This window comes from Bradyrhizobium sp. HKCCYLR20261, from assembly GCF_051168435.1.
In the GTDB taxonomy this organism is placed as follows: Bacteria; Pseudomonadota; Alphaproteobacteria; order Rhizobiales; family Xanthobacteraceae; genus Bradyrhizobium.
In genome coordinates, this window is the sequence record NZ_JBNPUZ010000002.1 from 284,494 (window position 1) to 509,517 (window position 225,024).

209 protein-coding genes, 2 tRNA genes and 3 pseudogenes (1 of these 214 only partly in view) are annotated in these 225,024 nt (G+C 65.1%); 98 read left to right on the forward strand and 116 right to left on the reverse strand.

Annotation, left to right across the window (positions count from 1 at the left end):
* From ACQR1L_RS04950 to ACQR1L_RS04960, 3 genes are all read right to left on the reverse strand, one after another.
* Positions 1-98 carry the start of a helix-turn-helix domain-containing protein gene (locus ACQR1L_RS04950; RefSeq protein ID WP_434856813.1) on the reverse strand. Its footprint begins 544 nt before the window's first position, so the window shows 98 of its 642 coding nt (coding positions 1-98); the start codon lies at positions 96-98; its stop codon lies beyond the left edge, outside the window.
* Positions 95-283, reverse strand: coding sequence for a hypothetical protein (locus ACQR1L_RS04955; protein WP_434856814.1), 189 nt, complete (start codon positions 281-283; stop codon positions 95-97). The genes ACQR1L_RS04950 and ACQR1L_RS04955 overlap by 4 nt, the downstream gene beginning before the upstream one ends.
* Before the next feature lie 205 nt (positions 284-488).
* Positions 489-1,691, reverse strand: coding sequence for an acyl-CoA dehydrogenase family protein (locus ACQR1L_RS04960; RefSeq protein WP_434856815.1), 1,203 nt, complete (start codon positions 1,689-1,691; stop codon positions 489-491).
* A gap of 423 nt (positions 1,692-2,114) precedes the next feature.
* On the opposite strand from ACQR1L_RS04960, the gene ACQR1L_RS04965 reads away from it, so the two are divergent.
* Positions 2,115-3,719: an ABC transporter substrate-binding protein gene (locus tag ACQR1L_RS04965; protein WP_434856816.1), complete on the forward strand. Its 1,605-nt coding sequence runs from the start codon at positions 2,115-2,117 to the stop codon at positions 3,717-3,719.
* Between the two features lie 26 nt (positions 3,720-3,745).
* On the opposite strand, the gene ACQR1L_RS04970 is transcribed toward ACQR1L_RS04965, so the two are convergent.
* Genes ACQR1L_RS04970 through ACQR1L_RS04980 form a run of 3 tightly spaced genes read right to left on the reverse strand, consistent with a single transcriptional unit; the run spans position 3,746 to position 6,741 of the window.
* Entirely contained in the window at positions 3,746-4,525 is a 780-nt protein-coding gene (locus tag ACQR1L_RS04970) for an ABC transporter ATP-binding protein (RefSeq protein WP_434856817.1), read from the reverse strand.
* The gene (locus tag ACQR1L_RS04975; protein ID WP_434857241.1) at positions 4,522-5,313 is read right to left on the reverse strand and encodes an ABC transporter permease; all 792 of its coding nucleotides are present in this window, start codon (positions 5,311-5,313) and stop codon (positions 4,522-4,524) included. Before ACQR1L_RS04975 ends, ACQR1L_RS04970 begins: the two co-directional genes overlap by 4 nt.
* Before the next feature lie 15 nt (positions 5,314-5,328).
* On the reverse strand, positions 5,329-6,741 hold the full coding sequence (locus ACQR1L_RS04980; protein WP_434856818.1) for an ABC transporter substrate-binding protein: 1,413 nt from the start codon (positions 6,739-6,741) through the stop codon (positions 5,329-5,331).
* Between the two features lie 329 nt (positions 6,742-7,070).
* On the opposite strand from ACQR1L_RS04980, the gene ACQR1L_RS04985 reads away from it, so the two are divergent.
* A complete protein-coding gene (locus ACQR1L_RS04985) occupies positions 7,071-7,895 on the forward strand; it encodes a Crp/Fnr family transcriptional regulator (RefSeq protein WP_434856819.1) in 825 nt (274 codons plus the stop codon).
* A 10-nt stretch (positions 7,896-7,905) separates the two neighbouring features.
* Here the strand turns inward: ACQR1L_RS04985 and ACQR1L_RS04990 are convergent, their stop codons facing one another.
* Genes ACQR1L_RS04990 through ACQR1L_RS05010 form a run of 5 tightly spaced genes read right to left on the reverse strand, consistent with a single transcriptional unit; the run spans position 7,906 to position 12,018 of the window.
* Positions 7,906-8,856 carry a HEAT repeat domain-containing protein gene (locus tag ACQR1L_RS04990; RefSeq protein WP_434856820.1) on the reverse strand — a complete coding sequence of 317 codons (951 nt, stop codon included), beginning with the start codon at positions 8,854-8,856 and terminating at the stop codon, positions 7,906-7,908.
* A 6-nt stretch (positions 8,857-8,862) separates the two neighbouring features.
* Entirely contained in the window at positions 8,863-9,096 is a 234-nt protein-coding gene (locus tag ACQR1L_RS04995; RefSeq protein WP_434856821.1) for a 4Fe-4S dicluster domain-containing protein, read from the reverse strand.
* Between the two features lie 13 nt (positions 9,097-9,109).
* Positions 9,110-10,846 (reverse strand): fumarate reductase/succinate dehydrogenase flavoprotein subunit, encoded by a 1,737-nt coding sequence (locus tag ACQR1L_RS05000; protein WP_434856822.1) that lies wholly within the window; start codon positions 10,844-10,846, stop codon positions 9,110-9,112.
* Entirely contained in the window at positions 10,822-11,370 is a 549-nt protein-coding gene (locus ACQR1L_RS05005) for a gamma-butyrobetaine hydroxylase-like domain-containing protein (RefSeq protein ID WP_434856823.1), read from the reverse strand. The genes ACQR1L_RS05000 and ACQR1L_RS05005 overlap by 25 nt, the downstream gene beginning before the upstream one ends.
* 42 nt (positions 11,371-11,412) lie before the next feature.
* Complete coding sequence (locus ACQR1L_RS05010) at positions 11,413-12,018, reverse strand: TetR/AcrR family transcriptional regulator (RefSeq protein ID WP_434857242.1); 606 nt, start codon at positions 12,016-12,018, stop codon at positions 11,413-11,415.
* A 78-nt stretch (positions 12,019-12,096) separates the two neighbouring features.
* Here ACQR1L_RS05010 and ACQR1L_RS05015 point away from each other — a divergent pair, with 78 nt between their 5' ends.
* The 8 genes from ACQR1L_RS05015 to ACQR1L_RS05050 all read left to right on the forward strand — a co-directional run bounded on the left by ACQR1L_RS05015 (position 12,097) and on the right by ACQR1L_RS05050 (position 19,747).
* Positions 12,097-13,047, forward strand: a complete 951-nt coding sequence (locus tag ACQR1L_RS05015) for an alpha/beta fold hydrolase (protein WP_434856824.1) — start codon at positions 12,097-12,099, stop codon at positions 13,045-13,047.
* 21 nt (positions 13,048-13,068) lie between these two features.
* On the forward strand, positions 13,069-13,971 hold the full coding sequence (locus ACQR1L_RS05020) for a DMT family transporter (RefSeq protein WP_434856825.1): 903 nt from the start codon (positions 13,069-13,071) through the stop codon (positions 13,969-13,971).
* Positions 13,968-14,873 (forward strand): alpha/beta fold hydrolase, encoded by a 906-nt coding sequence (locus ACQR1L_RS05025; RefSeq protein ID WP_434856826.1) that lies wholly within the window; start codon positions 13,968-13,970, stop codon positions 14,871-14,873. The genes ACQR1L_RS05020 and ACQR1L_RS05025 overlap by 4 nt, the downstream gene beginning before the upstream one ends.
* Before the next feature lie 306 nt (positions 14,874-15,179).
* Positions 15,180-16,415, forward strand: a complete 1,236-nt coding sequence (gene soxC, locus ACQR1L_RS05030) for a sulfite dehydrogenase (protein ID WP_434856827.1) — start codon at positions 15,180-15,182, stop codon at positions 16,413-16,415.
* A 64-nt stretch (positions 16,416-16,479) separates the two neighbouring features.
* Positions 16,480-16,959, forward strand: a complete 480-nt coding sequence (locus ACQR1L_RS05035) for a c-type cytochrome (protein ID WP_434857243.1) — start codon at positions 16,480-16,482, stop codon at positions 16,957-16,959.
* A gap of 158 nt (positions 16,960-17,117) precedes the next feature.
* Positions 17,118-18,116: an ABC transporter substrate-binding protein gene (locus ACQR1L_RS05040; RefSeq protein WP_434856828.1), complete on the forward strand. Its 999-nt coding sequence runs from the start codon at positions 17,118-17,120 to the stop codon at positions 18,114-18,116.
* 3 nt (positions 18,117-18,119) lie between these two features.
* A complete protein-coding gene (locus ACQR1L_RS05045; RefSeq protein WP_434856829.1) occupies positions 18,120-18,902 on the forward strand; it encodes an ABC transporter ATP-binding protein in 783 nt (260 codons plus the stop codon).
* Positions 18,899-19,747, forward strand: coding sequence for an ABC transporter permease (locus ACQR1L_RS05050; RefSeq protein ID WP_434856830.1), 849 nt, complete (start codon positions 18,899-18,901; stop codon positions 19,745-19,747). Before ACQR1L_RS05045 ends, ACQR1L_RS05050 begins: the two co-directional genes overlap by 4 nt.
* 83 nt (positions 19,748-19,830) lie before the next feature.
* Here ACQR1L_RS05050 and ACQR1L_RS05055 read toward each other — a convergent pair whose 3' ends face one another.
* Genes ACQR1L_RS05055 through ACQR1L_RS05075 form a run of 5 tightly spaced genes read right to left on the reverse strand, consistent with a single transcriptional unit; the run spans position 19,831 to position 25,721 of the window.
* Positions 19,831-20,676: an amidohydrolase family protein gene (locus ACQR1L_RS05055; RefSeq protein WP_434856831.1), complete on the reverse strand. Its 846-nt coding sequence runs from the start codon at positions 20,674-20,676 to the stop codon at positions 19,831-19,833.
* Positions 20,677-20,700: 24 nt separating this feature from the next.
* Positions 20,701-21,843, reverse strand: coding sequence for an FMNH2-dependent alkanesulfonate monooxygenase (gene ssuD, locus ACQR1L_RS05060; protein ID WP_434856832.1), 1,143 nt, complete (start codon positions 21,841-21,843; stop codon positions 20,701-20,703).
* A gap of 16 nt (positions 21,844-21,859) precedes the next feature.
* Entirely contained in the window at positions 21,860-23,239 is a 1,380-nt protein-coding gene (locus ACQR1L_RS05065; protein ID WP_434856833.1) for an LLM class flavin-dependent oxidoreductase, read from the reverse strand.
* Positions 23,239-24,480: an SfnB family sulfur acquisition oxidoreductase gene (locus ACQR1L_RS05070; protein WP_434856834.1), complete on the reverse strand. Its 1,242-nt coding sequence runs from the start codon at positions 24,478-24,480 to the stop codon at positions 23,239-23,241. Before ACQR1L_RS05070 ends, ACQR1L_RS05065 begins: the two co-directional genes overlap by 1 nt.
* Before the next feature lie 11 nt (positions 24,481-24,491).
* Positions 24,492-25,721: an SfnB family sulfur acquisition oxidoreductase gene (locus ACQR1L_RS05075; protein ID WP_434856835.1), complete on the reverse strand. Its 1,230-nt coding sequence runs from the start codon at positions 25,719-25,721 to the stop codon at positions 24,492-24,494.
* Positions 25,722-26,496: 775 nt separating this feature from the next.
* On the opposite strand from ACQR1L_RS05075, the gene ACQR1L_RS05080 reads away from it, so the two are divergent.
* Genes ACQR1L_RS05080 through ACQR1L_RS05095 form a run of 4 tightly spaced genes read left to right on the forward strand, consistent with a single transcriptional unit; the run spans position 26,497 to position 31,817 of the window.
* A complete protein-coding gene (locus ACQR1L_RS05080; RefSeq protein ID WP_434856836.1) occupies positions 26,497-28,251 on the forward strand; it encodes an ABC transporter ATP-binding protein in 1,755 nt (584 codons plus the stop codon).
* Positions 28,252-28,284: 33 nt separating this feature from the next.
* A complete protein-coding gene (locus ACQR1L_RS05085) occupies positions 28,285-29,955 on the forward strand; it encodes an ABC transporter substrate-binding protein (protein WP_434856837.1) in 1,671 nt (556 codons plus the stop codon).
* 54 nt (positions 29,956-30,009) lie between these two features.
* Positions 30,010-30,996 (forward strand): ABC transporter permease, encoded by a 987-nt coding sequence (locus ACQR1L_RS05090; protein WP_434856838.1) that lies wholly within the window; start codon positions 30,010-30,012, stop codon positions 30,994-30,996.
* Positions 30,993-31,817, forward strand: a complete 825-nt coding sequence (locus ACQR1L_RS05095; protein WP_434856839.1) for an ABC transporter permease — start codon at positions 30,993-30,995, stop codon at positions 31,815-31,817. Before ACQR1L_RS05090 ends, ACQR1L_RS05095 begins: the two co-directional genes overlap by 4 nt.
* A 19-nt stretch (positions 31,818-31,836) precedes the next feature.
* On the opposite strand, the gene ACQR1L_RS05100 is transcribed toward ACQR1L_RS05095, so the two are convergent.
* The 11 genes from ACQR1L_RS05100 to ACQR1L_RS05150 form a co-directional block, all read right to left on the reverse strand.
* Positions 31,837-32,595: an ABC transporter permease gene (locus tag ACQR1L_RS05100; protein WP_434856840.1), complete on the reverse strand. Its 759-nt coding sequence runs from the start codon at positions 32,593-32,595 to the stop codon at positions 31,837-31,839.
* A 2-nt stretch (positions 32,596-32,597) separates the two neighbouring features.
* The gene (locus tag ACQR1L_RS05105) at positions 32,598-33,998 is read right to left on the reverse strand and encodes an amidohydrolase family protein (protein WP_434856841.1); all 1,401 of its coding nucleotides are present in this window, start codon (positions 33,996-33,998) and stop codon (positions 32,598-32,600) included.
* 51 nt (positions 33,999-34,049) lie between these two features.
* On the reverse strand, positions 34,050-35,039 hold the full coding sequence (locus ACQR1L_RS05110) for an ABC transporter substrate-binding protein (protein WP_434856842.1): 990 nt from the start codon (positions 35,037-35,039) through the stop codon (positions 34,050-34,052).
* Positions 35,040-35,064: 25 nt separating this feature from the next.
* Entirely contained in the window at positions 35,065-35,928 is an 864-nt protein-coding gene (locus ACQR1L_RS05115; protein WP_434856843.1) for an ABC transporter ATP-binding protein, read from the reverse strand.
* Positions 35,925-37,340 (reverse strand): allophanate hydrolase, encoded by a 1,416-nt coding sequence (gene atzF / locus ACQR1L_RS05120; RefSeq protein WP_434856844.1) that lies wholly within the window; start codon positions 37,338-37,340, stop codon positions 35,925-35,927. The genes ACQR1L_RS05115 and atzF overlap by 4 nt, the downstream gene beginning before the upstream one ends.
* Complete coding sequence (locus ACQR1L_RS05125) at positions 37,337-38,791, reverse strand: amidase (RefSeq protein WP_434856845.1); 1,455 nt, start codon at positions 38,789-38,791, stop codon at positions 37,337-37,339. Before ACQR1L_RS05125 ends, atzF begins: the two co-directional genes overlap by 4 nt.
* 257 nt (positions 38,792-39,048) lie before the next feature.
* The gene (locus ACQR1L_RS05130; protein ID WP_434856846.1) at positions 39,049-39,771 is read right to left on the reverse strand and encodes an ABC transporter ATP-binding protein; all 723 of its coding nucleotides are present in this window, start codon (positions 39,769-39,771) and stop codon (positions 39,049-39,051) included.
* Positions 39,765-40,520 (reverse strand): ABC transporter ATP-binding protein, encoded by a 756-nt coding sequence (locus ACQR1L_RS05135; protein ID WP_434856847.1) that lies wholly within the window; start codon positions 40,518-40,520, stop codon positions 39,765-39,767. Before ACQR1L_RS05135 ends, ACQR1L_RS05130 begins: the two co-directional genes overlap by 7 nt.
* Complete coding sequence (locus ACQR1L_RS05140) at positions 40,502-41,494, reverse strand: branched-chain amino acid ABC transporter permease (protein ID WP_434856848.1); 993 nt, start codon at positions 41,492-41,494, stop codon at positions 40,502-40,504. Before ACQR1L_RS05140 ends, ACQR1L_RS05135 begins: the two co-directional genes overlap by 19 nt.
* 4 nt (positions 41,495-41,498) lie before the next feature.
* Positions 41,499-42,377, reverse strand: coding sequence for a branched-chain amino acid ABC transporter permease (locus ACQR1L_RS05145; RefSeq protein WP_434856849.1), 879 nt, complete (start codon positions 42,375-42,377; stop codon positions 41,499-41,501).
* Positions 42,378-42,389: 12 nt separating this feature from the next.
* Positions 42,390-43,610 (reverse strand): ABC transporter substrate-binding protein, encoded by a 1,221-nt coding sequence (locus ACQR1L_RS05150; protein WP_434856850.1) that lies wholly within the window; start codon positions 43,608-43,610, stop codon positions 42,390-42,392.
* 264 nt (positions 43,611-43,874) lie between these two features.
* Between ACQR1L_RS05150 and ACQR1L_RS05155 the strand changes: the two genes are divergently transcribed.
* The gene (locus ACQR1L_RS05155; RefSeq protein ID WP_434856851.1) at positions 43,875-45,146 is read left to right on the forward strand and encodes a hypothetical protein; all 1,272 of its coding nucleotides are present in this window, start codon (positions 43,875-43,877) and stop codon (positions 45,144-45,146) included.
* Positions 45,147-45,459: 313 nt separating this feature from the next.
* On the opposite strand, the gene ACQR1L_RS05160 is transcribed toward ACQR1L_RS05155, so the two are convergent.
* The gene (locus ACQR1L_RS05160; protein WP_434856852.1) at positions 45,460-45,729 is read right to left on the reverse strand and encodes a helix-turn-helix transcriptional regulator; all 270 of its coding nucleotides are present in this window, start codon (positions 45,727-45,729) and stop codon (positions 45,460-45,462) included.
* A gap of 153 nt (positions 45,730-45,882) precedes the next feature.
* Between ACQR1L_RS05160 and ACQR1L_RS05165 the strand changes: the two genes are divergently transcribed.
* From ACQR1L_RS05165 to ACQR1L_RS05185, 5 genes and pseudogenes are all read left to right on the forward strand, one after another.
* On the forward strand, positions 45,883-46,203 hold the full coding sequence (locus tag ACQR1L_RS05165; protein ID WP_434856853.1) for a hypothetical protein: 321 nt from the start codon (positions 45,883-45,885) through the stop codon (positions 46,201-46,203).
* Positions 46,200-46,775, forward strand: coding sequence for a hypothetical protein (locus tag ACQR1L_RS05170; protein WP_434856854.1), 576 nt, complete (start codon positions 46,200-46,202; stop codon positions 46,773-46,775). Before ACQR1L_RS05165 ends, ACQR1L_RS05170 begins: the two co-directional genes overlap by 4 nt.
* Positions 46,776-47,009: 234 nt before the next feature.
* On the forward strand, positions 47,010-47,447 hold the full coding sequence (locus ACQR1L_RS05175) for a hypothetical protein (RefSeq protein ID WP_434856855.1): 438 nt from the start codon (positions 47,010-47,012) through the stop codon (positions 47,445-47,447).
* Between the two features lie 85 nt (positions 47,448-47,532).
* Positions 47,533-49,086, forward strand: coding sequence for an AAA family ATPase (locus ACQR1L_RS05180; protein WP_434856856.1), 1,554 nt, complete (start codon positions 47,533-47,535; stop codon positions 49,084-49,086).
* Between the two features lie 230 nt (positions 49,087-49,316).
* Positions 49,317-50,009, forward strand: a pseudogene (locus tag ACQR1L_RS05185) (3'-5' exonuclease); the annotation flags it as partial.
* Positions 50,010-50,282: 273 nt separating this feature from the next.
* Here ACQR1L_RS05185 and ACQR1L_RS05190 read toward each other — a convergent pair.
* The 8 genes from ACQR1L_RS05190 to ACQR1L_RS05225 form a co-directional block, all read right to left on the reverse strand.
* Complete coding sequence (locus ACQR1L_RS05190) at positions 50,283-50,861, reverse strand: hypothetical protein (RefSeq protein ID WP_434856857.1); 579 nt, start codon at positions 50,859-50,861, stop codon at positions 50,283-50,285.
* Positions 50,807-52,276 (reverse strand): DUF6538 domain-containing protein, encoded by a 1,470-nt coding sequence (locus ACQR1L_RS05195; protein ID WP_434856858.1) that lies wholly within the window; start codon positions 52,274-52,276, stop codon positions 50,807-50,809. Before ACQR1L_RS05195 ends, ACQR1L_RS05190 begins: the two co-directional genes overlap by 55 nt.
* 344 nt (positions 52,277-52,620) lie before the next feature.
* A complete protein-coding gene (locus tag ACQR1L_RS05200) occupies positions 52,621-53,511 on the reverse strand; it encodes a LysR family transcriptional regulator (RefSeq protein WP_434856859.1) in 891 nt (296 codons plus the stop codon).
* Between the two features lie 48 nt (positions 53,512-53,559).
* Entirely contained in the window at positions 53,560-54,651 is a 1,092-nt protein-coding gene (locus ACQR1L_RS05205) for an ABC transporter ATP-binding protein (protein WP_434856860.1), read from the reverse strand.
* A gap of 16 nt (positions 54,652-54,667) precedes the next feature.
* Positions 54,668-56,410, reverse strand: a complete 1,743-nt coding sequence (locus tag ACQR1L_RS05210; protein ID WP_434856861.1) for an ABC transporter permease — start codon at positions 56,408-56,410, stop codon at positions 54,668-54,670.
* Positions 56,400-57,356 (reverse strand): ABC transporter substrate-binding protein, encoded by a 957-nt coding sequence (locus tag ACQR1L_RS05215; RefSeq protein WP_434856862.1) that lies wholly within the window; start codon positions 57,354-57,356, stop codon positions 56,400-56,402. Before ACQR1L_RS05215 ends, ACQR1L_RS05210 begins: the two co-directional genes overlap by 11 nt.
* Positions 57,357-57,469: 113 nt before the next feature.
* Positions 57,470-59,104: a hydantoinase B/oxoprolinase family protein gene (locus ACQR1L_RS05220; RefSeq protein ID WP_434856863.1), complete on the reverse strand. Its 1,635-nt coding sequence runs from the start codon at positions 59,102-59,104 to the stop codon at positions 57,470-57,472.
* Positions 59,105-59,107: 3 nt separating this feature from the next.
* Positions 59,108-61,183 carry a hydantoinase/oxoprolinase family protein gene (locus ACQR1L_RS05225; RefSeq protein ID WP_434856864.1) on the reverse strand — a complete coding sequence of 692 codons (2,076 nt, stop codon included), beginning with the start codon at positions 61,181-61,183 and terminating at the stop codon, positions 59,108-59,110.
* Between the two features lie 173 nt (positions 61,184-61,356).
* On the opposite strand from ACQR1L_RS05225, the gene ACQR1L_RS05230 reads away from it, so the two are divergent.
* A complete protein-coding gene (locus ACQR1L_RS05230) occupies positions 61,357-62,505 on the forward strand; it encodes an aminotransferase class V-fold PLP-dependent enzyme (protein ID WP_434856865.1) in 1,149 nt (382 codons plus the stop codon).
* A gap of 285 nt (positions 62,506-62,790) precedes the next feature.
* On the opposite strand, the gene ACQR1L_RS05235 is transcribed toward ACQR1L_RS05230, so the two are convergent.
* Complete coding sequence (locus tag ACQR1L_RS05235) at positions 62,791-63,009, reverse strand: DUF2274 domain-containing protein (RefSeq protein ID WP_434856866.1); 219 nt, start codon at positions 63,007-63,009, stop codon at positions 62,791-62,793.
* A gap of 753 nt (positions 63,010-63,762) precedes the next feature.
* Positions 63,763-67,512, reverse strand: coding sequence for an autotransporter domain-containing protein (locus ACQR1L_RS05240; protein WP_434856867.1), 3,750 nt, complete (start codon positions 67,510-67,512; stop codon positions 63,763-63,765).
* Positions 67,513-67,733: 221 nt separating this feature from the next.
* Between ACQR1L_RS05240 and ACQR1L_RS05245 the strand changes: the two genes are divergently transcribed.
* Both ACQR1L_RS05245 and ACQR1L_RS05250 read left to right on the forward strand, forming a co-directional pair.
* Positions 67,734-69,473 carry a winged helix-turn-helix domain-containing protein gene (locus tag ACQR1L_RS05245; RefSeq protein WP_434856868.1) on the forward strand — a complete coding sequence of 580 codons (1,740 nt, stop codon included), beginning with the start codon at positions 67,734-67,736 and terminating at the stop codon, positions 69,471-69,473.
* A gap of 128 nt (positions 69,474-69,601) precedes the next feature.
* Positions 69,602-70,180, forward strand: a complete 579-nt coding sequence (locus ACQR1L_RS05250) for a hypothetical protein (protein WP_434856869.1) — start codon at positions 69,602-69,604, stop codon at positions 70,178-70,180.
* Positions 70,181-70,371: 191 nt separating this feature from the next.
* On the opposite strand, the gene ACQR1L_RS05255 is transcribed toward ACQR1L_RS05250, so the two are convergent.
* From ACQR1L_RS05255 to ACQR1L_RS05265, 3 genes and pseudogenes are all read right to left on the reverse strand, one after another.
* On the reverse strand, positions 70,372-70,611 hold the full coding sequence (locus tag ACQR1L_RS05255; RefSeq protein ID WP_172114978.1) for a DUF2274 domain-containing protein: 240 nt from the start codon (positions 70,609-70,611) through the stop codon (positions 70,372-70,374).
* Between the two features lie 954 nt (positions 70,612-71,565).
* Positions 71,566-71,808 (reverse strand): annotated as a pseudogene (locus tag ACQR1L_RS05260) (IS91 family transposase); the annotation flags it as partial.
* 204 nt (positions 71,809-72,012) lie between these two features.
* On the reverse strand, positions 72,013-72,909 hold the full coding sequence (locus tag ACQR1L_RS05265) for a helix-turn-helix domain-containing protein (protein ID WP_434856870.1): 897 nt from the start codon (positions 72,907-72,909) through the stop codon (positions 72,013-72,015).
* 182 nt (positions 72,910-73,091) lie between these two features.
* Here ACQR1L_RS05265 and ACQR1L_RS05270 point away from each other — a divergent pair, with 182 nt between their 5' ends.
* The 3 genes from ACQR1L_RS05270 to ACQR1L_RS05280 all read left to right on the forward strand — a co-directional run bounded on the left by ACQR1L_RS05270 (position 73,092) and on the right by ACQR1L_RS05280 (position 74,909).
* A complete protein-coding gene (locus ACQR1L_RS05270; RefSeq protein ID WP_434856871.1) occupies positions 73,092-73,559 on the forward strand; it encodes a carboxymuconolactone decarboxylase family protein in 468 nt (155 codons plus the stop codon).
* Positions 73,528-74,409, forward strand: a complete 882-nt coding sequence (locus ACQR1L_RS05275) for an alpha/beta hydrolase (RefSeq protein ID WP_434856872.1) — start codon at positions 73,528-73,530, stop codon at positions 74,407-74,409. The genes ACQR1L_RS05270 and ACQR1L_RS05275 overlap by 32 nt, the downstream gene beginning before the upstream one ends.
* A gap of 254 nt (positions 74,410-74,663) precedes the next feature.
* On the forward strand, positions 74,664-74,909 hold the full coding sequence (locus tag ACQR1L_RS05280; protein WP_434856873.1) for a hexameric tyrosine-coordinated heme protein: 246 nt from the start codon (positions 74,664-74,666) through the stop codon (positions 74,907-74,909).
* Between the two features lie 11 nt (positions 74,910-74,920).
* On the opposite strand, the gene ACQR1L_RS05285 is transcribed toward ACQR1L_RS05280, so the two are convergent.
* The gene (locus tag ACQR1L_RS05285; RefSeq protein WP_434856874.1) at positions 74,921-76,021 is read right to left on the reverse strand and encodes an aldo/keto reductase; all 1,101 of its coding nucleotides are present in this window, start codon (positions 76,019-76,021) and stop codon (positions 74,921-74,923) included.
* A 109-nt stretch (positions 76,022-76,130) separates the two neighbouring features.
* Here ACQR1L_RS05285 and ACQR1L_RS05290 point away from each other — a divergent pair, with 109 nt between their 5' ends.
* The gene (locus tag ACQR1L_RS05290; protein ID WP_434856875.1) at positions 76,131-77,024 is read left to right on the forward strand and encodes a LysR family transcriptional regulator; all 894 of its coding nucleotides are present in this window, start codon (positions 76,131-76,133) and stop codon (positions 77,022-77,024) included.
* Positions 77,025-77,104: 80 nt separating this feature from the next.
* On the opposite strand, the gene ACQR1L_RS05295 is transcribed toward ACQR1L_RS05290, so the two are convergent.
* Positions 77,105-77,968 carry a transglutaminase family protein gene (locus tag ACQR1L_RS05295; protein WP_434856876.1) on the reverse strand — a complete coding sequence of 288 codons (864 nt, stop codon included), beginning with the start codon at positions 77,966-77,968 and terminating at the stop codon, positions 77,105-77,107.
* Positions 77,969-78,335: 367 nt separating this feature from the next.
* Between ACQR1L_RS05295 and ACQR1L_RS05300 the strand changes: the two genes are divergently transcribed.
* Positions 78,336-79,238: an alpha/beta fold hydrolase gene (locus ACQR1L_RS05300; RefSeq protein ID WP_434856877.1), complete on the forward strand. Its 903-nt coding sequence runs from the start codon at positions 78,336-78,338 to the stop codon at positions 79,236-79,238.
* A gap of 165 nt (positions 79,239-79,403) precedes the next feature.
* On the opposite strand, the gene ACQR1L_RS05305 is transcribed toward ACQR1L_RS05300, so the two are convergent.
* A complete protein-coding gene (locus ACQR1L_RS05305) occupies positions 79,404-79,700 on the reverse strand; it encodes a hypothetical protein (protein WP_434856878.1) in 297 nt (98 codons plus the stop codon).
* Positions 79,700-79,957, reverse strand: coding sequence for a hypothetical protein (locus ACQR1L_RS05310; RefSeq protein WP_434856879.1), 258 nt, complete (start codon positions 79,955-79,957; stop codon positions 79,700-79,702). Before ACQR1L_RS05310 ends, ACQR1L_RS05305 begins: the two co-directional genes overlap by 1 nt.
* Positions 79,958-80,654: 697 nt before the next feature.
* Here ACQR1L_RS05310 and ACQR1L_RS05315 point away from each other — a divergent pair.
* The 3 genes and pseudogenes from ACQR1L_RS05315 (at position 80,655) to ACQR1L_RS05325 (ending at position 84,110) form a co-directional block, all read left to right on the forward strand.
* Positions 80,655-81,635 (forward strand): sensor histidine kinase, encoded by a 981-nt coding sequence (locus ACQR1L_RS05315; protein ID WP_434856880.1) that lies wholly within the window; start codon positions 80,655-80,657, stop codon positions 81,633-81,635.
* A 547-nt stretch (positions 81,636-82,182) separates the two neighbouring features.
* Positions 82,183-82,448, forward strand: a pseudogene (locus ACQR1L_RS05320) (transglutaminase family protein); the annotation flags it as partial.
* A gap of 1,305 nt (positions 82,449-83,753) precedes the next feature.
* Positions 83,754-84,110 (forward strand): hypothetical protein, encoded by a 357-nt coding sequence (locus ACQR1L_RS05325; protein WP_434856881.1) that lies wholly within the window; start codon positions 83,754-83,756, stop codon positions 84,108-84,110.
* A gap of 487 nt (positions 84,111-84,597) precedes the next feature.
* Here the strand turns inward: ACQR1L_RS05325 and ACQR1L_RS05330 are convergent.
* Positions 84,598-84,672: transfer RNA gene (locus ACQR1L_RS05330), tRNA-Gln, on the reverse strand.
* 292 nt (positions 84,673-84,964) lie between these two features.
* Here ACQR1L_RS05330 and ACQR1L_RS05335 point away from each other — a divergent pair.
* Together ACQR1L_RS05335 and ACQR1L_RS05340 are read left to right on the forward strand one after the other, a co-directional pair.
* Positions 84,965-86,743: an acyl-CoA dehydrogenase gene (locus ACQR1L_RS05335; RefSeq protein WP_434856882.1), complete on the forward strand. Its 1,779-nt coding sequence runs from the start codon at positions 84,965-84,967 to the stop codon at positions 86,741-86,743.
* Positions 86,744-87,684: 941 nt separating this feature from the next.
* A complete protein-coding gene (locus ACQR1L_RS05340) occupies positions 87,685-87,978 on the forward strand; it encodes an HdeA/HdeB family chaperone (RefSeq protein WP_434856883.1) in 294 nt (97 codons plus the stop codon).
* Between the two features lie 125 nt (positions 87,979-88,103).
* On the opposite strand, the gene ACQR1L_RS05345 is transcribed toward ACQR1L_RS05340, so the two are convergent.
* The gene (locus ACQR1L_RS05345; protein ID WP_434856884.1) at positions 88,104-88,796 is read right to left on the reverse strand and encodes a phytanoyl-CoA dioxygenase family protein; all 693 of its coding nucleotides are present in this window, start codon (positions 88,794-88,796) and stop codon (positions 88,104-88,106) included.
* Positions 88,797-88,874: 78 nt separating this feature from the next.
* A complete protein-coding gene (locus tag ACQR1L_RS05350; RefSeq protein WP_434856885.1) occupies positions 88,875-89,174 on the reverse strand; it encodes a hypothetical protein in 300 nt (99 codons plus the stop codon).
* Between the two features lie 342 nt (positions 89,175-89,516).
* Between ACQR1L_RS05350 and ACQR1L_RS05355 the strand changes: the two genes are divergently transcribed.
* Positions 89,517-89,774: a hypothetical protein gene (locus ACQR1L_RS05355; RefSeq protein ID WP_434856886.1), complete on the forward strand. Its 258-nt coding sequence runs from the start codon at positions 89,517-89,519 to the stop codon at positions 89,772-89,774.
* A 342-nt stretch (positions 89,775-90,116) separates the two neighbouring features.
* Here the strand turns inward: ACQR1L_RS05355 and ACQR1L_RS05360 are convergent, their stop codons facing one another.
* Positions 90,117-91,385 (reverse strand): DUF892 family protein, encoded by a 1,269-nt coding sequence (locus ACQR1L_RS05360; RefSeq protein ID WP_434856887.1) that lies wholly within the window; start codon positions 91,383-91,385, stop codon positions 90,117-90,119.
* 398 nt (positions 91,386-91,783) lie between these two features.
* On the opposite strand from ACQR1L_RS05360, the gene ACQR1L_RS05365 reads away from it, so the two are divergent.
* From ACQR1L_RS05365 to solA, 4 genes are all read left to right on the forward strand, one after another.
* The gene (locus ACQR1L_RS05365) at positions 91,784-92,191 is read left to right on the forward strand and encodes a hypothetical protein (protein ID WP_434856888.1); all 408 of its coding nucleotides are present in this window, start codon (positions 91,784-91,786) and stop codon (positions 92,189-92,191) included.
* Positions 92,191-92,562 (forward strand): hypothetical protein, encoded by a 372-nt coding sequence (locus tag ACQR1L_RS05370; RefSeq protein ID WP_434856889.1) that lies wholly within the window; start codon positions 92,191-92,193, stop codon positions 92,560-92,562. Before ACQR1L_RS05365 ends, ACQR1L_RS05370 begins: the two co-directional genes overlap by 1 nt.
* A 299-nt stretch (positions 92,563-92,861) precedes the next feature.
* Complete coding sequence (locus ACQR1L_RS05375) at positions 92,862-93,626, forward strand: crotonase/enoyl-CoA hydratase family protein (protein ID WP_434856890.1); 765 nt, start codon at positions 92,862-92,864, stop codon at positions 93,624-93,626.
* Positions 93,627-93,647: 21 nt separating this feature from the next.
* A complete protein-coding gene (gene solA, locus ACQR1L_RS05380; RefSeq protein WP_434856891.1) occupies positions 93,648-94,829 on the forward strand; it encodes an N-methyl-L-tryptophan oxidase in 1,182 nt (393 codons plus the stop codon).
* A 3-nt stretch (positions 94,830-94,832) separates the two neighbouring features.
* Here solA and bla read toward each other — a convergent pair whose 3' ends face one another.
* Positions 94,833-95,720: a subclass B3 metallo-beta-lactamase gene (bla, locus tag ACQR1L_RS05385; protein ID WP_434856892.1), complete on the reverse strand. Its 888-nt coding sequence runs from the start codon at positions 95,718-95,720 to the stop codon at positions 94,833-94,835.
* 147 nt (positions 95,721-95,867) lie between these two features.
* Between bla and ACQR1L_RS05390 the strand changes: the two genes are divergently transcribed.
* From ACQR1L_RS05390 to dxs, 4 genes are all read left to right on the forward strand, one after another.
* On the forward strand, positions 95,868-97,544 hold the full coding sequence (locus ACQR1L_RS05390; RefSeq protein WP_434856893.1) for a bifunctional metallophosphatase/5'-nucleotidase: 1,677 nt from the start codon (positions 95,868-95,870) through the stop codon (positions 97,542-97,544).
* A gap of 112 nt (positions 97,545-97,656) precedes the next feature.
* On the forward strand, positions 97,657-98,586 hold the full coding sequence (locus tag ACQR1L_RS05395) for a histone deacetylase family protein (protein WP_434856894.1): 930 nt from the start codon (positions 97,657-97,659) through the stop codon (positions 98,584-98,586).
* 99 nt (positions 98,587-98,685) lie between these two features.
* On the forward strand, positions 98,686-98,937 hold the full coding sequence (locus tag ACQR1L_RS05400; protein WP_434856895.1) for an exodeoxyribonuclease VII small subunit: 252 nt from the start codon (positions 98,686-98,688) through the stop codon (positions 98,935-98,937).
* Between the two features lie 979 nt (positions 98,938-99,916).
* Positions 99,917-101,842 (forward strand): 1-deoxy-D-xylulose-5-phosphate synthase, encoded by a 1,926-nt coding sequence (gene dxs / locus ACQR1L_RS05405; RefSeq protein ID WP_434856896.1) that lies wholly within the window; start codon positions 99,917-99,919, stop codon positions 101,840-101,842.
* 101 nt (positions 101,843-101,943) lie between these two features.
* Here dxs and ACQR1L_RS05410 read toward each other — a convergent pair whose 3' ends face one another.
* Complete coding sequence (locus ACQR1L_RS05410; RefSeq protein WP_434856897.1) at positions 101,944-102,696, reverse strand: hypothetical protein; 753 nt, start codon at positions 102,694-102,696, stop codon at positions 101,944-101,946.
* 62 nt (positions 102,697-102,758) lie between these two features.
* Between ACQR1L_RS05410 and ACQR1L_RS05415 the strand changes: the two genes are divergently transcribed.
* The 3 genes from ACQR1L_RS05415 to ACQR1L_RS05425 all read left to right on the forward strand — a co-directional run bounded on the left by ACQR1L_RS05415 (position 102,759) and on the right by ACQR1L_RS05425 (position 105,657).
* Positions 102,759-103,316: a nucleoside 2-deoxyribosyltransferase gene (locus tag ACQR1L_RS05415; protein ID WP_434856898.1), complete on the forward strand. Its 558-nt coding sequence runs from the start codon at positions 102,759-102,761 to the stop codon at positions 103,314-103,316.
* 375 nt (positions 103,317-103,691) lie between these two features.
* Positions 103,692-104,429, forward strand: a complete 738-nt coding sequence (locus ACQR1L_RS05420; protein WP_434856899.1) for a TlyA family RNA methyltransferase — start codon at positions 103,692-103,694, stop codon at positions 104,427-104,429.
* Positions 104,422-105,657, forward strand: a complete 1,236-nt coding sequence (locus ACQR1L_RS05425) for a class I SAM-dependent RNA methyltransferase (protein WP_434856900.1) — start codon at positions 104,422-104,424, stop codon at positions 105,655-105,657. The genes ACQR1L_RS05420 and ACQR1L_RS05425 overlap by 8 nt, the downstream gene beginning before the upstream one ends.
* Positions 105,658-106,036: 379 nt before the next feature.
* Here the strand turns inward: ACQR1L_RS05425 and ACQR1L_RS05430 are convergent, their stop codons facing one another.
* Positions 106,037-106,528 (reverse strand): septal ring lytic transglycosylase RlpA family protein, encoded by a 492-nt coding sequence (locus ACQR1L_RS05430; RefSeq protein WP_434857244.1) that lies wholly within the window; start codon positions 106,526-106,528, stop codon positions 106,037-106,039.
* Positions 106,529-106,637: 109 nt separating this feature from the next.
* On the opposite strand from ACQR1L_RS05430, the gene ACQR1L_RS05435 reads away from it, so the two are divergent.
* Complete coding sequence (locus tag ACQR1L_RS05435) at positions 106,638-107,642, forward strand: nucleotidyltransferase domain-containing protein (protein WP_434856901.1); 1,005 nt, start codon at positions 106,638-106,640, stop codon at positions 107,640-107,642.
* Positions 107,643-107,664: 22 nt separating this feature from the next.
* On the opposite strand, the gene ACQR1L_RS05440 is transcribed toward ACQR1L_RS05435, so the two are convergent.
* On the reverse strand, positions 107,665-108,516 hold the full coding sequence (locus ACQR1L_RS05440; protein WP_434856902.1) for a DUF1194 domain-containing protein: 852 nt from the start codon (positions 108,514-108,516) through the stop codon (positions 107,665-107,667).
* 226 nt (positions 108,517-108,742) lie between these two features.
* Between ACQR1L_RS05440 and clpS the strand changes: the two genes are divergently transcribed.
* Complete coding sequence (gene clpS, locus ACQR1L_RS05445) at positions 108,743-109,048, forward strand: ATP-dependent Clp protease adapter ClpS (protein ID WP_434856903.1); 306 nt, start codon at positions 108,743-108,745, stop codon at positions 109,046-109,048.
* Here clpS and ACQR1L_RS05450 read toward each other — a convergent pair.
* From ACQR1L_RS05450 to fabI, 4 genes are all read right to left on the reverse strand, one after another.
* On the reverse strand, positions 109,012-110,235 hold the full coding sequence (locus ACQR1L_RS05450; RefSeq protein WP_434856904.1) for an adenylate/guanylate cyclase domain-containing protein: 1,224 nt from the start codon (positions 110,233-110,235) through the stop codon (positions 109,012-109,014). The two genes, clpS and ACQR1L_RS05450, sit on opposite strands and share 37 nt — an antisense overlap.
* 70 nt (positions 110,236-110,305) lie before the next feature.
* Complete coding sequence (aroC, locus tag ACQR1L_RS05455) at positions 110,306-111,391, reverse strand: chorismate synthase (RefSeq protein WP_434856905.1); 1,086 nt, start codon at positions 111,389-111,391, stop codon at positions 110,306-110,308.
* Between the two features lie 208 nt (positions 111,392-111,599).
* A complete protein-coding gene (locus ACQR1L_RS05460) occupies positions 111,600-112,199 on the reverse strand; it encodes a histidine phosphatase family protein (RefSeq protein ID WP_434856906.1) in 600 nt (199 codons plus the stop codon).
* Between the two features lie 13 nt (positions 112,200-112,212).
* Complete coding sequence (gene fabI, locus ACQR1L_RS05465; protein WP_434856907.1) at positions 112,213-113,046, reverse strand: enoyl-ACP reductase FabI; 834 nt, start codon at positions 113,044-113,046, stop codon at positions 112,213-112,215.
* 219 nt (positions 113,047-113,265) lie between these two features.
* Between fabI and ACQR1L_RS05470 the strand changes: the two genes are divergently transcribed.
* Both ACQR1L_RS05470 and ACQR1L_RS05475 read left to right on the forward strand, forming a co-directional pair.
* Complete coding sequence (locus ACQR1L_RS05470; RefSeq protein WP_434856908.1) at positions 113,266-113,754, forward strand: sigma-70 family RNA polymerase sigma factor; 489 nt, start codon at positions 113,266-113,268, stop codon at positions 113,752-113,754.
* A gap of 100 nt (positions 113,755-113,854) precedes the next feature.
* Positions 113,855-114,628, forward strand: a complete 774-nt coding sequence (locus ACQR1L_RS05475; RefSeq protein ID WP_434856909.1) for an anti-sigma factor family protein — start codon at positions 113,855-113,857, stop codon at positions 114,626-114,628.
* Positions 114,629-115,093: 465 nt separating this feature from the next.
* Here ACQR1L_RS05475 and ACQR1L_RS05480 read toward each other — a convergent pair whose 3' ends face one another.
* The gene (locus ACQR1L_RS05480; protein ID WP_434856910.1) at positions 115,094-116,059 is read right to left on the reverse strand and encodes a DnaJ C-terminal domain-containing protein; all 966 of its coding nucleotides are present in this window, start codon (positions 116,057-116,059) and stop codon (positions 115,094-115,096) included.
* Positions 116,060-116,171: 112 nt separating this feature from the next.
* On the reverse strand, positions 116,172-116,576 hold the full coding sequence (locus ACQR1L_RS05485) for an RT0821/Lpp0805 family surface protein (RefSeq protein ID WP_434856911.1): 405 nt from the start codon (positions 116,574-116,576) through the stop codon (positions 116,172-116,174).
* Positions 116,577-116,701: 125 nt separating this feature from the next.
* Between ACQR1L_RS05485 and pdxH the strand changes: the two genes are divergently transcribed.
* Together pdxH and ACQR1L_RS05495 are read left to right on the forward strand one after the other, a co-directional pair.
* Positions 116,702-117,352, forward strand: a complete 651-nt coding sequence (pdxH, locus tag ACQR1L_RS05490; RefSeq protein WP_434856912.1) for a pyridoxamine 5'-phosphate oxidase — start codon at positions 116,702-116,704, stop codon at positions 117,350-117,352.
* A gap of 132 nt (positions 117,353-117,484) precedes the next feature.
* Positions 117,485-118,237 carry an SDR family NAD(P)-dependent oxidoreductase gene (locus ACQR1L_RS05495; protein WP_434856913.1) on the forward strand — a complete coding sequence of 251 codons (753 nt, stop codon included), beginning with the start codon at positions 117,485-117,487 and terminating at the stop codon, positions 118,235-118,237.
* A gap of 246 nt (positions 118,238-118,483) precedes the next feature.
* Here ACQR1L_RS05495 and ACQR1L_RS05500 read toward each other — a convergent pair whose 3' ends face one another.
* Both ACQR1L_RS05500 and ACQR1L_RS05505 read right to left on the reverse strand, forming a co-directional pair.
* Complete coding sequence (locus tag ACQR1L_RS05500) at positions 118,484-118,720, reverse strand: hypothetical protein (RefSeq protein ID WP_434856914.1); 237 nt, start codon at positions 118,718-118,720, stop codon at positions 118,484-118,486.
* Between the two features lie 403 nt (positions 118,721-119,123).
* Positions 119,124-120,101, reverse strand: coding sequence for a magnesium transporter CorA family protein (locus tag ACQR1L_RS05505; RefSeq protein ID WP_434856915.1), 978 nt, complete (start codon positions 120,099-120,101; stop codon positions 119,124-119,126).
* A gap of 344 nt (positions 120,102-120,445) precedes the next feature.
* Here ACQR1L_RS05505 and ACQR1L_RS05510 point away from each other — a divergent pair, with 344 nt between their 5' ends.
* Positions 120,446-121,126, forward strand: a complete 681-nt coding sequence (locus ACQR1L_RS05510) for a L,D-transpeptidase (RefSeq protein ID WP_434856916.1) — start codon at positions 120,446-120,448, stop codon at positions 121,124-121,126.
* 151 nt (positions 121,127-121,277) lie between these two features.
* Here the strand turns inward: ACQR1L_RS05510 and ACQR1L_RS05515 are convergent, their stop codons facing one another.
* Entirely contained in the window at positions 121,278-122,402 is a 1,125-nt protein-coding gene (locus ACQR1L_RS05515) for an extensin family protein (RefSeq protein WP_434856917.1), read from the reverse strand.
* Positions 122,403-122,528: 126 nt separating this feature from the next.
* On the opposite strand from ACQR1L_RS05515, the gene ACQR1L_RS05520 reads away from it, so the two are divergent.
* Together ACQR1L_RS05520 and ACQR1L_RS05525 are read left to right on the forward strand one after the other, a co-directional pair.
* Entirely contained in the window at positions 122,529-124,157 is a 1,629-nt protein-coding gene (locus tag ACQR1L_RS05520) for a fatty-acid--CoA ligase (protein ID WP_434856918.1), read from the forward strand.
* 232 nt (positions 124,158-124,389) lie between these two features.
* Positions 124,390-125,250, forward strand: a complete 861-nt coding sequence (locus ACQR1L_RS05525; RefSeq protein WP_434856919.1) for a DUF1499 domain-containing protein — start codon at positions 124,390-124,392, stop codon at positions 125,248-125,250.
* A gap of 88 nt (positions 125,251-125,338) precedes the next feature.
* Here ACQR1L_RS05525 and ACQR1L_RS05530 read toward each other — a convergent pair whose 3' ends face one another.
* The 3 genes from ACQR1L_RS05530 to ribB form a co-directional block, all read right to left on the reverse strand.
* A complete protein-coding gene (locus ACQR1L_RS05530) occupies positions 125,339-126,256 on the reverse strand; it encodes an MBL fold metallo-hydrolase (RefSeq protein WP_434856920.1) in 918 nt (305 codons plus the stop codon).
* A gap of 131 nt (positions 126,257-126,387) precedes the next feature.
* On the reverse strand, positions 126,388-127,602 hold the full coding sequence (locus ACQR1L_RS05535; protein WP_434856921.1) for an acyl-CoA dehydrogenase: 1,215 nt from the start codon (positions 127,600-127,602) through the stop codon (positions 126,388-126,390).
* Positions 127,603-127,666: 64 nt separating this feature from the next.
* Positions 127,667-128,743 (reverse strand): 3,4-dihydroxy-2-butanone-4-phosphate synthase, encoded by a 1,077-nt coding sequence (ribB, locus tag ACQR1L_RS05540; RefSeq protein WP_434856922.1) that lies wholly within the window; start codon positions 128,741-128,743, stop codon positions 127,667-127,669.
* A 179-nt stretch (positions 128,744-128,922) separates the two neighbouring features.
* Between ribB and ACQR1L_RS05545 the strand changes: the two genes are divergently transcribed.
* Positions 128,923-130,149, forward strand: coding sequence for a PLP-dependent aminotransferase family protein (locus ACQR1L_RS05545; RefSeq protein ID WP_434856923.1), 1,227 nt, complete (start codon positions 128,923-128,925; stop codon positions 130,147-130,149).
* Positions 130,150-130,158: 9 nt separating this feature from the next.
* Here ACQR1L_RS05545 and ACQR1L_RS05550 read toward each other — a convergent pair whose 3' ends face one another.
* Positions 130,159-131,439, reverse strand: a complete 1,281-nt coding sequence (locus ACQR1L_RS05550) for an amidohydrolase family protein (protein ID WP_434856924.1) — start codon at positions 131,437-131,439, stop codon at positions 130,159-130,161.
* A 167-nt stretch (positions 131,440-131,606) separates the two neighbouring features.
* On the opposite strand from ACQR1L_RS05550, the gene ACQR1L_RS05555 reads away from it, so the two are divergent.
* Positions 131,607-132,053 (forward strand): hypothetical protein, encoded by a 447-nt coding sequence (locus ACQR1L_RS05555; protein ID WP_434856925.1) that lies wholly within the window; start codon positions 131,607-131,609, stop codon positions 132,051-132,053.
* A 146-nt stretch (positions 132,054-132,199) separates the two neighbouring features.
* The gene (locus tag ACQR1L_RS05560) at positions 132,200-132,418 is read left to right on the forward strand and encodes a hypothetical protein (protein WP_434856926.1); all 219 of its coding nucleotides are present in this window, start codon (positions 132,200-132,202) and stop codon (positions 132,416-132,418) included.
* Positions 132,419-132,492: 74 nt separating this feature from the next.
* Here the strand turns inward: ACQR1L_RS05560 and ACQR1L_RS05565 are convergent, their stop codons facing one another.
* The 11 genes from ACQR1L_RS05565 to ACQR1L_RS05615 form a co-directional block, all read right to left on the reverse strand.
* Positions 132,493-133,314, reverse strand: coding sequence for an aldo/keto reductase (locus tag ACQR1L_RS05565; RefSeq protein ID WP_434856927.1), 822 nt, complete (start codon positions 133,312-133,314; stop codon positions 132,493-132,495).
* A 191-nt stretch (positions 133,315-133,505) separates the two neighbouring features.
* Positions 133,506-133,925, reverse strand: coding sequence for a hypothetical protein (locus ACQR1L_RS05570; protein WP_434856928.1), 420 nt, complete (start codon positions 133,923-133,925; stop codon positions 133,506-133,508).
* Positions 133,926-134,235: 310 nt separating this feature from the next.
* Positions 134,236-135,117, reverse strand: a complete 882-nt coding sequence (locus ACQR1L_RS05575; RefSeq protein ID WP_434856929.1) for an aldose 1-epimerase family protein — start codon at positions 135,115-135,117, stop codon at positions 134,236-134,238.
* A 74-nt stretch (positions 135,118-135,191) separates the two neighbouring features.
* The gene (locus ACQR1L_RS05580) at positions 135,192-136,238 is read right to left on the reverse strand and encodes an ABC transporter permease (protein WP_434856930.1); all 1,047 of its coding nucleotides are present in this window, start codon (positions 136,236-136,238) and stop codon (positions 135,192-135,194) included.
* Positions 136,235-137,752 (reverse strand): sugar ABC transporter ATP-binding protein, encoded by a 1,518-nt coding sequence (locus ACQR1L_RS05585; RefSeq protein WP_434856931.1) that lies wholly within the window; start codon positions 137,750-137,752, stop codon positions 136,235-136,237. Before ACQR1L_RS05585 ends, ACQR1L_RS05580 begins: the two co-directional genes overlap by 4 nt.
* 68 nt (positions 137,753-137,820) lie before the next feature.
* Entirely contained in the window at positions 137,821-138,882 is a 1,062-nt protein-coding gene (gene torT / locus ACQR1L_RS05590; protein WP_434856932.1) for a TMAO reductase system periplasmic protein TorT, read from the reverse strand.
* A gap of 64 nt (positions 138,883-138,946) precedes the next feature.
* Complete coding sequence (locus ACQR1L_RS05595) at positions 138,947-139,918, reverse strand: biotin-dependent carboxyltransferase family protein (RefSeq protein ID WP_434856933.1); 972 nt, start codon at positions 139,916-139,918, stop codon at positions 138,947-138,949.
* Positions 139,915-140,784: a 5-oxoprolinase subunit B family protein gene (locus ACQR1L_RS05600; protein WP_434856934.1), complete on the reverse strand. Its 870-nt coding sequence runs from the start codon at positions 140,782-140,784 to the stop codon at positions 139,915-139,917. The genes ACQR1L_RS05595 and ACQR1L_RS05600 overlap by 4 nt, the downstream gene beginning before the upstream one ends.
* Entirely contained in the window at positions 140,784-142,166 is a 1,383-nt protein-coding gene (locus ACQR1L_RS05605; protein ID WP_434856935.1) for an acetyl-CoA carboxylase biotin carboxylase subunit, read from the reverse strand. The genes ACQR1L_RS05600 and ACQR1L_RS05605 overlap by 1 nt, the downstream gene beginning before the upstream one ends.
* Entirely contained in the window at positions 142,163-142,402 is a 240-nt protein-coding gene (locus ACQR1L_RS05610) for an acetyl-CoA carboxylase (protein ID WP_434856936.1), read from the reverse strand. The genes ACQR1L_RS05605 and ACQR1L_RS05610 overlap by 4 nt, the downstream gene beginning before the upstream one ends.
* A 3-nt stretch (positions 142,403-142,405) precedes the next feature.
* On the reverse strand, positions 142,406-143,203 hold the full coding sequence (locus tag ACQR1L_RS05615; RefSeq protein ID WP_434856937.1) for a 5-oxoprolinase subunit PxpA: 798 nt from the start codon (positions 143,201-143,203) through the stop codon (positions 142,406-142,408).
* Positions 143,204-143,483: 280 nt separating this feature from the next.
* On the opposite strand from ACQR1L_RS05615, the gene ACQR1L_RS05620 reads away from it, so the two are divergent.
* Both ACQR1L_RS05620 and ACQR1L_RS05625 read left to right on the forward strand, forming a co-directional pair.
* A complete protein-coding gene (locus ACQR1L_RS05620) occupies positions 143,484-144,389 on the forward strand; it encodes a LysR family transcriptional regulator (RefSeq protein WP_172180054.1) in 906 nt (301 codons plus the stop codon).
* 172 nt (positions 144,390-144,561) lie between these two features.
* Positions 144,562-145,758: an amidohydrolase family protein gene (locus ACQR1L_RS05625; RefSeq protein ID WP_434856938.1), complete on the forward strand. Its 1,197-nt coding sequence runs from the start codon at positions 144,562-144,564 to the stop codon at positions 145,756-145,758.
* A 479-nt stretch (positions 145,759-146,237) separates the two neighbouring features.
* Here ACQR1L_RS05625 and ACQR1L_RS05630 read toward each other — a convergent pair whose 3' ends face one another.
* From ACQR1L_RS05630 to ACQR1L_RS05665, 8 genes are all read right to left on the reverse strand, one after another.
* Positions 146,238-146,753, reverse strand: coding sequence for a MarR family winged helix-turn-helix transcriptional regulator (locus tag ACQR1L_RS05630; protein ID WP_434856939.1), 516 nt, complete (start codon positions 146,751-146,753; stop codon positions 146,238-146,240).
* 13 nt (positions 146,754-146,766) lie between these two features.
* Positions 146,767-147,471 (reverse strand): ABC transporter ATP-binding protein, encoded by a 705-nt coding sequence (locus ACQR1L_RS05635; protein ID WP_434856940.1) that lies wholly within the window; start codon positions 147,469-147,471, stop codon positions 146,767-146,769.
* On the reverse strand, positions 147,468-148,259 hold the full coding sequence (locus tag ACQR1L_RS05640) for an ABC transporter ATP-binding protein (RefSeq protein WP_434856941.1): 792 nt from the start codon (positions 148,257-148,259) through the stop codon (positions 147,468-147,470). The genes ACQR1L_RS05635 and ACQR1L_RS05640 overlap by 4 nt, the downstream gene beginning before the upstream one ends.
* Positions 148,256-150,142 (reverse strand): ABC transporter permease, encoded by a 1,887-nt coding sequence (locus ACQR1L_RS05645; RefSeq protein ID WP_434856942.1) that lies wholly within the window; start codon positions 150,140-150,142, stop codon positions 148,256-148,258. Before ACQR1L_RS05645 ends, ACQR1L_RS05640 begins: the two co-directional genes overlap by 4 nt.
* Before the next feature lie 183 nt (positions 150,143-150,325).
* Positions 150,326-151,528: an ABC transporter substrate-binding protein gene (locus ACQR1L_RS05650; RefSeq protein WP_434856943.1), complete on the reverse strand. Its 1,203-nt coding sequence runs from the start codon at positions 151,526-151,528 to the stop codon at positions 150,326-150,328.
* Positions 151,529-151,555: 27 nt separating this feature from the next.
* Positions 151,556-152,140 (reverse strand): amino acid synthesis family protein, encoded by a 585-nt coding sequence (locus tag ACQR1L_RS05655; RefSeq protein ID WP_434856944.1) that lies wholly within the window; start codon positions 152,138-152,140, stop codon positions 151,556-151,558.
* A 42-nt stretch (positions 152,141-152,182) separates the two neighbouring features.
* Complete coding sequence (locus tag ACQR1L_RS05660) at positions 152,183-153,067, reverse strand: UPF0280 family protein (protein WP_434856945.1); 885 nt, start codon at positions 153,065-153,067, stop codon at positions 152,183-152,185.
* Positions 153,064-154,515: a 6-hydroxynicotinate reductase gene (locus tag ACQR1L_RS05665; RefSeq protein WP_434856946.1), complete on the reverse strand. Its 1,452-nt coding sequence runs from the start codon at positions 154,513-154,515 to the stop codon at positions 153,064-153,066. Before ACQR1L_RS05665 ends, ACQR1L_RS05660 begins: the two co-directional genes overlap by 4 nt.
* A gap of 282 nt (positions 154,516-154,797) precedes the next feature.
* Here ACQR1L_RS05665 and ACQR1L_RS05670 point away from each other — a divergent pair, with 282 nt between their 5' ends.
* The 10 genes from ACQR1L_RS05670 to ACQR1L_RS05715 all read left to right on the forward strand — a co-directional run bounded on the left by ACQR1L_RS05670 (position 154,798) and on the right by ACQR1L_RS05715 (position 167,041).
* Positions 154,798-155,280 (forward strand): (2Fe-2S)-binding protein, encoded by a 483-nt coding sequence (locus tag ACQR1L_RS05670; protein WP_434856947.1) that lies wholly within the window; start codon positions 154,798-154,800, stop codon positions 155,278-155,280.
* Complete coding sequence (locus ACQR1L_RS05675) at positions 155,280-158,819, forward strand: molybdopterin cofactor-binding domain-containing protein (RefSeq protein ID WP_434856948.1); 3,540 nt, start codon at positions 155,280-155,282, stop codon at positions 158,817-158,819. Before ACQR1L_RS05670 ends, ACQR1L_RS05675 begins: the two co-directional genes overlap by 1 nt.
* 150 nt (positions 158,820-158,969) lie before the next feature.
* A complete protein-coding gene (locus ACQR1L_RS05680; RefSeq protein ID WP_434856949.1) occupies positions 158,970-159,752 on the forward strand; it encodes an IclR family transcriptional regulator in 783 nt (260 codons plus the stop codon).
* Complete coding sequence (locus ACQR1L_RS05685) at positions 159,752-160,627, forward strand: ABC transporter permease (RefSeq protein WP_434856950.1); 876 nt, start codon at positions 159,752-159,754, stop codon at positions 160,625-160,627. The genes ACQR1L_RS05680 and ACQR1L_RS05685 overlap by 1 nt, the downstream gene beginning before the upstream one ends.
* A gap of 8 nt (positions 160,628-160,635) precedes the next feature.
* Positions 160,636-161,514 carry an ABC transporter permease gene (locus ACQR1L_RS05690; RefSeq protein WP_434856951.1) on the forward strand — a complete coding sequence of 293 codons (879 nt, stop codon included), beginning with the start codon at positions 160,636-160,638 and terminating at the stop codon, positions 161,512-161,514.
* 14 nt (positions 161,515-161,528) lie between these two features.
* Entirely contained in the window at positions 161,529-162,593 is a 1,065-nt protein-coding gene (locus ACQR1L_RS05695; protein WP_434856952.1) for an extracellular solute-binding protein, read from the forward strand.
* The gene (locus ACQR1L_RS05700; protein ID WP_434856953.1) at positions 162,590-163,672 is read left to right on the forward strand and encodes an ABC transporter ATP-binding protein; all 1,083 of its coding nucleotides are present in this window, start codon (positions 162,590-162,592) and stop codon (positions 163,670-163,672) included. The genes ACQR1L_RS05695 and ACQR1L_RS05700 overlap by 4 nt, the downstream gene beginning before the upstream one ends.
* Before the next feature lie 13 nt (positions 163,673-163,685).
* Positions 163,686-164,387 carry an AroM family protein gene (locus ACQR1L_RS05705; RefSeq protein WP_434856954.1) on the forward strand — a complete coding sequence of 234 codons (702 nt, stop codon included), beginning with the start codon at positions 163,686-163,688 and terminating at the stop codon, positions 164,385-164,387.
* Entirely contained in the window at positions 164,384-165,484 is a 1,101-nt protein-coding gene (locus tag ACQR1L_RS05710; RefSeq protein ID WP_434856955.1) for a DUF917 domain-containing protein, read from the forward strand. The genes ACQR1L_RS05705 and ACQR1L_RS05710 overlap by 4 nt, the downstream gene beginning before the upstream one ends.
* Positions 165,485-165,487: 3 nt before the next feature.
* On the forward strand, positions 165,488-167,041 hold the full coding sequence (locus ACQR1L_RS05715; RefSeq protein WP_434856956.1) for a hydantoinase/oxoprolinase N-terminal domain-containing protein: 1,554 nt from the start codon (positions 165,488-165,490) through the stop codon (positions 167,039-167,041).
* 1 nt (position 167,042) lies between these two features.
* On the opposite strand, the gene pncA is transcribed toward ACQR1L_RS05715, so the two are convergent.
* Positions 167,043-167,666: a bifunctional nicotinamidase/pyrazinamidase gene (gene pncA / locus ACQR1L_RS05720; protein WP_434856957.1), complete on the reverse strand. Its 624-nt coding sequence runs from the start codon at positions 167,664-167,666 to the stop codon at positions 167,043-167,045.
* Between the two features lie 36 nt (positions 167,667-167,702).
* Here pncA and ACQR1L_RS05725 point away from each other — a divergent pair, with 36 nt between their 5' ends.
* Positions 167,703-168,140, forward strand: a complete 438-nt coding sequence (locus ACQR1L_RS05725) for a hypothetical protein (protein ID WP_434856958.1) — start codon at positions 167,703-167,705, stop codon at positions 168,138-168,140.
* Between the two features lie 179 nt (positions 168,141-168,319).
* Complete coding sequence (locus ACQR1L_RS05730; protein WP_434856959.1) at positions 168,320-168,568, forward strand: hypothetical protein; 249 nt, start codon at positions 168,320-168,322, stop codon at positions 168,566-168,568.
* Between the two features lie 2 nt (positions 168,569-168,570).
* Here the strand turns inward: ACQR1L_RS05730 and ACQR1L_RS05735 are convergent, their stop codons facing one another.
* From ACQR1L_RS05735 to ACQR1L_RS05745, 3 genes are all read right to left on the reverse strand, one after another.
* On the reverse strand, positions 168,571-168,768 hold the full coding sequence (locus tag ACQR1L_RS05735; protein WP_434856960.1) for a DUF3606 domain-containing protein: 198 nt from the start codon (positions 168,766-168,768) through the stop codon (positions 168,571-168,573).
* 89 nt (positions 168,769-168,857) lie between these two features.
* Positions 168,858-170,393: an L-piperidine-6-carboxylate dehydrogenase gene (gene amaB / locus ACQR1L_RS05740; protein WP_434856961.1), complete on the reverse strand. Its 1,536-nt coding sequence runs from the start codon at positions 170,391-170,393 to the stop codon at positions 168,858-168,860.
* 1,963 nt (positions 170,394-172,356) lie between these two features.
* Entirely contained in the window at positions 172,357-173,181 is an 825-nt protein-coding gene (locus ACQR1L_RS05745) for a phytanoyl-CoA dioxygenase family protein (protein ID WP_434856962.1), read from the reverse strand.
* On the opposite strand from ACQR1L_RS05745, the gene ACQR1L_RS05750 reads away from it, so the two are divergent.
* Positions 173,180-173,416, forward strand: a complete 237-nt coding sequence (locus ACQR1L_RS05750) for a hypothetical protein (RefSeq protein ID WP_434856963.1) — start codon at positions 173,180-173,182, stop codon at positions 173,414-173,416. The two genes, ACQR1L_RS05745 and ACQR1L_RS05750, sit on opposite strands and share 2 nt — an antisense overlap.
* Positions 173,417-173,546: 130 nt before the next feature.
* On the opposite strand, the gene ACQR1L_RS05755 is transcribed toward ACQR1L_RS05750, so the two are convergent.
* Positions 173,547-174,317 (reverse strand): hypothetical protein, encoded by a 771-nt coding sequence (locus ACQR1L_RS05755; RefSeq protein WP_434856964.1) that lies wholly within the window; start codon positions 174,315-174,317, stop codon positions 173,547-173,549.
* 116 nt (positions 174,318-174,433) lie between these two features.
* On the opposite strand from ACQR1L_RS05755, the gene ACQR1L_RS05760 reads away from it, so the two are divergent.
* Positions 174,434-175,204 (forward strand): serine O-acetyltransferase, encoded by a 771-nt coding sequence (locus tag ACQR1L_RS05760; RefSeq protein ID WP_434856965.1) that lies wholly within the window; start codon positions 174,434-174,436, stop codon positions 175,202-175,204.
* Here ACQR1L_RS05760 and ACQR1L_RS05765 read toward each other — a convergent pair.
* Entirely contained in the window at positions 175,201-175,914 is a 714-nt protein-coding gene (locus tag ACQR1L_RS05765; protein WP_434856966.1) for a DUF899 domain-containing protein, read from the reverse strand. The two genes, ACQR1L_RS05760 and ACQR1L_RS05765, sit on opposite strands and share 4 nt — an antisense overlap.
* A 159-nt stretch (positions 175,915-176,073) precedes the next feature.
* On the opposite strand from ACQR1L_RS05765, the gene arr reads away from it, so the two are divergent.
* Positions 176,074-176,484 carry an NAD(+)--rifampin ADP-ribosyltransferase gene (gene arr, locus ACQR1L_RS05770; RefSeq protein ID WP_434856967.1) on the forward strand — a complete coding sequence of 137 codons (411 nt, stop codon included), beginning with the start codon at positions 176,074-176,076 and terminating at the stop codon, positions 176,482-176,484.
* A gap of 18 nt (positions 176,485-176,502) precedes the next feature.
* On the opposite strand, the gene ACQR1L_RS05775 is transcribed toward arr, so the two are convergent.
* Positions 176,503-178,521: a PAS domain-containing protein gene (locus ACQR1L_RS05775; RefSeq protein ID WP_434856968.1), complete on the reverse strand. Its 2,019-nt coding sequence runs from the start codon at positions 178,519-178,521 to the stop codon at positions 176,503-176,505.
* A gap of 444 nt (positions 178,522-178,965) precedes the next feature.
* Positions 178,966-179,118 carry a hypothetical protein gene (locus ACQR1L_RS05780; RefSeq protein ID WP_434856969.1) on the reverse strand — a complete coding sequence of 51 codons (153 nt, stop codon included), beginning with the start codon at positions 179,116-179,118 and terminating at the stop codon, positions 178,966-178,968.
* Between the two features lie 327 nt (positions 179,119-179,445).
* Here ACQR1L_RS05780 and ACQR1L_RS05785 point away from each other — a divergent pair, with 327 nt between their 5' ends.
* Positions 179,446-180,174, forward strand: a complete 729-nt coding sequence (locus tag ACQR1L_RS05785; protein ID WP_434856970.1) for a Crp/Fnr family transcriptional regulator — start codon at positions 179,446-179,448, stop codon at positions 180,172-180,174.
* 43 nt (positions 180,175-180,217) lie between these two features.
* The gene (locus ACQR1L_RS05790) at positions 180,218-180,400 is read left to right on the forward strand and encodes a hypothetical protein (RefSeq protein WP_434856971.1); all 183 of its coding nucleotides are present in this window, start codon (positions 180,218-180,220) and stop codon (positions 180,398-180,400) included.
* A gap of 74 nt (positions 180,401-180,474) precedes the next feature.
* On the opposite strand, the gene ACQR1L_RS05795 is transcribed toward ACQR1L_RS05790, so the two are convergent.
* The 3 genes from ACQR1L_RS05795 to ACQR1L_RS05805 all read right to left on the reverse strand — a co-directional run bounded on the left by ACQR1L_RS05795 (position 180,475) and on the right by ACQR1L_RS05805 (position 184,292).
* The gene (locus tag ACQR1L_RS05795; protein WP_434856972.1) at positions 180,475-180,945 is read right to left on the reverse strand and encodes a DoxX family protein; all 471 of its coding nucleotides are present in this window, start codon (positions 180,943-180,945) and stop codon (positions 180,475-180,477) included.
* 133 nt (positions 180,946-181,078) lie between these two features.
* Positions 181,079-182,776, reverse strand: coding sequence for a response regulator (locus ACQR1L_RS05800; protein WP_434856973.1), 1,698 nt, complete (start codon positions 182,774-182,776; stop codon positions 181,079-181,081).
* Positions 182,766-184,292, reverse strand: a complete 1,527-nt coding sequence (locus tag ACQR1L_RS05805; protein ID WP_434856974.1) for an ATPase domain-containing protein — start codon at positions 184,290-184,292, stop codon at positions 182,766-182,768. Before ACQR1L_RS05805 ends, ACQR1L_RS05800 begins: the two co-directional genes overlap by 11 nt.
* 451 nt (positions 184,293-184,743) lie before the next feature.
* Here ACQR1L_RS05805 and ACQR1L_RS05810 point away from each other — a divergent pair, with 451 nt between their 5' ends.
* The 3 genes from ACQR1L_RS05810 to ACQR1L_RS05820 are packed head-to-tail and all read left to right on the forward strand — an operon-like array spanning position 184,744 to position 188,362.
* Positions 184,744-185,511: a FadR/GntR family transcriptional regulator gene (locus ACQR1L_RS05810; protein ID WP_434856975.1), complete on the forward strand. Its 768-nt coding sequence runs from the start codon at positions 184,744-184,746 to the stop codon at positions 185,509-185,511.
* Positions 185,512-185,531: 20 nt separating this feature from the next.
* Positions 185,532-186,935, forward strand: a complete 1,404-nt coding sequence (locus ACQR1L_RS05815; RefSeq protein ID WP_434856976.1) for an amidase — start codon at positions 185,532-185,534, stop codon at positions 186,933-186,935.
* A gap of 11 nt (positions 186,936-186,946) precedes the next feature.
* Complete coding sequence (locus ACQR1L_RS05820; RefSeq protein ID WP_434856977.1) at positions 186,947-188,362, forward strand: amidase; 1,416 nt, start codon at positions 186,947-186,949, stop codon at positions 188,360-188,362.
* Positions 188,363-188,697: 335 nt separating this feature from the next.
* Here the strand turns inward: ACQR1L_RS05820 and ACQR1L_RS05825 are convergent, their stop codons facing one another.
* Positions 188,698-189,720 carry a YihY/virulence factor BrkB family protein gene (locus ACQR1L_RS05825; protein ID WP_434856978.1) on the reverse strand — a complete coding sequence of 341 codons (1,023 nt, stop codon included), beginning with the start codon at positions 189,718-189,720 and terminating at the stop codon, positions 188,698-188,700.
* A 344-nt stretch (positions 189,721-190,064) separates the two neighbouring features.
* On the opposite strand from ACQR1L_RS05825, the gene ACQR1L_RS05830 reads away from it, so the two are divergent.
* The 3 genes from ACQR1L_RS05830 (at position 190,065) to ACQR1L_RS05840 (ending at position 191,554) form a co-directional block, all read left to right on the forward strand.
* Positions 190,065-190,310: a DUF3551 domain-containing protein gene (locus ACQR1L_RS05830; RefSeq protein ID WP_434856979.1), complete on the forward strand. Its 246-nt coding sequence runs from the start codon at positions 190,065-190,067 to the stop codon at positions 190,308-190,310.
* A gap of 215 nt (positions 190,311-190,525) precedes the next feature.
* Complete coding sequence (locus tag ACQR1L_RS05835; protein ID WP_434856980.1) at positions 190,526-190,654, forward strand: hypothetical protein; 129 nt, start codon at positions 190,526-190,528, stop codon at positions 190,652-190,654.
* Positions 190,655-190,663: 9 nt separating this feature from the next.
* Positions 190,664-191,554 carry a hypothetical protein gene (locus tag ACQR1L_RS05840; protein ID WP_434856981.1) on the forward strand — a complete coding sequence of 297 codons (891 nt, stop codon included), beginning with the start codon at positions 190,664-190,666 and terminating at the stop codon, positions 191,552-191,554.
* A gap of 92 nt (positions 191,555-191,646) precedes the next feature.
* Here ACQR1L_RS05840 and ACQR1L_RS05845 read toward each other — a convergent pair whose 3' ends face one another.
* The 4 genes from ACQR1L_RS05845 to ACQR1L_RS05860 form a co-directional block, all read right to left on the reverse strand.
* On the reverse strand, positions 191,647-192,126 hold the full coding sequence (locus ACQR1L_RS05845) for a GNAT family N-acetyltransferase (RefSeq protein ID WP_434856982.1): 480 nt from the start codon (positions 192,124-192,126) through the stop codon (positions 191,647-191,649).
* 74 nt (positions 192,127-192,200) lie between these two features.
* A complete protein-coding gene (locus ACQR1L_RS05850; protein ID WP_434857245.1) occupies positions 192,201-192,473 on the reverse strand; it encodes a hypothetical protein in 273 nt (90 codons plus the stop codon).
* A gap of 138 nt (positions 192,474-192,611) precedes the next feature.
* A complete protein-coding gene (locus ACQR1L_RS05855; protein ID WP_434856983.1) occupies positions 192,612-193,331 on the reverse strand; it encodes a hypothetical protein in 720 nt (239 codons plus the stop codon).
* Positions 193,332-193,360: 29 nt separating this feature from the next.
* Positions 193,361-194,203, reverse strand: a complete 843-nt coding sequence (locus ACQR1L_RS05860; protein WP_434856984.1) for an alpha/beta fold hydrolase — start codon at positions 194,201-194,203, stop codon at positions 193,361-193,363.
* 540 nt (positions 194,204-194,743) lie between these two features.
* Here ACQR1L_RS05860 and ACQR1L_RS05865 point away from each other — a divergent pair.
* Positions 194,744-196,798, forward strand: a complete 2,055-nt coding sequence (locus ACQR1L_RS05865; protein ID WP_434856985.1) for an ATP-binding protein — start codon at positions 194,744-194,746, stop codon at positions 196,796-196,798.
* Between the two features lie 44 nt (positions 196,799-196,842).
* On the opposite strand, the gene ACQR1L_RS05870 is transcribed toward ACQR1L_RS05865, so the two are convergent.
* Positions 196,843-197,508 (reverse strand): response regulator transcription factor, encoded by a 666-nt coding sequence (locus tag ACQR1L_RS05870; protein ID WP_434856986.1) that lies wholly within the window; start codon positions 197,506-197,508, stop codon positions 196,843-196,845.
* Positions 197,509-197,793: 285 nt separating this feature from the next.
* Between ACQR1L_RS05870 and ACQR1L_RS05875 the strand changes: the two genes are divergently transcribed.
* The gene (locus ACQR1L_RS05875) at positions 197,794-198,165 is read left to right on the forward strand and encodes a response regulator transcription factor (RefSeq protein WP_434856987.1); all 372 of its coding nucleotides are present in this window, start codon (positions 197,794-197,796) and stop codon (positions 198,163-198,165) included.
* 78 nt (positions 198,166-198,243) lie between these two features.
* Here the strand turns inward: ACQR1L_RS05875 and ACQR1L_RS05880 are convergent, their stop codons facing one another.
* Both ACQR1L_RS05880 and ACQR1L_RS05885 read right to left on the reverse strand, forming a co-directional pair.
* Positions 198,244-198,876 (reverse strand): glutathione S-transferase C-terminal domain-containing protein, encoded by a 633-nt coding sequence (locus ACQR1L_RS05880; RefSeq protein ID WP_434856988.1) that lies wholly within the window; start codon positions 198,874-198,876, stop codon positions 198,244-198,246.
* A gap of 166 nt (positions 198,877-199,042) precedes the next feature.
* Positions 199,043-199,381 (reverse strand): hypothetical protein, encoded by a 339-nt coding sequence (locus ACQR1L_RS05885; RefSeq protein WP_434856989.1) that lies wholly within the window; start codon positions 199,379-199,381, stop codon positions 199,043-199,045.
* 365 nt (positions 199,382-199,746) lie between these two features.
* Between ACQR1L_RS05885 and ACQR1L_RS05890 the strand changes: the two genes are divergently transcribed.
* Positions 199,747-202,203, forward strand: a complete 2,457-nt coding sequence (locus tag ACQR1L_RS05890; protein WP_434856990.1) for an FG-GAP-like repeat-containing protein — start codon at positions 199,747-199,749, stop codon at positions 202,201-202,203.
* Between the two features lie 28 nt (positions 202,204-202,231).
* On the opposite strand, the gene ACQR1L_RS05895 is transcribed toward ACQR1L_RS05890, so the two are convergent.
* Both ACQR1L_RS05895 and ACQR1L_RS05900 read right to left on the reverse strand, forming a co-directional pair.
* A complete protein-coding gene (locus ACQR1L_RS05895; RefSeq protein WP_434856991.1) occupies positions 202,232-203,407 on the reverse strand; it encodes a Gfo/Idh/MocA family protein in 1,176 nt (391 codons plus the stop codon).
* 13 nt (positions 203,408-203,420) lie between these two features.
* Positions 203,421-204,476, reverse strand: a complete 1,056-nt coding sequence (locus ACQR1L_RS05900; protein ID WP_434856992.1) for a sugar phosphate isomerase/epimerase family protein — start codon at positions 204,474-204,476, stop codon at positions 203,421-203,423.
* A gap of 159 nt (positions 204,477-204,635) precedes the next feature.
* On the opposite strand from ACQR1L_RS05900, the gene ACQR1L_RS05905 reads away from it, so the two are divergent.
* Positions 204,636-204,869, forward strand: coding sequence for a hypothetical protein (locus tag ACQR1L_RS05905; RefSeq protein WP_434856993.1), 234 nt, complete (start codon positions 204,636-204,638; stop codon positions 204,867-204,869).
* Between the two features lie 217 nt (positions 204,870-205,086).
* Here the strand turns inward: ACQR1L_RS05905 and ACQR1L_RS05910 are convergent, their stop codons facing one another.
* The 8 genes from ACQR1L_RS05910 to ACQR1L_RS05945 form a co-directional block, all read right to left on the reverse strand.
* Entirely contained in the window at positions 205,087-206,124 is a 1,038-nt protein-coding gene (locus ACQR1L_RS05910) for a heme-dependent oxidative N-demethylase family protein (RefSeq protein WP_434856994.1), read from the reverse strand.
* Positions 206,125-206,142: 18 nt separating this feature from the next.
* Positions 206,143-207,108, reverse strand: a complete 966-nt coding sequence (locus ACQR1L_RS05915) for a PDR/VanB family oxidoreductase (protein ID WP_434856995.1) — start codon at positions 207,106-207,108, stop codon at positions 206,143-206,145.
* Positions 207,105-207,707, reverse strand: a complete 603-nt coding sequence (locus tag ACQR1L_RS05920) for a dimethylamine monooxygenase subunit DmmA family protein (RefSeq protein ID WP_434856996.1) — start codon at positions 207,705-207,707, stop codon at positions 207,105-207,107. The genes ACQR1L_RS05915 and ACQR1L_RS05920 overlap by 4 nt, the downstream gene beginning before the upstream one ends.
* 8 nt (positions 207,708-207,715) lie before the next feature.
* The gene (locus tag ACQR1L_RS05925; RefSeq protein WP_434856997.1) at positions 207,716-208,852 is read right to left on the reverse strand and encodes an aminomethyltransferase family protein; all 1,137 of its coding nucleotides are present in this window, start codon (positions 208,850-208,852) and stop codon (positions 207,716-207,718) included.
* Positions 208,853-208,979: 127 nt separating this feature from the next.
* On the reverse strand, positions 208,980-210,995 hold the full coding sequence (locus tag ACQR1L_RS05930) for a hydantoinase B/oxoprolinase family protein (protein WP_434856998.1): 2,016 nt from the start codon (positions 210,993-210,995) through the stop codon (positions 208,980-208,982).
* A 32-nt stretch (positions 210,996-211,027) separates the two neighbouring features.
* A complete protein-coding gene (locus ACQR1L_RS05935) occupies positions 211,028-213,085 on the reverse strand; it encodes a hydantoinase/oxoprolinase family protein (RefSeq protein WP_434856999.1) in 2,058 nt (685 codons plus the stop codon).
* Between the two features lie 208 nt (positions 213,086-213,293).
* Complete coding sequence (locus tag ACQR1L_RS05940) at positions 213,294-213,884, reverse strand: ANTAR domain-containing response regulator (RefSeq protein WP_434857000.1); 591 nt, start codon at positions 213,882-213,884, stop codon at positions 213,294-213,296.
* Between the two features lie 4 nt (positions 213,885-213,888).
* Complete coding sequence (locus ACQR1L_RS05945) at positions 213,889-215,124, reverse strand: transporter substrate-binding domain-containing protein (RefSeq protein ID WP_434857246.1); 1,236 nt, start codon at positions 215,122-215,124, stop codon at positions 213,889-213,891.
* Between the two features lie 139 nt (positions 215,125-215,263).
* On the opposite strand from ACQR1L_RS05945, the gene ACQR1L_RS05950 reads away from it, so the two are divergent.
* Both ACQR1L_RS05950 and ACQR1L_RS05955 read left to right on the forward strand, forming a co-directional pair.
* Positions 215,264-215,491: a hypothetical protein gene (locus ACQR1L_RS05950; protein ID WP_434857001.1), complete on the forward strand. Its 228-nt coding sequence runs from the start codon at positions 215,264-215,266 to the stop codon at positions 215,489-215,491.
* A 4-nt stretch (positions 215,492-215,495) separates the two neighbouring features.
* Positions 215,496-215,930, forward strand: a complete 435-nt coding sequence (locus ACQR1L_RS05955; protein ID WP_434857002.1) for a hypothetical protein — start codon at positions 215,496-215,498, stop codon at positions 215,928-215,930.
* Between the two features lie 518 nt (positions 215,931-216,448).
* On the opposite strand, the gene ACQR1L_RS05960 is transcribed toward ACQR1L_RS05955, so the two are convergent.
* Positions 216,449-216,525: transfer RNA gene (locus tag ACQR1L_RS05960), tRNA-Pro, on the reverse strand.
* Positions 216,526-216,752: 227 nt separating this feature from the next.
* On the opposite strand from ACQR1L_RS05960, the gene ACQR1L_RS05965 reads away from it, so the two are divergent.
* From ACQR1L_RS05965 to ACQR1L_RS05980, 4 genes are read left to right on the forward strand one after another with little or no spacing between them, the layout of a single operon-like run.
* Complete coding sequence (locus ACQR1L_RS05965) at positions 216,753-217,754, forward strand: L-threonylcarbamoyladenylate synthase (RefSeq protein ID WP_434857003.1); 1,002 nt, start codon at positions 216,753-216,755, stop codon at positions 217,752-217,754.
* An 18-nt stretch (positions 217,755-217,772) separates the two neighbouring features.
* Positions 217,773-219,200, forward strand: a complete 1,428-nt coding sequence (locus tag ACQR1L_RS05970) for an FAD-binding oxidoreductase (RefSeq protein ID WP_434857004.1) — start codon at positions 217,773-217,775, stop codon at positions 219,198-219,200.
* Positions 219,201-219,215: 15 nt separating this feature from the next.
* Positions 219,216-219,668 (forward strand): GNAT family acetyltransferase, encoded by a 453-nt coding sequence (locus ACQR1L_RS05975; RefSeq protein WP_434857005.1) that lies wholly within the window; start codon positions 219,216-219,218, stop codon positions 219,666-219,668.
* A 9-nt stretch (positions 219,669-219,677) separates the two neighbouring features.
* Positions 219,678-220,259, forward strand: coding sequence for an NUDIX domain-containing protein (locus ACQR1L_RS05980; RefSeq protein WP_434857006.1), 582 nt, complete (start codon positions 219,678-219,680; stop codon positions 220,257-220,259).
* A gap of 137 nt (positions 220,260-220,396) precedes the next feature.
* On the opposite strand, the gene ACQR1L_RS05985 is transcribed toward ACQR1L_RS05980, so the two are convergent.
* Positions 220,397-221,164: an SOS response-associated peptidase gene (locus ACQR1L_RS05985; protein WP_434857007.1), complete on the reverse strand. Its 768-nt coding sequence runs from the start codon at positions 221,162-221,164 to the stop codon at positions 220,397-220,399.
* A gap of 63 nt (positions 221,165-221,227) precedes the next feature.
* Here ACQR1L_RS05985 and ACQR1L_RS05990 point away from each other — a divergent pair, with 63 nt between their 5' ends.
* The 6 genes from ACQR1L_RS05990 to ACQR1L_RS06015 all read left to right on the forward strand — a co-directional run bounded on the left by ACQR1L_RS05990 (position 221,228) and on the right by ACQR1L_RS06015 (position 224,908).
* A complete protein-coding gene (locus ACQR1L_RS05990; RefSeq protein WP_434857008.1) occupies positions 221,228-221,782 on the forward strand; it encodes a hypothetical protein in 555 nt (184 codons plus the stop codon).
* A 66-nt stretch (positions 221,783-221,848) separates the two neighbouring features.
* A complete protein-coding gene (locus ACQR1L_RS05995) occupies positions 221,849-222,265 on the forward strand; it encodes an NUDIX hydrolase (RefSeq protein WP_434857009.1) in 417 nt (138 codons plus the stop codon).
* A gap of 49 nt (positions 222,266-222,314) precedes the next feature.
* On the forward strand, positions 222,315-222,695 hold the full coding sequence (locus ACQR1L_RS06000) for a TIGR02301 family protein (protein WP_434857010.1): 381 nt from the start codon (positions 222,315-222,317) through the stop codon (positions 222,693-222,695).
* 154 nt (positions 222,696-222,849) lie between these two features.
* On the forward strand, positions 222,850-223,116 hold the full coding sequence (locus ACQR1L_RS06005) for a hypothetical protein (protein WP_434857011.1): 267 nt from the start codon (positions 222,850-222,852) through the stop codon (positions 223,114-223,116).
* Positions 223,117-223,868: 752 nt separating this feature from the next.
* Positions 223,869-224,030, forward strand: coding sequence for a hypothetical protein (locus tag ACQR1L_RS06010; RefSeq protein ID WP_434857012.1), 162 nt, complete (start codon positions 223,869-223,871; stop codon positions 224,028-224,030).
* Positions 224,031-224,386: 356 nt separating this feature from the next.
* Positions 224,387-224,908, forward strand: a complete 522-nt coding sequence (locus ACQR1L_RS06015; RefSeq protein ID WP_434857247.1) for a protein phosphatase CheZ — start codon at positions 224,387-224,389, stop codon at positions 224,906-224,908.
* The last annotated feature ends 116 nt before the right edge of the window (positions 224,909-225,024 follow it).

Genomic DNA, 225,024 nt, shown 5'->3' on the forward strand with positions numbered 1-225,024 from the left:
CCGAGCACGATCGGAAGGTCGGCCTGCGGATCCAGCGACGAACCCTCGGACGAGAGCGACGCACCGTTCTCCGGCGACCGCTCGACCTGCTCGCTCATCCCTGCTGCCACGCCGGCCCGGTCGACCCGACCGGCACCGGGACCCAGACGAAGGCCCAGACCCACCACGGCCACATCGGCAGCACCATTTGGCCGGCGCTGTCCGGCGCGGCGCTCGCCGCCGTGCCACGCTGCCGCCGCGCGCGATAGGCGTCCAGATCGATGATCTCAGCGGTGCTCGTCACGTCAGCGCTCATGCTCTCGGGGGATATCGTCATGAGATCGTAATCCAGGTTCCGGCGGCGGCAAGCCGCTGGAGACAAAAACAACAAAAGCACCGCCGCTCCGCCTGAGGTAGCAAGCTTTGCCGGGGTCATCCGTTTTCATGGCATCGATGTTTCGCCCCGCTGATGCCGTGCCACGCGCAGATGTGCCCAGGAATCGTGCAGGCTACTTCGCGGCATTGAGAACGCCGAGATAGCTGCGTCCGATCAGATCGTAGGCGACATCGCTGGTCGGCGGATGGAACGGCCCCGAACGGACGTCGCGATAGAGCCGCTCCAGCTCGTTGCGCTTGTACAGTGACGATGCGCCGGCGATCTTGGTGGCGAGATCGACCACGCGCCGCGCGCCATCCACCGCGTGCTGCTTGGCCGTGAAGATCTTCGCCGGCCACAGCTCGCCATGATCGACGCCGTTCGCCCAGTCGCGCGCGGTGCGATCAAGCAGGGCCCAGATGCTGTCGAGCTCGATCGCCGCCTGCGCGACATCGCGCTGCGTATAGGGATGATGCGCATAGGTCTTGCCGCCGAGCGATGCGGACACCCGCCGCTGCGCGCTGCCGATCGCGAGATCGAAGGCGCGCTTGGCAATGCCGTAATAGACAGCGGCAATTCCAGGAATCGCGGTCGAGAGAATGCCGCCGATGAAGGGATCATCCGGCGGCCCCGCCGGCAGCACCCGCGCGACGTAAGGAGCGTGGGCCACTGCGCCGTCGAGAATGGTGTCGTCGCTGCGCGTCGCGCGCACCCCGATCGTGTCCCAGGTCAGCTCCGTGCGGTGGCCACCATCCTGCCGGCGGATGAAGGCGTGCACGATCTTCGGCTGGGCCGGATCCGAATTGTCGAGGCCATGCAGGCCGAGCCAATCCCACACCGGCGACAGCGACGTGAAGATCTTGCGGCCCGTGAAGCGATAGCTGCCATCGCCGAGCGGCTCGGCTGTCACGGACGAGTTGGCGAGGCCGAGATCATTGCCGATCTCGCCATGCCCCGCCGCAAAGATCTTGCCGGCGCCCGCCTCGCGCGAGAGCCAGTCCAGCGTGTGGTCACCCTGCTCCCACAGATAGGCGGCCGCTCCCGTCCAATAGAGATGCATATTGATGGCCAGCGCCGTCGACGGCGCATGGTAGGCCAGCCGCGCCTGCTCCCTGACGATGTCCGCGACGGAATAGCCGAGCCCGCCGAACTCCTTCGGGATCGCAAGCCGCAGATAGCCGGCCGCGCGCAGGTCCGCGAGATCCTCGTGAAAGAAGCTGTTCTCGCGGTCGTATTCCGGCGCGCGCGCGGCGAACTGCTTGAGAATGTCGTCGGAGAGGATCGGCCTGCTGCTCGCATCGGATGCAGCCACGGGCGCTCGTACGATCTGGTTCATGTCGCCTCCACGGAAGCTCTCTAAGGACGCTCGGTCACGTCTCGAACGATTATCTATGATTGTGAGGCTTGAATCGTACGATCGTGCCGGCGCAAGTCAATGAAACGAAACCAGCGTTGTTCGGCGCAACGCGTGACACTCATTTGTCGGACACGCCGGCTTGCGAAAGATCTCGACGCTGAGATGTCGCGCGACGATACAGTTCGAACGTGACTTCTTGCCAAGTGCGCTTCCTCAAGACGACCCGCGCGTCCGCGTCGAGGAAGAGAGCTATCCGCCATTCGACCTGTCGCGACCAAGCATTCTCGGTTGGGGACAAACAACGAAAGATCCATCCGTTGCTTCGAGCGGACGGGCCGGTACTCTGACGATTCGCGTTCCGCGTTCGACCGCGCCAACTCACTCTCTCGAGCGAAGCCGCCCATGCCGTTCTCCGACCGTTTCATGCCGCGCGTCAGCCGCCGCGAGGTTCTGACCGCATCGGTCGCCCTCGCCGCATCCCAGCTTTTTGCAGGACGCGCCTTCGCGGAGACCAGGCGCGGCGGCATCCTGACCATCGCCACGCAAGGCGAGCCGCGGACGCTCGTCCCCCTGCTCGACACCAACACGCTGACGCGCAACATCAGCACCAAGGTCACCGAAGGCCTGCTGACATTCGATGCGCAGTTCAATCCGAAGCCGCTGCTCGCGACCGAATGGCAGGTCTCACCGGACGGACTGCAATATGCCTTCAAGCTGCGGCCGAACGTGAGATGGCACGACGGCGCCAGCTTCACCTCCGAGGACGTCAAGTTCTCGCTGCTGGCGCTGAAGAAGGCCGGTCCGCGCGGCCGCATCAGCTTCGCCAATATCGCCGAGATCGAGACGCCGGACCCGCTCACGGCCATCGTCAAGCTGGCGAAGCCGACGCCCTACTTCCTGAAGGCTCTGACCGCGGCGGAATCGCCGATCGTCCCCAAGCACGCCTATCCGTCGGATGACCTCGCCGCCAGCCCCAACAACAACACGCCGATCGGCACCGGTCCCTTCATCTTCGAGGAATGGAAGCGCGGTGCCTATGTCCGACTCAAGCGCAACCCATCCTATTGGCGCACCGAGCGGCCCTATCTCGACGGCATCGTCATCAAATTCATCGGTGATCCCGCGGCAGCATCGACGGCGTTGGAAACCGGCGAAGCCGATATCAGCACCAACGTGTCGTACTCCGATCTCGAGCGCCTGGGCGCGATCAAGACGCTGCAGATCTCCTCACAGCGCGACGGCTATCTCAACAACGCGTCCGTGCTGGAGTTCAATCTCGAGCACCCGGAGCTCGCCAAGAAACCGGTTCGCCACGCCATCGCGCATGCCATCGACCGCAACTTCATCCGCGAGTCGATCTATTACGGCCAAGCCGACCAGATCCGCTCGCCGATCCCCGAAATCTTCCCGGCCTATCACGATTCATCGCTGTTCGACTTTCCCACCGACGTCGCCAAGGCCAACCGCCTGCTCGACGAGGCCGGGGTCACCCGCGGGCGCGACGGCACGCGCTTTTCCGTGCGGCTGACCTTCATTCCCGGCCCTGCCTTCAAAACCACGGCGGACTATCTGCGTTCGGCGCTGGGCCAGGTCGGCATCCGCGTCACTGTGCTGGAAGGCGATCTCGCAACCTTCATCAAGCGCGTCTATTACGAGCATCAGTTCGATATCAACATCAACGGGCTCGGCCTGTTGTTCGACCCGACAGTCGGCGTGCAGCGGATCTATTGGTCGGACGGGATCACGAATCCCCTGCCCTATGTCAATGCCGCGCACTACAATAATCCGGCCGTCGACGATCTCTTCCGCCAGGCCAGCACCGAGGCCGACGAGGGCAAGCGCGCCCAGCAGTTCCGCGCGTTTCAGAAAATCGCGAGCGAGGACCTGCCCGCTCTGCCGCTGGTGGCGCTGCGGACAGTGATTGTCTCCAACACCCGGGTGACAGACATCTACAACAGCGTCGATCTGACCGCGGGCGACCTCTCCGACGCGTGGCTCGACCGCTGAGCCGGAGGGCGCGAGAGCCGTGATGCTCAGGCGTCGCCGTGCCGCAGCAGTCCCATGACGTGGCGCTTGAGCCGGACGAAGTCCGGCTCGGTGACGAGATCGGCATGCCGCGGCCGCGCAAAGGGCAGCCTGATATCGTCGATGACGCGGCCGGGACGCTGGCTCATGACGATGATGCGATCGGCCAGAAACAGCGCCTCGTCGATATCATGGGTCACGAACACGGTCGTGGTGGGGATGCGGGTCCAGATGTCCAGCAGCACCTGCTGCATCCGGGCGCGCGTCAACGCATCCAGCGCGCTGAACGGCTCGTCCATCAGGAGCACGCGCGGATGATTGATCAGCACGCGGGCGATCTCGACCCGCTGCTGCATCCCGCCCGACAATTGCGTGGGGTAGAAGTCCTCGAAGCCCGACAGCCCGACGAGCGCGAGCAGGTCGTCGGCGGCCTTCAGGCGCTCGCGCCGGGCGATCCGCCGCATCTTCGGGCCAAAGGCCACGTTGTGGCGGACCCTCTTCCACGGAAACAGCGTGTGCTGCTGGAACACCAGGCCGCGGTCCGGACTCGGCCCGGCCACCGGCTCCCCGTCGAGCGTGATCGTCCCTGCCGCGACGTCCAGGTGGCCCGCCAGCGCGCCGAGCACCGTGGACTTGCCGCAGCCTGAGGGACCGAGCAGGCACAGCAACTCGCCGGGCGCGACCTCGAAGGACAGATCAGCCACCGCCTGGAACGCCTTGTCGTCATCCCCCAGCGTGATCGAGACATCGCGGACCCTGACGTGGCCGCTCGCGGGCGCTCCGCTCACCGCGCCGCCTGTGGCCGGTGCCACGGCATCAGCACGCGCCCCAGCGTGGTCAGCAGCCAGCTCGAGCCCATCCCCATCACGCCGATCACCAGCATGCCGACGATGATGTCCGCGTAGTTCTGCAGGGTGTAGGCTTCCCATGTGTAGTATCCAATTCCGAACTGGCCGGAGATCATCTCCGCCGTCACGAGGCAGAACCAGGACGTGCCCATCCCGATCGCCAGCCCCGTGACGATCGCGGGCGCTGCGCCCGGCAGCACGATCTCCTGGAGGATGGCGAGCCTGTTGCCGCCGAGGCTGCGGGCCGAAGCGATCAGCCGGCGGTCGACATTGGCGACGCCATGCACGGTGTTGAGGATGATCGGGAACAGCGCGCCGATGAAGGTGATGAAGATCATCGACATCTCGGACGAGGTGAAGATCAGGATCGAGAGCGGAATCCAGGCGACCGCCGGGATCGGCCGCAGCAGCTCCAGCGGCGGCAGCAGCAGGTCGGAGGCTGCGCGCGAGCGCCCGATCGCGATGCCCAAGGCAATCCCGACCAGCGCGGCCGCGCCATAGCCGGCCAATACCCGCAGCAGGCTGCTGCCGAGATGCGCCGCGAGCTTCGGCGACCTCAACAGCACGAATGCGGCCTCGACGACCTCGGTCGGCGGCGGCACGTTGCGAAACGTAACTGCACCGAGGTTCAGACGCATCATTGAGGCCACCTGCCAGAGGACGACGCACGCCGCGATCGAGCCGGCGCGGATCGCCCAACGCACCGCAGGCCGCGGCTTGTTCGCCAACGCCACCGCGGCGCTCTACCGGCTGGCGACGAGCGACTCGCGCGCCGCCGCGAAATCCAGCACTGTGCCGCCCTTCGCCTTGGCCCACTGCTCCGCGCCGTCCTTAAGCAGGAACGCGCTCAATTCGCCCGAGGGCGCCCGCACGAACCACGCCTGGCTCGCGAACAGCTTGATGCCGGTCTCGCGATCCTGCGCATAGACGACGCGCGCGGTCTTGCCTTCTTTCTCCAGTGCCGCCAGCGCCTTTAGCGCGGCTTCCGGCGAGGCATAGTGACGGACCTGCGGCTCGTCCTTCAGCCAGATCTGGGCGACACGGCTGACGTCGGTGATGTCAGCTCCGGACGCAGCATCCTTGGCCTTGAGCGGCAGCTGCGCGTAGTTCGCCTTTTCCGCATCATAGTCGCGTCCGGCCTGGGTCAGCGCTGCGCGGATGAACTTGTCAGTGACGAACTTGTCGATGTCGAGATCGCTGTCGGCGCGCTTGAGATATTTGAGCGTCTTGATCGAGGTCGCGACGGCCTGCTGGAACTCCGGCTTCCAGGTGGCATCGCGGGTCTGCAAGCCGAGCGGCCCGTGGAACAGATAGACGACCTCGGCTTCGATCCCCGTCACCTTCGAAATCAGCTCGCTATAGCGCTCCGGCTCGGCGGCGATCAGCCGGTCAGCTTCGAGGCTGGTGCGCAGATAGGCCGTCACGACTTCCGGGTATTTGTCGGCATAGTCCGCATCGACCAGCGCGCCGTGAAAGGTGGGCGTGCTCGCCTGCGAGCCGTCGAAGATCTTGCGCGCAAAGCCGCGCCAGGGGAACAGCTCGGCAAACGGCACGAAGTCGGCGTGGGCATCGACCTTGTTCGCCTGCAGCGCGGGACCTGCGACCTCCGGCGCCTGGGTGATGATGCTGACGTCGCTGTCCGGATTCCAGCCCTTGGCCTCGATCGCGCGCAGCAGCATGCCATGGGCCGTGGAGGCAAAAGGCACCGAGATCGTCTTGCCCTTGAGATCGTCGAGCGAGCGCGCCGCCGAGCCTGCGGGCACGACGATGCCGTTGCCGCTGCCCTTGGTGCTGCCCGACAGCACCGAGATGAACAGGCTGCGGCGTCCCGCCTTCTGGAACGCCACGCCGTTCAGCGATCCCGGGAAATCGGCCATCGCGCCGAAATCGAGCTTGCCGGCCACCATCTCGTTGGTCAGGGGCGCGCCCGAGGTGAAGTTGCGCCACTGGATGTCATAGGTGGCGTCCTTGTACTTGCCGTCATGCGGCAGGTATTTGTCGAGGAGCTTCAACTCCCGGATTAGCAGGCCACCGGTTGCGCAATTAATGGTGGTGTCCTGCGTGCCGATCGCGACGCGGATCGTCTCGGCCTTCGCGCTGCCGAGGCTCACAGCCATCACGGCGGCACAGATTGCGGCATATCGGTGAATGGTCATGCGTCGGCCCTTGCCAAAATGGCGAGCGGCATCCCTCCCCGCCCGCTTCGAGACAAGCCGACTATTCAGTTTGGGTGAAACGCGCTGAAGCAATTAGTTGCCACGTGCGTCGCTGGCGCAGAGCTCGGAGAGTTCGCACTGATGGGCAGTCGCCAAATCGTTCTGACCAGACCGCCCACTGCACATGAATCATTCTTATCGGCCGGCCATTCATGCACGAACGTTCCAAGTGCATCATCAGATCCGCAAAGGCGTGGACATCGTCTGCCGGGCGTACATAGTCTGCAGCTGACAATCGTGCGCAACGAAACTTGAAGGGGCCCGAGACGGTGGACACCAACCGCGGACTGCGTCTGTCCGATCCGATTGCACGCGTGCCGGTCGCCGATGCGCGGAGCAAGCGTCCGCCGGTGGAACGGCGCCCATCCGCCAAATCGGGATCGAGCGACTCGGCCTTGTTTCTGAGCGAAGGCGTCACCGGCCTCAATGTCGGCGCTCATTTCCTCGACCGCCTGTCAAGCGACGAGAGGACACGCATCGTGGAGGCCGGTCGCACCATGATGGTGCCGCAGGGTAGCGCCGTCTTCAGCCAGGGCGACGCCCATGACGGCATCTTCATCATCAGGCGCGGCCAGGTGCGCGTCTACTACACGGCGCCGTCGGGACGCGAGGTCACGCTGGCCTATTGGACACCCGGGCACTTCATCGGCGGTCCGGAGATTTCCGGCGGCGGCGTCCACATGTGGTCGGGCATCGCCATGGAGCCGTGCGAGATCACGGCATTGCCGGGCGCGAGCCTCGAGAGGCTGCTCGCCGAGATGCCGAACTTCGCGCTCGCCTTGATCGACGGGCTGGTCGCCAAGGGCAAATGCTACTCGTCGATGGCGCAGATGCTGGGCACGCGCTCGGTGATCGAGCGGCTGGCGCAGCACCTGCTGAACCTCGCCGAGCTGCATGGCGTGCCGGATGGCGAGACCGTGCTGATCAACCGCAAGATCACGCATGACCAGATTGCCGCTATGGTCGGCTCGACCCGGCAATGGGTGACGATGATGCTGAAGCGGTTTCAGGCCAAGCGCATCATCGCGATCGAAGGGGCGGGCATTCGCATCAAGCGCGTCGATCTGCTCGAGACCATGCTCTCAAAGGACTGAGTCCAAAGGCTCAGAGGCGCCCCAGCGCCCAGGCCACCGTCTTGCGCACATCGGGATCGGGATCGAGCGCCCGCGCGGCCAGCGCCGTGCGCGCCGAGGGATCGGCGATCTCGCCGAGCGCGGCCGCAGCATCCTTGCGCAACGAGGGATTGTCGTCGCCGAGCACCGGAATGATCGCGGCGACGGCATCGCGCGCGCCGAGCCGGCCGAGACTCTGCAGCGCCTTCTGGCGGATCTGCCACAGCGGATCGGCCAGCGCCGCGACCAGCGCCGGCGCGCTCGCTTTCGCCCCAAGGCGACCGATCGTTTCCGCCGCGGCCACCCTCACCTCCCAGACGGAATCGTTCAGCGCAGCCGACACCGCAGCCGCAGCCTCGTCGCTACCGTCGGCAAAAGAGAGCGCCTTCACGGCGGCCAGTCGTACGTCCGCGTGCCCGTCGCTGACAGCGCCGATCAATGCGGGTAGCTTGTCGCGGCGCTTGAGATAGCCGATCACACCGACGGCCTGCACGCGCGCGGCCGGATCGGCGTCGCCGAGGGCCGCGATCGCCGGCGGCAAGGCGGCCTCGATCTGCAGCGCCTTCAAGCCACGGAAGATGGCGGTTCGCACGAAGGCGGAGTCGTGGCCGACGAGCGCCAGCAAGGCCTGCCCTGCCGCAGGATCGCGCAGTTCGGCCAGGCTCTCGGCCGCGGCAAGGGCGACAGCGGCGACCGGATCGGTCACGGCGCGTGCCAGCGCCTGCCCGACGTCGGGGCCATCGAATTCGCCGAGCGCCCGCGCTGCCTGCTCGCGGACCTCGGCCGCCGTGTCAGTGATGGCCGCGACCAGATGCGGTACCGCCTGCCAACTCGACGTTTCGGCGAGCGCGATCAGCGCAAGCCTTCGCACCGCGGGATCGGGGCTTGTCAAATCGCCGGCAAGATCATCGACATCGCCGAAGGCTTCGAAGGGGTCGGACATCGCCGCTCACCGCAACAGATAGGGAATGTTCACGGTCACGGCGCCGGTCGGGCAATCCGTCTCGCAGGGCATGCAGTACCAGCATTCGTCGTACTTCATACAGGCCTTGCCGGAGAGCTCGCTGATCCGGAGCACGTCGAGCGGGCAGACGTCGACGCACACAGTGCAGCCCTTGTCGGCGATACATTTGGCCTCGTCGACGACGACGGGCAGCGTGGTGGGCGTGTGGGCGATGGGCAAGCGAGCCTCCTCGTTAGGCACTTTCGCGGATGCGCTGGCGATCATAGGCCGAGCGCTCCTCGTCCTCGATCGGCACGATGTACGGCGCCACCGGCCGCTTCTCGAGCTGCATCCGCCCGTCCTGCTTGCGCAGGATGCTGTGGCAGAACCAGTCGGCATCGTTCTTCTCGGGATGGTCGACCCGATAGTGATAGAGCCCCCAGCGGCTCTCGGTCCGGAACAGCGAGGCGGCCGCCGCCATGTCGGCGCAGTCGAGGATCGAGGCGACCTCGAGCGAGCGCATCAATTCGTGCGCATCGCGAACCACCATCGCGCTGTCGAGATCCTCGCGCACCTCGGCGAGCCGCTCCTGCCCCAGCTTCATCTTGGCCGTGACCTTCGGCGGCTGCAGATAGTCGTTGACCAGCCGGCGCGCCTTGTACTCGATCTGGTTCGGAGGAATGCCGTCGTCCCGCCGGGTCGGCGCCAGCACGCGGGCCCGCTCGGCTTCGACCTGCGCGGGATCGTAGTCCGGCAAATCGAGCTCGGCGGCGAACTCGGCGGCATGCTCGCCGGCCACCGCGCCATTGGTGAACGCGCCCAGCATGTAGTTGTGCGGCACGCTCGCCATGTCGCCGGCGGCATAGAGGCCGGAGACGGTGGTCCGCGCGAACTCGTCGACGAACACGCCCGACGCGCTGTGGCCGGAGCAGAAGCCGATCTCGGAGATGTGCATCTCGACCATGCGCTGGCGATAGTCGGTGCCGCGATTGTCGTGGAAGCGGCCACGCGACGGCCGCTCGACATTGTGGAGGATCGCCTCGATCTGGCCGATCGTGTCGCTGTGCAGATGGTTCAGCTTCAGGAACACCGGTCCCTTGCCCGACTGCAGCTCGTTATAAAACTCCTGCATCATCTGCCCGGACCAGTAGTCGCATTCGATGAAGCGCCGGCCCTCGCTGTTGGTGGTGTAGGCGCCGAATGGTCCCGCGACATAGGCGCAGGCCGGGCCGTTATAGTCCTTGATCAGTGGATTGATCTGGTAGCATTCGAGGTTCGCGAGCCCAGCGCCCGCGTGATAGGCCATGGCATAGCCGTCGCCGGAATTGGTCGCGTTCTCATAGGTGCCCCAGAGATAGCCGGATTGCGGCAGGCCGAGCCGGCCGGCGGCGCCGGCGCAGAGGATGACGGCCTTCGCGCGCAGTACAAGGAACTCCGCGCTGCGCGTGTTCACGGCGATCACGCCGGCGATCTGGCCGTCCCGCCCCGTCAGCAGGCGCGTCGCCATGTAGCGGTTGGAAATCAGGATCTGCTCGCGGCGGAGCTGGCGGTAGAGCGCGCGCTTGACCGTATCGCCGTTCGGCATCGGCAGCACATAGGTGCCGAGGTGATGCACCTTCTTGACGTCGTAGTCGCCATTCTCCGTCTTCTGGAAGCGGATGCCGAAACTGTCGAGCTCCTGGATGATATCGAAGCAGCGCGAGGCATATTTGAACACGGGCGCCTGATCGCAGATGCCGTCATTGGCGATCGTGATCTCCTTGGTGTACTGCTCGGGCGTCGCGTAGCCGGGCACCACCGCGTTGTTGAGCCCGTCCATGCCCATCGCGATCGCGCCGGAGCGCTTGACGTTGGCCTTCTCGAGCAGCACGACGCGCGCCTGCGGGTTGCGCCGCTTGGCCTTGTAGGCGGCCATCGGCCCGGCGGTGCCGCCGCCGATCACCAGGATGTCGCAGGAGACTTCTGTCAGGCCGTCGGTGATGTCGTCCATGAATGCCTCTGGTCGGACCGATCGGCCGACGATTGTTCCGCGAGCTCGCGCAGATAAGTCCAGGGATAGATGCCGCGGTCGTGCCCGTCCGAGAAGAACAGCCGGACGGCGTAGTTGCCGATCGGCTGCAGCCCAGTCAGATGCAGATCGTCGGGGAGGACGAGCGCGACGCCGTCGATCTGCCGGCGCAGCTCGGACGCCGCGCGGCTCGCCTGCCGCAGCGTCGCCACATCCAGGCGCAGTTGTGCATCGGCCCAATCCACAGCCAGCATGCGGGCGTTGTCGACGATTTCGATCCGTTCGGGTTCCACGCTCGGTTGTCCCTGCTCCTTCGAGCTTGACGGCGTAACCGAGCGCCGCGCAGGGAGCCCGCAATAAATTGCTTTCGGGCAAGATGGCGGCGGCGACCAATTCAGGACAGCGCCGAGCGGCCGGGGACGCTGGAAACGGCGCATGTTAAGCGCGGCAAAGCCATGGTGGACGGTCGACAGCGCCCGTAAGATCGCAACAAGATCGTCAATCACTCCGCATCCAAGCGAACGCCGGTTCGCTTGGCGCAGCTTCGCTCACGTCTGGGGGAAGCGCGCTGCGACGCCCGCAACGACCTCATCGACGATGACACCGAGCTCCGACAGCGCAACGCCGTCACGGGCCTGAATTGAAATTCCTTGCATGACGGCAGCCAGATGTCGGGCCAATCGCTGGATCTGATCGTGCTCCGCAAAGCATGACAGGGCCTGCGCGATCCTCACGCGCAGCGCCTCGCGCCGGGCGGCGGCATCCTGGGCCAAGGCGGCGTGATCAGGATGACAGGCCACGAGGCCGCTCGAGATCATGCATCCGCGTTCCCGCGGGCGCTGCGTGACATTCCCTACCGCAGCTTCAAGCAACCGCCGCACCGCTGCGGGCAGCGACTCTGCCGATGCGATGGCTGTCTCATCGAGGCAGCCCATCGTCTCCTCATACCGAGCCATCGCCAGCTGGTAGAGGTCAGCCTTGCTGCCGAACGCAGCATAGAGACTTGGCGGCGCAACCCCGATTGCCTTGGTGAGATCGCCCACCGAGACGCCTTCATAGCCATGCTGCCAGAACAGCAGCATTGCCGTTTCGATCGCGCCGTCGCGGTCGAAGCTCCAAGGCCGTCCGCCGCGCGACTTCCCATTCTGTTGCATAGCGATCACTAAACTACAGCTTGACACTCGCCGTCAACTGGGTTGAATAGCGTTCGCTAAACAACATGGAGCGTTCTCATGGGCCAGACCCGCCGCCACTTCTTGTCCGCTGCCGCTGCTCTGGGGGCGATCGCCGTGCGACCGCACAACGCCCTGGCTCAAAAACAGGGATCGGCCAGCCAAGAGGTACTCCCCAGCATCAACCGTGAATTGTTCTCCGTCCGCTCGGGGGACGGTACGGTGCTTGCTGTCGAGGCGAAGGGCGACCCCGCCGCGCCCGAGATCCTGTTCATCCATGGTCTGCGCCAGAGCCGGCTGAGCTGGGACAAGCAGTTCCTCGATCCCGCGCTGGCCGGCTTCCGTATGGTTCGGTTCGATCTGCGCGGGCATGGCGACTCCGACAAGCCGAGTGCTCTCGACGCCTACTCCGACGCCGATCGATGGGCTGACGATGTCGCGGCCGTGATCGCTGTAGCCAAACTGCGCCGCCCCGTCCTCGTCGGCTGGTCGCTCGGCGGCTACGTGGCTGGTGCGTATCTCCGCAAGCACGGCGGCGCCGGGATCGCCGGCATCAACCTGGTCGATGCCGTCACCAAATTGTCGCCCGACCTGCTCACGCCGCTCGCGGGTGAGTTCTCCCGGAGCACGACCTCGCACGATCTGGCGGAGCGGGTCGCCGCAACGGCGGATTTCCTCGGCGCCTGCTTCCACCAGCCACCGACCGGCGTGGCGTTGCAGGAGATGCTTGTCGTCAACGGCATGACGCCGTCCGCGACATATGAAGGCTTCCTCAAGACCTCCACGACCGATCTGGAGCCGGCCTTCGCGAACTACAGCGGTCCCATCCTGTTGACGCACGGCGTCCACGACCGCCTCGTTCGCCAAGCCATGTCAGAGCGCATCCGCTCGCTCAAGCCGGACAGTCGATTGTCCTTGTTCGCGCAGAGCGGACACAGTCCGTTCTATGAGGAGCCGGCCCGTTTTGGGCGAGAACTTGCCGCCTTCGTCACCGCGGCGAACAGAGCGTGATGGAGCTCCGGAGCTAACGTCATGTCTCCACTGGAAACGGTCTGTGCCGTGCTCGTGCCTTTCCTGTGGGGAATGCAGTACGCCATCATCAAGGAAGGGCTGGCCGTCTTCCCGCCGCTGTTTTTTGTCGGTCTTCGCTTCGCGATGGTCGCTGCCATCCTGCTGCCGCTCGTCGGGCGGCCGACCCGGCGCGAGCTTGGCCTGTTCCTGCTGATCTCGATCTTCATCGGCGGGTTGAATTTTGGCCTTGTCTTCGCTGGGCTCACGAGAGCGCCAGCCAGCGTGACGGGCATCGCCAACCAGCTTTGGACGCCGTTGACACTGCTTCTCGCGTGGCCGTTGCTTGGTGAGCGGCCGTCACGTCTGGCTCTGCTGGGTGTCACCATGGCCTTGGGCGGGGTCGCCATCGCAATCGGCGATCCCGCCGGCGCTGTGCCGCTGGTGCCGACCCTCTACGTCGTCGGATCAGCGGCCGCCCTGGCCTTGGGGACGGTGCTCAGCAAGCGCTACGGGCCATTCGAGCCGATGAAGCAGATGGCATGGATATCGTTGTTCACGGTACCGCAGGTCCTGGCCGTATCCGCGCTTGTCGAGACGGGGCAAGCGTCCGCGCTTTCGGCGGCGAACACCGCCGCCTGGCTCGCACTTTGCTACACCATATCTCTGGGCGGTATCGTCGGCTTCGGGCTGTGGTTCTGGCTGGTGTCGCGATGTTCGATCGCGCGCGTTGCACCCTACACGTTGCTGCAGTCGCCTTTCGCGATCGCGGCCGGCGTGCTGTTCAAGCACGAAGCACTCACTCCCGCCGTCGTCGCCGGCGCGCTCATCTGCATCGCGGGCGTGGCCATCACGCAGCGGCAAGGCTCAGGACAACCCAGCGGCAATCCACGCGGATCACTCACGCCTGCAAGGAGACGACCATGAGCGTCTGTCCAACCGACGGTCTGTTCGAGGGATTTTCTCGACTGGACGACACCACGGCTGGCGTCCGCTTCGCGGGCGTCATGGGCGGCGACGGCCCACCGGTGCTGCTGCTGCACGGCTACCCCGAGACGCATGCAACATGGCATGCCGTGGCTCCGGCGCTGGCACGGCGCTTCTCGATCGTCGCCCCGGACCTTCCCGGCTATGGGCGAAGCCTGGTCCGCAATGATGGGTCCTGGGCCAAGCGCGACGTCGCGGCAGAGCTCGTTTCGCTGATGCAATCCCTTGGACATCGGCGCTTCGCTGTCGTCGGGCATGATCGCGGCGCACGTGTCGGATACCGCCTGGCGCTCGACTTCCCTGAGCAGGTCACGGCCTATTGCTCGATCGCGGTGGTTCCAACGCTTGACGTGTGGCCTGCCGTCGACCGCGAATTCGCGAAATGGGCGTTTCACTGGTTTCTGTTCGCGCAGCCCGGCGACCTGCCCGAGCGTCTTCTGGCGGCAGACCCTGATGCCTTTCTGCATGACACGCTGGACCACTTGTCGCGCGGCATCGCCTCGCTGCATCCGCTCGCAATCGCCGACTATCGCGAGGCGTTCGCCAAGCCCTCGGTTCGCAAGGCCATCATCAAGGATTATCGCGCAGCCTACGACATCGATGTCCAGCATGATGCTGCTGACAGGGGAGCAGGACGGAAGATGGCCTGCCCGGTGATGGTGCTCTGGCCCCGGCACCAACGCCTCGTCGCGGAGCAAGGTCAGGACGCGGCGCTGACCCCTTTGACCGTGTGGCGGCGGTGGGCCGATGATGTTCGGGAGGTCGATATTGACGGCGACCATCTGCTTCCTGAGCAAGCGCCCGACGCTGTTGTGGATGCGCTGATCCCGTTCCTGGCGTAACACGGTCCGGAACAGTCGCAATCGCACGGCGAGGTCCGCCGCTCGGCTGTCCATATCGGCAAACGCTCTGCGATCGATTCAGGACGAATTTGTTCGGCCGTGATGCTCGCCCGCATGCAAGCCGGCATGGGCGAAGAGAAACGTCCTTGCATCATCGTGCAGGGAGACGAAACGGTCATTGATGCTTTCGAGAGCAAGCGAGCGATTTGTTCTTATTTCGGCCGGCGGGTTGACCGTCACGAGACCGGATGGCAGCGATCCGGCGCTGCGCGGGCGGTTCCCACGCACATTGTGAGGAGATACTCGATGGCCCTCAGTCCGGACCGGAGATCGTTGTTGGGCGGCATCGCCGCCGCGGCCGGCGGATGGATCGGCACGACGGCGGCGAGCGCGGCCGACGGTCCGCTGCAGGTGCCGGTGTGGACGCGGCAGCAGGGATCTCCGGTCGCGAGCCCTGCCTATGGCGTGCCTTCGCGGTTCGAGGAGGGCATCAAGCGCCGGCCGCGCACGCCGCCGCCGATTCCGACGGCCGCCTCCAGTGGCACACCGCTGCAGCATCTCCACGGCATCATCACGCCGGCCGGCCTGCACTACGAGCGCCATCATGCGGGCGTGCCCGACATCGATCCGGATCAGCACCGCCTCGTCGTGCATGGTCTGGTCGACCGCCCGCTCGCCTTCACGATGGATGATCTGCTGCGCTTTCCCTCGGTGTCTCGCATCCATTTCATGGAATGCTCGGGCAACACCTCCACGTGGGGCGGCGGCAATCCGAAATGGACCGTGCAGGACACCCACGGCCTGATCAGTTGCAGCGAATGGACCGGCGTGCCGCTCGCCGCCGTGCTGCAGGAAGTGGGCGTCAGGCCGGAGGGGCGCTGGGTGCTGGCGGAAGGCGCCGATGCGGCGGCGATGACGCGCAGCGTGCCGATCGAGATCGCGCTCGACGACGCCATTCTCGCCTATGCGCAGAATGGCGAGCGGCTGCGGCCCGAGCAGGGCTATCCGCTGCGGCTGTTCCTGCCCGGCCTCGAAGGCAATCTCAGCGTCAAATGGCTGCGGCGGCTGAAGGTCGGCGACAAGCCGTTCCAGTCGCGCGAGGAGACGTCGAAATACACCGACCTGATGCCCGACGGCACGGCGCGGCAGTTCACCTTCACGATGGAGGCGAAGTCGGTGATCACGCAGCCGTCCTCCGGGCATCAATTGCGCGAGCGCGGCTTCTACGAGATCCGCGGGCTGGCGTGGTCGGGACGCGGCTCCATCAGCAAAGTCGACATCTCCACCGATGGTGGAACAACGTGGCGCGAGGCCGAGCTGCAGCAGCCCGTGCTGTCGAAATGCCTGACGCGCTTCCGCCTGCCCTGGCAATGGGATGGCGGACCCGCGCTGCTGCAGAGCCGCGCCACCGATTCCACCGGCTATCTGCAGCCCACCAAGGAGCAGCTGATCCGCGCCCGCGGGCTCAACTCCAACTATCACTTCAATGCGGTCTATGGCTGGCAGCTGAATGCCGAGGGAGCGGTGACCCATGTTGTTTAGGTTCACCTCGTTTAGGTCCATCGCAGCGTCAGTGGCGCTGATCGCCGTCTCCTCGGTCACGGTCATGGCCGCGGAGCGCACTCATCTCGGCCGTCCCGTGACGCCAGACGACATCGCCGCCTGGAACATCGACGTCTCCGGCGACGGCGCGGGCCTGCCCGCCGGACGCGGCGGCGTCACGCAGGGACGCGCGCTGTTCGCCGAGGTCTGCGCGGCCTGCCATGGCGACAAGGGCCAGGGCGGCGCCGCTGATGTCCTCGTCGGCGGCCGCGGCACGCTGGCCAGCGCCAAGCCGATCAAGACCATCGGCAGCTTCTGGCCCTACGCGCCGACCGTGTTCGACTACGTCAACCGCGCGATGCCGTTCAATGCCCCGCAGTCGCTGACGCCGGACCAGGTCTACGCCGTCACGGCGTATCTGCTGTTCCTCAATGGCATCGTTTCGGAGGACACAACGCTGGATGCGACGTCCCTGGCGAAGGTCGAGATGCCCAACCGGAATGGCTTCACCGCAGATCCGCGTCCTGACGTGCCAGCAAAATGACGCGGACCGATTGAAAAGCGGGCTGACGAGAATAACCTTTCTTCCCGAAGCTCAGCCTGAGAAGTTTCGGCTCTGATCGCGGCCGTTTACGCAATTGCCATCAATGCACCATTCCCGGCAAATCGAGGCGTCATTCGCTTCGAGCCAGGATATTGCACATGATGATGAGATTGCTCGCGGCCGCGGCCGTTCTGTTCGGCGCGGCCATAACCGTGCCGGTGCATGCCGAAGGCCGGCTCAGGATCGTCGAGCAGTTCGGAACGGTGTACCTGCCGCTGCACGTCCTGCGCGATCAGAAGCTGATCGAAAAGCACGCGGAGAAGGCGGGCATCGACGTCAAGGTCGAATGGGCCAAGCTGAGCGGCGGCGCCGCGATCAATGACGCGCTGATCTCCGGCGCGATCGACATCGGCGCGGCCGGCGCAGGCCCGGTCCTGGTGCTGTGGGACCGCACGCGCGGATCGGCCGACGTCAAGATCATCGCCGCGCTCGGCGAGCAGCCGAACTACCTCATCACCAACAATCCGAAGGTGAAGACGCTCAAGGACTTCACCAAGGCCGACAAGATCGCGGTGCCGGCGGTCGTCGTCTCCCAGCAGTCGCGCCTGCTGCAGATCGCCGCCGAGAAGGAGTTCGGCGAGGGCAAGTTCAACGCGCTCGACGACATCACCGTCAACCTGCCGCACCCCGATGCGACCGCCGCGCTGCTGTCGGGATCGGCCACCATCACGGCACATTTTTCGAATCCGCCCTATCAGGAGCAGGCCCTGCAGGATCCCAAGATCCACAAGGTGCTGAGCTCCTACGACATCATGGGCGGCCGCATCACGCCGACCCTGCTCTACGCGACCTCGAAGTTCCGCAACGAGAATCCGAAGACCTTCAAGGTCTTCGTCGATGCGCTGAACGAGGCGTCGCAGTGGATCGAGAGCCACAAGACGGAAGCGGCCGAGACCTATATCCGCGTCGAGCAGTCGAAGCTCGACCCGGCCTTCGTCAAGTCGGTCATCGACAGCCCCGACGTCAGCTTCACGACCGTGCCGAAGGGCACTTACAAATACGCCGCCTTCCTGGCCAAGATCGGTGCGATCAAGACCAAGCCAGCGAGCTGGAAGGACTACACCTTCGAGGAGCTGCACGACAAGCAGGGCGATTGAGCCATGTCCTCCCCTGCTCCCGTGATCGAGGCGCGCCGCCTGAGCATCGACTACGCCACCGAGCATGGCCCGGTGCGCGCCGTCGACAATGTCAGCTTCAAGGTCGAGCGCAGCGAACGGCTGGTGCTGCTCGGCCCGTCCGGCTGCGGCAAGTCGACCATCCTGAAGGCGATCGCGGGCTTCATCCGTCCGACCAGCGGCGACATCCTGGTCGAGGGTCGCGCGGTGACCAAGCCTGGACCTGACCGGCTCGTGGTGTTCCAGGAGTTCGACCAGCTCCTGCCCTGGAAGACGGTGCGCGACAACGTCGCCTTCCCGCTGAAGGTCGCGCGCGGCAAGTCCGGCGCCGAGGCGCGGGCGCTCGCCGAGGCGGCGCTCGCCAAGGTCGGCCTCGCCCGCGTCGTAAAGGACTATCCGCATACGTTGTCCGGCGGCATGAAGCAGCGCGCCGCGATCGCGCGCGCGCTCGCGGCCTCGCCCGAGGTGCTGCTGATGGACGAGCCGTTCGCCGCGCTCGATGCGCTCACGCGCGGCACCTTGCAGCACGATCTGCTCAAGCTCGCCGACGAGCTGAAGTTCACGCTGGTGTTCGTCACCCATTCGATCGACGAGGCGATCCTGATCGGCACCCGCCTGCACCTGCTCAGCGCCCATCCCGGACGCACCATCACCACCTTCGACACGTCCGGCATCGGTGCCGCCGAGCTCGGCTCGCCGGAATTCCGTGCACTGGCCGACGAGATCCGTGACACGCTGTTTGGACGTACTTCGGGAGCTGCGGCATGACCGATCACACCGCCGAAGCGCCCGTCGCCGCTCCTGCCACCCGCGCACCGCGACGTGCCGGTTGGGCCGCACTCCGGCGCTCGGTCGTCGCCCGCCGCGTCGTCGTTCTGGCGACACTGGCGCTGCTCTGGCAGCTGGCCGCGACGTTCACCGCGAGCCCGCTGCTGCTGCCGAGCTTCACCCAGACCATCGCCGCGCTGTGGGACGGCCTGCTGCACGAGAATCTCGCCGCCGCCACTGCCGCGTCACTCGGCGTCCTCATCAAGGGCTATCTGCTCGCACTCTTCCTCGGTCTCGTCTTCGTCTCGCTCGCCACCGCGAATGCGCTCTGTCGCGAGGCGCTGATCACGTTGACGGCGATGTTCAATCCCTTGCCTGCGATCGCGCTGCTGCCGCTGGCGATGCTGTGGTTCGGTCTCGGCGAGACCAGCCTGATCTTCGTGCTGGTGCATTCGGTGCTGTGGCCGTTCGCGCTCGCGACCTTCACCGGCTTCCAGTCGGTGCCCGAGACCCATCGCCTGGTCGGACGCAATTACGGCCTGACCGGCGCCCGCTATGTCGGCTACATCCTGATCCCCTCGGCCCTGCCCTCGATCCTGTCGGGCCTGAAAATCGGCTGGGCGTTTGCCTGGCGTACGCTGATCGCGGCCGAATTGGTGTTCGGCGTCAGCGCGAGCCAAGGCGGTCTCGGCTGGTTCATCTTCCGCAACCGCAACGAGCTGTTCACCGACAAGGTATTCGCCGGCCTGATCATGGTGATCCTGATCGGCCTCGTCGTCGAGTTCGGCCTGTTCCGCGCGATCGAGGCCGCGACTGTACGACGCTGGGGCATGCAGCGGGGCTGACGAGACGCCGTTGGCCCCCTTCTTGGGCCCGCGAAGCGGCCGGTGTAGCTCACTCAACCGGCAAGCGGCCAAGCCGGCCCGTTTCAAAGCTTCAGGAGACGCTCGGCGTTCTTGGAGAACACCCGCTCCAGCACGTCGTCGCGGAAACCCGCCGCGGCGTAGTCGTCGATCGACTGACGGATCGGCCGGAACGGGTAGGACGAGCCGAACAGGAATTGATCGGCGAGAAACGTGTTTGCGGCTTTCACGTAAGCCTCCTGTCCCGGCTGAAACAGATACATGTCCGGGATGAGATGAACGTTGGCGTGCCGGAAGGCGACGCCGATGATCTCCTGCACGCGTGGCCAGTAGCCGTGGAACACGCCGATCTTGAGACGCGGAAACGCGGCCGCGACCACGGCGACACCCGAGGGATCGTTGAAGCGCGGATCGGGCGTGGTCGGGCCGGACATCAGGAACAAGGGGATATCGAGCTCCTGCAGCCGCTCATAGATTGGCCAGTAGATACGGTCGTCGGGATGCCGCGGCGGCGTGCCGAAACCTGGCTCGATGTCGATGCCTTTCAGTCCGAGCTTGCCAGTGGCACGCTCGATCTCCTCGATCGCGGCGCGCTCGCCGAGCAGCACCGGATCGACTGCGCCGATTCCGATCAGCTCCGGATGGCCGGAGACGATCTCATGGATGCGGTCGTTCGGCAGATGCTGTGACGGCGTGTGACGGCCGACGACCACGGCCCGCGCCAGACCGGCATCAAGGATCTCGGCGAGGAAGCCGTCGGGCGTCAGCGAACGCGCGAAATGCGCATCGTCGCCCCTGGTGCCGACGCGGCGGTTCAACCATCGCGCCGTCTCATATTCGGGACTGCCGGGCGTGGCGCCGAAGAAATCGTGAAGATAGGCCGGGCGGCAACGCAGATCGATGATGCTCATCAGAAGGGCCTCGCAATATGCGTGTCAGCTCGCGGCGATGTCGGCGCTGGTCGTGGTTCGGATGTCGAAGGCGCCGCCGGTCTGCGTGGTGTTCAGCAGCGTCACCGGCGCCTTGCCGGCGATCCGCGGGAAGGCGAGCTCCGCGAAACGGATCGCCTCTTCGAGATGCGGATAGCCCGACAGCACGAAGGTATCGACGCCGAGCGCGGCATATTCGTCGAGACGCTGCACCACCTGCTCGGGCGAGCCGACCAGCGCGGTGCCCGCGCCGCCACGCACCAGGCCGACGCCGGCCCACAGATTCGGCCCGATCACGAGCCTGTCACGCCGGCCCTGATGCAGCGCCGCCATCCGCGCCTGGCCGACCGAATCCATCTGCGCATATTGCGCCTGGGCGCGCGCGATATCGTCGTCGGTGAGGCGGCTGATCAGGCGGTCGGCATCGGCCCATGCCTCTTCCTCCGTCTCTCGCACGATGACATGGAGCCGCACGCCGAACCGCACCGTCCGTCCGTGTCGCTTGGCGCGCTCACGCACGTCGGCGATCTTGGCCGCGACGGCGTCGACCGGCTCGCCCCAGGTCAGATAGGCATCGACATGCTTGGCGGCGAGCTCGTGCGCGGCCGGCGAAGAGCCGCCGAAATACAGCGGCGGCCACGGCTTCTGCAGCGCGTCGTGAAAATTCTTCGCGCCCTCGAGCCTGAAGTGGCGGCCTGCGAAATCCACCTTCTCGCCGGCCAGCAGACGTTTCCAGACGGTGAGATATTCGTCCGCGACGTCGTAGCGCTCGTCGTGCGAGAGGAACACGCCCTCGGCCGCCAGTTCGGTCGCGTCGCCGCCCGGCACGACGTTCAGCAGCAGCCGGCCGCCGAGCGCCTCGTCGAGCGCGGCCGCCTGCCGCGCGCCGGCGGTCGGGCCGGAGATCGAGGTGCGCAGCGCGACCAGCAGCTTGATCCGGCGCGTCACGCCAACCAGCGTCGCAGCCGTCACCCAGGGATCGGCGCAGCTCGCCCCGGTCGGGATCAGGATGCCGTCATAGCCCAGCCGGTCGACGGTCTCCGCGACCTGGCGCAGATAGGCATTGCTGGGCGCGCGGCTGAAATCGGATTTGCCGAGATAACGGGTGTCGCCCGACGTCGGCAGGAACCAGAAGACTTCATACGACATACCAAACTTCCTCGCGCTAGACCGCTTGCGCCTGATGGACGGCCGGACGATAGCTGCCGCCGGCGTGCCGATCGGGCAACCGGTCGCCTTCCCCGAACAGCTTGCGCCGCAGCGATCCCTCGGCATAGGCGGTCTTGTAAAGGCCGCGGTCCTGCAGCTCCGGGATGACGATGTCGATGAAATCCTCGTAGCTCTCTGGCACGACGATGCGGCTGAGGTTGAAGCCGTCGACCTCGCCGTCCTCGATCCAGGATTGCAGCTCGTCGGCAATGGCAGCCGCATCGCCGGTGATCGCGGCGTAGCGCCCGCCGAGCGCAAGCTCGTTCAGGAGATCGCGCTTGGTGAGCTTGCGCTGCGCAGCCGCCGCGGTCGCAGACTGGATCGCATTGCCCGGCGCATAGGGAATCGGATCGTCGAGACCGTAGCGTGAGAAATCGATGCCAGTGGAGGCGGAGAAATGCGCCAGCCCCGCCTCCGGGCTGGCATAACGCAGATACTCCTCGCGCTTGTCCTCGGCCTCGGCCCTGGTGCGGCCGGGCACCACGGCAATGCCGACGAAGACCTTGATGTCGTCGGGTCGCCGGCCGGCACGCACGGCCTCGGCGCGGATCGCGCGCACGGCATTGCGCGCCGTCGTCTTGTCGCGCGCGGAGATGAAGACGCATTCGGCGTGACGGCCGGCAAAGGCCCGGCCACGCGGCGAGGTGCCGGCCTGATAGAGCACCGGCGTGCGCTGGATCGAAGGCTCGGCGAGGTGATAGCCTTCGACATCGAAGAACTCGCCGTGATGCGAGATCGGGCGAATGCCGGCGGGATCGGTGAACACGCGCGCCGCGCGGTCGCGGCGGACGGCATGATCGTCCCAGCTCGCCTCCCAGAGCTTGTAGAGCACCTCGAGATACTCGTCCGCATAGTCGTAGCGGCGGTCGTGATCGGGCAGGTGCGCATCGCCCTTGCCGCGATGGGCGCTGTCGAGATAGCCGGTGACGATGTTCCAGCCAATGCGGCCGCGCGTCAGGTGATCGAGGGTCGAGAACCGCCGCGCCAGCGTATAGGGCGGCTCGTTGTGCACGTTCACCGTGATGCCGAAGCCGAGATGCTGCGTGACCGCCGCCATGGCGGAGACCAGCAGGATCGGATCGTTGACCGGCAGTTGCACCGCCTCCCGCGCCGTCACGTCGATGCCGGCGCCATAGATGTCGTAGACGCCGATGATGTCGGCGATGAAGAGGCCGTCGAACAGGCCGCGCTCGAGCAGCTTTGCCTGGTCGGTCCAGTAGGCCAGCGTTTTGTAGTCCGGCGAGCGGTCGCGCGGATGCGTCCACAGGCCGTGATTGATATGGCCGACGCAGTTCATGTTGAAGGCGTTGAGCAGGATCTGCTTCTTTGCGGCCATCAGAGAGCTCCGTGCCGGGGCGGAATCCGGCCATTGAGGTGGTATTGGCCGATCCAGTGATTTTTCCAGCGCACCGGATCGTGCAGCGTATGGGTGCGGACGTTGCGCCAGTAGCGGTCGAGATCATCGGCGCGGTTGGTGGCCGAGGTGCCGCCGAGCTCGAGCAGCTTGTTGGCGGCCAGAAGTCCGGCGCGATGGCTCGCGGCGCGCGCTTCGGCGACCGCCACGGAGGCGGCGGCCACGGTCGCCTCGTCAGGCGAGGCCTGCGCGATGTCGACATGGCGCCCGGCCCGGTCAAGCAGCGCATCGGCCGCGGCGAGACGAACGCGCACGTCGCCGACCGCATGCAGCGTCAGCGGATCGTCGGTCGCGCGCTCGACCTTGGCGTCGATCCAGGCGCGCGCCCGCGACCGCAGGAATGGCAACGTCGCCTCGAAGGCGCCCTGCCCGATGCCGAGATCGATGCCGGCATGAAGGATCTGCGCGAACGGACCGATCGCGGTGGGGCGGTCGAGCGAGGCCTGGAACGGCACGACCCATTCGGGCTCCACCTTCACCCGGTCGAGAACAACCGAGCCGGAGCCGGTGATGCGCTGCCCGAATCCGTCCCAATTGTCGATGACGCTCACGCCGTCGGCGTCGCGCGGAATGAACACGAGATAGGCGACGTCGCGGCCGTCCTCGTCGGCCTGCGCCATGGTCGGAATCCAATGCGCGAACAGCGCACCGGTGCAGTAGAACTTCTGTCCGTCGACGTACCAGCCGGCGGGATCGCGAACCAGCCGGGTCTGACGCTTGTAGTCGCGCCGGCCAATCTCGGCGAGCGCATTGCCGAAGCGGGCACCGGCCAGCACTTGGTCGTAGAAGAAGCGCTTCTGCGCCTCCGTGCCGCCGTTGCGCAGCACCTCCAGCGAATAGAAATGGTTCTGCGGAATCTGCCCGAGCGAGCCGTCGGCCGCCGCGATCAGCGCGATGACCCGCGCGACCGTTGCGGATTTGACGTCGGTGCCGCCATACGCCTTCGGTACGGTGATGGCCCACAGGCCGCTTGCGGTGAAGCGCTCGATCTCGTCCCACGGCAGGCGGCGGTCGAGATCGCGCGCGACCGCCTCGGCGGCGAACTCGCTCGCGAGCGCGCGGGCGACCTCCAGCGCTTCTTCGTCCGAACTGATCCGGCTCACCGGACGCTGCGCTGGCGCAGTGCGTGTCGTCGCATGATCGAAGGCAGGCTTGATCGACATCTGCACGCTCCTCAGTTCCACTGATGACGCGGCGGCAGGACGCCGTTCAGCGTGTAGTTGCCGAGCAAATGATACTTCCAGCGGACGGGATCATGCAGGGTATGCACCCGCGCATCGCGCCAGAACCGTCCGAGATTGTATTGCTCGCGCGTCGCCGACGAGCCCGCCAACTCCGGCAGCCGCTCGGAGGCTTCGAGCGCAATCTCGGTGGTGAGGATCTTTGCTTCCGCCACAGCGACCGACGCTTCCGCCGAGCTTTCCGCCGTGACCGGTCCGGCCGCGATGCGGTCCAGCGTCCGGGCCGCGCGCGCCAGCACCTCCTCCGCGGCGTGCAGGTCGAGTTGCAGCCGTCCGATCTCGCCGATGATGTACGGATCGTCCGTCGCAGCCTCGACGGTGAAGGGCCACGCGCGGGTCTTGGTCCGGACGAAATCGAGCGCGGCATCGATGGCGCCCGCCGCGATCCCGGCATCGATCGCCGCCTGGATGATCTGTGAATGCGGACCGCCGAGACCCGGCCGCGAGGCCAGCGGAACGAGGTCGATCAACAGCTCCTCTTCCACGGGCGCAGCTTCGAAGATGACCGTTCCGCTCGCCGTCGTGCGCTGGCCGAAGCCGTCCCAATCGTCGACGACCTGAACGCCCGGCGCATCGCGCCTGACCCAGACGAGCACGGGCCGGCCAGCTTCGTCGACGGCGCGGGTGGGAATCCAGTGCGCGAAGATCGAGCCTGTCGAATAGTAGCGCCGCCCCGACAGCAGCAGCCGCCCGTCCACGCGCGCGAGACTCGTCGTGACATGGGTGATGGCGCGGCCGTGACGCTCGGGGCCGGCATTGCCGATCCGGTGGCCGGCCAGGATGTCGGCATAGATCCACGCCTGCTGCGCGGGACTCGCGGCCTCGCGTACGAGCGCCAGGACGCCGAACTGATTTTGCGGAATCTGCGCCACCGAAGCATCGGCGGCCGCGAGAATGGCGAACACGCGCACCAAGGTCTCATGCGAGACATCGGCGCCGCCGAAGCTTCGGGGAACGGTGATGCCGCCGAGACCGCTGGCCGTGAACAGCTCGATCTCGTCCCACGGCAGCGTCCGATCGCGATCGCGCCGCGCGGCGCCCTCGGCCAGCCGCGGCACCAGTGACTGTGCGATGTCGATCGCTTCCGCGTCAGAGGTGACGAGATGCGGCCGTTTGGGCGTCGGCGGCAATTGCTGTCTCGCGCCGGCTTGATTGGCGACCATCAGATCCTCTGCCCTGTCCATATTTCGAGTTCGCGGCAAACCGTGCCTGCACGGCCGCACGCTTCGAGGGCGACGACATCGATCCGGCTCGGATCCCACGCGATGCCCAAAGATGCAGTCATGCCATGCGATCGCCTCACTCATCACGCCTGCGCATCGTGCAGACTATTGCTGCACCGATATGCTGCGCGCGTCGTCGACGTTGACGACTCCACCTCTCAAGGCACTACTCCCTGCAGATCGATTTTCAATTCCAAATTACCTCATATCTGGCGAACGCCTTTCTCCGTTTGGCGTATCCTGAAGCTCATCTCTTCGTCGGCCGCATGTGGGCATCGTGCCGGAGCGATTGCACAGCACGTGAGCAGAGGATGGCCCGATGTACAGCACCGCCCTCGGAACCAGACCCTCATGGTGAGGAGCACCGCGCCGACGAAGGTCGCGTGCCAAGCAAGACTCATCGTTCGCGGCGCGTCTCGAACCATGAGGCCTGAGCCGAGGCCTCGCCCTTCGAGACGCCCGCCTTGAGGCGGGCCCTCAGGGTGAGGGTGAACGGCTTCGCGTGGCGATGGAGACCGAAGTGCGGGAAGCTCCATGAACAGGCTTCTTGCTGTGTTGCTCATGGAACGGATCGTCTCGAGCGTGGCCGTTTGAAAGAACGTCCGACTACTTCTCGCGCGAACTACGAAAACGCCTTGCGGCGAAAAGCTGATAGACGTCGCCTTATGACATGCGTGTGGTTTGCAACATCAGCGAGGCGGACGGGCGTCCGATCATGACGACGACGGACATCCCGACACAGCACGCGGCGTGCGAAACCAGTGCCGGCACCGTCCTCAGGCTGAAGGGCCTGACGGTCGATTTTCCGGGTCGGCGTGCCGTCGATGGCCTCGATCTTGAGCTCGGAAAAAGCGAGATCGTCGCGCTCGTCGGCGAGTCCGGCTGCGGCAAGTCGACGACCGCGCTCTCCATCCTGCAGCTTCTTCCCCGGAATGCTGCCATCGGCGGACGGATCGAACTCGCCGGGCAGGACATCAGCCGTCTCAAGCCGAAGGCGCTTGCCGCGCTGCGCGGCCGCGACGTGGCCATGATCTTTCAGGAGCCGATGAGCTCGCTGAACCCGCTGCACCCGATCGGCGCTCAGGTCGCCGAAGCGATCCTGCTGCATGAGAAGGTGTCGCGAGCCGAGGCGCGCGACCGCGCCGTTGCGCTGCTCGAACAGGTCAAGCTTCCGAATGCGACGCGCCGGGTGAACGACTACCCGCATCAGCTCTCGGGCGGCCAGCGCCAGCGCGTGATGATCGCGATGGCAAGCGCCTGCAAGCCCAAGCTGCTGATCGCCGATGAGCCGACGACCGCGCTCGATGTCACGATCCAGGCCGAGATCCTCGGCCTGATCGACGGGCTGCGCCGCGAGCTCGGCATGGCCGTGCTGCTGATCACGCACGATCTCGGCGTCGTCGCGCAGTGGGCCCACCGGGTCGTTGTGATGCATGACGGGCGCAAGCGCGAGGAGCTGGCGGCGTCTCGGCTGTTCACGCAACCGCAGGACGGCTACACGCGCGGTCTCATCGGCGTCTCGCTGCATGGCGCCGGCGATGACCTGCACTACAGCCGCCGCCGTCTCGCCGAGATCACGCGCGGCCCCGACGGCGGCTTCGCGCTCACGCGGCCTCAGCCACGCCCGGCGTCGCACACGCCGCAGCATGCGAGGCCCCTGCTCACGCTCGAGAATGTCGGCATCAGCTATGGCGAGGGCTCGAACCGGACGAGCGTCGTCCATGACGTCAGCTTCACGATCGGCCGCGGCGAGACGGTCGGCCTGGTCGGGGAATCCGGCTGCGGAAAATCCAGCCTGTCGCGCGCCATTCTCGGGCTGACGCCTGTCAGCAGCGGCCAGGTCGCCGTCGACGGCACCGTCATCAGCGGCCTGTCGCGCAAGGAGCTGGTGCCGTGGCGGCGCCGCATCCAGATGATCTTCCAGGATCCGTTCGGCTCGCTCAATCCGCGGCATCGGATCGAGGACATCCTCGGCCACGCGCTGCGCATCCACGGCGTCTCCGACCGCCATGAGCGCGGCCGGCGCATAGCCAAGATCCTCGACGATGTCGGCCTGCCGCGCGACGCGGCGCGACGCTGGCCCCACGAGTTCTCCGGCGGACAGCGCCAGCGCATCGGCATCGCCCGCGCGCTGGTTCTGCGGCCGCAGCTCGTGATCTGCGACGAGCCCGTCTCGGCGCTCGATGGTTCGATCCAGGCGCAGATCCTGAACCTGCTGGTCGATCTGCGCGACGCGCACGGCCTGTCCTACATCTTCATCAGCCACGATCTCGCGGTCGTCCGCTACATCTCCGACCGCGTCCTGGTGATGGAGCACGGCAGGATCGTCGAGAGCGCCGATGTCGAGCGCATCTGGCACGCGCCCCAGCATCCCTACACCCGCAAGCTGCTCGCATCGATCCCGGGACGGACCCACGGCGCGCCATCGCCGCGCGCGGAAGATCGGTCGCGGGCCGCCGCGATCGGCTGATGATCCCATGAACCCGCACACAAAGGACGAACCATGACGACCAAGCATCCCCACGCGACATTCACGCGCGGCCTCGACCGTCGCGGCTTTCTGGCGCTGACCTCGGCGCTGCTGGGATCCACCGTGCTCGCCGGGTTGCCGGATGCGGCGCATGCGCTCGACAAGGCGTTGCCGAACACCGTCGACGGCGCCGTGAAGGGCGGCACGCTCGATGCCGTCATCCATCCGGAGCCGCCGACGCTGGCCTCCTTCATCAACACCTCGACGCCGGGCCGCGCCGTGTTCAGCAAGATCTTCGACGGTCTCCTGGACTACGGCCCCGACCTCGCGCCGCGGCCGCAACTCGCGGAGAGCTGGGAGTCGTCGCAGGACGGCCTGGTCTGGACGCTGCGCCTGCGCAAGAACGTGTTCTGGCACGACGGCACGCCCTTTACCTCCGCCGACGTGAAGTTCTCGGCCGATGTCATCTGGAAGAAATACGCCCCGACCGCGCGCCGCGTGCTGCGGCATCTGGCGTCGACGGAGGCGCCCGACGAGCACACCATCGTGCTGACGCTGACGCAATCGACGCCGGTGCTGATCAACGCGCTGGACGCGGTCGCGGCGCCGGTGCTGCCGAAGCACCTCTATGAAGGAACCGACATCCCGAACAATCCGCGCAACAATGCGCCGATCGGCACCGGACCGTTCGTCTTCAAGGAATGGGTGCGCGGCAGCCACATCGCGCTGGAGCGCTTCGACAAATACTGGCAACCGGGACGGCCCTTCCTCGACAAGCTCACCTGGAAGATCATCAGCGATGTCGCCGGCCGCGCCAACGCGCTGGAGACCGGCGTGGTGCAATATGGCGAGCGCAATCCCGTCACCTTCGCCGACGCGGACCGCTTCAAGACCAGCGACAAACTCGTGGTGTCGACCGAGGGCTATAACGGCTTCTCCGGAACGCTGTGGCTGATCCCGAACTGGCGCGACCCGATCCTCGGCAACCAGAAGGTCCGCGCCGCCATCCTGCACGCGATTGATCGTCAGCTGCTCACCAGGACCGTCTGGGGCGGCTACGCCGTGCCCGCGACGGGACCCGTGTCGTCGCTGCTCAAGACGTTCTACGAGCCTGCGACGCCGCAATATCCTTTCGACAAGAAGAAGGCCGAGGCTCTGTTGGACGAGGCCGGCTTCCCGAAGAAGGCGGATGGCTGGCGCTTCAAGCTGACCCACGACTTCATTCCGTTCGGCGACGACTATCGCCGCACCGGCGAGTTCGTCCGTCAGGCGCTGCGCGCGGTCGGCATCGACGTCGAGCTGCGCTCGCTCGATCTCGCCACCTGGACCAAGAACGTCTTCACCGACTACAATTTCCAGCTCGTCAGCTCCTGGGGCATCAACTGGCAGGATCCGCAGCTCGGCATCGAGCAGCATTTCTGGTCGAAGGCCGAGTCCAAGGGAACGCCGTGGTTCAATGCATCCGGCTATGCCAGCCCGGAGGTCGATGCGCTGTTCGAGGATGCGCAGGGCCAGACCGATGCCGCCAAGCGCGTCGCCGACTACAAGGAGGTGCAGAAGATCGTCCAGCGCGATCTGGCGCGGCTCGACCTGTTCGAGTTCCGCTGGTTCGGCGTCTGGGACAAGCGGCTGCGCAACGTGACCGACACGTTCGATCACAGCCAGAACAACTTCGCCCATGTCTGGTGGGACCACACCACCTGACCGACACTCACCATCTCCGAGGCACGACATGTCGCCAGATCACGAGGTGATCAGATGATCCCCAGGCTTCTTGCGCATCTCCTGCGGCTCGTCCTCATCGTGCTGGCCATCGCGGTGCTGAACTTCGCGCTGCTGAAATCGCTGCCCGGAGATCTCGCGGACGTGGTCGCCACCGAAAGCGGCGCGGCCTCGTCCGAGCAGGTCAACGAGCTGCGCGAACGCTTCGGCCTCGGCCGCAGCGTGCCCGCGCAGCTCGCCTCCTATGTCGCGGGTGTCCTCCGCGGCGACTTCGGCCAATCCTTCCGCTTCGGCGAGCCGGTGGCGCAGCTCGTGCTCGGACGGTTGCCCGCAACCGTCGCGCTCGTCGGCCTCGCCCTGCCGATCTCCGTGCTCCTGGGCATGCTGCTCGGCATGCTGTCGGCGCGGCGCCCCAACGGGCTCGTCGACGCCGCCTTGTCGCTGCTCTCGACGCTCGGCTATTCCGCGCCGATGTTCTGGACGGCGCTGATGCTGATCGTCGCGTTCGGCGTGAAGCTGCCATGGTTTCCCGTCGGTGGCATCCGCAACGTCACTGCCGGCTATACCGGCCTGCGGGATCTCCTGGACGTGCTCTGGCACCTCGTTCTTCCCGTGGCGACGCTCTCGATCTACTATGTCGCGATCTATGCCCGCCTCTATCGCGCCTCGCTGATCGAGCAGCTGTCCGAGGATTACATCCGCACCGCGCGGGCCAAGGGCGCACAAGAGGGGCGCGTGCTGTTCCTCCACGCGCTGCGCAACGCGACGCTGCCGGTGCTCACCATGCTGGGCCTGCAGTCGAGCGCCGTGCTCGGCGGCTCGATCGTCGTCGAGACGGTGTTCGCCTGGCCCGGGCTCGGGCAGCTCTCCTTCGAAGCCGTGCGCAGCCGCGACGTGCAACTGCTGCTCGGCGTCCTCCTGCTGTCGGGAATTCTCGTCGTGCTCGCCAATCTCGTCGTCGACCTCCTGCAGGCGCGCCTCGATCCAAGAATTCGCCATCGCCCGGCCGGAGCCTCGTCATGAGACGGCTGCTGCATCCGACCCTCATTCTCGGCACCATCACGCTGGTGAGCGTCGTCGTCATGGCGCTGCTCGCGCAACGGCTGTTCCCGGGCGATCCGATGGACATGGTGGCCGTGCCGTTCACGTGGCCCGGCGCGGACGAGACCGTCCCTCTCGGATCCGATCTCATGGGCCGCGACCTGCTCGCCGGGATCTTCCACGGCGCGCGGGTGTCGCTGCTGGTGGGCGCTTCGGCCGCCATCATCGCGCTGACGATCGGCGTGACCGTCGGCGCGCTCTCCGGCTTCTATGGCGGCGCCGCCGATGCCGCGCTCGGCCGGATCACCGAATTCTTTCAGACGATACCGGCATTCCTGCTGGCCGTCATTCTCGTCGCGATCATGCGCCCGTCGATCGGGACCATCATCCTGGCATTGGGAATCTCGTCATGGACCGGCGTCGCCCGTCTGGTGCGCGCCGAATTTCTGACCTTGAAGGAGCGCGAGTTCGTGCGCGCCTCCGAGGCCCTCGGCGCCAGCGACCTGCATCTGATCGTCAGCGAGATCCTGCCGAATGCCCTCACGCCGATCCTCGCCTCCACCGGCATCCTGGTCGCGCAGGCGATCCTGTCGGAGGCTGGCCTGTCGTTCCTCGGACTCGGCGATCCCAACCTGGTCAGCTGGGGCTCGATGATCGGCATCGGCCGCGATGCGTTGAGAACCGGCTGGTACATGAGCGCGATCCCCGGTGCTGCGATCATGCTGACGGTGGTCGCGCTGAACTTCCTGAGCGACGGCCTGCACGCGGCGCTGAGCCCACGCAGCAGTCTCAGGAACGCGTGACGCTTTCTCTGCGCCGGCGTCACGCCTGCTCCCAATGGATCAGCTGGCGGCCGATCCAGACGAACAGCGTATCGAGCGTCGCGCCGAGGACACCGAGCTCGATCAGCCCGACGAACATGCGGTCGACGAGAATATATTGCCGGGCCTCGTCGAGCCTATAGCCGATGCCCGAGGACGCTCCGGTGAGCTCCGCCGCCACCAGGCTGAGAAAAGCCAGTGCGGCGCCGAAACGAAGACCCGCGAAGATGTGGGGTGCGGAGGCCGGCACCACGACCTGGAGAAACTCGAGACTGCGCGAGGCGCCGAGCGAGCGCGCGGCGCGGATATAGGTGTCGGGCACGTGCTCCATGCCGTGATGGGTGTTGAGCCAGACGGCGAGAAACACCGTGTAGGCGATCACGAAATACTTCGATTCTTCACCGATGCCGAACCACACCACGGCGATCGGCACCAGCGCGATCGCCGGTATCGGTCGCAGCAGGTTGAACAGCGGGCTGAGGCCGATCGAGAACAGCCGCACCCGCGACGTCAGCAGACCGAGCGCGACACCGAGAGAGGCGCCGACGACGAAGCCCGCAGCGGCGCGCCGCAGCGACACCAGCAGGTCCTTGAACAGGATGCCCGACGCGAACATGTCGACTGCCGCGAGCCAGACCTTTGCCGGCGACGGAAACAGCACCGGATTGACGACCGCGATGCTGCTGGCGAGCTGCCAGACGGCGATGATCGCCACCAGCGGGAGGACGAGATTGCGAACCCGAATGGCGAGCCGGCGCATCGTCAGCTCACCTTCGGCCGGTAGCGATCGGACGCGCCATGGACGCGCGTGATGCCGGGGAGTGAGCCGACCCGCTGCCCGAGTGCGCGATAGCGGCGCAGGAACTCGCGACCGTCCCAGTCGACCGGCTGCCCCGCCGCCAGCACCGGCCGGCCATCGACGACGACCGCGGCGATCTGGTCGCGGTTGTAGTAGCGGACGAGCTCCCATTCGAAGTCCCAGGATGGCTGCGTCTCCGGGCGCTCCATGTCGAGCACCAGGAAGTCGGCACGGGCGCCGGCGCTGAGAACGCCGACGTCGGACCAGCCGGCGGCATCGGCCGATCCGCGAGTGATCGCATCGACCCAGGTCCAGCCGGCGCCTGCGGAGAAATCCGCGGTGCGCAGTCCATAGGTCAGGCGCTGGGCATGCTCGGCCGCATCGAGGGTGCGGAAGCCGTCGAAGCGGGTATTGTCCGAGCCGAGCCCGAAGCGGACGCCATGCGCGGCAAACGCCAGCGCCGGCGCCACCGCGTTGCCCTTCCACTCGCTCGCGACAGGATTGTAGGCAACCGCCGCGTCGGTCTTCTGCAGCAGCGCGACCTCGCGATCGGTGGCCAGTGTCGCGTGATGGATCAGGACATGCGGGCCGAGCACGCCATGCTCGGCCAGCAGCTCCAGCGGTCTCTTGCCGAACTGCAGGATGCTGTCGTGGACCTCCGGAAAGTGCTCGTTGGCGTGCAGCTGATAGATGATCCCCCGCTTCTTCGCATGCTCGCTGATCGCCGCCAGCGTCTCCGGCCGGTTGCCGAAGAAGCTGCCGCTCGACACCGAGGGCGTGATGCGGGGAAGGGCCGATGTCTGCGCGATGTGCTCGTCGATGCGGTCGAGAATCCTGGCGAGCGGGACGCGCTCGCCATTCGGGTCTGCATCGGTCGCGACCTCGTCGAGGCCGGTCGAGGATCGCAGCCGGATGCCGGTCTCCTCCGCGGCGCGATGCACGGCGGCATTGCGCGCGGCGTCGTTCAGCGCGTAGTTGACGACGCCGGTGAAGCCGCCGCGCAACTGCTCCAGGAACTGCCATTTCGCGGAGACATAGGCGGCCTCGTCGTCGATCCCCGCCTCCATCGGCACCCACAGCCGCCGCCAGATCTGCGCCGGCTCGCCGCCGATCAGGATCTTGCCGAAGGTCTGGCCGAGATGCGTATGCGCATCGGTGAAGCCGGGGATGATGGCATGGCCGTCCAGCGTCAGCGCCGCGGCCTGATCGGCCGCATCGAGCTCGGCGGCCGGCCCTGCGCTGACGACCGTCGACCCCTCCACCACCAGCGCGAGATCGCGCTGCGGCCCGTTCGCAGTCAGCAGCAGATCTGGCTTCAGCACGAAGCGATCACGCTTCAGCGCTGCGATCAGATTGTCGCTCATGGTTGGCTCCGCTTGCTCGATCGATGCATCAGGTCCGGCTCCGAGCGCGGCTCACTTCGACAGCGTGTTCAAGTCCGGCGCGAGCGCGCCGATCGGGCCATCGGCGAGATAGCCACGCAGGCCGGCGCGATCGATGCTCGCGCCCTTGATGATGCCCTTGGCCTCGACCCATTTGGCCTCGGCTTCGAGCAAATCGAGCAGGCCGGTCTGGAAGCCCAGGCGGAAGGTGTATTCGCCCCAGGCCTGATCGACGGTGGCCGCGCTGAGCGCGCCCTGCGACGCCGCGACGATCACAGCCTTGGCCGCGATCGGGTCGTTGCGGATCAGCTCGCTCGCCTTCAGGAGCGCCGCAAGGAACTTCCTGATGTCCCCCGGCTGCTGCTCGATCGCCTTGCGCGAGGCCGACACCACCATGTAGGCGTCGTAGTCCTTGCTGACGATCTCGCGATAGCGCTCGCCGATGACCTCCCTCGCCTTGCCGTAGTAGTCGGGGAACGGCACCGCTGCCTGGATGTCGCCGCGCTCCAGCGCGGGCACGATGTCTGCCGGGGCGAGATTGACGATCTCCGCCTTCAGCTTGTTCTTCTCGAGTGTCAGATTGGTCAGAAACTCGGCATTGGTGCCGACGCTGGTCCCGACCTTCTTTCCGGCGAGATCGGCGATGGAATTGAAGCCGAGATCGGTGCGGCCGATGATGCGGTTGCCGGTGAACTTGCCGAGCTCGGTGATGACCGCGAACTTCTGGTTCTGCAACGCGCCGATGACCGGCGGATATTCCGCCATGAAGGCGAGATCGACCTGGCCGCCGATCAGCGCTTCGAGACCACGGCGTCCGCTGGGGAAACGGACGATCTCGACGTCGAGCCCGGCCTCCTTGAAGTACCCCTTCTCGATCGCGATAGCGACCGGCGCGCTCTGCAGGCTGCCGCCCGGCAGGGTCTGGCCGAAGATCAGCTTGCCGGTATCAGCCGCCAACGCGCTGACGGTCCCGACGCCCAGAAGCAGCAGGCCGGCGCCGATCGATTTGAGTTGCCGCAACATGATGGATCCTTTTCCTCAGGTGATGTCAGGAGATGTCGCTCGCATGCTGCTGCCGCAGCAGGCCGATGATGTGCGCCCGCCGGTCGAGGAAGGCCTGATCGAGCCGGTCGACGGCGCGCGGCCGCGGCGTATCGACGTCGATGCGGTGGATGATGCGGCCGGGCGCGGTCGACATCACATAGACGACGTCGGCCAGGATCAGCGCCTCGTCGACGTCATGGGTGACGAACAGCACGGTGGAGCGCCGCCGCTCCCAGAGGCTGAGCAGCAGCGCCTGCATCGACAGCCGGGTCTGCGCATCCAGTGCCCCGAACGGCTCGTCCATCAGCAGCACCTTGGGGCTCAGCACCAGGGTGCGCGCGATCGCGACCCGCTGCTTCATGCCGCCGGATAATTGTCCGGGATATTTGCGTAAGTGCGCGCCGAGGCCGACCTCGGTCAGCGCCGCGGTCGCGCGCTCGCGCCGCTCCGCCCGCGACAATGCCAGCTGCTTGAGCGGAAACTCGACATTGCCGAGCGCCGAGAACCAGGGAAACAGCGCGAAATTCTGAAACACGATTCCGACCGACGCCGTCGGCTTCGTCACCGCGCGGCCATCTACGGCGACGGTGCCGCGGCTGGCGCGAACGAATCCAGCGGCAGCGTTGAGCAGGGTCGACTTGCCGCAACCGGACGGACCGATCAGCACCGCGAACTGCCCAGGCTCGATGCTGAGATCGATATCGGTCACGACGTCGGTGGATCGACGCGCCTTGTCGGCGAACGCGATGGCGACGTTCGTCATCTCGATCCGGCCGGATCCCGAGCCATCCGAGAAGGCAGCGTTCGACACCGCACGGCTGCGCTCGTTTCCCGGATCGATCGCTGCCGGATTGAGATTGACGTTCATGCCGCCCCCCGCCCCACGGCCGGGTCGACCGCTCGCGCGCCGAGCGGCAAGCCTCCGGACTCATGGACGCGTGCGGCCACGCGAGCGAGCTGATGGTCCGACAGCGCCGGCGCGATCAGCGAGATGCCGAACGGCAAACCGTCAGCGCGGAAGCCAGCCGGCACGGCAACGGCGGCGAGATCGGCGAGGTTGACGAAATTGGTGTAGGTCCCGAGCCGGAAATTGCGCTCGATCGGATCGGCAGCGATCGCCTCGATCCGCTCGATCGTGCCAGCGGTCGGAACGACCAGCACGTCGATGTCCTGCCACAGCCGCTCGATCTGCCGCCTGAGCACGAGGCAGCGCTGCTGCCCCGCGAACACGTCCGCGCCCGAGATCGACCGGCCGCCTTCGAGAATGGCGCGCGTGACCGGAAACAGCGCATCCGGCTCGCGCGCAACGATCTCGCGCAACGCGCCATAGCGCTCGGCGAGCCACGGCCCCTTGAACAGCAGCTGATTGAGCTCGGCGAAGGGCGTGTAGTCGATGTCCGTGGTGACGGACCCGAGCGTGCCGAGCCGGCGGACGGCGGCATCGAACAGCCGCTCGCTCTCGGCATCGCCGAAGAAGTCGAGCGCGGCGCGCGCGGGAATGCCGAACCTGACCGGAGACGGAACAGCATCGGGCTTGAGCGCATCACGTCGCGCGAACGGATCCTCCGGGTCGAAGCCGCGCACGATGTCGAACACGCGCCGGGCGTCGGGCACCGTCAGCGCGAAGACCGAGACCGTCTCGATCGAACGACACGCCGGCACGGTGCCGACGCCGCTGATCAGGCCGCGCGTCGGCTTCAGCCCGACGACATTGTTGAACGCAGCGGGAATCCGGCCCGAGCCGCCGGTGTCGGTGCCGAGCGCGAAGCTGACGAGCTCGCTTGCGACCGAGACCGCCGCGCCCGAGCTCGATCCGCCGGGGATGTAGTCCGCATCAAACGGGTTGCGCGCCACGCCATAGGGCGAGCGCGTGCCGACCAGCCCGGTCGCGAACTGATCCATGTTGGTCTTGCCGATCAGGATCGCGCCCGCCGCGAGCAGCCGCGCCACCGCCGGACTGTCGACTGAGGGATGGTAGACGAAGGCCGGACAGGCCGAGGTGGTCGGAAGGCCGGCCGTGTCGATGCAGTCCTTGACGCTGAACGGCACGCCCCACAGCGGCAGGCCGGCACGCTCGTCGGCCGACAGCGCCTCCAGCCGGCGCGCGCGGGTCAGCGCCGTGTCACGATCGACCACGCTGATCCACACGCCATCCGCGCCGCGACTGGCGATGGTGTGCAACACATGATCGACGACCGCCGACGGCGTCAACGTCCCCGCGGCATAGGCCGCCTGGAGCCTGGGCAGCTCCAGATCGATCTTCGCCTGCGCTGTGCTCATGACGGGTCACGCGGACGGGCAAACGGACGGGCCTGCTCGAACGCGCGCGCGGCCCGCAGCACGAGGGCATCGGCGAACTTCGCGCCGATGATCTGCAGGCCGACCGGCAGGCCCGCCGCGGTCAATCCCGCAGGCACCGACGCTGCCGGCTGCTGCGTCAGGTTGAACGGATAGGTGAAGGGCGAGCGGATCGGCCGTGCCACCAGATCGGCCTGCGAGGCTTCGATCGCCGAGGCCGGATAGGCCGTGGTCGGCGTGAGCAGCAGGTCCCAGTCTTGGTGGAAGCGGCTGAAGTGCCGTCCCAGCGCCTCACGCCGGTCGACCGCGTTCAGATAGGTTACGACGTCGATCCCGCGGCCCTTCTCGGCGACATCCTGCAGCCCCTGCTCGATCAGCGCGCGCCGCTCCGGCGCAAACGACTGCACCAGCTTGGCGGCGCCCGCGAACCAGAAGGTCTGGAAGATCTCGAACGGATCCTCAATCCCCGGATCGACCAGCTCGACCGTCGTACCGAGATCGGCGAACACCTTGGCGGCATCGGCGACGATCCGCTCGACCTCCGGATCAACTGTTGCGTAGCCGAGCGCCGGGCTGAACGCGATGTGCAGACCTTTCACGCCGCGCTCGAGGCCGGCGCGCCAGGAGACGTCCTGCGGCGGCAGCGCGTGGAAATCACGGCCATCGGGACGCCCGATCACGTCGAGCAGCAGGGCCGCGTCCGCGACCGAGCGCGTCAGCGGCGTGACGTGAAACAGCGTGCCGTTCTGCGATGGCGGATAGACCGGCACGCGGCCGAAGCTCGGCTTGAAGCCGAACACGCCACTATGCGCCGCCGGCAGCCGCGTCGAGCCGCCGCCATCGGTCGCGACATGCAGCGGACCGAAGCCGATCGCCGCCGCAGCTGCCGAGCCGCCACTGCTGCCGCCCGGCGTATGCGCGAGATTCCAGGGATTGCGGGTGATACCAGTCAATGGGCTGTCGCCCAGTCCCTTCCAGCCGAACTCGGACGTCGTCGTCTTGCCGAGCAGCACGGCGCCGTGCTCGCGCAGCCGGGCCGTCGCCGGCGAATCCTCGCTCCAGTCCTGCGCCGGATCGACGGCGTGGCTGCCGCGCAGCGTCGGCCAGCCCTTGGCGAGTAGCAGGTCCTTCAGCGCCGCCGGCACGCCGTCGACCAGCCCGAGCGGCTCGCCGCGCTGCCAGCGCGCCTCCGACGCACGGGCCGCGGCCAGCGCCGCCTCAGCATCGAGCTTGGCGAACGCGTTGATCTCAGGCTCCAGCCGCTCGATCCGCTGCAGCACCGCAGCCGTGGCCTCGACCGGCGACAGCGTTCTGGCGCGATAGTGCTCGACCAGCTCGACCGCCGACAGCCGGCTCGGATCGTCAGAGGCCGATGCCCACTGATGAGGTCTCGAAGCTCCCGCCGCAGACGGCGACGCGTTCTGAGCAGACATGCGGTCTCACCTTTCCGATCGAGGCTCCGATGCAACGAAGCCTGCAATGGCTAGGGGGCGCATAACGAGGATTGCAGCAATTAATTGCGGCCTTCAGCATGGCGCGCTCATTTGTAAGATCCTGCTACTTAGAGGCGCTACGCCAACAATATGATTCCGCGATCGGCGGCTTTCCGAATGGATTGCTCATCGCAAAGGCAGGATTCAGCGGATCACGAACTGCTGCGGCACCGCGCGTGTCATTGGCAACGGAGGATTCAGGTCCGCGCGGTCTCGCGGAGATCGATGCCGAGATGCTGCGCGATGACCTCGGACTGGCGGAGCTCCTGCGCGCCGCCTTGAAACACGACGGTCCCGCGGCTGAGCACGTAGAACACATCGCCGAGATCGAGCGCCAGCTGCAGGTTCTGCTCGACCAGCAGAACGGACATTCCGAGGCGGCGCATCTGCACGATGCCGTCGCGGATGGCGGCGACCATCGCGGGTGCCAGTCCCTCGGACGGCTCGTCGAGCAGCAGCAGGCGCGGCTGCGCCGCGAGCGCGCGGGCGATCGCCAGCATCTGCTGCTGGCCGCCGCTCAATGTCCCGGCGCGCTGCTGCCACTTGCCGCGCAGATCCGGGAACGGCGCGATCGCCGCCTCGATCCGGGCGCGCGCGTCCCGGCGGCCGGCGACCTCGGCGGCGACGCGGATGTTCTCGGCAACCGTCAGCGAGGCAAAGACGCGGCGATCCTCGGGCACCCATGCGATGCCGCGCGCGCAGATCTGGTGCGGCGGCAGCCCCGCGATTGACCTGCCCTCGAACGACAGCTCGCCCTGGCTCGGTGCCGCGAGTCCCATGATCGCACGCAGCGTCGTGCTCTTGCCGACGCCGTTGCGGCCGAGCAGGCAGACGATCTCACTTGGGCGCACGTCGAGATCGATGCCGTGAAGGATGTGGGCCGATCCCAGATGCACATGAAGCGCCTTGAGACTCAGCATGCGTGACCGCCGCTCCGTCCGAGATACGCCTCCTGCACGGCGGCATCGCGGCTGACCACCTCGGGCGTGCCGGTCGCGATCGCGCGGCCCTGGGCCATCACGGTGATCCGGTCCGACAGTCCGAGCACGAGGTCGATGTCGTGCTCGACCAGCAGCACGGCGGTCGTGCGCGCCAGCCGGCGCACCAGCCTGCCGATCAGGCCGGAATCGCCCGCCGACATGCCCGCGGTCGGCTCGTCGAGCATCAGGAGCTTCGGCGCAACCGCGAGCGAGATCGCGATTTCGAGCACCCGCCGTTCACCATGCGACAGCGCGCTGGCTGCGCTGTCCGCGCGCGCGCCGAGCCCGACCGTATCGAGGATCTCATCGCAGCTCCGCGCGACAATGGATGCGGCGGCGCCGCCCGGCCAGACGCGCCGGTTCAGGCGCAGGCGCGAGCGCACGCCGAGCGCGACGTTCTCGCGCACGCTCATCTCGTCGAACACCTTCGTCACCTGGAAGGTGCGGGCGAGCCCGGCCGCGACCAGCCGATGCGCGGGCCAGCCGGTGACGTCGTTTCCATCCAGTGCGATCCGGCCCGCGCTGGGCGCAAGAAAGCCCGAGATGCAGTTGAACGCCGTGGTCTTGCCGGCCCCGTTCGGACCGATCAGAGCGTGGATCTGGCCGGCGTCGACCGACAGCGCGAGTCCGTCCACGGCGCGCAGCGCGCCGAAACGGCGAACCAGGCCGGTTACCTCGAGGAGCGCCATGAGAGCTTGCCGAGCTGTGCAGGCAGACCGGCGAGGCCGGACGGGAAGATGACGACGACCACGACGAAGATGAGACCGAACGCGAGCTGCCAGACGGCGAGCGCCGAGGTCAGCGCATCGCGCAGGAAGACGAAGCACACCGCGCCGATCACGGGTCCGACGATGGTGCCGAGGCCGCCGAAGATCGTCATGATCAGGACGTTGCCGGATTCCGACCAATGCAGCGACATCGGCGTGGTGCCGGCCTTCAGGAACACCATCAGCGCGCCGGCGACGCCGGCCAGCATCCAGGAGATTACGAACGCGAGCCATTTGTGCAGCCGGACGTCGATGCCGATCGAGGCGGCTCTCACATCATTGGTGCGGATCGCCCTGAGCGTGGCACCGAACGGCGACTTCAGCACCAGCGCCAGCCCCGCCAATGTCGCGAGCATCACGGCCGCCACCAGAAAATAGAACGACACGCCGTTCCGGATGGTGAAGCCGACCAGCCGCGGCAGCGGAACGCCGAGCAGCCCGTCCATGCCTTCGGTCACCGCGCGCCACGCGATCGCGACCTGATAGAGCACCTGCGCGATGCACAGCGAGACGATCGAGAACGCCACGCCGGACAGCCGCGTCGCGACGGCCCCGGCCAAGGCGGCGACCACGAATACGACCGCCTCGGCAAACAGCAGCGCGGCGACGATGTCCGCCGTCACCTCGCGCGCGAAATAGCCGGCCGCGTAGCCGCCGAGCCCGAATCCCGCCGCATGCCCGAAGCTGAGAAGTCCGGCATGTCCGCTGAGCAGGTTGAGGCTCATGGCCCAGATCGCGAACACGTAGGCTTCGGTCAGCAGCGTGATGGTGAACGGCCTTGCGAGCCACGGGGCCGCAAAAATAGCGGCAAGCGCGAGCACGCCGAGGCCCGCGGCGAACAGCGGCCGCGTGCGCAGCGACGCCAGCGGATCCGGTGGGGACGAGGCCAGCGTCATGCGGTCACGCGATCCGGCCGGTGGCGAAGATGCCGGTCGGCCGCGCCACCAGCACGGAGGCGACGATGAGGAACAGCAGTGCCGTCGACCAGTCGGCGAGATAGGCGCCGCCGACCGCCTTCGTGACCGAGACGACCACGGCGCCGATCGTCGAGCCCTTGAGGCTGCCGAGGCCGCCCAGCACGACGACGAGAAACGAGTCGATCAGGATCGACAGTCCCATCTCCGGATAGACGGCGAAGATCGGCGCCCCCAGCGCGCCGGCAAAGCCCGCGAGCGCGGCGGCATAGCCGAACACCTGCCAGAGCAGGCCCGCGCGATCGACGCCGATCGCCTCGGCCATTTCGGCATCGTCGGCGATCGCGCGGATGCGCAGGCCGAGCGGCGTCCATTGCACGATGGCCAGCACCGCGGCCGCGACGAGCAGCGACAATCCCGCAGCGGCAAAGCGGTAGATCGGGAAATCGTTGGAGAGCACCTGGGCGATGCCATCGAAGCCGGACGGCGGCTTCACGATCGTCGTGCTGGTGCCCCACAGATATTCGATGCCGCCGACGAGCATCGCCGAGAGACCGAAGGTGGCCAGCAGCGTATCCACCTCCGGCCGCCTGCGCAGCCGCTGGATCAGCCCTGCTTCGACCGCGAGACCCGCGCCCATCAGCGCGAGCGGCACCACGGCCAGCGCAAGCCAGAAGCCGGCGCCGAGCCGCATCACCGAGATCAGCACGTAACCGCCCAGCGCATAGAATGCGCCATGGGCGAAATTGACGACACGGCCGAGGCCGAACACGAGGCTGAGACCGAGGCTCGTCAACAGCAGGAAGGAGCCGTAGACGAGCCCGTTGACGACGTTGACGAACAGGAAGTTGAGCTCGTGCGCCATCCGAGCGCACCGCTACTTGGCGGATGCGGTCGTGCCATCGAGCCGGCAGCCATACTCCGCGGCGGATTTCGGCAGCGACAGGCTTGCCGGCACCAATGTCGGGCGCTGCGCGTAGCTCGCGCCATATTTCGGCGTGGCCAGCTTTTCGTACGGCCCGAGGAACAGCGGCGCCAGCGCCTCGCGCCCTCCGGCCTGGAATTTCAGCGGTCCGACCGGCGTGTCGGATTCGACGCTCTCCAGCGCCTTGACGATGGCGTCGGGCGCGGTCGACTTCGCCTTCTCGATCGCGTCGAACAGGACGGTGGCGGCGCTCGCCGATTGCAGCGACTGCATGCCCGCGACACGGCCGTGCAGCTGATGATGCGCCTCGTTGAAACCGCGCGTGGCCGGCCATTGCTCCTCGATCCGCCAGGCCGCCCACGAGCCGGCCGAGATGACGCCGGTCGACGCCTCGCCGAGCTTGTCGACCAGCCAGTCCGGCAGCCCGATCGGCGACACCAGCACGGCATCCTTGGTGAGGCCGAACTCGTTCGCCTGCTGGATGAATTGCAGCAGGGGCACGCCGAGCGTGACCGGCGCGATCACGACGCTGGCGCCGGACGCCTTGGCCTGCGCGATGAACGGCGCCCAATCGGTGGTGTCGAGCGGCGCAAACGCCTCGCCGGCATATTGCACGGCCTTGACGCCCTTGGTGGCGCCGGCCACCAGCCGGGCCCACGGATAGTCGTGGCCGATCGTGAACCATTTGGCGTTCTGCAGCCGCGGCGTCTGCGTGATCAGCGCTTCCAGCGAGACCGTCGACATCAGGTCTTCCGGGTTGGTGCGGAACACGAAGCGGTTGCAGCGCTCGCGCGTGATCGCCGCCGATCCCGAATTCGAGGTGACGATCGGCACGCCGAGCCGGTCGGCCACCGACAACAGCGCCAGCGTCTCTACGGTGCTGGTGCCGAGGATGGCGGCGACATTGTCCTGCTGCACCAGCTTCGTCGCCTTGGTCACCGCCGTCTGGGCGTTGAACAGGCTCTCCTCGACCACGAGCTCGATCGGCCGGTCCAACAGCTTGCCGCGCTGCCGCACGACCGTTTCGATCCCGGCGAGAATGTCGTCGCCGATCGGCTTGGACGGCCCGCTGCGAACGGTGAGCACCCCGATGCGGATCGGATCAGGCCCTGCGACAGCGGCCGGGATCATCGCCACGCACGCGAGCATGGCCGCAGCCAGCGTCACTCTCATCCGCCCCATCATCCGTTATCCCCATCACCAACTAATCACGAAGCTGGCATGCACGGTGTGCGACATTCAAGATGACACGCCGCCTGCAGACGAAATTGCACGACCATTCCATGCGTCGCTCGCGGGCCACACCATGCATGCTCCGGCGCGCCCGAAGATGGAAACACTTTTTCCTGCGAAAATTGAGATAGTCGCGGGCAAGCGATGCGCGGCCGCGAGCTTCGCGTCAGCAGAGCCTTGCGTCACCACAGCGGAGAGGCCCCGATGCCGACACATGCGCAACGCCTCCGTTACGACGAAGCCGCCGCCAATGAGAACGGTCGCGATCGCATCGCGCTCGCCCGCGCGCTGAAGCCGCTGCTCGAGCAGCACGGCCGCGACAGCGACGCAACCGGCGCCATCGCAGCTCCGGTTCTCGCGGCGCTGCACGCGAACCAGACCTTCCGCGCGACACTGCCGCGTTCGGTCGGCGGCCTGGAGCTGCGTCCGGAGATCCACGCGCAGATCGTCGCCGCGCTGGCCGAGGGCGATGCCAGCGTGGCGTGGTGCGTCGCGCAATCGGCCTGCGCGAGCTCGATCTCCGCCTACCTCGCCCCCGAGGTGCTGCACGAGATCTTCGCCGCGCCGCAAGCCGTCTTCACCTTCGGCTTTGCCAGCCTCGATCCGCCCTGCCTTGCGATCCCCGTCGCCGGCGGTTGGCGCGTCACGGGCACCTGGAGCTTTGGCAGCGCGAGCCGCATCGCGACCTGGCTTGGCGGCCATTCCCGGCTGACCGACGACCGCGGCGTGCCCCTCAAGGATACGGCGGGACGCCCCGTCGAACGCACCATGATCTTCCCGCGCGAGAGTGCGAGCATCCATCCGGACAGCTGGGACATGATGGGCCTGCGCGGCACCGGCAGCGACACCTATTCGGTGAAGGATCTGTTCGTTCCGGCCGGCTTCAGCGCGGTGCCGCGCGGCCGCGGCCGCGACCACAATCTTCCGGAGGACGTCGTTGCCGAGGCCGAGCCGGAGCGCCGCGAGCCGGGCATTCTCTATCGTCACTCGATGCAGCTGATCGCCTGCGCCGGCCTCTCGTCAGTTGCGATCGGCGCAGCGCGGGCGATGTTCGACCAGTTCGTCGCGCTCGCGCGCGGCAAGACGCCGTCGAACGCGATCGCGCTGCGTGACGACGGCTGGATCCAGGCGCGCGTGGCACAGGCGGACTCCTTGATTTCAGCCGCCCAGGCCTGGCTGCTGCAGCTGCTGCGCGAGGCCTGGGCGCAATGCGAAGCCGACGGCGCGATCAGCTTTCCCCTGAGGATCAAGATCCGGCAGGCCTGCACGCACCAGATCGACTGCGCGCGCGATGCCGCCAACATCCTGTTCAAGGAAGCCGGCTCCACCGCCCTGTTCCGCCACAACGGCTTCGAGCGGCGCTTCCGCGACATCCACGCGGTCTCCAATCAAGTCCAAGGCAGCATCGCCCGCCTCGAAGCGGCCGGGCAATACTATCTCGGCCTCCCCCCGCAGCAGCTGACGTTGATCCCGTGAGCGGCGCACCACACTGCCGGTGCTGTCGCGGCGGGCATCACCTACATCCAGCTTTCGTACACTGATCTGGTGTTACCCGTGCTCCTCGTCCCAATCGACCGCGTCCTTCCGCTTGTTCTCCGCCTCAATCTTGCTGATTAAGCTGATCCTTGTTGGATACCTTCTGACCTTCCTATTTGCGGCTGTATCGCCGCTCTTGACGGCACTCGCCGCACTGATCGTGATCGGTCCCGGCGTCTCGTCAGCCTCGCGTGGGACCATCCTCGCTTGATCGAGATGTGTTGTCGTCGGCTGCCCTTTACGGCTATCGGCGTCACTTCCCGCGCTTCATGATCACTCCTTCGCCCGTTGTTTTGTCCGCGTAGACAAAGCGGATCCCTTTATCCTTCTCGAACACGTCCCGTATCGCTACGAGAATCTTCGTGCGCCGGGGATTAGCGGGTTGGATCTCGTCCGCCTCAAGGCGAATAATGGTCCGTCGATCCACGCCGACCAGCTCGCCAAGCTGGGCCTGCTCTAGGTTTAGCAAGGCCCGAGCTGCGCGGATCATTCGCGCGCTGGGGATTTGCTCTGAATCCGACATGACGCCTCCTGACCCGAATCAGGGGATTAACCATACCCCACTGTCACTCAAAGGAACAGTAGACATCGCCCAAGACAACTGTCACAAGAAGCGACCGTCACTTTAAGTGACACTGACGTGCGGCGACACGCCAGCGACATCACGGAGAAGTCTATGAACTACGTAAGCTATATCTCCAGCAAGCGCTGGCGCACTAACGCCGCCCGTGTCCGCGAATTGGCAGTGGCCCAGGGCAAGTGCCGTCTGTGCTCGGGCCAACAGCCGCTCGAGGTACATCACCGCGACTACCACAACCTCGGCGACGAGCGCGAGGGCGACCTGGTGGCGTTGTGCGGCGAGTGCCACCGCGAAGTGACGTGCTTCCTGCGTCGACGCAAGTATGAGACGCGCAAGCCGCTCAGCGCGGACGTACGCAGCATGCGCGACACGCGCATGCTGCTCTGCGATCCGACCCGTGAGGAGGACGACCAGTGAAGGCAGAAGAGATCAAGCTCAGGATCGTCGGCACGCGTCGGCTCCTAATGCATTCGGGACGGTTAGCGGATCCGCTCGATCCGATCACGAAGAACTTGGCCAAGCTGACAGCCAAGCGCGCGAAGACAGAGGCGGACCACGAGGCAATTAGCAAGGCCGAATGGTTCGGCGGGTTATGGCTCAGCGACGGCAAGCCGTGTGTGCCGGCCGAGACATTGATGGCAGTCTTCGTCGGCGCGGCACGCACACGCAACCGCGGTCCTGAAGCCAGCGCCGGCCTGATCGTCGGAAGACACGCATGGCTGCAATATGACGGCCCCACCGACCTCGACGAGCTTTGGGAGGAGGAACGCTTTCGCCTTCGCGTCCCAGTGCGGGTGACGAGGGGCTCCCGCACGATGCGCACGCGGCCGTGCTTCGATCAATGGAACATCGAATTCACGGCGAGCTACCTGCCGACGCTGCTCAATCGCGAAGAGGTGCTCGAAACCTACGCCATCGGGGGCTTCATGAAGGCCATCGGCGACTGGCGCCCGCAGAACGGCACGTTCGCGGTGGAGGAGGTGAAGTAGACGATCCGCGCAAGTCGCCAAGCAGAACCCGCGATCAAATAAGGCAAGGTGTGGTCCGGTGCGGCGTGGTGGGGCGTGGTCCGGCGAGGCAGTGCACGGCCCGGCGTGGTGAGGCGCTTCCGGTCGGGGGGACACCGGTACGACTGGTGTTCCCCCGACCTCCAAAAACTCGATTAGTTCTCGTTCTGCGGCAGCTCCCAAGCTGGCGGTAGAGCATTAAGTGAGACGGCGACAATGACCGGCAACATCAAAGTGATCCGTGCGCCCAATGCTATGGCGGCCACCCGCAAACCAGCGACGCTACCACCCATCACATGGTGGCGCACGATGAGTGCAAAGCGGTTAGGATCATCTTCCGTGCAGCCGCTGCGGGAGGCGTTGAAGACCATAGCGATCCTAGGTGAGCCGGCGTGGCCGGCCGCAGTCCGGGGCGATCCCTCTGCCGCTACCGGACTCGCACTCCGTCTCTGCTCGCAGCAGTCGACCGTTGCTTACGACCTGGCGATGACGGCGGTTGCAGCCTGTGCGGCCGAAGGTAGCGACGCCGCCTGTCTTGTGATGGCGCACATGCTCGGCCGCGATCCGGGCGCCACGTTGCACGAGGCTCGCCTTGCGAACGGCTGGCTCGGCCGCCTTAAGAGGTCACGGCGGGAGCGCGAGGCAGCGGAGTGATGCACAGATCATCTCGTCCTACGTTCACAAGTTACACTCCTTCTGAAGTCTAGCTCTTCCAACACTTTGCCTCGGATCCAGCAGCATGACGGCCTCTGACGACACCGACGATTTCGATCTCCAATTCGAAGATGACGCCGCGTCTACGGGAGCTGCGGCGGACTCGTCGAATTTAGATGAGCAGTTGAATGAGCTGCCACGTCTCCTGCGCTATGCATGGCTTTCGAGCGAAGGCGGAGAGCACATCCAGGAACGGCTCGTCGCCGAAATCAATGAGATTTGTCCTGGGCTCCGCCAGACTTCGGCCTGGGTCGTCGCGCAATCAGCGGAGAGCGGGCTTGACTTGGCCGGTGAACTTGATCGACGCGCCGTCGAGCTTGACGAACCGATTTTGCGCAGCCTATCTGATTGTGTTCGCCTCTTTTCTCTCTCTCTCCCCTACACCGCTGACCTGTTTGACGACTATCACCGGCTTGGGAAGGCCCTGATCGCGGCTTTCAGACGGGTCTCACACGACTTTAATGAAGACCTGCGCGCCGAGTTGGAAGAGTTCGTCTTCGGCTGGGCGGCTCTCCCCGCGTGCAGTGATCTGGTTTCACACCACGCCAGCGCCGCCACCAGCGCCGCTAGGCTTGGGCCGATGATGGTAAAGCACCGCATTGAGGCGGCCAGGCTTGCTCTCCTCCGTCAGCAGGAGGAGGAGAAACGGCGTGTGGAGACCGACGCTCGGGCCTCGCTCACCACTGACGAACCCTCCCCGCAGCCCGCTCCTGACCATGGCGTCATCGTCGCCCCGCTTTCCGAGCCGCAGATGAAGAATGCCAAGCTACTGGAGATCCTAAGGCCCATAAAGCCGATCATCAACGTCCCGCTTCCGCTCGTCACGACACCACCACTGCGTGCCGTGCGCGACGCACTGATTTTCGAATTCCCTTACGCCGCCGAGGTGATCGATTTCGTGCTGGCAGATCTTGTGGGCCGGGTCACAGTTCGCCTGAATCCCATTCTTTTCGTAGGTGCTCCCGGTGGGGGAAAGAGCCGCTTCGTACGACGGTTGGGCGAGCTACTTGGCGTCAATGTCTGGCGAACGGATGCGAGCGGCGTTGACGGCGCTACGTTTGGTGGCACCCATCGCCGCTGGTCCACCGCCGAACCCTGCCATCCTCTTCTCGCGGTGGCGCAGGGCGAAATCGCCAACCCCCTCATTCTGATTGACGAAATCGATAAAAGCGCAACGCGCAACGATTACGGTCGGCTCTGGGATTGTCTTCTCGCATTTCTGGAGGTCGAAACGAGCGCTCGCTATCCGGATCCGGCGCTTCAGACTAATCTCAACTTGTCGCAGATTTCGTATCTCGCGACCGCGAACAGCCTTGCCCCCCTGCCCTCGCCAATTAGAGATCGATTCCGGGTAGTGGGCTTCCCGAAACCGACGGCGGCCGATCTCGACGCCCTCCTACCTGCGATTGTCGCGGATCTCGCGAGCGAGCGCGGGCTCGACACGACGTGGATTCCCGCGCTCGATGGGATTGAGCACACCGTAGCCGCGCGACACTGGCAGGGCGGTTCAGTCCGACGCCTTCGTCGGATTGTCGAAGCGATCCTGTGCGAGCGAGACGCCAAAGCGGTCCGGAACTGATGGGACTAACGATGTGCAAGCCATCAACTGGTCCGTTCGGACTGCCTTGGAGAAGACCGCCGAATCCTGTAGTCGGCGTCACCGCGCACGCGTCGAAGCCAGGAGAGACTGATCTGTCAAATGAGGTCCCAGCAACCGAGGCCTTGGCGCGCACGCTGGAGGCTACCGGAAACTACAAAATCCTACGCCGTCTCGTCCCCAGGGCCGTCTAGCCTCGCTCGGCCAGTGACCGGATCGGGCTAATCATTGACTTGGAAACAACCAGCCTCGATACTACTCGCAACGAAGTTTTGGAAATCGCGGCCATCAAGTTTGGCTACGCGAACGATACGATCAACTGCGTCATCGGTACATTCCAGGCGTTTCAGCAGCCGTCGTCGCCGATAGAACCCGCGATCACCGCCCTGACCGGAATTACGGATGCCATGGTCGAGGGTCATCACATCGACGGCTCAGCTCTCGAGCAATTCGCTGCCGATGTGCACATCGTCATCGCTCACAACGCGGCTTTCGACCGCAAAGTCGCGGAGCGATACTGGCCGTTCTTCGCAAAATGTCACTGGGCATGTTCGGCAACAGGCATTGATTGGAAAGCCCATGGCCTCAGTGGTGCCCGCCTCGCCTATCTGCTCGCAGAGTTTGGCCTGTTCCACGACGCCCATCGGGCGCTCGACGACTGTCAAGCCGTACTCGAGATCTTAGCCTCAGATCTGCCCGGCACAGCGAAATCCGGGCTCGCGGTCCTGCTCGATCGCGCGCGTCGGCCACAACACCGCATCTGGGCTGACGGCGCGCCATTCGCGCTGAAAGACATCCTCAAGCAGCGCGGCTATCGCTGGAACGACGGGACCGATGGGCGCCCCAAGGCCTGGTATGTAGACGCTGACGTGGTCGATTCCGAACTGGACTATCTGCGGAAGTAGATCTTCCGGCGGGATGAACTGGATATCACGTGGCGGACGATAACGTCGCTCGATCGATTCTCTAACCGAGTATAGCTGCCGTCCCATTTACTGCGGCAAAGTTAGCGTTGCAGTTTGTGCCGCTATGAAAGCTGACAAGGCCGGCGAAATGTCTCGATTAGCTGCGAACGTAACGGGAGCTCACGGGAGTTAACGACAGCGTCTGGTCGCCTTTCAAAATAGCGATTTTTCGTGCAAGAGTAGGCGGCGCGTAGACAACGAATAAACGTCGGTTCATTGACCCGGGTCATTGCCTCGATACTTGGCACGTGATGGTTGAGAAAACGGCGCAGTCTCCATTCGCTCTACCCAAGGGATGATATTAATTGCCTGCGGTTCAAGGTGACCAGTGACCACCTCGAGTTTCATGATGAACTCGAACAGGGTATCGATCTCATGGGCCTCGCAGTAACGCTCGCTGGTTTCGCTGTCGCCACCGTGCCCTAGAAGATCTGCGCGGTCCTCCTCAGAGAGCAACTTCTTTTTCAGCTGCGCGCCGAAGAGGTGGCGGACCGCGTGGGCGCCCAGCCCTTCTTCGGTAATGCTGGCCACCGTGAGGATCGGCTTGAACAGCTTGTAGAAGCGGTTGCCAAGCGGCGAGCGGGTAGTGGGAGAGTAAAGGTCGGGGAAGAGCAGGCTGTAACCAAGCGCCTTGATCTTCCTGACATAGTCTAGAAAGCCCAGCCGGATCAGCTCCGGATGAAGGGGAATGTTTCGCGTCGATTGGGCGTTTTTGATGCGCCGCTGCGCGTTGAGCGCTATGTGGATGTACGGCTTGCATCCCGCGCGGTCGAAGATGATGTCATCCACCATCGCACCGCAAGCTCCTCCCGCCTCGCTCCCGAATAGTAGATGAGGATCGGAACAAAATAGAGCGCACAATGGAAGATCCGGGAGCCACCCTGTTCGCCCCAGTGCCCAAGATTGTCCCAGCCGGCGCAGTTTATGAACGGCGGAGTCCGAAAGATCGCCCTCGCGCTGTCGATGGGGAGCTTGCGCCTCTGGTCTCGGGCCCGCTTATTCTTGCTGCGGGTCTTGGCGCGGAGCTTAGTCAAATCGATGCTTTCCAGACTTTTCACGCCGCGGGCGGCGGCGTGGTCGAATATCTGGCGGAGGAATGTCGCATGGCGATTGAGAGTTCCGCCAGCGATCCCACGCTTAGCCTGCACGACCGATCGCCCCTTCTCGCGAAGCTGCTCGATTGTTAGTCGCTCGTCGTGGACCGATTTTCCGTAATGCTTGTAAATATCGAACCGGAGGAAATCGATGAACTTGCCCACATGCTCCTGACGCAAGAGGCTTAGATCGAGGATGCGCTGATCCTGGACCATAAATTTCACGAACAGATTTGCGACGCTCTTGGCTTGTCTTTGTGCCTTCTCGTCCCAGTGCTCGTCCATATCATTCTGCTGGGCGACCCGATCTGCAAACTTCACAAAGTCTGCCATTGGAATGAATTGCGGGATCGTCGGCGTATCGATCTTCGGTGGATCGTCGGGGCGATCCACCGGAGGATTCACGATAGATGAGGGCGGCATCCGTGGATCGCTCTTTGCAAGCAGCATGCGATCCACCAGCCCGTCATCTTCGATCCTCGCTCCGCCATAACGCCGTTCGGATTGGGCCAGCGCCAACTTCATCCCGCGAAGATAAGTCCCCTGGGCTACGGCAAGATTCATGGCGGTCGGGGTTGCGGAGACGCCCTCGATCATGTCCCTCAGGATGTGGTGCTTCGTAGGGACAAGTTCGTTGACGCGGGGCATGGCGAGGTGGTCCTGAACCGCCTCGATGTCGGCTTCGGAGAGACCTTCAGCGGCCATGCGCTCGCGATCCTGGTCGCGCACGACGGCCGTGACGCCCTGAGCGTCCAACAGCAAATACGTCCAATAGGCTCTTTGATCGCGAACTTTCGCTTTCGCGACGTCGAAGTCCGGGTCGGTCTTGGCTGCAAGGGCCACGAGTTCGAGCTTGGTCAGATGCCGGTCAACGACGGCACGGAGCATTGTCTCAATTTGAGACTGGGTCAGATGCGGGTCGGAGCCATCGGCAAGCATCGCAAGGTCGTCCAAGGTCGCGTTGAGCTGGGTAGCCAGGCGACGGGCGGCAGTGTGGCTCGTCGTCCGCAGGCTCATAGAAACATGCGGGCGACCAAAGAGCATGGCAAGCGCACGGGGGGTTCGGCGGCGCCAGTAGTAGACCGCTTCACGACGAAAGATGTGGAAAGCCATGGTTCGACAGGCACCCTGTGCAGCAGGAATGTGTCGCAGAGCTGTGCAGCAGCTCCCCAGCCAGGCCGGATTCGTCAGCAATTTCAGGGAGAGCGGAGCTTCTGGCTGGGGCGGGAAGGATCGAACCTCCGAATGGCGGAATCAAAATCCGTCCCAATAATCAACAATCTCAGCCTGCATTTGGAAAGGATCACTGAATTGCCTACCAGAAATATCAATTGCTTAGCGAGCGTTTCCAAATGCTTCCACCAAGGCCATCGACTTAGATCGACGCCGAAGGGTGCGGATCCGGGTGCGTCTTTCTCTCCGGGTGGCACGCGTGGCAGCTCGCGAGACAATGATCGCTAAGGCGTTTCCAAACCTGAATAGGATTTTCGCGCCGCCTCGACGACGAGCTTGACGGTCGGAAGGAAATCCGCCGTCAACCGGTATGCAATGCCGAACTCGATCGCCGGAAATGGCGGATTTCCGGCAAGTACGACCACTTTCTCGAGGTCCGCAAGCGCGGCGATCGCAGATTCCGGAAACACTCCGATCCACTCGCCGGTCTCCACAAGACGCATGCGATAAATCGGCCCGCTGCAGGTATCGAGTCGAAGTGGCTCGGTTCCCGACGCCCTGAACCAGTTGAATGTGACTCGGTGAATGACTGACTTTTGCGAATCCGTCAAAATCGGAGTCCGCTTCAGCGCCGCAGGTGTGAGCACCGACGGGATGATCTTGGCCGACCGGCTCGCCACCCAGGAGAGCTCATTGGCATAGAGCGGGCTGTAGCCGATGCCGGGATCATCCAGCGGACCAACGATGATCGCGATATCGACCCGCCCCTTTGAAAGCAGATCGAGCAGGATGTCGTTGTAGTCGACATTAAGCCTGATCTCGATTCCGGTGAAGCGGGCGCGCATTTCAGCTATAAACTGCGGCATCCAGTTCGCCACCGCGTGAGTTGCGCCGATGCGGACCATGCCGAAGATCGCATGCATTCGCCCGGCCCGCTCCTGCAGCTGCTCCGCGAGCTCGGTGATCTCTTCCGCGTAACGCAGCAGATCGCGTCCATGAGAGGAAAGCTGGACAGGCCTCGAACCGCGAACCAGCAGACTGACGCCGAGTTCCTCCTCGAGCTCGCGAATTCGTGCGGAGATGGCCGGCTGGGACGAGCCGAGCTGATCGGCGGCGCGCCGGAAACTACCGAGCCGGCTCACCCAGACGAACGTCTCCAGCTGCTTGATGTTCAACAGGGGTCCTCCGCGGCGGGCGAGACCGTCGACGACGCGTGATCGCGGTCACTCCTTTACATTCATACACCACAACCGCGAACCCGGCACGTGCAGTTGGATCTCATCGCCTATTGTCCACGCATGATCCTGCGGCAGCTCGGCGATGACGCTTGCTCCACCGAACGCAACGCCGACCTGATAGCGCGCGCCCTTGTAAACCGATTGGCGGACGACGCCCCGCAACTGGAGCGCCGCTTCATCGTCCGTCGGGCCCACTGCGAAGTTCTCCGGCCTCATCAAGACATCGACCTCGTCGCCCACTTGCGGCATTCCATTCGACTGCGTCTGACAGCTCCAACCATTCCCAACGACCCAACGCTGTCCGGCAGCCCCGTCCCGCGCCTCCCGCACCATGCCTCGCAAAAAGCTCGGTGATCCGAAGAACTCGGCCACCTCACGGTTGTCCGGCCGGCGGTAGACGTCGGTAGGTCTACCGACCTGCAGGATTCTTCCGCTCGACATCACCACGACGCGGTCCGACAGCGCCATGGCCTCCTCTTGATCATGGGTCACATAGAGCGTCGTGATTCCCAAGGTCTTCTGCAATTGTCGCAACTCGATCCGCATCTGCTCGCGCAGCTTGGCGTCCAGGTTCGACAACGGCTCATCCATCAGCAGAATGCTGGGTTTGGTCGCGATGGCACGGGCGATTGCGACGCGTTGCTGCTGGCCGCCGCTCAAGGCCGTGGCAGGTCGGCTGGCGTAGCGCTGCATGGACACCAGTCCGAGCGCATGATCGACGCGCCGGACGATTTCGTCTCGGCTTTGTCCTGCCACCCTTGCGGGATACGCAACGTTATCGAAGACAGACATGTGCGGCCAGATCGCATAGGACTGGAAAACCATGCCAATGTTGCGCCGGTCGGGCTGTACGAAGACGCCGTTCACGGGGTCCGATACGACAGTTTCGCCGATCGCTATTGAACCGCCGGAGTTCTGCTCGAGCCCGGCTACCATGCGCAACGTTGTCGTCTTTCCGCAACCTGACGGTCCCAGCAAGGTGACGAATTCACCCTGAGCGATATCCAGGGTGACGGTCTCGACCGCCGTTACGCCGTTGAAGCTGCAGGCCAGCTCCCTCAGTTTCAGGCTGGACATGAAGTTTCTACCTTTTTCATCTGCGACCGGTCAGTTCGCGATTGCCGAGCCATAGTTGAAGCAGTCGGAACACGACCACCAGCCCCAGCATCAGGAGCGCAATTGCGCTGACCTCCTCGGACTTCCCGTTGCTCCATAGTTTCAGCATCGTCACCGACAGAACTTCGCTATTGGCCGAATACAGCATGACAGAAGCGCTCAGCTCGCGCAGCACCATGAAGAATGTCAGGACCCACCCGACACTGAATGATGGCCACACCAGTGCCAGCAGGATCCGGCGGAACGTGGTCCACCAGCTGGCTCCCGACGTCCGCGACGCCTCTTCGAGGTCGTATGACAGTTGCTGGAACGCCGCCGACATGATCCGCACCGAGAGCGGCGTTGCGAGCGCAATGTAGGCGAAGAACAGCGCCCACAAGGTGCCGTAGATGTCGAACGGCCACGGCAGGAACGCGTAGGCCCAGAGAAAACCGACGCCCAGGACAATGCCCGGAAACAACCAGGGGATCCAGGCCAGCAGTTCGATGATCCTGCGGCCCGGCCATCTGGTACGGATACTGATATAGGCGATGACACTGCCGAGGGCAGCCGTCGCCGTCGCGCCACCCACCGCGAGCAGCATGGTGTTGGCGAATGATTGCCAGATCGCGTCGTCACCGAGCACGGCCGTCCAGTGATCGAGCGTCAGCATCTTCAATTGATAGAAGCCCGCGAAGCGAAACACCGAGCCGAGCGCGAGTTGTCCAACCGGCAGCAACACAGTCGCGACGAAGAACAAGAGACAAATGGCGAAAGTCGCCCATTTCCAATGGCCGAGCTGAACGAGGGCCGGCCGATAGGCCTTGCCGCTCACGGTCTGAAACGATCGATTGCCCAGCAGTTTCCACTGCAGAACGATCAGAATGCACAACATCGCCAGCACACTGAACGACAATGCGGAGGCGTATTGATAATCGGCACGCGCGACTTGGTTGATCGACTGATAGATCTCCGTCGTCACCACCTGGATGCCGGCCGGAACGCCGAAGATCATCGGGGACTCGAAGGCTTCCATGCCTTTGATGAAGGACAGCAGGAACGCACTGCTCAGCACCGGCAATGACAGCATCAGCGTGACCCCGAAAAAGGTCCGCAGGCGCGACGCGCCACTGATCCGGCTCGCCTCCTCCAGCGAGGGGTCCATCGACCGAAAACTCTCGACGATCAGCAAGAACAGGAACGGCACGGTATACTGCATGAGATGCCAGACCACGCCGCCGTAGGAATAGACGTTGATCAGCGCATCCGGACTCCCAGTGAGCCAGCGCCAAAGTTGGTTCAGCGATCCAGCCTTAGGATTGCCCAGCAGGCCCCAGGCCATGGCGGTCAGGATTTGTGGGATGAAGAACGGCAGTGTGATGAGGACTTCGAGCGTACGCCGGAATGGCGTGTCGGTCCGGGCAATGATCCAGGCCAGACCGATCGCGACCACCAGCGAAAGCACCGTTTTCACAAGCGACAACGCTACTGTAGTCCATAGAATCGACCAGGTTCGCGCTTCAAGAAGGTGACGAAATCCGGCGAGGTTGAAGCTGCCGGCAACTCCCGGCGGTTCGCTGGCGAACGCCCCGTACAGCAGCATCAGCATCGGGTAGACGGTCAGAAAGCACAGCAATGCGATCAGCGCGACAGTCGCCATCGGGCGAACCGCGGCGGCGCTGATGAACCGGGGCTTTGAGACAAGCGTTCGTCGCTCCGTCATGGCGACGTCACGAGCCATAAATGTCTTTTGCAGCGGCGATCATGGGCGCGGATATGTCGGGCGTAACCGTGCCCATCAGCTTGGTCTCGAGCGCCGGCCGCAGTTTCTCGGGCAGCCTTTCGACCACTCCCTTGATGACGGGGTTGAGTCCGCCGGCGCCGTAGGCGAACTGCGCTTCCGGAGAGAGGAGAAAGTTGATGAAAAGCCGTGCCGCATTTGGATTTGGGGCGTTCTTCAACACAGAGCCGAGAAACATTCCATATGGCACCCCCTCACCGGGCACGATCAGCTTGATCGGCAGGCCATCGAGCTGCAGGATGCTCGACGTCTGTACGGGCAGATAGAGGGGAAACTCGCCGCGGGCGCAGCGTCGCTCGTCTTCGCGCGGTTCGCGGCTGAAACGCAAATCCTGGCGCGCGAGCTTTTCCTGGAACTCTCTCCCGATCTTCTGATAGGTCATTGCAAAGAACACATGACCTGTGCCGGGGAAGCGGAAATCGTCCGCCAGAATTTTACCGCGCCACTTTGGGTCCAGCAGATCGCTCCAATTTTTCGGCTCTTCCGCTGGCTTCACGATGTCGGTGTTCACCAGTAAGCCGAAATTCGTGGTGAAGATCGGCACGGTAAACTCATCGGCGACAAAGCCGTCCCGCAGATGGGTCAGATTGGACAAGGCTCCCAGCGGCTGAAAGATGCCGTCGCGCGCCTGTCCAGCCACCGTCGACGAGCCGTTGAGAGACACGTCTGCGGCAAAGCGACCGGCTGCTTGTTCGCTTCGGATGCGTTCGCGTAGTTCCGCCGGACGGGCTTCGAGGATCTCCACGCGAATGCCGTAGCGCTTCTGAAACTCGGTGGAGAATGTGCGGTAGTAGGGCTGGCCCACATTGGAGTGGTACAGGACAACCCTGCCTTCCTTCTTTGCGGCGACGATGACCGCGTCCCACTCGGTCTCGGCGTACGCCATACGGGTCCCAGCCGCGAGCGCTCCTGCGGTCACTCCCAGGAAACTGCGCCGGGTGACATTTCCGCGTACGTACCGTCTCATGAGTGATGCTCCTGCTGGGGCTTTATCCGACGTCAATTCGACAACTTGTAACCGTAGTCGCGGGCGGCGGCTTCCGGTGACACGAAGCCTTGTCGCAGATCGTATTCGATCTTCTCGCGGGGCCGTAGCGCGGGGTCGCCAAATCCGCCGCCGCCGGCGTCGGCAGTAATCAGACGATCATTGGGCTGCAATTCGTAGCGCGTCTTCGACGCCACGGCCTCGTCGTTGAGCCAGTACTTCCGCAAGGCGCCGGCCCTTCCGCCGAATAGCCCCTGGGCACCGATCTTCATGCGGCCGGAAAAGCTCGACACAAACAGCTTATGGCCGGTCATGTTGCGCATCGCCATGCGTTGGCCCAGCCCGCCGCGTGCCTGACCCGCGCCGCCGGAGTCGATCAGCAGCTCCTTGTATTCCACGAGAAGGCCAGTCATGTTCTCCCAGACCTCAACCGGCATACTATGCAGGTTGGACGGTGACGGCGTCGCGCCATGGCCGTCGAACCGTTCAAGGGCACCGTAGCCGCCCGCGCAGAAGAAGGTCTGTCCCATCGGGCGTCCATTGCGGATGCCCTGGATGTTCAGAACGGTACCACCGCCGGATTCGGCCTGTACGCGATCGGGCACAACCGCCGCCAGCGCGCCCATGATCAGCGGGAAGATCGAATGCCCGGGAACATGGCGGCCAGCCGTCGGAAACGGCGGCAATGCGTTGAGGATGCATCCCTCTGGCGCGCTCGCGGTGATCGCGCGGGCCGCACCATCATTGTTGGGAATGCCCGGAATCGTCAGGCATTTGATCGTGTAGAGGGTCTGCGCGCGCGTATAGCACATCGGCACGTTGATGCCGCGGTGAACGGCAGGATCGGTGCCGGTGTAGTCCACATGTATGGTATCGCCGCTGATCGTCACCGTGCAAGCCATGCGGAGAATGCCGTCGACGCCTTCAATCCGCGTCTCATAGCTCCATTCACCATCCGGCATCGCGCGGATCGCAGCCCGCATGGCAGCGTCGGTCTTGTCGATGATGGCATCAGCGATCGCATCGAGATCCGTCATGCCCTGTTCGCTCATCAGCTCGAGCAACAAGCGCGCGCCGACATCGGTACAGGCCACGTTGGCCATCAGATCGCCGATCACCTGGTCGCTGACGCGGACATTGTCCGCAATCAGGTCGATCATATCCTGATCGAGCCGGCCCGATTGAAACAGCTTACGAATCGGAATCCGTAGACCTTCCTGATAGATCTCCGTCGCTGCAGTCGACCAGCCTATGCCGCCGATGTCAGGTAAATGACTGATGCTCCCGACGAACCCCACGAGTCGCGTCTCCATGAAGACCGGACGGATGACGCTGATGTCGAAGGTATGGCCGGTCCCGAGCCAGGGATCATTGGTGATCATGACGTCGCCTGGCTGCAGGGTGGCCGCCGGATGTTTGCGCAGCATGTGGTCCAACGTAATCGGCGACGTTCCGGTAAACGACGGAATGCTCGACTGTGCCTGGGCGACCAGCCTGCCTTGCGCATCAAAAATGACGCAAGAGCAGTCGTGACTTTCACGCACCGTCGTCGAGAACGATGCACGTATCAGGGCTTCCATGACTTCGTCTGCGATCGAAACCAGGCGATCCCAGACGATTCCCAGCGTTACCGCGTCGAACTCCTGCATGGGTCAGATCTCTACGACTAGATTGAAATGGTCATCGACGCTGGCGCTGGCCGCAGAGCCGATCACCGTCGTCGACTCGAGTTCTTCCACCAGGGCTGGGCCGCTGATGCGAACGCCGGGCGGCAGCGAATAGCGGTCGTATACCGCGTGCGGAACAAAGTCGCCGACATCCGGCTCATACGCCATCCGATGAGCCTTTGGCTTCGCCTCCCCGGGGACGTAGGAGTTGACGCGGAAGAAGCCTTGCGCCGGGGATGGCGCGGATGCCTCAAGCCGCCAGCTGGCGATCTCTATCGGCCGATCTTTCAGGACAAGACCGAACTGCCGTGTATATTGTTTCTCGAATCCGGCTTGCAGCTGATCGAGAAGCGCGTCGCTGGCAGGCAGATCGAGGCTGACCTTGATCTCGTAGCCCTGCCCCTGATAGCGCATGTCGAGCACGCAGCTGAAGGTGATGTCCGTCTCCGCGACACCCGCGGTCAGCAGCACCTCCGACACCTCCGTTCGCAAGATCTGAATCTGTGTGTCCCAGATCTCTCGTGTCAGGGCATCGAGTTCGACAAGATGCGACCGCACGGCCTCGAACGACAATGGGCTGACAAGCATCCCGAACGCCGACATCACGCCCGCCGCTGGCGGCAGGACGACTCGCTTGATGCGCAGCTTCCTGGCGACACGCACGGCATGCAGCGGTCCGGAGCCGCCGAATGCGATCATGGCGCAACTTCGGCTGTCGATTCCGCGTTCGGAGGCGTGGGTGCGAAACGCCCCGGCCACGTCCTCGTTGATGATCTCATGGATGCCCCATGCGGCGCGCGCCGTGTCCAGGTCGAGCGGCTCGCCGACGGTCTTGCTGATCGCAGCCGCAGCAGCTTCCCTGTCGATCCGCATGCGTCCGCCGAGGAAGAACTGCGGATTGAGATAGCCCAGCGTGAAATTGGCGTCGGTCAGCGTCGGCTCCTCACCGCCGCGACCATACGCAACGGGCCCGGGCTTTGCGCCCGCGCTGCGCGGGCCAACGCGGATCAGGCCGCGCTCATCGACGCGCGAGATGCTGCCGCCGCCCGCCCCGATCTCGATCATGTCGATCACCGGAAGATTGATGACCAGACCGCTGCCCCGCTTGAATTCGTGAACGCGCGCAGCTTCCAGTTCGTACTTTTTCAGCGGACGCGTGCCGACGACGAATGCCCCCTTTGCCGTCGTGCCGCCCATGTCGAACGCCAGCAGATGGTCGATCCCGAGCACGCCGCCGTGATAGGCCGACATCAGAATGCCGGCCGCGGGACCGGACTCGAGCAGTCGCGACGGAAACTGGCGCGCAGTGGCCGGCACCAGTGTCCCACCGCTGGAGCTCATGATGAACAGTCCACCGGCGAATCCGGCGCTGCTCAGCGCGAGCTCGAGCCGGTTCAGATAGCGATCGACCAGCGGCTGCACATAGGCGTTCAACGTCGTGGTGGTCCAGCGCTCATATTCGCGGATCACCGGATAGCCTTCGGAAGAAAGAGACACATACAGATTTGGAAAGCGCGACTGGATTGCATCACGGAGGGCGATTTCATGCGCCGGGTTGACGTAGGAATGCAGCAGGCAGACAGCGATTGCCTCAACCGCTTCGGCTTCGACCAAAGCCGCCAGGTCCTGCATGACCGCCGCGACGTCGATCGCCGATAGAATCGTGCCATCGTGCAGCATCCGCTCGTCGACTTCGATGCGGCGTTGTCGCGTGACCAGCGGCTCGGGATATTCCAAACGAAGATCGTAAAGGTCGTAGCGGCTTTCGCGCCCGATATCGAGCGAGTCCTTGAAGCCCTTGGTGACCAGCATACCCGTACGGCAACCACGCCGCTCGATGATGGCGTTGGTCACCAGCGTGGTGCCGTGCACGATGGCCGTCACGTCGGACAGATTGATACCGGCCGCTGCCGTGATCTGGAGAACGCCCGCGATGACCGCTTCGGATGGGTCGTGGGGCGTGGTGAGTTGCTTATAGGTGCTGGCAACCCCGGAGCCGTCGTTGACGAGCACAAAATCCGTAAATGTACCGCCGATATCCACGCCAATTCGAAACGCCATGGTTTTCTCCTCGGCGCAACTGTGGGGGTGGGACGGGCAGGAGGTCAATAAAATGATAGATTTCACTCATAAAATCGATGCCACTCGATCCAAAATTTTTATCAACGGGGGACATCGTTGCGCAGCGACGCGTCCGCCCCCTAGCCTGCGGCCGGTTTGCCCGGGAGGACCCCATGATCGGCATCAAGGAGGCTTTCGCGCTTCCGGAAGGAGTTTGTTACCTCAACGCCGCTGCCATCGGCCCAATTCCAGACGTCGTCCAGCAGGCTGGCATCGCCGGGATCTCCAGTAAGAGACAACCGTGGATTCGGGACAGAGCCGCCGCCCGGCAGATGACCGATGAGCTGCGTGGCCTGGCCGCCGGGCTCATTGGCGCACGCTCTTCGGATGTCGCCGTGATCACCGCAGTGAGCTACGGGATCGCGACTGTCTGCGCCGGTCACCGCCCTCCCCCCGGCAGCCGATTTCTGGTTCTTGCTGGAGAGCACACCTCACTCTCCCTGGGGCTCGCGCGGCACGCCGAGGTCCATGGCTGTACACTGGAAATTGTCGGGCCCACGCATGGCGATGACTGGACGGCGGCGCTGACTGCAGCGCTCCTGAGGCCCGGCGCGGCCCCGGTCAGCTTCGCCGGATTGACGCCGCTACATTGGACGAGCGGCGCCGTCGTCGACCTGTCCCGGATCATTCCGATAATCCATGCGCAGGGCGGTGTTGTCCTCGTCGATGCCACCCAAGCCGCAGGAATCATGCCCATCGATGTCACGAAGCTTCAGCCGGACTGGCTGGTTTTTCCGACTTACAAATGGTTGCTCGGTCCGTTTCACTTGGCGTTCCTGTACGTCGCCCCGCAACATCAGGAGATTCAGCCCCTCGAGCAGCACGTCGGCACCCGGCAGGGACCCAATCCTGCGTTGGTCCAGGACAGTTCGCAGCTGGCATTTGCAAGTGGTGCAACACGGCTCGATTCCGGCGAGCCGGATACGTTCGCAGCCATTCCCATGGGCCTCGCGGCTCTGACGTTCATGACTGGCTGGAGCGCCGAAGCGGCAAGCGCGCACGTGTCATCCCTCACCAAGATCATTGCTGAAGGATTAAAGTCACTATCGCTGTGCACGGTCGAAGACAGGTTTCGCTCACCGCACATTCTGGCCGTGCGAGGCCAATCCCCATTTCCGGAATCGATGGTGGCGCGTCTCGCAGCACACAACGTCCATATCAGCGTGAGGCATGGCCTCATCCGGATCAGCCCACACGTCTACAATCTGGACGCCGATGCTGCTCAATGTCTCACAGCACTCAGCTATGAACTATCGCGTTGAAACATCGACACACCATGGAACCAGCATCGCCGAGGCCATCGAGGCGCATCTCATCGGTCCAGATCTCGGCCAAACGAGAGCAGATCACGGGCTCACAAGTGCACGTTCTTCGGGAGCATTGGACAGCTAGGTAGCGGCTCCGAAATCGCGGCTAGCTGATCTAACTGACATTGCACTCAATTTGCACCAAACAAATTCTTTTGGTTGCGGGTTCCGAGCTCTTGTCTGAGGGCACGAACGTGATTTGGAGTACACATGACAGCGAGTTCGGCAATAGCGGCATGATCAGCGCTTTGGCGGGCGATCCTGTGCGCGTCCCTTCTTTGCTTTCGCGAAGACTCGATCAGACTCCATAAAGCGCTTCACCATGACGATGATCAGTCGAGCCTGGCTCTCGGCGTGCTGCCCCGCGTCGGGTTCAATCAGCTCAGCATAGGTCCGCAGATCCCGATGGATCGCGGCTGGCAGTTCGAGCGTGAGCTTGACTGGCTTGTCGTCAGGCAACGCGCCGGGACAGGACGCCCAGAACGAGCACTATACCAACGTCAAGACTAGAAGAGGTTAGCCCCTCGATCGGCGTATGGGGGCTAACCACCCCAGGCGTCGCGCGGGACTGAACCCACGACGAACGCATCAGAAACATCCATTCAGAATGCGCACGAAACGTCCGTTCAGAATGGGATAGCGGCGTCTTGGGAAGACACTGATTTCATTATGCAAATCTGGCTGGGGCGGGAGGGATCGAACCTCCGTATGGCGGAATCAAAATCAGTTTGATTATTCAATGTCCTCAACGCGAGTTTGGAAAACACTCCCGTATCGGCCACCAGACTTATCAATAGCTTAGCCGGCGTTTCCAAATGGATCTCGCGCAAGGAAATCGGCTGAAACAGCCGCAAAGGAGGCGCTCTTCTCTTACCGGAGTTTGGCTTTACCGATCTCGTGCACAAAGGTGTGCCACTAGCCGCCACCGCGCTTCTTACGAGTTCGCGCATGCCCTCGCCGTAGAGGTAAAATCTGCGCTTCGGACGGATGCCGCTGATTTCGATAAAAGTCGGGGGTTCGATTCAGGGGTCCGCTACATCGCTAGACCCACGATTTAACTGCTCTGTTCTCCTACCAAAGGGCGGTCGCATCTACTGCGATTTCGATGGCTTGCCAAAGCGGGCAAAGAAACCGGGCGCATTTCCCCGCCTGGAGGTGCTTTTCACGCCGAGCCCCAAAGCTGAACCAATCGGCACGGCAGCGTACAAGCCATCACCACGCATAGCGGACGACGCCTTTGCCGGCATAGCTCTTCGTCACATGGGAGAACTCGCCTTCGAAGGTCGCAGCGGCGGACCAGCCGTTCAGCCATTTCATTTCTGCGGAGGCAGTGGTGAGCGCGGAGTCCGCTGCCGCTCGTGCGCCGCTGACGACAAAGCTCGTGCCGGGCAGCGCCTGGAACGTCGCAGCGACCGAACGGTCCGGATTGAAGTCGTGCGCCCAGGCGGCGCGGCCGCGCAGGGTGAGAACCGCGTTCTGCATGGCAAAGGACTTGTCGGTGCGCAGGCCGAGTTCGCTGCGCGTGGCGGTCACGCTCCTGGCGGCATAGGCCAGCGCGAAGGCGTTGCTCCCGGAGACCACCGTTTCGGAATAGGCCGGCAGGGTGAACGTCGTGAACTGGCCCGCGGCATAGGGCGTGAGGCCGAAGCCGCCGGCCCACGGCGCAACGAGGCGATAGCCGCCCTCGATACGTCCGCTCCAGGCATTGGCATTGAACTCGGCACGCAGGCGATCGACGCCGGCGAGCGTCACGGCGCGATCGGTGGTGACATCCTGCCAGCCATAGGCCAGCGCCGCGGTGATGTAGCTCGGGCCATTGGTGTGCCGGAGATAGGCGCCGGCCTGGAACAGGTCCGAGCGGCCCGTGCCACCGCCAGTCACGGAGAAGCTGGTGCCACCGCCGGCGAGCGCGAAGCCGGCCAGCGTTCGCGGCGAGAAGGCGTACTCGGCGCCGGCGGCGGTGCCGAACAGCCGGCTGGTCACACTGTTCGATCCCTGCGCGGTGCTGCCGTCCGTGGTCTGCGATCCGCCGAAGCCTGCAGCCCACACGTTCCAGCGCTGCTCGAAGGTCTTGGCCGGTGGCACCTTGGCCAGCATCGCATAGGCGTCGCGCGCGGCGCCTGCCGGCCCGTTGTCGGCATAGGCCGGCGGCGCGGATGCCGCCGCTTCGCGGCCCGTGCTGAAGGGATCTGTCAGCAGGCCCATGAACTGGCCCATCGCCTTGAACGTGGTCGCTTGCGACCCCGCCGCGGTCTCGCCGGACGCCTGCGTCAGGCCGGCGGCCGTGAGCGAGCCGTAGACCAGCGGGATGCTGCCGTTGCCGTTGAAGGAGTTGACGAGAGCGTTGCCGACCTTCTGCTGATTGCCGCCCGGTCCGCTGCCCGGCGGCGGGACGAAGCTCAGCGTCAGGTTCAGATAGGCGTGGGTGGCGTCGTAGCTCAGCTCGGTCCGGAAGTTCGACGACAGGTTGGTATCAACCTGCGGGTTGAACGCGCCGCTGACGCTGCCGGCGGTCAGGATCGTGTACTGCTTGGCGACGGAGCCGCCCGCGAACGCCGCATTGACGGTAGCGCTGCCCAGGGTCGCCGTACCGGTCACGTTGACGAACGAGGCCGTCGCCGGATTGACATCGACGAGATAACGGGCGCCCGACTGGAACGCGAGATTGCCGGAGATCGCGAGCGATGTACCGGCGGTGCCGTTACCGCCCAGCAGCGAGCCGCCGCTGTTGATCGCCGTGCCGCCGACCGTTCCCGTGCCCATCAGCGTGCCGTTCGCATTCACCGTCACCCCGCTCGAGGTCGCGATCGAGCCGTTCACGCGCAGCACGCCGCGGTCGACGCGTGTCGCACCGGCATATGTGTTGGCGCCCGTCAGGGTCAGCATGCCCGCGCCGGTCTTGACCAGCGAACCACCGCCGGAGATGACGCCGCTCACCTCGGTCGAAAAATCGTTCGAGCCGACGGTCAGCTCGTTGGCGCCGAGGAGGTAGTTTCCGGCTCCGGCGATCGATCCCGCGCTCAGCCTCTGGAGGCTGCCCGGACCGAAACTGTCCGAGAAATCCACGATGCCTCCGGCGTTGTTGATAAGGGCAGCGTTTCCGGCCGTGCTGGTGTTGTGGAATTGCAGGCTGCCATTGTTGGTGATGGTGGCGTTGCCCGCCGTGCTGAAATCGAAGAACGACAGAACGCCGCCGTTGGCGTTGGTGATGGCGGCGCTGGCTGCCGTGCCGCTGCCGCGGAAGTCCAGGATGTTGTTGTTGGTGATGGCGGCATGCCCAGCGCTGCTGAAGACTTGCAGACTGCCGGTGTTGGCAATGCTGGCACTGCCCGCCTCGCTCGATTGGAGGAACTGGATGGTGCCGGCATTGGTGATCGTGGCATTGCCCCCTGTGCTGGTGTCAATGAAATCCATGCCGCCAGTGTTGGCGATCGTGGCGTTGCCTGCCGTGCCGGTGCGGGCGAAAAGCAGGTATGAGTTGTTGATGATGATGGCGCTGCCCGCTGTGGCTTCGTCGAAAGTCAGGCCGTAACTCAAACTGCTGTTGATGATGGTGGCGCTGCCGGCCGTGCTGCCATTGATGAACTCGAGGTAGCTGTTGTTGGTGATGGTGGCGTTGCCCGCCGTGCTGGCGTCCTGGAAATGCACGGAGCCATCGTTGGTGATGGTGGCGCTGCCGGCCGTGCTGGTGTCATGAAAACTCAGGACACCGTTGTTGTTGGCGATGGTCGCGCTGCCTGCGGTGCTGGCATTGCGGAAATCGACGTAACCGAAGTTGCTCGTGATCGCCGTACCGCTCATGTCGGCGTTGACGACATTCAGCGTGGACCAATTGCCGACGGTGATCGCCCCCAGAATGGAGCCGGCTCGGCTGGCAGTGCCGAGTTGCAACGTGCTGCGACTGCTGGAGGAGGCGCTGGTGATGGTTGTGCCACCGGTATAGGTGTTGGCGCCGGTCAGCGTCAGCGTGCCCGCGCCGGTCTTGTCCAGCCTGCCGCCGATGCCGGAGATCACGCCGCTCACCTCGGTCGAGAGATCGTTCGAGCCGACAATCAACCGATTGGAGCCAAGGATGTAGTTGCCGGCACCGGCGATCGACCCGGCGGTCATCGACGTGTCGACGCCCGAGATATCGACAGTGCCTCCCGCCTGGTTGATGAGGGCGGCATTGCCGCCCGAGCTGACGTCGAGGAATTGCAAGGTGCCGCTGTTGGTGATGGTGGCGCTACCGCCCGTGCTTGCGTCGCGGAAGGTCAAGGTGTCATGGTTGGTGATGGCGGCGCCGCCGGCGGTGCTCGTGCCCAGGAAGTTCAGATAGTGGTTGTTCGAAATATTGGCACTGCCCGCCGTGCTGGCTCCGCTAAAGTCCAGGCCGCCATTGTTGGTGATGGTGGCGCTGCCGGCCGTGCTGCTGCCGTAGAAGAGCATGACGCTGTTATTGGTGATGGTGGCATTGCCGGCTGTGCTGGTCTCGACGAAATTCAGGGCGTTGCTGTTGGTGATGGCGGCGCTGCCGCCGGTGCTGCTGTTGCGGAACTCCATGAACCCGCCATTGGCGATGGCGGCGCTGTCGGCAGTGCTGGCGTTGTAGAAAGTCAGGCTGCCGAGGTTGGTGATGCTGGCGCTGCCGCCATTGATGGCGATGCCGGCTCCGGTGAAATCCTGGGTCGTGGAGGCCGCGATATCGAACGCATAATTCGAGGCTGCGGCATTGAACGTCCAGCCGCCGAAGGTACCGGAAGACCCCAGCATCAACGCGGTCGTGTTCGAGGCGCCGAACGTGGCCGTGCCGGTCGGCACGCTGCCCGGGGTCCAGTTGTTCGCGTCGTAGAAATCGTTCGATCCCGGAGTGGCGAGCCAAGTCGCGTCCTGGGCCCGCGCCGGTCCCGTGCCCGGCAGCATCCAGGCCAAGCTCAGCGCCGAGGATGCCAACAGCGCGGCCCGCAGGCGGCTGGTTGCCACGAAACAATATTTCCCCGGCTTCAACACTTTAGTTCACCTTCCCCTGACGCTGGCGGCGAGTCTCGACCGGACTCATCTCATTGGCAGGAGGTGGTGTCTTGATAAGGGGGCTAGCAATCTTCTGAAGATTTCTGAAACTTGCGTTTCAGACCCGACTTTCGGGCATTTTGGACAGACTTCCGCTACACGAGTCACCTTGAGAGATGCGTTTGGGGGATCATTTGCTTCGTTTCGCGGGCTTCGTGCTGGACCAGCAGATCGCGGAGCTGCGCAGGCCTGACGGCGGGGTGATCAAACTCCGGCCGAAGACCTTCGAGATGCTACGGCTGTTCGCCACCAGCGGCGGCCGGGTCCTGAGCAAGCAGGAGCTGATCGAGGCGGTCTGGCCGGACGTCCATGTCGGCGAGGACAGCCTGTTCCAATGCATCCGCGAGCTTCGCACGGCGCTCGGAGACGACCGGCGGCAGTTGATCAGGCTCGCATCCGGCGGCGGCTATCTGCTGACGGCAGAGGTTGAGGTTGAGGTCGAGCCCGAGGTCACGGCGGGCGGCGAGGTGGCTCCGCTCGCCCGGGCCGTGGAGATCAGGCCCCCGGCGCCGGCCAACGGTGCCGTGATACAGGCGCCGTCGCAACGCTCAATCTTCGGTTTCAGCCGGCGGGCCATGGTCGCCGTAGTGGCCGGGCTCGGTGCGATCGCGGGGCTTGCGGTGGCTGCACCGGTGTTGAAGCCGGACCTCCTCTTCACGCGAACGCCGCCGCGCATCGCCGTGATGCCGATCGTTGCCGCCAGCAGCGATTCGCAAGGCGTTGTGATGGCGGCGGAGGTCACCGGCCGCCTCGTGGACGGTTTTGCCAAGATCCAGAACGTCAGCGTGGTCGCGCCACGATCGGCGGCGGTCGCAGGCGTCGAACCCGCCGGGCTGCCTGCCGCATCATCCGATTACGAAATTCGCGGCGAGTTGCAGCATGGCGATCAATCCTGGACGCTGCGGGCGCGCATGATCAAGACGACCACCGGCGAGGTTCAGGCGATCGCCGCCGCTTCGGTCGCCGCTGACGAGGCGGACGCGCAGCTTGCGCAGTCCCGCCTCGCCGCCGGCGTGGGTCATGTCCTTGCCCGCCGCCTCAACGAAATGCTGGAGCCCAACGCGCCGTCGTCCAGCCCGCGCGGATCGTCCGCGGGCGGTGACAAGGTTGCCCTCGAGCAGGCGCTCGCATCGATCAATCAAACCACGCGCGAGCGCTATGGCGCGGCGCAGTCGATGCTGCAAAATGCACTCACGGAGGATCCCGACAATGTCGACCTCGCCGTCGCGCTTGCTTCGCTGCAGATGCGCGGAATCCAGATGGTCTGGTTCAGCCCGGAGGAAGCGGTCGCGGTCGAGGCCAGGGCCGACGCGACGCTTGAGCGGGCGTTACGGTCGAAGCCGAATTCCATTCCGGTGCTCGAGGCCCATTGCCGCTTCCTCAGCGCCACCAACCATTTCGTCAAAAGTCTCGTGACCTGCGCCAAAGCCTTGAGCTTCGATCCGTGGAACGGGTCTGCGCTTTATCTGATCGGCCTCGGGCAGATCTTTCTCGGCCGCTTCGACGATGCGCTCGCGACATTCCGGCAAGCCGATCGTTACGACACGCCGCCGGCCTCGCGCTGGACCTGGCTGCTCGGCGCGGGCTGGGCGAATCTCTTGATGGGACGCGACGAGGAGGCGTTGCCATGGCTGCAACGCTCGATCGCGATTACGCCGGCGACCGGCCGCTCGCATATGCTGCTCGCCGCTGCCTACCAGAGATCGGGCCGGTTCGAGGAGGCGAGAGCGGCGATGGCGGAGGGACTGAGGCTGCGTCCCGGCACGACGAAACTCAACGTCACGCCGCCTTGGAAAAATGTGAGCCCGGTGTGCCTCGCAGCCTCGGCTCGCATCGTTCAGTCCATGGTCGATGCAGGCTTGCCGGAGCAATAAGGCCCGCTGGCGCATCAACTGGCGCGCGCGAAAATCCGCTTCTTATCTGGCTCATTGTGCTTGGTGCGCTCGGAGGATGAGCCAACCCGCGAGTTGAGCACGAAGATTCGTCGGCTGCCGCAGAACGTTTGCGTCGTAACCTTGAACGAGAGCGCATCTCTCGCTGGGTTTCAGTCGAGCGCTATTTCTCCGCCTGCCTGCGCAACTTGCGCGGCGATCGGCGGGCAGTAGAGGATATTCGCGCCGCGATCGATGAATTGATTGAATGCCGCTTCTTGATGCGGATCGGAAGCTATCTGGCTTTCCTCGCTCGCGCCTACCTGCGGCAGGGACGGGTGGCGGACGCGCGAGACGCCATTTCGCGAGCGATCGATTATCAGGAACGGCAGGGCGAGCGCTGGTGCCGTTCGGAACTGCTGCGAGTCGAGGCATCGATCCTTCTTCATACCGGCAAAACAGTCCGTGCTGAAAGGCGATTGAAGCAGGCGCTGGCTGAAGCTCGCACTATCGGCGCGTTGACTTTCGCACTTCGGACCGCCACTGACCTCGCGGCTCATTGGGCGGCGACAGGCCGCGAAAACAGCGCAGTCCAATTGCTCGCTCCGATTTTAAATGAGTTTACTGAAGGGTTTGGTACGCAAGACCTCGTCCGTTCCTCCAGGTTGTTGGCGGAGATAGAGGAGAGAAACAGCGGCGGGGCCTCATAAAAAAACAAGTCTGACATTGAGAGCTGATCTAACTGGCAAGCTCTTGATCAAAAGGGACTGCGGACTCGTGGGGACATTGCACTCAATTTGCACCAAACCAATTCTTTTGGTTGCGGGTTCCGAGCGCTTGTCCGAGGGCACGAACGTGATTTGGAGTACACATGACAGCGAGTTCGGCAATAGCGGCATGATCAGCGCTTTGGCGGGCGATCCTGTGCGCGTCCCTTCTTTGCTTTCGCGAAGACTCGATCAGACTCCATAAAGCGCTTTACCATGACGATGATCAATCGAGCCTGACTCTCGGCGTGCTGCCCCGCGTCGGGTTCAATCAGCTCGGCATAGGTCCGCAGATCCCGGTGAATCGCGGCTGGCAGTTCGAGCGTGAGCTTGACTGGCTTGTCGTCAGGCAAGGCTGCGATCTTGAGCTTCATCTGGAGCCTCCTCTACCCTCGATACGGCTCGAGCACGAGATCGCGGTTGGACGGCCGAGAGCCCAAGGATGGCGCTCGGCTGGGATGATAGACCACGCGTCATTGTAAAGGAGCCTAAGGTCCGGCCCCCAATGTATCGCCGTTGGAAAGCTCGAAGACAGGCAAATGGACAGTGCCGAGCGAAGGGATTGCGGCCACGATTCCGGAGGCCCGAGTGGATTAGTCCTCCAGTCGAAAAGGCGGACAAGCTCACCCATCCGTCCCCCGCCGCTTAGGAATGTTGTCATGTCGTCACGCATCGACTGCCCATCTCAGCTCTCAGCGTACATTTTTATCCAGCATTTCGGCGGACGGGAACCCCTCAAGCATTTTCATATAGAGCGACTGACGGCTGGGCTCTGTCCCGTCCGCGTCATTCGCCGCTCTCCGCGTACAGACTGCGCCCAGGAAGCTTTAAAACTCGGCAAGAAGCTGGCAGAGCGACGCCGACAGACTCTGACCGTTCCGGATCATACCTTTATGATCATAGATTTCTTTACCTCGGACGCGCACTTGACTAAGCATTCTAAAACTAGAGGGTCCGTTTTATTTCAACCTACGATCGCTTCCGCTATTGTAAAGGGTTTCGGATGCCGGTCGCATGATTAGCGGCGCGGCACATTCGGGCGGCCGGCGTCCGAAGGCCTCCAAGGGAGGAAACCGTGCATGATGGGCAGGACTGGTGCGGCAGGCTCTACGGGCATTTGAGCGCTGCAGGCGAGCCGGCTGATGGAGTTCGAACCCCTGCAGCAAGTTGCGCGAGACGACACGACCTGAATGAGCGGTGTGCAGCGTCGAACGCAATCAAATGTCGGCCGTTCGGCGAGGACAGCAGAGAGGCTAGGTGCGTTCCGCCGTGGCCGGTCGATGAGCGGCGGGCATCACGAGCAGCTTTGACGAATGGTGGTTGCGCAGTCATGAGGTATCGATCCTGATGGCGACGGTCGGTGCGCTCGGTCGGTGGGGCGGCGTTGCGCCTCGCTCAAAGACCTTCATGACGATCATGCGGCCGCCGCAGCATGGACATGGCGGTTTGGCGGTGTCGATGACAGCATCGGTCGGCTCATCCCCACGATGCCTGACGGCGAGCAGTTCGCGCGCGCGTGCGACGTTCTGTGCTGCCGGCTGTCGTGCCCAACCGCGCGAGCGGTTTAGTCCTGAGGCCCAAAGCGGTCGTCGTCACCCGCCTCCGCAATTGGACAAGCCGCGACTATGCCACGCACCGCCTTTTGGATTTCGTTTCGCGCCGAAGAGGTCCGGAATCCCTCGCGATCGCGGTGCGGTCCGCGGCGAACTTCGATAAGAAGATGCCGAGAGGGCGTTCCTGCTCCCCGAAGACTTTTTTTCACGTCCCTCGGTTCTTTAACGGCTCGTGTTCCGATACTCGTTTGGCGTCACGCCTGTAGCCCGTCGAAAGGCGCGGGTGAAGTTTGACTGAGATGAAAAGCAACAACCGAGCGCAATGTCGGCTAGGGGGGCATTGCCAAGAACCAGCAACGTCTTTGCTCGCTCGAGACGGAGTTCATTAAGATAGTGTGCAGGGGTCTTTCCAACGGCCTTCTGGAACATTCTTATGAAGTGAAATGGGCTCAGGCAGGCGATGGACGCCAGATCGTCGATCGACAAGTCCTGATCGATATTCGCGATCATGAAATCGATCACCCGACCAACTCGGCGTTCGTCGAGCTGTGCCCGAACGGCCGCCGGGTTGGTGCCGTACGACCAATCGCTCGAATATCTTTGCGCCAGCCGAGCGACGAGTGAGATGGCTAGCGAATCTGCTCGAACATGACCCGCAGCGGACGGTGCGCGCATTTCGTCAACAAGCGACTGGCCAATTCGGCGGATATATTCGTCATGGATGCCGCCAAGATAACGTATCGAATGTGCCCGGATTCTTGCGCCAGGATAGAACTCCGAAAGCTGATCGAAACGTCCGACAGGAAGGTAGAGGTGCAATACCTCATGCCAAGCGGACACCTTGATGTCCTCCTCGCGGGTTCCCGCTGGACAAAGCCAGATCGTGCCGGGCTCAACTTTTGTGACCTGCTGCAGTCCGTCGCCCTTGCGGCTCACGATCGAATTCGGATGACAGCTTAGCGCGATCCCAATTTCCATGTGCTCGAGCGTGATGGATGGAAGTTCGCCCGCGGGGTGCATTCTCACTTCGGCGGCAACGCCCGGCCAGCTGCAGGCCGCGGACGATTTCAGGATATCCCCAATGGGATATTTTTGAACGCCATGATCGAGCAAGCTCACAATGGCTATCCTTATGTCCGTTTGACAGCTGCATTATGAGCTGCACGGCACGGAACGCAAGCGATTAGCAGTTCTGGAATAAAAGACAGCAATCTCGGAACATACAATGTCAGCGCCGGTCGAGTACCGTCTGTCCAGGAAGCGCCTACGTTTAGGGTTCCATCGGCCAGGATGATGAAGCAATGGCAGAGCGATTGAATTACGTTGCCGCTTCCCCGCGGGGGATGCAGGCCTTCGGCGCCGTCCACCTTTTCATCGAGCAGTGTGGCCTGCCGTCCTCCCTCGTCAATCTCGTCTATCTTCGTGTCTCTCAGATCAACGGTTGCGCCTACTGCATTTCAACTCACTCACGCGACCTTCTGAATGAAGCGTTCAGCATTCCGACGCTGCTTCTTTTGCAGGTCTGGCGCGACTCGGGCGATCTGTTTTCGGAGAGGGAGCGCGCGGCGCTCCAATGGTGCGAGGCTCTGGCCCACATCGGCGAGACGCATGCGCCGGATGCTGACTATCAAGCTGTGCGCTCTCAATTCAGCGACAAGGAATTGGCCGACCTCACCTATGCCATCGCTCTCATCAATGCGTACAACCGCATCGCAATCGGATTTGGGCGCGGGCCCGATGGATCGTTCATCGATTTTAGTGCGCCGTAACCAAGGGGTGCTGGTCATGAGAGAAGAGAATGTCGAAGGTAACGGAGGCCTCAACATATTCGTTCGTTCCTGGCGACCTTCCAGCAAATCGAGAGGCATCGTGGTGATCGTCCACGGCTTCAATTCTCATAGTGGCTATTATCGATGGGTCGCCGAACAGCTCGTCAGGGCGAATGTGTCAGTCTACGCCCTCGATCTGCGAGGCCGCGGGAGGTCGGATGGCGAACGATTCTACGTGGAAACATTTTCGGATTATGTCAGTGATGTCAGAATTGTCGTGTCGCTGGCAAAGGTGCGGGAGCCCACGTTGCCGGTGTTTCTGCTTGGCCACAGCGCGGGCGGTGTGGTGTCGTGCCTTTTCGCTCTCGATCATCAGCCAGAGCTGGCGGGGCTGATCTGCGAAAGTTTCGCCTTCCGGGTGCCGGCTCCGCAGTTTGCGCTGGCCGTTCTGAAAGGCCTGAGCCATGTCGCGCCGCATGCGCACGTTCTGAAGCTGAACAACGAGGATTTCTCCCGCGATCCGAGGGTGGTGCAGTCAATGAATGCCGATGCCCTGATCGCTCACGAATCACAGCCAACGCAGACCATCGCCGAGATGGTTCGGGCGGATGAACGGTTGAAGTTGGATTTTCCTCTCATCACCCTGCCTGTGCTCATCCTTCACGGCACAGGCGACAGAGCCGCCAAGGCGACGGGCAGCCAGCTTTTCTACGATACGGTCGGATCGCGGGACAAGACGCTCAAACTCTACGAAGGGTATTTTCATGACCTCCTCAACGATGTCGGCAGAGACACCGTGATGGCGGACATCAGAGACTGGATTGGTGCCCGCCTTCCTCGACAGGACTAGCTCAATGCGCTCAGATGCGCCCGCAGGGTCCAGTCCAATCTCAAGGTTTGCTACACTTCTGGTCGCGCGCGAGTCTCGCAAGCGATCTCAGGCGTCGCCTTAGACGTTGGAGATGCGGTAATCGCCAGTTCTTGAATCTGCATTATGCAGGAGCAGCAGCAAACGGCGATTGATTTGATCCCCAGCATTCTTGACGGAAGTAGCTGCCGCGACCGGACATCCAAATGTCGTCATACCCCAACAGGAGAGTATCAATGACACATGTGGCGCAGAAGCCGCTGATTCCTGACAATACGCTGATCACGAAGACGCCTGAGGAAGGCAGGGCTCTAGCCATCATGCTCGCACGTCATTCGATACACGCGATCCAGGGAGAACTGGAAATCCTGCAGTCAGGTCGGGCCAAGTATGCCAACGACGCTGGTGGACTGATTGCGGCAAGCCATGTCGTAGCAGTCGAGTTCAGTACAATTGCTGCGGCGAATGGCTATTGGCGCTGATCCTTATTCGCTCATTGGTCAGTCCAGCCGCTTACCTTAGGGGCACCGAAGATGCTCTCCGACGGGAGGTCGAAGATGAAATATGGATTCAGCTGCGGCAGCTTGGCTGCAGCGCTCAGCCGAGCCTGTTGGTACGGCGGCAGATCGATATTCAGTGAGGCGACATTTTCACGCACCTGCTCGGGCCTGCTCGCCCCGATCAGAACGGACGATACGGCGGGTCGATTGGCCGCCCAAGCCAGCGCGACCTGCGCCAGCGGCCGCTCCATCTCCTGGGCAACAGCGCGCAATTCGTCGACCACGCGGAAATTGTCTTCCGTGAACAGCATCCCCCCGAAAGGGTTGTCGCCGTTGAGGCGCCCGTCACGCTCCTCCCTCCCGGCATCGGCAGCCTTGTTGGGAAGGCTTCCCGCTGGGCCGATCTGCGCGAGCCTGTCGCGGCCGTACTTGCCCGTCAGCATGCCCGCGGCGAGCGGGCTCCATGCGACCAGCCCCAGCCCCAGCGCCCGGCCTGCAGGCAGCACCTCAAGCTCGACGCCGCGGTCGATGAGCGAATAACTGTATTGCAGCCCGACGGGCTCGGGCAGGCCGTGCGCACGCGCCAATGTCGCGATCTGAGCGGCATACCAAGCCGGCGCGTTTGAGAAGCCATAATACAGGATGTCGCCGCGCGCGACAGCATCGGTCAGGGCGCGTAGCACCTCTTCTGCCGGCGTGGTGCGATCCCAAACATGCGTCCAGTACAGATCGATATAGTCGGTTCCGAGGCGCTGTAGCGAACCATGGATGCCATCGCGGATGTTGCGGGCCGAATTGCCGCCCGCGAGCACATTGCCGGGTTGGCGTGGAAAGCCCGACTTTGTGGCGATCACCAAGCGATCGCGGCCATGGTCGGCAACGAGGCGGCCAAGCATGCGCTCGCTCTCGCCGCCCGAATAGACGTCCGCGGTGTCGACGAAATTGCCGCCAGCCCCGACATAAGCATCAAAAACGGCTCGCGAGCCCGCTTCGTTGGTACCCCAGCGACCCGCGCCGAAAGTCATGGTGCCGAGCGCCAACGGGCTGACGGCAAGGCCGGAGCGGCCGACGGTGCGGTAGCTGTTGAGGTCCATTACTGTATCTCCTGTGAATAATACGAGAGATAGCGGCCCGGCCCGGCGAGCATTAGATAGCAGCCATGGCAAAGGCTTGTGAATCTCATGCAGCAATGGGAACGAGGCGGTGAGGCGCGGCAAACTTGACGATCTGGCGGCTTTTGCGACGGTGGCGCGCGCGCAGAGCTTCACCCGCGCCGCCGCGGAGCTGGGGCTGTCGCCGTCCGCGCTGAGCCATGCGATGCGCGCTCTGGAGGATCAACTCGGCGTGCGGCTGCTCGCACGGACGACCCGCAGCGTCGCGGCCACCGCGGCGGGCGAGCGGCTATTGCGCTCGCTGACGCCAGCGCTAGAGGAGATGGCGCGCGGGCTATCCGCGCTCGACGACTGGCGCGGCGCGCCGTCTGGCACGATCAGATTGACGACCTTCGCCTATGCATCGCGCACGATCCTTGCTCCCAGCCTGCCCCGCTTCCTGCTCGACCACCCTGACGTTTCGGTCGAGGTGATCGTCGATGATCGACTGGTGGATCTAGTCGCCGGCGGGTTCGACGCAGGGATCCGGCTCAGCGAGACGGTGGAGCGCGATATGGTGGCGGTGCCCGTGGGCCCGCCGCTGCGCACGGTAGTGGTCGGGACGCCAAGCTATTTCGCGGGGCGGTCCACGCCGTTGGCGCCTTCCGAGCTCGATGGGCACGTTTGTGTCAACTATCGGTTGATCGGCGGCGGCGGGTTGCTGGCTTGGGAATTTGAGCGCGACGGTCGCGAGGTGAAGGTGCGGCCCGCTGGCCCGCTCATTGTCAACGAGGAGGTGCTGGTCGGCGCTGCGGTGCGCGCCGGGATTGGGCTGGGCTATATGATGGAGCACGATGTCGCCGCGGAGATTGCCGACGGTCGGCTGGTTCAGGTGCTTGGTGAGTGGTGTCCCCCCTATCCAGGGTGCCACATCTATTATCCGAGCCGGCAGATCACACCGGCGCTTCGCGCGCTGATCGACGCTCTTAGATGGTCACCAAAGTAATCTCTGGTCAGGTATTCAGCCTCGATTGCGGCCTTCTCTCATGAATTTGGCTTTCGACGAACAAGCTGTTCGATCGCGAGCTATGAGGTGACCAGGACCTCGACTGACATACCAGCGAAGGCGTTGGTGCTGCCGATGTAGCTGCCCGACACAGGCGCAATCTGGCGGATGTCGCGCGCCACGGCGATCGGTACCAAGTTGAACCCGCCCAAGGTGCGGTTTGTAGGGTCAAACGTGATCCAGCCCGCTCCCGGCAAAAAGATCTCGGCCCAGGCATGCGTTGCCCCTGCTTCGCCGGAGCCCGCACTTTGCTGGGTCGGGTTGTAAAGATAACCGGAAACGACCCTCGCTCCGAAACCCAACACGCGGGCGGCATCGGCAAACAGCATTGCCAGATCCCGGCATGAACCCCAGCCGCGGCTCAAGGTCTCCAGTGGCGTTTGAGTCCCTTCGTCCTCACGGCTCCGATATCGCGCCGCTTCCGAAACCCCGACGCTGAGGTGCTTGAGCAGCGCCAATGTGTCCGTCTGGCTTCCGCGAACGAACATCTGTGCCCAGTTGCGCAGCGTGCCGTCGATGTCCGCGGACTGCAGAGTGGTCAAGGCGCCAAGATCGCCCCAATCATGATCGGAATACAGAAAGGGGTAGGATATTGCCGAGGCTGCGATGTCGAAAATCGGCCATTCGGCAAAGGCAAGCTGAACGGTTGCAGCATTGGAGATCACCAAAGTGCTGGTCTTCAAAGAGAATGTGGCCGTCGTGACCGCATTCCCGAACACGTCGCTGGCCCAACTCAAGACCGCATCAGGCGCTGTCGAAATCCGGCTCGACAGCAATCGCACATCCCGGCCCTCGCGTGGACGAAGCATAAGGCGATGAGGAAGAAGACTTACCGGCTCGTGGAAGCGATAAGTCGTCGTATGTTGAATGTCCAATGTGATCAACTGCAACCCCCACCGACAGCAGCATTGCCGTCCTCGTCAGCTCATTTCGATAGCCAACCGCCGTGGAGCTCGACGCCAAGCAGCTGTCATATGTGGCTGCGCGATCGATATTGCCAACTCGTGGTCTATTCTCGATTCAACCGTTGCAGTCCGGATTCAGTGACCTCGCGTTGGCCGAGGAACCAAACAGATTCCTGCCGGTTCAATCCACCTGCAATATTTCTCAATGCCTGAGGCATCGTGCAGACCCACCGAGGGACTGCCAATGACCTTCCCGCATGCGCGTCTTCCCAGACTTCTGTCTGCCTGTCTCGTCACGTTCCGGCGACACCCTGCGCTTACCACTGTTGCTGGCGCGGCTACTGTCTTGGCCGGCACCGCGATCATCAATCGACGGCGTGCTCAGAAGGCGCAGCGCGATAACCCTCCACAAGGGCGTTTTATCGACGTCGGAGGCGTCCAGCTTCACTATCTCGAACGCGGTAGCGGTCGGCCTCTCGTTCTCTTTCACGGCAACGGCAGCATGATCCAGGATTTCCTGTCGAGCGGTCTGATCGATCGCGCAGCTGAAAACTATCGGGTGATCGTGTTCGACCGGCCTGGCTTCGGACATAGCCCCCGCCCTAGGGGCGTCGTTTGGACTGCGGAGGCGCAAGCCGATCTGTTCAAGGCCGCTCTTGATCAATTAGGTGTTCACCGCGCGATCGTGCTTGGGCATTCGTGGGGAGCGTCAGTCGCGGTCGCACTTGCGGTCCGGCACCCGCTTTCGGTTGAAGCCCTCGTACTCGCGTCGGGATACTATTTTCCTACGGCCAGACGCGACGGAGCGGCCTCGTTGCTGCCGGCGATGCCGGGACTTGGGGACATCATCAGCTATACCGCCTCACCGATCGTCGGTCGCTTGATGTGGCCCGTGATGTTGAAAACTTTGTTTGGCCCGCGATCGGCGCCAAGGAAGTTTGCCGGCTTCCCTAAAGAGATGGCCCTGCGGCCGAAGCAGATGCGTGCCAGCGCGGCGGAAGCGGCATTGATGGTTCCCGGCGCATTCTCGGCTGCGAAGACCTATCGCGAAGTTGAGATTCCTACGGTCATCATCTCGGGTGACGAGGATCGTCTGATCGACATAGATGAACAATCAGCCAGGCTTCATGCGGAGATTAAACAGAGCAAATTGCACCGCATCGCGGGGGTGGGACATATGATTCACCAATCCGCAATGCCGGACGTGATGGCGGCCATCGACGAAGCTGCTGCTCAGACGCCACATTAGGTGGCGGGAAGTCGCGCAAGGGAGTGCATCGGAGATGTCCATGCCGCACAAGGACTCTCTCTGACGTCGTTACTCATCGAGAACCGGACGATCATCCGGACATGCTCGCGTCTGCCAAAGTGATCACCGGTCGACGCCGTCGAGCTCCATCGCGCGTTACATGCCTCAGCCCTCCTCGGAGAGCCGGACAAAATCGTCGAGCAGCGCTGCCACCAGTGCGCGGTGCCGCGTGTCCTCCGGGGGCAAACTGGCGGCGTAAAGATTGAGCAGATATTGTGCCTTCACCGCGGCCTCCGGCCAGGAGGTGGCCGGCACCGTAATCAGGCGGTTTTCGAGATCGGACTCGCGCTCGCGCGCCTCCCTGACATTGTTCTCGACCTCGGCCAGCGCACGGCGAAGATCCGTTGCCTTCTGGGCGGCCATGCCGCGGTGCTTGTCGAGCTCTACCGGGATGTCGGTCATCAACGGCTCACGTCGGCGCGTTGGGCTTTCGCGAGGTCGGCCGAATTGATCGCGCGCATCTCGGTCGCGCCCTGTACGCCTTTTGAAGGGACCGTGATCATGGTAGCGACCCGGCGCCAGGCCGCGAATGACAGTCCATCAATAAACTCCTCGTCGGTGACAACCTCATAGCAGCCTGCCGGCAACTCGCGTGCAATGCCGCGGATATGGAACGGATGCTTGAATGTGACGGTTTCCCGCCGCGAACGGATGGTCATGCGCACCTACATTTTTGTGAGAGCAGCCTCAACCGGCTTCGGCGATCACGACCATGCGCTTAATACGCGGCAATAGCCAGCACCATCGAGCCATCGGCTCGCGCCGCGCTTTAGTCCTCGCTATTGGCTCCATACAGGCGTAGCGTGTTAATTATCAACGCGTGCCTGCTACGGCCTCGTGACTGAGGGCTACGTGAGCTCCGCCGATCGACCAGTCATTGAAGCAACGCCGCGGTCGTGCCCGCGCAGGAGCATGCGATGACGCATTTTCTGGCCTCGGATCGATAGCTTTTCTGGCCTCGGATCGATCGTTCCAGCAATAGTCGTTTTCGTTTAGCTGTTGCTTCTCGTTTGTGCAGCGGCGCTCCTCCAGGGCCAGCGCAACACGCATTGGGCCTAAATGATTGGTCCAAGGGGAACATGGGATCTCATAGGACCCCTGCTTCGCCAAGGTCCACAATTGCCCCCGGTGAACGTGAATAGTGCTTCGACGAGGTCCGTTCATCTTGGTCAGTGGACGGGGGATGAGTTATGGTTACATCTTCAGTGCGGCTGGCGTTCTCTCGAATTCTCCAGCGAATCGAGCAAACCAGCGCTCAGCGATTCCATCACCGGCATATCCTGGCGCCATCACCCTGAGGACGCGCCTTACCTGAATCAGCGGGAAAGCCAGACAATGTCTTCTCGAGACGTGAGCATGCCCGTATGGCACGAAAAACATCTCCGGGCCGCGACGCGAGCCGCCGGCGTCGCATTGTGGTCTTGGAACGTCGATACCGACGCGGTTACGATGGATGAGGCGGCCTATGAGCTTTGGGATGTTCCCAAGGAAGAACGGACGATTACTTTCGAAATACTGTCCAGGAATATCCACCCTGCCGATCTCGAAAGGGTCAGGTCAGCCTTTTCGGCAACGCGAGCGGTCATTGGCGCCTATGAGATCGACTTTCGTATTTTGATTGCAGGCGATGTTCGCTGGATCTCCGCGCGAGGCCAGGGGGACGATGCCGACATAGCGGAACGGGTTATGTTCGGCATCTTCCTTGATGTTACCCAACGCAAGCAGGCCGAGGAAGCAAATGAGCTATTGGCGGGCGAGATGAGCCATCGGGTCAAGAACCTTCTGACCATTGCCACGGCCCTCACCCGCCTGACGTCCCGCTCGGCCGAAACAAAGGAAGAGATGGCACACGAACTGATCAGTCGCCTCATGGCGCTGGGCCGTGCCCAGGATCTGGTTCGTCGAATTCCCGGTCAGAAGCCAGGGGCCACGCGTCTCGGCGACCTCATCTCCGTCCTGCTCGCACCCTACGACGAAGAGGGCGCGAGTGTTCGCATTCGCGTTTCAGTACCCAAGATGAACGTAGGGGAGAGCTCGAGCACCGCATTAGCCCTCGTGATCCACGAACTGGCGACCAATTCTGCCAAATACGGCGCATTGTCCGTTTCAAGCGGCACCCTGGACGTCTCATGCAATGCGCATGACGACGACGTTGTTGTGATGTGGACCGAGCGCGGCGGCCCACCCGTGGTCCCGCCAACGAAACTGGAGGGCTTTGGAAGCAAGATGGCGCACCGAAGCATGGCTTCGCAGCTCGGCGGCACCATAGCTTTCGATTGGTCAGACGAAGGTGTAGTTGCCGTCCTGCGAATGAGCAAACATCGTCTCGCGGACTAGAGCGCTCTGATCCGGCGCCGGCCTCGTCCCGGACGACGATGCTACGCCGACGTTTTTTGACTTCACCGACGTCCACTCATGCGGTGTCCGATCTGCACTCGGGCGGCGGCAGTCCGACGGTCGCGGTTGCTCGTTTGCTGAAGTAACGCGGTGTGTCGCTCGTCTTCCTCACCCGCTCGTCCCCGATGCTACCGGAAGAACTTGCCAAGTGATCTTCAACCAAAACAGTCAAATGACTGGACGCATTCGAGCAAAACTATCGCATGTTATTGCTCATTTTTTCATCTCAAGCCATCCAGTGAGGATTGCTCGCAGCGAGTAGCGGGCACCGGGAATCAGCGCTCCCGCCTGTCGAACGAGGACGCGGGGGCGATGGAAATGGCGGAATACACCAATTCAGAGCGTCCCCCTCAGTGCGATGATTGCAGGATAGCGACAGCCTTTCGAGCGCGCCTCTTCGATGTGCGCAAGGACGGTTACGTGAAAGTCTACGATTGCCCGACGTGCAAGCGGCTATACTGGGAAGAGTAGGACCGGCGACAGCACTGCATTCTGCCGTTGTATACACTTTCGAGCGCGCTATTGCGCCGGCTCGCTCGGCGACGTCGGGATGCCCCGACCCTACGCTCCCGGAGACTTGCAGGCTGGTTCGAAGCCTATCTTGGCGGTCGCTGTTACACATCCGATGCACGAAACACCACTCCGCGAATCGGACGCCTCCTTGCGCAGGGCCGTGATGCAGCAGACGTTCCGATCGTCCCCACTTTCGGGCCTAACGCACTCGTCAAGATTTGGACCGATGAACCTATCTAAAGCGCTGGCCTTCATCGATTGGGTACGATGTGGCTGAGATTGATATCGCTAGCGGCTTGGAAGACTGCTATACAGATTGCATCACCGCGCGCAACGTGGCTGTTATCGGTGACTGAGAGCGTTGTGCTCCCGCCTCGAACCAAGAGAAGGCGGTCAGATGTCAGATCCCGACAAATTCGACATTCGTGAGTGGCTCGTACCACCTTTGTTGATACCGCTCTTCCTCGTACTGCTGATTGCGGTGATAGCTATCTTTTAGCGGCACGACCGTCAATTGCCATGCGCCGGTACAGCTATTGGGGCGTTGAGCCAGCTTAGGGCAGACAGGAGACCCAAAATGGCAAATACGGCAATCATCAGGGATGCCTACGGAGTTCCGGCGATCTTCGTTGGTTCGAAGACCGGCCGGGACGATGCGCCGTTTGTGTTCGTGAGGGTCGGAGGTGAGGAGCGGCGGATGCGGTGGTCCGAGTGGGATTCTCTCCCGGCCTGGACCGGCGAGAGTCCCACCTGGGCGAGTAAAGCCAAATAGCTATGGGCTGCTCAGCATGAGGATGGTTCTAACAGGCATATTGACGGCGGCGATCTTGCCGGTATCCGCAACGGGCAGCTTCACGCCAGCGGCTGTTGCCGCGGAGCCGGACTGTCGGGCAATCGAAAGCACCAGCGCCCGCCCTTCCTGTTACCATGCGGCATTTCCTCCAAGAGCCAGGAAGACCGAAGCTGGTAACGACTCATCGTCCGGCTACAGCGATCCATTTCGTGCGGAAGAGGCCAGATCGCCGCGAAGCTCGAGAACATTTGCCGCGGTTGCTGAATTTCGCTTCCAAACATGACTGCCAATTCAAAGGGCCTTAAGATGATGAGCGATGATGCCAGAGACGGCCGATTGGTCCGCAAACGAAGGCGTGCTCTTGATCTGGCCGCCACGGTTTTGGATGGCAAGGCAGACCGCTCCGCGAGTTCCAAGGATCAATCGGCCAGAAAGCAGCGCCTGCTTGATGGACCGGCGGAATTCAAGGAGGTCCGAGTAGATCGTTCGAAGAGGACTCCAGACAAGGCTGAATGACCGAGCTTTATCGCTGCGTAGGGTTGCTCAGCACGCAGAGTGATGGATGGCGCATGCAACATCCGGGATCAAATACACTGTGATCCAGATGATGAATCCGCCTGGTTGGACGTCGTCGTTTGAGCGAGAAGGTCGAGGAGTAGCGATGCTGCGTTTCCGTACCTCGGGATGGATCGTTCCGCCCGTCATCCTTCCCGTGCGCCTTCTGCTGCTCGTCGCAGCGGCTGCGCTATTCCATGGCTAAGCCGATCCGCGTGCCCTACCTCGTCACGGGCACGAACGAATATGGCTGCATCAATCAAGACCGCAGCAGCCCGACTCTCGCGCTGCGGCTCGCGCAGAAACTGCTGCGCGACGGTTACATGGACGTCCGCGTCTGCACGCCACGCGGCCGGGTGCTGAAATCTGACGAACTGGACGAACTCACCCCCCAAGACACACCTCGAAAGGAGACCTACATGGCCAAGGGAGAGCAGCGCGGCAATCGCGAAGCCAAGAAACCGAAGAAGGAGAAGGCCAAGGTGATCGCCGCGGCGCCGAGCCGCAAGGAGGTCGCCTCGCAGTCGGGTTTCGGGCCGGCAAAGAAGAAATAGCTGAAGGTCTCCTCTTACGGGCGTGAATCGGCAATCGTCATAAGCCAAAAGGAATTCGGGAAGAAGCTAGTTGTGAGTAGTCTCCACGACCAATTCCGCGGGGCTATGACGGCGAGTGGGCCGCCACTGAAGCGGTCATCACGCTCACCATGAGCGAGGCGCGACGGTAAGAAGGTCCGTCGTGGTCCCAAGCGGACCTCCACCGCACACGTTGCGGCGCCAAGCTGACGTTCTCACCATCTCTCGACGACGGCCCGCTTCTAATCCGATGCCGAAGTTTACTGAGCAGTCCTCGCCGGGTCCAAAAAATGACCGGCGACCGCGTAATGCGGACGCGCGTGTTGAATGCGCTGCCTTGGGGGCCGAGCTCCGGCGAAAAACGAAACCAGCACAGAATTTCCAAATGAGGGGGGTAACGAATTTCCAAATGCGCGGGCGTGCAAGCCGGCCGCATATGATTTTATGCAACAATATCACGGGACTAGCCTGGCTGGGGCGGGAGGGATCGAACCTCCGAATGGCGGAATCAAAATCCGCTGCCTTACCGCTTGGCTACGCCCCATCAGGCCATCCGGATCGGCGGGGCGCACGGGCCTGCGCGATTCCGGGGTCGGCGACCGTGGTCTACAGAGCGCGACCGTCCATTTCAACCGCCGCGCCGCAGGAAATTTACAGGCTGGCCCGGTGATCCGCCGCCGCGGCCAATTCGTCAATCCTGGCAAGCCCTTATCCCGACCTGCCCGGGCCGTCGCGGCGCCTGCGCGTGAGCCCACGCGAAAAAGTTGAGGACTGGGCGGTTTCATGGGATGACGGCGGCCAAACCGGCAACCGTTCAAAGCCCCCGAGGACACGCCATGACCTATCGCGCCCCGCTCAACGACATGCTGCTCGCCCTCAACCATGGCGCCGGGCTGAAGGCGGCGGTCGAGGCCGGCCATTACGGCGATTTCGATCCCGACATCACCACAGCCGTGCTCGAGGAGGCCGGCAAATTTGCCACCGACGTGCTCGCGCCGCTCAACAAGATCGGCGACAAGCATGGCGTCAAGCTCGCCGACAAGAAGGTCACCACCGCGCCGGGCTGGCCCGACGCCTACAAGCGCTGGACCGAGGCCGGCTGGAACGCCGTCTCCGGTCCCGAGGCGCATGGCGGCCAGGGCCTGCCGCTTGCGATCAACGCCGCCTGCACCGAGATCTGGAGCGCGTCCAACGTCGCCTTCGGCCTGTGCCCGCTGCTCACCTTGTCCGCCATCGAGGCGCTGGACGCCCATGGCAGCCAGGAACTGAAGGACATCTATCTCGGCAAGCTGATCTCCGGCGAATGGACCGGCACGATGCAGCTCACCGAGCCGCAGGCCGGCTCCGACGTCGGTGCGCTCAGAACCCGCGCCGAGCGCGCCGGCGACGGCACCTACCGCATCAGCGGCGCCAAGATCTTCATCACCTATGGCGAGCACGACATGACCGACAACATCGTGCATTTCGTGCTCGCGCGGCTGCCGGATGCGCCGGCGGGCACCAAGGGCATTTCTCTCTTCCTGATCCCGAAATTCCTCGTCAACAAGGACGGCTCGCTCGGCGCACGTAACGACATCTACGCCACCGGCGTCGAGCACAAGCTCGGCATGCACGCGTCGCCGACCTGCACCATGACGATGGGCGACAATGGCGGCGCCATCGGCTATCTCATCGGCGAAGAGAACGCCGGCATGCGCTGCATGTTCACGATGATGAACCAGGCCCGGCTCAGCGTCGGCCTCGAGGGTGTGGGGGTCGCCGATCGCGCCTATCAGCAGGCGCTGGCCTACGCGCAGGAGCGTAAGCAGGGCCGCGCGGTCGGCAGCAAGGCGACCGGCTCGGACGCGATCATCGCCCATCCCGACGTCAAGCGCATGCTGATGCAGATGCGCGTTCTCACCGCCGCCGCGCGCTCGATCTGCTACGCCACGGCCGTGGCGCTCGACGTGTCCGTGCGCGCCAAGGATCCTGCGGTGCGCAGCGAGGCCGCCGCGCGCGGCGCGCTGCTGACGCCGATTGCGAAAGCCTTCTCCACCGACATCGGCAACGAGGTCGCCTATCTCGGCGTGCAGATCCATGGCGGCATGGGCTTCATCGAGGAGACCGGCGCCGCGCAGCATTATCGCGACGCCCGCATCACCGCGATCTATGAGGGCACCAACGGCATCCAGGCGATCGACCTCGTCACCCGCAAGCTGGGCGCCAACGGCGGCGCCTCGGTGTTCAAGCTGCTCGATGAACTCACCGACATCGTTCGCCGCGTCGAGGCCTCGAACCATCCGGCGTTCGGCACCACCGGCGCCAAGCTCCGCGAAGCCCTGGGCGCGCTCGACCGCTCCAGCCGCTGGCTGCTGGAGAAGCTCGGCACGGCGCCGAACGACGCGCTCGCCGGCGCTACGCCTTACTTGCGCCTGTTCGGCTCCGCGCTCGGCGGCTGCATGCTGGCCAACGAGGCGCTGGCTGCGCGCAGCGAGAACGAGACCGACGGCGCCCGTCACGTCGCGCTCGCCCGCTTCTTCGCCGAGACCTTCGCGGTGCAGGCGCCGTCGCTGGAAAAGACCGTCACCGACGGCGCCGACGCGGTGCTCGGCGCGGAGGCCGTGCTGGTGGCGTGAGGACTCGCGCCCCTCACTCGATGTCGTCCCGGCCTTGACCCAGACTCACCGGCCATCGTGGCTAGACGAGATGGGTCCACCATCCTGCCCCGAACTCCTCCCTGGGGTTATGGGTCCCGGGTCAAGCCCGGGACGACGGGAGAGTTTGTGGCGCCCCCTTGCCCCACATCCGTCATTGCGAGCGCAGTTCGCAATGACGCAAACGGCAAAGTCCCAATCCACTCTATCAAACAGCCCGTCGCGATCAGATGAGCGTCCGCGCTCTCGCGACGCATTCCGCGCCCGAGCTATGCTCTCGAGTCTCGCCCTCTCCAAGTGGAGGGCGCGAGGAAGGCCGGGCCTCGGCTGAGGCCCGTGGCCCGCCTGCAGAAAACAAAGCAGGCGGCAGTCACCACAGGTCCAGCCGGACAGACCCGGCCTTCCCCGCGCGATGGTTTTAACAGGCTATAGCGCGCTCTTCCTGGTGCACCGGGCTTTCTGGCCACCATGTCGCGCAATGCGCTTTCGCGCATTACGCTGGATACTAGCATCGGAGTATCAGAACCACACGCCTTCACCGTCCGCGAGCCGACGTTCGTCCGTGCCCGAAAGCACTGCGCCGCCCGCGTCCACCGCATCCCGCTGCCAACGTCCGTGACGACCGCGAACCGTCCCCTACCGTGCAACGGGATATGCGGACCATACTGCTGATTTGGGGAGGCGGCCAAGCGATTTATGTTTTTCAGAATATCTTGACAGGTTTGCTTCGGATGATCGTGATTTGCCCGTCGGGCACGCATTGCCGCACACGGGGCTCCGTCCCTTGACTTCCCGGAGCGCTCCAGCCAGTGCTAGCCGGACTGCTCCGTCGAATCGGGCCAATTCATTCATGGCCTCCGCGAAGGGGACGGTCACGCTCCGCATAGTTCATTGCTTTTCATCACATCGTTTGGAGACCATCCATGAAATCGCTCGTCGCCGCGCTGTTTGCCGCCGCCTTCATGCTGTCGTCCGCTCCGGCCTCCGCCGTCGTTCTCGATCTGTCGACCATGAGCTGCAAGCAGTTCGTCGAGAGCGGCGACGACACCATCAAGATGGTGCTGATCTGGCTGGACGGCTGGTACAAGGGCGACCAGGACGAAGCGCTGTTCGACACCGAGGAGTTCGTCGCCAACGCCAAGAAGTTCGGCAAATATTGCGCCGAGCATCCGACGGTCAGCATCGTGACGGCGGCGGAGAAGATCCTCGGCAAGTAACAGACCACCGACCTATTGCTGAACCAGGCTGCGAATGGCGGGTTAGCGCCAGTGTAACCCGCCGTCTCACCGCTCCTCGAACGACTGATGACGCTGCGCTTATCCCGCTAATCCGTCCGGCCGGCTCATACGCCCAACCACATCAGCCCACCCGGCAACTCGTCCGCCGCAAAGTCGACCTGCAGCACGCGGCGGTGGCCGGGGTGCACGGAGGGCTCCGAGGCGTGCAGGATCGGCGTCGCATACAGCCAGATGTCGCCCGGCTCGGCGCGGCACACCGCGGTGCCGCAGCGTGCGACGACGTTGGGCACATCAGCCTCCGCGATGCGGCCGAGCCGGTGCGAGCCGGGGGCGATCAGGAGCGGAGCATTGCCGTGGGGCACGGCATCGAGATGGACGCGCAGGGTGACCATGCGCGCCAGCACCTCGTAGGGCGGCGCGACATGCTGCAGGCCGCCTTTGATCGTCCAAGGGCCGAAGCCTACGACTTCGATGCGGTCACGCACCACGATGGTGCGGTCCTGATGCCATGGCACGGCCCAGTTGGCCTGAGCCGTCTTATCGAAGTAAACGGCGCGAACCGGGCGCGTCGCGTCCCCGAGAACGGCGGCGGCGGCTCGACCGATCGGGCCGTCATTGGCGAGAAACGGTGTCAACGCTGCCACTCCGTGCAGACGCGTGCCGGCCTGCCTTGGTGCGTGGCCGGACAAGGCGGCGACAAGTCCGTGCAAGGCCGACGCATCGAGCGACGCCGGGACATGCACCGCACCGGCATCAGCAAAGCGGGACTTGTGGAGAGAGGAGAACTCGACGGTCATGCGCGATTGAGATTAGAGCGCATCCAGGACGTTTGGCAATCGTCCGCTCGGCGACAGCGCAGCGTTGCACGGACACAATCAGACGCAACTCGTCGCGCCAGCTCCGCGCTCCCGTGGCGTTGAAGAAGCGAACCGCGCGGTTCGTCCCTCTTCACGCGAGAGTGCCATGTCGATCAGCTCCGTCAGTTCTCCTCTGTCCACGGTCTCGGCCCAGACCACCACCGCCACCTCGTCGACGGCTGCCGCGTCCTCGTCTTCGGCCACGAGCTCGGCCGGCAGCAGTTCGGAAAGCTCCTCCGGCAGCGGCGGCTCGTCCTCGAGCAAGACCGTGGTCAGCGAGGTCTCGATCACGCTCGATGGCGTCACCACGACGACCATCACCTACTCCGACGGATCGACGGAGGTGACGAAGACCGCGGCCGCATCGGACATCAGCAGCAAGGGCGCGCAGGGCTACAATGCCCAAAGCGCCTCCGTAAACAGCGGCACCGGCGCGTCGAACCAGAGCGTGACGGTCTGAGTCCTCGTCAACGGCAATCATGATCGCCTGATTAACAGTTCCCGGATGGGAACCGTAGCGTATCGGCATCCGCCCGTGACACTGCGGTGACGCCGCCAAGCAACACTGCGCGTCAGACTTCGCGGTCGGGCGATTGTTAATTTGCGCCGCCGACACGATTCACCGCTGTTAGCAGGCCATGCGATCAGGGGAGAATGTCGATGTTGCGGGGCGTGATGGCTGCGGGGCTGCTGATCCTGGCGATGGGATCGGAGCTTCAGGCGGCGAGCGAGTCGGGTGCGGAGACGCGGATGTCGTGCTCGGATGTCCGCTACTACGTCGAGAAGTACACCGCCGAGGTCGCCGAGATGTATGCGCGCAGCCGCGGCGCGACCGACGCGCAGATCAACCGCGCCCGGCGCTGCCTGACGCCGGTGCAGGTCCGGCGCGCGGAGCGGTGGCGGAACTACACAGAATAGATCCGCAGGACGCGACAGACGATAGCACCTCAAATGTCGTGGCGGCGCACAGCCGCCGCGCGCGTTTGCCCGAGCGGCTTGCTTCACCTCGCCTGCCCCGTCGAAAGCAACTCAATGCGGCGGAGGCACGACTCCGTATCACACCCCATGCCGATGGACGTCGATGGCCGGGACGAGGGCCATACGACGCTGGATGGTCGGGGCAATGCGTCACAGCCCCCCTCCAGGGGAGGGTGGAAGCGTGCCTCGCGCGACGGTGTCTCGGGCGTGTGGTCGACGGCGTAACCCGCCGCTTTGTTTGGGAAGGCGGCGGATGACGCTCCGTCATCCGCCCTCCTCCAATCATGCCTGCTCGATCGCGGCCGGCATCTTGGCGACCGACATCAGCGATCTTGCGACCTGGTTGAGGAGCTGGTCGGCGTTTTCCTCCTCGGCCAGCGACTTCGACAGCAGCGCGACGACGGCGCTGTGGCGGAGCTGCGAGGCGAGGTTGCGAGCGGTCGTGTAGCCGGACATCTCGTAATGCTCGACCCGCTGCGCGGCGCCGATCAGCGCGAGATCGGCGGCGGCATCCTCCTTCTCCTCGCCTTGCGCGATGATCTCCTGGCCTTCCTCGACCAGGCCCATCATGCCCTTGCAGGGTTTGGCCTTCGGCGTCGTGCCGAGCAGCTCGAAGCACTCGTTGATGCGCTCGATCTGGGCCTCGGTCTCGACCAGGTGCTGCTCGAACAATTCGCGCAACTGATCGAACCGTGCGGCCTCCGCCATCTTCGGCAGCGCCTTGGTGAGCTGCTTCTCGGCGTGCAGGATGTCGCGCAGTTCCTCGATCAGGAGCTCGCCGAGGCCGGCCTCGTCGGCCGGAGGCGAACTCTCGGTGACGATCGCGCTGGACGCACCGTTCTCGCCGGCCTGGATCGCCGGCGATTCGGTGAAGACCCAGTCGCCGCCCTCGTTCCAGGGGCCGCGGGTGTCGATCTCGCCGTGATCGCCGGAGCCGGTGGAATCGTTGAAGAACTGATCGACGAGGCCCGGCGTCGGCGCGATGCGGCCGACGCTGAAGGCCGGCTTGTTCATGCTCTCCAGCGCCAGCGCGAACGCCTTCATGTGGGTGATCTCGCGCGTCATCAGGAACTGCAGCGCGTCCTTGGTGCCGGCATCGTCGGTGAAGTTGATCAGCCGCTCATAGACGATCTTGGCGCGGGCCTCAGCCGCGATGTTGCTGCGAAGGTCGACGTCGAGCTCGCCGGTGATCTTGAGATAGTCCGCGGTCCAGGCGCTGCCCTGCGAGTTGAACAGGTTGACGCCGCCGCCGCCGGCAATCGCGATCAGCGGATCGGCCTCGGCCGCCTCGCGGTCGAACTTGGCGGGCTTCAGATGCATGCGGGCGAGCGTGCCGACCACTTCGAGATGGCTCAGCTCTTCGGTGCCGATGTCCATCAGCAGGTCCTTGCGATCGGGGTCCTCGCAATTGAGGCCCTGGATCGAGTACTGCATGGCGGCGGCGAGCTCGCCATTGGCGCCGCCGAACTGCTCCAGCAGCATGTTGCCGAAACGCGGATCGGGCTCGTCGACACGGACGGTGAACATCAGTTTCTTGACGTGGTGATACATGGAAGGCCTCGGACGTTGGCGGGGGGACGCATTGTCCGAACGGCGCGGTCCCATGGTTGTTCCTTACCTCTCGGCCCGGAACTTGGCCGCTCGCGACAGCCCACGTCACGTCATATGCACCCTGGGTCGCACTCGGCGGTTGATGCGAATGTTGTCGCGCCCCCTGTCGCAATCGACACGGCCGGCCTAAAATGCGGTGACTTTGCGACGACATCCTGTTGGCAGTTGGGCCGCCGCCCTTGCTAAGCTTTTCCCTGCTCGCCTAAGCTGTTGTGCTGGAGAGTGAGATGTTGATGCGGACACCAGCCAGGGAGAAACCCGGTCTCGGCGAACGACTTCGCCGCGTCATCGGACGTCTCCGCGCGCACGCATCCTCCCTCGCCCCGCCATCGCTGACGATGACGGCGTCTGCACGGCAGCCGTCCTATCACGTCGTCGACGACGAACCCGACGACAGCAACATGGACCTCGCGCTGGCGGCGCTGATCGACCAGATCGAGCGGCCGGCGCAAGCGCCGCCGTCGCGATTTCCGTCGCTGGGGCGCGTCACCTCCGCGCGCCAGGCTCCGCACATCCCGGTGTATGAGCGGCCGCCCTATTTCGACATCACGCCGCGCGACGTGGCGCCGCGTCCCGTCGAGGTGGAGCCGCGGCGGGCGCCGTATGACGAACCCGCCGAGCGGGTCACGCCGGAGGAGGAACTGTCGGAGCTGCGAAAGGATCTCATGAGCGCGATCTCGGCGCGGCTCGGAACGCCCGAGGATCATCTCGCCACGATCCGGACGCTGCTGAGGTCGGTGAAGTAATGTGGGGCCGCAGCAACATCGGCAAGACGGTCGAGGAACTGACCGATCATCTGCGGCTGGTCGATCACGTCCGCGCGCTGCAGGACGGCCAGAAGGAGATCGCCGAGGCGATCCGGGCGGTCAATCAGCGGCTCACCTCGATGGAGGCCGAGTTCAGGATCCTCAAGGCGGAAACGCAGCGCGACGCGCTGCGCGAGGTGCAGCACGCGGTCACCGCCGTGCAGGGCTCGATGCATGACGAGCTGACGCGCATGGCGACACGGCTCGCGGTGCTCGAGCAGGCGTTGCGGCGCGAGGCCGCGCGGCAGCAGGCGCCAGGCGGCGCGCCGCGCCCGCCCGCCGCGCCGCCGCGCTCGGACGGTTCGCGCTGACGCTCGCTCCTGCCCGCCCGGCACAACTCTGCCGCGATCAGCCATGGAAGCCGATGTGGGAGCTGATGTGCTCCACGATGCGCACGGCTCGCATCATTCCCGCCCAGCCCTGCTCGTGCCAACCAATCGTCAACCAACATGACAGGCGGAGTCGTCGACAACGCTCCTCACCGCCGGCATCGGCAGGGACGGCAGCATCTGCGCTTGGCGTGGTGAGCGGATGATGTAGTCTGCTCAGAAAGCAACGACGACAACCAAAACCGTCGGCACCGTGGCCGGCGCACACGTGCGAGGGGCCCATGACCGACCATCTGATCGTCACCGACGAGGGCGAGACGCGGACGATCAAGCTTCGCCGCCCGGAAAAGAAGAACGCGATCACCCAGGCCATGTATCTCGGCATGAGCGACGCGATCGACACCGCGCAGAACAATCCGCTGGTGCGATGCATCATCATCACCGGCGGCTCGGGCGTGTTCACGGCCGGCAACGATCTCGAGGATTTTCTGCACGCCGGCCATGCGGGGAGCGAGGCGGTGCGCACATCGGCCGCGACCAAATTCCTCTACTCGCTGGCGCACAACGCCAAGCCGATCATCGCCGCCGTCGACGGCGTCGCGATCGGCATCGGCACCACGATGCTGTTCCATTGCGACTACGTGCTGGCTTCGACCACGGCGACATTCTCCACACCGTTCATCCATCTCGGCCTGGTGCCGGAAGGCGCATCGAGCCTGTTGATGCCGCAGACCATGGGCTATCAGCGGGCGTTCGCGATGCTGGTGATGGGGCGTACCATGACCGCGGCGGATGCGCAGATCGCCGGCTTCGTCAACACGGTGGTGGCGCCGGGACATACCGAGGTCGAGGCGCACAAGGTGGCACGCGACATCTGCCGGCTGCCGGCCGAGGCGGTGGCGATCGGCCGCAAGCTGATCCGGACCGCGCCGGACGAACTGACCCGCCGCATCGACCAGGAGGCCTATCTGTTCGCCGAGCGCATGACCTCGGAGGAAGCGATCGGCGCGTTCAAGGCCTTCCTGTCGCGCAAGAAGAAAAAGTGACGCCGGGACCGTCGGACGCGCATGCCCAGTTTTGATGTCATCGTGATCGGCTGCGGCGCGGTCGGCAGCGCCGCGCTGCTGCATCTCGCCAGAGCGGGAAAGCGGGTGCTCGGCATCGACCGTTTCCAGCCGCCACACATCTTCGGCTCGACCCATGGCGAGACCCGCATCACCCGTGCGGCGATCGGCGAAGGCGTCGACTACACGCCGCTGGCGCAGCGCTCGCACCAGATCTGGCGCGACCTGGAGCGCGAAACGGCTGCGCATCTGTTCGAGCAATGCGGCTGCCTGTTCATTCCGGCCCGCGACGGCGGCGAGGTGCATGGTGTCAGCAGCGCGCAGTTCTTCGCCAATATCGAGACCGCTGCGCGGCTGCACGGCGTGGACGGTGAAACGATTTCCCCGGAGCGGCTGCGGACCGATTATCCGGGCTTTGCCACCGTGCCCGGCGATCGCGCATTTCTCGACCGCGAGGGCGGCTACCTGCTGGTGGAGGACTGCGTGCGCACCGAGCTTGCCGTCGCCGCGCGGCTGGGCGCCGAACTGCGGACCGGCCGGCGCGTGACGTCGTTCCGCCGTGCCGGCGGCGAACTCACGGTGACCATGGACGACGGCACGTCCGCGTCGGCGGCGACGCTGATCGTCACCACCGGCCCGTGGATCGCCGAGCTGATCGCGCCGCTGCAGCGACGCGTGACGATCACGCGGCAGGTGCTGTACTGGTTCGAGGTGCTGTCCAACCCGCAGCGCTTCGGCAAGGGCGCGCCGGTCTTCATCTGGGACGTGACGGGGCGCGAGCGCGCCGCCTCCGACATCTACGGCTTTCCCTGGCTCGGCTCGCCCGACAACGGCGTCAAGATCGCCAACGAAGTCCTGACCGGAGAGACCGATCCGGATCACGTGCCGCGCGAGGTCACGGCGGACGAGATCGAAGCGACCTACGAGACCTATGTCCGGCCGTTCGTGCCGGATCTCGGCCCGCGCTGCCTGCGCAACGCGGTCTGCCTCTACACCAACGCGCCGGGCGGCCGCTTCGTCATCGACCGCGATCCCGGCGATGACAACGTCATCTACGCCTCGCCCTGCTCCGGCCACGGCTTCAAGCATTCGCCGGCGGTCGGCGAGGCGCTCGCGGCGATGGCGCTGGGCCAAACGCCGCGAGTCGATGTCTCCGGCTTCACGCTGGACCGGCTGCCGTCGTGACGGCTACTTGCCGGACGACAGCGCCGCGGTCTGCTTGGCGAGGCCCTCGTTGAACTGCACCTCGAGCTTGTCGAGATAGGCGTTGAACTCGCCCGGCTTGACGAACGGGTTGGGCGCGCCGTCGGCGATCTTCGCCCGCTTGCCGGCCATGTCGTACATTTCCGGATGCGGCGCCAGCAGGATATCCGGATGCACATTCTTGGCCCAGGCGAAGGTCTTCTTGTAGTCGTCGACGATGCCAGGATAGGTCGGCCGCCCGACCAGCTGGTTCAGCGCCACCGTGGCGCTGCAGAAGAACAGGACGCTGCGCGTCGCGTCGCCGTCCTTCACATTGGTGGTCCAGCTGGTGCAGCCCGGCGAATGGCCCGGCGTCTCATGCGCCGTCAGCGTGAAGTTGCCGAGCGTGACCGTGTCTCCCTCCTTCACCGCCCGGTCGACCTTGACGGGCGGGAAGTTCAGATGGGTCTGCTCCTCGCGGCCCGGATAGAATCCGCCTTCGAGCAGCGGCACGTCCTTGGCGCCGGCCACCATCTGCGCGCCGGTCTCCTGCTTGATCTGCGCGAGCCCGCCGGTGTGGTCGATATGGGCATGGGTGTTGATGATGTATTTGATGTCGGCGACCTTGAAGCCGAGCTTGCCGACGCTGTTTTCGATCTGCGCGGTCGATTCCGGCATCACCGTATCGATCAGGATGTGCCCCTGCGGCGTCGTGATCAAGTAGGAGGCAAGGCCGTTGGTGCCGACATAGTAGATGTTGTCGATCACCTTGAACGGCTCGGTCGGCTTATTCCAGCCGGCGATCACCTGCTTCATGAAGTCAGGCATTGTTTGCGCTGCAGCGGGACCGGCCGCCAGCGTCACCGCGGCGGCGAACAGCATCATTCTTTTCATCACGGCCTCTCGATTCACGATAAAGTTGTTATGACGTCGTCTTATGTCATCGCTCCGTAAGGGAGCCATGTTTCTCCGCCGCCCTGCATCACACGTACCGTTGAACACGTACCGTTGACCTCGCGAACGATCTTGAATGATTTTGCCATGAGCCGACTCAGCCGCGTTTTCGCCGCCTGCCTTCTCGCCGCGCTCAGCGCCGCTGCTCTTGCCGCCCTGCCCGTCCATGCCGAGGACGAGCCGGTGTCCTTGCGCATCCTCGCCATCAACGACTTCCACGGCAACCTCAAGCCGCCGGCCTCCGGCATCCGGATCGCCGATCCGGCGGACCCGACCAAGAGCACGGTCGTTCCGGCCGGCGGCGCCGACCACATGGCGAGCCTGATCAAGCTGCTGTCGGATGGGCAGCCCAACACGATCTTCGTGGCGGCGGGCGACCTGATCGGCGCAAGCCCGTTCCTGTCGGCGATGTTCCACGACGAGCCGACGATCCAGTCGATGTCGAAAATGGGCCTCGCGCTGTCGGCGGTCGGCAATCACGAGTTCGACGAGGGCAAGGCCGAGCTCTTGCGCATGCAGAACGGCGGCTGCCATCCGACCGACGGCTGCCGCGGCCCCGAGCCGTTCACCGGCGCCCAATTCCACTACCTCGCGGCGTCCACCTTCATCGCGGGCACCGACAAGACGATTTTTCCGCCCTATGAAATTCGCACCTTCGAGGATATTCCCGTCGCCTTTATCGGCCTGACCCTGAAGGGCACCGCGGGCATCATCTCGCCGGCGAGCGCCGCCGGCCTCGAATTCCGCAACGAGGCCGAGAGCATCAACGCGCTGATCCCGGAATTGAAGGCGAAGGGCGTGCAGGCGATCGTCGTGCTGATCCATGAGGGCGGCTGGCCCTCCGGCGGCATGAACGAATGCCCGGGCCTGTCCGGCCCGATCGTCGACATCGTCAAGGATCTCGACAGCGCGGTCGACATCGTCATTTCCGGCCACACCCACCAGGCCTATGTCTGCACCATCGACAAGCGGCTGGTTACCTCGGGCGACAAGTTCGGCACGCTGGTGACCGCGATCGACGTCAAGCTCGACCGCACGACGCGCGACGTGATCAGCGCCACCGCGACCAACATGGTCGTCGACGGCAGCCTGCCGAAGGACGGCGCGCAGACGGCGCTGATCGAGGCCTATGAAAAGGTGGCGGCCCCGATCGCCAACCGGCCCGCAGGCACTATCACGCAGGTGCTGTCGCGCCTGCCGAATGCCGCCGGCGAGAGCGTGCTCGGCGACGTCATCGCCGATGGCCAGCTCGCGGCGACCTCGGCCGCCGACAAGGGCGGCGCGGTCATCGCGATGACCAATCCCGGCGGCATCCGCACCGATCTCGCGCGCCGTGACGACGGCACGGTCACCTTTGCCGACGTGTTCGCCAGCCAGCCGTTTCGTAATCAGCTCACGACGGTCACCCTGACCGGTGCCGAGATCAAGGCGGCGCTGGAGCAGCAATGGCTCGATCCGGCGCGGCCGCGCATCCTGCAAATCTCTCGCGGGTTCAGCTATGCGTTCGATCCGAAGCAGCCTGCCGGATCACGCGTCGATGCCGCGTCCATGACGCTGAACGGCACGGCGATCGATCCGGCGGCGTCCTATCGCGTGACCCTCAACAACTATCTCGCCTTGGGTGGCGACGGCTTCACCGCGTTCAAGAGCGGCCGCGATCCGCTCACCGGCGTCTATGACGACGAGGCCCTGTTCGCCTATCTCAAGGCCAACGGCCCGCTCGGCCCGCCACCGCGCGACCGCATCGTCAACAAGGCCCAGTGATCCCTGGCCTCACTGGGCGGAAAGCCGGTCATATCGCCGTCGAGGCTCTTTCCGAGGCTGCGCTCAGCGCATAGATTGGGCACTCCCGCAACGCGCGAGTGGCAGAGCCCTGATGTCGACGCTGTATCTTTCTCACGAAGCCTGCCTCGATCACGCCACACCGTCCGGACACCCCGAGCGTGCCGACCGCCTGCGCGCCGTCGAGGAGGCGCTGACCGAGGAACGCTTCGCGCTGCTCGATCGCGACGAGGCGCCCGAGGCGGATATCGAGCTGGCGCTGCTCTGCCACAACGAGCACTACGTCACCGAACTGCGCCAGATGGCGCCGACCTCCGGCATCATCTATCTCGACGGCGATACCTCGATGTCGCCCGGCACCTGGGAAGCCGTGATGCGAGGCGTCGGCGGCGCCGTCGCGGCCACCGAGTCCGTGATGTCCGGCAAGCACAAGAACGCCTTCGTGGCGGTGCGCCCGCCGGGCCACCATGCCGAGATCGCCAAGCCGATGGGCTTCTGCTTCTTCGACAATGTCGCGATCGCGGCCCGCTACGCCCAGCGCACCTTCGGCATCGAGCGCGCGGCCATCATCGATTTCGACGTCCACCACGGCAACGGGACACAGGACATCTTCTGGGCCGACAAGAGCGTGATGTACTGCTCCACCCACCAGATGCCGCTGTTCCCCGGCACCGGCGCCCGCGGCGAGCGCGGCGAGCACGACACCATCGTCAACGCGCCGCTGGCCTCGGAAGACGGCAGCCTGGAGTTCCGATCCGCCTTCGAGAACCTGATCCTGCCACAGCTGACCAAGTTCAGCCCGGAGCTCGTGATCATCTCGGCCGGCTTCGACGCGCATTATCGCGACCCGCTCGCATCCTTGAATCTGCGCGCGGAAGATTTCGGCTGGGTGACCCGAAAGCTGATGGATCTCGCCGAGAAGACCGCCGGCGGCCGCGTCGTTTCGGTCCTGGAGGGCGGCTATGACCTTCAGGGACTGAAAGAATCCGTCTCGGCCCACGTCGCGGCCCTGACCGGGGCGTAATCCCCAGGTTCCGGCCGATCTGCCCGGTCGGGACCTGACAGAGCCCTGGACGGAGTGTAAAAGCACGGCCCCGGAGTTGTGTATCTGCAGGGAACCCGCATGGCGGACACCACTGTCACCGACGTCAAGAAGCTGTCGTTCGAGCGCGCGATCGAGGAGCTGGAATCGATTGTGAAACGGCTTGAGGACGGCAAGGTGCCGCTGGAGGAGTCGGTGGCGATCTACGAGCGCGGCGAGGCGCTGAAGCGCCGCTGCGAGGAATTGCTGCGCCAGGCCGAGGCCCGGGTCGAGAAAATCACCACCGACGCCAGCGGCCGGGCGACCGGGACCGCGCCGCTCGACGTGCAGTAGTCCGCTCACGGCCGCCCCGCACGAGGCCGGGATACCGCCTGGAATTTTTTTCGTGGCGCAGGCCGCGGCGATGCAGTCCGGGCACCTGCCGCCTCCCGATCGTGCAGATCAGCCGAAACGCGATGCAGGCGGCTCGACCCCAATCGTCGCCGGCGGGCGTGGGGCATCTCTTCCATTAACGCTAACGCGCGAAGTTTGGCCCGACGGTCAAGCGCCCTGTTCTCGGTCACGGCCCCAGCAGCACCGTTCCGCCGGGGGTGGTCTGGGCAGACAGCAGAGGGGCGACAGGGTCCGGCGTTCGATCCGCGAGCGTCAGGCGCCAGAACCGCAAGGTGTTACGCGCGCGGTTCTTTTACGTTTCGGTGACGATGGATCAATGAAACACCGCAGGCGTATGACGTCTTCATGATCGCTTGCGGACCGGTCCCCATCCGCCAGCGCATGGCTCCGCCTGCGGCCGCACGCGCGATCGTCAGGACAGCCCGTCCCGCACTGCAGGAAAAAGGCTGGACCGCGGGCACTTCTCCGGTTTATCCCGGAGACGCTTCTGCTGCCGATTTGAGCAGCCCGATGGAACAAACCGCCTGTCGCTGCGGTTGTGTTGTCGCGCGAAGGTACCGTTTGCGGGCTTGCCATCTTGCGCCGGGTTGGCTTTAAGACGCGCTTTGGTGTAAAGCTTCTCGGAACTGCGGGTTTTTGGAAATGCTCTTTCCCTTCAGAGGGATGGAACTAAGCATTTGCAAAAGCTAGCAAAACTGAGTTGGCTGAACGACTTGGCGATCTTGGGCGACAAACGAGGACGGCAAGGCAACCAAGAGTGACTTACATCACCGAGATCGATCCAAAAGCCGGCTAGTGTCCGGTCGGCGGCCTCGATCCGCGCGGATGTAATCTTCGAGACCCCAGGTTTCGCCGCCCGTTACGATGAACCTCTCAGACGTCGGCCCTTGAACCCGACCTGCAAAATTGGAATGTCACCGTGACCACATTTAGTAAAACGCCGCTTCTCGACACCATCAAGACTCCGGAAGATCTGCGCCGGCTGAAGGTCGAGCAGGTCCGGCAGGTCGCCGACGAACTGCGCCAGGAGACGATCGACGCGGTCTCGGTGACCGGCGGTCATTTCGGCGCGGGTCTCGGCGTGGTCGAGCTGACCACGGCCATCCATTACGTGTTCGACACGCCGCGCGACCGTCTGATCTGGGACGTCGGCCACCAGGCCTACCCGCACAAGATCCTGACCGGGCGCCGCGACCGTATCCGCACTTTGCGCACCGGTGGCGGCCTGTCCGGCTTCACCAAGCGCGCCGAGAGCGATTACGATCCGTTCGGCGCCGCGCACTCCTCGACCTCGATCTCCGCCGGCCTCGGCATGGCCGTCGCCCGCGACCTCTCCGGCGGCAAGAACAACGTGATCGCGGTGATCGGCGACGGCGCGATGTCCGCCGGCATGGCCTATGAGGCCATGAACAATGCCGGCGCGATGAACTCGCGCCTCATCGTGATCCTCAACGACAACGACATGTCGATCGCCCCGCCGGTCGGCGCGATGTCGGCCTATCTGTCGCGCCTCTACTCGGGCAAGACCTATCGCACGCTGCGCGATGCAGCCAAGCAGCTCGGCCAGCATCTGCCGAAGGTGATCGCCAACCGCGCCAGCCGCGTCGAGGAATATTCCCGCGGCTTCATGATGGACGGCGGCACGCTGTTCGAGGAGCTCGGCTTCTATTATGTCGGCCCGATCGATGGTCATAACCTCGACCATCTGCTGCCCGTACTGAAGAACGTCCGCGACATGGAGACCGGCCCGATCCTGGTCCACGTCGTGACTCAGAAGGGCAAGGGCTACTCGCCGGCGGAAGCCGCCGCCGACAAATATCACGCGGTGGCCAAGTTCGACATCGCCACCGGCACCCAGGCCAAGGCCAAGCCCAACGCCCCTGCCTATCAGAACGTGTTCGGCCAGAGCCTGGTCAAGGAAGCTGAGAAGGACGACAAGGTCGTCGGCATCACCGCCGCCATGCCCTCGGGCACCGGCATCGACATCTTCGCCAAGGCCTTCCCGAAGCGCACCTTCGACGTCGGCATTGCCGAGCAGCACGCGGTGACCTTCGCCGCGGGTCTCGCCGCCGAAGGCTACAAGCCGTTCTGCGCGATCTATTCGACCTTCCTGCAGCGCGGCTACGACCAGATCGTGCATGACGTCTGCATCCAGTCGCTGCCGGTCCGCTTCGCCATCGACCGCGCCGGACTGGTCGGCGCCGACGGCGCCACCCATGCCGGCTCGTTCGACAACGCCTATCTCGGCTGCCTGCCGAACATGGTCATCATGGCCGCGTCCGACGAGGCCGAGCTGGTGCACATGGTGGCGACGCAGGTCGCGATCGACGACCGTCCGAGCTCGGTGCGCTATCCGCGCGGCGAAGGCCGCGGCGTCGAGATGCCGGAAGTCGGCGTGCCCCTGCCGATCGGCAAGGGCCGCATGATCCGCCAGGGCAAGCAGGTCGCCCTGCTCTCCTTCGGCACCCGTCTGGCCGAGTGCGAGAAGGCGGCCGACGAGCTCGCCGCTCACGGCCTCTCCGCCTCGATCGCCGACGCGCGCTTCATGAAGCCGCTCGACGAGGAGCTGGTGCTGAAGCTCGCCCGCGAGCACGAGATCCTGATCACCATCGAGGAAGGCTCGATCGGCGGCTTCGGCTCGCACGTGATGCAGTACCTCTCCGACCAGGGCATGCTCGACGGCGGCCTGAAGATGCGCACGATGGTGCTGCCCGACGAGTTCCAGGACCACGACACGCCGGCGGCGATGTACGCCCGCGCCGGGCTCGACGCCAAGGGCATCGTCCGCAAGGTGTTCGAAGCGCTCGGCAAGGACTACGCGGCCGAGGCCGTCAAGCTCGCCTGAGGCGGGCTTGCACTCCCATCTGAAGTCCCCAAGCCCGCAGGCGTCGGGCCGGGACTTCAGGTTGATGGCCTTGTGAACGCTTCGATCGCGCACCTGATGCGCTAGACGACAGCCGGCGCTGGTGGCGCCGGCATCGAAGCGACTCGCTGCTTCCAGCGCGCCCGCCGCTCCTCATCGTCATCCGGAGACGGAAGCGGCCAGACATGCTCCCGCCACCATGGTGGCTTCCGCGCGGGCAGCACAGCCCAGAGATCCGGATAGAGATCCTGGATGATCTTGCGCAGAGACGGCCAGGTTCTGCTCGTGACCTCGCCGACGATGACCGCGAGCAGATGAATTTCCGTCAGCGTCTTGATGCCCCGCGGGACCGGTCCAAGATCGATCGAGAACGGCTGCAGCACGAAAACGGCCGAGATCGCCAGCATGATCCAGAACTGCATGCGGTAGAACCATGACAGGCCGCTGGTGATATCGAGATTGGCTATGAACAGGCTCGAACGCAGTTGGGGAAGATCCGGGTGCTTGAGCTCCAGGAACAGCCCGTAAGCAAAGGCCGAATGCAGCAGCCGCTGATACACCCGCTGGTCGATGAACCAGAACGCGAAAACGCCTGCGCTGCCGATCATGCAGACGAGCGCGCGCAGATAGGCGAGATGCTCGGCACGGCTCGTGATATCGACGGCGGGCGGCGGCGTGAAGGCGTTGACGGTAATCAGCCCGATGGCGCCGAGCACGGCCGCTGTCCAGGCCGAGCAGATCGAGCGGATCTGACTCTGCGACTTGTCAAAGTCGCTTTCGAACGTGCGCAGATGGGTATAGATCGAAAGCCGTTCTGCAGAAGTGAATCCGGTCATCGACGACCTCGGACTGCAAGCTTTCACGATACGCCGCGATACTAACCTGAGCTGGACGCGAAATGAAGATTTACCTCGCAGGACCGGAGGTTTTTCTGTCCGACCCGATCGCGATCGGCCGACGGAAGGTCAGCATCTGTGAAAGCCACGGCCTCGCCGGGCTTTACCCGATGGACAATACCGTCGATCTACACGCCGCCGACGCCTCGCTCGCGATCTTTCGCGGCAACGAGGCGATGATGGACATGTCCGATGCCATCATCGCCAATCTCACGCCGTTCCGCGGCCCCGGCGCCGATGCCGGCACGGTCTATGAACTCGGCTACATGGCCGGCCGCGGCAAGCTGTGTTTCGGCTACTGCAATGACCCGGGCCTCTATTCCGAGCGGGTCGGACGCTTCTCGACGATCACGAAGCAGGACGGCCGGCTGGTCGATGCCGAAGGCCTGACGGTGGAGGATTTCGGCCTGCCCGACAATCTGATGATGATCCATGCGCTCGATCTGCACGGCCATCCGCTGGTGCTGCCGCGCGACCGGCCGGCGGATGTCTGGCATGATCTCACGGCGTTCGAGGAATGCGTGAGGCTGGCCGCCCGGCGGCTGGGCGCGGAGTCGTAGGGTAGGCAAAGCGGCGCCGACGGCGACGCGTGCCCACCATCCATCCGCAGCCTCGGTCAACATGGTGGGCACGGCGCGTCGATTGCGATACGAGCTTGTGGCGAGAGCGTTACACGCGCCTTTGCCCACCCTACGAGGCTCGTTGTGTGGCACGATCTTGCGGCACCCTCAGCTGTCGTCCCGGCGAACGCCGGGACCCATAACCACAGGACGTCGTGTTGAGCACATGCGTAGTTGCCAGCTTCCTACGAACTACGTCCTGTGGTTATGAATCCCGGATCGGCGCTTCCCACGCGCGATGCGCATTGGAGCTTGCCCGGGACGACACTGAATTTGACGCGCCGCCTTCACAACTCATGACCATCGATCAGACAAATGCCCCCTGCCCGCAAACGCGCTGATATCCTCCTCGTCGAACGCGGCCTGTTCGAGAGCCGCGCGCGGGCGCAGGCGGCGATCGAGGCGGGGCTGGTGTTTGCCAATGACAAGCAGGTGGTGAAAGCGTCCGAGACCATTCCGATCGATGCCGTCGTTCAGGCCGAGCCGGCGCATCCCTGGGTGTCGCGCGGCGGCGTCAAACTGGCGGCGGCGCTGGAGCATTATGGCATCGAGGTCGAGGACCATGTCTGCCTCGATGTCGGCGCCTCCACCGGCGGATTCACCGAGGTGCTGCTCGCCAATGGCGCGGCGGTCGTGTTCGCGATCGATGTCGGCCGCGACCAGCTGCATCCGTCGCTGCGCAACCATCCGAAGATCGTCTCGATGGAGCAGACCGACATCCGCAGCTACGAGGGCAAGCGGCTGCCGCAGCGTCCGGACGTGGTCGTGATCGATTGCAGCTTCATCTCGCTGAAGGCCGTGCTGCCGGTGGCGCTGACGCTCGCGGCATCGCCGATGAGCCTGCTGGCACTGATCAAGCCGCAATTCGAGGCCAAGGGCGCGCACGGCAAAGGCGGCATCATCAAGGATGCCGGCGTGCATCAAACCGTGTGCGACGACATCGCCGCCTACGCGGCCTCGCTCGGCTGCAGTGACATCGAGATCTTCCCATCCTCCATCAAGGGCGGCGACGGCAACGCCGAATTCTTCCTGGGAGCACGGCGCCATGGTTGAGCGTCTCGTCATCGACCATGTCGGCCACCGCGGCGACGGCGTGTCGCTGTCATCCGGCGAGGCGCTGTACGTGCCCTACACGCTGGCCGGCGAGACGGTGGAGGCTGCCGCCATTGCCGGCCATCCGGACCGCCGCAAGCTGCTGGCCGTGGAGACAGAGAGCGCCGACCGGATCGCGCCGTTCTGCGCGCATTTCGGCGTGTGCGGCGGCTGCGCGATCCAGCACTGGGCGCCGGAGCCCTACCGGCAATGGAAGCGCAACATCGTCGTCGAGACCTTGCGCGCGGCCAAGGTCGATTGCGAGGTCGCCGATCTCATCGACGCGCACGGCGCCGGCCGGCGGCGCGCGACGTTTCACGCGCGCATGGGCACCCACGACATTCTCCGGGTCGGCTTCTCGGCGGCAAACAGCCACGAGATCGTCCCGATCGACCGCTGCCCCATCCTCGATCCGGCGCTCGACGGCGCGCTGGAAGCGGCATGGGCGCTCGCGGAGGCGCTGAAGCCCACGGGCAAGCCGCTCGACATCCAGGCGACCGCGACGATCAATGGCCTCGACGTCGACATCCGCGGCTCCGGGCCACTGCCGCCGCCGCGCATCGCGTCGCTGTCGCTCATCGCGGAGAAGCACCGGCTGGCGCGGCTCACGCGCCATGGCGAGCTGGTGCTGATGCGCAATCCGCCTGTGGTGACGATGGGCACGGCGCAGGTGACCCTGCCGCCCGGCTCGTTCCTGCAGGCCACCGTACAGGGCGAGGAGACGCTGGCGCAGCTGGTGCTGGAGCGCATCGGCAAGACCAAGCATGTCGCCGACCTGTTCTGCGGCGTCGGCCCGTTCGCGCTGCGGATCGCCGCGCGCGCGCGCGTCATCGCGATGGACAATGACGCCGGCTCGATCGCAGCGCTGCAGAAGGCCGCCGGCACGCCGGGCTTGAAGCCCATCAAGGCCGAGGCGCGCGACCTGTTCCGCCGCCCGCTGATGCCGCCCGAATTGCGCGATATCGACGCCGTCGTATTCGATCCGCCACGCCAGGGCGCGCAGGCGCAGGCGAAGCAGCTTGCATCAAGCAAGGTGCCGGTGATCGTCGCGGTGTCCTGCAACGTCACGACGTTCGCGCGGGACGTGCGGATGCTGATCGACGGCGGCTACAGGCTGGAGACCGTGGTGCCGGTCGACCAGTTCAAACATACGCCGCATGTGGAGCTGGTGGCGAAGCTGGTGCGGTGAAGCGGATTAATTAGTTAAGCGCCGAGGTCATCCGTCCCGAACGGTGCGTTCCCTCTCCCCGTTCTTCACGGGGAGAGGGTCGGGGTGAGGGGCAGCGGCACGGGAAATCTTCGTCGTAGGCCCGAATCTTGCTCAACAGAATCCCCATCTCAGATGGAGTTCTAAGCTTCGCGACTGCTTGGTGCGCAGGCTTAGACCGCCCGTGCGGCTGCCCCTCACCCCAGCCCTCTCCCCGTGAAGAACGGGGAGAGGGAGCGCAGCGTCGCTCGTGATGGAGAACTCGGTTCGTCGCCCGCGCCGAGCCATCCATCGGCCAACGTGATCGCCAACCCGCAGCTCTTTTTCTGTTCTGACCGCGCAGACCACCGCCTGCGAACAGCTACCTCACCACACTCACCTTCACCGGCGCGACACCCGTGTTGATCATGCCGAGCGCCTGGGCGGCCGAGTAGGACACGTCGACCACGCGCCCGTGCACGAAAGGGCCGCGATCGTTGACGCGCACCACCACCGAGCGGCCGGTCTTGACGTTGGTGACCTGGAGACGCGTGCCGAACGGCAGGCTGCGATGCGCGGCCGTGAGCTCGGAAGGATCGAAGCGCTCGCCGCTCGCGGTCTTGCGGCCCTCCGAATAATAGCTGGCGAGACCCGACGACGCCGTGCGTTCCGGCGACGAAGCGGGCTCGGCATGCCGGACCCGAACCACCGAGGCCGGCGCGGTCTCCGCCCGTTCCGCCGGGCGCGGGAGTTCGACGGCGGCCTGCCTGGCCGGCGCAGCGAAGCGGGCCTGCCGCACCGCCGGCGACTGCGCGCAGGCGGCGAGAGACGCCGCCGCCACAGATACGAACGCGAGCCGCGCCCACAGGCGCATGTACTCCGCGCGGCTGCCCCGAAGCGCTGCATCGCGCCTGTCGTGCTTGCCAGGACCTTCTGTCCGGTCGTTGATACGCATGTTCTGTGCGCCTCCGCCTTACCCGGTCATGGTCGCGGCCCAATCGCGGCGGCACGGTGGCAAAGAGAGCTTTGGCGATCTGCAACTCCTGGTTTTTGCCTGGCTGTGGCCCAACAGCCACAGGCGAGCTGTGGTGGAGTACTTGCGGCGTTGTCCACACAATATCGAGCTACCTTCAGGACCGGAGGCGCGCATGCAGGAGCCGTTGCTCACACGGATCGTCGACGCACTGGCCGCTGTGCCGGGTCTGGGCGCCATCGCGCTTGGCGGCTCGCGCGCACGCGGCACGGCAGGCGCCGGCTCCGACTACGACATCGGGCTGTACATCGCCCCTGGCGCGGCGCTCGATGTCACCGCCCTGCGCACGGCCGTGCGGCGCCTCGTTGGCCAATCCCGGCCGGTCGAGCTGACGGAGGTCGGCGGCTGGGGGCCATGGATCGTCGGCGGCGGCTGGCTCCAGATCGACGGAGTGAAGGTCGACCTGCTGTATCGGCCGATCGACGCGGTCGATCGGGTCATCGACGACTGCCGGAACGGACGGATCGAGATCGACTATCAGCCCGGCCATCCGCATGGCTTCGTGTCGGCGATCTGGATGGGCGAGGTCGCGCTGTGCCGCGTGCTGCACGACCCGTCGCGACGGTTGGCCGTGCTGAAGACACGCTGCACGCCCTATCCGTCCCGTCTGGCCGCCGCGATCATTGGGCGCTTCCAATGGGAGATCGGCTTCAGCATCGACAATGCGGCACTGGCCGTCGCGCGCGGCGATCGCACCCATGTCGCCGGATGCGCCTATCGTGCGCTCGCCTGCGCCGCCCAGGTGCTGTTTGCCCGCAATGCGCGCTATCTGATCAATGAAAAAGCCGCGCTCGCGGAAGCCGCGACGCTGCCTCTGACGGTGACTGATCTGATGGCGCGTGTGGAGCTGATCTGGCAGGCGATCGGCAGCGGCGCCCTGAGCGCCGCGATCGACGGCCTACGCGCGCTCGAAACCGACCTGATGAGGCTCACGCCCCGGGACGCGCCGGACTGACGGCGCGACCTGCGGGAGCCGCTCACCGTCCCCAGCGATCCTGCCAGATCTTCTCGCCGATCAGGCAGGAGACGCGCGGCTGCTCCTTGGGGTCGTCGGCGATGGGAACGATGCGCGGCGGCGGCTGGCGGCCGGCGACCTCCATCAAGAGCTTGGTGCGGATGGCGTCCTTGAACTCGTCGCGGCTCTTGATCGTGACCACGAACGAGCCGCGGCCGCCGGTGACGCAATCCTTGTAGTAGAGATCGAGGTTCTCGATATCCATCGTCGAGTAGGATGGCTCCTTGACCATGATCGGCAGGCCGTTGATGGTGATACCCTTGTTGACCGCCTCGTCACGGGCGATCGTGACCGGCGGACCGTTGTTGTTGGGACCGTCGCCGGAGATGTCGATGACGCGGCGCAGGCCACGATACGGATTGTCGTCGAACATCGGCATCGCGAAGTAGATCGCCCCAGAGATCGAGGTGCGCGACGCGCGCCGGATCGGCGTCTTCATGATCTCGGCGGCGACGGCATCGGCGGTTTCCGGTCCGTCGATCAGCCGCCAGGGAATGATGATCTTCTGGTCGCTCGAGGCGGCCCATTCGAAATAGGTGACGGCAATGCGGCCGTGCACGCCGTTCTTCAGCGCTTGCAGGAACTCGCGGGAGCTCAGCGCCTGGGCGTAGCCTTCACGCTGGATCGCGAGCTCGTCGAGGTCCATCGAGTAGGAGACGTCGACGGCCAGGATCAGCTCGACGTCGACGGAGGCTTCCTTCTCGCTCAGTTGCTGAGCGGACTTGCCGCCCGGTGCCGCCGCGACAGTGGCGACATCGCCGCTCGCCAACGCGCCCGCCAGACACGCCACACCGATCGAGATCCACCAGCGCATGAGCTGCCCTCCAATCGCGTGACATGATGGTGACATGCAATCCGCGTCGCGCAAAGCGCGAACGCGTGCATCCATTCACATTCCGGTTAGTCCCCGGAGTTGCCCGGATGTTAGCCAAGCGGCGTGCGCCCTTCGCCCAAAGACCCTGCGGCCCGTGGTTTCCCGGAACGGCGGGAGGCTGTATTGTGGCGGCACTGCCGCATCAGGAACACAGGCGCGACCGTCCATGAACGATGCCGTCACCAAGCCGAAGACGAGAACGCGCACCAAGACCGAGCGTCCGCGGCTCTACAAGGTCATCCTCGTCAACGACGACTTCACGCCGCGCGATTTCGTGGTGATGATCCTGAAGGCCGAATTCCGCATGACCGAGGACCAGGCCTACAAGGTCATGATCACGGCGCATAAGCTCGGCGTCTGCGTGGTTGCCGTGTTCACCCGGGACGTCGCCGAGACCAAGGCGACGCGCGCCACCGATGCTGGCCGCGCCAAGGGCTATCCGCTGCTGTTCACCACCGAGCCCGAGACCTGAGCATCTTCTTCGCGCAACCCGAACACGCGTTGTTCGGTCGAGAAGCCCGCGATCGGGAATTCGCCGAGATCGGTCCAGAGATCGGACTTGGGCGCGGGACTGGCGCCGGCAAAGGCCTCGGAGGCGACCACCGTGCGCTTCAGCCTTGCCGCGATCTTCTCCAGGCGCGCCGCGAGATTGACGGCGGGGCCGATGCAGGTGAAGTCGAGCCGGTTGCCGCCGCCAATATTGCCATAGAGCAGCGGGCCGACATGCAGCGCCACGCCAAAGCGGAAGTGTTCGGCGGCCTCAGCCGTGCGATATTCCAGGGCGTCGACGCGCTGGCGCGCAGTACGGGCCGCCTCGAGCACCCGGGTGCAGACCTCCGTCGGATCGCCGCCCTGCTTGCGGATCGGGAACACGGCGAGCAGGCCGTCGCCCATGAACTTCAGCACCTCGCCGCCCTGCTCCCGGATCGGCTCGACCTGGCAGTCGAAATAGCGGTTGAGTATCTCGACGACGTCCTCGGCCGGCAGCCGGTCCGACAGCGCCGTGAAGCCGCGCAGGTCCGACAGCCAGATCGCCGCATCCAGCGTATCGGTGTGACCGCGGCGGATCTGGCCGCCGAGGATGAGCTCGCCGGCGCTGTTGCCGACATAGGTGTCGAGCAGCATGGAGGCGGTCCGGCGCAGCGTGACGATCTCGGTGTAGCGCGCCAAGGCCGGGATCAGCGACCGGATGGCGCCGAGATGCTCCTCGGCGAAACCGTCAGGATCCCTGGTGGTCCAGCTCGCTGCATGGATCGCCCGGTCGATGAAGGTCAGCGGCAGGCTGACATAGTCGGTGACCCCTTCGGCGCGCAGATCCATCAGGATCGGGAAACGCTCAGCTTGCGGATCACGGGGATCGGCCCTGAACTCGACCCCGTTCTCGAACACGAGCGCCAGCGGACTGTTGAGATAAGTCGGGCTGCTTTCGAAACCGAACGCGACGGTGCCCATCTCGACCTCCGCCCCCGGACGCCAGATGAAGCTCCGGCCGGCGATGTCGGGATGCAGGGTGCGGACGAACACACCGACCCGCCACAAGGGAATGCCGAGGTCCACCAGCCGCGTGCAGAACTGGTCCATCATCTCGCTCGGCGTCGCCGTGGAGCGCGCGCCGTCGACCAGCCATTCCCGGATGTCCTGCAGCTTCGAATAGTCCATGGCTCAGCTTAGGCGAGCCGTGTGACAACAGCAAACAGGCGCAGCGACAAATTGCGACCGGCTCGAGCCGCTACCCGACCTGGCCGCGATGGCGCAGCAGGTGGTCGGCGAGCACGCAGGCCATCATCGCCTCGCCCACCGGCACGGCGCGGATGCCGACGCAGGGGTCGTGACGGCCCTTGGTCAGGATCTCCGTCTCGTGGCCGGCGCGGTCGACGGTCTGGCGCGGGGTCAGGATCGACGAGGTCGGCTTGACCGCGAAGCGCACCACGATCGGCTGTCCGGTGGCGATGCCGCCGAGGATGCCGCCGGCATGGTTGGACAGGAACCGCGTGCCGTCATTGGCCGAGCGCATCTCGTCGGCATTCTCCTCGCCGGTGAGTTCGGCAGCCGCGAAGCCGGCGCCGATCTCGACGCCCTTGACCGCGTTGATGCTCATCATCGCCGCGGCGAGATCGGCATCGAGCTTGCCGTAGAGCGGCGCGCCGAGCCCGGCCGGCACGCCCTCGGCGGTGATCTCCAGCACCGCGCCGATCGACGAGCCTGACTTTCGGATACCGTCGAGATAGTCCTCGAAGAACGCCGCCTTGTCCTTGTCCGGGCAGAAGAACGGATTGCGCGCGATCTCGTCCCAGTCCCAATTGTCACGGTTGATCTTGTGCGGCCCCATCTGCACCAGCGCGCCGCGGACCTTGACGCCGGCGATGATCTTGCGCGCGATGGCGCCGGCCGCAACGCGCGTGGCGGTCTCGCGCGCCGAGGAACGGCCGCCGCCGCGATAGTCGCGCAGGCCGTACTTCGCCTCATAGGTGAAGTCGGCATGGCCCGGGCGAAACTTGTCCTTGATCTCGGAATAGTCCTTGGAGCGCTGGTCGGTATTCTCGATCAACAGCGCGACCGGCGTGCCCGTGGTGACCTGCGCGCCCGTGTCGGGATCGGCCATCACGCCAGACAGGATCTTCACCTGGTCCGGTTCCTGGCGCTGGGTGGTGAAGCGCGACTGGCCCGGGCGGCGGCGGTCGAGATCGGTCTGGATCTCGGCGGCCTCCAGCGGAATCCGCGGCGGGCAGCCATCGACCACGCAGCCGATGGCCACGCCATGGCTCTCGCCGAAGGTGGTGACGCGGAACATGTGGCCGAAGGTGTTGAAGGACATGAGCTGCGAGCCGCCGAAGATGAACTGTTAACGCGGATGTTGATGGCCAACGTGGTATCTCGGCAGGCGCAGGGGGTCAAACCAGACAGTCCTGCGTCATTCCGGGGCGATGCGATAGCATCGAACCCGGGATCTCAGGCTTGTCGGACTCACCTCGAGATTCCGGGTTCAGCCCTGCGGGCTGCCCCGGAATGACGCAAGCCAGCAATCAGCTGAACTTTTCGAACCCGCTCTCGCCGAACACATAGACCGCGCCCTGCTGGATCGGCAGGTCAACGGCGCGGCTGGGCGTTTCGAAGCCGAGGGCGACCATCAGCGCCCGCGCGGTGCCGCCATGGGCCACCGCGACGATATCGCCGGTCAGGCCGTCATACCACTCGCGCACCCGGCGCTCGACATCGGCATAGGTCTCGCCGCCCTCCGGTGCCAGGGTCCATTTCTCGGTCAGGCGCCTGGCGTAGAACACGGGGTCAGCGGCCTGCATCTCCGGCAGGGTCGCCCCCTCCCATTTGCCGTAGCCGATCTCGCGCAGCCGCGCGTCGAGCGCATAATCGGCCACCGGCAGCTTCAAGGCCCCGCGCACCAGCTCCATCGTCGCGCGGGCGCGGATCAGGGGGCTTGCAACGTAAGGCAGGCGTCCTGCGTCATGGCCGTTCCGCGCCACCAGTTCGCTGAGGATATTGCCGGCCTGGACGGCCTGCACGCGCCCGAGCGCGTTCAGCGGAATGTCCTGCGTGCCCTGCAGCCTTCCGAGCGCGTTCCATTCCGTCTCGCCGTGGCGGATGTAGTAGATCGTGGGCCGGGGCATCGCAGGTAAAATTCTATTCCTTGCCGCCGGCGGAGTTGCTGAGCGAGATGTCGGGGGCGTCGGGCCGCTTCATGCCGACCACGTGATAGCCGGAATCGACGTGGTGCACCTCGCCGGTGACGCCACGCGACAGGTCGGACAACAGATACAGCGCGCTGTCGCCGACCTCGTCGATGGTCACGGTCCGCCGCAGCGGCGCGTTGTACTCGTTCCACTTCAGGATATAGCGGAAATCGCCGATGCCCGACGCCGCCAGCGTCTTGATCGGACCGGCCGAGACCGCGTTGACGCGGATGTTCTTCTCGCCGAGATCGGCGGCGAGGTAGCGCACGCTGGCCTCCAACGCAGCCTTGGCCACGCCCATCACGTTGTAATGCGGCATCCACTTCTCGGCGCCGTAATAGGTGAGCGTGATGATCGAGCCGCCGTCGGTCATCAGCTTCTCGGCGCGCTGCGCGACCGCGGTCAGCGAGTAGCAGCTGATCAGCATGCTCTTGGAGAAATTGTCCTGCGTGGTCTCGATATAGCGGCCGTCGAGCTGGTCCTTGTCGGAGAACGCGATGGCATGGACGACGAAATCGATCTTGCCCCACTTCTCCTTGAGCACGTCGAACACGGCGTCGATGGTCGCGGGATCGGTCACGTCGCAATGGCCGAGCACGAGGCCGCCGAGCTCGGCGGCGAGCGGCTCGACGCGCTTCTTCAGCGCGTCGCCCTGGTAGGTCAGCGCAATCTCTGCGCCGGCGGCGCGCGCAGCCTTGGCGATGCCCCAGGCGATCGAGCGGTTGTTGGCCACGCCGAGGACGACCCCGCGCTTGCCCTGCATCAAACCTGAAATCTGCGCCATGCGGCTTCCCATCGAACTGATTATTAAGGACTGGACGTACACCACCGGTCTGGCCCGGTACAGCCCCATTCGCCCCGCTCTGTGGCAAACTCCGGGCAGGCTCGGCCGGCGCCGGAATAGGCGCGTCATCATGGTGTTATGGTCTGTGCAGGGCGCGGTTGCGGCCCCGGTTCCTGCCTGAACGTCGAACGTCCGCAAGGCAAGTCCGCAAGGCAATCCATGAACGCGTTCCGCCAGAGCGTCGAAGCCATGATTCCGGCACTACGTCGCTACGCCCGGGCGCTGACGCGCGACATCGACGCGGCCGACGAACTGGTTCAGGACACCCTGGTACGGGCGCTGCGCTCCGAACGACTGTTCCTGGGCGGCGATCTCCGCAGCTGGCTGTACACGATCCTGACCAACCTGAACAAGAACCGCCGGCGCTCACTGGCCCGGCGGCCGCACTTCATGCCGCTGCAGGACGACAATCCCGACGCCAGCGGTACCGAGGCCGAGGGCCGCGACATCGCACGCGCGCTCGCCACGCTGGTCGAGGAGCAGCGCGCCGTGCTGCTCCTGGTGGTGCTCGAAGGCATGAGCTACCGCGAGGTGGCGGACATTCAGGGCGTGCCGATCGGCACCGTGATGTCGCGCCTCGCGCGTGCCCGGGCCCATGTCCGCGCCGTGCTCGAAGGCGAGCGCCCGGCGCTGCGGAGGGTGAAATGACCGCTGAAATCACCGCACAAAAGCCGCGCGACCGCGTTCGCCTGCGAACCGCCGCGGCGGCCGCGCTTCTGGGCGGTCGCACGACTGCAACGAGATCACGATGATGACCGAGCCGACCATTCCCGTCACCGAAGACGAGCTGCACGCCTATGTCGACAACGAGTTGCCGGCGGAGCGCCGCAGCGACGTCGAGCGCTGGCTGGCCACGCATCCGGCGGACGCCGAACGGGTGGCCTCCTGGCGCGGCATGGCCGAGGCGCTGCATGCCCGCTACGATTCGGTCGCCAACGAGCCGGTGCCGCCGCGGCTCGATCTCGACCGCCTCGACCGGCGACCGCGGCGCTGGATTATCGGGGCGATGGCGGCGAGTGTCGCAGCCTTTGCTGTCGGCGGCGCGGTCGGCTGGTTCGCTCGCGGGGCGGCGTCCTCGCCCGCTCTGCTGCAGAACCTTGCGGGCGAAGCACTGGATGCGCACCGGCTCTACGTGGTGGAAGTGCGCCATCCGGTCGAGGTTCCCGGCGACGAGAAGGCCCACCTACAGCAATGGCTGACGCGCCGCTGCGGCCGCACCGTGCAGGCGCCGGAGCTGGAGGGTACCGGCTTGAAGCTGGTCGGTGGCCGGCTGTTGCCGGGGCCGAGCGGTCCGGCCTCGTTCCTGATGTACGAGAGCCCGTCCGGCGAACGCTTCACGATCTACGCAACCAAGGTCGGTATTGAGGCAGCCCAGATGCGCTACACGGCACAGGGCAATATGTCCGCGCTCGCCTGGGCGGAGCGCGGCGTCAGCTATGTCGTCAGCGGCAGCAGCGACCGGACCCGTCTCACCCAGGTTGCACGCCTTGTTTATGACCAGTCCGAACGGGCGGGCGGCTAGCGGCGGCGCCGTACCTGATCACCGCGGTGTTGGCGGCGGGAGCAATTTGTATGATCTTGTCAGGCGATTACCGAGATGATCGCGCCCGGTCACAGAGCGCGCGCGCACTCGCCTCAATTGGACACATGACACGCTGAAGTAGCAGCCCCAATTCCGTCACCGAAAATCTGGAATCGGGCCACTGCTGCGTCTCATTATCGCTCCGAAACTTCACGAAAAAATGAGGAGTGTTCGATCCGCCGATCGACACGGAAGCGGCCTCGACTGGGGTTTTGTACCGCGCTGGTCCCCCTTTCGAGGCCGCACTTTTTCCGCTCTTTGCGACCACTGGCAGCGCTCACGTCACGCACCGCGTGACTCCGAGACACCCCGCTTCGGGCGGCGTATGTGCCATGCCCCGGATGGCTGCGCCATCCGACCTCTCTCCGCAAAGGGCGGGGAGAGGTTTGAAAGTGGCATCGCGGATTACGACAGATTGCTACGCGGATTGTAGGGGTGCTTGTCGCGCCACTTGGTCATCAGCGCCTCGAGCTCGGCGTCGTTGCCGTCGGGCAGCACGATCCGGGTGGTGATGAAGAGATCGCCCGCCGAGCCGTCAGCCTTCGGCAGGCCCTTGCCCTTCAGCCGGAAGGTCCGGCCGCTGGAGGTGTTCTTCGGGATCGAAAGCTCGACCGCGCTGCCGAGAGTCGGCGCGCGCACCTTGGCGCCCAGCACGGCCTCATACAGCGTGATCGGCAGATCGAGCCTGACGTCGCTGCCCTCGACCTTGAAGAACGGATGCGGCGCGATCTGGATCGTGATCAGGAGATCGCCGGGCCGATGACCCGGCGCGCTCTCGCCCTGCCCCTTCAGCCGGATCTGCTGGCCCGCGGTGACGCCGGCCGGAACCTTGACGTTGAGCTCCTTGCCCGACGGCAGACGCACGCGCTTCTCGCCGCCCTTGACGGACTCTTCCAGCGACACCGACATCTGGACCTTCAGGTCCAGATCGACGCCGACACCGCCGCTGTCGAAATCGAACGGGCTGCCGCCGCCGCGCGCACCGCGAGCGCCGGCACCGCCGAACATGCTGTTCAGAATGTCCTCGAAGCCACCGCCGCCGCCGAAGCCGCCGCCAGGGCCGCCGCCGCTACGGAAGGTGTAATTCTCGAAGCCGCCGCCCGGACCGCCACGGCCGGCGCCGCCGCCCGGAAAGCCCTGGAAGCGCGGCTTGCCCTCGGCGTCGATCTCCCCGCGATCGAACTGCTTGCGCTTGTCCTCATCGCCCAGGATCTCGTTGGCCGAATTGATCTCGGCAAACCTGGCCGATGCCTTCGGGTCATCCTTGTTGCTGTCGGGATGATGCTTCTTGGCGAGCTTGCGATAGGCGCTCTTGATGGCCGCAGCGCTGGCGCTTCGCGGCACCCCCAAGACCTCATAGGGGTCGCGCATCCGTCACGTCTCCTTACAGAAAGTCAGATACTAACCTATGGGCTCCCCGCCCGCTTTGCATTTCATCTGGGGAGTCCGTTGTATTTTTGCAACGGGCTCTGGCGTGGTCCCGCTAGCTTTGCTGCCACGGTTTGAGCGTCTGGATGTCCCATCGCCCCCGCTCGATCCGGCAGGCCGAGCCCTGCAGCCACCGCTCGGTCTTGCCGTTGACATAGCTCGCCAGGAAATCCCGGCAAACGCGGCCCTTCTCACCGGTGTAGGACTGCGCGATCGGCGTCACCGAGCCGCGGGCGCCAGTCTGCGGATTCTGCCAGGGCTGGCTGGAATCCTTCGTCCCCTTGGTCAGCACATCCGAAGCCGCGTTCCGGGCAAAGGCAAGATCGCCCTCGGTCGGCTCGCGCTCGGGCGGGGGGCTGATCGCGCCGGTGACCTCCGCATCCTCCATCTTGGCGAACGCCGTATCGGGCCGCGACAGGCTGCAGCCGCCGCCGGACAAGCCGATTAGAATGAGTGTCAAAGCGGTGCCGGCATGACCGATCGCGGATAGGCCAAGCCGGACCGATGCCCTATATAGGACCGGACCAGACTCGACTTGCACGCGCTTGGCCGCGGGTGAACGCAAAACTCGGACTCCCCAAAGACATGACCGACCCCACGAGCATCAAACACCAGACAACCTTAACATCCGGTACATCGGCGGATTTCACCGAGGCCGGCGAGCCGTTTGCCCTGTTTGCCGCGTGGTTTGCCGAGGCCACCAAGAGCGAGCCGAACGATCCGAATGCGATGGCGCTGTCGACGGTCGACGACAGCGGCCTGCCGGACGTGCGCATGGTGCTGATGAAGGGCTATGACGAAGACGGCTTCGTCTTCTACAGCCACAAGGCCAGCCAGAAGGGCCAGGAGCTTGCCGCCAATCCGAAGGCTGCACTGCTGTTTCATTGGAAGTCGCTGCGCCGGCAGGTGCGCATCCGCGGACTGGTGACGCCGGTGACTGACGCGGAGGCGGATGCCTATTTCGCCACCCGGCCGAAACAGGCGCAGCTTGGCGCCTGGGCCAGCAAGCAGTCGCAGCCGCTGGAGAGCCGGTTCGCGTTCGAGCAGGCGATCGCCAAGGTCGCGACCCAATACATCATCGGCGACGTGCCGCGCCCGCCGGGCTGGACCGGCTGGCGGATCACGCCGCTGCGGATGGAGTTCTGGCACGACCGGCCCTTCCGCCTGCACGATCGCATCGAATTCCGCCGCGAGGCCGGCGGCCAGCCGTGGTCCAAGGTGAGGATGTATCCGTAAGCGCGTTGCGACCGCGCCGCCTCGTCACGTCCGCCTCGACGCCAAGCTCGATCTCGGTGCGCAGGAATCACGCACCGAACATGCAACCCATGTGGTAAGCTGATCCCCCAGGGATCGTGAGAGACCCAATCCATGCCGAACTCCACCAACCAGCCGCGGCGCACGATGCTGCTGACCGGCGCCAGTCGCGGCATCGGCCACGCGACGGTGATCCGCTTCTCGTCCGCGGGCTGGCGCGTGCTCACCTGCTCGCGGCATCCGTTTCCCGAGGAATGCCCGTGGGGAGCAGGCCCCGAGGACCACGTCCAGGTCGACCTCTCCGATCCGCAGGACACCCTGCGCGCGATCGACGAGATCAAGCAGCGCATCGATGGCGGCGAACTGCACGCACTGGTCAACAACGCCGCGATCTCGCCGAAGGGATCGGGCGGCGCGCGGCTCGGCACCGTCGACACCGACCTCGACACCTGGAATCACGTCTTCCGCGTCAACTTCTTCGCGCCCATCATGATGGCGCGCGGCCTGATCAAGGAGCTGAAGGCCGCCAAGGGGTCCGTCGTCAACGTCACCTCGATCGCCGGCTCGCGCGTGCATCCGTTCGCCGGCGCCGCCTATGCGACGTCGAAGGCCGCGCTCGCGGCGCTGACCCGCGAGATGGCCTCCGATTTCGGCCGCGTCGGCGTGCGCGTCAATTCGATCGCGCCAGGCGAGATCGACACCTCGATCCTGTCGCCCGGCACCGAGAAGATCGTGCAGGAGCAGATCCCGATGCAGCGTCTCGGCACGCCCGACGAGGTCGCCAAGATCATCTACGTGCTGTGCACGGAGACCAGCTCCTACGTGAACGGCGCCGAGATCCACATCAACGGCGGCCAGCACGTCTGACCAGATCGGCCACGGGGCGCGCCGCCTCCCGGCGTGGTTCACGGCGGCTTGCTTCGCTCGACGATTCCAGGATGGATCCGCGAAGGCGCGATTAACGCCGCTGGCAAGCAGCGCCCGATCCGTCGGCGCCACAAACGAAAAGCGCTCCCATGAGGGAGCGCTCACCTTGTTTCGCATGTCGGTTCGTTCGCTCGGCAGGACCTGCCGGAGGGCCGGCTGGTCGAACGATCCGTTCAGCCTTTCCGTTCAGCCCTCGCACACCAGGCCGCGCAGGATCTGCGCGGCACGCCAGCGCAGGCGGTCGGTTTCGACGTTCAGGGCACTCGAGCAATCATCCTCGCGCTCGTCATCCTCCAGCTCGGCGCCGCAATAGCGGCAGGTGCGCGGGGACAACGCGTGAGCCACCACGATATCCGCGCGGCTGCGCTGGTAGTTGGCGAGCTCGATCACGTTGTTCGATGCCGTTATGCGTTTCTCAACCATTGCCGCCTCTTGGCCACCGGCGCGGATGAACGCGCCTCGAGCTCTGCCTTGCATGCCATGCGCGAATGCGCTGAGTTCATGTCATGCTCACGCTCAGACTTATCGCAGAGAAGTTTCGATCAAACGTTCAGTGTTCCCGTCAAATTTTACCTGAGGAATTGAGGCGGCTTTGCAGCGGCGTTGCAGCCGGCCTAACAACTCATTCCTGCTCCGCTTGCAGCGCGTGAGTTGTGACACCTGAAGTGCATAACGGCATACCGATTGCCGCGCGAATCAAACGACGCGGAGCGTTGATCCCGATCCTAACAAGGCGGCGTGAGTGAGGCGGCGCGCGATGCGGCAGCGACGAGATTCGTCATTTTGAAAAACAGAAACGTCGAGCTGCTCGCTGAACGCGACTGCGCTACAGCCACTTCTTGAGCTTGAAGATGTAGTACGGAACGATCGCGCAGATCAGCATCAGCACCAGCGCCATCGGATAGCCGTGCGCCCATTCGAGCTCCGGCATCATCTTGAAGTTCATGCCGTAGATCGAGGCGATCAAGGTCGGCGGCATCAGCACGACGGCCATGACCGAGAACAGCTTGATGATGTTGTTCTGCTCGAGGTTGACGACGCCGAGCATCGCGTCGAGCACGAAGGTGATCTTGCTGGCGAGATAGGACGCGTGATCCGTCAGCGACGCGACGTCGCGCTGCATGGTCTTGAGCTGCTCGCGCATGTCCTTCGACCACTTCACGCCCTCGACCACGGCCGACAGGAAGGTGACGAGGCGGCCGATCGAGACGAGGCTTTCGCGCACTTTTGAGGTCAAATCACCCTTGCGGCCGATCGCGATCAGGATCTGCGAATACTGCTTGGCGTGACCGTGGCGCTCGTTGTTGGGCTCAAAGATCTCGTGGCTGACCTGGTCGATGTCCGCCCCGACCTTCTCGAGGATGTCGGCGCAGCGGTCGATGACGGCGTCGAGCAGCTCCATCAGCACCATCTCGCCGGTGATGCCCGGCGCGCAGCTGCGGGCCAGCTTGGCCTCGACCACCGCGAACGGCCGCGGCTGATCGTAGCGGACCGTCACCAGGCGGTGACCGGAGAGGATGAAGGTCACCGCCGTGGTCCTGGGCATGTCGGTGTCGGAGTGACACATCAGGGTGGCGGTCATGTAGCGGGCGCCGTTCTCGATGTAGAGACGGCTGGAGATCTCGATCTCCTGCATGTCTTCCCGCGTCGGCACCGCGATCCCGGCCAGTTGTTCGACCGCCCGATCCTCGGCATTGCTCGGATTCACCAGGTCGACCCAGACCGCATTGTCAGGCAAGGCCTGGAGATCGGCGACCGCCGCCTTCTTGAGCGAGGACTCGGAGGGGACGAACGCCGAGAACATGAACGAAACTCCGAATCGCGAAACGTGGTTGTCGGCGGCTTAGCGCCACGATGCTGCCGCCTTGTGACGCAGCTTTCCGGTTCGGTCCATCGGCTTTTCGCGCCGCCGCGCCGGACTGCCCCGCGCGGCGGAATGGGGCTTACAAACGTGCCATTCGGAGCACAGCTGTGGATGACCGGCCGAATTCTTGCGACAAAAAAGCAACAATCGCGGCGCTGCAGCGTGACTTGTGCGTGTATCGGCTGGAATCGAGATCGATTTTGACGATAATGGGACAACCGGAATCGCGATGAGGTGGTGTGGTCGCCGCATCGCAACGTCAGCTATCAATTGGAACTGGTGAGATGTCGCTGAAGGTGAAACTCGGACTCCTGGCCGCCGGCCTGATGCTCTCGGGCTGCATGCAGGCCACGACCTATGAGGCGACCAATGCCCAGGCCTTCAAGCCGAAGGACAAGGAGCTGCTCGCCAAGATCCGCTACACCAACACGCCGGTGGCCGAGCCTTATCGTCGCGCGATCGTCGACTATCACCGCAAGGAAGCGCCGGGCTCGATCGTCGTCGATTCCGATGCCCACTACCTCTATTACGTGCTCGATAACGGCAAGGCGATCCGCTACGGCATCACCGTCGGCGAGGAAGCCATGGCCTGGTCGGGCATCGCCAAGGTCGGCGCCATGACCGAGTGGCCGGCCTGGCATCCGACCAAGAGCGAGATCGAGCGCCTGGGCGTGCCGACCTTCGTGGCGGCCGGTCCGGACAATCCGATGGGCTCGCGCGCGATGTACCTCTATGCCAACGGCAAGGACACGCTGTTCCGCATCCACGGCACCAACCAGCCGGAATATATCGGCGCCTCGATCTCCTCGGGCTGCATCCGCCTGACCAACGAGGACGCGATCGATCTGTATAACCGGGTCAAGGTCGGCACCATCGTCGTCGTGCTGGATCCGAAGAAGGGCGATTCGCCCTACAAGCCGCAGATGGCCCTGCAGGGCGGCGCCACCTACGCGGCGATGCAGTAAGCGTCGCCGAACACGCGATCAAAAGCCGAGAAACGCGTTTAGCATCCTTTTCAAAGGCGCCGGTCATCCGGCGCCTTTTTGTTTTGGAGCGTCGCTGATCGCGCCCGCAGTCCTCCCGTCACGCGTTCGACAGTCGAAGCCTGCACCGCGCTCAGGACCGACTCTTGTGCTTCTTCTTGCCGCCCTTGGAATGCACCGGCGGCGGTGTGGGCGCGGGCGCGACAGGCTCGGTCTCGTCAGCCTCGGCCGCATCGCCGGGCGCCGGCTCGGCCTTGTGCTTCTCCGCCTCCGCTGTCCCCGTTGATCCGGTTCGGGCCGGCGCTTTCCCGCCCTTTCCGGTCTCCTCGGTCTCGGCCGTCTCGCGCGGCGGCGCATCGTCGGGCCGCACGGCCGGCATCAGGGGCGCAACCTTCGGCAGGGGATCGAGCACGTCCCACTGGCAGATCCGGTAATTGCTGCGCCGCTCGGCCAGATCGAGATGAATGTGATCCTCGTGATACCAGTCCGAATCCGGGCCGAGCACGGTGGCAAAATGAGTGCACACCGAATGCAGCACCGTCTCCCGCAGGTCGCGCGGCTGCGTGCGGTCGGTGAGCTCGATCATGCGGCCGTCCGCCAGCTTGAAGCCGCGCACGTCGAGCGCATTGGCGCGGCCGTGCTCCGACATCTGCGCGCCGGCGACGTTGTTGCGGCCGCGGCATTGGTACGAATCGTAATTGTCCAGCGCGGCGATCGGGCTGCCCAGCCGTGCGGCGAGCGGGGCCAGATCGCTGCGGACCCAGTTCGCCACGGCAGCCGCCATCGTGCAGCGCATGGTCGCCGCCGGCGTCAGCGTCACGCGCCGCTTGTCCGGGAGCACCACCGCCTCGAGCCGGACGAGATCGTCGCCGCCACAGGCGCCGGGGCCCTTGATCGGCGGAATCGACGGCGCGACCGCGATCTCCTCGGTCAGCGCCACGCGACAGGCCGAGGGCTGCGGCGGCGCCGGGGTCTTCGCCTCGCGGCTGGTCTCGCTCGGCCCCTTGCCGGGCTCGTGCGCATCCTGCTCGCCCTTGGCCGAATCAGCCGGCGCATCTGCCTTGGTCCCGGCGCGCGCAGGCGCCGTCGCGGGCCGTGGCTGCGGCAGCGGTATGGTGGTCATCGCATGATCGCGGCGCGCTGCGTGGTCCGGCCCGGCATGGGCGTGCGGCGGGCCGGCGTCCCGGGAGCGCGCGGCGGCCGGACTGCCGGCCATGAGCCAGCTCAATGCGAGCGCTGCCGCGGCAGCGCTAACCATTGCCCCCGGCGCGACCTCGTGGCCGGCACAAGGCCATTTGCGCGCGCTGCGGCGCGCGCTAAAATTCACGAAACGGACCAAAAGACCCTCGCTGCCTAAAGCGAATACCACCGGAGGAACGACCTGATGCTTGGATTGATGCAAGACTGGCCCCTGCTTTGTCACCGGATCATCGAGCATGCGGCGACAATCCACGGCTCCCAGGAGGTCGTGACGCGTTCCGTCGAAGGCCCCATCGTTCGCACCACCTATCGGCAAATCCACGACCGCGCGCTCAAGGTGTCACAGAGACTGACGCGCGACGGCATCAAGCTCGGCGACCGCGTCGCCACCATCGCCTGGAATACCGGCCGCCATCTCGAGGTGTGGTACGGCATTATGGGAATCGGTGCGATCTGTCACACGGTCAATCCGCGCCTGTTCCCGGAGCAGATCGCCTGGATCGTCAACCATGCGCAGGACCGGATCGTCATCACCGACCTGACCTTCGTGCCGCTGCTGGAAAAGCTCGCCGACAAGCTGCCGAGCGTCGAGCGCTACGTGGTGCTCACCGATGCCGCGCATATGCCGGAGACGACGCTGAAGAACGCGGTCGCCTATGAGTCGTGGATCGGCGAGGCCGATGGCGATTTCAAGTGGGGCAGCTTCGACGAGAACACCGCGGCCGCGATGTGCTACACGTCCGGCACCACCGGCGACCCGAAGGGCGTGCTGTATTCGCATCGGTCCAACGTGTTGCATGCGTTGATGGCCAATTCCCGGGATTCGCTCGGCACCTCTGCCGCAGATACAATGCTTCCGGTGGTTCCGCTGTTCCATGCCAACAGCTGGGGCATCGCATTCTCCGCGCCCTCGATGGGCACCAAGCTGGTGATGCCCGGCCCGAAGCTCGACGGCGCCTCGGTCTACGAACTGCTCGACACCGAGAAGGTGACCTACACCGCCGGCGTGCCGACGGTGTGGCTGATGCTGCTGCAGCACATGCAGGCGCACAAGCTCACGCTGCCGCATCTGAAGATGGTGGTGTGCGGCGGCTCGGCGATGCCGCGCTCGATGATCCAGGCCTTCCTCGACATGGGCATCGGCGTGCGCCACGCCTGGGGCATGACCGAGATGAGCCCGATCGGCACGCTCGCCACGTTGAAGCCGCCGTTCCTCGATGCCGCGGGTGACGCCAAGCTCGACATCCTGCAGACCCAGGGCTTCCCGCCGTTCGGCGTCGAGATGAAGATCACCGACGATGCCGGCGGTGAGCTGCCGTGGGACGGCAAGACCTTCGGCCGACTCAAGGTCTCGGGTCCCGCGGTGTCGAAGGCCTACTACAAGGTCGACACCAACATCCTCGACGGCGAGGGCTTCTTCGACACCGGCGACGTCGCCACCGTCGATGCCCACGGCTTCATGCGCATCACCGACCGTTCCAAGGACGTCATCAAGTCCGGCGGCGAGTGGATCTCCTCGATCGACCTGGAGAATCTCGCAGTCGGCCATCCGGCCGTGGCGGAAGCCGCGGTGATCGGCGTCTACCATCCGAAATGGGACGAGCGGCCGCTTCTGATCGTGCAGCTCAAGCAGGGCCAGACCGCGACGCGCGAGGACATCCTGAAATACATGGAAGGCAAGATCGCGAAGTGGTGGATGCCCGATGACGTCGCCTTCGTCGACGGCATCCCGCACACCGCGACCGGCAAGATCCTGAAGACGGCGCTGCGCGATCAGTTCAAGGCGTATCGCTTCCCGAACGCAGCCGCCTGAGGCCCCGCGCCGGACGTAACACCAACGGCCCCTCCAGAAATGGCGGGGCCGTTTTTCATTCGGCCGATCCGTCGGCCGCGATCAGGTGGGAGGTCGCGCCTCTGGGATGTGCCAGGACGCTCATGAAGCTCAGGGATGCTGGCAAAGCCCTTGAATTTGCGCCATCCCCATGGTCTCAAGAGACGGCGGCGGCGATCGACGCCGATGGCCCAACCCGGCAGTTCCTGACACGATGGCCCGCAGGTTTCACGCCCCTTATCTGTCGGAGCCGACCTCCAGCCTCGCGACCTGGACCCGCAATCTGGCGGTGTTCTCCGTCGTCGCCGTGCTGGTCTCGATCCTGATCCTGCGCTTCGACTTTCTCGAGATGAAGCCGGCGCTGGCGACGTTCTTCGGCGCGCTGGGCCTTGCCGTGCTGTCGATCCTGCTCGGGCTCGCCGCCTTCGTCGCGATCTGGCGCAACGGCAGCCGCGGCATGAGCCGGGTGCTGCTCGCGTTTCTGATCGATGCCGTGGTGCTGGCCTATCCGGCCTATCTCGCGCTCCAATACCGCAAGCTGCCGAAGATCTACGACATCACCACCGACCCGATCGATCCGCCGCGCTTCGAGGCGCTGGCGCCGTTGCGCAACGGCGACGGCACCAACACGGCGGTCTATGCCGGGCTGTATTCGGCCGAGCAGCAGCAGAAGTTCTATCCCGACATCGAGCCGGTGCAGATCGAGCTGCCGCCGGATCGCGCCTACGCGATCGCGCTGAAGCTGGTCAATCGCCGCAAATGGTTCGTGGTCGACGAGCGCGCGCCGCAGCCGCCACGCCGGGTCGGCCGCATCGAGGCCGTCGCCCGCACGCCGATCATGGGCTTCCGCGAGGACATCTCGATCCGCATCCAGCCGGACGGCGAGGACTCCCGCATCGATGTCCGCTCCGCCTCGCGCTATTTCGAGTCCGACATTGGCAGCAACGCCGCGCGCGTGACCAAGCTGATCGAGGATCTCTCGAATGCCGGCGAGGCCGAGGCCCAGAAGCCGGTGAAGAAGGTGACGCCGCCGCCGGTGGCGGCAAAGGGCAATGCCAAGACGGTGAAGAAGTGAAATGGGCGAATGGGGAGTAGCGAAATAGGGACTGACGCGCGATTCGATCGCCCCTCTTCCCTCATCGCTACTCCCTATTCGCCATTCGCTACTTCATCCGATACGTCCCCCCGATCACCGGATCTCCCTCCGTCGCGACCACGCCGCGAGCAACCAAGTCTTCGAGATGCGCCAGCACGGAATAGCCGGCGGCCGTGGTGAGCCGCGGGTCGATGCCGATATAGATGGCGCGGACCATGGTGGGGATGTCGGCCTCGCCCTTGGCGAGGCGATGCAGGATCGACGCCTCGCGCGCCTGGCGGTGGCGCATCAGGAAGCGCGTGTAGCGCGGGCCTTCGGGGATCTCGGGGCCGTGGCCTGAGAAGTACAATTCCTCGGGCCTTGCCGCGAGCCGCTCCAGCGAGGCCATGTAGTCGACCATCGAGCCGTCCGGCGGCGCGACGATCGAGGTCGCCCAGCCCATCACGTGATCGCCGACAAAGGTCGTGCTGCGCTCGCCCCAGGCGAAGGCGAGATGGTTCGCGGTATGGCCCGGGGTCGCCACCGCTTCGAGCTGCCAGCCCTGCCCTTCGATGACGTCGCCATCCGCCACGGTCACGTCGGGCGCGAATTCGCGATCGACGCCGGACTCCGGGCTGTGCTTCTCGCTCTCATAGCGCGGCCGCGAGGCGCGATGCGGGCCCTCGGCGTACACCGTCGCGCCGGTTGCGGCCTTCAGCCGGCCGGTGTTCGGCGAATGGTCGCGATGGGTGTGGGTCACGATGATGTGCGTCACCGTCTCACCCCTGACCGCGTCGAGCAGCGCCTGCGCATGCGCCTCGTTGTCCGGGCCGGGATCGATGATCGCGACGTTCCCGGTGCCTACGATGTAGCTGACCGTGCCGGTGAAGGTGAACGGGCTCGGATTGTTGCAGAGGACGCGGCGGATGCCCGGGCGCACCTCGTCGACGACGCCCGCGACAAGCGGGAAGTTGCGGTTGAACGGAACGTCGTCATTGTCGGCCATGGCGTGCTCGTCGCTTGGTTACTCCGTCATGCCCGGGCTTGACCCGGGCATCCACGCTTTCGTGCCCCGCTAAGACGTGGATGGCCGGGACGAGCCCGGCCATGACGACGGCTTACAGCGCTCCGTCCTAATCAGAAGAACGCCTGAATGCCCGTGATCGCGCGGCCCAGGATCAGGGCGTGGACGTCGTGCGTGCCCTCATAGGTGTTGACCGTCTCGAGGTTGGAGACGTGGCGCATCACCTGGTACTCGATCTGGATGCCGTTGCCGCCGTGCATGTCGCGCGACACGCGGGCGATATCCAGCGCCTTGCCGCAATTGTTGCGCTTGACGATCGAGATCATCTCAGGCGCCATTTTGCCCTCGTCCATCAGCCGGCCAACGCGCAGGCTCGCCTGCAGACCGAGCGCGATCTCGGTCTCCATGTCGGCGAGCTTCTTCTGCACCAGCTGGGTGGCGGCGAGCGGACGGCCGAACTGCTTGCGGTCGAGCGTGTACTGGCGGGCGCGATGCATGCAGTCCTCGGCGGCGCCGAGCACGCCCCAGGAGATGCCGTAGCGGGCGCGGTTGAGGCAGCCGAACGGGCCCTTGAGACCGGACACGTTGGGCAGCAGCGCGTCTTCCGGCACGACCACGCCGTCCATCACGACCTCGCCGGTGATCGAGGCGCGCAAGGACAGCTTGCCGCCGATCTTCGGCGCCGACAGGCCCTTCATGCCCTTCTCGAGGATGAAGCCGCGGATCTGGTTGTCATGCGCGGCCGACTTGGCCCACACCACGAACACGTCGGCGATCGGCGCGTTCGAGATCCACATCTTGCTGCCGGTCAGGCGATAGCCGTCGGCGACCTTTTCCGCGCGGGTCTTCATGCCCGCGGGATCAGAGCCGGCGTCCGGCTCGGTCAGGCCGAAGCAGCCGACCCATTCTCCACTGGCGAGCTTCGGGAGATATTTCTTGCGCTGGTTCTCGTCGCCATAGGCATAGATTGGATACATCACCAGCGACGACTGCACCGAGTTCATCGAGCGGTAGCCGGAATCGACGCGCTCGATCTCGCGCGCGACGAGGCCGTAGGCGACGTAGCTCGCATTGGCGCAGCCATATTCCTCCGGCAGCGTGATGCCGATCAGGCCGAGTTCGCCCATCTCGTTGAAGATCTCGCGATCGGTCTTCTCCTCGAGATAGGCCTTGGTCACGCGCGGCAGCAGCTTGTCCTGGGCATAGGCGCGCGCGGTGTCACGTACCATGCGCTCGTCTTCGGTCAGTTGCTCGTCCAGCAGGAAGGGATCGTCCCACTGGAAGCTCGACTGGGCCGGCTTGTCCTTTGCCTGAGGGCGCGCGCTCATGAATGGTCCTTTCGCGTCTTGCTGCGCACGGGTCGCAGCGGTTGAGAGGTTAAATCCTGGAAGTTCAGCCTTCAAGCCGCTCATTGGCGACGATCTCGATGCCGAAACCGGACAGGCCCTTGTAATCATGGACCGACGAGGTCAGGTTCCGGATCGACGTCACGCCGAGATCGCGCAGGATCTGCGCACCGACGCCGACCTCGCGCCATTGACGATGGCGGTCCGCCTCCGCGGTATGCGGCTCCGTGACGGGCTCGACCGGAACGCCGGCCGCACCGTCACGCAGGTAGATCAGCACGCCGCGACCGGCCTTCTTGAAGTGCTGCAGCACCGCTTGAATACGCTGCGGACCCGCGATCAGATCCTTCACGATGTTGGGCTTGTGCAAGCGCGTCAGCACGTTCCTGCCGTCGCCGATGCCGTTGTAGACGAAGGCGGCGTGGGTGATCGGATCGAACGGCGAGCGATAGGCAAAGCCCTGCAGCGGCCCGATCGGGCTCTCGGTCGTGAACGTCGACACCCGCTCGATCAGCTTCTCGCGCGCCTGCCGGTAGGAGATCAGGTCGGCGATCGTGACGTGCCTGAGATTGTGAGCGGCGGCGAAGCGGACGACCTGCTCGCCCTTCATCACGGTGCCGTCGTCGTTCATCAACTCCGAGATGACGCCGACCGGCGGCAGCCCCGAGAGCTTGCAGAGATCGACCGCCGCCTCGGTATGGCCCGAGCGCAGCAGCACGCCGCCATCGCGCGCGATCAGCGGGAAGATGTGGCCGGGTCGCGCGAAATCATTCGCCCCCGCATTGGGATTGGCGAGCGCACGGCAGCAGGACGCGCGCTCCTCGGCGGAGATGCCGGTGCCGCCGTCCGGCTTGTAGTCGATCGAGACCGTGAACGCCGTGGTGTGGTTGGAATCATTGTGCGCGACCATCGGGTCGAGCCGCAGCCGCCGGGCGTCGTCGGCCGTGATCGGCGCGCAGACGATGCCGGAGGTGTGGCGGATGATGAACGCCATCTTATCGGGCGTGCAGAGCGAGGCCGCGACGATCAGATCGCCCTCGCCCTCGCGATCGTCGTCGTCGGTCACGACGACCATCTCGCCCTTGGCGAAGGCGTGCAGAACTTCCTGGATCGAGTCGGCCATTGCAAAGTCTCGCTGCTTTTTCCGGGGGCTGCTTTAACCGGGATCGCAGGCGCGCGCCAGAGCAGCGGAACCGCCGCTCGAAGGTCGCCTTCCCCGGGAAAAGAACTTGCCCTGCCGGGACAAGCACCCTGGTATCTGTTTAAAGTCGCGCCAATTCGAGAACAAGGGAGCCGCGCCTCATGGCCGCATTCGATTTTGCACCGCTCCTGGCGGCAGGCCTGCCGGCGCCGGCCGCACGCTGGACGGGGCTGGCCAAGTACAGCTTCGTCGGCGGCAACAATGACGCCGATGCTGTCCCTGTGGAAGGCTTGCGCGCAGCCGCCGATGCCGTGCTCGCCCGCGAGGGCCGCTCACTCGCCACCTATGGCCTCGCGCATGGGCCGCAAGGCTACCGGCCGCTGCGCGATTTCCTGGCCGCCAAGCTGACGCGCGATGCCGGCATGTCGGCCCGTGCTGATGACATCATGATCCTCTCGGGCTCGCTGCAGGGACTGGATCTCGTCAACCAGGCGCTGCTGGCGCCGGGCGACACCGTGCTCGTCGAGCAGGACAATTACCAGGGCACGCTGACGCGGCTGGCGCGGATCGGTGCCAAGCCGATCGGCATCCCGCTCGACCGGGACGGCATGCGAACGGACGTGCTGGCGACGGTCCTGGCCGATCTCAAGGATCGCGGCATCCGGCCGAAATACATTTATACCATTCCGACGGTGCAGAACCCGACCGGCACCATCATGCCGGAGAACCGGCGCGCCGAGCTGCTGTGGCTGTCACGCGCCTATGGCGTGCCGGTGTTCGAGGACGACTGCTATGCCGACCTGATCTGGGACAGTCAGCGGCCGCGCGCGATCCATGGCATGTCGGATCATGGTGGCGTGATCCATCTCGGTTCGTTCTCCAAATCGGTCGCGCCGGCGCTCCGCGTCGGCTTCCTGGTCGCGCCGTGGGAAATCATGTCGGTGCTGCTCGCGCTGAAGACCGACGCCGGCTCGGGCGCGCTGGAGCAGATGGTGCTGGCGGAATACTGCAAACAGCACTTCACAACGCATGTCCCGCAACTCGTGCGCGGGCTGCGCGCCAAGCTCGACACGCTCATGGAGGCGCTCAACGCCGAGTTCGGCACATCAGCCGAGTTCGAGGCGCCGAAGGGCGGCATCTTCCTCTGGGTCAAGCTGCCGGACCAGGTCGATGCGATGAAGCTCTCGCAGGCCGCGCTGAAGCGCGGCGTGTCGATCAATCCGGGACCGGAATGGTCGACCGACGCCACGCATGCAAGGAGCCGGCTGCGGCTGTGCTTCGCCAGCCCCTCGCATCAGGAGATCCGCGAGGGCATCGCCGTATTGGCCGAGGTCTGCCATCAGGAATTCGGCGTACCCACGCGGTCGGCCAATGTAGAGCGCGGCTGAGCGCGCCGCTCACCGCACCGAGAACGGCGACTGGTACGGCCGCCCGAACGGCACACCGTTGACCACGGTCTGCACCGGCTTCAATTGCAGCTTACCGTCACGCTTGTTGCCGCGCGTGTCGACGAAGGTGACAGGGCCTTCGACCAGATCGACGATCGCAAGGTCCGCCGGGGCGCCAACTTGCAAGGTGCCGAGCTTGGGCGTCCGGCCGATGATCTTGGCCGGCGCCGAGGTCGCCATGCTGACCACCTGCTCCAGCGAGAAGCCCATCGCCAGGAACTTGCCCATGACGTTGGGCAGGAACGGCATGCCCGGCGTGTTGCCGGAGAAGACGTGGATGTCGGAGGAGATCGTGTCCGGGGCGCAGCCGCCGGGGATCGCGACCTCCGCCACCGTGTAGTCGAAGCTGCCGCCGCCATGGCCGACGTCGAACAGCACGCCGCGCTGCTTGGCGGCGAGCGCCGCCGGCAACAGCTTGCCGCCTTGCACGATGTTGGTGAAGGCGCCGCCGATATTCGGAGCGCCGGAATAGGCATGAGTGAGGACATCGCCGGGCCGCAACAGGTCGAGGATCTGCGACATCAGCTCGGCGGTCTCGACACCGCCGATATGCACCATCATCCGCGCCGGCCAGCCGCACAGCTCGCAGGCCTTGATGCCGCGCTTCAACGGCTCGAGACCGTGCTTGAAGATCACGTTCTCCGACATCCGCACCTTCACGCCGAGCAGGAAGTCCGGGTTCTCGGCCAGCGCCATCGCGCAGGCATCCACCTGCGCATTGTCGATGTTGTAGAGCTCGGCGACCGGAAATGCCGACAAGCCGTTGTTGGCGATGTGGACGAAGGCATAGATACGGGCCCGCGACTGGGCCACGATGAAGCGACGCAGCGCAGCGATATTGTTCACGCCGGCATCACCGGCCGAGACGACCGTCGTGGTCCCCTGGAATTGCACCAATTCGTCCGGCGGAATCCCGATGGCCGAACCATAGGGATAGACGTGGCTGTGAAGGTCGATCAGTCCCGGCATCACCAGCCGGCCGGCGGCGTCGATCGACCGCAGTGCACGCTCGGCCGGTATGTCGGTCTCGATCGCCTCGACGACGCCCCAGCGAATGCCAATGTCGCGCTTGCCCCGCAGCGACTGGCTGGGATCGATGACGTCGCCGCCCTTGATCACCAGGTCGAACTTGTCGGTGGGCCCCATCGCGGCATGAGCCGGACCTGATACGGCAGCCAATACGGCCGCTCCGGACGACAACAGGAACTTGCGGCGCGACAACGCTGGCATGATCAGCCTCCCCCATGTCTGTTTGTAGTTGCAGGCAGCATGCGCCTGGTCCGCGCCCCCAGCAAGGCTAACGCGCAAAGAATGAGACTTTGTGCCAACACTTGTGCTGCTTTGCGCCATTGACGCAGTGCATTAGGATGTGGCGGCAGTCATCCCTGCGAGACCGCATGTCCCAGATCGTCCGCACTCTCCTCGCGACCATCCTTTTCACATGCTTCGCCGCCGCCGCTTCGGCGGACGAGACCGTCGACGTCGCACGCGCCTGGGGTCTGATCGGGACGTGGGCGGCCGACTGCAGCGCGCCTGCGGTCAAGGGCCGTGGCGCGATCATTTCCTACGAAGTCACGCCGGCTGGCCGCTTGATCTATCGCCGCGACCACGATCCGTCCGATGTGAACGCAGTCACCAAGGCACGCATCGACCCCGATCAAACGCTGGTGCTGTTGATCATGCTGCCCAAGGCAAAGCAGACGCGAGAGAACGGAATCACCCGGACATCCGACGGCGGCATCCGCTCGCTGTTCAATCGCGGTGAGGACAATAGCTATACCATCCGTGACGGCCGCTTCGTCGCCAACGGCAATCCGACGCCGGTTCTCGGGAAGTGCGGCTGACGCCGCCTGGCCGAAGCTTCGACCGCCGCCGACGCCGTGGCCGCAAATCCAAATCTTAACGTGCGTTCAGCAACTTCGCCGAAGTTCCTGCGGAACGTTATCGCACACTTCAAGTTGACCTCGCGCAATTCATCCTGGAGGACAACATGAAGAAGCTCGCTCTTGCACTCGCCTCGCTGTCGGTCATTGCTCTCGCGGCGCCGTCGATCGCCAACGCCGAGACCGTGATCATCAAGCGCGGCGGCCACCATCACGGCTGGGACCGTTCGCGCGCCGAATACCGCATGCATCGCCACTATGGGCCCCGCTATGTCCGGCCCTATCACCGCCATCACGATCGCACGGTCGTCATCAAGCGCTACTGATCTGCTGCGCGGACAAGGAAATGGCCCCTCTCGGGGCCATTTTTCTGTTGATCGCAGCACATGCTCCGCCGACGTCAGCGATCCCACTCCGGCGCGAAGCCTGGATTGACGAAGCGCTTGTCCTTCGGAAGCGCCGCAATCGTCTTGCGGTCCTCGTCGTCGAGTTGAACCTTCATCGCATCCCAATTGGCCTGCTGGCTTTCCTTGCGGCCGGCCTTGGGGATGGCCGCCACGTGGTCCTGATCCAGCAGCCACTTCAGCGCCACCTGCGCGGCGCTTGCGCCGTGCTTGCGGCCGATCGCGGCCAGCGTCTCGTCGGCCGCCGCGCGGCCCTGCGCCAGCGGACAATAGGCGACCAGCGGGATCGATTTGCTGGCCATGTAGGCGATCAGCTTCGACTGGTCGAGCATGACGTGATACTCGACCTGATTGCATGCCACCGGCGCCTGGATGTCCTCGACCGCCTGCCGCAGCAGCGCGACCGTGAAATTGGCCACGCCGATCGAACGGGTGCGCCCCTCCTCCTTGAGCTTCACAAGCGTCTCCAGCGCAGCCGGAAGATTCATTCCCTTGGCCGGCCAATGGATGAGGTAGAGATCGACGAAGTCCAGCCTGAGCTTCTTCAAGCTCGTGTCGAACGCACGACGAATCGCGTCCGGCGCGAGGTTCTCCGGCCAGACCTTTGTCGTGACATGCAATTCGGCGCGCAGCACGTCGGCTGCTGCCAGCGCCGCTCCGATCGCGTCCTCGTTGGCATACATCTCGGCGGTGTCGATGTGGCGATAGCCGAGCGCCAGCGCGCTCTCGACCGCCTCACGGCACACGGTGCCCTGCATGCGAAACGTGCCGAGCCCGAGCTTGGGCAGACGGATCCCCTGGGTTTCGATGACGTTCATGGACTCTCCTGGACAGCGGGCGGATCACCGGCGCGGACACCGGCGACGGCGTCGATCAAACTAGATCTTGGCGGAATGCGCTCAGTCTGCGCGCGCTGCGCTTGCGAGTTCAAGCGAACCGGCCGCCGAGCTCAATCAAGATATCGGCAGATCGGTTCCGGAGTCCGGGAGATCCTGACGGCGAGCGCCGTTCAGCGCCAGTTGCAGATGCCGCCGCTGCCGGGCTTGCACGGCCAGGTCTGAATGCGCGTATCCATCGCCTGCGCGTCGAGGGGGTTGCTGCGGCGCTGCGCGAGCTTGGCGCGCGCGGCGCCGCGCGGCCGCTCCGCCACTTTCGCCGCGCGACCTCGCCGCGTCGACGCGGCATGCGGGGTCACCGCCCCGACATCAGCCTCACCGGCCGAACGCGAGGCCAGCGCTTGGCGATCGGTCCGGGCCTCGATCGGAACGGGCTCGAAATGCGCTTCGGGGCCGAGCGGTTCAGGCGACAACACGGCCTTGGACAGATCAAGCCGCAGGAAGTCGCCGCGCTGATACGGAGTCGCGACGGCCTGGCTGGCCGTGAGCAACACGGCGCATGTGATTGTGCCGATCAAACCTCTCGTGACCATCCCCGTCCTCCGTCGTCCCGCGCGACCTCAATCGCGCGCCCCTGCTGCGAGATCCCTGTGTGTGCGGGCGATGGTCCGATGGCTCGGCGGTCCCATTCGCACATCTTGATGTTCGTTGATCGACCGTTATCAGTTCGGAGAAAAAGCTCCGGATCAGCCGGTCGTTGCGAAGATCATAGCCAAAGTTCCGTCCGCGTCTTTCATGTAGGACACACGAGCGCCATGTAAAGGCCCAAAACCGCGAGTCACGGTTACCGCTGTGCACGGCACTGGGCGCAAGCCAAATCCGTCGTATTCGACATAAGTCATACTAATCAGATGGCGCGATCCCCACGCGAACGTGCAGCGTTTCCGCCGCCCCCGGAGCGATGTGCATCACACCCGGCTTCCTCGCGAAATCCGCATCGAACTCCATTGGACTCGCAAAGCCGCGCCAGGGCTCGATGCACAGGAACGGCGCGCCTCCGGGCTTCGACCAGATGCCGATCTGTCGAAAATTAGCCCATGATAATTCCAGCGAAGGTCCCTTGGTTCCGATCAGGCGAACCGAGCGGCTGGCGAGTTGATCGAGAATGATTGCATCCTCCTCGAACAGGCCGTCGTTCAGTGAAAGAACGCGTCCTTCGATCGGCGACGGCTCGGGATGCGCGCGCAGCAATCCGCCTGTCAGACGCCGGATCGGCGCCGGCTCCGGTTCGGCAAAGATCAGCCGATAGCTCTCCTTCGGTTCGCCCGGGAGCAGCGGCCAGTTGAACGCCGGATGGGCGCCGAACGAGGCCGGCAATTCCTCCGCGCCGGGGTTGGCGATGTCGACCTGCATCTCCAGCGCGTCGGCCGTGATCCGGTAGGTCAACGTCAGGCTGAAGGCGAACGGGTAGCGGTCGCGGGTGGTCTCATCATCCGTCAGTCGGAGCATGCATTTGTCGGCGCTGCGCTCCAGCCAGTTGAAGCGCAGGTCACGGGCGAAGCCGTGCTGCGTCATGGGATAGGAGCGACCGCGATGATGCAGCCGATCATCCTTCAGGCGGCCGACGATCGGAAACAGCCAGGGCGCATGGCGCGGCCAGGCAGACCCCGCCTGCCAGAGCAGTTCGAGGCCCTCGGGCGTCTTCAGCGAGCACAGCTCGGCGCCGCCGGCCTTGATGGTGGCGGCGATGCCGCCGGCGCTGATCGTATGGAGGTCGTCGCTCATGTTGCAGCATCCGTGCCGGGAGATCCCGACGGGTGATGCCGGATTGGAGCGACGACGTCCAGAGCTTGTCCCGATCAGCGTTCGCCGACAAGCAGCCGGTAGCGGACCTGATCGAGAATGACGGCGAGCACCAGCAGCGAACCCAGCAGCACCATCTGCATGTAGGACCCGATCTGCGCGATGTTCATGCCGTTCTGCAGGAGTACGATGAAGAAGCCGCCGAGCACGACGTTTTCGACCCGGCCGATGCCGCCATGCAGCGACACGCCGGCGATGACGCAGGCCGCGATCGATTCCAGCGCGATGGTGCCGCCGAGATTGGTCTCGCCGGAGCCGACTCGTGCTGTCAGCAGCAGGCCCGCCACGGAGGCGAGCAGCGCGCACATCGCATAGGCAATGAACAGCACCTTGGTGGTGTTGACGCCCGAGAGCCGCGCCGCCTTGACGTTGCCGCCGACGGCCTGGATGTGCTTGCCGAGCCGGGTGCGGTTCATCACCAGCCAGCTCGTGGTGGCGGCGACGATCGCGACCAGGACGGGAACGGGAATATCGAAGACGCGGCCGAAGCCGAGAATGTCGCCGAACTCGTAGGGCACGCCGGACACCGGCACGCCGCCGGTGAGAAACAGCGCGATGCCGGCGCCGACCGACTGCACGCCCAGCTTCATGATGAAGGGCGAGACGCCGAACACGGCAATGCCGAGTCCATTGATGCTGCCGATGACGAGCGCCGCCGCAAGCCCGGCGCAGCAGCCGAGCACGATCACCAGCCAGAGCATGTCCGGCGGCAGGATGTGCGACAGGCTCACCATCGCGAGCGCCGAGACCACCGAGGTCAACGCGATCGCGGTGCCGACCGACAGGTCGAAGCCGCCGGTGACCAGCGCCAGCATCTGCCCCAGCGAGACCAGGATGAGATAGACGGATTGCCGCGCGACATTGGTGAGGTTCTGCAGCGCCAGGAATTCCTTGGACACCAGCGAGAACGCGATCAAGGTGGCGGCCAGGAAGAACGGCAGCACGCCGACGCGCAGGAACAGCGCGCGCAGACCTTTGAGCAGCGCATTGGCGCGGCGCGGCGCGGCCGTGTCCTCGGCGATTGTCGTCGTTGGCATGCTCACGCCGAGCCCTCCGTTTCAGCAAAGAAATGTTTCAGGACGTTCTCTTCCGCGATCGCATCGCCGGACAGTTCGGCCGCGATACGGCCCTTGGCGAACACCAGCAGCCGATGCGACAGGTTCATCACCTCCGGCAGGTCGGAGGAGATCACGACGACGGCCTTGCCGGATTCGGCGATGTCCTTGATGAGCTGGTACAGCGCCATCCGCGTCCCCATGTCGACGCCGACGGTCGGCTCATCGAAGATGTAGACGTCGCGGTCGTCACCGAAGCCCTTGCCGAACAGCACCTTCTGCTGGTTGCCGCCGGACAGTTTCGACACAGCGCGATCCATCGCGCCCTTGGCGATGCCGACCTTGTCGCCGATCGCATCCGTCAGCGCGCGGCTGCGGCGCGGCCCCACGAAGCCGAGCGGACCCGCAACGTCGTCGCGGTCGAGCAGGCTGAGCTCGATGTTGCCGCGGGCGCTCGCGGTCATCTGCAGGCCCTCGCTCTTGCGGTCCGACGGCAGGAAGAACACGCCGTCCTTGAGCAGCGCGCGCGTCGAGGCGCCGGTGACGTCGCGGCCTTTCAGGGTCACCTTGCCGGCCTGCAATGGCTGCAATCCGATCGCCGCGCGCCAGATCCGCGATTTGCCGCTGCCGACGAGACCGGCGCAGCCGAGCACCTCGCCGGCACGCACCTCAAGGCTTGCGCCATGGACGCCCGCGGTGCGGATGCCCTCCAGCGTCATGACCACGGCGCCATCGGTGCGACGCGCGATCTTCGGATAGACCTGGTCGACCGCGCGCCCCGTCATCAGCTCGATCAATTCGCGCTCCGACGTGTCGCGTGCAGACACCGTGGCGATCAGCCGGCCGTCGCGCAGGATCGAGATGCGGTCGGCGATCTCTTGGAATTCCTGGATCCGGTGCGAAATATAGATGATGCCGACGCCGGAGGCGGCCGCCTTGCCGATGAAGCCGAACAGACGCTCGGTCTCGCGCTCGGTGAGCGAGGCCGTCGGCTCGTCGAGGATCAACACGCGGGCATTGGACAGGAACGCCTTGGCGATCTCCACCATCTGCTGCTGCGCGCGCGACAGGCTGGACGCGGGACGCGTCACGTCGATGTCGAATTCGAGCTCGGCAAACAGTTTGCGCGCGCCGGCCAGCATGGCGCGGCGATCCGTCAGCGGCCCGCGCATCAGCTCGCGGCCGAGATAGAGATTCTCGAACACCGGCAAGGTGGGCACCAGCGAGAATTCCTGGAACACGGTGCCGATGCCGGCCTTGGCCGCGTCGTGCACCGAATGAAAGCTCACCTCACGCCCAGCGATGCTGATCGAGCCGGTCGTGGGCCGGAATACACCGGAGAGAATGGAGATCAAGGTCGACTTGCCGGCGCCGTTCTCGCCGAACAGCACATGCACCTCGCCGCGCTCGACCTTGAGATGGACGCCGCTGAGCGCCTTGACGCCGGGAAACTCCTTGGTGATCCCGGTCATCTCGACCAGCGGTGCAGCCACATTGCTCATCGCCTGCCCCCTGCGATGCGGCCCTGCCCCGTCAGGGAGCGAAGGCAGAGCCGCATCTTTTTCCCCGCTTAGTTGAAGACGGGTTTGAAGCCGTCCGGGGGAAGGATGTTCGCCGGCGGCACCTTGCCGATATTGGCGGAGTCGACCACGAAGATCTTCGGACCGACGTGCTTCACGTAGTCCTTGCCTTCGAGGATGCGCACGGCCTGGTCGACCGCGATGCGGCCCTGGATGACCATGGAGTCCGCCGGCGCCGCCAGGATCAGGCCGCGCTTGATGCCCTCATAGACGCCGGGCGTCATGTAGAAGGCGAGCAGGTCGACCTTGCCCTTCAGCCCGCGCTCGCGGATCAGGCCCTGCGCCGCCTCGGCGGTCACCGCCGTGCCGGCGACGTAGCGGATATTGGGCGCAGCCTGCAGCGCGTCCTCGACCAGCTTGGCCTGCACCTCCTTGCCGGTGTCGCCATATTTCGGCTCCAGCACCTTGATCGCCGAGCCCTTCACCGCGTCCATGAAGCCCTTGTTGGCGGCCTCGACCCAGCCGGCGCCGGCCGGGCCCGGGAACCAGCCGACCACGACCTCGGGCGTGCCGGCCGGATGCTTCTTGGCCAGATAGCTGCCGGTCTCCGCGCCCATCGTGTAGAACGACACCAGCGACTTGGCCGAAATATCCGGCGAGGAGATGCCGTTGACGAGGTCGATCACCGGGATCTTCTTCTTGGCGATCTCGCCGATCACCTTGTTCAAGCCATCGGCCGAGATCGCGCCGATGATGACGGCGTCCGTGCCGCTCGCCACGCAATCCTCGATCTGCGAGATCTGCTTGTTCAGCTCGGTGTAGCCGCCGGCCTCGACGAGGTTCATCTTGACGCCGAGGCGCTTCGCCTCCTCCGCGACGCCATAGTCGACGCCAAGCCAATAGGCATCCTTCATGTGCGGGAACGAGACACACAGCTTCCACGGCTTGGAGGCCTTCTCCAGCGGGACATACTTGACGTCCCACGGCTTGCCGTCGGCCGCGAACGGCGGATCGATCTTCGATGCATCATAGGGAAACCAGTCGGCGGCGTGGGCGCCGCCCGACAGCACCAGCGCCGAGGACGCCAGGAGAACACGAACCAAACTCTTCATTGAACTACCCCTTTGTCATTCAGTCTTGGAAACCCGGCATCGGCCGTCCCGCACCGAAGTGCGGTCAGGCCAATGCCGCCCGGATCTTCTGCAGAAGAGCTTTGCGATCGGCGCGCGCGGCGAGCGCGCCATCCATGTCGATCTCGACGAAACGCGTCGGCATGTTCGGCTGCAATTGGCCGATCAGGTCCATGTCGGCCGAGATGACCGTGCCGACCATGAAGTAGCCGCCGCCGGAGACGGCATCGCGATGCAGGATGATCGGCTCCTTGCCGCCGGGCACCTGGATCGAGCCGTAGGGATAGCAACTGTCGACGATGTTGGAGGGATCGGAGCCGGCCCCGAACGGCTGCTCGCGCTCGACGAATTTCAGCGCCTGGCCGCCGCGGAAGCGATAGCCCATGCGGTCGGCCTCGGGCGCGACCTTCCACTGGTCGGCGAAGAAGCTCTGCTGCGATTCAGGTAGGATGCGATGCCAGTACAGGCCGGGCAATACGCGCAGCTCGGCGGGATGACCCGGCTTACGGCGAAGGACCTCGGGGACACTCGCGCCAGCCTTGCCGCTCGTGGCAGCTCCGACCGGTAACTCGTCGCCCGCCGCGATGGCGCGCCCCTTGAAGCCGCCGAGCGCACCGATCGGATAGGTCGAGCGGCTGCCTAGCGCGAGCGGCACGTCGATGCCGCCTGAGACGGCGATGATGATGCGCGCGCCGCTCTTCAGATAGTCAAAGCTGAGCACCTGTCCGGCCCTCACCTCGAGCGCGGTCCAGCCCGGCTGCTCGACGCCGTCGAGCTTGATCGGCATCTCGGCCCCGGTGACGGCGATGCGCGCAGGCGCCGTGAATTCCAACTGCGGGCCGATGAAGACGGCTTCCAGACAGGCTGCGCCCTCGTCATTGCCGACGAGCATGTTTGCCGCGCGTAGTGCGAGCCGATCCATCGCGCCGCCGACGGGAATGCCGAGATGGAAATAGCCGGGGCGGCCGAGGTCCTGCACGGTGGTCGACAGGCCCGGATGAAGCACCTTGATGGTCATGCCAGCGCTCCCTGAAGCTCGGCGTTGTAGCCGGTCATGTCCTTCTGGAAATCGCGGAAGTCGAAGGTGACGTCGCGAATGATGGGCGCGAAGCGGCCGGACGCGACCTCGCCCAGCGCGTGGTCATATTCGTCCTGCTGGATCGGCTTGAACTTGACGATGTCGCCGGGCCGGAAGAACACCATGAAGTCGCGCAGGTATGAGATGCTCTGCTCGGGATCGAAAATCGGCATCGGTGTGATGCCGAACATCTGGTAGCCGCCGGCACCGCGCACCGAGTAGATGCAGGAGAAGCAGCCGCCATGGCCGATCGTCAGCTTCGGCGTGTCGGTGCGCGGGCGCAGATATTTCGGCACCTGGAGCTGCTTGCCTCGCTCGACCATCTGGTACATGAACGGCAGGCCGGCGACGAAGCCGACCATCGAGACGAACCAGGGCGAGCCGCTATGCGCCTTGATGAAGGCGTCGACATCGGCGAGGCCGTTGACGCGCGCGGCATATTCGAGGTCGGTCGCGGTCGGGTCCTGGTGGCGCTCGCGGAAGCGCATCAAGGTCTCGTGCGTCCAGGGATCCTGGTAGAACACGGGGATCTCGATGATGCGGGTCTTGATGACCGGCTCGGTCTTGGCCGCCGCGCTCTCGATGCCCTGCACCTCTTTCAGGATATCGTTCGGCTTGACCACATCGGGATCGAACTTGATCTGGAACGAGGCGTTGGCCGGGCAGATCTCCGTGACGCCCTTGATGCCGGCGTCGCGGATCGCATTCGTCATCGACAGGCTCTTGAAGAAGGCATCGAGCGACATCGCCTCGTCGCATTCGACGAAGAGATGCTCGTCACCCCCGAACGAATAGCGGGTGGTCATCAGGCGTCCTCCCTGGCGCGGGCCAGCTGCGCGAAATCGGACTCGAGCCATGGCTCGAGAAAGCGGGTATGGGTGCGTCCGTCGGCGACGCTGGCATCGCGCGCGAGCGCGGCATGCAGCGGAATGGTCGTGGGGATGCCGGTGATCACGAGACCATCGAGCGCCTCGCGCAGCCGGGCCAGGCAGTCGGCGCGGGTCTCGCCCCGCACGATCAGCTTGCCGAGCAGCGAGTCGTAGAACGGCGGCACCGCATAGCCTTCGAACAGCAAGGTATCGAAGCGGATGCCCTCGCCGTCCGGCACGGCGAGCCGCTCGATCGTGCCGGGCGCGGGCATGAAGCCCTTGTGCGGGTCCTCGGCATTGATCCGGCACTCGATCGCGTGGCCCTGGATGCGCACGTCGTCCTGCGTCACAGAGAGCTTGGCGCCGCCGGCAATCTTCAGCATCTCCTGCACCAGGTCGATGCCGGTGATCATCTCGGTGACGGGATGCTCGACCTGGATGCGGGTGTTGACCTCGATGAAGTAGAATTCGTTGGTCGCATCGTCGTAGAGATATTCGACCGTGCCGGCGCCGCTGTAGCCGACAGCGCGGCCGAGCGCGACGGCGCTGGCGCAGAGCCGCTGGCGGACGTCATCCGGCAGCCCCACGGCAGGCGCCTCCTCCCAGACCTTCTGACGCCGTCGCTGCAGCGAGCATTCGCGCTCATAGCAATGCACGACGTTGTCGCCGTCACCGAGGATCTGCACCTCGACATGGCGCGCGCGCTCGATCACCTTCTCGATGTAGAGCCCGCCGTCGCCGAATGCCGCCGCGGCTTCACTGGAGGCCTGTGGAAACTGCCGCGCGAACTCCTCGGCATCGCCGACGATGCGGATGCCTCGCCCGCCGCCGCCGGCGGCCGCCTTGATCATCACGGGAAAGCCGATCCGCGCCGCGATCGCGATGGCCTCATCGAGATTGGTGACGCGGCCGTCGGAGCCCGGCACGGTCGGCACGCCGGCGAGCGCCGCGACCTGGCGCGCCATCACCTTGTCGCCGAGCAGCCGGATTGCCTCAGCGCTCGGGCCGACGAAGACGATGCCGGCCGCGGCCACGGCGTCGGCGAACTCGGCATTCTCGGCGAGGAAGCCGTAGCCGGGATGCACGGCGTCGACCTTGGACGCCTTGGCCGCGTTCACCACGGCCTCGATGTTCAGATAGGATTTCTTCGCCGCCGGCGGCCCGATCTCGACCGTCTCGTCGGCGAGCTGCGCCGCCAGCGACTCCTTGTCCGCGATGCTGTGCGCGAGCACGGTGCGCAGGCCCAGCGCCTTCGCCGCGCGGATGATCCGCACCGCGATCTCGCCCCGGTTGGCGATCAGGACCGAGCGCAGGGTCATGCCTCGACCTCAGCGATCACCTGACCAGCCATAACCGCATCCGCGTCATCGACCGAGAAGCGAATGTTCCTGCCGGCAACGCCGGCCTTGACCTCGTGGAACGACTTCATCACTTCGACGAGGCCGATGACGTCGTCAGTAGCGACCGTATCGCCGTCGTTCTTGAACGGCGCGCTCTCCGGCGAGGGCTTGCGATAGAACACGCCAGGCAACGGGGACTTGATCTCAGTGCTCATGGGTCAGGCTTCGCTTTGCGGTTTCTGAGGAACGATGTCGGACGGCGGCGCGATGCGGATGCCGTTGGCAATCAGCGTCTGGCGCATCGCGCTGGCGATCTCGTAGGCGCCGGGCGTATCCGAGTGGAAGCAGATCGACTCGAATTCGACGTCGATGTCGTCGCCTTCGATGGTGCGGACCTTGCCGGTCTGGCATGCGCGCAGCACCTTGTCGGCGACGCCCTGCGGATCGAGCCTCTTGCCGTGGCGGGTGAACACGATCGAGCCGGAGCGGTCGTAGTCGCGGTCGGCGTAGAACTCGCGGATGACGGGTTGCCCCGCCTCGACGGCGACGCGATAGGTCACCGAAATGTCCATGCAGAACACGAAGGAGTTCGGCGCCACCGTGCGCATCAGCTTGATGAAGGAGCGCGACAACTGTTCGTTGGCGGCGAGCTCCATGTACAGCGCGCCGTGCGGCTTGACGTGCTGCAAGGTGCCGCCATGGCGGCGGGCGAACTCCCGGATGGCGCCGACCTGGTAGACGATGTCGTTGATCAGTTCGTCGGCCGAGCCGTCGATGCGGCGGCGGCCGAAGCCTTGCAGATCGCGATAGCCGGGATGCGCGCCGATGCCGACGCCGTGCTGGGTGGCGAGCCGCACCGTGGTGTCCATCAGATTGGGGTCGCCGGCATGGAAGCCCGCGGCGATGTTCGCCGAGCTGATCAGCTCCATCAGCTTGGCGTCCTCGGCGTCGCTCAGCCGCCAGGAGCCGAACGCTTCGCCCAGATCGCAATTGATATCGACAGTCTTCAGCGGCACGGATGCTCCCCTCACCTGGCGCCGCTCTTTCGCGCGAGATGGCGGCGGAACAGGACGTTAGGGGCACAAAGTCCCATTGAAAATTATTATTGTTGGAAACTCATTTTCTCCTTTTTAGATTGCCCGTTGAACACGCTTTGCGCGCTGCATCCGGTCAAATAGCTGATAAAATTGACTGAATCATGCCGCCCGTTTGCGGTGCACCGTGCCCAAGGAATATTCGATTTGCTTTTTAAGAGGGACGATGGCTCCATATTCTGATCTTTGAATGGAGAATTGGGTGGCCATCAGCCTGCGCCAGATCCGCTATTTCGTCGCCACCGCCGAGCAGGGCCAGATCACCCAGGCCGCCTCGGCGCTGTCGATCTCGCAATCGGCGATCACCACCTCGATCAAGGAGCTTGAGGAGATCGTCGGCGCCGAACTGTTCAACCGCTCGCCGCAGGGCATGGAGCTGACGCCGATCGGGCGGCAGTTCCTGTTTCACGCCTACGACATCCTCAACAAGGTCGAGGAAGCGACCTCGCTGCGTGTGCCCGCCGGCGACGTCGAAGGCAGCCTGACGCTCGCGGCGACCTACACCGTGATCGGCTATTTCCTTCCCAACCATCTCGAGCGACTGAAGCGGCACTATCCGCGACTCAACATCCAGCTGTTCGAGCTCACGCGCGAGGCCATCGAGGAAGGGCTGCTGTCGAACCGCTACGACATCGCGGTGCTGCTGACGTCGAACGTACAGAATCCCGATCTCACCATGGAGACGCTGATCGGCTCGCGACGGCGGCTCTGGGTGCCATCGAAACACCGGCTGCTGCAGCGCGAATCCGTGTCGTTGCGGGACGTTGCCGACGAGCCCTACATCATGCTGACGGTCGACGAGGCCGCGCACACCTCGCTCAAATACTGGAACAAGACCGCATTCCAGCCCAACGTCGTGCTGCGGACGTCCTCGGTGGAAGCCGTGCGCTCGATGGTCGCCAACGGTCAGGGCGTGGCCATTCTGTCCGACATGGTGCTGCGCCCGTGGTCGCTGGAAGGCCGGCGGATCGAGACCATCGTACTCAGCGATCCTGTCCCGGCGATGGATGTCGGCCTCGCCTGGCGGCGAAACATCGAGTTCACGCCGGCCATGGAGGTGTTCCGCTCCTACTTCCGCCAGGCGTTTTATATTCCGACATTGCGCTAGATGCGGCGGTCGAAGCCGTCTGCAGCGTAGGCAACCCGCGCCTCATCTTCGTGCAAGTCCGCCGCTTGCCGCTCGCATTCATTCGTGTACGAATGACCAAAACCGGCTTGATGCTGCGCCGCGTGCAGGCGCAAACTGCCGCAAAACGCTTCGCCAGGAGAAGGACATCCCGATGGCCCATGACGCGCCGCAAACAACCGGTCCCAGCAAGCTGGTGATCCGCAACATCGGCCTGATGCTGTCCGGCGCGCTGGAACGGCCGATCCTGGATGCCGACACCATCGTCGCCGAGAACGGCAAGATCACCGCGATCGGCCGCTACAAGGACGTCGACACGTCAGGCGCGACGACCATCGTGGATGCCCACGGCACGACGGTCGCGCCGGGCCTCATCGACAGCCACGTTCATCCCGTCGCCGGCGACTGGACGCCGCGGCAAAACCAGAGCAACTGGATCGACTCATATCTTCACGGCGGCGTCACCACCATGATCTCGGCCGGAGAGGTGCACATGCCCGGCCGCCCGCGCGACGTGGTCGGCCTGAAGGCGATGGCGATCTTCGCGCAGCGCGCGTTCTGGACGCTGCGTCCCGGCGGCGTGAAGGTGCATGCCGGCGCGCCGGTGATCGAATGCGAGATGGTCGAGGACGACTTCAAGGAGCTCGCCGCCGCCGGCGTCAAGCTGCTCGGCGAGGTCGGCCTCGGCGGCGTCAAGGACGGTCCGACCGCGCGCAAGATGGTCGGCTGGGCGCGCAAATACGGCATCCAGAGCACGATCCACACCGGCGGCCCGTCGATCCCCGGCTCCGGCCTGATCGACAAGGATGTCGTGCTGGAAGCCGGCACCGACGTCATCGGGCACATCAATGGCGGCCACACGGCCCTGCCGGACGATCAGATCCGCTGCATCTGCGAGGGCTGCAAGGCCGGGCTGGAGCTGGTGCACAACGGCAATGAGCGCTCGGCGCTGTTCACCCTGCGCACCGCGCGCGAGATGAACGAGCTCAACCGCGTCATCCTCGGCACCGACGCGCCCGCCGGCTCCGGCGTGCAGCCGCTCGGCATCCTGCGCATGGTGTCGCTGCTGTCCTCGCTCGGCGACATCCCGGCCGAGATCGCGTTCTGCTTCGCCACCGGCAACACCGCGCGGATGCGCGAGCTCGATTGCGGTTTGATCGAAGTCGGCCGCTCCGCGGACTTCGTCATCATGGACAAGGCGCAACATTCGCCGGCCAACACCCTGCTCGACAGCGTCCAGCTCGGCGACCTCCCGGGCATCGGCATGACCATCATCGACGGCATCGTCCGCACCCAGCGCAGCCGCAACACGCCGCCGGCCACGAAGATCCCGGAGATCGTGGCGAAGTAAGTCGACTCTCGCTCCGCCGTCATTGAGGGCGCAGCGGTGAGTGTGCCCAGCTCGCTCAACACCAACGGTGTCGTCCCGGCCTTGAGCCGGGACCCATACTCCGCGGCGGTCGTGGTGGGCGCGATGCCAACGACGCGCCTGCCCCAAGCTACACTCTGTGGCTCTGGGTCCCGGCTCAAGGCCGGGACGACGGCAGAGTTTGCCGCTCCTGCATACGCAAACTCGAATCATGTGAGTGCGCGAAACCATCTCCCCACCGTCATTGCGAGCGCAGCGAAGCAATCCAGAGTCGAGCATGACGCCCTGGATTGCTTCGCTGCGCTCGCAATGACGCGGTGAGTCTGGTTGCTACCGCGAACCAGAACCGTAGGGTGGGCAAAGCGGCGCCGTCCGGCGCGCGTGCCCACCTTGGCAGAGGTGGTCTTGATAAGAATGGTGGGCACGCTTCGCTTTGCCCCCCACGAGATTTGCGCGTTTGACTACCGCAGCCGGCTCAGCAGCGACAGCAACGTCTCGCGCTCCTTCGCATCCAGCGGCGCGAGCGTTTCCTTGGAAATCGCAAGCGCCAGCGGCGCGGTCTTCTCCGCGAGTTGCTGGCCCGCACGGGTCAGGCTCACGAGAAGCCGCCGACCATCCTGCGGATCCGCGCTCGTCTCCGTGAGACCCCGCGCGGTCAGCCGGTCGATCACGCCCTTGATGGTCGCGACATCCATCGCCGTGAGTCGCCCGAGCTGGTTCTGCGAGCACGGACCGGTCTCGACCAGCTTCGACAGCGCCGCCCATTGCGTCGGCGTCAGGTTGCTGCCGATGTCGCGGGCGAAGATCATGGTGTGGCGCTGCCAGACCTGGCGCAGGATGAAGCCGATCTGATCGTCCAGCACATAGGTCGACTTCGCCGGCTTCGCGGCGGTCTTCACGGCAGCTTTCGCCGCTGGCTTTGGCGAAGCCTTGGCCGCAGTCTTTGTCGATCGCTTCAGCGTGGCGCTCTTGGCCATCTCTTTCCTCGCCTCAGATCGACAGATGCGCGTCGCGGATATCGGGCCGCGCGTCGAGCTCGGCCATGGTGCCGGCAAAGCAGATGCGGCCGCGCTCGATGATGTAGGCACGATCCGAGATCAGTTTTGCAAAATGCAGGTTCTGCTCGGACACCACCAGCGACACGCCTTCCTTTTTCATGGTCAGGATGGCATCGACCATCTGCTCGACGATCTTCGGCGACAGGCCTTCCGAGGGCTCGTCGAGCAGCACCAGCGACGGATTGCCCATCAGGGTGCGGGCGATGGTCAGCATCTGCTGCTCGCCGCCGCTCATGCGCCCGCCCGGCCGGTTCTTCATCTCGCCGAGATTCGGAAACAGCTTGTACAGCTTCTCGCGCGTCCATTGCGGCGCGCCCGGCCGCGGCTTCTGCCGGCCGACCTCGAGATTCTCTTCCACCGTCAGATCGGTAAAGATTCGCCGCTCCTCGGGAACGTAACCGAGACCGGCACGGACGATCTCATGCGTCGGCGCGCTCGAAATGTCCTTGCCCTCGAACATGATCTGCCCCTCGCGCAACGCGACGAGGCCGACGATCGAGCGGAAGGTCGTCGACTTGCCGGCGCCGTTGCGGCCGAGCAACGCCACCACCTCGCCCTCGCCGACCTCCAGGCCGATGTCGAACAGGATGTGCGCGGGCCCGTAATGGCTGTTGAGATTGGAAACGGACAGCTTCATGCCGAGGCTCCCTCGCGATGCCGGGCATCGTACAACAGGCCTTCGCCGAGATAGATCGCCTGCACCTCGCGATTGGCGCGCACCTCGGCGGGCGAGCCCTGCGCGATCAGGCTGCCGCGGTTGAGCACGAGGATGCGATCGGCATGCTCGAACACGACGTCCATGTCGTGCTCCGTGAACAGCACGCCGATCGACTGCTCTCGTGCGATTTTTGCGGTGAGCCGCATCAGCTCGACACGTTCGCGCGGCGCCATGCCGGCGGTCGGCTCGTCCATCAGCAACAGCTTCGGCTGGTTGGCGAGCGCGATCGCCAGCTCCAGCCGCTTGAGGTCGCCATAAGCGAGCTCGCCGCAAGGACGCTCGGCATAGCCGGCCATGCCGACGAGATCGAGCAGGCGATCGGCCTCGCCGCGCTCGATTCCAATCATCGGGCTCCAGAAATCGAACAGGCGCCGATGATGCGAGACCAGCGCGACCTGGATGTTCTCGCGCACGGTCATGGTCGGATAGGTCGCGGTGATCTGGAAGGTGCGCCCCACACCCAGGCGCCAGACCTCGCGCGGCTTGCGGCCGGTGGTCTCCTGCCCCATCACGGTGATGCGGCCGCTGTCCGGCACGTTCTGGCCGTTGAGCATGTCGAAGCAGGTGCTTTTTCCCGCGCCGTTCGGGCCAATCAGCGCCAGGATCTCGCCGGCCTGCAGCATGAACGATACGTTGCGCACGGCGTGAATGCCGCCATAGGATTTCGACAGGCCCTCGACCGAGAGCAAGGACACACCGATACTCATTGCGCGCCCTCCATCTTGGCTGCGAGCGCGCTCGGCTTGGACGTCGCCGCACGCCGCCGATGCATGACGCTCTCGACCACGCCGACGATGCCCTTGGGGAACACCACGACGATCAGCACGATGAAGATGCCGAGCACGAGCTTCGACCAGTCGGTCTGGCTGACCAGCCAGATGTTGAGCGCCTTGTAGACGATGGCGCCGAAGATCGCGCCGGGCACCGTCTCGACGCCGCCGAGCAGCACCATGACCAGTGCGTCCACCGACAGCGAGATGCCCATATTGTCCGGGAAGACGCTGCCCTTGAGATAAGCGAACAATGCGCCGCCGATGCCGGCGGTGGTACCGGCGATGATGAAGGCCGTCCACTGGATGCGCTTGCCGTTGATGCCGATGGACTCGCTGCGGAGCGGCGAGTCGCGCATGCCGCGCAGGGCATAGCCGAACGGCGAGAAGGTGATGAGCCGCAGCACGCTGACGACGAAGGCGGAGACGCCGAGCGCGAGCCAGTAGAAGTGCGACGGCGAGGCCGCCCATTTTTCCGGCCAAAGACCGAGGATGCCGTTGTCGCCGCCGGTGACCGCGACCCATTGGAACGCGATCGACCAGACGATCTGGGCAAAGGCGAGCGTCAGCATCGCGAAGTACACGCCGGAGAGCTGCACCGCGAAGGCGCCGAACACGGCCGCGCCCGCCGCGCCCAATAGAGGTCCGAGCAACAGGCAGGCGATCATCGGCAGTCCCGCCATCTTGGCGAGGAACGCTACACCATAGGCGCCGAGGCCGAAATAGGCGGCGTGACCGAACGAGGCGAGGCCGCCGACCGCCATCAGGAAATGCAGCGAGGCCGCGAAGATCACGAAGATCGCGATCTCAGAGCCTACGGTCAGCGCGTAGTTGCCGGCGATGAACGGCAGCATTGCGGCAAATGCCAGCGCGACCAGAGAGGCAAGACGCTCGACGGAGCTGAGGGGACGCCAGGGAATGACGGTGAGGCCCGGCGTGCGGCGCGCCGGCGCCTCCTTCCTGCCGAACAGGCCCCAGGGCCGCACGACAAGCACCACGGCCATCACCAGGAAAACCAGGATCAGCGAGATTGTCGGGAAGATCAGGATGCCGAAGGCGTTGAGCTCCGACACCAGCACCGCGGCGACGAAGGCGCCGAGGATGCTGCCGAGTCCGCCAATCACGACGACGACGAACACCTCGACGATGATGCGCAGGTCCATCGCGTGATGCACGGCATCGCGCGGGATCTGCAGCGCGCCGCCGAGCGCGGCGAGGAAGACGCCGACGGCGAACACCGAGGTGAACAGCCATTTCTGGTTGACGCCGAGCGCCGCGACCATGTCGCGGTCCTGCGTCGCCGCACGCACAAGGATGCCCCAGCGGGTGCGCTGGAACAGCAGCCACAGCGCACCGAGCACGACCGGGCCGAGCACGATCAGGAACAGGTCGTAGCTCGGAATGTTCTGGCCGAAGAAATCGACCGCGCCCTTGAAGCCGGGAGCACGGCGGCCGACCAGGTCATCGGGTCCCCAGATCAGCACCACGAGATCCTCGACCATCAGGGTCAGTCCGAAGGTGCCGAGCAGTTGGAACAGCTCCGGCGCGTGATAGATCCGGCGCAGCAGCACGATCTCGACCAGGACGCCGATGACGGCGACCGCAAGCGCCGCGACCACGATCCCGCCCCAGAAGCCGAGCGGGCCGGACAGCCGCTCGGTGAGCGAGAAGGCCACGTAGGCGCCGAGCATGTAGAACGCGCCATGCGCGAAATTCACGATGCGGGTGACGCCGAAGATGATCGACAGTCCCGATGCCACCAGAAACAGCGAAGCCGCGCTGGCAAGGCCGGTCAGGAACTGGACGAAATAGAAGGCCATGGGCGGTCCGCGTGAGGGAGATCGTCTGGATCGAATGAGCCGCGTGGAAGCTCGCGTGATGAGCCGCAAGCGTGGGGTGAGGGTCTCGGCCTGAACCTGTAGATCAGGCGTCGTATGCCCTCACCCCGCCCGCTCTCCTCCGCGGGAGGAGGAGGCAGGAAGACGTGGAGACGACGGCGTGGCTCAGTCCTTCGGACGGAGCTTGGCGACTTCCGCGTCGCTCGGGAGATAGTCCGAGCCCTTGCGGTAGACGCTGTCGACCATGATGCCCTTGCCGTCCTTCAGCGCGGTCTTGCCGACGAAAGCGCCGAGCGTCGACTGGTGGTCGTTCTTGCGGAACGTGATCTCGCCGAACGGCGACGGCACGGAGAGCCCTTGGGCTGCCGCAATCAGCTTGTCGGCATCGGTCGAGCCGGCCTTGGCGAGAATGGCGGCCGCCGACTTGATGGTCTGATAGCCGACGATCGAGCCGAGACGCGGATAGTCGTTGTACTTGGCCTGATAGGCCTTCAGGAACGCGTCATGCTCGGGCGTCTTGATCGAGTACCAGGGATAGCCGGTGACGATCCAGCCCTCCGGCGTCTCATCCTTGAGTGGATCGAGATATTCCGGCTCGCCGGTCAGGAAGCTGACGACCTTGCGGTCCTTGAACAGGCCGCGGGTGTTGCCTTCGCGGACCAGCTTCACGAGATCGGCGCCGAAGGTGACGTTGAGGATCGCTTCGGGATTGGCGGCGGCGACGGCCTGCACGACAGGACCGGCGTCGATCTTGCCCTGCGGCGGCCACTGCTCGTCGACCCACTGTATGTCGGGGCGCTTCTCTGACAGCAGCTTCTTGAACACGGCCACGGCCGACTGGCCGTATTCGTAGTTCGGCGCGATCGTGGCCCAGCGCTTGGCCGGAAGCTTGGCGGCTTCCTCGACCAGCATCGCCGCCTGCATGTAGTTCGACGGGCGCAGGCGGAAGGTGTATTTGTTGCCCTTCGACCAGGTGATGGCGTCGGTCAGCGGCTCGGCCGCCAGGAAGAACACCTTCTTCTGGTTGGCGAAGTCGCTGACGGCAAGCCCGATGTTCGACAGGAAGGTGCCCGCGAGCATCGCGACGTTCTCGCTCGACACCAGCTCGTTGGCCGCGGTCTGCGCGTCCGCCGGCTTGCCGCTGTCGTCCTTGGAGACGACGACGAGCTTCTTGCCGTTGATGCCGCCGGCCGCATTGACCTCCTCGACCGCGAGCTGCCAGCCCTTGCGATAGGGCTCGGTGAACGCCGGCAGCAGCGAGTAGCTGTTGATCTCGCCGATCTTGATGACGTCCTCGGCACGCGCCGTGCCCGTCAGTCCCGCGACGGCAAGGCCCAGGCCTGCCGCAAGCATCGTTCTCCGTCGCATCCCTTCAGCCTCCAATGTTAGATTGTATTACCGTAGACCATCGTCGCCCTTGATCTCGGCGACCGTGAGCCCGCCGACACGCGGCAGCGGACGCCCGCTGTCGGTGACGGCGAGCGCGACCATGATCTCGTTGGCGCGTGGCGCATCGTTGATCTGCACCTCCATGCCGTCGAAATGGCTGCGCACGAAGGCCGCGTCCTTGTGCCCGAGCGGAATGTCGAGCGTGCAGCCGACGCCGCCGCGCTTCTTGGAAGACGGGATCAGCGCCGCGCCCTTGCCGAGCACCTTGCGCACCGGCGCACCCATCTTCGGATGCAGGATCGCCGCCGCATGCTCCAGCTCGCCGTCGCTGCCAACGGCCGCGGCCTTGCCGTAGCTGTGCGCGGCGGGCCCCTCAATACCCAGCGCTGCGACCGCTCGCTTCGCCAGCATCTCGCCGAGTTCCTCGCCGATCGCGATCAGCGGCGAGAGGTCCTCGACATAGCGGCCGGCGAACGGATTTTCGATCACGGCGATCGCCGCGGCGCGCCGCGTCGGCGGCGAGACGGCCTTGCCCATCTCCTGATGGACCTCCTCGACCACGGTCACGATCTTGCGGATGACGGCGCTCATCGTCGGCAGTTCCTCATGTTCCAGCCAAGCATGGATCAAACCTCACGCCGCCGCGGCCCGCAACCGGGACGGACTGATGATCTCGATCGGACGCGGACCGACCACACGGATAGCCCCGCCGAGCTGCAGGACGGCGCCTTCGATCAGACCATCCGCCAGCAGGGTCTGCGCGGCTTGCTCGCCAGATACCAGCGCGGTCGCGATGTCAGCATCACAGAGGTCGCCGACCTCGCATGTGACGAGCCGATGACCGAGATCGCTGTCCGGCTGCAGCTCGCAGGCGGGACGGCGGACAACGGCGGGATTTCTGGGCAGATCGACCGCGTTGGCGATGACGGTGGCTGCCGCGTCGGCCTGCGCGGCGCCGCGCGCGAGCACCGTCACCGCATCGGCGATGCCGAGCGAGAAGCTGCGGCCATGACGCCCGGACGTGGCGACTCCTCCGATTCCATCGGTCGCGCGCAACGTCATCCGGCGCAGGGTTCCGGCGCTGTCCGGCCGATCCATCAGCCCGATGCTGAAGGTCGCGGCGTCCCGCAAATGCAGCGCGATGTCGCCGCCATTGTTGACATAGGCGCGCGTCAGTTTCGCCGCGCTCAGCATCGCGCCGAGGATTTCTTCCGCCACCGCTCCGGCGACCGCCGCCATCGGCGTAATAAACATCTCGGCCGCGAACGGCGCCACTGCCGTGTGCATGCGACGGGCGACGACACCGGTCAGCGAGCAATCCCGATCGGCGGCCTTGCGCAGTTCCCGCAGCTCCGAACAGAGCTCATCGAGCAGACCCGTGAAACGCTCCGCAGCAGCCTGGTATGCGGCGCGGATCTCGGCCTCCGGGCCGTCGGCGCCGATAATCAGATCGACCGGCCCATCCTGAAGATGCAGCCGCCGGTCCGGCAACAGCGCGATCTGGGGCTGGCGACTCATGCGCCCTGCCCCGGCCACGGCAACTGGCGGATATCCTTGCTGACATCCTTCAAGGACGCGAGCGGCTGGACGTAGTCCATGTGGCCGCCGAGCGCCTCATAGTCGGACAGCTTCATCGTGAACTCGATCGGCGCTACCAGCGCCGGTGTCGGCACATAGCCGAACGCACCGGCCGGCATCTGCGTCACGTCGACCATGTAGGTGATGCCGCCGCCCGGCCAGACATAGACCGGAGCGCCGCCCGAGGTGACGCGCGTCAGCGCATCCTTGACCGAACGCGTCAGCCGCACCGGATTGTCGGTGACACCCGCGCGCAGCGAGCCGCCGGCACCGGCCATGAAGAGAACGGTGCACAGCGCCGGCTCGCAATTCTCCTGGATTCGATCGACCGAGAATTGCAGCTCCGGCGGCATCTCCTGCTGGACCGGCTTGAGCGTTTCATCGAGCACGTAGTAGCCGGCATGCTCGCCGGTCGTCGACACCATCAGCAGAGTCGTGCCGGGCTTTGCCGTCTTCGGATCGAACGGGCCAAGGATCGAGAGCGGATCGGAAATGTCGGTGCCGCCCCAGCCCGTGCCGGGCTGCGCGACCTGGAAATAACGGCCCGGCGTCGAGCGCCGCCCTTTCATCTTGATTCCGGTCGCGGGGATATCGAGCAGCTTGCCGGCCTGGTGTTCCGACAGCACGCCGGTGATGTGATCGTCGACCACGACGACCTCGTCGACCTTGCCCTGCCACTGCTTGGCGAACATGCCGATCGTCGCCGAGCCGCAGCCGACGCGCATGCGCTCTTCCTTGACGCCGTTGACGACAGGCGGCTGCCCCGCCTGCACGATCACGCTGGCGCCGCCGTCGATGGTGAGCTCGACCGCCTTGCGGTTGCTGAGATCCATCAACGCGTCGCAGGTGACGCGCCCCTCCTTCTTCGAGCCGCCGGTCAGATGATGCACGCCGCCCAGCGACAGCATCTGCGAGCCGTATTCACTGGTCGTGACGTGCCCGACCGCCTCGCCGTCGACACGCACGGTCGCAGCTTCCGGTCCGAGATAGCGGTCGGTGTCGATCTTCACCTTGACACCGCAATAGCTGAAGATGCCCTCAGTCACCACAGTGACCATGTCGACGCCTTCCACCTGCGACGACACGATGAAAGGCGCAGGCTTGTAATCCGGATAGGTCGTACCCGCGCCGATCGCGGTGACGAACAGCTCCGGCTGGTGCACGATCTTGCCGTCCCAGTCGCCGCTGGCCTGGAACGGGACCAGCTTGCCGCCATGCGACACCGTCCGTTCCAACAGGATGTGCGGATCGACGCGCACCAGCACGCCATCCTGATTGGCGTAGCGATCGCAGGCGCCGGCCGCGCCCGGCTTGATATAGCACATCACCGGACAGGCATCGCAGCGGATCTTGTCCCCTGCACCGTCACTCGCCGTCTCAGTCACCATGCAGAGAAGCCCATCTTGAAGCAGAGGCGGCATAACGCCGCCCGCCACGGCAATTCGTTCGTACACGAATGATGTCGCGCACCTCCGGCGACTGTCAAGCGCCACCGTGCCCGAAAAGCGGGTTTGCCGGATAATCGATCAGTTTGCCCTGCACAATGACGACAAATCGTGCATACGCTGCACCGCGAAACGCGGTACTTGCATGTTAGTACACAAACGATAGGCTCCCGGCGATCGCGATCGCATCCTCGTTAACGATACCACAGCGGACGACAGAAGGGCATGACGCCAGCACCGATTCGGCTGACCGTGAACGGACAGACGCATGACGTCGCCGTCGCGCCCAACACGCCCCTGCTCACGGTGCTGCGCAACGACCTCGCCCTGAACGGACCGAAATATGGCTGCGGCCTCGGTGAGTGCGGCGCATGCACCGTGCTGATCGATAGCCGGGCCGCGCGCTCCTGCGTCATTCCGATCGAAGGCTGCGCCGGCCGCAGCGTCACCACACTCGAAGGGCTCGGCTCGCGCGAGACGCCTGATCCGGTGCAGCAGGCCTTCATCGCCGAGCAGGCCGCGCAATGCGGCTATTGCCTCAACGGCATGATCATGACGACCAAGGCGCTGCTGGCGATCAAGCCCGACCCGTCGCTCGACGAGATCAAGCAGGCGCTGCGCTACAATCTCTGTCGCTGCGGCGCCCATGTCGAAATTCTCCGCGCAGCGATGCGCGCGGCCGGCCACACGCTCGAGGCGCTGGACTGATGGCCGAGCATCTCACTCCCACGGCCGCTGATCCGCGCGGCACGCTGAGCGTCGAGCGCCGCGTCGCCGACGGCTCGTCCGAAACCTTCATCAGAATCACCGCGGCCGGCGAGGTCTCCGCCTTCAACGGCCACGTCGATCTCGGCACCGGCATCCGCACCGCCCTGGGACAGATCGTCGCAGAAGAGCTCGACGTCTCCTTCGCGCGTGTGATCGTCGTGCTTGGTGATACCGCGGTCGTGCCCAACCAGGGTGCAACGATCGCCAGCGAAACCATTCAGATCACGGCCGTGCCGCTGCGCAAGGCGGCCGCGCAGGCGCGCGCCTTCCTGCTGGCGAGGGCCGCGGCTCAACTGATCCTCGCCGCCGAGGATCTAACCGTCGAGGACGGACTGGTCCGCGGCCCCAACAATCGCGTGCTGAGTTATGGCGAGCTGATCGGCGACGACACGATCCGCCTCGAACTCGCCGACGACGTCGCCGTCAAATCCGTGGACAACTATCAGGTCGTCGGCCGCTCGGTGCCGCGCGTCGACCTGCCGGCAAAGGCGACAGGCGAACTGACTTACGTGCACGACGTGCGCGTACCTGGGATGCTCCATGGCCGCGTTGTGCGCCCGCCCTATGTCGGCGTCGATGCCGGCCCGTTCATCGGCACCAGCCTGATCGGCGTCGACAAGGACTCCGTACGCGACGTGCCGGGCCTGGTCGACATCGTCGTGATCGGCGATTTCATCGGCGTCGTCGCCGAGCGCGAGGAGCAGGCGATCCTGGCAGCCGAGCGGCTCCAGGTGAACTGGAAGCCGGCGCCGACCTTGCGCGATCTCGACGACGTCGAGAATGCACTACGCGCCAATCCATCCGAGCCACGCCGGCTGCTCGACAAGGGCGACGTCGATGCCGCCATCGAAGGCGCTGCCAAGCCAATGCGGCGGACCTATCTCTGGCCGTATCAGATGCACGGCTCGATCGGGCCGTCCTGCGCGGTCGCGGATGTTCGCGACGGCCATATTCGCATCTATTCCGGTACGCAGAACCCGCACCTCCTGCGCGCCGATCTCGCCAAGCTGATCGACTGCCCCGAGCACCAGATCGAGCTGATCCGGCTCGAGGCCGCCGGCTGCTACGGCCGCAACTGCGCCGACGATGTCACCGCCGATGCGCTGCTGCTGTCGCGCGCGGTCGGGCGACCCGTGCGTGTGCAGCTGACGCGCGAGCAGGAGCATGTGTGGGAGCCAAAGGGCACCGCGCAGCTGATGGACGTCAACGGCGGGCTCAATGCCGACGGCTCGGTCGCGGCCTATGAGTTCGCCACGCGTTACCCCTCGAACGGCGCGCCGACCCTCGCGCTGCTGCTGACCGGCCGCATCGCGCCGGAGCCCGCCGTGTTCGAGATGGGCGACCGCACCGCGATCCCGCCCTACGATTACGACCACATGCGCGTGACCGCGCATGACATGCCGCCGATCGTGCGCGCCTCCTGGATCCGCGGCGTTTCGGCGCTGCCCAACACCTTCGCGCACGAATCCTACATCGACGAGCTCGCCGCCGAGGCTGAGGTCGATCCGATCGAATACCGGCTGCGCTATCTCAAGGACGAGCGCGCCCGCGACCTCGTGAATGCGGTTGCCGAGCGCGCCGGCTGGACACCGCGTCCGGTGCGCCAGGAGAAGACGCCGGAGAATGGCGTCGTGCACGGTCGCGGCTTTGCCTACGCACTCTACGTTCACAGCAAGTTTCCCGGCTATGGCGCGGCGTGGTCGGCGTGGATCGCCGATGTCGCCGTCAACACGACGACCGGCGACGTCAGCGTCACCCGCGTGATCGCCGGCCAGGATTCCGGCCTGATGATCAATCCGGACGGCGTGCGCCATCAGATCGAAGGCAACGTCATCCAGTCGACCAGCCGGGCGCTGATGGAGGAGGTCCCCTTCTCCCGCGGCAAGGTGGCGGCACGGGAATGGGGCGCCTATCCGATTATCACCTTCCCCGACGTGCCCAAGATCGACGTGCTGATGCTGCCGCGGCCGGATCAGCCGCCGCTCGGCGTCGGCGAGTCCGCGTCGGTACCAAGCGCCGCCGCCATCGCCAACGCAATCTATGACGCCACCGGCGTGCGCTTCCGCGAGCCGCCGTTCACGCCAGAGCGCATCCTTCGGGGCTTGCGCGGCGAACAGCTCGAGCCAGCCAAGCCACAGCCGCTGCCCGCTCCGGACAAGCCTGCAGCCACTTGGATCAAACCTTTCGCCAAGCGCGGCGGCCTGATCGCAAGCGCGGTCGCGGCCTGTGCCGCGGCCATCGGCGTCGCGACGGCCGTGCTGCCGTGGCGCGCCATCGCGCCGATCACGCGTCCTGATCCCTCGGTCTATTCCGCAGCCACGATCGCACGCGGCGAGGCGCTCGCGGCGCTCGGCAATTGCGCCGTCTGCCACACCTCAGATGGCGGCCTGATCAATGCCGGCGGCCGCGCGCTGGAGACGCCGTTCGGCACGATCTTCAGCACCAACATCACGCCCGATGTCGAGACCGGCATCGGCGCCTGGTCCTACCCCGCCTTCGAGCGCGCGATGCGCGAGGGCGTGCATCGTGATGGACGGCAACTTTATCCGGCGTTTCCCTACACGCATTTCGCGCGCACCAGCGACGCCGATCTGCAGGCGCTGTACGCCTATCTGATGGCGCAGCAGCCCGTGCGGCAGCAAAGCTCGGACAATCAGCTGCGCTTTCCGTTCAACCTGCGGCCGCTGGTCGCCGGATGGAATGCGCTGTTTCACGGCACTGGACCCTTCAAGCCCGATCCGACCCAATCAGAGCAGTGGAATCGCGGCTTCTATCTCGTCGAAAGCCTCGGCCATTGCAGCGCCTGCCACTCGCCCCGCAATGCGCTCGGCGCCGAGCAGCGCGATGCCTATCTCGCCGGCGGCTTTGCCGATGGCTGGGAAGCGCCGGCGCTGACCGCGCTCTCGTCAGCGCCGATCCCGTGGACCGAGGACGAACTCGCCACCTATCTGCGCACCGGCCAATCGCGGTTCCACGGCGTGGCCGCCGGACCTATGGCGCCGATCGTCAAGGATCTCGCAACGCTGCCCGACGCGGACATCCGCGCGATGGCGACCTATCTTGCCTCCTTCCAGCAAGCCGCTCCCGAGCCTGCGAAACTCGAAACCCTTGCCGCAGAACTCGAAACGCGCACCAAGGTCACGTCGGCATCGTCCCCAGCCGCACGGCTCTATCTCGGCGCCTGCGCGGTCTGTCACGAGGTCGGCGGACTGCCGCTGTTCGGCAGCCGTCCATCGCTCGCCCTTAACAGCAATCTGCACAGCACGACGCCGGACAATCTGATCCAGGTGATCCTGCACGGCATCATGAAGCCGGCCTCTTCCGACCTCGGCTACATGCCGGCGTTCAAGGACCATCTGAGCGACGCGCAGCTCGCCGAGCTCGTCTCCTATCTCCGCGGGCAGTTCGCCCCGGACAAGCCAGCCTGGACCGACGTGGATGCTGCCGTCAGCCGCATCCGGTCGACCACGCCGCATTGAGACCGACGATGCTACCGGCGCTGGCGCCAAGACCACCACCCTGACGCGCATTCGGGCAGCCTTCTGCACCTAATTTCGCCTTGCGGCAGACGCCTTGCCGCTTCTAGAATTTGGCACTACGTTCCAAAAAATGGAACAAACGGTATCATCATGAGCGCCCTGACCAACGCCATCGACATCCTTCGCTGCTTCTCGACCTCGCGGCCCGACCTCTCCTTCGCCGACGTCCAGGTTCTGACCGGCAAGCCGAAGAGCTCGACCTCACGCCTGCTCCGCTCGCTGCGCGATTGCGGTCTGCTCGAGCAGGACCCGCACACCCGCCGCTATCGCCCGGGCCTGCTGACCTTCGAACTCGGCCGCCTGCACCGCGCCCATGACGACCTGCTGGCCATTGCCGAGCGCGAGCTGCGCGATGTCTGCGCGCGTACCGGCCACACCGGCTACATCGCGGTGCTCGACGGCTATCAGCAGGTGGTGCTGCGCATCGTCCCCGGCTCCAACCCGCTGCGCGTCGTCAACCCGCCGGGCCAGCGCACGCCGGCGATCGTCACCTCCAACGGCCGCGCGATGCTGGCGCGCCTGTCGGACCAGGACATCCGCGCGCGCGTGCCACTCGATTATCCCAAGGTCCCCGCCAACTCGCCGCAGAACTTCAACGAGCTGATGGCGCGGCTGAACGAGATCCGCCGGACCGGCATCTCGGACGCCGCCGACGAAGCCATCGAGGGCGTGGGCTCGCAGGGCTTTGCGCTGTCGAGCGGCGAGAGCGGCGAGCTGATCGGCATCGCGGTGTCGTATTCGGTGCAGGCCACGACCGAGATCGAGCGCGCCAATGTCCGCCGCGAGCTCAACGCCATGGCCACGAAGCTGCGGCGCATGACCGGCGATCCGCTGGGCCAGACCATCGAGCAGTTGGCCGGGCTGGCTTCCTGATGCCGACGACCAGTGCGCCGCGCGTCAACAGCCTTGCGCTGTTGATCCTGCCAAGCGCACTGCTGTTCGCGTTGTTCTTCTTCCTGCCGATCGGGCTGATGGCCGTCATGAGCGTGCTGACGGGAAATCCCGTCGTCATGCCCAATGTCGGCTTCACCACCAAGCACTACGCCCGCATGGGCAACGACAGCTACTATCTTGAGGTGATCTGGACCACGCTCCGCATTGGCCTCTGGACCACGCTGGTCGCGCTCGTGATCGGCTATCCGCTGGCACATTGGATGGCGCGGATCAAGAGCCGCACCGGTCATGCGCTGCTGCTGATGGCCGTGCTGGCGCCGATGCTGACCGGGATCGTCGTGCGCACCTTCGCCTGGATGACGCTCTTGTCCGACAAGGGGGTCATCAACCAGACGCTGACCTCGCTCGGGCTGATCACGAAGCCCTTGCAGCTGATGTACAACGAGACCGGGATCGTCATCGGCCTCGTCCACATCTACGTGCCGTTCATGGTCCTGACCCTGACCGGCGTGATCGGCCGCATCGACGAGCGGCTGGAGCAGGCGGCGGAAAATCTCGGCGCCAGCCCCTGGCGCGCCTTCGTCGAGGTCACCCTGCCGCTCAGCCTGCCCGGCATCCTCGCCGGCTCGCTCTTGGTGTTCGCGCTCGCGATCAGCGCCTATGTCACGCCGATCCTGCTCGGCGGCTTCCAGATCATGACCCTGCCGATCCTGATCTATCAGCAGATCTCGGCGAACTTCAACGTCGGCTTCGCGGCTGCGCTCGGCATGGTTCTGCTCGTGATCTCGCTGTCGCTCGTCATTGCCTACAACCACGTGCTCGGCCTCGTCTCGGGCCAGCGCGAGCTGCAGTGAGGCCGGCGATGACGGGTCTCGCGTCCCCGCAGCAGACACCGCTGGCTCGCCCGATCGAGCTTGCGGCAGCCTCTGCCCTGCGGAGCCAGGCGACGCCGCGGCGATGGGGGCGCCGATTGTACTTGGCGGCGAACATCGCGGTCCTGATCTTCCTGCTGACACCGATCGCGATCGTGATCGTTTTCGCGCTCAACCCCACGCCGTTCATCCAGTTTCCGCCGGTCGGCGTGTCGCTGCGATGGTTCGAGAAATTCTTCGCCTCGCGCGACTTCATGCATGCGCTGTTGTTCAGCCTCGAAGTCGCCGCGATGACGACGATTGCCGCGACCGTGCTCGGCGCGTCCGCCGCGCTCGCCATTGCCCGCGGCAACCTGCCCGGCTCGCGGCTGATCGTGGCGACCATGCTGTCGCCCCTGATGCTGCCGGCGATCCTCACGGGACTCGCGCTGTTCCAGTCCTACGTGCTGCTCGACGTCGGCCGCCCCGTCTGGGGCTTGGTCGCAGGGCACACGCTGGTGACGATCCCTTACGTCGTCCGCACGACCCTTGCCGTGCTGCATAATTTCGACGTGCGACTCGAGGAAGCCGCACAGAACCTCGGCGCCAGCCCGACCAGGACGTTCTTCGAAGTCACGCTGCCGCTGGTGAAGCCCGGCGTGATGGCCGGCGGGATCTTCGCCTTTATCGTGTCGTTCGACCAGTTCCCGGTGTCGCTGTTCCTGGTCGCACCCGGCAGCGAGACCCTGCCGATCACGCTGTTCAACTATCTCAAGTTCGACCTCGACGGCACCATCGGCGCCGCCTCGGTGGTCTCGATCCTGCTCTCCTTCATCGTCGTCATCGCGCTCGACCGCACCGTGGGCCTGCGCTCCACCGTCAAACTCTAACGGAGACTTCTGGCATGACCGCCTCATCGCGTCGCTTCCCCCTGAGCCGCCGCCGGCTGCTGACCGCGGCGACCTCGCTCGGTGCCGGTGTCATCGCGGCGCCCTATGTCGCGCGCGCCGAGGAGCCGGTACTGAACATCACCGGCTGGGGCGGCAAATGGGGCGACGTGATGAAGGCCGAGATCGGCCCGGCGTTCGAGGCCGAGTTCAAGTGCAAGCTCAAGACCGACACCGCGCTGCCGTTCCTGCCGAAGCTGCAGGCCAGCTCGCGCTCCGCGCCGATCTACGACGTGCTGCACACCAACTCCAACGAGCAATGGGCGGCCGTCGAGATGGGCCTCGTCGAGCCCAAGGTCGATCCGAAGCTCGTGCCCAACATGGCGGACGTCTATCCCTACGCCGTCAGCGACAAGATCGTCGGCGTCTGCATCTTTACCAGCGCGATCGGCCTGGGCATGCGCACGGACAAGGGCTATGCCAACATCTCCTCCTGGAAGGAGATGTGGGACGCGAAATACAACGGCGTGCGCGGCGGCTACGTGATCCCGGTCAACAGCCTGGGCCAGGCCTTCCTGATGATGTGCGGCACGCTCTACGGCAAGGGCCAGACCGATCTCGACGCCGCCTATGCCGCGCTGGAGAAGCTGAAGCCGATCAAGCTCGTCGACTTCACCGGCGCGATGGAGAAGCTGTTCCTGTCGGGCGAAGTCGGGCTCGGCGTCATCCATGATTCCGGCATCTATCGTTACGACGGCCAGAACCAGCCGATCGACTTCATCACCCCGAGCGAGGGCGTGCTGTCGCTGGAGCAGGTGCTCAGCATCACGCCCGGCAGCAAGATGAAGGAGCTCGCCAACGCCTATATCAACTACATGCTGCGGCCCGAGGTTCAAAAGCGCCTCGCCGAGACGGTGTGGTACTCGCCGGCGAACAAGAAGGTGAAGCTCGACGCCAAGTACGACGCGAAGCTTCTGACCACGCCGGAGAAGGTCAGCAAGCTGATCCAGGTCGACTGGAAGTGGTACAACGCGCAGAAGGACGAGATCGACAGCCGGGTGAACCGGATCTTCCGCGCATGAGCGCAGCCATCGAGATCGCCTCGGTCAGCAAGATCTATGACGGCGGCGTTCGCGCCGTCGACACCGTTGCCATGGACATCCGGCCGGGCGAGTTCTTCTCGCTGCTCGGCCCCTCCGGCTGCGGCAAGACCACGACGTTGCGCATGATCGCGGGCTTCGACAGCCCGAGCACCGGCGAGATCCGTCTCGACGGCGCCGACATCACCCATGTGCCCGCGCACAAGCGCGACATGGCGATGGTGTTCCAGAACTACGCGCTGTTTCCGCACCGGACGGTCGCCGAGAACGTCGCCTTCGGCCTGCGCATGCGCAAGGTCGACAAGGCGACGATCGCCGCCAAGGTGAAGGCCGCGCTGGCGATGGTCGAATTGTCCGGGATGGAGGATCGCCGGCCGGCGCAGCTCTCCGGCGGCCAGCAGCAGCGCGTTGCGCTGGCGCGCGCCATCGTCATCTCGCCGCGCGTGCTGCTGTGCGACGAACCGCTCGGCGCGCTCGACAAGAAGCTGCGCCAGCAGATGCAGTTCGAGCTGAAGCAGTTGCAGAAGAACCTGGGCGTGACGCTGGTGTTCGTCACCCACGACCAGGAAGAGGCGCTGGCGATGTCGGATCGCATCGCGGTGATGAATGCCGGTCGCGTCGAGCAGATCGGCACACCGGTCGAGATCTACGATCAGCCGCGCACGCGCTTCGTCGCCGACTTCATCGGCGACACCAATGTTTTTCGCGGCCAGCGCGTGACCGTGGACGGCGGCCCTGGGATCGCCGTCGGCAATGGTCTCGTGCTGCCGCTGCCTCGCTCGGTCACTCCAGTCGATGGCGACGTTCTGTCGGTCGCGCTGCGGCCGGAGAAGATCACGGTGTCCCCAGCCGATCAGGCCGACGCCAAGAGCGTGTCGGCGCGTGGCACGGTCGAGAGCAGCAACTTTCTCGGTGGTGCCGTGCTCTACCGCGTCGTTCTCGACGGCGGCCAGCGCGTGCTGGCGCAGCAGCCGAATTCCGGAGCCGGTCCCCTCCATACGCCAGGCCAGGCCGTTGCGCTCGGCTGGCGGCCGGCCGATCTCGTCATTCTCGAGGATTGATATTTTGAACGTCATGCTTTCATCCCCGTCTCCCGCCCACCTCACCCAGCGGCGCATGGGCATCGTCGTCATCGGCCAAAGCCCGCGCCCGACAATGGAGGCCGAGATCGCGGCGGTGTTGTCGCCAGGGATGACGATCGAGCTGCGCGGCGCGCTTGACGGCATGAGCCGCGCCGAAATTGACCAGATCCCACCGCTCGATGGCGCCGACGCGTTGTTCACCTTGCTGCCGAACGGCGACAATGTGCGGCTCAGCAAAAAGGCCGTGGAAGCCCGCGCCAATACGCAGCTCGCGAAGTTTCGCCAGGAAGGGATCGACGTGGTCATGCTCGCCTGCACTGGCGAGTTTCCGAACCTCACGCCGGAAGGCCTCGTGATCCTGCCCTCGGCCGTCCTGCACAAGATGGTCGAAGCCGTGTTGCCGAAGGGCCGGCTCGGCATGTTCTCGCCGTTGCCGGAGCAGACCACGCTGATCGCCAAGAAGTGGCAACGTGCTGGCGTCGAGGTCGTCGGCGTCACGCTGCAGCCGGGCTCGGATGACGCCACCGTCGATGCCGCGGCGCGCGAGATGGCGGCCAGGCAGCCCGATCTCGTCGTGCTCGACTGCATGAGCTACTCCAGCGCCAACAAGGCCCGCGTTCGCCGCCATTATCCGGGCCCCGTAATCCTGTCGATCGCGGCGGCCGCGCGCGTCGTCGAGGAGCTGGTGTCGTGAGCGCGGTCGAGATGAAGACGATCAGCCTCGACGACATCGAGGCGCTCGCAGTCGGCGCCTGGATCCTCGGCACCGGCGGCGGCGGCAGCCCCTATCTCGGCCTGCTCAATCTGCGCCGGCTCTATGCCGAAGGGCATCGCGTGCAGCTGATGTCGCCGCTCGATCTCGGCGACGACGACTGGGTCGCGGTGGTCTCCAACATGGGCGCGCCGCTGGTGGGCCAGGAGCGCCTCGCCGACAGCCGCAGCATCGCCCGGGCCGTGCGCATGCAGGAGGAGATCAACGGCTTCAAATTTCGCGCCGTGATGTCGGTCGAGATCGGCGGCGGCAACGGCATGCAGGCGCTGATGGCGGCGGCGCATCTGAACATTCCGGTCATCGACGCCGACTGCATGGGCCGCGCCTTTCCCGAAGCGCAGATGACGTCGGTGGCGATCGGCGACCTCAAGCCGTATCCCTGTACGCTGTACGATCCGCGCGGCATCGAGGCCGTGGTGACGAAGGTGCCCTCGTGGAAGTGGATGGAGCGCGCCAGCCGCAAGATCTGCGTCGAGATGGGCTCGATCGCCTCGACCAGCAAGGCGCCGCGCACGGGGCGCGAGGTCAAGGACTGGGGCATCCATTTCACGACGACGAAGGCGATCGCGATCGGCCGCGCCGTCAACGCCGCCAACAGGAACCACGGGGATCCGATCGCGGCGATCCTCGACTGCGAGGGCGGTCAGCGGCTGTTCACCGGCAAGATCGTCGACGTCGAGCGCCGCACCACCGAGGGCTTCCTGCGTGGCTCTGCCGTCATCGAGGGCAGCGACGGTGATCGCGGCACGCAGCTCAAGCTGTCGTTCCAGAACGAGTGGATCGTGGCCTGGCGCGGTGACGAAGCCATCGCGATGTCGCCCGACCTGATCTGCGTGCTCGACAGCGTCAACGGCCATGGCATCGGCACCGAGACCGTACGCTACGGCCAGCGTGTGACGGTGATCGCCCTGCCCGCACCCGCCGTGCTGACCAGCCCGCGCGGCCTCGATTTCGTCGGCCCCCGCGCCTTCGGTTACGACCTCGATTTCCGGTCGCTGTTTGCGACCTCTGGAGCCTAGTGAATGAAGCGGATTGGTATTGACGTCGGTGGCACCAACACCGACGCGGTCTTGATTGCCGACGACAAGGTCGTCCACTCGGTCAAGGCCGCGACCACCGCCGACGTCACCTCCGGCATTCTCGCCGCGCTGAAGGCGCTGCGCGAAAATCCCGCGGCGGCCGTGCCGGTCGATGCGGTCGTGATCGGCACCACGCATTTCATCAATGCGGTGGTGCAGCGGCGGCATCTGCACAAGATCGGCGCCGTCAGGATCGGCATGCCGGCCTCCGCCTCGCTGCCGCCGTTCTGCGACTGGCCGGCGGATCTGGCCGAGCTCGTCAGCGGCGAGACGTTCATGCTGGAGGGCGGTCATGACTATGACGGTCGTCCCTTCATGCCGCTCGACACCAACGGACTGAAGGCCGCCGCGCGGACGATCAAGGCCAAGGGGCTGCGCTCGGTCGCTGTCGCATCGTCGTTCTCGCCGCTCGATCCGAGCTGTGAAATCACGGCGCGGGAGATCTTCGCCGAGATCTGCCCCGACGTCGCGGTCACGCTGTCGCACGACCTCGGCCGCATCGGCCTGCTGGAGCGCGAGAACGCCGCGCTGCTCAACGCCGCGCTCCATGACCTCGCCGTCACCACCGTCGCCGCCTTCCGCAAGGCGATCGCCGATTCCGGGATCGATGCGCCGTTGTTCCTGACGCAGAACGACGGCACCGTGATGCAGGCGGAGATCGCGACCGCGTTTCCGGTCATGAGCTTCGCCTCCGGCGCCACCAACTCGATGCGCGGCGCCGCATATCTCTCCGGCCTCGACGACGCCATGGTCGTCGACGTCGGCGGTACCACCTCCGACATCGGCCAGCTCCGCCACGGCTTTCCGCGCGAGGCCAACGCGGTGGTCGAGGTCGGCGGCGTGCGGACGCTGTTCCGCATGCCCGACCTGCTCTCGATCGGCCTCGGCGGCGGCAGCCACGTCGCCCAGGAGCCGGTCCGCGTCGGTCCGGTCAGCGTCGGATATCGGCTGACCTCCGAGGCGCTGGTGTTCGGCGGCGACCAGCTCACCGCGACCGACATCGCGGTCGCGGCCGGGCTGATCGACATCGGCGACCGCGCCCGCGTCGCGCATCTGCCGAAAGCGTTGATCGACGCCGCGCTCGCGGACGCCCATCGCCAGCTCGAGGGCGACATCGACCGCATGAAGACCGAGGCCGGCGACGTGCCGCTGCTCGCGGTCGGCGGCGGCGCCTTCCTGGTGCCGGAGCGGCTCGCCGGCATTTCCAACATCGTCCGCGTCCCGCATGGCGACTGCGCCAATGCGGTCGGCGCAGCGATCGCGCAAGTGTCGGGCGAGGCCGACCAGGTGTTCCGCGACCTGACCCGCGACGAGGCCATCGCGGCGGCCCGCGGCATCGCCGAGGACCGCGCCGTGCAGGCCGGCGCCGAGCGCGGCACGCTCAAGACGGTCGACGTCGAGGACATGCCGATCGCCTACCTCCCCGGCAATGCGCTCCGCGTCCGCGTTCGCGTCGCCGGCGCCATCGCCGAGCCCAGCATCGGCGCGGCGGCGTAGCTCATGCCAATTCCGGCAGCCTGATCACGCCGGCCTCGGCGCCTTCGGCCTTGGCGGCGGCCATCGAGCCGCCGAGGTCGATGCCGCGGCAGGCGCTGTCGATCACGATCGCCTCGAAGCCGAGCCGGCGCGCATCGACGGCCGAATAGTGCACGCAGAAATCGGTCGCGAGCCCGACCAGGACAACCCGCTTCAAACCGCGCTCGCGCAAATAGCCGGCAAGCCCGGTCGGCGTCGTCTTGTCGTTCTCGAAGAACGCCGAATAGGAATCGATGCTGCTGCGAAAACCCTTGCGGATGATCATCTGCGCCTTGTCGATCGAAAGCTCCGGATGGAATGCCGCGCCCGGCGTGCCCTGGATGCAGTGATCCGGCCACAGCGTCTGCGGCCCATAGGGCATCGTGACGCTCTCGAACGGTCCCTTGCCGGGATGGCTCGACGCGAACGAGCTATGGCCCGCCGGATGCCAATCCTGGGTCAGCACGACATGATCGAACATCGCGCTGAGCCGGTTGATCACCGGCACCACCGCGTCGCCGTCGGCGACCGCGAGCGCGCCGCCCGGACAAAAATCGTTCTGCACATCGATGATGAGCAGCACATCCTCGTTGGTCTTGATCTGCATCCCTGTCTGCACCCCTGTCACGAAGCTTCGCCCAGGATGGCCCCGGCCCGCGGCGATCTCAAGCGGCAAGCACCGATCCGCCCGTCCAAGTCCAGCCCCTCCATTTTGGAATCCCTGCCCTGCAGGCCGAGCCTGGAAACGCCGGAGGATTCATGGATTCTCCCAGGCTGGAGAGAGCCGATGCCACCTGCCAACACGCGCCGCCAAGCGATCCCAAATCTCGAGCGCTGGGCGTTCGGCATCCTGCGCGATGCCGGCGCCGTCACCGAATGCGAGGAGCATGGCTGGATGCGAGAGCGAGGCGATCCAGATGCGGTGGCCCGGGCGCGTCGCACCGCCAGCGACGATCCGCCGCGCGGCGTCTGCAGTTCGGAAGCAATCGCTGCGATCGAGGATGTCCTCAGCGCGATCGGCGACACCTGCCCTGATTGTTCGGCCGCGGACGAACCGGAAGAGTCGCCACGATTCAAATAAGTGATTCCGCGCTGGCCCAAAGATGTCCTAGCCTGACCACTCAACCGCAGGGCTATCACATATGGCGATCGATGTGTTGGGCCCGTCTCTAGCCCGGGCATGACGGTGTGGGGACAGTTTCGCGACAAACCCAGATTGGCCCTCAGCGAGAGTCCTGCGCTCAACCGGGAGACGTCGTCGTGCTGAAACGTCCTGCCCAATGGCTCATCCGCAAGCCTTGCCCGACCTGCGGCCGCCCGCTCGCAATTCGTGAGCGGCAGCATGAGGCGATCTCGGGCGGGAAGGCAGATGTCGGACTCTCCGCGACCGTCCGGCCGCGCGAGCCGGTCTGCCCCGTCTGCGACGGCCCCGATCCGCTCCGTTCGCCCAAGGCACTCGGCTGGGCCAGGGGATCGCTTCGGCCGCCGCAGCGGCCGAAGCTGACCTGACGCTAACGCGCGAGCTTGCGCGTCACCTTCTTGCGGCTGTTGCCGACCTTCTTGACGGCCTTCTTCACGGCCGATGCCGACCGTCCGGTCTTCTTGGCCTCGTAGCGCACTTCGTAGTCCTGTCCGCCCGCGACGCGGGCACGGTCCTGCTTGCCTCCGCGTGCTGACTTCGCCGTCGTGGTCTTCTTCTTTGCTGCCATGATGCATCTCCTTGTCAGCGCGCAACGCACGAATCGCCGAAGCAGTTCCGCTGCTGAAAGGAGGCATCACGTCGCTCACCCGAATTCGCTCACCCCAGATCGAACTTGACGCCCTGCGCCAGCGGCAGGCTGCGTCCGTAGTTCACGGTGTTGGTGGCGCGGCGCATATAGGCCTTCCATGAGTCGGAGCCGGACTCGCGGCCGCCGCCGGTCTCCTTCTCGCCGCCGAACGCGCCGCCAATCTCCGCTCCTGACGGCCCGATATTGACGTTGGCGATGCCGCAGTCGGAGCCGCGCGAGGAGACGAACAGTTCGGCCTCGCGCAGATCGTTGGTGAAGATCGACGACGACAGGCCCTGCGGCACCGCGTTGTGCAGCTCGATCGCGGCGTCGAGATCGCGATACGGCATGACATAGAGAATGGGCGCGAAGGTCTCGCGCTCGACCGGTCCTGCCTGCGCGGCGATCTCGACCAGCGCCGGCCGAACATAATAAGCCTCGTTGAGACCGCCGACGCTGACGCGCTCGCCGCCGAACACGCGGCCACCGTGATCCTTGGCGGCGCTCAGCGCGTCCTGCATTGCGTCATAGGCGCCGCGGTCGATCAGCGGGCCGATCAACGTGCCCTGCTCCAGCGGATTGCCGATCGCGACCGACGCATAGGCCTGCTTCAGCCGCGGCACGAGCTGCTCATAGACATCGGCATGCACGAACAGCCGGCGCAGGCTGGTGCAGCGCTGGCCGGCGGTGCCCATCGCGGCGAACGCCACCGCGCGCAAGGTGAGATCGAGATCGGCGGTGGGCGTGACGATCGCGGCATTGTTGCCGCCGAGTTCGAGGATGGCGCGGGCAAAGCGGCCGGCGAGGCAGGCGCCGACGACGCGGCCCATCGCGGTCGAGCCGGTCGCCGACACCAGCGGCACGCGCGCGTCGTCGACCAGCATCTCGCCGACGGCGCGGCCGCCGAGCAAAAGGCCCGCGAGCCCATCCGGCGCCTCGCCGCGGAAGCGCTGAAGCGCCCGCGCCAGCAGCGCGTCGGTCGCGAGCGCCGTCAGCGGCGTCTTCTCCGAGGGCTTCCACACGACGCTGTTGCCGCACACCAGCGCGATCGCCGCATTCCAGGCCCAGACGGCAACCGGAAAATTGAAGGCCGAGATGACGCCGGTCACGCCCAGGGGATGCCACGTCTCCATCATGCGGTGCTCGGCGCGCTCGGTCGCGATGGTCAGGCCGTAGAGCTGGCGCGACAGGCCGACGGCGAAGTCGCAGATATCGATCATCTCCTGAACCTCGCCGAGGCCCTCCGACACGATCTTGCCGGCCTCGATCGAGACCAGCCGGCCGAGCGCGGCCTTGTTGGCGCGCAGCTCCTCGCCGAGCAGCCGCACCAGCTCGCCGCGCTTGGGCGCCGGCAGCAGCCGCCATTGCAAAAAGGCTGCATGGGCGCGAGCGATCACCGCGGTCGCGTCGGCCTGCGTGTCGTCGTGCACCTGCGCCAGCGCCTCGCCGGTGATCGGTGAGCGCGCGGTACGGGTGCCGCCGCGCAACCGCTCCGGGGCGACGCCGAGCGACGTCAGGATGTCCGTGGTTTCGGCGGCGAGGCTGAAAGAATGTGCTTGCGACATATGCAACTCCGGATTTGTCCTTCGCGCCGATGCGCGCGAGACGACAGGATCGGTCGTTCGAGATGGCCTCCCATCTAGATCAAATTCCGCAGCAGTGCGAGGGCTGGGCGCTGGGCGATCGGCCGTTGGCGGGCCGGCTGCGACGCCCTGGCAAGTCCGCTTTCCCTGGCAAGCCACCTTCCAAAAGCGCCTTTCACCATCGCGCTTGACACCGGACTGCGACGCTCGACCCGCGCCACATGGGGCCGTTGCTCGATCATCACACCGGTTGGCTCGCCACGCCTGGCCTCGATCCCTCGCGCGTCAGCGCGGTCCCGCGACGCTGATGCGCCCGGGCTGATGAGATCGACGGCCCCTCGGACAATCACGAGGGCGCAGGGAATGCCGGGCGCTGGCCGCAACCCATGGCCCGCCTGCAAACAAAAGCAGGCGGCAGTCACCACAGGTTCAGCCGAACTCCGGCATTCCCTGCGCGATGGTCTTCACGCTTACTTCGTACTCTCCCCGGTGTACGGGCTCTTTAGCCACCGTCACCGTCGGGATCATCGCCCGACAGCTTAGCGCCAGCGTCGCGGCGCCAGGACCATACGACTTCACGTCCGCCAACTGCCGTTCGTCCGCGCGCCGAAACGCGCTGCGGCCAGCCAGCGGCCATCGCCTCCCCGCCTCACGTGCCGTGACGATCGCGATACGCCCCTCGTGGCGAAGCAGGATGGCGGGAGTAGAACACAATTTCTGCGAAAGCGAAAGATAAATCTTCTGGAATTGCGAATTTTATTGAGCGCGAACCGTTCGCTTCGGCGCCGGACCTGGTTCTGCATGAGGACAGAGGCCATGGAAGCGGCAGGTCAGCATCATTATCGGGATATCCAATCGCGGCTGAGTTGACGAGCCGGTCCGATCAGCTGCCGAGCTGAGGCCTCGCTCTCGTAACTAAGCGTTTTTCTACTTGGCGCTCTCGCGTCCGCGACAGCGGACGATCCAGTACGCCAGGGCGATTCGGGTCTATTTTTTCCGCCGCGGCGTACTGGATGCTCCGCCTTCGCGAGCATGACAGCTGCGGAGACGGTGAAAAGCTGTCCTTGGAAACTGCCGCTGCCAAAGAAACGCTCATCTAGATCACACAATTCTGCGACCGAAGCGCGGTGACGCATCATGACCGACACACCATGATACTCGCGCCAACAACGACCGGTATCTGATTGGTCATCGTCAGATCGAATCTCATCTTGATCAACTCAGAGAGGCCGAACCAACTTGCACGTGAAACCTACAACAACTATGCTGGTTGCGTTTCGCCGTTGTCTCAATCTTTCATTGATTGGAGAATTCACATGCGGCATTCCTCCCTTGCTCTCCTGACAGGTCTCACCGCCACGCTCGTGTTCGGCGCGACAGCTCCTGCTCTCGCCGTCGATCGGTTCTGTACGAGATGGCTCATCTATGAAGTCTATGACCCTGCCACTCACAGCTTTCATTGGACACGAGGCAAGTGTCTCCACTGGGAGATCCTATCCTTCACAATACCGGTGAATCCCTTCGTCAATTTCGGTTTGGGCCAGTCTCCTGGTGATCCTACCCCCTGGATTACCGAACGAGAGTACAAAGCTCTCCAACGCGCAAAGCGGCAGGCTTTGAATCCTCAACCTTTGCCTCCGGCGACACGAATGGCGAAACAGACCTGAGCTGAGGCATAGGAGGTTAGGACGGCGCATTTGCGGGACAACTTCACCGCGGCCCACGGCAGTTCGATAACGGCAGCGGTTGAACGGGCTTGCGCGGTGCGCTCCAAGACCTCGCCTGACTGGCGATGCAATCGACAAGGCTCATCTTCTCGGTATTTCGTATTTCGGTGGTATGTCGGTGACAGTGCACTCAACTACCTGTCATATTGAGTGCACTGTCACCGAATTATCACCGAATTATCGTCTTGCCTCGGCGTTAGCGCTGCCGAACCGGGCGTTCAGCCTTTGCCGAGCGCAAGACGGATCGCGATCTCGACCGGCGAGTAGGCCGCATCCGCCCGATCGAGACAGATCGACTCGCTTGGATGCAGCGGCGGCTGGGCGAGGAAGCGCGGCTCCGTGCCCCGGTGCATCTGCGCCGCATGCGACAGAAACGGATGGCAGAGATAGACGTCGCCGGCTTCCCCGGTCGCAAGCACCTGGGGGCGCTCCAGGCTGGCGGAGAACTGGCTCAGCTCATCCGCGGAGCGCCCGGCCTCGCCGGCCGGCGCCAGATATCGCGCGACATCGAGATGCGACCCGGCCTTGATGCGCGTCGGCGCGTCATGCTCGCCGATGTCGGAGAACAGAAACAACATCAGCAGCGCACGACCCTGCGACAGAAAATTGACGCGCCAAGTCGAGAAGCCCGGACGCGCTTCCGAGTTGCTGTCGGGACCGGGAAAGCTCAGATCGACGTGCCAGCCGGCGTCGCCGGGATCATCGGGATGAGGAAAGCGCACCGGGAACGTGCCGAGGCCCGGACGCGGACGCCAGCGTCCAGGGCCGACCAATTGATCGAAGGCGGCGTAGAGACGCGGCGTGTTGACGGCCTGCTTGAACGGCTCGTCGTGATACTGGCCGAGCCTGATCACCGGCCGCGTCCATGAGGTGGGATCATCGGCGCGGCACGGCAGGTCGCGCCAGAGAATGGCGCGCGCCGCCGTGGCAAGCTCGCGCGAGAACGCGCGCTCGAGCTTGACGAACCCGTCGCGGATGAACTGATCGATCTGCGCAGACGACAGCACAGGCGGCTGCGCCGCCGAGATTGGATTGTCGGGCATGAAGGTCCTCGCATCGCATGGCCAAGTGAGATCCTTCCGCGCGTTGCGCGGTCACTGGCCGGGTCTGATCCTGAAACATGCGGCAACGCGCCGCGCCACGTCGTGCGCCCGCGAGACGGGCCGCGATCAATGGGTCAGGAAGAAGACCGAAGCGATGGAGATGATGCTCTTCATGCAGAAAGCGTATCACTCGTCACCATTCCAAGCAAGCAATCGCGGCATCGCAAGCCCATAGCGACGGGTGAGCACGAACCTCTGCAGTTGCAAACCCGAGCCCGTACGATCGTAACCGAGTTCATGGCACGAACCGCGGACCTCCGCCCATGCCGCCGTTGACCTGCAGAGTGCCGAGCCTCGTAAACAAGTTAGTTTTTCGGCGACTGAAACACTGTCCACCGATCGTCCTTGAACAAATAGAGCCCGGACGACACCCGCAAGCGATCGCCGCTGGCGTATATTTGATTGATGTTTCTGCGCAGCCAGTCGACGGCGTCGCGGCGGGCGAGCGGAGCAAACAGCAGGGCACCACGCCTGGGCACCGCAGCGACCAAGCCCTCAGGATGGTCCTGCAATCGACGCTGCCAGAATTCGCGATCCAGAAAATAGCTACTGTCGAGATCGGGCGACCTCCCGGCGACCTCCATGACGCCGTTGTCCCAAGGCTTGACGACAGGATCGCCATATACTCGCTTGATATTTGCGACCGCAAGCTGGAGCGCCTCGGCCGGAGCAAGGCCAAGGCGGGCCAGATCCTGCGGTTTGGCGTTCTGCATCATGCTGAGCCCATCGAAGACGAACCTGATGTGCATGTCACCAAGGAGCAGGAATGCGCAGAGCTCGAACTCCACCTCCTTGCCGTCGGCCAGTTTCGCCCGCATCCTGCCCATGGGCTCCAGCGTTTCAGTCTGTTTGTTGGCGCCTATCGACTCCCTGATGACCACCATCAGGTTCTTCGCACTCATATCAACCGTGGAGTCGGCTCGCGCGGGCGAGCCTGCGACCATCATCAGCCCAAGCAGCAGCGCGCGGCCATACCGCCGTACGCAGTCGAGCAGATCGGGCGAGGTGGATGGCTTAGAGCTGGACCGCAATTTTTTGCTCTCTCGTGAAAGTCGCCGCTTGACGAACGATATCACGATCGTTCGCGCGGCCAAGAGAAAGGGGCCAGGAACGGTCTGCTCGCCTCGGCGGCTGGCATCGGCGCCGGAAGCCCTGTATGTTCGGGGGCATTGTCAGCGGATTAATGACTGTCATGACGGCTAGCCCTGACGTCGAACACGAATTGTGGTCATCCCTTCGGCGCGAAGCAGAGCTGGCCGCAGCGCGCGATCCCGTGTTTGGCCGCGCGATGTCGGCTGCCATCCTTGATCATCCGGATCTCGGAAGCGTAATCGCATCCCGGATCGGCGCCCGCCTCGGCCGGAGCACCGCCGAGCAGACGCAGTTCGCCACCATCGCGCGCGAGGCGCATCTCGCGGCGCCCGCACTCGTCGATGCAGCGCATCGCGACCTCGGCGCGATCGCGGCGCGTGATCCCGCGACGACGGCGCTGCTGCCGCCGCTGCTGAACTACAAGGGATACATTGCGCTCCAGGCGCATCGTGTTGCGCACTGGCTCTGGACCAACGGCAAGCCTGATCTCGCGCTGCTGCTGCAGGCGGAGGCCTCGACGGCGCTCCAGGTCAGCATCCACCCCTCGGCCAGGCTCGGAACGGGGGTGTTTCTCGATCACGCCACCGGGATCATCATCGGCGCGTTTGCCGAGATTGGCGACGAGGTCACGATCCTGCAGAACGTCACGATCGGACGGCAGGACGCGCTGCCTGGCCGCGCGCCGCGGATCGGGCGCGGGGTGCTGGTCTCGTCGGGGGCAATCATCCTCGGCGACGTCGCGGTGGGCGCGTTCGCCAAGATCGGCGCGGGAGCGGTCGTCACCACTGATGTGCCCGCCGGCTGTACCGCCATCGGCTCGCCGGCGCGTTTGACGAATTGCCCGGATCGGCTCGCGCCCGCCGAGGCTTAGGCCCGCGGCGTGTATTCGTCGTGCAGGCGGACCCAGTCCGAGAGGTTGCCGCGGCCGGTTTCGTTGCGGCCCTTCGGCGTGAGATCGAGATAGTGATAGGCGCCGATCAGCGGGTCGCCGCCGCGGGAGCGGACCTGGAAGGTGCAGAAGATGTCGCCGGCCGCATCCTTGGTGAACACGGTGAGTCCCGGCAGCTCATGCGAGCCGCGCCTCAACGGCGCGAAATTGTAGATCGCCTGTCCGGTCGCGATCTGCTCGTCCGAGAACGACACCTGGAAATCGAAATTGAAGTCGCTCCCATGCGACGACACCCAGTCGAACGCCCAGCCCATCCGCGCCTTGTAGGGCAGGATCTCGGCCAGAGGGGCGCGCGACACCGCGACCAGGCTGACGTCGTGGTGGCGCAGATGCCGGTTGGCGCCGTCGATATGGTCGCACAGGAACGAGCAGCCGGGACAGCGGTGCGGATCGCCCGGGCCCATCATGAAATGATAGATGATGAGCTGGCTGCGGCCCTGGAACAGCCCGCTCAAGGTGACGGGCCCCTGCGGCGCCTGGAACAGATAGTCCTTCTCGATCCTGAGCCAGGGCAGCGCGCGCCGCTCGGCCGACAGCGCATCGCGTTGCCGCATGAAGGCCTTTTCCTTGGCCAGATGGGTGCGATGCGCCTCGGTCCACGCGTCCTGAGCGACGATCTTCGGAGCGGTCATGTCGGGTTCCTCCGTGCTGTGCGCTCGGAGGACGATGTGACGGCGGGAATTCCGACAGGTCTCCCGGTGATTTTTTCGTGCGATCGCCGGCTTGGATTTCAGCTTGCCGGCGGCGGCGCCTTCGCGCATGACGACAGGTCACATGATCGAGGGACCCTCATGTCATCCGTCGCGACCGTGTTTGCGCAATCCTTCTTCCACGGCACGCGCGCCGATCTGAAACCGGGCGACCTGATCGCGGTCGGCCATGGCTCGAACTACATGGACGCGGCGCTGTCCTGGGTCTACTTCACGGCCACGCTGGATGCGGCGATCTGGGGCGCCGAGCTGGCAGCGGGCAGCGCGCGGGAACGGATCTATGTGGTCGAGCCGACCGGAGAGATCGAAGACGATCCGAACGTGACCGACAAGAAGTTTCCGGGCAATCCGACACGGTCGTATCGATCGCGTGCGCCGTTGCGGGTCTTGGCCGAGGTCGTCGGTTGGCACGGGCACGCGCCGGAGGCGCTGGAGCGCATGAAGCAGGGCGTGGCGCGGGCGATGACCGACGGCCCGGGGATCATCGACTGACAGGCGGGGCGAACGGCGTCATGGCGACGCCTGTGCCACGCGCGGCAGGGTCACCGTGAACGTGGTGCCGACACCGGCCTCCGAGGTCAGGCTGATGCTGCCGTTCAGACGGCCGAGCAGCGACTTCACATGCGCAAGGCCGATACCCTCGCCCGGCTGGTCAGGCTTGCCGGCGCGCTGGAACAGCTCGAACACCCGCGCCTGGTCCTCGGGGCGGATGCCGCGGCCGTTGTCGGCGACATGAAACAGCACGTCGCGGCCGCGCTCCTCGCCGGTGATGGCGATGCGGCCGGGACGCGCGGGATCGAGATATTTGACCGCGTTGTCGAGCAGATTGCCGAAGATCTGGCCGATCGCGAGCGGATCGGCGACGAGCCGCGGCAGCGGCGCGACCTCGATGATGGCGCCTGCCGTCTCGGTCTGATGGCGGATGGCGTCGGCGAGCTTCTGCACCAGCGCGCTCATGTCGAGCGGCTCCGGATGCAGCGGCTGCTGGCCGTGGCGCGAGACCTTCAGAATGGCGGAGATCAGCCCGTCCATCTTCTGCGTCGCGGCGCGGATGAACGACAGGGACTCGTCGAAGTCGCGCTCGGCCTGCTGACGCACGGGATCGGACTTCGGCAACCGGCCGGCGTCGAACATCTCCTCGCGCAGGCTCTGCAGCTCCTGGGCAAAGCCCATGATGTTGACCAGGGGCGCGCGCAGGTCGTGACTCACGACATGGGCATAGCGCTTGATCTCCTCATTGGCGACTTCGAGGCGCTCGTTGAGATCGCGCAGCCGCGCTTCCGCGGCCTTGCGATCGGAGATGTCGATCGCGGTGCCGATCAGGCGAACGCAGCGGCCGGACGCGTCGAACAGACCGCGGCCCTTCGCCGCCACCCAGCGTACCACGCCATCGTTCTTGCCGATGGTGCGATATTCGACGTCATAGAGCGCACGCTGCACCGGGTCGGCGGCCGCCGCGAAAGCCGCGTTGGTCGCCTCGGAATCGTCGGGATGCACGCCCTCGTAGAAGTCCGCGATCGTGATCGCCGCGTCCTCGGCGACGCCGAACATCTTCCTCACCAGCGGCGGCCACACCAGGACATCGTTGACGGGGTCGTAGTCCCAGAAACCGATCTCAGCGAATTGGGTGGCCAGCCGGAGCTGTTCTTCCGTGTCGCGCAGCGCGGCCTCGGCCGCGCGACGCTCGTGAACGTCGAGCAGCACGCCGGGGAAGCGCACGGGCCGGCCGTCGCGCTGCTCGACACGGCCATTGGCCTCGATCCAGCGATAGACGCCGTCGCGGCGGCGGACGCGATATTGATGCGCGTAGGATCCCCCTGATGTCAGCGCCTCCTGGATGACGGCTGCGAGCCCGGCCTGGTCCTCCGGATGCACGGTCATGGTGACCTGCTCGAGGCTCAGCCCCTCGCGTCCGAGCGAGGGATCGAGGCCGAAATTATGCGCAAAATTCTCGTCGACGGTGAAGCGGTTCGACGGGATGTCCCAGACCCAGGTGCCGATGATCGCGCCCGCCGCGAGCGCGAGCTGCACGCGCTCGGCATCGGCGCGCGCCTGCATCTCGCTGGCGCGCAGCGCCTGCTCGGCCTCGACCTGCGCCGACACCTCCATGTTCACGCCGAACCAGCGCCTGACCTTTCCGGAGGCATCGCGCATCGGCTGGATGCGGGTGAGAAACGGACGAAAGAGGCCGTCGGCGCCGCGCAGCGGAAAAGTCATCTCGAACGGCTCGCCGGTGGCGATCGAGGCCTGCCAGCGCTCCATCACCGAGGATAATTGCTCGGGATCATGCACCGACTGCCAGCCCCAGCCTTCCATCTGCTCGGGCGTGCTGCCGCAGTATTCGTGCCAGCGGCGATTGTACCAGACGATGTAGCCGTCACCATTGGCGATCCAGCACAGCATCGGGATGCCATCCGCCAGCAGGCGGAAATCGCGATCATCGAGGGTGCCCGCGACAAGGTCAGGAAGATCGTAGGCAAGGGATGTCTGATTGCGCCAGAAACGACGCACGAACTCGCGACTGCTCATCCATCCCCCACTTGCGGCGACATTGCCGCCTCGCCTTGCACGACCCACGGGCAGTCACGAGTCAACGCATCGACGTAACGGCTGGGCGGGGCGGAAGTTCCACGCGAGGAACAGATTTCTCGATCGCTGCAAGGCGGCTAAAAGGGCCGGAGATGCGCCGGACATTCGGCGCAATCGGCTCCGTATTGTCCCGAATTGTCTTCCGGCGCTGATCCGCCGATTGATCTCGTGAGTTTTGGGATCGTGATGTCAGACGTGCCAGACAACAAGAGCGGCTTTTCGGGCGACGGGGGCAGCGGTCTGCCGTCGTGCCGCAGCTGTGGCCAGCCCGCCCCTCGGATTCGGAGCATCCTCAATCCCCGGACAGGAGTTGCAGAGCGGCTGTTCAATTGCTCTGGCTGCGGAACTCTCAACTGGGTGGAAGCCCGGCAGCGGTGAGCGCCCCTAGCTCTTGGGCACCTCGGAACCCGGCGGAACCTCCCGGGCTTCCTCAGCCGCAAGCAGCTGCTGAATGACCCTGCGCTTCTGCTCGTCGGTCTCGGACTCGAGCAGCTGACGAAAGCGGCGAATGTTTTCGTTCCGGATGTAGCGTTCCATGCGGGCTGCCTCTCCGTCCTGATGAGGAGAGGATGCGAGCAAGTGCGTGCCGAATCAACCTAAAAGGAATGAGGGTCGTCCCGCGCCTCGGCCCTCTCTGCCCGCGCAAAATGCGACGGAGCAAGAAAATAATCCGGCGAGGGAACAAAACTGACGCTCACCGGATTGTCTTGCACCAGCCCCACTTCTTAGCGGGAGGCTGGCCGAGAGATGATTGTGCTCCCCCTGCCTGCGCAGCGAAATTTGGCATATCGCTCTCCGGTCCCAAAGACCCTGCCTCAAGTCGATGGTCTTGTCCTTCGCCATCGCGAGCATCCGATGCACCACATGGCGACGCTGGTCCGCAAGCTGCGGAACGCGACCGAGCTGAGCGAAGACGACATCAAAGCGATCGAGGCGCTTCCCGTCGCCATGAAGGCGGTCGACGCTGAAACCCACATTGTATTCGAGGGCGACAGTCCGAGCGCGTGCTGCCTGATCATGAGTGGGTTCGCCTACCGCGCCAAGGTCACGGAGACCGGCAAGCGCCAGATCCTGTCGTTCCATATCCCCGGCGACCTGCCCGATCTGCAGAGCCTGTTACTCAAGACCATGGACCACGACCTCGTCACCATCTCCGCGGCGACGCTGGGTTTCATCGACCATGACGACATCGCCCGCCTGATCGATACACGTCCAGCCGTAGCCCGTGCGCTGTGGCGCGAAACCCTGGTCGATTCGGCAATCTTTCGCGAACGGGTGCTGAACCTGGGCGTGCGCTCGGCGTCGGCCCGCATGGCTCACCTGCTCGCGGAGCTGCGGCAGCGGCTGGCCGAAGTCGGCCTCGTCGACGACAACGAGTACCAGTTCCCGATCACGCAGTCGGATCTCGCCGATGCGCTCGGCCTCAGCACCGTGCATGTGAACCGCGTGCTTCAGGAGTTTCGCAGCCAGCGCGTCCTGGACATCCGCAAGAACCTTGTCAAATTGATCGATGTCGACAAAGTCGTCGCTGCCGGAGAATTTGATCCCGCGTATCTCCATCAAATCGACAACTCCCCTCGCGGGGGCCTGTAGCCGGAACAGACGAGATGCGCTTCTATGTCACACATCCGGCGAAATGCCCGGCGACGCCGTCGAGCTTCCGGACGTCGAGACGGCGCTGCGGGAGACGGCGGACACCGCCCTCGCGATCGCGCGGGACCGGCTCGACCTTGCATTGACCAATGTCAGCCTGGAGGTCAGCTCCGACCATGGACCCGTCGGACGCGTGACGGTGTCGGTGCTGATCGCGCGGAGCTGACGGAGTATCAAACGCGAGAGCCGCCCATGGGGCGGCTCCCTTGCAATCGCAGATGGTGAAGTGAAGGGGCGATCTCACGCCGCCGCACGGGCCGGCAGCACGCCGGCGCGGGGCTTGGCCTGGGCGAGGTGCACCTTCCAGGCCTCGATCGCGACCACCAGCGAAGTGATCGCCCAGAACACGGGGTATTCGTAGCCGCCGGTGTTCCAGGTCCAGCCGAAGCCCTTCACGACCTGCAGGGCATAGACCGCGAACAGCAGCAGCGCGGTGGCGCCGAGCGCGGCGAAGCGCGTGCAGATGCCGAGCACCAGCGCAACACCGGCAGCGCATTCGGACGCGGCGGCGATCACCACCCAGATCTCCGGCGGATGAAAGCCGGCCTTGGCGAAGAAGCCAGCGGTCGCGGCCGACACGGTGCCGGCGGCGAACTTGCCGGCGACATGGGGAAACAGAAACAAACCGCAGATAATGCGAAGGATGTTCAGGCCATTCGAGAGATCGAAATTCTCCGCCTTGATGCGGAAGTCGTCCTTGGTGAGCCACATGGTTTTCAACTCCTTTCCGTCTGCGCCTACTATTGCAGCGGGGGGAGTAGCAGCCATTGCGGCACATCAAAATGCGGTGAGCGAAAAACGCAGAGCTGACGCTTGATTATCGATAGCTGCGTTGCTCAACTAATCAGGACGTGCGCGCACGCGACCAGACGTTCTCCACCTTCACCGCATCCAGCGCGGCGGCGAGCTCGTCGATCCGATAGGGCTTCGGCAGGATCCGAACCCCCGCCTCCCGCGCGGCGTGAACGGCCGCGCCGGAATAGCCCGAGGTCAGCAGGATCGGCATGTCGACGCGCCGCTTCTGGATCTCGCGGGCGAGATCGACGCCGTTCATGCCGCCGGGCATCATGACGTCGGAGAACACCAGATCCACGTTGCGGCCATCGGCCAGCGCGCCGAGCGCGGCCGCAGCGCTCGCAGCGCGCGTCACGTCGTAGCCGAGCTGGCGCAGCATCTCGCTGACGAGCGCGGCGACCTCGTCGTCGTCCTCGACCAGCAGGACCCGGCCTTCGTCGGGGCGGCGCGGGCGCGGCCGGTCGAGATCGACCAGATGATGCTGATCCTTGGATGCGGCCTGGGTGGATCGCGGCAGATACAATGCGATCGTCGTGCCATTGCCGATCGCCGAGTCGATCCGCACGCTGCCGCGCGACTGGGTCACGAAGCCATAGACCTGCGCCAGACCGAGTCCCGAGCCCTTGCCGATGTCCTTGGTGGTGAAGAACGGCTCGAACACCCGCACGCGCACCTCGTCGCTCATCCCGGTGCCGGTGTCGATCACCGACAGGCGGACATAGTCGCCGGCCAGTTCATCGTCGTCGAGATCGCGCAGGTTCTCCGCGCGCACCACGATCGTGCCTCCGCTCGGCATCGCGTCCCGGGCGTTGACGGCGAGGTTGAGCACGACGAGTTCGAGCTCGCCGGGATCGACCTCGACCGGCCACAGATTGTCGGGAAATTCGAACTGCACGTGCACGTCGCCGCGCAGGCTGCGGTCGAGCAGCTCGCGCATGCCGCCGATCTGGCGGGCGATGTCGACCGGCTCCGGCCGCAGCTCCTGCCGGCGCGAGAAGGCGAGCAGCTGACGCGTGAGGCTCGCGCCGCGCTGCGCCGCCTGGATCATACCGTCCATCAGGCGCCGCCGCCGCGCCGGATCGCTCTGCCGGTCGAGCATGTCGAGGCCGCCGGAGATCACCATCAGCAGGTTGTTGAAGTCGTGGGCGACGCCGCCGGTGAGACGGCCGATCGCCTCGATCTTCTGCGCCTGCCGCAGCGTCTCCTCGACGCGGGCGCGCTCGGCCATCTCGACGCGCAGATGTTCGTTGGATTCTGCCAGCGCGCGGGTGCGCTCGACGACGAGCAGCTCGAGCTGCTGCGCCGACTGTTCGCGCGCATCGATCAAGGCGCGGATCTCATACTGTCGGCGGCGGGCGCGCAACGCCGACTGCACCGCGCTGGTCAGCGTGATCGGCTGGATCGGCCGCTCGAGCAGCGACACGTTGCGCAGCGCATGGACCAGCTCGCGCCGCCACGACACGACAGCGCGCTGCTCACGATGGCTGGTCAGTACGATGAACGGCAGGTCGGACCAGGGCGGCTGCCGCTCCGCCCATTGCCGCAGCGGCGCAGTGGCCTTGGCGAACAGCCCCTCTTCGGCCACGACCACCGCGCCGACGCCAGCGCTCATCTCCGTGATGAGCTCCGACAGGTCGCGGCAAACGGCCGTCGCGATCCGCGCGCTGCGCAGCAGCTCCGCCGAGGCCGGGCCGTCGCGGCCGATCGGCGCGAAAACGAGAACGCGGTGATCCCGCTCAGCGCTCATCTGGCATGCTCGTCTCGGGAATGTCGGTGCCGGTATATTGCGGACTGCCCGCGAAGATGCCGCTGAACGCCTTGAGCGGCGGGCCCAGGCTGATGCCGGCGCTGCTCATGCGGAATTCTCGGATGCTATGCTCGTGGTGACCGCTGCGCTTCTTGACCACCGACATGGCACGCCGGACGTTACCCCCCGCCTCGAAATAGCGCAGCATCAGCACGGCATCGCTGAGATAGCTGATGTCGAGCGGCGTATCCATCGGCCCGACCATCCCGTGCTGCGCCAGAACCAGGATGGTCAGCACGCCCTGCTGGCCGAGATAGGTCAGAAGCTCGTGCATCTGCAGGATGAGAAAGCGCTCGTCCGGCATGGCATTGAGATAGCCGTTGAGACTGTCGATGATGACGACGCGGGCGTTGTCCCGCTCGACGCTGTCGCGGACGATGGCGCCGAACTCGCCCGGCGACAGCTCTGCCGGATCGATCTGCTGGAAACGGATGCGGCCGGATTCGATGTGGTCATCGAGCGCCAGGCCCAGCGTCCGCGCGCGCGCCTCGACGGTGCCGCGCCCCTCGTCGAAGGCGAACAACACCGCATGCTCGCCGCGTTGCGCGGCCGCGATCGCATAGAGCATCGCCACCGACGACTTGCCGACGCCGGCCGCACCGATCAGCAGCGCATTGGTGCCACGCTCGAGCCCGCCGCCGAGCAACTGGTCGAGCTCCGCATTGCCGCTCGGCGTGAAATCACCGGTGAAATTCCGATGATGCTCGGCCGCGACCAGGCGAGGATAGATCTTCAACCCGCCGGGCTCGATGGTGAAATCATGGTAGCCGCCGCGAAACGCGATGCCGCGCATCTTGATCACACGCAGCCTGCGCCGCTCCGCGCCATAGTCGATGGCGAGCTGCTCCAGCATCACGACCCCGTGCGCAACGGAATGCAGTTGGAGATCGTCCTGCGACGAGGAGAGATCGTCGAGCAGGATGACGGTGCATCTGCGTCTGGCGAAGAAGTGCTTCAGGGCAAGCACCTGACGGCGATAACGCAGCGGGCTCTGCGCGAGCAGGCGCAGCTCGGACAGGCTGTCGATCACGACGCGGCTCGGATTGATCCGCTCGACCTCGGCGAACATCAAGCCGGTGGTCTCGCTGAGTTCGACCTCGGCCGGATGAAACACCGTCAGCTCGCGTTCCGGATCCAGCGTGGTCTCCGGCGGCACCAGTTCGAAAATGTCGACACCAGTCAGCGACCAGCCGTGCCGTCGCGCCACCAGGTCGAGTTCGCGGCCCGTCTCCGACAGGGTGATGTAGAGCACGCGCTCGCCGAGGCTCACGCCCTTGAGCAGGAATTGCAGCGCGATGGTGGTCTTTCCGGTCCCTGGCCGGCCCTCATAGAGATAGAGGCGATTGGGATCGAAGCCGCCGCCGAGGATGTCGTCGAGGCCGTTACTCCCGGTGGAAACGCGCGGCAGATCGCCGGGGCCGCCATTGTCGCTCCCGCGAACAGGCTCCTCCGTCATGCAAAGCTCCGTCGTGACAATGAACTCAACGGCAATCACCCGACCGGGGCAAACCGCAGGGTTCGACCGGCCAGACAGGAACACGATGAAGCCGCTCTGGGTTCCCGCGGAACCGACACTGGCACCGCAGGCGGTGGGAGACGCTTGTGTCTGGTGAGAGTTCCTAGCGCCGCGATGGCGGTCAGCTCCCCTCCCCCTTGCGGGGAGGGGTTGGGGGTGGGGGTGACTTGCTCGGAGCGGAATGTGGGGCACGCGACGCAAGCGGCAGGCATCAACGCTTAGCTCGCGGGAGAGGTTAGGTCTCATCGGCACTTTTTCCGGGGACCCCCACCCCCGACCCCTCCCCGCAAGGGGGAGGGGAGCGCAGCGGGGTCGTGGCGCGATCGAAGCCTGCTCGCTCACGACCCAGACGGAACCCGCCTTGACACCTTAATTCATCATGATCATTATGATGATCATGACCATCAACATGCGTCCTGCCGCCAAGACCCCCGAACGCATCGCGCGCGCCTTGCGGGCGCGGATCATGGAGGGGGCGATGGCGCCCGATGACGCCCTGCCCGGCGAGAAGGAGCTGATGGCGGAGTTCGGCGCCAGCCGCGGGTCGGTGCGCGAGGCGCTGAAGTCGCTGGAATTCCAGGGCATGATCTGCTCGGTCCCGGGCCCGCGCGGCGGCGTCCGGGTGCGCGCGATCGAAGAGGAACGCGTGTTCGACTACATGCGCAGCTTCTTCCATTTTCAGGCCCTCGAGGCCGAGCAGATCTATGCCGTGCGCAAGCTGGTCGAACCGGCGCTGGCCGAGAGCGTCGTCGGTCATCTCAGCGACAGCCATTTCGCGCGGCTTCAGGCCAGCATCGCCGTGCTCGACGATCACGACATCCACGCCTGGGCCGCTCAACGCGCGGCAGAAATCGAATTCCACGAGATCCTGGCGGAAGCCTGCCCGAACCCGCTGCTGGCGATGATGGCTCGCTTCGTCAACGAGGTCATCCGCAGCGCGGTGGCCGGCACCGCGCCATCGCCGACACATGCGCCGGACGAACGCGCCTTCGTCCATGCCAATTGCACGGCGCATGCGGCGATCGTCGCCGCTCTGCGCAAGGGCGACCGGGCCAAGGTCAAGCGGCTGATGCTGGCGCATATCGAACAGGCCGAGCAGTTCATCGTGCCGCTGCACGCGCGCACCCTCGCGCGACGCCCCGCTCCCAAATCCTCCTGATCGCATAAGGTTTGCTACGCATGGATACGCCGCTGTGGCGCTGGTCGGCCACGCAACTTGCCGCCGCCATTCGCACCAAGGAGATCACGAGCCGCGAGGCCGTCAGCGCGAGCCTCGACCGCATCGCCGCACTCAATCCCGAGCTCAATGCCGTGGTCTCGGTGCAGCACGAGAGTGCGCTCGAAGCAGCTGACCTCGCCGACCGCATGGTGGCGGCGGGTGCGGCGCTCGGACCTTTGCATGGCGTGCCGGTGACGACGAAGATCAACGTCGACCAGCGGGGATTGCCGACCACCAACGGCGTCGTCGCCTTCAAGGACAACATCGCCAAGGACGACGCGCCCGTCGTCGCCAATCTGCGGCGCGCCGGCGCCGTCATCATCGGCCGCACCAACACGCCGGCGTTCTCGATGCGCTGGTTCACCGACAACGACCTGCACGGCCGCACGCTCAACCCGTGGCGGCCCGACCGCACGCCGGGCGGATCGAGCGGCGGCGCGGCGGTCGCCGCGGCCACCGGCATGTGCGCCATCGCGCACGGCAATGACGGCGGCGGCTCGATCCGCTATCCCGCCTATTGCACCGGCACCGTCGGCCTGCGGCCGTCATTTGGCCGTGTACCGGCCTTCAACGGGACCGCGCCATCGGAGCGGCAATTGTCGCTGCAACTGATCTCGGTGCAGGGCGCGATCACGCGCAATGTCGAGGACGCACGGCTGGCTCTCGCCGCCATGGCGGCGCCCGATCCGCGCGATCCCTGGCATGTCGCGATGCCGCTCGACGGTCCGCGCATCGACCATCCCGGCGTCGCGGTCTGCCTCGATCCCGCCGGCGTCGGAATTGCGCCGGAAGTCGAGGCCGCCGTGCGCAAGGCCGCGCATATCCTGCACAATGCGGGCTACGACGTGACCTGGCGCGACCCGCCCGATGTCGCCGCCGCGGCCACCGCGTGGAACGACTTTGCCCAAGGCGAGTCGCGCGTGACGATTGCCGCGCAAGTCGCTGAGCATGGCGACGCGCTGGCGCGGCGCGCCTTCGAGCTGATGATGAATCGCACGCCGGAGCTCGATGTCGGCATCCTGATACGGCTGTCCTCGGCGCGGGCGACCTATCTGCGGCGCTGGCAGCTGTTCATGCAGGATCATCCGCTGGTGCTGTGCCCGGTGGCGATGGAGACCGCCCTGCCCTACGGCGTCGATGTCGAGAGCGCTGCCAGCGTCGATCGGTTGTATCGCTCGCATGTCTTCCTGTTCGCGACCGCCTTCCTCGGGCTGCCCTCGATCAGCGTGCCGACCGGCGTGCATGAGGGCATTCCGATCGGCGTCCAGATCATCGGTCCGCGCTTCCGCGAGGACCTCGTCCTTGATGCAGCGGCCGCGATCGAGCACGCCGCCGCCGAATCCACCCCACCTCTCGCGCCGTAATGGACCGTCTCATGACCGCACAATCCAACGAGCTCTGGCGCTGGAACGCCGTCGATCTCGCCCGCGCCATCCGCGCCGGCAGACTGTCGAGCCGCGAGGCCGTGCAGGCGTCACTGGCGCGCATGGCCGAGGTCAATCCTAAGCTCAATGCCGTGGTGGTCGATCTCGGCGCCGAGGCTCTCGCAGCGGCGGATGCCGCCGATGCCGCCGTCGCACGCGGCGAGGCGCTCGGTGCGCTGCATGGCGTGCCGATCACCATCAAGACCAATGTCGATCAGATCGGCCAGGCCAACAGCAACGGCGTCGTCGCCTTCAAGGACAACATCGCGGCCGAGGATGCGCCCGTCGTTGCGAATTTTCGCAAGGCCGGCGCCGTCATCATCGGCCGCACCAACACGCCGGCGTTCTCCTCGCGCTGGGCAACCGAGAACGATCTGTTTGGCCGCACGCTCAATCCCTGGTCGCCGGAGCATACGCCGGGCGGCTCCAGCGGCGGTGCATCGGCGAGCGTTGCCGCCGGCATCACGCCGATCGGCCATGCCAACGATCTCGCCGGCTCGGTGCGCTATCCGGCCTGGTGCACGGGGACGGTGGGTCTGCGTCCAAGCTTCGGCCGCGTTCCCGCGTTCAATCCGTCTGCCAAGGTGGAACGCGCATTGTCGCTGCAATGGATGTCGGTCCAGGGCCCGATCACACGGAGCGTCGCCGATGCCAGGCTCGCGCTGTCGGTGATGGCACAGGGCGATCACCGCGATTCCTGGTGGGTGCCGGCGCCGCTCGCGGGCGCGCCGATGCGGCGGCCGATGCGCGTGGCGCTGTCGCGCGATCCGGTGAAGAGCGGTGTTCACGCCCATAATGCCGCGGCGCTGCAGCGCGCAGCGGATGCGCTTGCGGCCGCAGGCTATGTGATCGAGGAGCTCGATCCGCCTGAGATGGCCGCGATCATGGAAGACTGGCACATCCTGTCGCGCGCCGAAGCGCCGCGCATGCTGGAGGCGGTCTATGCCTATGGCGACGACGGCATCAAGCGCGCGATGAAGTGGCACATGGACGACGCGCCGCGCCCCTCCGCCGTCGACTACATGGACGCGCTGACGCGGCGCGCGACATGGCTGCGCAAGTGGAATGCGTTCTTCGATAAAACGCCGCTGTTGCTGTGTCCGGTCTCGCTCGCGCCGCCGTTCAAGCACGGCGCAGACGTCGCAAGCCGCGAGTCGTTCTACGAGATCGTGGCGGCGCAGGCGCCGTGCTTCGCGATCCCGGTGCTCGGCCTTCCCGCGATCTCGGTGCCGACCGGGCTGCACGACGGCCTGCCGACCGGCGTTCAACTGGTCGGACGGCGCTTTCGCGAGGACGTCGTGCTCGACGCGGCTGATGTGATCGAGCAGCACCTCGGACGGATCACGCCGATCGCGCCGACGTTCTGAGACGATCAGGCAATGAGCATGGCGGTTGTTTCCGATTGAGCTTTCGCCGTCTGCAAGGCCGTCATGTTCCTCCGGCCTCCGGCTGGCCGGATGACAAGCTCCGGCGGAACATCCAGTACTCCGCGGCAGCGAATATGAGGCCGAGGTGTCACGGCGTACTGGATCGTCCGCCTTCGCGGACGATGACAGACTTGGGAGGGGGCACACTGCCAACCATCGTCATTGCGAGCGCAGCGAAGCAATCCAGGGGCCAAAATGCACACGCTCTGTGTTGCCCCTGGATCGCTTCGCTGCGCTCGCGATGACGGCGGTGCCGGCGCCTTGAAAACGGCCGCCTAGGCGGAACGTCCGACGGTGTCCGCCATCGTGGCACCGCGGGCGCCGAGCGGCTTCTCGGGGCCGGTCGTCGTATCGCGCGTGGTCTGATGCTCGAGCTCGGCATCGAGCTCGCCGCCGATTAGGACCACGATCGCCGAGATCCAGATCCAGGTCATGAAGCCGATCGCCGCGCCCAGCGACCCATAGGTCGCGTTGAAGCTGCCGAAATTTGCTGCATACCAGGAGAACAGCGCCGATCCGGCGAGCCACAGCGCTGCCGCCAGCGCGCTGCCCCAGCTGATCCAGCGCCATTTCGGCTCCTCACGGTCCGGTCCGTAGCGGTAGATCAGCGCCAGCCCGAGCGAGACGCAGACGAAGATCGCGGGCCAACGGCCGATCCGCAGCACGAGATCGCCGACCTCGGACAGGCCGAGAGTGTTCAACAGCACGGGAAGCACGACGACGGCGCCGATGGCGAGCAGCGCGAACAGGATGGCGCCGCCGGTGAACAGCAGTGAGATCGCGTTCAGCTTGAAGAAGCCGCGCCGCTCCGGCTCGCGATAGACGACGTTCAGCGTGTCGAACAGCGACTTCATCGCCGCATTGGCGCTCCATAGCGAGATCGCAAGGCTCACCAGAAAAGTGATGCCGAGCGCCTGGCTGCCGTTGGCGGAGACCCGCGTCAGCTGGTCGCGCGCGATGTCGATGGCTCCGCCGGGCATGACTCCTTGCAGTTGCTCAAGGTGTCCCGTGATCTTGGCCGGATCGGAGAACAGGCCGTAGATCGCCACTAGCGCCGCCAGCGCGGGGAAGATCGCGAGCAGCGTATAGAACGTCATGCCCGCGGCCAGCGCCACGATCCTATGCTCGGTGACGTTCTCATAGACCCGGAACAGGACGTCCTTCCAGCCGCGCGCCGAAATCTCCGCCGGCGAGTTGGCGAGCCGGCCGCGGCCGTCGTCGTGTCGCGTACGCCCCGACGATTCGGGCCGCTGCTCCAGATATTGGATCAGGAAGGCGAGGCCGAGAAGCGCCAGCATGCCTCCGGTCCCTCGTCCACCGGGGCGCCTCGCGCCGTAGGAGCCCGTTGGGTCCTGGTGCGTGATGTCTGATTTCCGGGAGCGGCGAAACATGGGATCGGTCCATCACTGTCGAGTGATAGCAACCGGAGGATTCGACGAATGTTCCGGCCTCACGTATGCAGGCGCCTTGATCCTTCGAAACGGGACGAGCGTTACCGCTTCGGTGCCGGCGGACACGAGCAATTTGTCACCGCGCGTGAACGGAAGGCTGTGACAAGGACACAACAGTTAATGTAACCCGCGAGGAACGGGCCCGTGCACCCCCGCGTTTCACTGACACCTTCAACGCAAGGAAAAAACCTATGCGACGCCTGCTATTTGCTTCTCTCTCTGCCACCGCCATGCTGACCGGCTTCGCCGCGATCTCACCCGCCTCCGCCGCGCAGGACCAGTACTGCCTGCAGGGCAGGATCTGGGGATATCCGGGCAACTGCCAGTTCGCCACCTATCAGCAGTGCCTGGCCTCCGCCTCCGGCACCGACGCGGGCTGCGGCATCAACCCGGCCTATGCTTACGGCCGGCAGCGCGGCTACTATCCCCACCGATAAACACCGGTAAGGCCTTGCCTCTCGACGAACCGAACGCCAACACCGCTTGAGCTGAGAACGACGAGTTGAGAACGCGCGGCGGCCTGCCTGGCCGTCGCAGCACGCTGCAACCACTGTCCTGGTGTGTTGCAAGCCTGACACCTCCCTGTTGCGACAGACGGCCTGTTCGGCCGCACGATCGTGCGCCGCCTGTTCCCCCGCGCGCGTTCGGAACATTGCGCCTCGCCGCAGCTTATACGGCGACCGATGTCCAACTGGAGGAGGAAACCATGGACGGACTGATTTATCTCGTTGGCCTGATCGTGGTCATCATGGCCGTGTTGTCGTTCTTCGGCCTGCGCTGAGACGACAGCATGAGCATGGAAACCCAGCCCGTCGCCGCGCCGCCGATGGCACGCGCGCCTGCGGACAGTTGGACGCTGCAATGGACCCCTGTCATTGCAGGCGCCCTCGCCGCCGCCGCCGTCTCGTCGATCCTGATCAGTTTCGCGATGTCGGTCGGCCTCGGCGTCAGCTCCACCGCGCCGACATGGCGTGACGCTTCCGTGGCGCTGTGGATCCTGTCGGGACTTTACCTGGTCCTGCAGGCACTGATCAGCTTCGGTTGCGGCGGCTACATCGCGGGGCGCCTGCGCGCGCCGCACGGCCTCGCCGAGAGCGAGGAGACCGAAAAGCGCGACGGCCTGCACGGCGTTGCATCCTGGTCGCTGGCGGTGGTGCTGGGCGCGACGCTGGCGGTGCTCGGTGCCACGGCGGCGACACGGCCAAATGCGCTCTCCGCTCCCCAGATGGCCAATGAGCCGTCGGCACTGAGCTACGAACTCGATCATCTGTTCCGCTCGCCGCGGCGGGCGCCGAGTCCCGATCTTGCCCCGGCGCGGAGCGAGGCGGGCCGTATCCTGCTGACGGCATCGAGCCACAGCGGCGTCAGCGCCGATGATCGCACCTATCTGGTGCAGCTCGTCACCGGTACCACCGGCCTGGCGGCCCCCGACGCCGAGCGGCGAGTCGACGGCGTGATCGCCGCGGCCAAGAGCGCGATCTCGCGGACGCGGGCGGGCACCGTCATCCTGGCGTTCTCGGCTGCGACTGCGCTCCTGCTCGGCGCCGTCGCTGCCTGGGCGGCGGCGGAGAGCGGCGGCCGTCACCGCGACGGCCGGCCGGTCACCGGCTGGATGCTGCACGCGAACCGCTTCAGCCGGCGGCGCGACATGTGGCGACGGCCGATGTCGATGCCGGAATAATTCCACACCGGCATGATGACGACCAGCCAACGGCCCGGCGCTGTGCCGGGCCGTTCTGCGTTGCGCCGCGGTCGTCAGCGGCAGGCTCCAAGTCAGGTGAGACGTCGGATCATCGACCGCGCATCATCGCCATAGCTGGCGATCCGATCTTCGGCCGCGGCCGCCTCGTCCACCGCAAACCCTTGCTGCTCCCAGAACGGCACGGAGCCGTTGACGGCCACCAGTGACAGCGCGGGAAGGCCGAGTTCGAGCGCATGGGCGGCAAGCTCACCGACGATTCGTGCGGCGGCGCCGCTGCCGCGCGCCTTTGGCAACAAGGCGAGATCGTGGATGTAGTAGGTCTGCGCCGGCAAGGGCAGCTGCGCGATCAGCACGTTCAATGCCGGTGGCTTGCCGAGATGCCAGGGATGGCTGATCACATAGCCCGTGATGGCCGCCGTGTCGGAGACCAGCACGCGACACCCCGCGGGGTGCAGACGGAGCCGCTCGGCGAACACGGCAGGCTCCTCTGGATAAGCGGAATGCACACGGGCTGCGATACGGTCGACCGCGGCCAGATCAGCCGCCGTCATCGCGCGCCAGCTCAGGCGGCTCGCAACGGGTTGGCGTCCGCCCTGCCCTCCGCTCACCTGACTGTCCGCTGCGCTCACTTCGCGAGCGCCAGCCAGCGCTCGCAGGCCGACTGCGCCGCGGGCCATAGCGCCTCGGTCGGCTGGCCCCGGTGCAGCGCCTTGCCCACCTCGCAGATCGACATGAAGGCCGAGGAGCGCGCGTCCTCGACCTCGAGCGGCGCCGCCGCGCTCGGGCTGCGCACCAATCCCATCAGGCCGTTCAAGGTCTGCAAAGCCTCGGCCGGCGGGCTCGACGCCGCCGATCTCAGCGCAGCCACCACCTGTTGCGCCTTTTCCGCCTCCGTCATCACATCCGTCATGGTTCGCCGTTCCTCACCGTGCGAACGCTAGCAGCCCGCCCGAGGCCGGGCAATCCTGTGGGCGGGCGCCGCATGAGCGATGCCCCCCGGTTCCAGATCAAGCGTAGATCGCTGCATCAGGAGAGGTCAGGCAAGCCTGATGTCGGCGAGATCGATCGAAACGACCAGTGGCTCCGGCAGCGCGCTGCCATCGGGCGTACGTGGATAGATCTTCCGCGAGGTCGGGATCTTGAACCCTTGGACCTCGGCATAGCCCGAGATGTAGTGAGCGCCTGGCGTATTTCCGGCGATCTCGACATCGTAGTCGTGCCGCTTCAGGAGGCCGTTGCCATCGGCGTAGAGCGTCTGCACGGTGCTATGTGTCGCTACATCGGCCGGGAAAGTCACGCGCAGCCGCTGCCAGGTCTCGCCGTTTTCCTGCCAGTCGGACAAGGTCTCGGTGCGAACACCGTCACGCGCCAGCAGGAATGGCAGGTTCAGATACGTCCACATCGCACAGCCGGCGAAGTAGGCGAGCTGCAGCTCGGACCAGGGCGTCTCCAGCGTGTGACCGGCGAACGAGGCACGAGGATTGCGCAGCTCCTCGAGCACCTCGCCGTCACGGTTCTTCAACGACACATAGTCGGGACGAAACAGCGAGACTTTTCCGGCGGGGCCGAACGGAGCGTGGGACGCCCACTCCTCCTTCAGCCCGACCGTGACCGACGTCTCGTCGAGCTTGCCGGGATGTCCCTTCAAGCCCCAGAGGGCGCCGCCCTGCTTCAGCCTGGCGGTCAGGCTGGTGTAGTCGCGCCATGCGGCGATATCGCCATGGGCCTGGATGATCTTGGTGGTGAGGGCGTTCATGGAAAGCTCCTGTCTGCGCGAAGGTGCGTTCAAGCGTTGAGGAAGAGATCGACGTGCGCCGAGAACATCTCGGGATATTGGAACAGCGCGCCATGCGCGGAATCGGGATAGACGATCAGGGTCGCGTTGCTCATGGCCTTGAACATCTCGAAGGCATTGCTCACCGGAAACATCGTGTCGTCGCTGCCGTGGACGATCAGGGTCGGCTGAGCAATCCGCTTGAGCAGCGCGTGCCCCGTCGTCTTGTCGGCGCACCAGCGGATGATGGCCTTGGCCTGGGCGTCGCTGATCTCCTTGCCGCTCTCGGGATCACGTTCGTGAGTGCGCTTGGCCCCTCGCGCAACAAAGGCCCGACCTGCGGCCTGGCTCCGCTCGGAAGCGGTGAAGAACAGCGGAAGACGGACATCGGCCGCGTTCTGCGCGAAAGCCGCGGTGACGACCTCGAGCAGATGCTCCTCGCCGCCCTGCGGCGCGCTGCCCACGGAGGCGATCTTGCGCACCGCGATCTTGCCGCGCGCGGCCATCGCCTGCGCGATGAAGCCGCCGAGCGAGAAGCCAAGCAGATCGACCGGGCCGAGATCGAGCGCGCCGATGAAGGCTTCTGCGTCGATGGCCATCTGCTCCACGCTGTCGGGCGTCTGGCCGCCGGATGCGCCCACGCCGGCGTTGTCGAAGACGACGACCGTACGGTTCTGCGCGAGGGCATCGATCACGGCAGGGTCCCAGGAATCCATCGTTCCCGTGAAGTGCTGAAGACACACGAGCGGCGGCGTGCCTGCTTTGCCGAGCTTGCGATAGGCATATTTCACCCCGTCGGATGCGACGACGTAGCGGTTGGGCGATGTCTCGAATTGCGTCATGATGTCGGTCATCTCGAGTTGGGGTCGAAGGCTTGCTTCGGCTGGTCCTGATGAAAGGCGAGCGATCGCTGCGATCTCGTCGAGAGTCGCAATGTCTGTCGCCATTCGCGGCCGTAAGATCGGACGGACGATCTCCATCCTTGTTGCCTGCTTTTCGCTGGCCTGTGGATCATACGGAGTTATGGGTCACCACCGACCTCGAGGACTCGGCACGAATCCTGACCGCTTACATCAGCGGATGTGCTGTGCTGTCCGGTCACTTCCCATCGTAGCGATGCGAGGACGACGCAGGTCGCGCATGCGCAAGGTCGTGATCAGGACGGGACCTCGCAACGATGCTTTTGAATTGCCGTGGCGCAATCTTTGCAGCTAGAGAGGACCGGAGTTTGTCAGTGGCCGGATCATCCAACCTCCTTCCGGGGACATCACAGCTACGGATGACCATCGACAAAGTTATCGAGCGAGAGTTCACTTGAAGGTATTTTTCAGCACGCCGCGCGCACCCGGCATTTTCAGTGGCCTGTTGATTGCGGAGAGCTTGCGCACGCGCCCATGACCATCTCGTCTGATCCCCGCTTCGCCCCGCCCGACCTGTTCAACCTGACCCGCGAGAGCGTGATCGTGCGCGATCCCGCGGGCCAGATCCTCGCCTGGAATCGCGCGGCGGAACGGCTGTATGGCTGGTCGTCGGAGGAAGCCGTCGGCCGAGCCGCGGATGACATGCTCCGCAGCAGCCCGCGACTGACACTGCCGCCCGGCGGCTACGACGATACCTGGACCACCCAGGTGGTCCGGATGGGACGTCATCTCGGCTCGCTCGTCGTGGATGCTCAATTCAGCATCCGCCGCGACGATGAGGGAAAGATTGTCGACATCATCGAAACCGGACGATTGCTCGGCGATCGGACTTCGGCATCAACCTGGCGCGAAGACGGAGAATACCGCTACCGCACGCTTTTCCATGCCATGCCGACGTCGTTCCTGGAGCTCGACATCACTGGCGTCAGACCCATTCTCGGTCAGTTCAGGGATTGCAGCATCGCCGAGATCAGGGCGCGATTGCTCGCATCTCCGGAGACGGTCCGCCGCTTGATGGAAGCGACGCGGGTCATCGACGCCAACGATCACGCCGTCGAGACGTTCGGGGACGGAGATCGCGACGGCATGTTCGACTGCGTCGCTCCGTTCTGGCCGCTGGAGAGCTACGAGACCTATATCGACAGCATCATCGCCAGGCTGACGGAAACCCCGCGCTTCAGTCGCGAGGTGACGATGACGACCCTGAAAGGCCGTCCGGTGCACAGCATCTTCACGGCCTGTCTCGACCCGAAGATCGTCGGCGACGGCCGCGTCATCATCGGCATCGTCGACATCAGCGCCCTCACCTTGGCGAACCGAACACTCGAAGAAAGCCGGGAACATTATCGCGCGCTGTTCAGCCTGATGCCGCTGCCGCTGTGCCGCGTCAACACCGATGCCGCGGCGGCATTGCTGCGCGAATTCAGCAAGGACGAGCGTCAGGATCCGGAAGCAATTCTCCGCGCTCGGCCCGAGATCATGCAACACATCGCGGGGACGTCCTTTTTCGTCGAGGCCAATTTCAGGGCGGCGAAGCTGCTGGGATTCGACGATCCGGCCGAATTGTACGGTCTGCGCGCGGGCTCCCTGCTGGCTTCCCGCCCGGATACGCTGCGGCGGCTGGCGCATGCGTCGATCCGCTCGGAGCCGTTCGAGGAAGAGACGCAGATCGTCACGCCGCATGGCCGGGTCGTGGACGTGCTGCTGTCGATGAACTTCATCGAACACGACAGGGGCCGGTTCTCGCTGGCCGGCCTGATCGAGATCGGCGACCGCCTGAAGGCGGAGGCCGATCTGGCCCGGCTGCGCGCCGACTTCGCCCATGCCGCGCGGATCTCCATGCTCGGCGAACTGGCCGCCTCCATCGCGCACGAGGTCAATCAGCCGCTGGCGGCGATCGGCGCGAGCGGCGAGGCCGGGCTGCGCTGGCTCGATCGCGATCCGCCCAACCTCGATCAGGTCCGCACCCAACTGACGCGGCTGGTCGGACAAGCCGAACGCGCCTCGCGCATCATCGAGCGGATCCGGAATACGGCCAAGAGTTCTGCACCGGAACGCCAGCCGCTCGACGTGACGAGATCGGCGCAGAACGCCATCAGTTTTCTCGACCACGAAGCCCGCGCGCTGCGCATCGCCCTCGAACTCCGCGCGCCGCACGCGCCCTGCCTGGTGATCGCCGATCGAACCCAGCTCGAGCAGGTGATCGCCAATCTCGTGATCAACGCCATGCAGGCGATCCACGCGGGCAACGCGACCGACCGGCGCGTCACGATCGACGTGAGTTCGTCGGACCAATGGGTGGAATGCAGCGTGGCCGACAGCGGGCCCGGTCTGGAGCCGCACGTTGCCAAACGGCTGTTCGATAGCTTCTTCTCGACCAAGAAGGACGGCATGGGGCTCGGTCTGTCGGTGTGCCGAACGATCATCCAGTCGCTCGGCGGCACGCTGACGGGCGCCAACCGGGACGACGCACCGGGAGCCCGCTTCGCGTTCCGCCTTGCGCGCGCCGATGAGCAGGATCGATCCTGACCGCGACGGATCGGGTGCGATGGCACGACGACGTTTTGGTACGACTAGAGGCCGAGCGCCGCGATCTTGCTGACGATATCGGCCGCCGACATGGCCTTGAGCTTGCGACGCGCGCTGCTGCGATGCATCTTCACGGTGATCTCGGACACGCCGAGTTCGTGGGCGATCTGCTTGTTGAGCAGGCCGCGGCCGACGCCCCGGAGCACGTCGCGCTCACGCGCGGTCAGCCGTTCGGCAAGCTGGCGCAATTCGACCAGGTCGTCGTCCTTCGCACGCCGCTCCTGGTCGTCGCGGAGAGCCTTGAGCACGGCGTCGAGCAGCTCCTGATTGCGGAACGGCTTCGGGAGAAAATCGACCGCCCCTGCCTTCATGGCGCGGACCGACGTCGGCACGTCGCCATGGCCGGTGATGAAGACGATCGGAATGACGACGTTCATCTCCGCCAGCCGCGCCTGCAGATCCAGCCCGCTGCCGCCCGGCAGGCGAAGGTCGAGCACCAGGCAGCTCGGCCGATCCGGCAACCCGGCCTCGAGAAGCTCCTGGGTGGAGCCGAACAGCTTCGTCTCGATGTCCACGGAGGCCAGCAGATCTCCAAGACTCTCGCGCACGGCGACGTCGTCGTCGACCACGAGAACGATGGGCGTTTTGACCGGCGCAACCAACGCTTTGACACTCCGCTTGCTGATGACCGGCGGCTGAGTTGCGAACATCTGCTGCTCCCGTGGCTCGGCCTGACGGACGTCGACGAATGTCCGGGTCCAACGATGGGCCCAGGCACAGACGCTACCAAAGTCAACCGACTGCATCAACGGACCCGTATTCTCCCTGGCCCATACCTAGGTAGTCGGCTCAGTTCGCCCTGCAACGTTGCATCACCGGCGAGGGTCGTCCAGTGTGGCTGGTGGAGTCGGGACACAGCCGACAGCGCAGGGTCCCTGACATCAACGAGCAGGAATGACAGTGCCCGGCTCGGCCGAGAGCGCGAGGAGTATGTTTTGGCCGGAGCTTTGCTATCCATCATCGACGACGATGCCGATGTGCGCGAGTCGCTGCAGGCGCTGGTCGAGAGCGTCGGCTACAGCGCCCGCCTGTTCGGCAGCGCCGAGGCGTTCCTGACGTCGGACACGCTCGCCGACACCCAGTGCATCGTCAGCGACGTGCAGATGGACGGCATGACGGGACTCGAGCTGGCGGAGCATCTCGCGCGATCCGGCCCTCACATCCCGATCATCCTGATCTCCGCCTACGCCAAGGAGAACCAGCGGCGTGCGCTCAACTGCCCCGGCGTCATCGCGATCCTGCCGAAGCCCCTGCAACTGAATACGCTGATCGACGAGATTGGCCGCGCGGTCGGTGCAGGCAGTTGATCGGTCACCGCCGCGCGAGCCCGCGGCGATTGAGGGCAGCGAGCCAAGGCGGGGCACCAACCGATCGGCGCGTGACGTTCACGGTGCAGGGGTGATCTCGTCGATCGTCACCATGCCCGCTCCCTCGGCGGCAAGGGCCGCGTGAACCGAGGGCCTGGTCCCCACGCGCGCCAGGAAGCCGCGAAGCCGTGGCAGGTCTTCGAGATCGATTCCGTAGAAGCGGGTCCAGCTCGCGATGACGAACAGGTAGGCATCGGCGGCCGTGAACGTCGCTCCGGTGAGAAACGGCCCGACCAGCCGCTGCTCGACCATGTCGAGCCTGTTCCTGATACGGTTGATGAACAGAGGCCGCACGTCCGCGGGAAGTGCCCAGTTCAGCGGAACGAAGCTCTTGTGCAACTCGGCGGCGACGAAGCTCTGCCACTCCATGACGTGGTAGCGCGCAAGACTGCCGGCTTGCGGCATGAGATCGGTCCGCTCCGCGGCGTCGCAGATGTATTGCGCAATGACCATGTTTTCGGTGAGCGCGCCGCCATCGTCCAGTTCGAGCAGGGGCACCATGCCCCGCGGCGCGACCGCGCGATAATCAGACCCGTCGGACCGGCGCTTCGCCGTCACGTTCACGACCTCGAGCTCGAAGGGACGCCCGATCTCCCGCAACAGGATATGCACGGACAGCGAGCTTGCACCGGGATGTGTATAGAGCTTCATGGGCTGTGATCGCGACGTTCGTGTCCTGCGTCTCGCCGATGGCGCAGTCAGGAGATGACCTGTGCGCACGCCCCGCAATCGCAGCTCAGGCTACTCGGCGACATCGAGCCTCGGTAGATATACCGGGGTATGTGCGCGTCGAAGGCAATGTCCCGAGTCGAAGACCTCAGCATCCGACGAGAGTTGCCCGACGAACCGTCTTGATGCGGTTGCGCCGATACTGGCCGAACTCATGGTCATAGGACAGATCATAGGTGCAACCCGCCTTCATGTCCCGGTGATCGGAACTGCGCTCAATGAGATAAACGCCAGGTTGGTCCGTCTTGAGCACAACCATATCCTGCCCCCAACCACCGCCGGAGCCGCGATACACGACGCGATCGGTATGGCCGGCGAGCATCACCCAGACCGCCATCCCGACCACCAGCAGCGCAAGGATGGCGAGGCCGCGAACATCGTTGCGCAGCTTCTCGGCGGGGCTCATGAATGGCAAGGCGTTTGACATGACGCTTCGTCGCCAACGACGGCCGTGACGTTCACGACGGGACCGAGGTCTCAGCCGCGACACCATGTCCTTCGCCGGCGATCCGGACGTACACGCGAGCTCGCCAGGGCAGTGCGCCGCTCTATCCGCGTCATTGCGAGCGGGGTCAGAGTTGTGAAGCACGCTTGCAGTCGGGGTGAGCGACAGCAGCTCGGGGACGATGAGCTACATCATTCATCCCAACGAAGCGGGGCCCGCTAGGCGACCAACGGTCCAAGATCCTCGCTCCCGCTATGTGAGCATCATCACAGAAGCTGAAGAGCCTGACCTTCTACTGTCCGCGGACGGGACCACGCAGGGGCCCATGTGGATGGGAATGAGGAATCATGGCGACGTTTTTCACCGATGCATTGCCGGTTGCGATCAGCGGTCAGGCGGGAGCGACCAAGGTCAGTCTGCTCGACGTGTTGCAGCAGGCCTATGGCGACGGCGCAAGCGCGATCCAGAGCCTCACGATCAGCTACATGGATCCCAACCAGATGACGAGCAACACGCGGTTCTGGGATCCCGCCCATCCTGTCGTGACCACCGTGCTGAACAATGGCGTCGACATCCAGGCCGGCCACAACGTCACGGTGGATGCCGCGCATTTCAAGGACGTGCAGATCGCAGTCGGCAACAACATCACCTCGAACATCTTTCTCACCGTGCCGGAGAGCACGGCAAATGGCGACTTCGTCGGCCATACGCTGAACGTCACCACGCTGCCGCAAAACCTCGATGCCAACCTGCCGGCCGATCACGTCCCCACCGCGAACGACATCGTCTCGGCGGCCCGGATGTTCGCGACGATCGAGAACGGCGTGGCCGCTCCGAATGACTGCCACAATATCGCAACCGCCATCGCGGCCTCGGCCGGCGCGACGCTGGATCCGAACTCCGCGAACACCGCCAACCCTGCTGCGAACGAGGACAGCGGCTTCTGGCGCATCGCTTATCGCGGGAGCGATGCGGGCGCGGTCGACGATTGGCAGAGCAAGGTCCAGGCCGGCGACATCGTGCGCATGGCCCGCACCGATGGCGGGGTGCACACCGTGACCGTGACCGCCGGCCTCAATGCCGACGGCCATCATCCCGGCCAGATCGAAGTCGTCGACAATTGGAACGGCATCATCAGCGAGCATTGGACCGATTACGACAACAACACGGTCAGGGGCAGCGTCACGGTGTACCGGATCGGGTCGGACGGTCATTACCTGACCGACCAGAGCGCCGACTCGCACAACAACACCATTCTCGGCAGTCAGTTCGACGACGTCCTCAAGGGCGGCAGCGGCAACGACATGCTAAGAGGCGGCCATGGCAATGACATCATCGATGGCGGCGCTGGCGACGACACGGTCGCGTTCAGCGGCAAGCAGTCGGACTACAAGATCGCGGTCAACGGGGGATCCGCGGTCATCACCGACCTGCGCGGCGGCACGCCGGATGGCAGCGACACCATCACCCATGTCGAGCATGTGAAGTTCGCCGACGCGACCGTCAATTTCGGCGACCTGAAGAGCGCGCCCGCGCCGGCTCCAGCGCCCGTGGCAGGCTCCGTCAGCATCAGCGATGTCTCGATCACCGAGGGGGCGGACGGCTCGAAGGTCGAGACCTTCACCGTGACGCGCAGCGGCGGCAGCGCCGCGTTCGATGTTCACTTCGCAACCGCCGATGGTTCGGCCACCACGGCTGATCACGACTATGTCGGCAAATCCGGCGATCTGCACTTCGACGCCGGCGTCAACAGCCAGACCATTTCGGTGACCGTCAACGGCGATGCCAAGGTCGAAGGCGACGAGAGCTTCAGCGTCAACCTGTCGGCCGCAACCAACGGCGCCAAAATCGCCGATGCCCAGGGCATCGGCACCATCGTCAACGACGACGTCGCGCCGCCCGCCCATCAGGATCCGCCCCAGGTCAGCGACGCTCACGCCGGGCAGGACTTCAATGGCGACGGCATGAGCGACATCCTGTTCCGCAACACCCACAATGGCAGCGTCGCGCTGTGGGAGCTCGACGGCAACCACATCACCTCCAACACTACGGTCGGCTCGGCCGGGCTGAACTGGCACGCCGACGGCATCGGCGACTTCAACGGCGACGGCAAGTCGGACATGCTCTGGGTCAGCGACACCGGCAAGGTCGCGACCTGGCAGCTCGATGGCGACCATATCGAGGCCAACCAGACCGTCGGCAGCGTATCGACAGACTGGCATGTCGCCGGCGTCGCCGACTTCAACGGTGACGGCAAGTCGGACGTGCTGTGGCAGAACGACAGCGGGAAGGTCGCGCTGTGGGAGATGAACGGCAACCACATCGACGCCAACCAGACCGTCGGCAACGTCGCCGCCGGCTGGCACATCGAAGCGACCGCCGATTTCAACGGTGACGGCAAGGCCGACATCCTGCTGCAGAACGACGCCGGCAAGGTCGCGCTCTGGCAGATGGACGGCAGCCATATCGAGAGCAACCAGACGATCGGCAGCGTGTCGAGCGCCTGGCACGTCGCGGCCGCCGACGACTTCAACGGCGACGGCAAGGCCGACGTGCTCTGGCAGAACGACGACGGCAGGATTGCGATGTGGCAGATGGACGGCAACCACATCGATGCCAACACCACGGTCGGGAAGGCCGCGGGCTGGAACGTCGTCGGGACCGGCGACGTCAATCATGACGGCAAGGCCGACATCCTGTTCGAAAACGCCGGCGGCCGCATCGCCGAGTGGCAGATGAACGGCGACCATATCGACCACAATCTCTCGGTCGGGTCGGTCTCGACCGATTGGCACGTGGTCTGAGGCACGCCGCCTGCCCGGCCACCGCGCATCACGTGATCCGGACCCAAGTTCCGTGGTTGGCGGACGAGCTCACCGCGGCGTCGATGAACTTCAGACCGGCGAGCCCATCCTCGACGGTCGGGAGAATGACGGCGGGATCCAGGGTCTTGCCCGCCTGCTTCGCGCGAATGGCCTGCGCGGCCTCGGCATAGATCGTGGCAAAGCCTTCGAGATAGCCCTCAGGATGCCCCGACGGGATGCGGGTGACGCGGGAGGCATCGGTCAGCGCGCCCGCGCCACCGCGGGTCAGCTGCTGCTTCGGCTGGCCGTACGGCGTGAACCAAAGCAGGTTCGGGTTTTCCTGCGCCCATTCCAGCCCGCCCTTGGTGCCGTAGACGCGCAGCGTCAGGCCGTTCTCGTTGCCGACCGCGACCTGGCTGGCCCACAGCATGCCCTTGGCTCCGCCCTTCCACTTCAGGAGGATCTGCACATCGTCATCGAGACGCCGTCCGTCGACGAAGGTGGAGAGCTGCGCGAGCAGCGCGTCGAGCTCCAGTCCGGTGACGAAGCAGGCGAGGTTGTAGGCGTGTGTCCCGATATCTCCGATGCAGCCGCCGGCGCCGGATCGGCTCGGGTCCGTGCGCCACTCCGCCTGCTTCTGGCCCGTTGCCTCCAACGGCTCCGTCAGCCAGTCCTGCAGATATTCGGCTCGAACGAGCCGGATGTCGCCGAGATCTCCCCGCGCGATCATCGCCCGGGCCTGCCGTATCATCGGATAGCCGGTGTAGTTGTGAGTCAGGACGAAGACCTTGCCTGTCGCCTTGACTAGTTCCACCAGCTCCTTGGCCTCGGCAACGGTCGTCGTCAGCGGCTTGTCGCAGATGACGTGGATGCCGGCCTTGAGGAAGGCCCGGGCAACGGGCGCATGCATGTGGTTCGGCGTCACGATCGCCACGGCCTCGATGCCGTCGGCGCGCGCGGCCTCCGCCGCAGCCATCTCCTCGAACGTGCCATAGGCACGGTCGGCGGCGATCCCGAGTTCGGCCGCCGAGGCCTTGGCGCGGACCGGGTCCGACGACAATGCACCCGCAACCAGCTCGAAATGATTGTCCAACCGCGCGGCGATGCGGTGGACGGCGCCGATGAAGGCACCTTGGCCGCCGCCCACCATGCCCAGCCGGATCCGACGCTGATCGGTCTGCTCGCTGCCCGCCTCGATGACCATGGCTGTTTCTCGCTCAATCAAGACCAAGCATCTTGCGGTTCATCCGTTCGTCGCTGCCGGATCCCGCAAAGTCGTCGAACGCCTTCTCGGTGACCTGGATGATATGCTGCTTGATGAACTCAGCGCCCTCACGCGCGCCCTGCTCGGGATGCTTCATGGCACATTCCCATTCGAGCACCGCCCAGCTGCCGTAGCCATATTGCGTCAGCTTGGAGAAGATCGCAGCGAAATCGATCTGTCCATCGCCGGTCGACCGGAAGCGGCCGGCGCGATCGACCCAGCTCTGAAACCCGCCATAGACGCCCTGGCGTCCTGTCGGGTTGAACTCCGCGTCCTTGACGTGGAAGGCCTTGATGCGCTCGTGGTAGATGTCGATGTAGGCGAGATAATCGAGCTGCTGCAGCAGGAAGTGCGAGGGATCGTACAGCAGGTTCGCGCGCCTGTGGCCCTTCACGCGTTCGAGAAACATTTCGTATGACGCGCCGTCGTGGAGGTCCTCGCCGGGATGGATCTCATAGGCGAGGTCGACGCCGTGCTCGTCCGCATAGTCGAGAAGCGGCTGCCAGCGCCTGGCGAGCTCGTCGAAGGCGGTTTCGACGAGGCCCGCGGGGCGTTGCGGCCAGGGATAGATGTAGGGCCATGCCAAAGCGCCGGAGAACGTCGCGTGCGCCGTCAACCCAAGCCGGCGCGACGCGCGGATGGCCCGCTTGACCTGGTCGACGGCCCATTCGGTCCGTGCCTTGGGATTGCCGCGAACCTGCGGCGCTGCAAAGCCGTCGAATGCGGCGTCATAGGCCGGATGGACGGCAACGAGCTGCCCCTGAAGATGTGTCGAGAGCTCGGTAATGGACAGGCCATGCTCGGCCGCGATCCCCTTCACCTCGTCGGCATAGTCCTGGGAGTCCGCAGCCTTGTCGAGGTCGAAGATCCGCCCGTCCCAGCTCGGGATCTGAACGCCAACATAGCCCAGCGATGCTGCCCATCGGCAGATCGCGTTCAACGAGTTGAACGGCGCCGTGTCCGCCGCGAACTGAGCAAGAAAGATCGCAGGCCCTTTGATCATTTTCATTGGTGTTTCCTTCCCCAGACCGTCGAGCAGCAGGCCTCCGCCGACAGGGATATCCCACCATGGAACGACGTCGTCAGGCAAGCGCCCGCTCCGCGTTTCAGCTGCGTCGATGTGCGCATGCCCAATGGGCATCGACGGGACTCTTGATCTTGGCGGGACATGAGAGAAGCGCTGGAAGCATCGACGCCACAACGACAAACCGCGGCGGCCATGTCTTCGCTCGTCTCTGCAGCAACGTGGCCTCTTATGATGCAATGCGGCAATCGTGCGCTTCTCGAACTCATCGAAAGCATCAGCCGCTTCGTCGGAATGATCAGCTCTCATCCACGACCATTTTCGGCCAGGAAGGCGATCGCCACCGTCGGCAATCTCCGTCGCCGCGCCGCCGCGTGATACTCTGCGCAGTCGCTCTTTTGAGAGACGCGTCGCGAGAGACCCGCCGCCTTTTCAGCTGTTGACGCGTGGATACTGCGCGCTCAGAGGGCGGCCAAAGTAGAACAAACAGCAATGACTTAGCCGCCGCGTTAAAAGCCGACCTGTATCCAATCCCGATTCACCCCAAGATTAAGGTCAGACACAGATCCGTCGCGAGGATGGTGAGGGCCGACGTCTATGGCTGCGTTCCTGGCGTCGTCGCCATGCCATCATCGAAGCCCGCGAGATAGTCCACGGCTACCTCGCGCCATCGCGTCAGCCCCTTGTACGCAGCCAAGTCTTCCGGCAGATCACGAAGCACGCGATGCATTCGTCGTCCCCATTTCGGGATCGTGACCAGCTCATCCAGGCGCAGCAGGTAGCAGCGGATTGGGAAGACGATCGCATTCGAACGCGGCAGCCGCCAGAAGCTCTGCAGTTCGACGCGCAAATGCACCTTCTGCGCGACATTGTCCCGCGTTACGGTGGCACGGTCGACACCCCAGCGATGATAGTTCTCCGGACTGGTATCGAGCCGGGGATTGATCGTCATGGTCCAGTTCAGCCGGCGCATCGGCTGCCCTTGGCGCAGCTGCAGCAGGAATTTCAGCGCGCGATCGAACACGCCCATTTCGTGGGCGCGCGGGACCGGCGCATGCCACTCCATGAAGTTCATGCCGATGTCGAAATCGAGCGACCAGTCGGCCTGGGTCGTGACAATGCCGGCGTCCATCCACAGATTGCCGTCGCGCTGATCCAACAGGCAGAAATCACCCTGGGCCTGACGCGTGATGTATTCCATCGGTCCGTAGGGCAGCGACGCCGCATTGCCGAACTCGAAGCGATCGTCGACCCCGAGCGGCCGGTTGACCCATCGCCAGGCGAGACCGTCGCGATGCAGCTCGAAATGATCGGGATAGCCCGCGGCCTGCTGCTCCATCAGAAGCTCCAGCAGATCCCAGCCGGCCAACGTCATGTGCGGCAGCGACTGGCAACGCAGGGCATCCTCGTTCAGCACCAGCGCCCGCTCCGCCATCTCGGCGACGTAGTGCTCATCGACGTCGATCAGGTTCTCGTAGGCGGTCCCCGCCGGGCCGCTCTTGTGCGGCTCGATATTGACACCGTACATGTAGGCATCGCGGTCGAACGGAAACGGAAAGCGGCGAATGGCCGCCGGACTGTTCGCGAAGGTGAAATCATCACGGAACGTCTCATGTCGGAAGGCCAGCGTCATCGGCGTCTCCTGCATATTCTAGAGATCGAGCACCAGCCGGCGTCCCTCGAACCGCGAGACACACGGCATCACCTTGCCTGTGGCCGCCTTGTCGGCTTCACTCAGATAGTGATCGTGATGCTGAATGATGCCGTCGCAGGCGACCACGCGCGTCTCGCATTGGCCGCAGGCCCCTCCCCGGCACAACGATGGCACGTCCACGCCGGCGTGCTCGAGCGCGTCGAGCATGCTCTGGTGCGAGCCCACCGCGACCGTGACACCGGACTTCGCCAGCGTGACCTCGTACGCTCCGCCGATGGCCGGCGCCACGAAGCGCTCGGAATGGAGACTCTCCTCCGGCCAGCCGAGGCCGCGCGCCCCGGCCAGGATATCCTCGGTCAATGCTTCGGGGCCGCAGACGTAGAGATGGGTGCCGAGCGGCTGATCGCCCAGCAGCGTCGCCGTGTCGAGTCGGCGACCTTCGGCACTGATGTAAAGATGCAGATTGTCGCCACACATGCCCGCGAGCTGATCCGCGAAGGCGGCATGATCCCGCGATCGCACCGCATAGTGGAGCTCGAAGGCCCGGGCTTCCATCGTCAGCTCCGCGGCCATCGCAAGCAGTGGCGTGATGCCGATGCCTCCCGCGATTAGCAGATGCTTCCTGGCCCGACGGTGCAACGGAAACAGGTTGACGGGATGCCCCACGGCGAGCTTGCTGCCGACGTGAACACGATCATGCAGGAACACCGAGCCGCCGCGCCCCTGCGCGTGGCGACGGACGGCGATGGTGTAGTTGCCCGCGCCGTTCAGGCTCCCTGTCAGCGAGTAGGCGCTCCTGCGTAGAACCGCGCCGTCGCGCATTTCGAGCAGGATGTGAGCGCCCGCAGAGAAGCTCGGCAGCGGACCGCCAGCCAGCGGCGCGAGACGATAGCTCTTGATCCCCTCGGCAATGTCGGCGATGTCCGTGACCACGACATCCACCATCTGTGGCGCCGCGGTCATTTGAAGATGTCCTCAGCCACGGGAACGACGCCCGGCTCCTCGGCATCGATGCAGACGCCCATGAAGGCGGCCAGCCGGCGCGAATAGTGATCGCGCACGAACAGGTGCAATCCGCAGTGGCTGCACTGCACCGGCTGCGTCGTGACCTGCTCGGTCACGCCTTTGCAGTGGACGCACTGCACCCGGCGCGCCAGCGATCCGCGATGCTCCGCCTGAATGGCTGACATCTCGAGGCCGGCACCCAGGGCCGCCGCCACGGCCTGGCCGATCAAACCTTCTGTGCCGGCAAGGTAGAGGCGCGTTCCCATGCGGGCGGACCCGAGCAGATGAGTGAGCTGAGGCAAGATCGACGCGACGGTCGGGGCAAAGCAGAGGCTGCCCGCTCCGACCGAGGCGAGCCGCTCCGACGGCACATCGTCACCGAGCCCGTCCCGCACGTAGAGAATGTGCGCCCGGGACAGGAATTCGCTGGACGCGCCTGCGGCCAGATCAGCCAGCGCGTGACCACCCTCGCGATCTCCAAGCAGGAGATGGCTGGTTCCGGGCCGCGGCGCGAGCCTGCCGTAGACCGGCCGGCTCTTGATGCTGGGGACGATCATGGTGATGCCTACGCTGCCGTTCTCTTCTTCTTGTCCGGATCGTCGAAATTGATCGGGTGCGCGATCGCCCGGCATGAGGCGGACTTGCCGCGGACTTCCAGAGGCGTTCCATGCCTGGCGACCGGCACGGTCATCCGAGCGATCGCCATCGAACGTTGCGTCAGTCGGGAATACATGCCGCAGGTGACGACACCGACCGCAGCGTCTCCGGCATAGAGCTGGTCGCCTGCCTCGAGCGGCCGATCGGTCTCAGCGAGCACGCCGAAGATCTTGAACCGTTCCCTGCCCTGCAGCCGGTAATGCTCCTCGGCGCCGCGAAAGCCGGTCTTGCCGGGAGAGACGGTGAAATCGAGGCCCAGCTCCCACAGCGTGTCGCCCGGCGGCTCGTCGGCGAACGGATACATCTGCGAGTTGTCGTAAGGATAGAACAGCAAATAGCTCTCGACGCGCAGCCAATCCAGCGCGGTGAACGACGCCGGGACGATACCCATGGCCTTGCCTTCGGCGACGATGGTGTCCCAGATCTCGACCGCATCTTCCGCCCGGCAGAAGATCTCATAGCCGCGTTCGCCGGTATAACCGGTTCTCGAGATCATCACGTGCTTTCCGAACAGCGTGGTCGGCATGTGATGGAAGTATTTCAGCGCGCGGATGCCCGGCACATGCCGGCTCAGATATTCGACCGCGAGCGGTCCCTGCAGCGAGAGATCCTGCAGATCGTCGTCGAACAGCAGCGAGGCGTTCTTCCCGGAAAGCTCCTTCGTCAGCTCCTCGTGCCCGGTGCCGGAACCGATGACAACCATCCAGGCGTTCGGCCCGGTCCGATAGAGGATGCAGTCGTCGGTGAACTTGCCGGCCGCGTTCAGCATGCAGGCATAGACGGCGCGCCCCGGATAGAGCTTGCGCACATCCCGCGTCGTCGCGTGCTGCAGGATGTGATGGGAATGCGGCCCCACCAGATGGTACTTGCGCAGGCCCGACACGTCCATCAGCGCCGCGCGAGTCCTGATCGCCTCATGCTCGTCCGGCAGCGTGCTGGCCGAATAGGACCACGGCGTCTCCATGCCGTTCCAGTCCTCGAGATTGGACCCGAGGGCCCGATGCCGCGCCGCGAGCGGCGACCGGCGCCATGACATCGCACTCATGTCAGCGACCTCCTTGTTCTACTGCCGTCCATCCTTGCACCTCGTCGCCGGCGCCGCTCACACATGACGCCTGCCTCCGGTGACACGCCGGCTACAGGCCCGCAGCCGGCGGCTCACAGTCGCGATGTCACGCCACCTGCAGCGTCACCGACGGATTGCGACCGCCAGCGATGCTCTTGCCCCAATACGGCGCAGTACGGCGCTTCAGCATGGCCCTGAATTGCTGGGTGGTCCTGGACAGCAGCTCGCCGGACCCCCAGTTCACGATCACGCCATAGGTCCGGATCAGGTCGAGCATGCCGAGCTCCTTGGCGCGATACCGGGCCGCGATGGCCTCGGCATCCTCATCGAGCCACTTCATGCGGTTCGCCCGGATGTAACTGCGCTTGGCGAGCGTGGCCTCGGCATCGACCTCGTAATGCGCAAGGTCGGCATCGATCTCCTTGATCACGACGCCGTAGTCGATCGCCGCGCGCTCGACCGAGACATAGCCATCGATGACGTCCTCGCAGACCAGCGCCGCATCCCGCTCGAGCGGATCGCCGAGGCCGCCGCCGCCGGCCGACGGCCGCGTGACCGTGTCGCCGGCTTCCAGCGACACGTTGGAAAAGATCGAGCCAAGATAGCGCTGTCCCTGCGTGCCCGGATTGACCCAGACACCATGCGGGATCGACGGAAGCCCGCCCCACAGGCCCCAGGTGATCGAGCGCTCCCGGTCGCAGCAATAGGATGCGACGGTGCGGTCGACCTTGGTGAGGATCACGCCCTTCTCGACGCCCATGCCGCCGCGGAATTCACCGGGCCCGCCGGAGTCGACGCGAAGCTCGTGGCAGGTCGTCAGCACCGGCGCCAGACGTTCCTGGCCTTCGAACGGCTGGGTCCCGAGCTGGACGCCGAACACCGGCCCCGTGGCCGCCCAGCCATCGCGACCGTTGCGTGCGCCCCAGCCGCCGACCATCCAGTCGTACCACATGAAATATTTGTAGCCGTCGGCCTGCCGGCCATCCCTGCCGCCGATCAGCAGGTAGTCGAGGTTGAACGTGCAGGCCATCGCGCGATCGGGCAGGATCTCGGCCCACAACTCGAAGATCGAGTTCATGATCTTCTCGAAGGGTCCCGAGCAGAAGCCCGCGACCGGGGTTGGCCATGCTGCGTTGACGACGGTGCCCTCGGGCCCGAGATTGACCGTGACGACGCGATAGAAGCCGGAGTTCAGCGGGATCTCGGGAAACTGCATCTTGGTGCCGGCGACGATCGCCGCAAACGAGCCGCCGAAGCAGGCATTGAGAAAGCTCGAGATGGACTTCGGGTGCGACTTCGACAGATCGTAGTGGACGGTGTCATCCTTGATGGTCATCACGATCCGGATCGGAACCAGCCCCTCGCCCGCGCCGGGATCGACATCGATGTAGTCCTCGGTTTCCCAGACGCCGTCCGGCAACGCGGCGACGCGTTGCCGCGTCAGCGTCTCAACGTAGTCCTGCACCGCGCCGAAGGAGGTCTTGATCGTCGCCAGACCGTATTTCTCGACCAGCCGGCAGATCTCCTGCTCGGCCACCCGCGTGGCCTCGGCCTGCGCCTGCATGTCGCCGATGATGTCGGCCGGCGCCCGTGTGTTCGATGCGATCAGCCGGCAGACGTCGTCGAGACACTTGCCCTTGCTCCACACCCGCGTCGGGGTGATGCGCAGCCCCTCCGCCATGTGGTCGAGCGCGTTGACGTTGAACGAACCCGGGACCGCGCCGCCGACGTCGGCCCAATGGCCGTTGGCCTGGGCAAAGCCGAGCAGCTCGTCGCGGTAGAAGATCGGCCGCACGATGCGCGTGTCGTTGAAATGCGTGCCGCCCTGATAGACGTCGTTCACCACGAACACGTCGCCGGGATGGATGTCGTCCTTGAAGTTGTTGATCACCGCCTTCGCGGTGTAGTGCAGCGTCCCGACATGAGCGGCGATGTCGCCGCTGCCCTGCATGATCGTGTCGCCATTCGGATCGCAGAGCGCCGACGAGAAGTCGCGGGAATAGATCACGAAGGAATAGCAGGTCCGGAAGATCTGCTCGGCCATCTGATCGACGATGTTCACATAGGCATTTTTCAGCACTTCGAAGGTGACCGGATCGAGATCCGTCTTGAAGGTCGCCATGGAATGGTCTCCGTGTGTCTGTTGTCCGAATGTCAGGCTTGCGGGATGCGCATCACGATCGTCAGCGACCGGTCGATCTCGGCCGTAACCCCGGGGGGAACGAGCGTTGTCGAGTCGAGCTGATCGATCACGGCCGGGCCTTCGACCTTCATGCCGGCCTTCAGCAGGTCGCGGTCGTACACCGGTGTCGGGACGGCCATCTCCGTCTCGTCGAAACGGACGGCGCGGCTGCCCACCGGCTTGGCCGGCTCGTCGGTGAGCTCGAACTCGGCGAATTTCGCCTTCGGGGTGAGGCCCGTCGCGATGACGCTGACGCGGTAGATCTCGACCGGCGCGCCGGGACGCGAATAATTGTGCTCGCGCCCATGCTCGTGGTGAAAGATCGAAACTGCCTCGTCGAGCGAGGTGATGCTGGACGGCAGCGGGATCGACAGCGCGCGCCACTGGCCGAGATAGCGCATGTCGATCTTGCGCTGGAACACCATGCGGTCGTCCGGAACGCCCTCGTTCTTCAACCGCTCGCGCCCCTCGATCTCGAGACCGCGATAGGTCTCCTCGAGATTGGCGACGTCGACATCCTCGACCTTGGACAGGTACATCTGAGTGACGTCGTGCTGGATGTCGACCAGCAGGCAGCCCAGGGCCGAGGTCACGCCGGGGTTCGGCGGCACCAGCACGACGGGAATCGCGAGGTCGCGTGCGAGGGCCGCGCCGTGCAGCGGTCCGGCACCGCCGAAGGCAACGAGCGCAAAGTCACGCGGGTCGTAGCCGCGCCGGATCGACAGCAGACGAACCGCGTCGGCCATGTTGGCGTTGGCGACCTTGAGCACCGACAGCGCGGCGTCTTCAAGCGAGAGACCGAGCGGCTTGGCGACGCCGCGCTCGATGGCCTCGACGGCCAGCGCCCTGTCGAGCGAAACCTTGCCGCCCGCCAGCCTGTCGCTCAGCCGGCCCAGCACGACATTGGCATCGCAATTGGTCGGGTTGGCGCCGCCCCGCCCGTAGCAGGCCGGTCCGGGAGTCGAGCCCGCCGATTGCGGACCGTTGCGCAGCGACTTGGCGGCGTCGATCCAGGCGAGCGAGCCGCCCCCAGCGCCGATGGTCAGCACCTCGATCGATGGGAAGCAGATCGGATAGCCGTACTCGACATACCATTCCTTGGTGACGCGGAGATTGCCGTTGTCGCACAACGAAACGTCGGTCGAGGTTCCGCCCATGTCGAGGCCGATCGAGTTCTTGAAGCCCGCGTTCTCCGCGACGAAGCGGCTGGCGATCGCGCCGGCGGCAATGCCGGAGGCGGACAGTCTGGCAGCGAACTTCTCCGCCGTCTTCGCCGTCATGACGCCGCCGCCCGAATGCAGCAGCAGCACGTCCTCGTCGTAGCCGCCTGCCTTCATCCGGCCTTCGAGCCGCTGGGCATAGGAGCCGACCACGGGCGCCAGCACGGCATTGGCCACCGTCGTCGAGAACCGCTCATGCTCGAAGATCTCGGGCAGAATGTCGCTGGACAGAGAGATCGTCGCGTCCGGCAACTCGGCCGCGAGGATGTCGCGCATGCGGCGTTCGTTCGCCGGGTTCATGAAAGCGTTCGCAAAGCAGATCGCCACCGTCTTCACGCCGCGCTTCTTGACGATGCGGGCGATGTTACGCGCCTCGTCCTCGTCGAGCGGTGTGATGACTGCGCCGGAGAAATCCACGCGCTCCGAGACGACGAGCCGGTCGCGGCGAGCGATGTACGGCTTGGCCATTTCCTTGTAGGTGTCCCAGAGATCATCGCGATTGCCGCGGCGAATCTCGATCGTGTCGCGAAATCCCTTGGTCGTGATCATCACCGCGGGCGGGAAACGGCGCGTGATCAGCGCGTTGGTCGCGAGCGTCGTGCCATGCGAGAACAGTACGAGATCGTGCAGGTCGACGCCGCCCGCTTCGATCCCGGCCAGCACGCCCTCGATCGGATCCGGCGTCGTCGGGACCTTCGCGACATGCATGCGCCCCGACAGCTCGTTGAGCACGCAGATATCCGTGAAGGTGCCGCCAACGTCGCATGCGACGCGAACGGATTTGTCAGTGAGATCACCAGCCATCGTCATTTGCTAACTCTCCTTCGCTCCCGTGAGGGCATAGGTCCGCGTTGGCGCGCGCCGGTCGGCACGAGCCCAAAACAAAAAAGCCACCGACAGCCGCTACGGGCTGCTGGTGGCTTCCTTAGCCGCGATCCGGCGACGACAGCTTTGGCGCGCGCACGGATCTAGTCGTCGTTGGAATTGTCTGTTTCGGAGGCTCCCGAGCCGCCTTGGCTCAATCTCCGAACACCTCATTTGCCTCTACGATGGCCGCACATAGCGCTTCCATCGTCGTCCGCTTGGACATCGCTCTCTCGCGAAGATAATCGTAGGCCGCCTGCTCGGTGAGGCGCTTACGATCCATCAGCAGCGTTTTTGCTTTCTCGATCTGCTTCAGAGAGGTCAGTCTCGTTTCGAGCTTCTTGACTCGCTCGGAGGCAACTCGAAACTTGTCAGTTAGCGTATGAGCGAGGACAATGCTTGTCAATAGACCAAAAGCGCGGATCGGTTTTGTGACGATTGCCGTCGTCCCAGCGCGTACAATACACTCGATCACGTTCGGACTTTCGAACTCGACGATGCCGATCACCGTGCTCCCTGGCGGACGCCGTTCCAGCGACCTTGCCAGGCTGATACTGATGGCGTCCTGACGAAACAGGACGAAGATCACATCCGCGTCCGGCGGAATTTCATCCTGCGGCGGCCAAATCGCCTCGACGCGGCAACCTATCCTACGAATTTGAGTCGTGAGCTCGTCACGCTCACGATCCTTCGGATGGAAAACGAGCACCCTTACGTTGCGTATATCCCTGAGGGCGTTCAGCACGTCTTCAACTCGCTCTTGGAATCAGCTCGATGTCCTCTGTCGTGCGCCAATCCTCCAGACTATGATTGATCATGTAAGGATCTGGCTTCATCGCGGCCGGACTTTGTTCGACGATGGCGAACTGCCCCGTCGCCTCGGCCCGACCAATTCGCGGCCACAGGTAACAGTGGCCATTGTCCGGATCGAGGCGCACCGTGCCTTGCGGCGCCTCGAACGGAGTCCTTGCAAGCTCGGCGCGGACGACAGCGACATCAGTGGATTCGCTGCGGGCCGCGGCCTGTAGCACCATGTGGGTCAGGCTGTAGGCCGTCTCAGCCATTGCATTCGTCGTCGCCTCGGGACCGTACTTCGCCCTGTAGTTACTCACGAAGCGCCGGTTGGCCGGCGAGTTGATCGACTGGAAATAGGTCGCAGCGGTCAGATGTCCGACCGCGAGCTCGGGTCCCATCAGCGCCAGCTCGGCCTCGGTGATCGTCAGGCTGGCAATCTGGGTATGCGCGCAGATGTCCGCGTCACGACAGAGCTCATAGAAAATGCGAGCCGCCTCGCCCACCACGGTACAGAAGACGACGTCCGGCCGCTTCAGCCGGATGTCCTCGACGATCGCCTTCAGCTCGCGATGGCGGACGTCGAGGGGAACATAGCGCTCGGCCAGCACTTGCCCCTTCTGTTCCGCAACCAGTGTCATCATCACGCGGTTCGATTCAATTGGAAATGTGTAGCGCGTTCCGACGAGATAGAACCGCTTGCCGACATTCGCGATCAAATGTCGCGCCAGAAGCAGGATGTGCTGGTTCGGCACGGCGCCGCCATAGATGACGTTCGGGGAATATTCGAAGCCTTCATAGGGCGCCGTATAGGCCAGCAGCGCGCCGCGCCGCTCGACGACGGGAACCACGGCCTGCCGCGTGTTGGTCATGTAGCAGCCGATCAACAGCGAGACGTGCTCTTCGTCCAGCAGATGTTCGGCGAGCTGGCTGAAGCGATTGGGATCCGACCGTGCGTCACCGCTGACGGCGATAACTTCGCGTCCGGCAAGCCCCCCGGCGAGATTGATCTCCGTGATCGCAAGCTGCAGGGCGTTCCATTGCGTGCGCTCGATAAACGCTGTCGGGCCGGTTTCGGAAAACAGAGCTCCAACTTTGAAAGGCCGATGCGGGTCGCCCTCCCATGCCATCGCGTACTCCAAAAAAATAGGGGGCCCTCCCCGACCAATGCGGTGAGAGCCCCCTTTGCTCATATCCAAGGCTAGCGGCTACAAGGGATTGCGTCAAGCTTTGCAATCAGCAGGCCTTCCGCTGACCGATCAAGGCGGCGCAGCTCCACTGTGAGAATATCAGGTGTTGAGTGCCGCGGCCAAGTGGACCGACTATCCCGTGATGGTCGTGATCAAGGGACTCTCCGGGACGCTTCCGCTCGACGGAGGCGCGACGATCACGAGCGCGATGCCGCCGCAGCAAGGCTTGAACGACGATGCGACCGCCGCCGTGGTGAACTACGTCTTCCGCCTCAACCTGCCAGGGTCCAGCTCAAGGCCGCCGACGTCGCCCGCATCCGCGGTCGCCCAATGGGCAATGACGACATCAAGCAGATCCGTTCCGGTCTGATGCCATGAGACCTCTCACCCTTGCCCTGATCGCAGCAACCACGATCGGCGTCATCGAACAGTCGAAGGCCGCAGAGAGCACTGAATATCTCTATCGGCTGCACTGCTCCGGCTGTCACGGTCTCGATGGCGAAGGATCGTCCGTCGACCGCATCCCGCCCTTCCCCGGCATCGTCGGACATTTCGCCGGCAGTGAACAGGGCCGGCTCTATCGTGCGAACGTCCCCGGCGTCGTGAATGCCGCCCTTCCCGATAGCGAGACCGCGGACCTCCTGAACTACGTCCTGCACGTCTGGGGCGCGCCGGCGCGCGATCGAGGCAAACCCTTTAGGGCGGACGAAATCCGTCGCCTGCGAGCGAGGCCGGTGGACGACATCTCGGCGCTCCGACAGGCGCTCGCTGTCGAGCTCGCCAAGAAGCGCATCTCGATCGCCTACTGACAGTCGCGGATCACACGGTGTCGATCTCCGCCGCTCGACGCTCTCGGGCTGGATGAAACGGCCTCAATCTGTGCCCCGATCTGTACACCAGAGGAACTGAGAAGGTCGGGAGCGAAGGCTTCTGGTCAAAAGCCGCCTTTCGGCCACGCCGTAAGTTTTCTTCCGGTTGTTCCTCGGAGGGGGACATCGCCCGCGCCAGCCGAGAGGTCCGATATGGGCTCAGAAGCGGACGTGGTGGGTGGAGCACGGCACCGCAGCTCGTCTATCAGCCACTGGGGCCGTCCTTCATAAGGCAGGCCATCAAGTCGTCCGCGCCGCTGATGTTCTTTACGACGTCTCCGATTGAGATCGCGCCACGACCGTGATCGCGCCCAGCGAGAGGATCGTCGCCAAGCACTTTCATCGATTATCGGGGTGCCCCAGTGAAGCGGATGAGGCTGAGAAAAGGTCTCAATCTGTACCCCAGACGAGGGAGACCAAATGGCGCAACCGAAAGGGCAAAAGCTGCAGGGGAAAAATGGTCGGAGCGGCAGGATTCGAACCTGCGACCCCTGCGTCCCGAACGCAGTGCTCTACCGGGCTGAGCCACGCTCCGACTTGGGAAGCCGGCTTATAGCGTCGGGTTTCCGTCTTCGCAAGGCACACGAGGCAGGAAATCGCATCGAAATCGCAGATCGCCGAGCGATGGGTTAACTCCTTGGCGCAATGGCGCTTTGCGCGCCGGCCATGGCGCAGATGCAAGGCAGCGCACGATTTGCGTGCTTCATTCGCCCGGCACCAGCCGCTATAGCGGGCGCGCAGAGGTACCACCGCCGGCCCCAGATGTCCGAGCCCGAGACGACAGCGCTGAAAACCGAGATCCTGCCCGCCGACGCGACCGGAATCGCGAGAGCGGCGGCCGTGCTCGCGCGCGGCGGGCTGGTGGCGTTTCCGACCGAGACCGTCTACGGCCTCGGCGCCGATGCCGCCAATGCGACGGCGATCGCTCATCTCTATCAGGCCAAGGGACGGCCCGCCTTCAACCCGCTGATCGCCCATGTCGCGGACAGCGCTGCGGCGCGCCGCATCGGCCGTTTCGATGCCACCGCGGAGCGTCTCGCCGCCGCCTTCTGGCCGGGGCCGCTGACGCTCGTGGTGCCCCAGGCGGAGCGCTGCCCAGTCGCCGATCTCGCCACGGCCGGCCTCGACACGGTCGCGATCCGCGTGCCTGCCGATCCCATCGCGCGGGCGCTGCTCGCGGCGTTCGGTGGCGCCGTGGTGGCGCCGTCGGCCAACATCTCCGGCCACGTGTCGCCGACCACGGCCGGCCATGTCGCGGCCGACCTCACGGGGCGAGTCGATCTGATCCTGGACGGTGGCCCGGTCGAGGTCGGCGTCGAATCGACCATCGTCGGCTGCTTCGATGCGCCCACCCTGCTCCGCCCTGGCGGAGTTCCAAGCGAAGCCATCGAGGCGGTGCTTGGCCGGGCCCTGGTCCGGCCGGCCGCAGCGGAGCTGCGTGCCGCCGAGCAGCCACTGGCGCCGGGCATGCTGGCCTCGCACTACGCCCCGCGCGCGGCGGTCCGCCTCGGGGCAACGGAGGTCGCCCCGGACGAGGCCCTGCTCGCCTTCGGTCCGGCGGCGTTGCCGGGCGCCGCACGGGCCGCCGCGGTGCTCAACCTCTCGGCTGCCGGCGATCCGGCAGAGGCGGCGACGAATCTTTTCGGCTATCTTCGCAGCCTCGATACGAGCGGCATCCACAGCATTGCCGTGATGCCGATCCCGAACGACGGGCTGGGCGAAGCCATCAACGACCGGCTGCGCCGCGCCGCCGCGCCGAGATAACCCTGGAAGCGACTGACCATGAACATCAGCCAGCCTGCCCTGCCGCCACTGTCCCCCGAATTGATCGCGCAATTCGCCGCCATCGTCGGCGAGCGCCAGGCGCTGACCGCGGAGACCGACGTCGCGCCTTACGTCACCGAGGAGCGCAATCTGTTCCACGGCCGCTCGCCGCTGGTGCTGCGCCCCGGCTCGACCGCGGAGGTCGCAGCGATCTGCAAGCTCGCCAGCGCGCATCGGATCGCGCTGACGCCGCAAGGCGGCAACACCGGCCTGGTCGGCGGCCAGACGCCGCACAATGGCGAGGTGGTGGTGTCCTTGAAGCGCATGGACAAGATCCGCGACATCGACACCGCCTCCAACACGATGATCGCCGAGGCCGGCGTGGTGCTGCAGACCGCACAGCAGAAGGCCGCCGAAGTCGATCGCCTGTTCCCGCTGTCGCTGGGCGCCGAGGGCAGCTGCACCATCGGCGGCAATCTCTCGACCAATGCCGGCGGCACGGCAGCGCTCGCCTACGGCGTGGCGCGCGAGATGGCGCTCGGCGTCGAAGTGGTGCTGGCCGACGGGCGGGTGCTCAACGGCCTGTCGAAGCTGAAAAAGGACAACACCGGCTACGACCTGCGCAACCTCTTCATCGGGGCCGAGGGCACGCTCGGCATCATCACCGCGGCGAGCCTGAAGCTGTTTCCGAAGCCGCGCGCGATCGAGACCGCCTTTGTCGGGCTGAAGTCGCCGGAGGATGCGCTGAAACTGCTGGCGATCGCGCAACGCGAGGCGGCCGGCAGTCTCACGAGCTTCGAGCTGATCGCCGCGATCGCGCTCGACTTCTCGATCCGCCATGTCGCGGGCAACCGCGCGCCGCTGTCCGGCCCGCATCCGTGGTTCGTGCTGATGGAACTGTCGTCGTCGCGCGACGATGCCCGCACCACCTTGGAGAATATTCTCGAGCAGGGCCTGGAGGCCGGCATCGTCGACGACGCCGCGATCGCCGAAAATCTCACCCAGCGCCTGGCGTTCTGGAAGCTGCGCGAGGACATCTCCTGGGCGCAGAAGCCGGAGGGCGGCTCGATCAAGCACGACATCTCCGTGCCTGTCGCGGCCGTGCCGGCGTTCATCGCCGAGGCCAACGAGGCCGTCGTCAAGCAGGTGCCCGGCGCGCGGCCGGTGCCGTTCGGCCATCTCGGCGACGGCAACATCCACTACAATGTCAGCCAGCCGGTCGGCGCCAACGCGGCGGACTATCTCGCGCGCTGGCACGAGGTGAACAAGGTCGTATTCGACATCGTGCTGCGCATGGGTGGCTCGATCTCCGCCGAGCACGGCATCGGCGTGCTCAAGCGCGACGAACTGCCTGATGTGAAGGACCCGACCGCCATCGCGCTGATGCGCGCGATCAAGGCGCAGTTCGATCCGCTCGGGATCATGAACCCCGGCAAGGTGCTCTAGGCCATCGATACGCTCATGACCCCTGCTCCGCTCTCGATCTCCGACATCACCGATGCCGATGTGCCCGCCATCATCGCGCTGTGGCAGCGCTGTGGCCTGACGCGGCCATGGAACGATCCCGCTGCCGACATCGCGCTGGCCCGCCGCGGCGGCAGTTCCACCGTGCTCGTCGGCCGCAGCAGCGGCGCCATCGTGGCCTCCGCGATGGTTGGTCATGACGGCCACCGCGGCTGGGTCTACTACGTCAGCGTCGATCCCGAGCATCGCGGCCACAGCCTGGGGCGAGCCATCATGGCCGCCGCCGAGGACTGGCTGCGCGCGCGCGGCATCGCCAAGCTGATGCTGATGGTCCGTGGCGACAACACCAAGGTTCAGGCGTTCTATCAGACGCTCGACTATGCCGTGCAGGACAGCGTCGTGTTTTCGAAATGGCTCGACGGCCGCCCGCCGACGCCGGGGATGAAGTAGGAATTCAGCATGAGCATCTCCGATCGCATCCGCGTGCATGACAAGCGCGTGCTCTCCGATCACTACGGCACGCTGACCTCGACCCGGTTCGAATGGCGGCGCGACGACGGCACCTGGCAGATGCAGAGCCGCGACGTGTTCGACCGCGGCAACGCCGCGGCGATCCTGCCCTACAATCTCGCGCAGCGCCGCGTCATCCTGGTCAAGCAGTTCCGATATCCGGCATTCCTCAACGGCTATGACGACCTGCTGATCGAGACCGCCGCCGGCCTGCTCGACAACGCCTCGCCGGAGGAGCGCATCCGGCTCGAGGCCGAGGAGGAGACCGGGTTCCGGCTGCACGACGTCAAGTTCGTGTTCGAGGCCTTCATGAGCCCCGGCGTGGTCACCGAGAAGATCCACTTCTTCGTCGCCGAGTACGAGCCGGGCATGCGCGTCAGCGCCGGCGGTGGGCTGGCGCATGAGGGCGAGGAGATCGAGGTGCTGGAACTCGGCATCGACGAGGCGCTCGCGATGGTCGACGACAAGCGCATTCAGGACGCCAAGACCATCATGCTGCTGCAGCATGCGGCGCTGCGGATCTTCAGGTAGGCCACCGTCCGCTGTCGTCCTCCGCGAAAGCGGGGGACCCAATATTCCACCGCTGTCTGTGACAAGCCGAGAGGCCGCAGGGTAATGGATCCCCGCCTTCGCGGGGATGACGACCTCTTCTGTCGAAACATCCAGCCTCAGAACAAACTCCCCTGCCCATCGTCGACGACAGGTGTAGCCTTGCGGGGTGCAACCTTCTTCGCCGGCTTGCGCTGAGCATCCTCTGCGGCGCGCATCTCCTCGGTCATCGGCAGCAGCAGTTGCTCGTCGTCATTGGCGACCGCATTGACGCGCGTCGAAACCTCGTACCAAGCGAACTCGCCGTCGTCGGGCGCCACCATCAGCCGCATCGCGTCGGTCGGATCGTCGCTGCGGCAGTCGAGCCAGAGCGAGAAATCATCGGGCCTGATGGTCACGGGAACACGATGATGCAACACCGAGAGTGCGGGATTGGCCGCCGTCGTCACGATCGCCACCGTATCGACCTCCTCGCCGTTCGGACCCATCCATGTCTCGGCAAGAGCTGCGAAGCCGAACGGCGCGCGGTCGCTGCGATGGATGAAGAACGGACGCTTGCGGCCGTCGATCACCTGCCATTCGTAATATCCATCAGCGGGCACAAGCACGCGGCGCCGCCGGATCGCATTCTTGAACGCGGGCTTCTCGCGTACGGACTCCGAACGCGCGTTGATCACGAGCGTAAAACTACGGGGATCCTTGACCCAGGCCGGCATGAAGGCCCAGCGCATCAAACGATAGTGACGCTTGTCACGATCCAGCAGGACTACGGGGATCGGCTGCGTGGGCGCGATGTTGTGACGTGGCGGAAAGTTCGGCTGTCCCTCGTAGCCGAAGATCTGCCGCAACGCTGCGGGTGGTGAAGTGATGACGAAACGTCCACACATAATCTCACTCAAATCGTCGTGTGTTCAGCACCTTTTAACTCGGTTTGCCAACACTGCAGCCCGATGACCGCAGTTGCGACCCAATCCGTGCCGTCCGATCGCACGACCCAACGACCGGCCGGCAGCGCTATCGATCCCGCGCGCGCCGCGATCCTGCGCGCCGCGAACATCAATCCGCGCACCGGTCTCGCCACCGACTATCTGAATCATTTCAACGAAGCCGTGATGCTGCTCGAAATGATTCCCGATATCCCGGAATGCGCCGAGGATTTCCTGGCGTGGTCGCCGCTGACCTATCCAGAACATTTCACGCACACCAATTTCAAGGCCCGCGATCTCGTGATCGAGGCCTATGAACAGGCCGATCCGTCGATTCGCGATCGTTTCGACCATCTCACCAAGACCATGACCGACATCCTGCTCGCGGTCGGCAGCGCCATGCGCGAGGCCAAGCAGGACAAGACCAAGGCCGCGCTCGCCGAACAGGCCGCGGGCTGGGTCAAGCCGCTGGTGGCCCAGGCTGGCGGCATCATCAACGGCGACATCGAGTTCGATCCGGAACCGGTAGCGGAGGTCGACGAGGTCGATGCCGTCGACGCGATCATGGCCAGCTTCTGACCAGAACGACGCTGCGCGCGCCGCGGTCTTCACGGTAGAGTTGATGCCCCAGCCGGAGCGCCTCGCATGACCGCCACGCCGCCGTCTCGTCCCCAACTCGCTGTGAGCGCCGCGATCTTCCGCGACGACCGGCTGCTGCTGGTGCGTCGCGCCCGGTCGCCGGCGAAGGGCGTCTACACGCTGCCCGGCGGACGGGTCGAGTTCGGCGAGACTTTGCACGAGGCCGTGGCCCGCGAGGTCATGGAGGAGACCGGCCTGTCGATCGCCATCATCGGCCTCGCCGGCTGGCGCGAGGTGCTGCCGCCGGCGGGAGGCGGCGGCCATTACGTGATCCTGCCCTTCGCGGCGCGCTGGGTGTCGGGCGATCCCAACCTCAACCCGGAACTCGACGACGCGCAATGGCGCGATCCCGGTGCGCTGGATGGCCTCACCCTGACCGACGGGCTGCCGGAGATCATTGCCGCCGCCCGGGCGCTGCTGTAGGCGCCTTGCGTCCGCCGCTGGGCACAGGCATATCACGGACGTGTTCCCGATGCTCTCCAAGCGCCTCCTGGCCCTCCTGATGCTCGTCATGGCCTGCGCCGCCGCCCCGGTGCGGGCGCAGGATGCGGCTGCGCCCTTCGATGGCGACCTGCAGCGCCTGGCCGAGATTCTCGGCACACTACATTACCTCCGCGGCATCTGCGGCAGCAACGAGGGCGCCAAATGGCGCAACCAGATGCAGGCGCTGATCGACGCCGAGACGCCGTCGGGTGAGCGCCGCGCCCGCATGATCGCCGGCTTCAACCGCGGCTATAACGGCTTCCAGCAGACCTACCGGACCTGCACGCCGGCGGCCATGGTCGCCATCCGCCGCTACATCGACGAGGGCTCGAAGATCTCGCGCGACCTCACGGCGCGCTACGCCAATTGAGGCCCGCGGCGCGTTATCCACGTTTGCGTTAACCTTGTTAACCTTTCCTAAAGAACTGGCCTAGGCGTTCCCGCCGCGCGTGTTAAACCTCGCTTGTCCGGCGCGCCCGCGCTTGGATTTCCTTGCGCCGCGGCGCACCGCCAGACTGAATTCAATGAGCTTCCCCGTACCCTTCAGCGCCCTCCCCGACGTCCTGCCCGACCATGAGCAGAAGCAGGCCGCGCTCAGCTATCTCAACGAAGCCTGGGCGGAAGCGCGCCATGACGGCGTCGATGGCGACTGCTTGGCCCAGGCCAGCCTGTTCGCCGCCCTCGCCGAGCTCGTCACGACCTATGGCGAGGACGCGGTCGCGACCTTCGTCGAGGGGTTTCCCGAGCGCATCCGCAACGGCGAATTCTCGCTGGCCCGCGCGACGCAGTAGGCTGTTCGCGTCGGCTGGAGGTGGGCAAAGGCGCGCCCGCCTCGCCTGCGGATCATGCCGCGCTGTCGCCGGCGCCGTGCCCACCATCGCGCTCCGCGTTCGTCTCACGACTCACGCCACAACTCACATCGTCATGCCCGCGTAAGCGGGCATCCAGTACGCCGTGACCTCTCGGTTGATCACGACAGGCGGTGAGTACTGGATCCCCGCCTTCGCGGGGATGACAGCGGTGGACGCGGCGGCGTCACGGCCCCGCAGCCGCGCAACGTCAGCAGCGTGAGCTGGCGCCTTCTTCACGTCTTCAAACAGCACAGGACACGTTTCATCGTCCTCGCGGCGCCGATTGCGTCCGAGCGATGGCCGACGTTCGGCCCTCGCAAATCGAGGGCACAGGAAAGGCTGGGCGTCGGCTGACGCCCATGGCCCCCGTGCGAACAAGAATGCACGGGGCAGGAACCACAGGTGCAGCCGGACGAGCCCAGCCTTCCCTGCGCGATGGGTTTAACGCTTACTCCGCGCTCTCCCTGGGGACCGGCTGTCTTGCCCCCATCACCAGCGCCGACGCTCTCGCATCGACAGCAGGCTTGACCTCGGCATCGGGAGGCCAGGACCACACGGCTTCACGTCCGCATCGAGATTGTTCGTCCGCGCGGACAAGCCACGCTGCAAGCCGACACGGCCACCGCCTGCCCGCCTCGCGTCTCGTGACGACCGCGCGTACGCCCCTCTCGTTGAGGCGGGATGCGAGAGGAGTGACACATTTTCCGGAAAAAAGAAAGACCATTCTTCCGCCGACGCGGTGCTGCGAGCGCGATGCCATTGAAGCAACGCGCCAACTTTCCGATTCGGCGCATGCGTTGCGTGTCGTCGCCGTGATCGAGATCGTCGCCCCGCCTGACCAAGTCGCGCACTGATTCGCCCGTCGGGCGGCGCGGAGCAGCAACCGCTCATACCTCGTTCGACGCAAGGACGGACGTGTCCTGTCAGGCGGCCCGGCCGCCAAGTCGCGTCAGAAATCCTTCACCATTCGAAGGCCTTGGGCATGAATGAACATCCGCCCTTAACGAAAATGGGAAAAACTGAGCCGCTGATCTTCACCGACCTGATCACAGTACCGATTCGAGCTGACGCGAAAACTCGGCTCCGTGTCGCGACCTGGTCATCGCCAGAACGAGGTCCGACATGCCGTCACGGACGAGCAGGCGGAGCTTGATGCTGCCGCGTGAAGACTTGGGTTAAGGAAACGTTAGGGAAAAGCTGGGGATTGCTGATGATTGCGCCGGAAGAAGAGAGGATGCTGAAGACGCTCCTGGTCGAGATGTTCGGTCACCTCAGCAGCATGCGACGGGAATTCGCCGCTCTTCAAGGCGACAGCAAGTATAATTTCGCGAGCATGGCCGATACCCTCGACGCGATCGTCGAGAATACGGAGACGGCCGGGAACGCAATCCTCGAAAGCATGGAAGAGATCAGCACCAGCGTCGGGAAGTTGCAAGGTGTCAAGGACCCGACGGTGGCGGCGGTCAGCGACGAGATCGTCGACAGCACCAACAAGGTGTTCGAGGCCTGCGCGTTTCAGGACCTCACCGGGCAGCGGATCACGCGGGTGGTCAAGTCGCTGAAGTTCATGGAGGAGCACATCAACCGGCTGGTCCGCATGTGGGGAAAAGAGGAGCTGGCGCGGATGGCCGCCGAGGTCGCCGCCCCAAGCACCGAGCCCGATTTGCTCGAAGGCCCGAAGCGGGTGGGCGTGGCGATTTCCCAGGACGACATCGACAAGCTGTTCGCGTGAACGGCGGCGGGGCTGTCGTATCAGTTCCCGCGTCATTGCGAGCGCAGCGATGGGATCATACCTCGCCCCGCTTGCGGGGAGAGGTCGGATTGCATCGAAAGATGCAATCCGGGTGA

What these genes read in the sequence shown, in the direction of transcription:
- ACQR1L_RS04960 (WP_434856815.1), bottom strand. Translation starts at nt 1,691, where the DNA reads ATGAACCAGATCGTACGAGCGCCCGTGGCTGCATCCGATGCGAGCAGC.
- ACQR1L_RS04965 (WP_434856816.1), top strand. Translation starts at nt 2,115, where the DNA reads ATGCCGTTCTCCGACCGTTTCATGCCGCGCGTCAGCCGCCGCGAGGTT.
- ACQR1L_RS04980 (WP_434856818.1), bottom strand. Translation starts at nt 6,741, where the DNA reads ATGACCATTCACCGATATGCCGCAATCTGTGCCGCCGTGATGGCTGTG.
- ACQR1L_RS04990 (WP_434856820.1), bottom strand. Translation starts at nt 8,856, where the DNA reads ATGTCCGACCCCTTCGAAGCCTTCGGCGATGTCGATGATCTTGCCGGC.
- ACQR1L_RS05000 (WP_434856822.1), bottom strand. Translation starts at nt 10,846, where the DNA reads ATGGACGACATCACCGACGGCCTGACAGAAGTCTCCTGCGACATCCTG.
- ACQR1L_RS05010 (WP_434857242.1), bottom strand. Translation starts at nt 12,018, where the DNA reads ATGCAACAGAATGGGAAGTCGCGCGGCGGACGGCCTTGGAGCTTCGAC.
- ACQR1L_RS05015 (WP_434856824.1), top strand. Translation starts at nt 12,097, where the DNA reads ATGGGCCAGACCCGCCGCCACTTCTTGTCCGCTGCCGCTGCTCTGGGG.
- ACQR1L_RS05020 (WP_434856825.1), top strand. Translation starts at nt 13,069, where the DNA reads ATGTCTCCACTGGAAACGGTCTGTGCCGTGCTCGTGCCTTTCCTGTGG.
- ACQR1L_RS05025 (WP_434856826.1), top strand. Translation starts at nt 13,968, where the DNA reads ATGAGCGTCTGTCCAACCGACGGTCTGTTCGAGGGATTTTCTCGACTG.
- soxC (WP_434856827.1), top strand. Translation starts at nt 15,180, where the DNA reads ATGGCCCTCAGTCCGGACCGGAGATCGTTGTTGGGCGGCATCGCCGCC.
- ACQR1L_RS05035 (WP_434857243.1), top strand. Translation starts at nt 16,480, where the DNA reads ATGGCCGCGGAGCGCACTCATCTCGGCCGTCCCGTGACGCCAGACGAC.
- ACQR1L_RS05040 (WP_434856828.1), top strand. Translation starts at nt 17,118, where the DNA reads ATGATGATGAGATTGCTCGCGGCCGCGGCCGTTCTGTTCGGCGCGGCC.
- ACQR1L_RS05045 (WP_434856829.1), top strand. Translation starts at nt 18,120, where the DNA reads ATGTCCTCCCCTGCTCCCGTGATCGAGGCGCGCCGCCTGAGCATCGAC.
- ACQR1L_RS05050 (WP_434856830.1), top strand. Translation starts at nt 18,899, where the DNA reads ATGACCGATCACACCGCCGAAGCGCCCGTCGCCGCTCCTGCCACCCGC.
- ACQR1L_RS05055 (WP_434856831.1), bottom strand. Translation starts at nt 20,676, where the DNA reads ATGAGCATCATCGATCTGCGTTGCCGCCCGGCCTATCTTCACGATTTC.
- ssuD (WP_434856832.1), bottom strand. Translation starts at nt 21,843, where the DNA reads ATGTCGTATGAAGTCTTCTGGTTCCTGCCGACGTCGGGCGACACCCGT.
- ACQR1L_RS05065 (WP_434856833.1), bottom strand. Translation starts at nt 23,239, where the DNA reads ATGGCCGCAAAGAAGCAGATCCTGCTCAACGCCTTCAACATGAACTGC.
- ACQR1L_RS05070 (WP_434856834.1), bottom strand. Translation starts at nt 24,480, where the DNA reads ATGTCGATCAAGCCTGCCTTCGATCATGCGACGACACGCACTGCGCCA.
- ACQR1L_RS05075 (WP_434856835.1), bottom strand. Translation starts at nt 25,721, where the DNA reads ATGGTCGCCAATCAAGCCGGCGCGAGACAGCAATTGCCGCCGACGCCC.
- ACQR1L_RS05080 (WP_434856836.1), top strand. Translation starts at nt 26,497, where the DNA reads ATGACGACGACGGACATCCCGACACAGCACGCGGCGTGCGAAACCAGT.
- ACQR1L_RS05085 (WP_434856837.1), top strand. Translation starts at nt 28,285, where the DNA reads ATGACGACCAAGCATCCCCACGCGACATTCACGCGCGGCCTCGACCGT.
- ACQR1L_RS05090 (WP_434856838.1), top strand. Translation starts at nt 30,010, where the DNA reads ATGATCCCCAGGCTTCTTGCGCATCTCCTGCGGCTCGTCCTCATCGTG.
- ACQR1L_RS05095 (WP_434856839.1), top strand. Translation starts at nt 30,993, where the DNA reads ATGAGACGGCTGCTGCATCCGACCCTCATTCTCGGCACCATCACGCTG.
- ACQR1L_RS05100 (WP_434856840.1), bottom strand. Translation starts at nt 32,595, where the DNA reads ATGCGCCGGCTCGCCATTCGGGTTCGCAATCTCGTCCTCCCGCTGGTG.
- ACQR1L_RS05105 (WP_434856841.1), bottom strand. Translation starts at nt 33,998, where the DNA reads ATGAGCGACAATCTGATCGCAGCGCTGAAGCGTGATCGCTTCGTGCTG.
- ACQR1L_RS05110 (WP_434856842.1), bottom strand. Translation starts at nt 35,039, where the DNA reads ATGTTGCGGCAACTCAAATCGATCGGCGCCGGCCTGCTGCTTCTGGGC.
- ACQR1L_RS05115 (WP_434856843.1), bottom strand. Translation starts at nt 35,928, where the DNA reads ATGAACGTCAATCTCAATCCGGCAGCGATCGATCCGGGAAACGAGCGC.
- atzF (WP_434856844.1), bottom strand. Translation starts at nt 37,340, where the DNA reads ATGAGCACAGCGCAGGCGAAGATCGATCTGGAGCTGCCCAGGCTCCAG.
- ACQR1L_RS05125 (WP_434856845.1), bottom strand. Translation starts at nt 38,791, where the DNA reads ATGTCTGCTCAGAACGCGTCGCCGTCTGCGGCGGGAGCTTCGAGACCT.
- ACQR1L_RS05130 (WP_434856846.1), bottom strand. Translation starts at nt 39,771, where the DNA reads ATGCTGAGTCTCAAGGCGCTTCATGTGCATCTGGGATCGGCCCACATC.
- ACQR1L_RS05135 (WP_434856847.1), bottom strand. Translation starts at nt 40,520, where the DNA reads ATGGCGCTCCTCGAGGTAACCGGCCTGGTTCGCCGTTTCGGCGCGCTG.
- ACQR1L_RS05140 (WP_434856848.1), bottom strand. Translation starts at nt 41,494, where the DNA reads ATGACGCTGGCCTCGTCCCCACCGGATCCGCTGGCGTCGCTGCGCACG.
- ACQR1L_RS05145 (WP_434856849.1), bottom strand. Translation starts at nt 42,377, where the DNA reads ATGGCGCACGAGCTCAACTTCCTGTTCGTCAACGTCGTCAACGGGCTC.
- ACQR1L_RS05150 (WP_434856850.1), bottom strand. Translation starts at nt 43,610, where the DNA reads ATGAGAGTGACGCTGGCTGCGGCCATGCTCGCGTGCGTGGCGATGATC.
- ACQR1L_RS05155 (WP_434856851.1), top strand. Translation starts at nt 43,875, where the DNA reads ATGCCGACACATGCGCAACGCCTCCGTTACGACGAAGCCGCCGCCAAT.
- ACQR1L_RS05160 (WP_434856852.1), bottom strand. Translation starts at nt 45,729, where the DNA reads ATGTCGGATTCAGAGCAAATCCCCAGCGCGCGAATGATCCGCGCAGCT.
- ACQR1L_RS05165 (WP_434856853.1), top strand. Translation starts at nt 45,883, where the DNA reads ATGAACTACGTAAGCTATATCTCCAGCAAGCGCTGGCGCACTAACGCC.
- ACQR1L_RS05175 (WP_434856855.1), top strand. Translation starts at nt 47,010, where the DNA reads ATGACCGGCAACATCAAAGTGATCCGTGCGCCCAATGCTATGGCGGCC.
- ACQR1L_RS05180 (WP_434856856.1), top strand. Translation starts at nt 47,533, where the DNA reads ATGACGGCCTCTGACGACACCGACGATTTCGATCTCCAATTCGAAGAT.
- ACQR1L_RS05190 (WP_434856857.1), bottom strand. Translation starts at nt 50,861, where the DNA reads ATGGTGGATGACATCATCTTCGACCGCGCGGGATGCAAGCCGTACATC.
- ACQR1L_RS05195 (WP_434856858.1), bottom strand. Translation starts at nt 52,276, where the DNA reads ATGGCTTTCCACATCTTTCGTCGTGAAGCGGTCTACTACTGGCGCCGC.
- ACQR1L_RS05205 (WP_434856860.1), bottom strand. Translation starts at nt 54,651, where the DNA reads ATGTCCAGCCTGAAACTGAGGGAGCTGGCCTGCAGCTTCAACGGCGTA.
- ACQR1L_RS05210 (WP_434856861.1), bottom strand. Translation starts at nt 56,410, where the DNA reads ATGGCTCGTGACGTCGCCATGACGGAGCGACGAACGCTTGTCTCAAAG.
- ACQR1L_RS05215 (WP_434856862.1), bottom strand. Translation starts at nt 57,356, where the DNA reads ATGGCGTACGCCGAGACCGAGTGGGACGCGGTCATCGTCGCCGCAAAG.
- ACQR1L_RS05220 (WP_434856863.1), bottom strand. Translation starts at nt 59,104, where the DNA reads ATGCAGGAGTTCGACGCGGTAACGCTGGGAATCGTCTGGGATCGCCTG.
- ACQR1L_RS05225 (WP_434856864.1), bottom strand. Translation starts at nt 61,183, where the DNA reads ATGGCGTTTCGAATTGGCGTGGATATCGGCGGTACATTTACGGATTTT.
- ACQR1L_RS05230 (WP_434856865.1), top strand. Translation starts at nt 61,357, where the DNA reads ATGATCGGCATCAAGGAGGCTTTCGCGCTTCCGGAAGGAGTTTGTTAC.
- ACQR1L_RS05255 (WP_172114978.1), bottom strand. Translation starts at nt 70,611, where the DNA reads ATGAAGCTCAAGATCGCAGCCTTGCCTGACGACAAGCCAGTCAAGCTC.
- ACQR1L_RS05270 (WP_434856871.1), top strand. Translation starts at nt 73,092, where the DNA reads ATGGCAGAGCGATTGAATTACGTTGCCGCTTCCCCGCGGGGGATGCAG.
- ACQR1L_RS05275 (WP_434856872.1), top strand. Translation starts at nt 73,528, where the DNA reads ATGGATCGTTCATCGATTTTAGTGCGCCGTAACCAAGGGGTGCTGGTC.
- ACQR1L_RS05280 (WP_434856873.1), top strand. Translation starts at nt 74,664, where the DNA reads ATGACACATGTGGCGCAGAAGCCGCTGATTCCTGACAATACGCTGATC.
- ACQR1L_RS05285 (WP_434856874.1), bottom strand. Translation starts at nt 76,021, where the DNA reads ATGGACCTCAACAGCTACCGCACCGTCGGCCGCTCCGGCCTTGCCGTC.
- ACQR1L_RS05305 (WP_434856878.1), bottom strand. Translation starts at nt 79,700, where the DNA reads ATGACCGACATCCCGGTAGAGCTCGACAAGCACCGCGGCATGGCCGCC.
- ACQR1L_RS05310 (WP_434856879.1), bottom strand. Translation starts at nt 79,957, where the DNA reads ATGACCATCCGTTCGCGGCGGGAAACCGTCACATTCAAGCATCCGTTC.
- ACQR1L_RS05315 (WP_434856880.1), top strand. Translation starts at nt 80,655, where the DNA reads ATGCCCGTATGGCACGAAAAACATCTCCGGGCCGCGACGCGAGCCGCC.
- ACQR1L_RS05325 (WP_434856881.1), top strand. Translation starts at nt 83,754, where the DNA reads ATGGCTAAGCCGATCCGCGTGCCCTACCTCGTCACGGGCACGAACGAA.
- ACQR1L_RS05335 (WP_434856882.1), top strand. Translation starts at nt 84,965, where the DNA reads ATGACCTATCGCGCCCCGCTCAACGACATGCTGCTCGCCCTCAACCAT.
- ACQR1L_RS05340 (WP_434856883.1), top strand. Translation starts at nt 87,685, where the DNA reads ATGAAATCGCTCGTCGCCGCGCTGTTTGCCGCCGCCTTCATGCTGTCG.
- ACQR1L_RS05345 (WP_434856884.1), bottom strand. Translation starts at nt 88,796, where the DNA reads ATGACCGTCGAGTTCTCCTCTCTCCACAAGTCCCGCTTTGCTGATGCC.
- ACQR1L_RS05350 (WP_434856885.1), bottom strand. Translation starts at nt 89,174, where the DNA reads ATGGTCGTCGTGGTGACGCCATCGAGCGTGATCGAGACCTCGCTGACC.
- ACQR1L_RS05355 (WP_434856886.1), top strand. Translation starts at nt 89,517, where the DNA reads ATGTTGCGGGGCGTGATGGCTGCGGGGCTGCTGATCCTGGCGATGGGA.
- ACQR1L_RS05360 (WP_434856887.1), bottom strand. Translation starts at nt 91,385, where the DNA reads ATGTATCACCACGTCAAGAAACTGATGTTCACCGTCCGTGTCGACGAG.
- ACQR1L_RS05365 (WP_434856888.1), top strand. Translation starts at nt 91,784, where the DNA reads ATGACGGCGTCTGCACGGCAGCCGTCCTATCACGTCGTCGACGACGAA.
- ACQR1L_RS05370 (WP_434856889.1), top strand. Translation starts at nt 92,191, where the DNA reads ATGTGGGGCCGCAGCAACATCGGCAAGACGGTCGAGGAACTGACCGAT.
- ACQR1L_RS05375 (WP_434856890.1), top strand. Translation starts at nt 92,862, where the DNA reads ATGACCGACCATCTGATCGTCACCGACGAGGGCGAGACGCGGACGATC.
- solA (WP_434856891.1), top strand. Translation starts at nt 93,648, where the DNA reads ATGCCCAGTTTTGATGTCATCGTGATCGGCTGCGGCGCGGTCGGCAGC.
- bla (WP_434856892.1), bottom strand. Translation starts at nt 95,720, where the DNA reads ATGAAAAGAATGATGCTGTTCGCCGCCGCGGTGACGCTGGCGGCCGGT.
- ACQR1L_RS05390 (WP_434856893.1), top strand. Translation starts at nt 95,868, where the DNA reads ATGAGCCGACTCAGCCGCGTTTTCGCCGCCTGCCTTCTCGCCGCGCTC.
- ACQR1L_RS05395 (WP_434856894.1), top strand. Translation starts at nt 97,657, where the DNA reads ATGTCGACGCTGTATCTTTCTCACGAAGCCTGCCTCGATCACGCCACA.
- ACQR1L_RS05400 (WP_434856895.1), top strand. Translation starts at nt 98,686, where the DNA reads ATGGCGGACACCACTGTCACCGACGTCAAGAAGCTGTCGTTCGAGCGC.
- ACQR1L_RS05410 (WP_434856897.1), bottom strand. Translation starts at nt 102,696, where the DNA reads ATGACCGGATTCACTTCTGCAGAACGGCTTTCGATCTATACCCATCTG.
- ACQR1L_RS05415 (WP_434856898.1), top strand. Translation starts at nt 102,759, where the DNA reads ATGAAGATTTACCTCGCAGGACCGGAGGTTTTTCTGTCCGACCCGATC.
- ACQR1L_RS05420 (WP_434856899.1), top strand. Translation starts at nt 103,692, where the DNA reads ATGCCCCCTGCCCGCAAACGCGCTGATATCCTCCTCGTCGAACGCGGC.
- ACQR1L_RS05425 (WP_434856900.1), top strand. Translation starts at nt 104,422, where the DNA reads ATGGTTGAGCGTCTCGTCATCGACCATGTCGGCCACCGCGGCGACGGC.
- ACQR1L_RS05430 (WP_434857244.1), bottom strand. Translation starts at nt 106,528, where the DNA reads ATGCGCCTGTGGGCGCGGCTCGCGTTCGTATCTGTGGCGGCGGCGTCT.
- ACQR1L_RS05435 (WP_434856901.1), top strand. Translation starts at nt 106,638, where the DNA reads ATGGTCGCGGCCCAATCGCGGCGGCACGGTGGCAAAGAGAGCTTTGGC.
- ACQR1L_RS05440 (WP_434856902.1), bottom strand. Translation starts at nt 108,516, where the DNA reads ATGCGCTGGTGGATCTCGATCGGTGTGGCGTGTCTGGCGGGCGCGTTG.
- clpS (WP_434856903.1), top strand. Translation starts at nt 108,743, where the DNA reads ATGAACGATGCCGTCACCAAGCCGAAGACGAGAACGCGCACCAAGACC.
- ACQR1L_RS05450 (WP_434856904.1), bottom strand. Translation starts at nt 110,235, where the DNA reads ATGGACTATTCGAAGCTGCAGGACATCCGGGAATGGCTGGTCGACGGC.
- aroC (WP_434856905.1), bottom strand. Translation starts at nt 111,391, where the DNA reads ATGTCCTTCAACACCTTCGGCCACATGTTCCGCGTCACCACCTTCGGC.
- ACQR1L_RS05460 (WP_434856906.1), bottom strand. Translation starts at nt 112,199, where the DNA reads ATGCCCCGGCCCACGATCTACTACATCCGCCACGGCGAGACGGAATGG.
- fabI (WP_434856907.1), bottom strand. Translation starts at nt 113,046, where the DNA reads ATGGCGCAGATTTCAGGTTTGATGCAGGGCAAGCGCGGGGTCGTCCTC.
- ACQR1L_RS05470 (WP_434856908.1), top strand. Translation starts at nt 113,266, where the DNA reads ATGAACGCGTTCCGCCAGAGCGTCGAAGCCATGATTCCGGCACTACGT.
- ACQR1L_RS05475 (WP_434856909.1), top strand. Translation starts at nt 113,855, where the DNA reads ATGATGACCGAGCCGACCATTCCCGTCACCGAAGACGAGCTGCACGCC.
- ACQR1L_RS05480 (WP_434856910.1), bottom strand. Translation starts at nt 116,059, where the DNA reads ATGCGCGACCCCTATGAGGTCTTGGGGGTGCCGCGAAGCGCCAGCGCT.
- pdxH (WP_434856912.1), top strand. Translation starts at nt 116,702, where the DNA reads ATGACCGACCCCACGAGCATCAAACACCAGACAACCTTAACATCCGGT.
- ACQR1L_RS05495 (WP_434856913.1), top strand. Translation starts at nt 117,485, where the DNA reads ATGCCGAACTCCACCAACCAGCCGCGGCGCACGATGCTGCTGACCGGC.
- ACQR1L_RS05500 (WP_434856914.1), bottom strand. Translation starts at nt 118,720, where the DNA reads ATGGTTGAGAAACGCATAACGGCATCGAACAACGTGATCGAGCTCGCC.
- ACQR1L_RS05505 (WP_434856915.1), bottom strand. Translation starts at nt 120,101, where the DNA reads ATGTTCTCGGCGTTCGTCCCCTCCGAGTCCTCGCTCAAGAAGGCGGCG.
- ACQR1L_RS05510 (WP_434856916.1), top strand. Translation starts at nt 120,446, where the DNA reads ATGTCGCTGAAGGTGAAACTCGGACTCCTGGCCGCCGGCCTGATGCTC.
- ACQR1L_RS05515 (WP_434856917.1), bottom strand. Translation starts at nt 122,402, where the DNA reads ATGGTTAGCGCTGCCGCGGCAGCGCTCGCATTGAGCTGGCTCATGGCC.
- ACQR1L_RS05520 (WP_434856918.1), top strand. Translation starts at nt 122,529, where the DNA reads ATGCTTGGATTGATGCAAGACTGGCCCCTGCTTTGTCACCGGATCATC.
- ACQR1L_RS05525 (WP_434856919.1), top strand. Translation starts at nt 124,390, where the DNA reads ATGGCCCGCAGGTTTCACGCCCCTTATCTGTCGGAGCCGACCTCCAGC.
- ACQR1L_RS05530 (WP_434856920.1), bottom strand. Translation starts at nt 126,256, where the DNA reads ATGGCCGACAATGACGACGTTCCGTTCAACCGCAACTTCCCGCTTGTC.
- ACQR1L_RS05535 (WP_434856921.1), bottom strand. Translation starts at nt 127,602, where the DNA reads ATGAGCGCGCGCCCTCAGGCAAAGGACAAGCCGGCCCAGTCGAGCTTC.
- ribB (WP_434856922.1), bottom strand. Translation starts at nt 128,743, where the DNA reads ATGGCCGACTCGATCCAGGAAGTTCTGCACGCCTTCGCCAAGGGCGAG.
- ACQR1L_RS05545 (WP_434856923.1), top strand. Translation starts at nt 128,923, where the DNA reads ATGGCCGCATTCGATTTTGCACCGCTCCTGGCGGCAGGCCTGCCGGCG.
- ACQR1L_RS05550 (WP_434856924.1), bottom strand. Translation starts at nt 131,439, where the DNA reads ATGCCAGCGTTGTCGCGCCGCAAGTTCCTGTTGTCGTCCGGAGCGGCC.
- ACQR1L_RS05555 (WP_434856925.1), top strand. Translation starts at nt 131,607, where the DNA reads ATGTCCCAGATCGTCCGCACTCTCCTCGCGACCATCCTTTTCACATGC.
- ACQR1L_RS05560 (WP_434856926.1), top strand. Translation starts at nt 132,200, where the DNA reads ATGAAGAAGCTCGCTCTTGCACTCGCCTCGCTGTCGGTCATTGCTCTC.
- ACQR1L_RS05565 (WP_434856927.1), bottom strand. Translation starts at nt 133,314, where the DNA reads ATGAACGTCATCGAAACCCAGGGGATCCGTCTGCCCAAGCTCGGGCTC.
- ACQR1L_RS05570 (WP_434856928.1), bottom strand. Translation starts at nt 133,925, where the DNA reads ATGGTCACGAGAGGTTTGATCGGCACAATCACATGCGCCGTGTTGCTC.
- ACQR1L_RS05575 (WP_434856929.1), bottom strand. Translation starts at nt 135,117, where the DNA reads ATGAGCGACGACCTCCATACGATCAGCGCCGGCGGCATCGCCGCCACC.
- ACQR1L_RS05585 (WP_434856931.1), bottom strand. Translation starts at nt 137,752, where the DNA reads ATGAGCAATGTGGCTGCACCGCTGGTCGAGATGACCGGGATCACCAAG.
- torT (WP_434856932.1), bottom strand. Translation starts at nt 138,882, where the DNA reads ATGAAGAGTTTGGTTCGTGTTCTCCTGGCGTCCTCGGCGCTGGTGCTG.
- ACQR1L_RS05595 (WP_434856933.1), bottom strand. Translation starts at nt 139,918, where the DNA reads ATGACCATCAAGGTGCTTCATCCGGGCCTGTCGACCACCGTGCAGGAC.
- ACQR1L_RS05600 (WP_434856934.1), bottom strand. Translation starts at nt 140,784, where the DNA reads ATGACCACCCGCTATTCGTTCGGGGGTGACGAGCATCTCTTCGTCGAA.
- ACQR1L_RS05605 (WP_434856935.1), bottom strand. Translation starts at nt 142,166, where the DNA reads ATGACCCTGCGCTCGGTCCTGATCGCCAACCGGGGCGAGATCGCGGTG.
- ACQR1L_RS05610 (WP_434856936.1), bottom strand. Translation starts at nt 142,402, where the DNA reads ATGAGCACTGAGATCAAGTCCCCGTTGCCTGGCGTGTTCTATCGCAAG.
- ACQR1L_RS05625 (WP_434856938.1), top strand. Translation starts at nt 144,562, where the DNA reads ATGGCCCATGACGCGCCGCAAACAACCGGTCCCAGCAAGCTGGTGATC.
- ACQR1L_RS05630 (WP_434856939.1), bottom strand. Translation starts at nt 146,753, where the DNA reads ATGGCCAAGAGCGCCACGCTGAAGCGATCGACAAAGACTGCGGCCAAG.
- ACQR1L_RS05635 (WP_434856940.1), bottom strand. Translation starts at nt 147,471, where the DNA reads ATGAAGCTGTCCGTTTCCAATCTCAACAGCCATTACGGGCCCGCGCAC.
- ACQR1L_RS05640 (WP_434856941.1), bottom strand. Translation starts at nt 148,259, where the DNA reads ATGAGTATCGGTGTGTCCTTGCTCTCGGTCGAGGGCCTGTCGAAATCC.
- ACQR1L_RS05645 (WP_434856942.1), bottom strand. Translation starts at nt 150,142, where the DNA reads ATGGCCTTCTATTTCGTCCAGTTCCTGACCGGCCTTGCCAGCGCGGCT.
- ACQR1L_RS05650 (WP_434856943.1), bottom strand. Translation starts at nt 151,528, where the DNA reads ATGCGACGGAGAACGATGCTTGCGGCAGGCCTGGGCCTTGCCGTCGCG.
- ACQR1L_RS05655 (WP_434856944.1), bottom strand. Translation starts at nt 152,140, where the DNA reads ATGAGCGCCGTCATCCGCAAGATCGTGACCGTGGTCGAGGAGGTCCAT.
- ACQR1L_RS05660 (WP_434856945.1), bottom strand. Translation starts at nt 153,067, where the DNA reads ATGAGTCGCCAGCCCCAGATCGCGCTGTTGCCGGACCGGCGGCTGCAT.
- ACQR1L_RS05665 (WP_434856946.1), bottom strand. Translation starts at nt 154,515, where the DNA reads ATGGTGACTGAGACGGCGAGTGACGGTGCAGGGGACAAGATCCGCTGC.
- ACQR1L_RS05670 (WP_434856947.1), top strand. Translation starts at nt 154,798, where the DNA reads ATGACGCCAGCACCGATTCGGCTGACCGTGAACGGACAGACGCATGAC.
- ACQR1L_RS05675 (WP_434856948.1), top strand. Translation starts at nt 155,280, where the DNA reads ATGGCCGAGCATCTCACTCCCACGGCCGCTGATCCGCGCGGCACGCTG.
- ACQR1L_RS05680 (WP_434856949.1), top strand. Translation starts at nt 158,970, where the DNA reads ATGAGCGCCCTGACCAACGCCATCGACATCCTTCGCTGCTTCTCGACC.
- ACQR1L_RS05685 (WP_434856950.1), top strand. Translation starts at nt 159,752, where the DNA reads ATGCCGACGACCAGTGCGCCGCGCGTCAACAGCCTTGCGCTGTTGATC.
- ACQR1L_RS05690 (WP_434856951.1), top strand. Translation starts at nt 160,636, where the DNA reads ATGACGGGTCTCGCGTCCCCGCAGCAGACACCGCTGGCTCGCCCGATC.
- ACQR1L_RS05695 (WP_434856952.1), top strand. Translation starts at nt 161,529, where the DNA reads ATGACCGCCTCATCGCGTCGCTTCCCCCTGAGCCGCCGCCGGCTGCTG.
- ACQR1L_RS05700 (WP_434856953.1), top strand. Translation starts at nt 162,590, where the DNA reads ATGAGCGCAGCCATCGAGATCGCCTCGGTCAGCAAGATCTATGACGGC.
- ACQR1L_RS05705 (WP_434856954.1), top strand. Translation starts at nt 163,686, where the DNA reads ATGCTTTCATCCCCGTCTCCCGCCCACCTCACCCAGCGGCGCATGGGC.
- ACQR1L_RS05715 (WP_434856956.1), top strand. Translation starts at nt 165,488, where the DNA reads ATGAAGCGGATTGGTATTGACGTCGGTGGCACCAACACCGACGCGGTC.
- pncA (WP_434856957.1), bottom strand. Translation starts at nt 167,666, where the DNA reads ATGCAGATCAAGACCAACGAGGATGTGCTGCTCATCATCGATGTGCAG.
- ACQR1L_RS05725 (WP_434856958.1), top strand. Translation starts at nt 167,703, where the DNA reads ATGGCCCCGGCCCGCGGCGATCTCAAGCGGCAAGCACCGATCCGCCCG.
- ACQR1L_RS05735 (WP_434856960.1), bottom strand. Translation starts at nt 168,768, where the DNA reads ATGGCAGCAAAGAAGAAGACCACGACGGCGAAGTCAGCACGCGGAGGC.
- amaB (WP_434856961.1), bottom strand. Translation starts at nt 170,393, where the DNA reads ATGTCGCAAGCACATTCTTTCAGCCTCGCCGCCGAAACCACGGACATC.
- ACQR1L_RS05750 (WP_434856963.1), top strand. Translation starts at nt 173,180, where the DNA reads ATGAAGGTCCTCGCATCGCATGGCCAAGTGAGATCCTTCCGCGCGTTG.
- ACQR1L_RS05745 (WP_434856962.1), bottom strand. Translation starts at nt 173,181, where the DNA reads ATGCCCGACAATCCAATCTCGGCGGCGCAGCCGCCTGTGCTGTCGTCT.
- ACQR1L_RS05760 (WP_434856965.1), top strand. Translation starts at nt 174,434, where the DNA reads ATGACGGCTAGCCCTGACGTCGAACACGAATTGTGGTCATCCCTTCGG.
- ACQR1L_RS05765 (WP_434856966.1), bottom strand. Translation starts at nt 175,914, where the DNA reads ATGACCGCTCCGAAGATCGTCGCTCAGGACGCGTGGACCGAGGCGCAT.
- arr (WP_434856967.1), top strand. Translation starts at nt 176,074, where the DNA reads ATGTCATCCGTCGCGACCGTGTTTGCGCAATCCTTCTTCCACGGCACG.
- ACQR1L_RS05775 (WP_434856968.1), bottom strand. Translation starts at nt 178,521, where the DNA reads ATGAGCAGTCGCGAGTTCGTGCGTCGTTTCTGGCGCAATCAGACATCC.
- ACQR1L_RS05780 (WP_434856969.1), bottom strand. Translation starts at nt 179,118, where the DNA reads ATGGAACGCTACATCCGGAACGAAAACATTCGCCGCTTTCGTCAGCTG.
- ACQR1L_RS05785 (WP_434856970.1), top strand. Translation starts at nt 179,446, where the DNA reads ATGGCGACGCTGGTCCGCAAGCTGCGGAACGCGACCGAGCTGAGCGAA.
- ACQR1L_RS05790 (WP_434856971.1), top strand. Translation starts at nt 180,218, where the DNA reads ATGCCCGGCGACGCCGTCGAGCTTCCGGACGTCGAGACGGCGCTGCGG.
- ACQR1L_RS05795 (WP_434856972.1), bottom strand. Translation starts at nt 180,945, where the DNA reads ATGTGGCTCACCAAGGACGACTTCCGCATCAAGGCGGAGAATTTCGAT.
- ACQR1L_RS05800 (WP_434856973.1), bottom strand. Translation starts at nt 182,776, where the DNA reads ATGAGCGCTGAGCGGGATCACCGCGTTCTCGTTTTCGCGCCGATCGGC.
- ACQR1L_RS05805 (WP_434856974.1), bottom strand. Translation starts at nt 184,292, where the DNA reads ATGACGGAGGAGCCTGTTCGCGGGAGCGACAATGGCGGCCCCGGCGAT.
- ACQR1L_RS05810 (WP_434856975.1), top strand. Translation starts at nt 184,744, where the DNA reads ATGATCATGACCATCAACATGCGTCCTGCCGCCAAGACCCCCGAACGC.
- ACQR1L_RS05815 (WP_434856976.1), top strand. Translation starts at nt 185,532, where the DNA reads ATGGATACGCCGCTGTGGCGCTGGTCGGCCACGCAACTTGCCGCCGCC.
- ACQR1L_RS05820 (WP_434856977.1), top strand. Translation starts at nt 186,947, where the DNA reads ATGACCGCACAATCCAACGAGCTCTGGCGCTGGAACGCCGTCGATCTC.
- ACQR1L_RS05825 (WP_434856978.1), bottom strand. Translation starts at nt 189,720, where the DNA reads ATGCTGGCGCTTCTCGGCCTCGCCTTCCTGATCCAATATCTGGAGCAG.
- ACQR1L_RS05830 (WP_434856979.1), top strand. Translation starts at nt 190,065, where the DNA reads ATGCGACGCCTGCTATTTGCTTCTCTCTCTGCCACCGCCATGCTGACC.
- ACQR1L_RS05840 (WP_434856981.1), top strand. Translation starts at nt 190,664, where the DNA reads ATGAGCATGGAAACCCAGCCCGTCGCCGCGCCGCCGATGGCACGCGCG.
- ACQR1L_RS05845 (WP_434856982.1), bottom strand. Translation starts at nt 192,126, where the DNA reads ATGACGGCGGCTGATCTGGCCGCGGTCGACCGTATCGCAGCCCGTGTG.
- ACQR1L_RS05850 (WP_434857245.1), bottom strand. Translation starts at nt 192,473, where the DNA reads ATGACGGAGGCGGAAAAGGCGCAACAGGTGGTGGCTGCGCTGAGATCG.
- ACQR1L_RS05855 (WP_434856983.1), bottom strand. Translation starts at nt 193,331, where the DNA reads ATGAACGCCCTCACCACCAAGATCATCCAGGCCCATGGCGATATCGCC.
- ACQR1L_RS05860 (WP_434856984.1), bottom strand. Translation starts at nt 194,203, where the DNA reads ATGACCGACATCATGACGCAATTCGAGACATCGCCCAACCGCTACGTC.
- ACQR1L_RS05865 (WP_434856985.1), top strand. Translation starts at nt 194,744, where the DNA reads ATGACCATCTCGTCTGATCCCCGCTTCGCCCCGCCCGACCTGTTCAAC.
- ACQR1L_RS05870 (WP_434856986.1), bottom strand. Translation starts at nt 197,508, where the DNA reads ATGTTCGCAACTCAGCCGCCGGTCATCAGCAAGCGGAGTGTCAAAGCG.
- ACQR1L_RS05880 (WP_434856988.1), bottom strand. Translation starts at nt 198,876, where the DNA reads ATGAAGCTCTATACACATCCCGGTGCAAGCTCGCTGTCCGTGCATATC.
- ACQR1L_RS05885 (WP_434856989.1), bottom strand. Translation starts at nt 199,381, where the DNA reads ATGTCAAACGCCTTGCCATTCATGAGCCCCGCCGAGAAGCTGCGCAAC.
- ACQR1L_RS05890 (WP_434856990.1), top strand. Translation starts at nt 199,747, where the DNA reads ATGGCGACGTTTTTCACCGATGCATTGCCGGTTGCGATCAGCGGTCAG.
- ACQR1L_RS05895 (WP_434856991.1), bottom strand. Translation starts at nt 203,407, where the DNA reads ATGGTCATCGAGGCGGGCAGCGAGCAGACCGATCAGCGTCGGATCCGG.
- ACQR1L_RS05900 (WP_434856992.1), bottom strand. Translation starts at nt 204,476, where the DNA reads ATGAAAATGATCAAAGGGCCTGCGATCTTTCTTGCTCAGTTCGCGGCG.
- ACQR1L_RS05905 (WP_434856993.1), top strand. Translation starts at nt 204,636, where the DNA reads ATGAGAGAAGCGCTGGAAGCATCGACGCCACAACGACAAACCGCGGCG.
- ACQR1L_RS05910 (WP_434856994.1), bottom strand. Translation starts at nt 206,124, where the DNA reads ATGACGCTGGCCTTCCGACATGAGACGTTCCGTGATGATTTCACCTTC.
- ACQR1L_RS05915 (WP_434856995.1), bottom strand. Translation starts at nt 207,108, where the DNA reads ATGACCGCGGCGCCACAGATGGTGGATGTCGTGGTCACGGACATCGCC.
- ACQR1L_RS05920 (WP_434856996.1), bottom strand. Translation starts at nt 207,707, where the DNA reads ATGATCGTCCCCAGCATCAAGAGCCGGCCGGTCTACGGCAGGCTCGCG.
- ACQR1L_RS05925 (WP_434856997.1), bottom strand. Translation starts at nt 208,852, where the DNA reads ATGAGTGCGATGTCATGGCGCCGGTCGCCGCTCGCGGCGCGGCATCGG.
- ACQR1L_RS05930 (WP_434856998.1), bottom strand. Translation starts at nt 210,995, where the DNA reads ATGGCGACCTTCAAGACGGATCTCGATCCGGTCACCTTCGAAGTGCTG.
- ACQR1L_RS05935 (WP_434856999.1), bottom strand. Translation starts at nt 213,085, where the DNA reads ATGACGATGGCTGGTGATCTCACTGACAAATCCGTTCGCGTCGCATGC.
- ACQR1L_RS05945 (WP_434857246.1), bottom strand. Translation starts at nt 215,124, where the DNA reads ATGAGCAAAGGGGGCTCTCACCGCATTGGTCGGGGAGGGCCCCCTATT.
- ACQR1L_RS05950 (WP_434857001.1), top strand. Translation starts at nt 215,264, where the DNA reads ATGGTCGTGATCAAGGGACTCTCCGGGACGCTTCCGCTCGACGGAGGC.
- ACQR1L_RS05955 (WP_434857002.1), top strand. Translation starts at nt 215,496, where the DNA reads ATGAGACCTCTCACCCTTGCCCTGATCGCAGCAACCACGATCGGCGTC.
- ACQR1L_RS05965 (WP_434857003.1), top strand. Translation starts at nt 216,753, where the DNA reads ATGTCCGAGCCCGAGACGACAGCGCTGAAAACCGAGATCCTGCCCGCC.
- ACQR1L_RS05970 (WP_434857004.1), top strand. Translation starts at nt 217,773, where the DNA reads ATGAACATCAGCCAGCCTGCCCTGCCGCCACTGTCCCCCGAATTGATC.
- ACQR1L_RS05975 (WP_434857005.1), top strand. Translation starts at nt 219,216, where the DNA reads ATGACCCCTGCTCCGCTCTCGATCTCCGACATCACCGATGCCGATGTG.
- ACQR1L_RS05980 (WP_434857006.1), top strand. Translation starts at nt 219,678, where the DNA reads ATGAGCATCTCCGATCGCATCCGCGTGCATGACAAGCGCGTGCTCTCC.
- ACQR1L_RS05985 (WP_434857007.1), bottom strand. Translation starts at nt 221,164, where the DNA reads ATGTGTGGACGTTTCGTCATCACTTCACCACCCGCAGCGTTGCGGCAG.
- ACQR1L_RS05990 (WP_434857008.1), top strand. Translation starts at nt 221,228, where the DNA reads ATGACCGCAGTTGCGACCCAATCCGTGCCGTCCGATCGCACGACCCAA.
- ACQR1L_RS05995 (WP_434857009.1), top strand. Translation starts at nt 221,849, where the DNA reads ATGACCGCCACGCCGCCGTCTCGTCCCCAACTCGCTGTGAGCGCCGCG.
- ACQR1L_RS06000 (WP_434857010.1), top strand. Translation starts at nt 222,315, where the DNA reads ATGCTCTCCAAGCGCCTCCTGGCCCTCCTGATGCTCGTCATGGCCTGC.
- ACQR1L_RS06005 (WP_434857011.1), top strand. Translation starts at nt 222,850, where the DNA reads ATGAGCTTCCCCGTACCCTTCAGCGCCCTCCCCGACGTCCTGCCCGAC.
- ACQR1L_RS06015 (WP_434857247.1), top strand. Translation starts at nt 224,387, where the DNA reads ATGATTGCGCCGGAAGAAGAGAGGATGCTGAAGACGCTCCTGGTCGAG.